191 protein-coding genes and 1 pseudogene (2 of these 192 running past the window's edge) are annotated in these 230686 nt (G+C 45.2%); 120 read left to right on the forward strand and 72 right to left on the reverse strand.

What is annotated here, in order from left to right; translation table 11 throughout:
- From C7475_RS12060 to C7475_RS12070, 3 genes are all read left to right on the forward strand, one after another.
- Window positions 1-537, forward strand: the 3' end of a protein-coding gene (locus C7475_RS12060; protein ID WP_110053595.1) for a gliding motility-associated C-terminal domain-containing protein. Its footprint begins 11724 nt before the window's first position; only the last 537 of its 12261 coding nucleotides appear in the window; its start codon lies beyond the left edge, outside the window; its stop codon occupies window positions 535-537.
- Window positions 538-615: 78 nt separating this feature from the next.
- Entirely contained in the window at window positions 616-1626 is a 1011-nt protein-coding gene (locus tag C7475_RS12065; protein ID WP_110053596.1) for a PorP/SprF family type IX secretion system membrane protein, read from the forward strand.
- 17 nt (window positions 1627-1643) lie between these two features.
- Window positions 1644-3659 (forward strand): OmpA family protein, encoded by a 2016-nt coding sequence (locus C7475_RS12070; protein WP_110053597.1) that lies wholly within the window; start codon window positions 1644-1646, stop codon window positions 3657-3659.
- Window positions 3660-3824: 165 nt separating this feature from the next.
- On the opposite strand, the gene C7475_RS12075 is transcribed toward C7475_RS12070, so the two are convergent.
- Window positions 3825-4325, reverse strand: coding sequence for a hypothetical protein (locus C7475_RS12075; RefSeq protein ID WP_110053598.1), 501 nt, complete (start codon window positions 4323-4325; stop codon window positions 3825-3827).
- 405 nt (window positions 4326-4730) lie between these two features.
- Between C7475_RS12075 and C7475_RS12080 the strand changes: the two genes are divergently transcribed.
- Window positions 4731-6143: an MATE family efflux transporter gene (locus C7475_RS12080; RefSeq protein WP_110053599.1), complete on the forward strand. Its 1413-nt coding sequence runs from the start codon at window positions 4731-4733 to the stop codon at window positions 6141-6143.
- A 54-nt stretch (window positions 6144-6197) separates the two neighbouring features.
- Window positions 6198-7124 carry a PfkB family carbohydrate kinase gene (locus tag C7475_RS12085; protein ID WP_110053600.1) on the forward strand — a complete coding sequence of 309 codons (927 nt, stop codon included), beginning with the start codon at window positions 6198-6200 and terminating at the stop codon, window positions 7122-7124.
- A gap of 76 nt (window positions 7125-7200) precedes the next feature.
- On the opposite strand, the gene C7475_RS12090 is transcribed toward C7475_RS12085, so the two are convergent.
- Window positions 7201-8001, reverse strand: a complete 801-nt coding sequence (locus C7475_RS12090; RefSeq protein ID WP_158286488.1) for a S1/P1 nuclease — start codon at window positions 7999-8001, stop codon at window positions 7201-7203.
- A gap of 110 nt (window positions 8002-8111) precedes the next feature.
- On the opposite strand from C7475_RS12090, the gene uvrB reads away from it, so the two are divergent.
- From uvrB to C7475_RS12110, 4 genes are all read left to right on the forward strand, one after another.
- Window positions 8112-10166 carry an excinuclease ABC subunit UvrB gene (gene uvrB, locus C7475_RS12095; RefSeq protein ID WP_110053602.1) on the forward strand — a complete coding sequence of 685 codons (2055 nt, stop codon included), beginning with the start codon at window positions 8112-8114 and terminating at the stop codon, window positions 10164-10166.
- Between the two features lie 438 nt (window positions 10167-10604).
- Window positions 10605-11993 (forward strand): ammonium transporter, encoded by a 1389-nt coding sequence (locus tag C7475_RS12100; RefSeq protein ID WP_110053603.1) that lies wholly within the window; start codon window positions 10605-10607, stop codon window positions 11991-11993.
- Window positions 11994-12253: 260 nt separating this feature from the next.
- Window positions 12254-13333 (forward strand): porin, encoded by a 1080-nt coding sequence (locus C7475_RS12105; RefSeq protein ID WP_110053604.1) that lies wholly within the window; start codon window positions 12254-12256, stop codon window positions 13331-13333.
- Between the two features lie 123 nt (window positions 13334-13456).
- Window positions 13457-14122 (forward strand): DUF2461 domain-containing protein, encoded by a 666-nt coding sequence (locus tag C7475_RS12110; RefSeq protein ID WP_110053605.1) that lies wholly within the window; start codon window positions 13457-13459, stop codon window positions 14120-14122.
- Between the two features lie 202 nt (window positions 14123-14324).
- On the opposite strand, the gene C7475_RS12115 is transcribed toward C7475_RS12110, so the two are convergent.
- Complete coding sequence (locus tag C7475_RS12115) at window positions 14325-14576, reverse strand: hypothetical protein (RefSeq protein WP_089829114.1); 252 nt, start codon at window positions 14574-14576, stop codon at window positions 14325-14327.
- Between the two features lie 299 nt (window positions 14577-14875).
- Complete coding sequence (locus C7475_RS12120; RefSeq protein WP_110053606.1) at window positions 14876-15865, reverse strand: aspartate-semialdehyde dehydrogenase; 990 nt, start codon at window positions 15863-15865, stop codon at window positions 14876-14878.
- Window positions 15866-15987: 122 nt separating this feature from the next.
- Here C7475_RS12120 and C7475_RS12125 point away from each other — a divergent pair, with 122 nt between their 5' ends.
- The 4 genes from C7475_RS12125 (at window position 15988) to C7475_RS12140 (ending at window position 22163) form a co-directional block, all read left to right on the forward strand.
- Window positions 15988-18582: a lamin tail domain-containing protein gene (locus tag C7475_RS12125; protein WP_110053607.1), complete on the forward strand. Its 2595-nt coding sequence runs from the start codon at window positions 15988-15990 to the stop codon at window positions 18580-18582.
- Window positions 18583-18703: 121 nt separating this feature from the next.
- Window positions 18704-19366 (forward strand): DUF5606 domain-containing protein, encoded by a 663-nt coding sequence (locus C7475_RS12130; protein ID WP_110053608.1) that lies wholly within the window; start codon window positions 18704-18706, stop codon window positions 19364-19366.
- Window positions 19367-19697: 331 nt separating this feature from the next.
- Window positions 19698-20237, forward strand: a complete 540-nt coding sequence (locus tag C7475_RS12135) for a hypothetical protein (RefSeq protein ID WP_110053609.1) — start codon at window positions 19698-19700, stop codon at window positions 20235-20237.
- A 201-nt stretch (window positions 20238-20438) separates the two neighbouring features.
- Entirely contained in the window at window positions 20439-22163 is a 1725-nt protein-coding gene (locus C7475_RS12140) for a M3 family oligoendopeptidase (RefSeq protein ID WP_110053610.1), read from the forward strand.
- Between the two features lie 75 nt (window positions 22164-22238).
- Here the strand turns inward: C7475_RS12140 and C7475_RS12145 are convergent, their stop codons facing one another.
- The 4 genes from C7475_RS12145 to purN form a co-directional block, all read right to left on the reverse strand.
- Entirely contained in the window at window positions 22239-22667 is a 429-nt protein-coding gene (locus C7475_RS12145; RefSeq protein ID WP_110053611.1) for a Fur family transcriptional regulator, read from the reverse strand.
- 16 nt (window positions 22668-22683) lie between these two features.
- Window positions 22684-23316, reverse strand: coding sequence for an SCO family protein (locus C7475_RS12150; protein WP_110053612.1), 633 nt, complete (start codon window positions 23314-23316; stop codon window positions 22684-22686).
- 194 nt (window positions 23317-23510) lie between these two features.
- Entirely contained in the window at window positions 23511-24173 is a 663-nt protein-coding gene (locus C7475_RS12155) for a hypothetical protein (protein WP_110053613.1), read from the reverse strand.
- 84 nt (window positions 24174-24257) lie between these two features.
- Window positions 24258-24824, reverse strand: a complete 567-nt coding sequence (gene purN / locus C7475_RS12160; protein ID WP_110053614.1) for a phosphoribosylglycinamide formyltransferase — start codon at window positions 24822-24824, stop codon at window positions 24258-24260.
- 408 nt (window positions 24825-25232) lie between these two features.
- Here purN and C7475_RS12165 point away from each other — a divergent pair, with 408 nt between their 5' ends.
- The 15 genes from C7475_RS12165 to C7475_RS12235 all read left to right on the forward strand — a co-directional run bounded on the left by C7475_RS12165 (window position 25233) and on the right by C7475_RS12235 (window position 41428).
- Window positions 25233-26498, forward strand: coding sequence for a c-type cytochrome (locus C7475_RS12165; protein ID WP_233259831.1), 1266 nt, complete (start codon window positions 25233-25235; stop codon window positions 26496-26498).
- A 135-nt stretch (window positions 26499-26633) separates the two neighbouring features.
- Window positions 26634-29714, forward strand: a complete 3081-nt coding sequence (locus C7475_RS12170) for a TAT-variant-translocated molybdopterin oxidoreductase (RefSeq protein WP_110053615.1) — start codon at window positions 26634-26636, stop codon at window positions 29712-29714.
- 115 nt (window positions 29715-29829) lie between these two features.
- A complete protein-coding gene (gene nrfD, locus C7475_RS12175) occupies window positions 29830-31311 on the forward strand; it encodes an NrfD/PsrC family molybdoenzyme membrane anchor subunit (RefSeq protein ID WP_110053616.1) in 1482 nt (493 codons plus the stop codon).
- A gap of 73 nt (window positions 31312-31384) precedes the next feature.
- A complete protein-coding gene (locus tag C7475_RS12180) occupies window positions 31385-31981 on the forward strand; it encodes a DUF3341 domain-containing protein (RefSeq protein ID WP_110053617.1) in 597 nt (198 codons plus the stop codon).
- An 81-nt stretch (window positions 31982-32062) separates the two neighbouring features.
- The gene (locus C7475_RS12185) at window positions 32063-32710 is read left to right on the forward strand and encodes a cytochrome c (RefSeq protein WP_110053618.1); all 648 of its coding nucleotides are present in this window, start codon (window positions 32063-32065) and stop codon (window positions 32708-32710) included.
- Between the two features lie 39 nt (window positions 32711-32749).
- Window positions 32750-33958 (forward strand): quinol:cytochrome C oxidoreductase, encoded by a 1209-nt coding sequence (locus C7475_RS12190; RefSeq protein ID WP_110053619.1) that lies wholly within the window; start codon window positions 32750-32752, stop codon window positions 33956-33958.
- A gap of 91 nt (window positions 33959-34049) precedes the next feature.
- Window positions 34050-35117 carry a cytochrome c oxidase subunit II gene (locus C7475_RS12195; RefSeq protein ID WP_110053620.1) on the forward strand — a complete coding sequence of 356 codons (1068 nt, stop codon included), beginning with the start codon at window positions 34050-34052 and terminating at the stop codon, window positions 35115-35117.
- A 109-nt stretch (window positions 35118-35226) separates the two neighbouring features.
- Entirely contained in the window at window positions 35227-37053 is a 1827-nt protein-coding gene (locus tag C7475_RS12200; RefSeq protein WP_110053621.1) for a cbb3-type cytochrome c oxidase subunit I, read from the forward strand.
- Between the two features lie 80 nt (window positions 37054-37133).
- Window positions 37134-38012, forward strand: coding sequence for a heme o synthase (cyoE, locus tag C7475_RS12205; RefSeq protein ID WP_233259832.1), 879 nt, complete (start codon window positions 37134-37136; stop codon window positions 38010-38012).
- 22 nt (window positions 38013-38034) lie between these two features.
- On the forward strand, window positions 38035-38598 hold the full coding sequence (locus C7475_RS12210; protein ID WP_110053623.1) for a heme-copper oxidase subunit III: 564 nt from the start codon (window positions 38035-38037) through the stop codon (window positions 38596-38598).
- A gap of 30 nt (window positions 38599-38628) precedes the next feature.
- Complete coding sequence (locus C7475_RS12215) at window positions 38629-39303, forward strand: cytochrome c oxidase subunit 3 (protein ID WP_110053624.1); 675 nt, start codon at window positions 38629-38631, stop codon at window positions 39301-39303.
- A gap of 51 nt (window positions 39304-39354) precedes the next feature.
- A complete protein-coding gene (locus C7475_RS12220; RefSeq protein ID WP_110053625.1) occupies window positions 39355-39756 on the forward strand; it encodes a cytochrome C oxidase subunit IV family protein in 402 nt (133 codons plus the stop codon).
- A gap of 127 nt (window positions 39757-39883) precedes the next feature.
- The gene (locus tag C7475_RS12225) at window positions 39884-40570 is read left to right on the forward strand and encodes an SCO family protein (protein ID WP_158286489.1); all 687 of its coding nucleotides are present in this window, start codon (window positions 39884-39886) and stop codon (window positions 40568-40570) included.
- 34 nt (window positions 40571-40604) lie between these two features.
- On the forward strand, window positions 40605-41174 hold the full coding sequence (locus tag C7475_RS12230) for a DUF420 domain-containing protein (protein ID WP_110053627.1): 570 nt from the start codon (window positions 40605-40607) through the stop codon (window positions 41172-41174).
- 44 nt (window positions 41175-41218) lie between these two features.
- Window positions 41219-41428 carry a hypothetical protein gene (locus C7475_RS12235; RefSeq protein ID WP_110053628.1) on the forward strand — a complete coding sequence of 70 codons (210 nt, stop codon included), beginning with the start codon at window positions 41219-41221 and terminating at the stop codon, window positions 41426-41428.
- Between the two features lie 100 nt (window positions 41429-41528).
- On the opposite strand, the gene C7475_RS12240 is transcribed toward C7475_RS12235, so the two are convergent.
- Complete coding sequence (locus C7475_RS12240) at window positions 41529-41789, reverse strand: DUF2024 family protein (protein WP_110053629.1); 261 nt, start codon at window positions 41787-41789, stop codon at window positions 41529-41531.
- Between the two features lie 312 nt (window positions 41790-42101).
- Between C7475_RS12240 and C7475_RS12245 the strand changes: the two genes are divergently transcribed.
- On the forward strand, window positions 42102-43376 hold the full coding sequence (locus C7475_RS12245) for a chloride channel protein (RefSeq protein WP_110053630.1): 1275 nt from the start codon (window positions 42102-42104) through the stop codon (window positions 43374-43376).
- Between the two features lie 40 nt (window positions 43377-43416).
- Here C7475_RS12245 and C7475_RS12250 read toward each other — a convergent pair whose 3' ends face one another.
- Both C7475_RS12250 and meaB read right to left on the reverse strand, forming a co-directional pair.
- Window positions 43417-43737 (reverse strand): multidrug efflux SMR transporter, encoded by a 321-nt coding sequence (locus C7475_RS12250; protein WP_110053631.1) that lies wholly within the window; start codon window positions 43735-43737, stop codon window positions 43417-43419.
- A gap of 186 nt (window positions 43738-43923) precedes the next feature.
- The gene (meaB, locus tag C7475_RS12255) at window positions 43924-44823 is read right to left on the reverse strand and encodes a methylmalonyl Co-A mutase-associated GTPase MeaB (RefSeq protein WP_110053632.1); all 900 of its coding nucleotides are present in this window, start codon (window positions 44821-44823) and stop codon (window positions 43924-43926) included.
- Between the two features lie 60 nt (window positions 44824-44883).
- On the opposite strand from meaB, the gene C7475_RS12260 reads away from it, so the two are divergent.
- Window positions 44884-45756, forward strand: coding sequence for a glycosyl transferase (locus C7475_RS12260; RefSeq protein ID WP_110054054.1), 873 nt, complete (start codon window positions 44884-44886; stop codon window positions 45754-45756).
- A 61-nt stretch (window positions 45757-45817) separates the two neighbouring features.
- On the opposite strand, the gene C7475_RS12265 is transcribed toward C7475_RS12260, so the two are convergent.
- Window positions 45818-46861 carry a glycosyltransferase family 1 protein gene (locus C7475_RS12265; protein ID WP_110053633.1) on the reverse strand — a complete coding sequence of 348 codons (1044 nt, stop codon included), beginning with the start codon at window positions 46859-46861 and terminating at the stop codon, window positions 45818-45820.
- A gap of 15 nt (window positions 46862-46876) precedes the next feature.
- Window positions 46877-47929: a glycosyltransferase family 1 protein gene (locus C7475_RS12270; protein WP_158286490.1), complete on the reverse strand. Its 1053-nt coding sequence runs from the start codon at window positions 47927-47929 to the stop codon at window positions 46877-46879.
- Between the two features lie 129 nt (window positions 47930-48058).
- On the opposite strand from C7475_RS12270, the gene C7475_RS12275 reads away from it, so the two are divergent.
- The 3 genes from C7475_RS12275 (at window position 48059) to C7475_RS12285 (ending at window position 50018) form a co-directional block, all read left to right on the forward strand.
- Window positions 48059-48694 carry an LON peptidase substrate-binding domain-containing protein gene (locus C7475_RS12275; protein ID WP_110053635.1) on the forward strand — a complete coding sequence of 212 codons (636 nt, stop codon included), beginning with the start codon at window positions 48059-48061 and terminating at the stop codon, window positions 48692-48694.
- A gap of 91 nt (window positions 48695-48785) precedes the next feature.
- Entirely contained in the window at window positions 48786-49340 is a 555-nt protein-coding gene (gene lptC / locus C7475_RS12280; protein WP_110053636.1) for an LPS export ABC transporter periplasmic protein LptC, read from the forward strand.
- Between the two features lie 339 nt (window positions 49341-49679).
- Window positions 49680-50018: a tRNA-binding protein gene (locus C7475_RS12285; RefSeq protein ID WP_110054055.1), complete on the forward strand. Its 339-nt coding sequence runs from the start codon at window positions 49680-49682 to the stop codon at window positions 50016-50018.
- A 790-nt stretch (window positions 50019-50808) separates the two neighbouring features.
- On the opposite strand, the gene C7475_RS12290 is transcribed toward C7475_RS12285, so the two are convergent.
- The 3 genes from C7475_RS12290 to lysS all read right to left on the reverse strand — a co-directional run bounded on the left by C7475_RS12290 (window position 50809) and on the right by lysS (window position 55075).
- The gene (locus C7475_RS12290; RefSeq protein ID WP_110053637.1) at window positions 50809-52941 is read right to left on the reverse strand and encodes a S9 family peptidase; all 2133 of its coding nucleotides are present in this window, start codon (window positions 52939-52941) and stop codon (window positions 50809-50811) included.
- 98 nt (window positions 52942-53039) lie between these two features.
- Entirely contained in the window at window positions 53040-53390 is a 351-nt protein-coding gene (locus tag C7475_RS12295) for a DoxX family protein (RefSeq protein WP_110053638.1), read from the reverse strand.
- 170 nt (window positions 53391-53560) lie between these two features.
- Window positions 53561-55075: a lysine--tRNA ligase gene (gene lysS, locus C7475_RS12300; protein ID WP_110053639.1), complete on the reverse strand. Its 1515-nt coding sequence runs from the start codon at window positions 55073-55075 to the stop codon at window positions 53561-53563.
- Window positions 55076-55211: 136 nt separating this feature from the next.
- Between lysS and C7475_RS12305 the strand changes: the two genes are divergently transcribed.
- Entirely contained in the window at window positions 55212-56045 is an 834-nt protein-coding gene (locus C7475_RS12305) for a universal stress protein (RefSeq protein ID WP_110053640.1), read from the forward strand.
- A gap of 127 nt (window positions 56046-56172) precedes the next feature.
- The gene (locus C7475_RS12310) at window positions 56173-56904 is read left to right on the forward strand and encodes a DUF4197 domain-containing protein (protein ID WP_110053641.1); all 732 of its coding nucleotides are present in this window, start codon (window positions 56173-56175) and stop codon (window positions 56902-56904) included.
- A 73-nt stretch (window positions 56905-56977) separates the two neighbouring features.
- Here the strand turns inward: C7475_RS12310 and C7475_RS12315 are convergent, their stop codons facing one another.
- Both C7475_RS12315 and C7475_RS12320 read right to left on the reverse strand, forming a co-directional pair.
- Complete coding sequence (locus tag C7475_RS12315; protein WP_110053642.1) at window positions 56978-57862, reverse strand: flavin reductase family protein; 885 nt, start codon at window positions 57860-57862, stop codon at window positions 56978-56980.
- A 9-nt stretch (window positions 57863-57871) separates the two neighbouring features.
- Window positions 57872-58879, reverse strand: coding sequence for a fumarylacetoacetate hydrolase family protein (locus C7475_RS12320; RefSeq protein WP_110053643.1), 1008 nt, complete (start codon window positions 58877-58879; stop codon window positions 57872-57874).
- Window positions 58880-59375: 496 nt separating this feature from the next.
- Between C7475_RS12320 and C7475_RS12325 the strand changes: the two genes are divergently transcribed.
- Window positions 59376-60041 carry a sterol desaturase family protein gene (locus C7475_RS12325; protein ID WP_110053644.1) on the forward strand — a complete coding sequence of 222 codons (666 nt, stop codon included), beginning with the start codon at window positions 59376-59378 and terminating at the stop codon, window positions 60039-60041.
- Between the two features lie 5 nt (window positions 60042-60046).
- On the opposite strand, the gene C7475_RS12330 is transcribed toward C7475_RS12325, so the two are convergent.
- From C7475_RS12330 to C7475_RS12355, 6 genes are all read right to left on the reverse strand, one after another.
- Window positions 60047-60373, reverse strand: coding sequence for a hypothetical protein (locus C7475_RS12330; RefSeq protein WP_110053645.1), 327 nt, complete (start codon window positions 60371-60373; stop codon window positions 60047-60049).
- Between the two features lie 45 nt (window positions 60374-60418).
- Window positions 60419-61381 carry a DUF6263 family protein gene (locus C7475_RS12335; RefSeq protein WP_146217532.1) on the reverse strand — a complete coding sequence of 321 codons (963 nt, stop codon included), beginning with the start codon at window positions 61379-61381 and terminating at the stop codon, window positions 60419-60421.
- A 13-nt stretch (window positions 61382-61394) separates the two neighbouring features.
- Complete coding sequence (locus C7475_RS12340; protein WP_110053647.1) at window positions 61395-62168, reverse strand: TIGR02757 family protein; 774 nt, start codon at window positions 62166-62168, stop codon at window positions 61395-61397.
- 261 nt (window positions 62169-62429) lie between these two features.
- On the reverse strand, window positions 62430-63569 hold the full coding sequence (locus C7475_RS12345) for a cystathionine gamma-synthase (RefSeq protein ID WP_110053648.1): 1140 nt from the start codon (window positions 63567-63569) through the stop codon (window positions 62430-62432).
- Between the two features lie 572 nt (window positions 63570-64141).
- Complete coding sequence (locus tag C7475_RS12350) at window positions 64142-64762, reverse strand: DUF2911 domain-containing protein (protein ID WP_233259833.1); 621 nt, start codon at window positions 64760-64762, stop codon at window positions 64142-64144.
- Between the two features lie 48 nt (window positions 64763-64810).
- Window positions 64811-65392 (reverse strand): ACP phosphodiesterase, encoded by a 582-nt coding sequence (locus tag C7475_RS12355; protein WP_110053650.1) that lies wholly within the window; start codon window positions 65390-65392, stop codon window positions 64811-64813.
- Window positions 65393-65910: 518 nt separating this feature from the next.
- Here C7475_RS12355 and C7475_RS12360 point away from each other — a divergent pair.
- The 3 genes from C7475_RS12360 to C7475_RS12370 all read left to right on the forward strand — a co-directional run bounded on the left by C7475_RS12360 (window position 65911) and on the right by C7475_RS12370 (window position 68860).
- Window positions 65911-66447 (forward strand): hypothetical protein, encoded by a 537-nt coding sequence (locus C7475_RS12360; protein WP_110053651.1) that lies wholly within the window; start codon window positions 65911-65913, stop codon window positions 66445-66447.
- 124 nt (window positions 66448-66571) lie between these two features.
- Window positions 66572-67546: a deoxyhypusine synthase family protein gene (locus C7475_RS12365; protein ID WP_110053652.1), complete on the forward strand. Its 975-nt coding sequence runs from the start codon at window positions 66572-66574 to the stop codon at window positions 67544-67546.
- A 135-nt stretch (window positions 67547-67681) separates the two neighbouring features.
- Window positions 67682-68860: an aldose epimerase family protein gene (locus C7475_RS12370; protein ID WP_110053653.1), complete on the forward strand. Its 1179-nt coding sequence runs from the start codon at window positions 67682-67684 to the stop codon at window positions 68858-68860.
- A gap of 174 nt (window positions 68861-69034) precedes the next feature.
- Here the strand turns inward: C7475_RS12370 and hemW are convergent, their stop codons facing one another.
- Complete coding sequence (hemW, locus tag C7475_RS12375) at window positions 69035-70162, reverse strand: radical SAM family heme chaperone HemW (protein WP_110053654.1); 1128 nt, start codon at window positions 70160-70162, stop codon at window positions 69035-69037.
- Between the two features lie 508 nt (window positions 70163-70670).
- Between hemW and C7475_RS12385 the strand changes: the two genes are divergently transcribed.
- The 8 genes from C7475_RS12385 (at window position 70671) to C7475_RS12425 (ending at window position 80918) form a co-directional block, all read left to right on the forward strand.
- Window positions 70671-71822 carry a DUF4271 domain-containing protein gene (locus tag C7475_RS12385; RefSeq protein ID WP_110053656.1) on the forward strand — a complete coding sequence of 384 codons (1152 nt, stop codon included), beginning with the start codon at window positions 70671-70673 and terminating at the stop codon, window positions 71820-71822.
- Window positions 71823-71988: 166 nt separating this feature from the next.
- Window positions 71989-72654: a uroporphyrinogen-III synthase gene (locus C7475_RS12390; RefSeq protein ID WP_233259834.1), complete on the forward strand. Its 666-nt coding sequence runs from the start codon at window positions 71989-71991 to the stop codon at window positions 72652-72654.
- 132 nt (window positions 72655-72786) lie between these two features.
- Complete coding sequence (locus tag C7475_RS12395; protein ID WP_110053657.1) at window positions 72787-74829, forward strand: thioredoxin domain-containing protein; 2043 nt, start codon at window positions 72787-72789, stop codon at window positions 74827-74829.
- Window positions 74830-75298: 469 nt separating this feature from the next.
- Window positions 75299-76594, forward strand: a complete 1296-nt coding sequence (locus tag C7475_RS12400) for an SUMF1/EgtB/PvdO family nonheme iron enzyme (protein WP_233259835.1) — start codon at window positions 75299-75301, stop codon at window positions 76592-76594.
- A 230-nt stretch (window positions 76595-76824) separates the two neighbouring features.
- On the forward strand, window positions 76825-77574 hold the full coding sequence (gldL, locus tag C7475_RS12410; protein ID WP_110053659.1) for a gliding motility protein GldL: 750 nt from the start codon (window positions 76825-76827) through the stop codon (window positions 77572-77574).
- 60 nt (window positions 77575-77634) lie between these two features.
- Window positions 77635-79173 carry a gliding motility protein GldM gene (gene gldM / locus C7475_RS12415; RefSeq protein WP_110053660.1) on the forward strand — a complete coding sequence of 513 codons (1539 nt, stop codon included), beginning with the start codon at window positions 77635-77637 and terminating at the stop codon, window positions 79171-79173.
- Between the two features lie 11 nt (window positions 79174-79184).
- Window positions 79185-80240: a gliding motility protein GldN gene (gldN, locus tag C7475_RS12420; protein WP_110053661.1), complete on the forward strand. Its 1056-nt coding sequence runs from the start codon at window positions 79185-79187 to the stop codon at window positions 80238-80240.
- Window positions 80241-80342: 102 nt separating this feature from the next.
- Window positions 80343-80918, forward strand: coding sequence for a DinB family protein (locus tag C7475_RS12425; protein WP_110053662.1), 576 nt, complete (start codon window positions 80343-80345; stop codon window positions 80916-80918).
- A 16-nt stretch (window positions 80919-80934) separates the two neighbouring features.
- On the opposite strand, the gene uvrC is transcribed toward C7475_RS12425, so the two are convergent.
- From uvrC to gpmI, 3 genes are all read right to left on the reverse strand, one after another.
- Window positions 80935-82773 carry an excinuclease ABC subunit UvrC gene (uvrC, locus tag C7475_RS12430; RefSeq protein ID WP_110053663.1) on the reverse strand — a complete coding sequence of 613 codons (1839 nt, stop codon included), beginning with the start codon at window positions 82771-82773 and terminating at the stop codon, window positions 80935-80937.
- Between the two features lie 17 nt (window positions 82774-82790).
- Entirely contained in the window at window positions 82791-83363 is a 573-nt protein-coding gene (locus C7475_RS12435) for a hypothetical protein (protein WP_110053664.1), read from the reverse strand.
- Between the two features lie 237 nt (window positions 83364-83600).
- Entirely contained in the window at window positions 83601-85124 is a 1524-nt protein-coding gene (gpmI, locus tag C7475_RS12440) for a 2,3-bisphosphoglycerate-independent phosphoglycerate mutase (protein ID WP_110053665.1), read from the reverse strand.
- Window positions 85125-85408: 284 nt separating this feature from the next.
- Between gpmI and C7475_RS12445 the strand changes: the two genes are divergently transcribed.
- The 4 genes from C7475_RS12445 (at window position 85409) to C7475_RS12460 (ending at window position 88048) form a co-directional block, all read left to right on the forward strand.
- Entirely contained in the window at window positions 85409-85828 is a 420-nt protein-coding gene (locus C7475_RS12445; protein ID WP_158286491.1) for a DUF4783 domain-containing protein, read from the forward strand.
- 123 nt (window positions 85829-85951) lie between these two features.
- Complete coding sequence (nadC, locus tag C7475_RS12450; protein ID WP_110053667.1) at window positions 85952-86797, forward strand: carboxylating nicotinate-nucleotide diphosphorylase; 846 nt, start codon at window positions 85952-85954, stop codon at window positions 86795-86797.
- Between the two features lie 23 nt (window positions 86798-86820).
- The gene (locus C7475_RS12455; RefSeq protein WP_158286492.1) at window positions 86821-87705 is read left to right on the forward strand and encodes a diacylglycerol kinase family protein; all 885 of its coding nucleotides are present in this window, start codon (window positions 86821-86823) and stop codon (window positions 87703-87705) included.
- 10 nt (window positions 87706-87715) lie between these two features.
- Window positions 87716-88048, forward strand: coding sequence for a translation initiation factor (locus tag C7475_RS12460; RefSeq protein WP_110053669.1), 333 nt, complete (start codon window positions 87716-87718; stop codon window positions 88046-88048).
- A gap of 51 nt (window positions 88049-88099) precedes the next feature.
- Here the strand turns inward: C7475_RS12460 and C7475_RS12465 are convergent, their stop codons facing one another.
- Entirely contained in the window at window positions 88100-89044 is a 945-nt protein-coding gene (locus tag C7475_RS12465) for an AraC family transcriptional regulator (protein WP_110053670.1), read from the reverse strand.
- Window positions 89045-89402: 358 nt separating this feature from the next.
- Here C7475_RS12465 and C7475_RS12470 point away from each other — a divergent pair, with 358 nt between their 5' ends.
- The gene (locus C7475_RS12470) at window positions 89403-90950 is read left to right on the forward strand and encodes a glycosyltransferase family 39 protein (RefSeq protein WP_110053671.1); all 1548 of its coding nucleotides are present in this window, start codon (window positions 89403-89405) and stop codon (window positions 90948-90950) included.
- On the opposite strand, the gene C7475_RS12475 is transcribed toward C7475_RS12470, so the two are convergent.
- Window positions 90937-91680 carry a biotin--[acetyl-CoA-carboxylase] ligase gene (locus C7475_RS12475; RefSeq protein ID WP_110053672.1) on the reverse strand — a complete coding sequence of 248 codons (744 nt, stop codon included), beginning with the start codon at window positions 91678-91680 and terminating at the stop codon, window positions 90937-90939. The genes C7475_RS12470 and C7475_RS12475 overlap by 14 nt on opposite strands.
- 289 nt (window positions 91681-91969) lie before the next feature.
- Here C7475_RS12475 and rsfS point away from each other — a divergent pair, with 289 nt between their 5' ends.
- The 5 genes from rsfS to C7475_RS12500 all read left to right on the forward strand — a co-directional run bounded on the left by rsfS (window position 91970) and on the right by C7475_RS12500 (window position 96497).
- On the forward strand, window positions 91970-92329 hold the full coding sequence (rsfS, locus tag C7475_RS12480) for a ribosome silencing factor (RefSeq protein WP_223233159.1): 360 nt from the start codon (window positions 91970-91972) through the stop codon (window positions 92327-92329).
- A 46-nt stretch (window positions 92330-92375) separates the two neighbouring features.
- Window positions 92376-94397 carry an ATP-dependent zinc metalloprotease FtsH gene (ftsH, locus tag C7475_RS12485; protein ID WP_110053674.1) on the forward strand — a complete coding sequence of 674 codons (2022 nt, stop codon included), beginning with the start codon at window positions 92376-92378 and terminating at the stop codon, window positions 94395-94397.
- A gap of 6 nt (window positions 94398-94403) precedes the next feature.
- Complete coding sequence (locus C7475_RS12490) at window positions 94404-95039, forward strand: lactate utilization protein (protein ID WP_110053675.1); 636 nt, start codon at window positions 94404-94406, stop codon at window positions 95037-95039.
- An 83-nt stretch (window positions 95040-95122) separates the two neighbouring features.
- Window positions 95123-95566: a hypothetical protein gene (locus tag C7475_RS12495; RefSeq protein ID WP_110053676.1), complete on the forward strand. Its 444-nt coding sequence runs from the start codon at window positions 95123-95125 to the stop codon at window positions 95564-95566.
- Between the two features lie 142 nt (window positions 95567-95708).
- Window positions 95709-96497, forward strand: a complete 789-nt coding sequence (locus C7475_RS12500; protein ID WP_110053677.1) for a UDP-2,3-diacylglucosamine diphosphatase — start codon at window positions 95709-95711, stop codon at window positions 96495-96497.
- 11 nt (window positions 96498-96508) lie between these two features.
- On the opposite strand, the gene recO is transcribed toward C7475_RS12500, so the two are convergent.
- On the reverse strand, window positions 96509-97240 hold the full coding sequence (recO, locus tag C7475_RS12505) for a DNA repair protein RecO (RefSeq protein WP_110053678.1): 732 nt from the start codon (window positions 97238-97240) through the stop codon (window positions 96509-96511).
- Between the two features lie 43 nt (window positions 97241-97283).
- Window positions 97284-99584: a two-component regulator propeller domain-containing protein gene (locus C7475_RS12510; protein ID WP_110053679.1), complete on the reverse strand. Its 2301-nt coding sequence runs from the start codon at window positions 99582-99584 to the stop codon at window positions 97284-97286.
- A 113-nt stretch (window positions 99585-99697) separates the two neighbouring features.
- Between C7475_RS12510 and C7475_RS12515 the strand changes: the two genes are divergently transcribed.
- The 6 genes from C7475_RS12515 (at window position 99698) to C7475_RS12540 (ending at window position 113011) form a co-directional block, all read left to right on the forward strand.
- The gene (locus tag C7475_RS12515; protein WP_110053680.1) at window positions 99698-102118 is read left to right on the forward strand and encodes an RND family transporter; all 2421 of its coding nucleotides are present in this window, start codon (window positions 99698-99700) and stop codon (window positions 102116-102118) included.
- Between the two features lie 188 nt (window positions 102119-102306).
- Window positions 102307-102999, forward strand: coding sequence for a LuxR C-terminal-related transcriptional regulator (locus C7475_RS12520; protein WP_110053681.1), 693 nt, complete (start codon window positions 102307-102309; stop codon window positions 102997-102999).
- A gap of 577 nt (window positions 103000-103576) precedes the next feature.
- Window positions 103577-106783, forward strand: coding sequence for a SusC/RagA family TonB-linked outer membrane protein (locus C7475_RS12525; RefSeq protein ID WP_110053682.1), 3207 nt, complete (start codon window positions 103577-103579; stop codon window positions 106781-106783).
- A gap of 22 nt (window positions 106784-106805) precedes the next feature.
- Window positions 106806-108254 carry a SusD/RagB family nutrient-binding outer membrane lipoprotein gene (locus C7475_RS12530; RefSeq protein ID WP_110053683.1) on the forward strand — a complete coding sequence of 483 codons (1449 nt, stop codon included), beginning with the start codon at window positions 106806-106808 and terminating at the stop codon, window positions 108252-108254.
- Between the two features lie 335 nt (window positions 108255-108589).
- Window positions 108590-111571 carry a TonB-dependent receptor gene (locus C7475_RS12535; RefSeq protein ID WP_110053684.1) on the forward strand — a complete coding sequence of 994 codons (2982 nt, stop codon included), beginning with the start codon at window positions 108590-108592 and terminating at the stop codon, window positions 111569-111571.
- Window positions 111572-111589: 18 nt separating this feature from the next.
- Window positions 111590-113011, forward strand: coding sequence for a RagB/SusD family nutrient uptake outer membrane protein (locus C7475_RS12540; RefSeq protein WP_110054058.1), 1422 nt, complete (start codon window positions 111590-111592; stop codon window positions 113009-113011).
- Between the two features lie 124 nt (window positions 113012-113135).
- On the opposite strand, the gene C7475_RS12545 is transcribed toward C7475_RS12540, so the two are convergent.
- Together C7475_RS12545 and gatB are read right to left on the reverse strand one after the other, a co-directional pair.
- Window positions 113136-114299, reverse strand: a complete 1164-nt coding sequence (locus tag C7475_RS12545; RefSeq protein ID WP_199236213.1) for a TlpA disulfide reductase family protein — start codon at window positions 114297-114299, stop codon at window positions 113136-113138.
- 15 nt (window positions 114300-114314) lie between these two features.
- Window positions 114315-115769 (reverse strand): Asp-tRNA(Asn)/Glu-tRNA(Gln) amidotransferase subunit GatB, encoded by a 1455-nt coding sequence (gene gatB, locus C7475_RS12550; RefSeq protein WP_110053685.1) that lies wholly within the window; start codon window positions 115767-115769, stop codon window positions 114315-114317.
- A gap of 196 nt (window positions 115770-115965) precedes the next feature.
- Here gatB and C7475_RS12555 point away from each other — a divergent pair, with 196 nt between their 5' ends.
- Window positions 115966-117336 (forward strand): aldehyde dehydrogenase, encoded by a 1371-nt coding sequence (locus C7475_RS12555; protein WP_110053686.1) that lies wholly within the window; start codon window positions 115966-115968, stop codon window positions 117334-117336.
- A gap of 362 nt (window positions 117337-117698) precedes the next feature.
- On the opposite strand, the gene C7475_RS12560 is transcribed toward C7475_RS12555, so the two are convergent.
- Both C7475_RS12560 and alaS read right to left on the reverse strand, forming a co-directional pair.
- Window positions 117699-118727, reverse strand: a complete 1029-nt coding sequence (locus C7475_RS12560; RefSeq protein ID WP_110053687.1) for a PDZ domain-containing protein — start codon at window positions 118725-118727, stop codon at window positions 117699-117701.
- 176 nt (window positions 118728-118903) lie between these two features.
- Window positions 118904-121519 (reverse strand): alanine--tRNA ligase, encoded by a 2616-nt coding sequence (alaS, locus tag C7475_RS12565; protein WP_110053688.1) that lies wholly within the window; start codon window positions 121517-121519, stop codon window positions 118904-118906.
- 281 nt (window positions 121520-121800) lie between these two features.
- Between alaS and C7475_RS12570 the strand changes: the two genes are divergently transcribed.
- Genes C7475_RS12570 through C7475_RS12580 form a run of 3 tightly spaced genes read left to right on the forward strand, consistent with a single transcriptional unit; the run spans window position 121801 to window position 123967 of the window.
- A complete protein-coding gene (locus C7475_RS12570; protein ID WP_110053689.1) occupies window positions 121801-122772 on the forward strand; it encodes a M23 family metallopeptidase in 972 nt (323 codons plus the stop codon).
- A gap of 52 nt (window positions 122773-122824) precedes the next feature.
- Complete coding sequence (locus C7475_RS33280; protein WP_233259836.1) at window positions 122825-123439, forward strand: MerR family transcriptional regulator; 615 nt, start codon at window positions 122825-122827, stop codon at window positions 123437-123439.
- Between the two features lie 9 nt (window positions 123440-123448).
- Window positions 123449-123967, forward strand: coding sequence for a thioredoxin family protein (locus C7475_RS12580; RefSeq protein WP_110053690.1), 519 nt, complete (start codon window positions 123449-123451; stop codon window positions 123965-123967).
- A gap of 53 nt (window positions 123968-124020) precedes the next feature.
- On the opposite strand, the gene C7475_RS12585 is transcribed toward C7475_RS12580, so the two are convergent.
- Both C7475_RS12585 and C7475_RS12590 read right to left on the reverse strand, forming a co-directional pair.
- A complete protein-coding gene (locus C7475_RS12585) occupies window positions 124021-125112 on the reverse strand; it encodes a mechanosensitive ion channel family protein (RefSeq protein WP_158286493.1) in 1092 nt (363 codons plus the stop codon).
- A 31-nt stretch (window positions 125113-125143) separates the two neighbouring features.
- Entirely contained in the window at window positions 125144-126298 is a 1155-nt protein-coding gene (locus C7475_RS12590; RefSeq protein ID WP_110053692.1) for an amidohydrolase family protein, read from the reverse strand.
- A gap of 82 nt (window positions 126299-126380) precedes the next feature.
- Here C7475_RS12590 and prfA point away from each other — a divergent pair, with 82 nt between their 5' ends.
- Together prfA and C7475_RS12600 are read left to right on the forward strand one after the other, a co-directional pair.
- Window positions 126381-127445, forward strand: coding sequence for a peptide chain release factor 1 (gene prfA, locus C7475_RS12595; RefSeq protein ID WP_110053693.1), 1065 nt, complete (start codon window positions 126381-126383; stop codon window positions 127443-127445).
- Between the two features lie 145 nt (window positions 127446-127590).
- A complete protein-coding gene (locus tag C7475_RS12600; RefSeq protein ID WP_110053694.1) occupies window positions 127591-128271 on the forward strand; it encodes an OmpA family protein in 681 nt (226 codons plus the stop codon).
- A 17-nt stretch (window positions 128272-128288) separates the two neighbouring features.
- Here the strand turns inward: C7475_RS12600 and C7475_RS12605 are convergent, their stop codons facing one another.
- The 5 genes from C7475_RS12605 to C7475_RS12625 form a co-directional block, all read right to left on the reverse strand.
- Window positions 128289-128708, reverse strand: coding sequence for a VanZ family protein (locus C7475_RS12605; protein ID WP_110053695.1), 420 nt, complete (start codon window positions 128706-128708; stop codon window positions 128289-128291).
- A gap of 133 nt (window positions 128709-128841) precedes the next feature.
- Window positions 128842-129222: a glycine cleavage system protein GcvH gene (gene gcvH / locus C7475_RS12610; protein ID WP_110053696.1), complete on the reverse strand. Its 381-nt coding sequence runs from the start codon at window positions 129220-129222 to the stop codon at window positions 128842-128844.
- Window positions 129223-129278: 56 nt separating this feature from the next.
- Window positions 129279-129938, reverse strand: coding sequence for a peptidylprolyl isomerase (locus C7475_RS12615; RefSeq protein ID WP_110053697.1), 660 nt, complete (start codon window positions 129936-129938; stop codon window positions 129279-129281).
- Window positions 129939-129947: 9 nt separating this feature from the next.
- Entirely contained in the window at window positions 129948-130475 is a 528-nt protein-coding gene (locus C7475_RS12620) for a GNAT family N-acetyltransferase (protein WP_158286494.1), read from the reverse strand.
- A gap of 28 nt (window positions 130476-130503) precedes the next feature.
- Complete coding sequence (locus tag C7475_RS12625) at window positions 130504-130845, reverse strand: hypothetical protein (protein ID WP_110053699.1); 342 nt, start codon at window positions 130843-130845, stop codon at window positions 130504-130506.
- Between the two features lie 312 nt (window positions 130846-131157).
- Between C7475_RS12625 and C7475_RS12630 the strand changes: the two genes are divergently transcribed.
- The 5 genes from C7475_RS12630 to rsgA all read left to right on the forward strand — a co-directional run bounded on the left by C7475_RS12630 (window position 131158) and on the right by rsgA (window position 136240).
- The gene (locus C7475_RS12630; RefSeq protein WP_110053700.1) at window positions 131158-132156 is read left to right on the forward strand and encodes a MoxR family ATPase; all 999 of its coding nucleotides are present in this window, start codon (window positions 131158-131160) and stop codon (window positions 132154-132156) included.
- Window positions 132157-132206: 50 nt separating this feature from the next.
- Window positions 132207-133070 (forward strand): DUF58 domain-containing protein, encoded by an 864-nt coding sequence (locus C7475_RS12635; protein ID WP_110053701.1) that lies wholly within the window; start codon window positions 132207-132209, stop codon window positions 133068-133070.
- A 24-nt stretch (window positions 133071-133094) separates the two neighbouring features.
- The gene (locus tag C7475_RS12640; RefSeq protein WP_110053702.1) at window positions 133095-134084 is read left to right on the forward strand and encodes a hypothetical protein; all 990 of its coding nucleotides are present in this window, start codon (window positions 133095-133097) and stop codon (window positions 134082-134084) included.
- 36 nt (window positions 134085-134120) lie between these two features.
- A complete protein-coding gene (locus C7475_RS12645; RefSeq protein ID WP_110053703.1) occupies window positions 134121-135131 on the forward strand; it encodes a VWA domain-containing protein in 1011 nt (336 codons plus the stop codon).
- 173 nt (window positions 135132-135304) lie between these two features.
- Window positions 135305-136240: a ribosome small subunit-dependent GTPase A gene (rsgA, locus tag C7475_RS12650; protein ID WP_110053704.1), complete on the forward strand. Its 936-nt coding sequence runs from the start codon at window positions 135305-135307 to the stop codon at window positions 136238-136240.
- 62 nt (window positions 136241-136302) lie between these two features.
- Here rsgA and C7475_RS32970 read toward each other — a convergent pair whose 3' ends face one another.
- Genes C7475_RS32970 through C7475_RS12655 form a run of 3 tightly spaced genes read right to left on the reverse strand, consistent with a single transcriptional unit; the run spans window position 136303 to window position 137204 of the window.
- On the reverse strand, window positions 136303-136461 hold the full coding sequence (locus C7475_RS32970; protein WP_158286495.1) for a hypothetical protein: 159 nt from the start codon (window positions 136459-136461) through the stop codon (window positions 136303-136305).
- Window positions 136462-136476: 15 nt separating this feature from the next.
- Entirely contained in the window at window positions 136477-136632 is a 156-nt protein-coding gene (locus C7475_RS32975) for a hypothetical protein (protein ID WP_158286496.1), read from the reverse strand.
- A gap of 44 nt (window positions 136633-136676) precedes the next feature.
- Complete coding sequence (locus tag C7475_RS12655; RefSeq protein ID WP_110053705.1) at window positions 136677-137204, reverse strand: gamma carbonic anhydrase family protein; 528 nt, start codon at window positions 137202-137204, stop codon at window positions 136677-136679.
- A 123-nt stretch (window positions 137205-137327) separates the two neighbouring features.
- On the opposite strand from C7475_RS12655, the gene C7475_RS12660 reads away from it, so the two are divergent.
- The 5 genes from C7475_RS12660 to C7475_RS12680 all read left to right on the forward strand — a co-directional run bounded on the left by C7475_RS12660 (window position 137328) and on the right by C7475_RS12680 (window position 141376).
- Window positions 137328-138518: an aspartate aminotransferase family protein gene (locus C7475_RS12660; RefSeq protein WP_110053706.1), complete on the forward strand. Its 1191-nt coding sequence runs from the start codon at window positions 137328-137330 to the stop codon at window positions 138516-138518.
- A 74-nt stretch (window positions 138519-138592) separates the two neighbouring features.
- Window positions 138593-139237: a hypothetical protein gene (locus tag C7475_RS12665; RefSeq protein ID WP_110053707.1), complete on the forward strand. Its 645-nt coding sequence runs from the start codon at window positions 138593-138595 to the stop codon at window positions 139235-139237.
- Between the two features lie 46 nt (window positions 139238-139283).
- Window positions 139284-139583, forward strand: coding sequence for a transcriptional regulator (locus tag C7475_RS12670; RefSeq protein ID WP_110053708.1), 300 nt, complete (start codon window positions 139284-139286; stop codon window positions 139581-139583).
- A gap of 52 nt (window positions 139584-139635) precedes the next feature.
- Entirely contained in the window at window positions 139636-140988 is a 1353-nt protein-coding gene (creD, locus tag C7475_RS12675) for a cell envelope integrity protein CreD (RefSeq protein ID WP_110053709.1), read from the forward strand.
- A 22-nt stretch (window positions 140989-141010) separates the two neighbouring features.
- Window positions 141011-141376, forward strand: a complete 366-nt coding sequence (locus C7475_RS12680) for a diacylglycerol kinase family protein (RefSeq protein ID WP_110053710.1) — start codon at window positions 141011-141013, stop codon at window positions 141374-141376.
- Between the two features lie 58 nt (window positions 141377-141434).
- Here the strand turns inward: C7475_RS12680 and C7475_RS12685 are convergent, their stop codons facing one another.
- Window positions 141435-144818: a hypothetical protein gene (locus tag C7475_RS12685; protein WP_110054061.1), complete on the reverse strand. Its 3384-nt coding sequence runs from the start codon at window positions 144816-144818 to the stop codon at window positions 141435-141437.
- Between the two features lie 56 nt (window positions 144819-144874).
- Between C7475_RS12685 and C7475_RS12690 the strand changes: the two genes are divergently transcribed.
- The gene (locus C7475_RS12690) at window positions 144875-145513 is read left to right on the forward strand and encodes an MBL fold metallo-hydrolase (RefSeq protein ID WP_110053711.1); all 639 of its coding nucleotides are present in this window, start codon (window positions 144875-144877) and stop codon (window positions 145511-145513) included.
- Window positions 145514-145543: 30 nt separating this feature from the next.
- On the opposite strand, the gene C7475_RS12695 is transcribed toward C7475_RS12690, so the two are convergent.
- Complete coding sequence (locus C7475_RS12695) at window positions 145544-147079, reverse strand: lipopolysaccharide biosynthesis protein (RefSeq protein WP_110053712.1); 1536 nt, start codon at window positions 147077-147079, stop codon at window positions 145544-145546.
- A 26-nt stretch (window positions 147080-147105) separates the two neighbouring features.
- A pseudogene (arfB, locus tag C7475_RS12700) lies at window positions 147106-147486 on the reverse strand (alternative ribosome rescue aminoacyl-tRNA hydrolase ArfB); the annotation flags it as partial.
- A 107-nt stretch (window positions 147487-147593) separates the two neighbouring features.
- On the opposite strand from arfB, the gene C7475_RS12710 reads away from it, so the two are divergent.
- The 5 genes from C7475_RS12710 to C7475_RS12730 are packed head-to-tail and all read left to right on the forward strand — an operon-like array spanning window position 147594 to window position 152227.
- Window positions 147594-148940 (forward strand): hypothetical protein, encoded by a 1347-nt coding sequence (locus C7475_RS12710; RefSeq protein WP_146217533.1) that lies wholly within the window; start codon window positions 147594-147596, stop codon window positions 148938-148940.
- Window positions 148941-148982: 42 nt separating this feature from the next.
- Window positions 148983-149435 (forward strand): D-aminoacyl-tRNA deacylase, encoded by a 453-nt coding sequence (gene dtd, locus C7475_RS12715; protein WP_110053716.1) that lies wholly within the window; start codon window positions 148983-148985, stop codon window positions 149433-149435.
- A 9-nt stretch (window positions 149436-149444) separates the two neighbouring features.
- Window positions 149445-149771: a nucleotide pyrophosphohydrolase gene (locus tag C7475_RS12720; RefSeq protein ID WP_110053717.1), complete on the forward strand. Its 327-nt coding sequence runs from the start codon at window positions 149445-149447 to the stop codon at window positions 149769-149771.
- A 27-nt stretch (window positions 149772-149798) separates the two neighbouring features.
- Complete coding sequence (locus C7475_RS12725) at window positions 149799-150752, forward strand: YihY/virulence factor BrkB family protein (protein ID WP_110053718.1); 954 nt, start codon at window positions 149799-149801, stop codon at window positions 150750-150752.
- Between the two features lie 44 nt (window positions 150753-150796).
- Window positions 150797-152227, forward strand: coding sequence for a glycine--tRNA ligase (locus C7475_RS12730; RefSeq protein WP_110053719.1), 1431 nt, complete (start codon window positions 150797-150799; stop codon window positions 152225-152227).
- Window positions 152228-152308: 81 nt separating this feature from the next.
- Here the strand turns inward: C7475_RS12730 and C7475_RS12735 are convergent, their stop codons facing one another.
- Window positions 152309-153028: a ferredoxin--NADP reductase gene (locus C7475_RS12735; protein ID WP_110053720.1), complete on the reverse strand. Its 720-nt coding sequence runs from the start codon at window positions 153026-153028 to the stop codon at window positions 152309-152311.
- A gap of 111 nt (window positions 153029-153139) precedes the next feature.
- On the opposite strand from C7475_RS12735, the gene mfd reads away from it, so the two are divergent.
- Window positions 153140-156514 carry a transcription-repair coupling factor gene (mfd, locus tag C7475_RS12740; RefSeq protein ID WP_110053721.1) on the forward strand — a complete coding sequence of 1125 codons (3375 nt, stop codon included), beginning with the start codon at window positions 153140-153142 and terminating at the stop codon, window positions 156512-156514.
- A gap of 154 nt (window positions 156515-156668) precedes the next feature.
- Here mfd and C7475_RS12745 read toward each other — a convergent pair whose 3' ends face one another.
- On the reverse strand, window positions 156669-158618 hold the full coding sequence (locus C7475_RS12745; protein WP_110053722.1) for a PKD domain-containing protein: 1950 nt from the start codon (window positions 158616-158618) through the stop codon (window positions 156669-156671).
- Window positions 158619-158840: 222 nt separating this feature from the next.
- Here C7475_RS12745 and C7475_RS12750 point away from each other — a divergent pair, with 222 nt between their 5' ends.
- A complete protein-coding gene (locus C7475_RS12750) occupies window positions 158841-159545 on the forward strand; it encodes an SIMPL domain-containing protein (protein WP_110053723.1) in 705 nt (234 codons plus the stop codon).
- Between the two features lie 68 nt (window positions 159546-159613).
- Here C7475_RS12750 and C7475_RS12755 read toward each other — a convergent pair whose 3' ends face one another.
- The 5 genes from C7475_RS12755 to C7475_RS12775 all read right to left on the reverse strand — a co-directional run bounded on the left by C7475_RS12755 (window position 159614) and on the right by C7475_RS12775 (window position 168816).
- Window positions 159614-161005, reverse strand: a complete 1392-nt coding sequence (locus C7475_RS12755; RefSeq protein ID WP_110053724.1) for a SusD/RagB family nutrient-binding outer membrane lipoprotein — start codon at window positions 161003-161005, stop codon at window positions 159614-159616.
- A 14-nt stretch (window positions 161006-161019) separates the two neighbouring features.
- On the reverse strand, window positions 161020-164055 hold the full coding sequence (locus tag C7475_RS12760; protein ID WP_110053725.1) for a SusC/RagA family TonB-linked outer membrane protein: 3036 nt from the start codon (window positions 164053-164055) through the stop codon (window positions 161020-161022).
- 218 nt (window positions 164056-164273) lie between these two features.
- Window positions 164274-164726: a hypothetical protein gene (locus C7475_RS12765; protein ID WP_110053726.1), complete on the reverse strand. Its 453-nt coding sequence runs from the start codon at window positions 164724-164726 to the stop codon at window positions 164274-164276.
- Window positions 164727-165040: 314 nt separating this feature from the next.
- Window positions 165041-167020: a DNA topoisomerase (ATP-hydrolyzing) subunit B gene (gene gyrB / locus C7475_RS12770; RefSeq protein WP_110053727.1), complete on the reverse strand. Its 1980-nt coding sequence runs from the start codon at window positions 167018-167020 to the stop codon at window positions 165041-165043.
- A gap of 116 nt (window positions 167021-167136) precedes the next feature.
- Entirely contained in the window at window positions 167137-168816 is a 1680-nt protein-coding gene (locus C7475_RS12775; protein WP_146217534.1) for a hypothetical protein, read from the reverse strand.
- A 251-nt stretch (window positions 168817-169067) separates the two neighbouring features.
- On the opposite strand from C7475_RS12775, the gene C7475_RS12780 reads away from it, so the two are divergent.
- Complete coding sequence (locus C7475_RS12780) at window positions 169068-169991, forward strand: AraC family transcriptional regulator (RefSeq protein ID WP_158286497.1); 924 nt, start codon at window positions 169068-169070, stop codon at window positions 169989-169991.
- Between the two features lie 807 nt (window positions 169992-170798).
- Window positions 170799-171338: a hypothetical protein gene (locus tag C7475_RS12785; RefSeq protein ID WP_110053730.1), complete on the forward strand. Its 540-nt coding sequence runs from the start codon at window positions 170799-170801 to the stop codon at window positions 171336-171338.
- Between the two features lie 763 nt (window positions 171339-172101).
- Here C7475_RS12785 and C7475_RS12790 read toward each other — a convergent pair.
- A complete protein-coding gene (locus C7475_RS12790) occupies window positions 172102-172563 on the reverse strand; it encodes a PepSY-like domain-containing protein (RefSeq protein WP_110053731.1) in 462 nt (153 codons plus the stop codon).
- 250 nt (window positions 172564-172813) lie between these two features.
- On the opposite strand from C7475_RS12790, the gene ileS reads away from it, so the two are divergent.
- Together ileS and C7475_RS33285 are read left to right on the forward strand one after the other, a co-directional pair.
- Window positions 172814-176173 carry an isoleucine--tRNA ligase gene (gene ileS, locus C7475_RS12795; RefSeq protein ID WP_110053732.1) on the forward strand — a complete coding sequence of 1120 codons (3360 nt, stop codon included), beginning with the start codon at window positions 172814-172816 and terminating at the stop codon, window positions 176171-176173.
- A 4-nt stretch (window positions 176174-176177) separates the two neighbouring features.
- A complete protein-coding gene (locus C7475_RS33285) occupies window positions 176178-177224 on the forward strand; it encodes a TraR/DksA C4-type zinc finger protein (protein ID WP_233259838.1) in 1047 nt (348 codons plus the stop codon).
- Window positions 177225-177443: 219 nt separating this feature from the next.
- On the opposite strand, the gene C7475_RS12810 is transcribed toward C7475_RS33285, so the two are convergent.
- Both C7475_RS12810 and C7475_RS12815 read right to left on the reverse strand, forming a co-directional pair.
- Window positions 177444-178976 (reverse strand): glycosyltransferase, encoded by a 1533-nt coding sequence (locus tag C7475_RS12810; RefSeq protein ID WP_110053734.1) that lies wholly within the window; start codon window positions 178974-178976, stop codon window positions 177444-177446.
- 132 nt (window positions 178977-179108) lie between these two features.
- Window positions 179109-180941 (reverse strand): ABC transporter ATP-binding protein, encoded by a 1833-nt coding sequence (locus C7475_RS12815; RefSeq protein WP_110053735.1) that lies wholly within the window; start codon window positions 180939-180941, stop codon window positions 179109-179111.
- A gap of 144 nt (window positions 180942-181085) precedes the next feature.
- Here C7475_RS12815 and rbfA point away from each other — a divergent pair, with 144 nt between their 5' ends.
- A complete protein-coding gene (rbfA, locus tag C7475_RS12820; protein WP_110053736.1) occupies window positions 181086-181460 on the forward strand; it encodes a 30S ribosome-binding factor RbfA in 375 nt (124 codons plus the stop codon).
- 12 nt (window positions 181461-181472) lie between these two features.
- Window positions 181473-182699, forward strand: a complete 1227-nt coding sequence (locus C7475_RS12825; protein WP_110053737.1) for an FtsX-like permease family protein — start codon at window positions 181473-181475, stop codon at window positions 182697-182699.
- An 87-nt stretch (window positions 182700-182786) separates the two neighbouring features.
- Here the strand turns inward: C7475_RS12825 and C7475_RS12830 are convergent, their stop codons facing one another.
- Window positions 182787-183626 (reverse strand): transketolase, encoded by an 840-nt coding sequence (locus tag C7475_RS12830; protein WP_110053738.1) that lies wholly within the window; start codon window positions 183624-183626, stop codon window positions 182787-182789.
- Window positions 183627-183805: 179 nt separating this feature from the next.
- Between C7475_RS12830 and C7475_RS12835 the strand changes: the two genes are divergently transcribed.
- Both C7475_RS12835 and frr read left to right on the forward strand, forming a co-directional pair.
- Window positions 183806-184960 carry a glycosyltransferase family 4 protein gene (locus C7475_RS12835; protein ID WP_110053739.1) on the forward strand — a complete coding sequence of 385 codons (1155 nt, stop codon included), beginning with the start codon at window positions 183806-183808 and terminating at the stop codon, window positions 184958-184960.
- A gap of 101 nt (window positions 184961-185061) precedes the next feature.
- The gene (gene frr, locus C7475_RS12840) at window positions 185062-185625 is read left to right on the forward strand and encodes a ribosome recycling factor (protein ID WP_110053740.1); all 564 of its coding nucleotides are present in this window, start codon (window positions 185062-185064) and stop codon (window positions 185623-185625) included.
- Window positions 185626-185706: 81 nt separating this feature from the next.
- Here the strand turns inward: frr and C7475_RS12845 are convergent, their stop codons facing one another.
- A complete protein-coding gene (locus tag C7475_RS12845) occupies window positions 185707-186576 on the reverse strand; it encodes a DMT family transporter (RefSeq protein ID WP_110053741.1) in 870 nt (289 codons plus the stop codon).
- 123 nt (window positions 186577-186699) lie between these two features.
- On the opposite strand from C7475_RS12845, the gene C7475_RS12850 reads away from it, so the two are divergent.
- The 10 genes from C7475_RS12850 to C7475_RS12895 all read left to right on the forward strand — a co-directional run bounded on the left by C7475_RS12850 (window position 186700) and on the right by C7475_RS12895 (window position 194309).
- On the forward strand, window positions 186700-187446 hold the full coding sequence (locus tag C7475_RS12850; RefSeq protein WP_110053742.1) for a PPK2 family polyphosphate kinase: 747 nt from the start codon (window positions 186700-186702) through the stop codon (window positions 187444-187446).
- Window positions 187447-187523: 77 nt separating this feature from the next.
- Window positions 187524-187958, forward strand: a complete 435-nt coding sequence (gene mscL / locus C7475_RS12855; protein ID WP_110053743.1) for a large conductance mechanosensitive channel protein MscL — start codon at window positions 187524-187526, stop codon at window positions 187956-187958.
- 271 nt (window positions 187959-188229) lie between these two features.
- Entirely contained in the window at window positions 188230-189108 is an 879-nt protein-coding gene (locus C7475_RS12860; RefSeq protein WP_233259839.1) for a DUF3078 domain-containing protein, read from the forward strand.
- A gap of 93 nt (window positions 189109-189201) precedes the next feature.
- Window positions 189202-189984 carry a ScpA family protein gene (locus tag C7475_RS12865; RefSeq protein ID WP_110053744.1) on the forward strand — a complete coding sequence of 261 codons (783 nt, stop codon included), beginning with the start codon at window positions 189202-189204 and terminating at the stop codon, window positions 189982-189984.
- Window positions 189981-190880, forward strand: a complete 900-nt coding sequence (locus C7475_RS12870) for a helix-turn-helix domain-containing protein (RefSeq protein WP_110053745.1) — start codon at window positions 189981-189983, stop codon at window positions 190878-190880. Before C7475_RS12865 ends, C7475_RS12870 begins: the two co-directional genes overlap by 4 nt.
- Window positions 190881-191133: 253 nt before the next feature.
- Window positions 191134-191661 carry a YceI family protein gene (locus C7475_RS12875; RefSeq protein ID WP_110053746.1) on the forward strand — a complete coding sequence of 176 codons (528 nt, stop codon included), beginning with the start codon at window positions 191134-191136 and terminating at the stop codon, window positions 191659-191661.
- 295 nt (window positions 191662-191956) lie between these two features.
- A complete protein-coding gene (locus tag C7475_RS12880) occupies window positions 191957-192367 on the forward strand; it encodes an OsmC family protein (protein ID WP_110053747.1) in 411 nt (136 codons plus the stop codon).
- Between the two features lie 143 nt (window positions 192368-192510).
- Window positions 192511-193221, forward strand: coding sequence for a pirin family protein (locus C7475_RS12885; protein WP_110054064.1), 711 nt, complete (start codon window positions 192511-192513; stop codon window positions 193219-193221).
- A 28-nt stretch (window positions 193222-193249) separates the two neighbouring features.
- Window positions 193250-193726: a Dps family protein gene (locus C7475_RS12890; protein ID WP_110053748.1), complete on the forward strand. Its 477-nt coding sequence runs from the start codon at window positions 193250-193252 to the stop codon at window positions 193724-193726.
- Between the two features lie 208 nt (window positions 193727-193934).
- On the forward strand, window positions 193935-194309 hold the full coding sequence (locus C7475_RS12895; protein WP_110053749.1) for a hypothetical protein: 375 nt from the start codon (window positions 193935-193937) through the stop codon (window positions 194307-194309).
- Window positions 194310-194327: 18 nt separating this feature from the next.
- Here C7475_RS12895 and C7475_RS12900 read toward each other — a convergent pair whose 3' ends face one another.
- Together C7475_RS12900 and dxs are read right to left on the reverse strand one after the other, a co-directional pair.
- Entirely contained in the window at window positions 194328-195419 is a 1092-nt protein-coding gene (locus C7475_RS12900; RefSeq protein ID WP_110053750.1) for a ferredoxin--NADP reductase, read from the reverse strand.
- A gap of 44 nt (window positions 195420-195463) precedes the next feature.
- A complete protein-coding gene (gene dxs, locus C7475_RS12905) occupies window positions 195464-197389 on the reverse strand; it encodes a 1-deoxy-D-xylulose-5-phosphate synthase (protein ID WP_110053751.1) in 1926 nt (641 codons plus the stop codon).
- A gap of 223 nt (window positions 197390-197612) precedes the next feature.
- Between dxs and C7475_RS12910 the strand changes: the two genes are divergently transcribed.
- A complete protein-coding gene (locus C7475_RS12910) occupies window positions 197613-198614 on the forward strand; it encodes a sensor histidine kinase (protein WP_233259840.1) in 1002 nt (333 codons plus the stop codon).
- 37 nt (window positions 198615-198651) lie between these two features.
- Window positions 198652-199380: a LytTR family DNA-binding domain-containing protein gene (locus C7475_RS12915; protein WP_110053753.1), complete on the forward strand. Its 729-nt coding sequence runs from the start codon at window positions 198652-198654 to the stop codon at window positions 199378-199380.
- Window positions 199381-199559: 179 nt separating this feature from the next.
- Here the strand turns inward: C7475_RS12915 and C7475_RS12920 are convergent, their stop codons facing one another.
- Window positions 199560-200318 carry a geranylgeranylglyceryl/heptaprenylglyceryl phosphate synthase gene (locus tag C7475_RS12920; protein WP_110053754.1) on the reverse strand — a complete coding sequence of 253 codons (759 nt, stop codon included), beginning with the start codon at window positions 200316-200318 and terminating at the stop codon, window positions 199560-199562.
- A 1086-nt stretch (window positions 200319-201404) separates the two neighbouring features.
- Between C7475_RS12920 and C7475_RS12925 the strand changes: the two genes are divergently transcribed.
- Window positions 201405-201974: a hypothetical protein gene (locus tag C7475_RS12925; RefSeq protein WP_110053755.1), complete on the forward strand. Its 570-nt coding sequence runs from the start codon at window positions 201405-201407 to the stop codon at window positions 201972-201974.
- 17 nt (window positions 201975-201991) lie between these two features.
- On the forward strand, window positions 201992-202471 hold the full coding sequence (locus C7475_RS12930) for a YcxB family protein (protein ID WP_110053756.1): 480 nt from the start codon (window positions 201992-201994) through the stop codon (window positions 202469-202471).
- Between the two features lie 77 nt (window positions 202472-202548).
- Here the strand turns inward: C7475_RS12930 and C7475_RS12935 are convergent, their stop codons facing one another.
- The 3 genes from C7475_RS12935 to prs form a co-directional block, all read right to left on the reverse strand.
- Complete coding sequence (locus tag C7475_RS12935) at window positions 202549-204009, reverse strand: SusD/RagB family nutrient-binding outer membrane lipoprotein (protein WP_110053757.1); 1461 nt, start codon at window positions 204007-204009, stop codon at window positions 202549-202551.
- Between the two features lie 12 nt (window positions 204010-204021).
- On the reverse strand, window positions 204022-207669 hold the full coding sequence (locus C7475_RS12940; protein WP_110053758.1) for a SusC/RagA family TonB-linked outer membrane protein: 3648 nt from the start codon (window positions 207667-207669) through the stop codon (window positions 204022-204024).
- A gap of 416 nt (window positions 207670-208085) precedes the next feature.
- Window positions 208086-209003, reverse strand: coding sequence for a ribose-phosphate diphosphokinase (prs, locus tag C7475_RS12945; protein ID WP_110053759.1), 918 nt, complete (start codon window positions 209001-209003; stop codon window positions 208086-208088).
- A 221-nt stretch (window positions 209004-209224) separates the two neighbouring features.
- Between prs and C7475_RS12950 the strand changes: the two genes are divergently transcribed.
- Window positions 209225-209983 (forward strand): carboxypeptidase-like regulatory domain-containing protein, encoded by a 759-nt coding sequence (locus C7475_RS12950; protein WP_110053760.1) that lies wholly within the window; start codon window positions 209225-209227, stop codon window positions 209981-209983.
- A 67-nt stretch (window positions 209984-210050) separates the two neighbouring features.
- On the opposite strand, the gene C7475_RS12955 is transcribed toward C7475_RS12950, so the two are convergent.
- From C7475_RS12955 to C7475_RS12965, 3 genes are all read right to left on the reverse strand, one after another.
- Window positions 210051-211367 (reverse strand): TolC family protein, encoded by a 1317-nt coding sequence (locus C7475_RS12955; RefSeq protein WP_110053761.1) that lies wholly within the window; start codon window positions 211365-211367, stop codon window positions 210051-210053.
- 14 nt (window positions 211368-211381) lie between these two features.
- Window positions 211382-214498, reverse strand: coding sequence for an efflux RND transporter permease subunit (locus C7475_RS12960; RefSeq protein ID WP_110053762.1), 3117 nt, complete (start codon window positions 214496-214498; stop codon window positions 211382-211384).
- A 67-nt stretch (window positions 214499-214565) separates the two neighbouring features.
- The gene (locus tag C7475_RS12965) at window positions 214566-215657 is read right to left on the reverse strand and encodes an efflux RND transporter periplasmic adaptor subunit (RefSeq protein ID WP_110053763.1); all 1092 of its coding nucleotides are present in this window, start codon (window positions 215655-215657) and stop codon (window positions 214566-214568) included.
- 379 nt (window positions 215658-216036) lie between these two features.
- On the opposite strand from C7475_RS12965, the gene C7475_RS12970 reads away from it, so the two are divergent.
- From C7475_RS12970 to rnc, 3 genes are read left to right on the forward strand one after another with little or no spacing between them, the layout of a single operon-like run.
- A complete protein-coding gene (locus C7475_RS12970) occupies window positions 216037-216273 on the forward strand; it encodes an acyl carrier protein (protein ID WP_012788038.1) in 237 nt (78 codons plus the stop codon).
- A 24-nt stretch (window positions 216274-216297) separates the two neighbouring features.
- Window positions 216298-217551, forward strand: coding sequence for a beta-ketoacyl-ACP synthase II (fabF, locus tag C7475_RS12975; protein WP_110053764.1), 1254 nt, complete (start codon window positions 216298-216300; stop codon window positions 217549-217551).
- Window positions 217552-217556: 5 nt separating this feature from the next.
- Window positions 217557-218279 (forward strand): ribonuclease III, encoded by a 723-nt coding sequence (gene rnc, locus C7475_RS12980; RefSeq protein ID WP_233259841.1) that lies wholly within the window; start codon window positions 217557-217559, stop codon window positions 218277-218279.
- Window positions 218280-218291: 12 nt separating this feature from the next.
- Here rnc and C7475_RS12985 read toward each other — a convergent pair whose 3' ends face one another.
- A complete protein-coding gene (locus tag C7475_RS12985; RefSeq protein ID WP_233259842.1) occupies window positions 218292-219029 on the reverse strand; it encodes a GyrI-like domain-containing protein in 738 nt (245 codons plus the stop codon).
- Between the two features lie 57 nt (window positions 219030-219086).
- A complete protein-coding gene (locus C7475_RS12990) occupies window positions 219087-220058 on the reverse strand; it encodes a YafY family protein (RefSeq protein WP_110053765.1) in 972 nt (323 codons plus the stop codon).
- Between the two features lie 486 nt (window positions 220059-220544).
- Here C7475_RS12990 and C7475_RS12995 point away from each other — a divergent pair, with 486 nt between their 5' ends.
- The 7 genes from C7475_RS12995 to C7475_RS13025 form a co-directional block, all read left to right on the forward strand.
- On the forward strand, window positions 220545-221093 hold the full coding sequence (locus C7475_RS12995; RefSeq protein WP_110053766.1) for an RNA polymerase sigma factor: 549 nt from the start codon (window positions 220545-220547) through the stop codon (window positions 221091-221093).
- A gap of 123 nt (window positions 221094-221216) precedes the next feature.
- Window positions 221217-222299 (forward strand): FecR family protein, encoded by a 1083-nt coding sequence (locus C7475_RS13000; protein ID WP_158286498.1) that lies wholly within the window; start codon window positions 221217-221219, stop codon window positions 222297-222299.
- A 169-nt stretch (window positions 222300-222468) separates the two neighbouring features.
- Window positions 222469-225897: a TonB-dependent receptor gene (locus C7475_RS13005; protein ID WP_110053768.1), complete on the forward strand. Its 3429-nt coding sequence runs from the start codon at window positions 222469-222471 to the stop codon at window positions 225895-225897.
- 19 nt (window positions 225898-225916) lie between these two features.
- Window positions 225917-227815, forward strand: coding sequence for a RagB/SusD family nutrient uptake outer membrane protein (locus tag C7475_RS13010; protein WP_110053769.1), 1899 nt, complete (start codon window positions 225917-225919; stop codon window positions 227813-227815).
- Between the two features lie 11 nt (window positions 227816-227826).
- On the forward strand, window positions 227827-228543 hold the full coding sequence (locus C7475_RS13015; RefSeq protein WP_110053770.1) for a DUF3823 domain-containing protein: 717 nt from the start codon (window positions 227827-227829) through the stop codon (window positions 228541-228543).
- Between the two features lie 2 nt (window positions 228544-228545).
- Window positions 228546-229568, forward strand: a complete 1023-nt coding sequence (locus C7475_RS13020; RefSeq protein ID WP_110053771.1) for a family 43 glycosylhydrolase — start codon at window positions 228546-228548, stop codon at window positions 229566-229568.
- A gap of 740 nt (window positions 229569-230308) precedes the next feature.
- Window positions 230309-230686, forward strand: the 5' end (the start) of a protein-coding gene (locus C7475_RS13025; RefSeq protein ID WP_110053772.1) for a peroxiredoxin. Its footprint extends 909 nt past the window's final position; the window shows 378 of its 1287 coding nt (coding positions 1-378); it begins with the start codon at window positions 230309-230311; its stop codon lies off the right edge, out of view.

Raw genomic sequence — 230686 nt, forward strand, 5'->3', positions numbered from 1 at the left:
GTTGTAACGGTGACCGAGACTACACCAACCTCCGTGACCTTCGGTTGGACAGCTATTCCGGGAGCAACGGCCTACCAGGTAACACTTGACAATGGCGTTACTTATGTCGTTCCAAGCTCCGGTGCGGAGGGCCTCACACATACAATTGCAGGCCTGTTGCCTGGTCAATCGGTAACTATCCGTGTAAGAGCATTAGGTGGTGCAGATTGTGAAACCAGTGCACTCTCTACAGCCGTAACAGGTACAGCAGAGAATCCGCAGGGCAACAACATCTTCATTCCAAACGTGTTCACACCGAACGGAGATGGATTTAACGACGTACACTTCATATATGGTAACACTATTGCCAGTGTAGTAGTGAGGTACTACAACCAATTTGGTCAGCAGATATTTGAGACCAAAGATCAGCGTACCGGTTGGGATGGTACTATGGGTGGACGTCAGCAGCCTGTGGGTGTATACATATTCGTGCTCCGCGCTACACTTCAGGATGGTACGGTAGTAAACAGAAAAGGCACGGTTACCATTGTTAGATAACTGGGTTAGAAAAAGAATAAACAGTGCCGGGATGACCTCGTCATCCCGGCCATTACAAAAAGTTTAAAATGTCTTCTTATGAAGAATAAAAATGTACTCTTCGTTGTCTGGATAATAACGGCCGCATTGTTGCCAACATGGACGAAAGCACAGGTGGACCCTCATTTCTCCCAGTATTATGCTTACCCTATGTGGCTGAACCCTGCATTGACAGGTATCGTTGATGGCGACTACCGTGTCAGCGCCAATTATCGTAATCAATGGGTGAACATCGGCAAGCCGTTTTCTACCACCGGTGTTTCTTTTGATGCTGCTGCACCTAACAATATGGGCGTCGGAGTGAATGTAACAAATATGTCTGCCGGAGATGCAGGGTATAATTACCTGAACGCAATGGCAAGTTTTTCTTACCGTGGTGTACGTTTTGGAGAGACAGGTACCAGTCAGCTGGTATTCGGTATCCAGGCCGGTATGATCAACCGTAAGATAGACCCTGCCAAATGGCAGCTGGGCAGTCAGTATGATCCTGTAATGGGCTTTGATCCATCGAAACCAAGTGGTGAGACGATCAACAATACATCTTCCAATGCATTTGACGCCGCCGCAGGCGTAATGTTCTTCGACGGCAACCCTAATCATCAGTTCAATCCTTTCGCTGGTTTTTCTGTAGGTCATCTCACGCAACCGGTTGATCCATTTGTATCAGGTGATAACAAACGCCTGCCGGTAAGGTACCTGGTACATGGTGGCACACGTATTAAATTGAATGATATTTTCAGTCTTACACCTCATGGACTGTACATGCGCCAGGGAAATGCGCATGAAACAGTGGTGGGCGTATATGCACAGGCATATCTGAACGAAGAATTTGACTTCCTGCTGGGAGGCAATTACAGGATCAATGATTCCGCCATCCCGTTTGCCGGTTTCCACTTCAAAAGCTTCGTACTGGGGCTTAGCTATGATGTGAATACTTCCAATCTCAGACGATTGGTCAATGGCAGTAACAGCTTTGAACTATCCTTATCCTTCATAAGCCGGAAAAAGAGAGTTTACTCTGAAGAAAACTTCTTTTGCCCGCGCTTGTAAAAACAAAAAATACACGGATGAAACAAAATGTACGCTATTGGCTGGCTATCGCATTATTATGGATTGTTGGCACTTCAAAGGCTCAATATGTATATGACTACAAGCGGACCGGTGATATTTATTTTGAGGCGAAGGATTACTATTCCGCAGCTCAGTATTACAATAAAGCCCTTGGTACTTTTAAGATAAAACCTGAACAGATCCTGCCTTATACAGTTGAATTAAGGGGTAAAGAGTCCGGTAAGCTTAAAGACTATGAAGTGGTGATCTACCGGTTGGCTGAATCTTACAGAAACTATTATGACTTCGGCAATGCCGAAAAATACTACGAACAGGCAGTAGGTTTCAATAACAACGCACTCTTCCCGCTCGCCCGCTTTTGGTATGGTGTAAGCCTTCGTGCAAACGGAAAGTATACTACAGCCCTGGATCAATTCACAAAGTTCAAACAAGAGTATGGCAAAATAGACGAGATCAGCACAAGGACAAACCTGGAGATCGCGTGCTGTGAGTTCGCGATAGCTGAATCAAACCGTCTGCCTGCGTACACAATTAGCAAATTATCAGGAGATATAAATGCCGGAGGTGCAAACTATGCACCAGCTTTGTTAGGGAAAGACCAGTTGTTATATACATCTTCACGTCCTGACAGTGCTGATCTTGAGAAAGAAAAGAAATCTAAGAAGGTAAATCCATATATCAATAACTTGTTTGTTGCGCAGGGGGAAGAAGGAGATTTCCATAATAGTCAGCCTGTGAGTATCCCCGAAGCCAAAGGTATAGATCAGGGAGCGGCCACAGTTAGTGCTGACAGGAATACGATCTATCTGACACGCTGGACAACTAAAAACGGGGTTAAAGCAGCCGCTATCTATGTGAGCAGTAAAAAAGGTAACAGCTGGGAAGAGCCCAGGGCAATGGGGCCAAATGTAAACGTAGAAGGTTTTAGCTCTATGCAGCCGTTCGTAACTGCAGATGGAAAGTACCTGCTTTTTTCTTCCAACAGGCCCGGTGGTATGGGGAAAAATGATTTATGGTATTGCCCGCTTGATAAAGGATCTGCAGGACCTGCGAAGAACATGGGTACCAATATCAATACCCGGGATGAAGAACAGGCTCCTTTCTATGATACTGAAAAAAAGGCCATGATTTTCAGCACTGACGGAAGGGTCGGATTGGGTGGACTTGACTTCTTCGTTATTGACGGAGATTTCAGCAGCTGGGGAACGCCCAAAAACATGGGTATGCCCTTAAACTCTCCTAAAGATGATGTGTACTATACGGCTGTTGACAACGAGCATCCTCTTGCGGCAGGGTATATCAGTTCTGACAGAGAGTCCGTTTGTTGCCTGGAAGTTTTTACAATTAAGAAGATTTCTAAAACTATCAATGGACTGGTGCTGGACTGTGATGGTGATCTGCCGCTTACAGGCGCTAAAGTCACATTACTGGATACTATCCAGCAACGTGTATTGCAGCAAGTTACTTTGGATGAAACCGGGCGTTACCGCTTTGAAGTAGAACCTCTCAAACATTACAAGATCATGGCAGAAAAAGAGAATTATTTCTCTAAAGCTATTTACACAAATACGGATGATCTGACAAAAGTTGATTCCTTAGTAAACCCAACTATATGTCTCAAGCGCTATGAAATAGGAAAGCCTATTATTCTGAAAGATATTTATTATGACTTCGATAAAGCGACCTTGCGTCCGCAGTCACTGGTAGTATTAGATACAGTTGTATCTATCATGCAGGATAACCCGAATATCATCATTGAGATGAGTGCTCATACGGATAGCAAAGGTAAAGATGCATATAATATGAAACTGTCGCAGAAGAGGGCACAATCGTGTGTGGATTACCTCATCAGCAAAGGCATCTCCAGCGATCGTATGATCGCGAAAGGATATGGTGAAACAAGGCCGATAGCACCTAACACAATGTCGGACGGAAAGGATAATCCGGATGGCAGACAGTTGAACAGAAGAACAGAATTTAAAGTATTACGTGTAACCCAGTTGACGGAGTAACACCTACCTTTTTATAAAGTCGGTTTTCTGACCTACGGGTTGGAGCCATATCCTAATGACACGCGAAGACCATCATAATAATGGCCGGAAATTTCCGGCCATTATTAATCTTATTTACCCTGTATTTTCCTAATGTTTTTTACACTAGTTGGTTTCGTTCAGGAGTTACTGAGCGCTGCTCTTCAGGATGTTACCTACAGCGATAACGCTGTCTTTACCAGCTTTGAAGTAAACTTTAGCGAACGCTGACACATTCTTCACCGCGCTATCATAAGTGAACCTACGTTTCTGACCGTTAATAGTAACTGAATCAACTTTGTTCCAGATAACTTTGGTTGCTTCAGCACCATTACCAACGATGCTATCTCTTACCAGAGTGTCGGTAGTTGGAGTTGCAACTGAACCGCCGATCAGGTAGAAAGGATGTTTAGTGTCTTTCGTAGAAGCCTTCAGTGTGATAGACAGGTTTACGCTGCTGTCAGCATTTTCAGTCAGGGTGATAGTACCTGTCTGAGCTGCATCTGTAGCGCTTTTTGCCAGCTTGTATTCTTTAGAACGAGTCTGTGGAACTGTAGGTTCGTCGTCATCGCTGCAAGCTGCAAAAGTAAAACCCATAGCAAGGGCTAATGCTCCCATTTTCAGAGCATGTTTTTTAATCGTAAGCATGGTTTCCGTTTTAAATCAATTTTAAATTATAGAACTAGGTCTCCGTATTTATTATAATAAATGGTTTCTCCGCATTAATGCAACTGTAAAACGGAGGCGTTAAAGAAAAGTTACAGCGGTGCTGAAAAAAATATTTAATGTGTTTTAAGCGTTCGATTAATTGCTTACCAGCGTTGCATTTGAAGCATGAAGAAAAAGTGCCGGAAAGGAATATGTGTTGCCACACTAACTAAAAAAATGGATCGGAATAAAAAAACATTTTACCTTTGTGATCTACAATTGATCGCCATGAAAAAGTAATTTAATATCTGGTACTTCCGGATATGCCCACAGCCCCTTTATTGTTAGCAGGTAATACATCACTACCTGTAAATTCCATTTTTAAATTATTTAATAGTTATTAACATGCGAGATACACAGGCAAGTTCCCGCCTGGGCAAGGTATTCCGATTGTTTGTTACTGCGGTATCAGGCACGGAAAAAGAGTTCACAAGCGGCAATATCAACCGTGCTATTTTTTTATTATCGGTACCCATGATACTGGAAATGGTGATGGAATCACTTTTTGCAGTAGTGGATATATTTTTCGTCAGTAAGCTGGGTAAACATGCTATTACTACTGTTGGATTAACAGAGTCCATGATGACAATAGTATATACTGCGGCATTTGGATTAAGTATGGCGGCTACGGCTGTAGTAGCGCGCCGTACAGGAGAGAAAGACAGTGATGCTGCTGCACATGCTGCTGTTCAGTCACTTTATGTTGCGCTTGTGCTGGCTTTGATCATTGCTGTAACTGGAGTAATATATGCACCAGATCTTTTGACACTGATGGGCGCTTCGCCTGAGGTGGTAGATAACGGTCATATATATACGCGGATAATGTTGGGCAGTAATCTCATCGTCATTCTGCTCTTTCTCATCAACGCAATTTTCCGGGGTGCAGGAGATGCCGCTGTGGCTATGCGTTCTTTATGGATCGCGAATATCCTGAACATTTTATTATGTCCTTTGCTGATAAACGGTTTAGGCCCCATTCCTGCATTGGGATTAAAAGGCGCAGCTTTGGCTACTACAATTGGCCGCGGTATCGGGGTATGCTATCAGCTGTACCATCTTTTTGGAAGAAAAGGTCTGATACGCATTACCAGCCGTCATATCAGTCCTGACGCAGGTGAGATATGGAAGTTACTTAAGATTGCGGCGGGCGGTACAGCGCAACTGCTGATCAATACAACCAGCTGGATCTTCCTGGTACGGTTGATTGCCCGTTTTGGAGAAGATGCGGTAGCCGGCTATACGATTGCGATAAGGATCGTCATTTTCACACTGTTGCCCGCTTTCGGCATGGCAAATGCTGCAGCGGCACTGGTAGGACAAAACCTGGGGGCCGGTCAGCCGGACCGGGCGGAAACCTCAGTGTGGCGTGCCGCCTTTTTTAATATGGTCTTCCTGGGATTGATCTCTATCTTCTTTTTCACAGCGGCAAGGCCGATAGTGATGCTCTTTACCAGCGATGGGGCCATCGTACAGTATGCCGCCCAATGTTTACAACTGGTAAGCGTCGGGTATATCTTCTATGCCTATGGCATGGTGTTGTCCCAGTCGTTTAACGGCGCGGGAGATACGCGTACCCCTACCTATATTAACCTGGTGGGCTTCTGGATGCTGCAGATCCCAATGGCCTGGATACTGGCCGTAAACTACGATATGGGGCCTGCAGGTGTTTTCTGGGCTATTGCTGTTGCAGAATCCTGTATTGCGGTGGCGGCTATTGTTATATTCCGGAAAGGATGGTGGAAGCGGGTAAAAGTTTAGTTACATTTGCGCTGTTTTATTGTAAACTAACTAAACCCAATTAAAAGAATAAGCATGTCGCTAACTGTTGTAGGTTCTATGGCGTTCGATGATATAGAAACGCCCTTTGGTAAATCCGGCCGGATCGTTGGTGGTTCCGCCACATTCATAGCATGGGCCGCTTCTAACTTTGTGAAGCCCATCAATCAGGTGTCTGTTATCGGTGGAGATTTTCCACAGGAAGAACTGGACGCGCTGGGTGCCAAAGGAGTGGCTTTTGATGGTGTACAGGTAAAGAAAGACGAGAAATCTTTCTACTGGGCCGGTAGATATCATATGGACATGAACACTCGTGATACATTGGCTACAGAGCTGAATGTACTGGGTGAATTTCAGCCAGTGATACCTGACAGTTATCAGGGAAGCGAATTCCTGATATTGGGTAACCTGACTCCGCAGGTACAGCTGTCTGTAATAAAACAGATGAAAACAAGGCCGAAACTGATCGTCATGGATACCATGAACTTCTGGATGGAAGTAGCGATGGACGATCTGAAAACGGTACTGAAAGAAGTAGATGTACTGCTGGTGAATGATGGGGAAGCCCGTCAGCTGACCGGGGAATTCTCTCTTGTAAAGGCTGCCCGTACTATTCTGACTACTATGGGACCTAAATACCTGATCATCAAGAAAGGCGAACATGGTGCACTGCTGTTCCATGAAAATCATGTGTTCTTCGCTCCTGCCCTGCCACTGGAAGAGGTATTTGACCCAACCGGCGCTGGCGATACTTTCGCAGGTGGTTTTATAGGTCACCTGGCGAAAACGAAGGATATCTCCTTTGAGAATATGAAAACAGCCATCATCGTAGGTTCTGCTATGGCATCCTTCTGCGTGGAGCGTTTTGGTGTAGGCCGTCTTCGCGAGATCACCGCTGAAGATATCAGCAACCGCCTGGAGCAGTTCGTACAACTGGTGAATTTTGACATAGACCTGATCTAGTCTATACGATCTTTATAAAAAGAAAAAGCATCGCGCTACAGGCGGATGCTTTTTTCTTTTATACTATAACCCATTATTATTTGTAGATCCCATTCAGCAGAGCTGCCAATCTTAATCCTCCCTTCAACAGCTGACTATTCAGATCGCCCGCAAACCAGAAATTATACCGGTAACTGAGCTTATCATTGGCATGTGTGAGTGAATATACTTTGGCAGATAACTGGTTCGACTCGAACATCCAGTCTGCCACACTGCCGCTCTGTAACTTGCGTACTGTCGCAGCAGATGCAGTATCCAGGGCCTGCGTATATTCTGTATAACTCAGCTGCTGGAATTCTATCAGGTGCTCATCCCAAACCCGGTGAAGATTGGTCGGTTTGTCAAACCACATCACCTGGATCTTGTTTCCCCCCTGGTCCTCATCCCTTCCTGTATGCAAGGGCTGGTGCATGTCTCCTATCATATGGATAAGGAACGTGAGCGCAAATACCTTATCTGCTTTGGAAACGGAAGGATCTTTCAGTTTTTTTACCAATGCATTGGTCTGTGCATATAGGTTTTCTCCCGTGGCATGTGCTTTTATTACCTCGTCAAATTGCTGACGGTTACAGTTCGGCGGAAAATCCAGGTAGTGCCAGGGTGAAGTATGATCATATTGATGTGTTGTGTCCGATTTGATAAAATCAGGCCAGTTGGCGACCATCGCCATGCTCTGTGGCCCAAGTAAAGCATATATGGCTTTACGTGCCTGTGGGGTTAAATGACGGCTGGCGATCTCGGCTACTACACGGTGGCCGGTAACGCCCCAGGCAAAGCCTGACATAGGTATCAATGGCAATATGACACCTAATAAAACATGGTACAGTTTTTTAAGCATAGTACATGAGATTGTTAATTCTTCACAAGTGTATAAAGGTGAGCCAGATTTTTCAAATGAAAAAGCACTCTCTATTAATTTGTACATTTGATAACGCTATAATTTAGAATATGCCCTTCAAGATAAATGCACCATATGCCCCCGCAGGCGATCAACCGGAAGCCATTCGCCAGCTTGTAGAAGGAATACAGGATGGAGCGCCAGCCCAAACTTTACTGGGGGTAACGGGTTCCGGAAAAACATTTACCGTTGCCAATGTCATTCAACAGGTGCAGCGCCCTACGCTGGTGCTGACACACAATAAGACGTTGGTGGCACAGCTGTACGGAGAGTTTCGTCAGTTCTTCCCCGATAATGCTGTAGAATACTTTGTCTCTTATTATGATTACTATCAGCCGGAAGCTTATATGCCGGTAAGCGACACCTATATAGAAAAGGACCTGTCCATCAACGAAGAGCTGGATAAGCTGAGACTGAGGGCTACTACCAGCCTTTTGTCAGGACGCAGGGATATCATAGTAGTGGCCAGTGTGTCCTGTATATATGGTATGGGTAACCCTACGGATTATGAAAATGGTATTATCCGTTTGCATAAAGGACAAACCATCGGCCGTAATACAGTACTGCATGGTCTGGTCAACTCCCTGTATACACGTACCACGGGCGATTTCAATAGAGGGAACTTCCGGGTAAAAGGCGATACAGTGGACATTAACCTGCCTTACGTGGATTTTGGTTACCGTATTACTTTCTTCGGTGATGAGATCGAAGAGATAGAAAGCTTTGATGTACAGAACGGTAAACGCATAGGCACGATGGACAATGCGGCCATCTTCCCGGCTAATCTCTATCTGGCGCCTAAAGATATGATGGCGCAGATCACCTTCGAGATCCAGGATGAGTTAATGGCACAGGTGGAATACTTCCGGTCTATCGGGAAACACCTGGAAGCGCAGCGTCTATCTGAACGTGTGAACTATGACCTTGAAATGATCAGGGAGTTGGGCTACTGTAGTGGTATCGAGAACTATTCCCGATTCCTGGACAGGCGTGCCCCTGGTACACGTCCCTTCTGCCTGCTGGATTATTTCCCGAAAGATTTTCTCCTGGTAATAGATGAAAGTCACGTAACCATCCCTCAGATCGGCGGTATGTACGGTGGAGATAGATCACGTAAGCTGACCCTGGTCGATTTCGGTTTCAGGCTGCCTTCTGCAATGGATAACAGGCCGCTGAACTTTTATGAATTCGAGAACCTGGTGAACCAGGCGATCTTTGTCAGTGCTACGCCAGGTGAGTATGAGTTGCGGCAAACGGAAGGTGTGGTAGTAGAACAGGTTGTAAGGCCTACCGGACTGCTGGAACCACCTATAGAAGTAAGGCCAAGCGTAAATCAGGTAGATGACCTGCTGGAGGAAATAGATAAACGCGTATTAAAAGGTGGCCGTGTACTGGTCACAACCCTTACCAAGCGGATGGCGGAGGAGATGGATAAATACCTGCACCGTATTAATATTAAGTCCCGGTACATCCACTCGGAAGTCGATACCCTCGAGAGGATAGAGATATTGAGGGACCTTCGCTTGGGTAATATAAATGTCCTGGTGGGTGTAAACCTGTTGCGTGAGGGACTTGACCTGCCCGAGGTGACGCTGGTGGCCATATTGGACGCCGATAAGGAGGGTTTCCTGAGAGATGAACGTTCCCTGACGCAGACTGCAGGTCGTGCGGCCCGTAATGTGGAAGGATTGGTCATCTTTTATGCCGACAAGATTACAGACAGTATGCAGCGTACTATCGATGAAACAGACCGTCGCCGGGAGAAACAGATCGCCTATAATATTGAAAACAATATTACGCCCAGAACGGTACTGAAAAGCAAGGAGCAGATATTGGGACAGACCGCTGTGTTGGAAATCAAGCAGTTCGACGAAAATTCTCCATATGCAGTACACGATGAGGTAACGCTTGTAGCGGAAGATGCACTGGGGTATGCTAAACAGGAGGCTACTGCTGCCAAGACAATCCCGCAAATGGAGAAAGCAATTGGTAAGGTGAAAAAGGACATGGAGAAGGCGGCAAAAGACCTCGACTTTATGGAAGCAGCCAGATTACGTGATCAAATGTTCGCAATGCAACGCGAATTAGAAAGTATGAAGCAATAACATCGCGGTAAGGTCCATTTTTATGTTCTGGATCATAAAAAATACATTACAATTATTTTAATGTATGAAAATTATTTAACAGCCTTATTTCATGTAACAAAATCAGCTTAATATTTATTAAGCTGATTTTTAGTTTATTATAGTACTAATCGCCTACTTGCAGTAGCAACTGTCTACCCAATGTTAGAAAATTGTTAAACACCTGCTTGCTGTTTTTATAACTAATTGAATATAAGTTAATTGGGAAGAATGACATCCCGTATTTTAGACACTTATTCTCCCGAAAACTAACACTTATATTATAATTAATAATAATGTAGTTAATATTTAGCCCCTGATACCATATTTTTCTTCAATCATTTCTATTTTTTGCCTTTTCTATTTGATGCGGTGAATATCCTTCATACTTTTATTGAAGAAATTTAAAAATGCACAGCTATGAAGAAAACATCCTTTCAAGACTATTTGCCCTTCCTTGTGCTGGCAGTTGTCGCAATAATTGCATTATTTGTTCCGGGAGAGCTTCCTTTTGCTGATCCTAAGGGCCAATACAATTATGGAGATATTGCCTGGATACTGGTGGCGTCCTGCCTCGTATTTCTGATGACGCCCGGACTGTCATTCTTCTATGGTGGTATGGTAAATCGTAAAAACGTGATCTCAACATTGGTACAGAGCTTCATTGCTACCGGTGTAGTAAGCATCATGTGGGTAGCCGTAGGGTTCAGCCTTTCCTTCGGTAAATCGATTAATGGTCTGATCGGTGATCCTTCAACTTTCCTGTTTTTCAGAGGTGTACCTTCCGGAGAGCCCTGGTCTCTCGGTACAACAATTCCTTTGCTGTTATTCGCACTGTTCCAGATGAAATTCGCAGTGATCACTCCTGCACTGGTAGTAGGTGCCGTAGCGGAAAGGATCCGTTTTACATCTTACGTATTATTCATGGTGTTATTCACCCTGCTTGTTTATGCGCCTATCGCACACTGGACCTGGCATCCTGAAGGGATCCTGTTCAAGATGGGAGTGCTTGACTTCGCAGGTGGTACAGTAGTACATATCTCAGCAGGTTGCGCTGCGCTTGCTGGTGTACTGGTACTGAAACGCCGTAAGGACCATATAGAAAAGAAAGAATTGCAACCTGCCAATATTCCTTTCGTACTGTTAGGTACAGGTTTACTGTGGTTCGGATGGTTCGGCTTTAACGCCGGTTCCGCTCTGGGCGCTAACGGACTGGCTGCTTCAGCTTTCGCTACTACCAATACCGCTGCTGCTGCTGCCGGTTTATCCTGGATCTTCTTTGATGTGATCCGTGGCCGTAAACCTTCTGCACTCGGTTTCTGTATCGGCGCTGTAGTTGGTCTGGTCGCCATCACGCCTGCTGCCGGCTTTGTGGGCATCCCGCAGAGTATCATGATCGGCTTCGTTGCTGCTATCGTTTCTAACCTGGTAGCTCACTACAAATCCAAAACTGCTATTGACGATACACTCGATGTATTCCCTTGCCATGGCGTAGGTGGTATGGTAGGTATGCTGCTGACCGGTATATTCGCCAGCAAGAACGTAAATGGCGCTATCAGTGATGGCCTGTTCTACGGAGGTTTTGAGCTCTTCAAAAATCAGGTGCTCGGATTATTGATCGTGGTAGTATACAGTTTTGTAGTTTCCTTAGGTATCTTCAAATTGATTGACCTGATCCATCCGCTGCGTGTAAGTGATGAAGAAGAAGCCCTCGGTCTGGATGCTACTCAGCACAACGAACAATATCATCCGGCTATGATGAGCGTATACGACAACGGTACGCTTAAAGAAGAACAGATGGTGCACTAAGCATAAAAGACATTAACATAGTTTGACATCCCAATGTGAGAATAGCTAATAATCAAACTGGAGATAAATAACGTAGACAGTATTTTATTTTATCAACCAGGATTATTTATCAACCAATTTCTATCGTATTCCATGTAGTATTCCTCCGGTTGGTTATTAGCTATTCTTTTCTCTCACCTGTATTTCCACTATAGAACGGCGAGCAACGAATCAAGAAGAACAACAGACGCACACCATTTTTATCAACCAAATTTCCTTGCATGAAAAAAGTTTTATTGGTAGCATATGCTGCCTGTCAGGCGCTTATTGCCCATTCCCAGACTGCTGCTGATACGACTAAATCTCCACTGGTCAAGCTTTCTGGCTCCGCAGACGTTTATTACAGGTATAATTTTAATGACAATATTGATAATAAAACCAGCTTCACGAACTCTCATAATAGTTTTGAACTGGGCATGATATCCCTTAAAGCCGAACATGAGTTTAAGAAAGGAAGTATAGTGGCGGATGTCGGCTTTGGTAAAAGGGCCGCAGAGTTTTCATACAACGAAACGACCGATAAGGTGAACACCGCAGAGGTAGTCATTAAACAGTTATATGTTGGCTATCAGGTACTGGACAAGTTAAAGGTTAGCATGGGGAGCTTCGGGACCCATGTAGGCTACGAACTGCTGGATGCCTATCTGAACAGGAACTACAGCATGAGTTATATGTTCAGCAACGGTCCTTTCTTCAGTACCGGCGTTAAGGCCGATATCACGATCAGTGCGGCATGGACGGCTATGATCGGTGTCTTTAATCCGACCGATTTCAAATCTGCATCCTGGACAAATAATAAATATGTCGGTGCACAATTGGGATATTCCTCTACCAAAGCGCCCCTTAAATTGTATCTGAATTACCTGGAAGGAAAAGATACTACCGGTATTCAAAACCATCAGATCGACTTCGTTGCAACTTATCAGGTTAATTCCGTATTGGGATTGGGATATAATGGTACTGTCAGCACTTACAATAATACACGTGAGAAAGAACCTGGTGAAACCGCAAAGCAATGGTGGGGATCCGCATTATATGTCAACCTTGATTTCACTGAAAAGCTAGGACTGACGTTGCGCGGCGAATACTTCGATGATCCGGATGCCTTGAAAACATTCAGTGGTACCGACGGCGGTAATGTGCTGGCAGGTACGCTTTCACTAAATTACAAAGTAGGAAACCTTACCATTGTACCGGAATTCAGGGTGGATAAAGCTTCTGTCGATATCTTCAGTAAGAAATCCGGGGCTGCTGTGGGTACTTCACCTAGCCTTTTACTGGCTGCTACATATCATTTCTAAACAGGACTTAGCTCCTGGCTTATGCTCTTCTTTCCTGCCTGCGGGCCGGGAGAGAAGAGCATAAGCCATTCATATTGCCTCTGAAGGAAAATATTTTTTTATTTTGTGAGCAAAACTGATTACATGCTGCAGCCCTCCACGTTGAAGTATTTAAAGTTATTGAGTAAGAATAATAATAAAGTCTGGTTTGATGAACATAAATCGGATTACCAGAAGGCGAAGGCTGACTACGAAAGCGTAGTTCAGCAGATACTGGATGGCTTGTATAAGCAGGATCCTGCTATTGTTGGCTTGGAGGTAAAGGACTGTACCTTCCGTATTTATAAGGATGTTCGCTTTTCAAAAGATAAAACGCCTTATAAGACCAATATGGGAGCGGCTTTTGCTCCGGGCGGGCGTAAAACGCCGCGTCCTGGTTATTACTTCCACCTGGAACCTGGAGGCAGCAGCTTCGCCGGTGGTGGCCTGTGGATGCCGGAAGCAAACGTCCTGAAAAAGGTCAGACAGGAAATAGATTATAACTTTGAGGAATTCCAGCAGATCATCTCCAATAAAGAATTTATCCGCTACTTTGGTAAAATAGAAGGAGAATCCCTTAAGACCGCTCCGCAGGGCTATCAACCAGACAATCCTGCCATCGCATATCTTAAATTAAAAAGCTTCACCGTATGGCATCATATTTCTGATGATGCTGCCACACAGCCTGCACTGGTAAGGGAAATACTGAAAATATTTGCAGTGATGCAGCCCTTTGTTAAGTTCATGGACAGGGCACTCGATACGGAATAGTCAGGGAACGTTTCGGAACGTGAAAATAATATTACAGATCACTGTCTGTCATCACAGATGGGTAAGCCACAATGCACCGTTATTTTTAAAGAGAAAGTTACCTGCTTTTACCTAAGGCCGTATGGACATCTGCCGGATACGTATACGCCGGTACACATATTTATTACCGGCAGATGCTTACAGCACAATAAGTTTTAACGGGTTAGTTTTTGTGGATCAGGAATTCAAAAGGTCTTGCCTTACGGTTCTTTAACAGATTTTCTTTATCTGTCTTAGTGTGCGCAAAACGTTGATTATACACGTTGGCTACCTCAATAATCGGGATAATGCCGTCCAGTGTATCATGTTGATCCACAATGTTCATGATGCGGGACACCTGTGAAGAAAAATTAGAACTCCACTCTTCAGTAAATTTGTGCATCAGTAAAAGCTCGCGATTGGCGTTGGTTTTCATAGGACTTAAGGGTGTTTACGGATTTGTGAATTTTAGTTCTTCGGCACCTTACTTTCTTAAAAAGTGACTTTTTTGGAATAAGTAAGTTGGCATAGGATTATTGATACCAAAATTGGATTTTATCTAGCAGAAAGCAATACTACTTCTGTGTAATTTTTGTCAAAGTGATACTTAATTCTCCTCAAATTGATACTAAAAGAGCAAGTGCCTGGCACTTGCTCTTCGTTATTTTAGAAAAATCGTTTATTCGTTCGCGAAAAATCCAATAAAAGGTCATTCCTTTCGTTAGATGTTGTCACTTAGATCCATTTTTGTGAATGCAGATACTCCGCTATCTGAACAGCATTCGTTGCAGCCCCTTTACGCAGGTTGTCTGCCACGATCCACATATTCAGCGTTTTTTCCTGTGTTTCGTCGCGACGAAGACGGCCTACAAACACTTCATCCTTGTCATGAGCATCTTTCGGCATCGGATACTGCTGTTTAGATGGATCGTCCACTACAATCACACCAGCTGTTTTTTCCAGTACTGAACGCACGTCAGCCAGTTCGAACTCTTTATCAAACGCCACGTTCACAGATTCACTGTGACCGCCTATTACCGGTATACGTACTGTAGTTGCCGTTACACGGATGCTATCATCTCCCATGATCTTGTTGGTTTCTTTCACCATCTTCATCTCTTCCTTCGTATAACCATTCTCCAGGAATACATCGATCTGTGGGATAACGTTCAGGTCTATCTGATGTGCATACGCTTTTTCACCTTCAACACCTTTACGTTCATTCATCAGCTGATCTACCGCTTTCACGCCAGTACCGGTCACTGACTGGTAAGTAGATACTACCACACGTTTGATCTTGTACTTCTCATGTAATGGGTTCAGCACTAACACCATCTGTATAGTTGAGCAGTTTGGATTAGCGATGATCTTATCTTCAGGTGTCAGTGTTTTACCATTCACCTCAGGCACCACCAGTTTCTTGGTAGGGTCCATTCTCCATGCAGAAGAGTTATCGATAACGGTAATACCTGCTGCTGCGAATTTCGGAGCCCACTCCAGTGAAGTGCTTCCGCCTGCAGAGAAAAGTGCTACATCCGGCTTCATGGAAATCGCCGTATCGGCATTCACCACCTTATATGGCTTGCCCTTAAATGTTACTTCCTTACCAACAGACTTCTCAGAAGCCACGGGAATCAGTTCTGTAACCGGAAAATTTCTTTCGGTCAATACTTGTAACATTTTTGAGCCTACCAGCCCGGTAGCTCCTACTACGGCAACTTTCATTGTTTTTACATTTTAAATTTTTGGAAATGCAAATTTAACACAACCTGCGCGGTTTTCAATGTCTGCGCCAGAATCATAGAAATTCACTAAATTTCTGGCTAAACCAACCTACTTTTTTAGACATGCGTATTTCCATTGTTTGTGCATGCCTGCTCCTGCAGGCCTGTCTCTCATTCGCACAAGTGAGCGAACATTTTGATTATCAAAGTATTAATAAGGCGGATTCCTGGAATGGTACTGACACTGCCTGGCAGATACAATCAGGCCGATTGCGGAGCAATCTACAACAGCAAAGCAGCAGTTTCCATATTGCCACGCCTTCTTCCGTCGCTCGTAATGCAATATGGGAATGGTGGCTGCAGCTGGATTTCAACACTTCGTCTCTTAATTATGTAGACGTCTTTCTGACTGCCGATAGCGCAAACCTCCAAGGGATAGGCGTCAGAGGATATTTCGTCCGCATAGGGAATACGAAAGATGAAGTATGCCTGTACCGGAAAGATGGCAATACGCAGCCTGTCATGCTGATAGATGGCCGTGACGAGATCACCAATCATACGTCCACTAAACTGAAGATCAAAGTAACCAGGACAGATAATGACTGGGAACTGTGGACAGACGAACAGGCCACTGGCACAGCCTACGTCCGCGAAGGCACTGCCAATGATCATATGTACAATACTTCGCATTTCATGGGCTTTGTAGTACGCCAGTCAACCGCTTCGTTCTTCAAACGTCACTATTTCGATGATGTATCGGTATCGCCATTAATAAAAGATACGACATCGCCCACATTAGTATCCTGGCAGTTGAATGACAACAGGACACTTACGCTATGTTTCAGTGAACCGCCCGACAGCACTGTACTATCTCACACAGAATATTTCAGCTTGTCTGTTCCTGGTAACACTGCTGATAGCATCTGGCAGGATAATAATTTACCGTCCTGTGTTCATATAAAATTTCCGCAAGCCTTCCCTAACGGTGATAGCTGCGGTTTGTTCATCAGTGGGGTAAAAGATCTTTCCGGGAATGTCATGCAGCCTGTCAATATCTCCTTTCTATATTACAGCAGCAGTGGTTACGATGTATTGATACATGAATTCTTACCACGGGCATTGCCTTCTGCCGGACTATTACCTGCCAGGTTTGTAGAGCTGAAGAACAACAGTCCCTATGCCTTACAGCTGAAAGGCTGGCGGATCGGGAATAGCGGCCGGGAGGTCGTATTGCCCGCTCATCAGCTTGGACCAGGTCAACTGTTGGTGCTTTGTGATAAAGGAAGTACTGACCTGTTCCCCGCCGATATTCCAATATTAGGCATCAGTAGTTTCCCTGCTCCGGGCGATAGTGATATCATTACGCTGCGGAACGACGAAGGGTTGCTTGTACATGCCATAGGATATGATCGTAGCTGGTATGATAACCCTGTAAAGGCAAGAGGAGGCTGGAGCCTTGAGATGACAGACATCAACTGGCCCTGTGCCGGAAGTAGCAACTGGAAGCCATCTGCCGCATCTCAGGGAGGCACTCCCGGTCTGCCGAACAGCACAGCAGGCCCTGGTACAATGCCGCCTCCGATATCGTTGGTGAAGGCTTATCCGATGGATAGTACCACACTTCTGCTCTCGTTCTCAGGAATGATGGATAGTCTTGCTATAATTGAACCAGCACATTTTGATTTTACTCCGCCGTTGCATGTTACCGGTATCACGGCCGATCCCCCGTTATATAATAATATATCTCTTCGTTTAACAACACCACTGTTGCAGGATACGGTTTACACTGTGAGCATATCCGGCATACTGGATTGTACCGGCCAGGAAGTAACTGCCGACGGTGATGTTGCCTTCGCCCGGGTCAATACTGCCGACAGCTTTGACATCGTAATAAATGAAATACTATACGATCCTGCCTCTGGTGTTCCGGAGTTTATTGAGATCTATAACAGGAGCAGGAAGGCCGTTGATTTATCTAGTTTGTATATGGCAAAACGAAAGGAAGACGGGGAGCTTGATGACCTTATTCCGCTCAGTGATCAGCATTTGTTACTGCTTCCGGGAGCTTATGGGGCTTTTACTGCAGATGTTCAGGCCTTGTGCATCTATTACGACTGTCCACAGTCGCGCAACCTATATTGGGCAAACCTGCCGGCGCTCATAAACGGAGAGGGAAAAGTCGTGCTCCTGAACGAAGGCGGCCGGATATTGGATGAACTGCATTATTCCGATGACATGCATGTTGGTACAGCCGGCAATACCCGGGGCGTTTCCCTGGAGCGCCTGCAGGCAGACGGGCGTACTCAGGACAAGTATAATTGGCATTCTGCAGCAACGACTGTGAAATATGCCACTCCGGGGTGCCGCAATTCACAGCAACTACCTGGTATGACACTTCCCGGTAACCTGACGGTGCAGCCCAGTATTTTTTCCCCGGATAATGATGGTCTGGAAGATCTTGCCATTGTCAGATATAATTTTCCGGAGCCGGGTTATATAATAAATGTCACGATTTTTGATGCAGAGGGCAGGCCGGTAAGATACCTGGAAAAGAACACATTACTGCCAGCCTCGGGGTATATGACCTGGGACGGCCGGGGTGAGTTCAACCGCGGGCTGGTAACAGGAATATATATCATCTTTGCGGAGGCTTTTAGTACGGATGGAGCCGTCAGCCATTGGAAATTGCCTATAGTATTGGGAAAAGGTATAAATTAGTTGATTACGTCAAAAAATAAGGTTGATCAGAGCAATTATTAATAATATTAGCTCAACAGCCTTATTCCAATTTGTCGGATAGAAACGATTTTTTATATTTGCGCTTCTTAAAAATTTGAACATGCAGTATAGAGAAATAGTTGCAGTAACCGGTTTGGGTGGTTTGTTTCAATTGATTGCCAGCAAACAGGATGGCGCTATCGTAAGATCTCTGGAAGACAAGAGCACCAAATTTGTAAGCTCCCGTGTCCATAACTTTACTCCACTGGAAAGTATTGAAGTATTTACTACCGGAGATAATGTGAACCTGGCTGAAGTATTTAAGGCCATGCAGGACCAGGAAGCTAAAACAGCCCCCGTTGAGGCAAAGGCTGACAATAATGCTATCAAGTCTTACTTCAAAAGCGTGTTCCCTACTTTCGACGAAGAAAGGGTTTACGTAAGCGATATGAAGAAGATGGTAAAATGGTATGCCATCCTCAAGAACAATGATCTCCTGAGATTCGAGGAACCAGCCGAAGAAGGTCAGGATGGCGCTGCTCTTACCGCTGAAGCAACACCTGCTCCGGAAGCTGAAGTAGCAGAAAAACCAGCTAAAAAAGCTGCGAAACCTAAAAAAGCGGCCGCTAAAGAAGGCGCTGAAGAGGTAGCAACCGAAGAAGCTCCGGCAGAAAAGCCAGCTAAAAAGGCTGCTAAACCCAAAAAAGAAGAAGCACCGGCCGCTGAAGGAGAAGAAGCTCCTAAGAAGAAGGCTGCTCCTAAGAAAAAGAAAGCAGAAGAATAGTCAGTATTCTTAACTTATAATGCCAGACGCTGTGTGTACAGACATACAACGTCTGGCTTTTTTATGCCCATATATCGCTTACCGCTTATCCACTCTTTTTTTACAGACTAAATAAGTAAGATTAACCCTTCTGATAACAGTCAGATAGGCTTTTTGTCGGCTTTGTACATGCTTATTATAAGGGTACCAAAAGGGTATTAAAAGCGCATCTATATATCAAATCGATATTGAAGTGACCTTTTAGTGATCTTTTAGTGACATTTTAGTAAGCTTATACGTACCTTAGAGAAACAAGACAATAGACTTGCTATAACCCTCAAAAAGACCTTTTATGGCCATTGTTAAAGACAATATCCTCATGCAGCTTGTCCGGGGCACCCTCGGCAAGCAAATCACGATCTACGAACGGAATGGGCAGATCATTATGGCGAAGAAACGCGGTCCATCAAAGAAAAAGCCTACGCAGAAGCAGTTGGAAGCCAGGCATAAGATGACCGTCGCTTCGATGCGTGCGCACATAATGCTGGAAGATCCGCAGATAAAAGCTTACTACCAGTCGCTGGCAGGGCCAGGTCAAAATGCCTATAATATGGCGGTGAAGGATGCTTACCGCAGTCCTGAAGTCCAGAATATCAGGTTAGAAGATGAGGAGGTTGTAGTGACTGCCCAAAATGAGTTCCGGGTAGCAGCAGTGGAGGTAAGGGTAATAGACGCTGACGGTGTTATTACTGAGAGTGGGCGTGCAGTTTTAGGCCGGAATGGAGTAGATTGGTATTATAAAGCCACTGCGCTGCCTGCAGGCGGTAAGGTCATTGTGGCAGTGAAAGATCTGCCGGGGAATCCAACGGTGAAGGAATTGCTACTTACATAAAAACCGCTTTCCGGGAAGCTTTGCCTGTATATTCCGGAATATCTTCAATTTGCCAGCCAGTGCCGATTATTTTGATATGTGTTGTTCCCACATTAAAAGTGGCTGGGCGTAGCCTTGACTTATAGTTATTGCCCATTCGTTTTTGGAAGGACCGATCGGGAAGCCTCATGACTTTGGCGCATAATTTCTTATTTTAGTAGAATGAAGACTTTAGACGCAAATATTGAGAAACAGCCACGTAAGCTGTTACCTGAGAACTTCACGGTAACTACGTGGGAGGGTTTGCAGCCGTATTTTGAGGAGCTGCAGCAACGGGCGTTAGACAGTGAGGCGGCCCTGGAACAATGGCTGAAGGATATCAGTGAACTGGAGGCGGTGATTAGTGAAGACGCCTGTTGGCGACAGATACGCATGACCTGCGATACGACGGACAAGTCGCTGGAAGAGGCATTTGCCTACTTCTGCATGGAAATCCAGCCCAAACTGCAGCCCTATGCGGATGCACTGAATAAGAAATTGCTTGCCAGCGAATGGCTGAAAGGCCTGGACCAGGAGTTATATGCTACTTACCTGCGCAATGTGCGGAAACAGGTAAAGCTGTTCCGTGAGGAAAATGTGCCGATACTGGCTGAACTTAGTGTCCAGTCGCAGCAATACGGCACTATCGCCGGTAAAATGACTATTACTGTGAACGGCCAGGAATATACTTTGCAGCAGGCTGCCCGGTTCCTGGAAAACAGCGACCGTGCGTTAAGGGAAGAAGTATTTACCAAAATGGCTAATCGCCGCCTGGAAGATAAGGATGCGTTTGACCAGCTTTATACTACACTGGTACAGAAGAGGGACCAGGTGGCTAAGAATGCCGGGTTTGAAAACTACCGCGACTATAAGTTTGAAGACCTGGGCCGGTTTGACTATACGAAAGAAGACTGTTTCCAGTTCCACACAGCTATAAAAGAGCATATCCTGCCACTGGTAAAGAAGTTACAGGAGAAACAGCGTAAGAAACTGGGGCTGGACGTACTGAAACCCTGGGATACAGAGGCGGAACCGGCAGGCATCAAGCCGCTGGAACCCTTCAAGACAGGTGAGGAACTGGTGAACAAGGCCATCGAGTGCTTTGACGAACTGGGACCATTCTTCGGCAATTGTCTGCGTGTGATGCAGAAAATGGGGCGCCTCGATCTGGACAGTCGTATTGGTAAGGCCCCCGGAGGATATAACTGTCCGCTGGCAGAAACAGGCGTGCCATTCATCTTTATGAATGCAGCCGGTCAGATGAAAGACCTGACCACGATGGTACATGAAGGTGGACATGCGGTCCACTCCTTCCTGAGTCATCACCTTTCTCTCAGTGCCTTTAAGGAGTATCCGATGGAAATAGCGGAAGTGGCCAGTATGAGTATGGAACTGTTCACCATGGATTCCTGGAATATCTTTTTCAGCAATGAGGAGGAACTGCGCAGGGCGAAGCTGCAACAGCTGGAACGTGCTATCATCATCTTCCCATGGATCGCGACGATCGATAAGTTCCAGCATTGGGTATATGAAAACCCACAGCATACTGTGGAAGAACGTACTGCAGCCTGGAACAGGATACAGGACGAGTTCTCTACAGGGGTGGTTGACTGGACCGGTTGGGAATCTTACAGATCTATCGGCTGGCAACGGCAGCTCCACCTGTTCGAAGTACCTTTCTATTACATCGAGTACGGTATTGCACAATTAGGAGCGATCGCGATGTGGAAACAGTATAGGGAGAACAAACAGCAAGCGCTGAACAATTATGTCAATGCGTTAAGTCTGGGAAGTACCCGCACTCTGCCAGAACTGTATAGTACCGCAGGTATCAGGTTCGATTTCTCTCCTGCTTATGTAAAAGAGCTGGCGGAATTCGTACAGCAAGAGATAGATAAGATCAGCTGATCATAAAAAAAGACGAAGGCATTGAGATGCAGTAGAATGATCCGCTGCATTTCAATGCCTTCGCCTTTTTTATAATTATTTACACTGTTTACACACCCCGCTTACCACTACGTCCACATTGTGCATGGCATATCCTTTCGGTAAGTGGATCTCTGGCACGTCAGTGTCTTCCAGGCAGGTAGTGGTACCACATTCTTCACATTTGAAATGAACATGGTGATCGTGATGATCATGTTCCGAGCAATCCGATTTGCACAGTGCATAACGGATGGATGTATCTGTGGTTGGAATGCTGTGAATGATCCCTTTATCGAGAAATGTTTGTAAGGTGCGATACACAGTAACACGGTCAAAGGTCTGACCGGCCAGCTTCTCAAAGCTGCTGTGCTCAAGGGCTCCGTTGCTGTTCATGAACAGCTCCAATATCTTCACACGGGTATCTGTTATGCTGAGCTTACTGGCCCGGAGCAGTTCAGTGATACTTGCTTTGTTCTTGTTGCTCATGATAAAATATACTGCGTTAATTTTCTTCCTTTAACAACCGGGATATGTCTGTAATGAGCTTGTCTACGTCAGGTTTTTTTGTTCCTTCATACAGTCCTCTTATACGTCCTTCACCGTCTACCAGGGCAAACCATTGGGTGTGTACGAAATCTTCGTCGCCGGCATAGGTGCCATCGTCCACCAGGTATCCTGCTCTGGCTAATTTATACAATTCTTTTTTGCTGCCGGTCAGGAACCACCAGTTCCGTGGATCGGCGCCATGCTCTTCGGCATATTGCTTCAGTACCGGGATGCTGTCGGTTTCAGGGTCCACGGTATGTGACAGGATACGGAAACGGGGTTCATCTTTATAAGCAGCATATACTTTGACCATGTTGGCATTCATCTTCGGACAGATGCCTGTACAGGTAGTGAAAAAGTATTCCGCTACATATACTTTCCCTTCAACGTCTTTACTGGTAATGGTTTTTCCTTCCTGGTTAGTGAAGGAGAAGCCGCCAACGATATGACCGTTGGTGCCTAGTACCGGTAATTTCTCTTTTCCGAAGAAGCTTCCTTTCTCTGCTTTGATCACGTAACCGGAGTACCCCAGAAAGGCGATGCTCAGTAATGCGAAGAATATTATATAGAACACATTCTTTTTAGACATAATGCCAATCGTTTTACGCTACAAAGGTAGTACACAATTAGCTAAATATACTTATGCAACTTTGTTGCATAAAAATTGTATCTTTGTTTTGCAGCCGGTCTCTCTATGCCGGCAAACCCATACTGATAAGGTTTTACGCATCATAGATAAGGGTAAACAATGTGCTGTGCCGTCAAGGTGCGGCACTTGTTTTTTTACATTTTAAGTCCGATTTTAATACCGATATGAAGGCTTGGGAACACGCTGATCAGTCTTCCGTCGTTGGAGTCGGCTACTCCATTGTTGTTGCTGAAGTTATTATAGTCATATACTTTCATGCGGACGCCCAGTCCTACGTAAGGGTCCAGGATGAACTTATCCTTCCTGATCTGGCGGCCGAGGAGGAATTGGAGGGCATAAACGTCTTTATCGCCTGTATTCTGGTAGGCGCCGTTATTGATAGTCACCTCATCGTTGGGGTAGAATACCTTCTTATATAATAATACGGGTTGAAAGTAGGTACCCTGGGCGCGGAACATGCCCTCATGTTGGGAAACGAGGTACCAGCGTAAACTGGCGCTGAACCCGAGGCCTCTGCCGTCTACAAACTGTTCGGTACTGATATCGGGCTTTTTTTGACCGATGTCTATTTTCTTTGCCAGGATATAATCGGGATAGTCGGTATAGATGCCACTTATGCCCAGTTCAATGCTTACTTTTTCGGAGAGTTCCTGTTCTATGGTGACTTCCAGTTCATTGATCAGGCGGGCGGGATTTACCTTGATATAGGTAGATCTGCGAAAGGGAGTTTGCTCCTGTGCGAAGACAGTTATTACACTAAAGCACAACAGGCAAATAACAAGCAGTGGTCGTTTCATATAGTTGTCTGCATTTGACGGCAGCAGTCAGCCGGAGGTTGCAGGTTCATAAGGGGAAGCCTACAGCTGAGCTGAAAGCCGTTATTAAGAGGTCAATAATCGTTCCACAATTACCGGATACCACTGATGTTCAAGCAGATGAATTTTAGCTGCGAGCGTCTCGGGCGTATCGTCGGGAGTGATGGTACAACGTTCCTGGAGGATGGTCGCGCCATCGTCATATTTTTCGTTGACGAAGTGGATGGTAATGCCGCTTTCTGTTTCTTTGGCGAGGATCACTGCTTCGTGTACGAAGCTGCCATACATACCTTTGCCGCCATATTTAGGTAACAGGGCAGGATGTATATTAATAATGCGGTCGGGGAATGCCTGTACCAGGTTAGCAGGTACTTTCCAAAGGAAACCGGCAAGAACAATGAGATCTGTCTCTGCCTGTTGTAACACCTTTATATAATGGTCTGTACGGAAGAAGAGTTCTTTTTCTATCAGCACGGAAGGGATGCCTTCTTTTTCGGCTATCTTCAGCACACCGGCTTCCGGTTTATTGCATAGTATCATGGATACCCTGGCAAGGGTGGAGTGGCGGAAGTGATCAATTATTTTTTGTGCGTTACTACCTGCTCCCGAGGCGAAGATGGCTATATTTTTCAAAATAACAGTTTATTAAAGACGGCGCAAAAGTAACTAATTGGTCTTATTTATAAGCGTATTTGAACATTCCAGGCGCCGGGGGGTTATTTATGGAAACCTGTAAGCCAGAGGGGAGTTAAAAAAACAACAGCCGGAACAAAAATAATACCATTCAAAAGAGCACGCTATAATATATACAATCAAATCGTTGAATCCGGAATAAGGTTGTGCTGAAATATGACTTTTATCATGTTTTTTTTCATGCAAAACGCATTGATGATTACCCGCTTTACCGCGTTCTATATAGGGAAAAGGAATTAGTGAAGCAAGTAAGAATTTTTTATAATTGTTGATAAATTGTCAACATTGTGTCTTATTTTTGTGAGCACTTTTAAAGAAACTTAAGGTCAAATCTAAACTAAATAGGCTGTGTATCGTCGTGTTTCCATTCTTATGCGCAAGCATTTTGTGAGTGTTCTTGTCCTATGCGTTGCATTGATCGCGTCCTTATCCGTAAGGGCTGCAGATCCTGCCAAGGGTAAAGCATTGTTTCAGCAGAATTGCGCCAGCTGCCATAATGTTCACAAGAAAGTTACTGGTCCTGCACTGAAGGGTGTCGAGGAACGTTGGTCCGATAAGAAATTATTGCACCAATGGATTCATAATTCCGGCTCCGTAATCGCTGCAGGTGATCCGTATGCTGTTGCCTTGTTCAACGAATATGGCAAGCAGGCTATGCCTGGTTTCCCTTCTTTCTCTGATGCCGATATCGATGATATCCTGGCTTACATTGATGCAGAGAGCAAGGTTGATGTAACTGCTAAGACTGATGGTCCTACTGCCACTAAAGGTGGTGAAGACAGTGGTAACAACAGCCTGCTGTTCGGTATCATTACCCTGATCCTGGCGATCGTTGCGCTGATCCTGATGCAGATCAACAGTAACCTGAACAAACTGGCTGCTGATAAAGATGGCCTGGCGGTTTCTGAGCCTGTTCCTTTCTACAAGAACAAAGCTTACATCGCTCTGACTATCCTGATCCTGTTCGTTGTAGGTGGTTACTTCACCATCAACGGTGCGATAGGCCTGGGCCGTCAGAAAGACTACATGCCTGAACAACCGATCTTCTACTCACATAAAGTACACGCCGGTATCAACCAGATCAGCTGTCTGTATTGCCACGCCGGTGCTGAGAAGAGCAAGCATGCTATGATCCCTTCTGAGAATATCTGTATGAACTGTCACAAGACCATCACTGATTACAATGGTCCTGAACTGTTCACTGCAGAAGGTAAGAAAGTAAATGGCAGCGCTGAGATCCAGAAATTATTTGATGCGGTAGGTTTCGATAAAGAGACCAAGACATATACCAAACCTGGTAAGCCGATCGAGTGGACAAAGATCCACAACCTGCCTGACCACGTTTATTTCAACCACTCTCAACACGTAGTAGCTGGTAAACAACAGTGTCAGACTTGTCACGGTGCAATTACTGAAATGGATGAGGTTCATCAGTTCGCAGAATTGTCAATGGGATGGTGCGTTAACTGTCACCGTACAACCAAAGTGCAGTTCGCAGATAATAAATACTACAGCATTTTTGAACAGTTCCACCAGCAGGTAAAAGAAGGAAAGATAGACAGCGTTACCGTTGAAATGGTAGGTGGTACTGAATGTCAGAAATGTCACTATTAATAACTAGATGAAGCAAATCGGGTGAAGGAAGCTGGGTTGTTAGCGAAGGTCAAATCGTTATGCCGGAATGCCATACTTCAAACGCCAGACTTCATAAGTCTTAAACATAATCCGTAACTCGTTAGTATAAATAACATGGAGCAAAAAAAGTATTGGAAAGGCTTGGAGGAGTTGCACAATACCAAGGAACATCAGGAGATTGTGAATAACGAATTTAGAGAGGATTTGCCTTTTGAGGAGAGTGAAAGCCTGTTGAATGCTACTACCCCGCGCAGGGACTTCCTGAAATACCTGGGTTTCACAACTGCTGCTGCTACGATCGCGGCTAGTTGCGAAACGCCTGTTAAGAAAGCAATACCTTATGTAAATAAGCCGGAAGAGATCACCCCCGGCGTTCCTAACTATTACGCTTCCACTTACGCAGTAGACGGAGAATATCTGCCTGTTGTTGTAAAAACACGTGAAGGCCGTCCTATCAAAATAGATGGTAACGAAATGTCTTCCATCACGGGTAGCGCGTCCACTGCAAGAGTACAAGGTGCTGTATTAGGCCTGTACGATTCAGCACGTCTTCGTTTCCCGACTATCAACGGTGCGGAAACAACCTGGGGAGAACTGGACAAACAGGTAGCAGCCGCTCTGGCTGGCCTGGGCAGAGCTCCTATCGTATTACTGACTTCTTCTATTATCAGCCCCTCTACTAAGAAAGTAATTGCCGGTTTCCAGGCAAAATATCCTGGCTTCCGTCACGTAACATACGACGCAGTATCCTACTCTGGTATGCTGCTCGCTAACGAAGCTTCTTACGGAAAAAGAGCACTGCCTGTTTACCACTTCGAAAATGCAAAGACCATTGTGAGTCTTGGTGCAGATTTCCTGGGTACCTGGCTGAACCCTGTAGAATACTCTAAAGGATATGGTGCTAACCGTAAGATCGATGCTAAGAAGCCGGAAATGAGCAAACATTTCCACTTCGAAAGCATGGTAAGTGTTACCGGTGCTAACGCTGATGAAAGATATACACATAAACCTTCTGAAACCGGTGCAGTAGCACTGGCCCTGCTGAGCGCAGTAGGCGGTGCAGTAAGCAAACCTGCTATCGCTGACAAACGCCTGGCGGAAGGTATCGAGAAAGCTGCGAAAGCGCTGAGAGACAGCCAGGGTAAAGCACTGGTTGTTAGCGGTTCCAATGATGTAAACGTACAGATCATCGTAAATGCCATCAACAGCCAGATCGGCGCGAATGGTACTACTATCGACTGGGCTTCAACTGTAGGTTACCGTCAGGGTATCGACAGCGAAATGGCGCAGCTGGTAACTGACCTGAACGCTGGTAGCATCGGCGGTTTATTCGTATACGGTGTGAACCCTGCTTATGATTATTATGATGCTGCGAAATTCATTTCCGGCGTTAAGCAGGCAAAACTGACCGTTACTTTCAATGATCGTAAAGACGAAACTTCCGAACTGTTCAAATATGCGGCGCCTGCTCATCACTTCCTGGAAAGCTGGGGAGATGCTGAAGGCCGTACCGGATATTTCAGTTTCATACAACCTACCATTGCGCCGCTGTTCAAAACACGTGCGTTTGAATCAACCCTGCTGGCATGGAGCGGAAACGCAACTAGCTGGGAAGATTTCCTGAAGAACGAATGGATCGCGAAACTGGGTAGCCAGGAAGCGTGGGACAAAACGTTACAGGATGGTATTATCGAACCTGCATCCGCTCCTGCTTTAGCTGGTGCTACCTTTGCAGGTGACGTTGCCGGAGCAGCTTCCAAGATCAACAGTGCTAAGAAAGGCGGTAAGCTGGAACTGGTACTGTATGAAAAAGTATCTATCGGTAATGGTAAAGAATCCAACAACCCATGGTTGCAGGAAATGCCGGACCCTATCACCCGTGCTACCTGGGATAACTACGCAGTTATTTCCAACACCCTGGCTAAAACGTTCCACACTGAGCTGGGTGACGATTACGAAATCAATAGCGACAGGACTGTACTGAAGATCAAAGCAAATGGTAAGGAAATATCTCTGCCACTGCTGATCCTGCCTGGTATCCATCCTGAAGTAATTGCGATCGCAGTTGGTTACGGACGTAACAACAACGCCGGTAAAGCTGCTGCAGGTGTAGGTAAGAATGCCTATCCGCTGGTAAGCTATAACGGTCAGACTTTCGATTATTTCTCTTCTGATGCAACTGTAGAAGGTACTTCAGAAAAGGCTCATATAGGTGTTACTCAAACACACAACAGCTACGAAGGCCGTCCTATCATCAAAGAAACAACCCTGGAAGAGTTCATCAAGAATCCTAAAGAGGTGAACGAAGACCGTAAGGAGTTGGAAAAATATGGTGCAGACTTCCGTAAAGATGGTACCCTGTATCCTGATGTACACCAGTACCAGGGTATTAAATGGGGTATGTCTATTGACCTGAACACCTGTTTCGGTTGTGGTGCATGTACTATTGCATGTCAGGCTGAAAACAACGTATCAGTAGTTGGTAAAGAGCAGGTGATCAAGGCGCACGAAATGCACTGGCTGCGTATTGACCGTTACTTCAGCGGTGACGAGAACAATCCGGAAGTAGTGTTCCAGCCTATGCTGTGTCAGCACTGTGATAACGCTCCGTGTGAGAACGTTTGTCCGGTAGCAGCAACCAACCACAGCTCTGAAGGTATCAACCAGATGGCTTATAACCGTTGTATCGGTACCCGTTATTGCGCAAACAACTGTCCATATAAAGTTCGTCGCTTCAACTGGAGAGACTGGAACGGTGCGGATAGCTTCGAAAATAACCTGTATGACGTAGCAGGTATGAACGACAGCCTGACACGTATGGTGCTGAACCCGGATGTAGTGGTTCGTAGCCGTGGTGTAATGGAAAAATGTTCTTTCTGCGTACAGCGTTTACAGGATGCTAAACTGACCGCTAAGAAAGCCGGCCGTCCGATGAAAGATGGTGAAGCTAAGACCGCTTGTCAGGTAGCTTGTGCTGCTGATGCTATCGTATTCGGTAACATCAACGATAAAGAAAGCCGCATTGCAAAACTGCGTAATGAAGAACAAACAGACAGGCTGTACTACGTGCTGGAAGAAACCCACACACTGCCATCTGTGAATTACCTGGCTAAGATCAGAAACAAAGCTGCTGAGCCAAAGGTAAAAGAGCACGAAGAAGCTCATCATGAAGCAGCAGCAAAACACGAAGCGTAAGCAAGGGTTGAGCTGATTAGATTGAAAGATTAACAGGAGATAATTTAAGTTTAGAACAATTAAAGCTCCTTATTCTGCATCCAGGTGCAGGTTAGGGGTAAAAGCTTAAAGAATTATGCATTTAAAGTACGAATCCACACTAAGAGAACCATTAGTTGATGGGGTGAAAGATTACCACCAGGTAACAGAAGATATCATCAGCCCGATTGAAGCCAAGCCTGGTAAATTGTGGTATGTGGGCTTTGCAATATCCTTGGTGTTACTTGCATTCGGTATCTTCTCCGTAACCTGGGAAGTTTATTATGGTACAGGTGTGTGGAACCTGAATAAGACCATCGGTTGGGGTTGGGACATCACTAACTTCGTATGGTGGGTAGGTATCGGTCACGCCGGTACGCTGATCTCCGCCATCCTCATGCTGTTCCGCCAGGGTTGGCGTACAGGTGTGAACCGTGCGGCTGAAGCGATGACCATCTTTGCGGTAATGTGCGCCGGTCAGTTCCCGATCTTCCACATGGGTCGTGTATGGATGGCCTTCTTCGTATTGCCTTATCCTAACACCCGTGGACCACTGTGGGTGAACTTCAACTCTCCGTTGTTATGGGACGTGTTCGCGATCTCTACTTACTTCACAGTATCTCTCCTGTTCTGGTATTCCGGTCTGATCCCTGACTTCGCAACAGTACGTGACAGGGCTAAAACCAAACTGCGTAAGTTATTATATGGTATCGCTTCTTTCGGCTGGACTGGTTCTACCAAACACTGGCAACGTCACGAAGCACTGTCGCTGGTACTGGCAGGTTTATCTACACCACTGGTACTCTCGGTACACACCATCGTATCTTTTGACTTCGCTACCTCTGTAATTCCTGGTTGGCATACTACCATCTTCCCTCCTTACTTCGTGGCGGGTGCGATCTTCTCCGGATTCGCAATGGTACAGACCCTGCTGATCATCGTACGTAAAATATTAAAACTGGAAGAATACATTACCCTGGGCCACATGGAGGCTATGAACAAGGTAATTGTACTGACAGGTTCCGTTGTAGGTTGTGCTTATCTGACTGAGTTGTTCATGGCATGGTATGCAGCAGTTCCTTATGAATTTGCTACATTCTATAAATACCGTGCAGCTGGTCCGCTGGGTTGGTCTTACTGGATCATGATGACCTGTAACGTAATCACTCCACAGGTGTTCTGGTTCAGAAAAATGAGAAGGAACGTAGCCGTAACATTCGTGATGTCTATCATTGTAAACATCGGTATGTGGTTCGAACGTTTCGTGATCATCTGTACTTCCCTGTATCGTGACTATCTCCCATCCAGCTGGGCTTACTATCGTCCATCCTGGCCAGAAGTTGGTTTCTACATGGGTACTTTCGGATTGTTCTTTACCTGTTTCTTCCTGTTCGCTAAATACTTCCCGGTTATCGCGGTAGCGGAAATCAAGGCGGTACTGAAAACTTCCGGCGAAAGCTTCAAGAAGGATATGGAGAAATATGAGCAGCAGCCTGCTGAACAATTTGAAGCAGGTTTACACCACCATGATGATCATCATCATGATGCACACGGTGCTGTAGCGCATGCGCATAACTAATCTTACACCGGGTCACACCGGGCATGTAAAGAGATCTGGATTTTGTTTTTTAGACTAAGAATTTTTTAAACATATGGCGGTTAAAAATTTTGTTGTAGCAAGTTTTAGTGATGAGGCGGTGTTGTTTCCGGCAGTGAAAAAAGTAAGAACTGCAGGTTACAAGATTCACGATGTGTACACTCCTTTTCCGGTGCATGGTCTTGACCACGCATTAGGTCTGCGGGAAACCAGCCTGCATACTGCCGGCTTCATATACGGTATCACCGGTACTACTACGGCATTATCCTGCATGAGCTGGGTATTTAACTCTGACTGGCCAATGAATATAGGTGGTAAGCCACACTTTCCGCTGCCAGCGTTCATTCCTATCACTTTCGAGTTAACGGTATTGTTCTCTGCAGTTGGTATGGTGCTTACATTCTGCTACCTGTGTCAGCTGGCTCCTTTTGTAAAGAAGCATATCTTCCATCCCCGTCAGACAGACGATTTGTTTGTAATGGCGATAGAAGTTACGTCAAAGACCAATACTGAAGAGCTGAAAAGCTTCCTCGCAAGTGTTGGCGGACAGCAGATCAACGAGCAACGTGCTGAAGCAGGTTGGTGGTATGGCAGTTTCGCCAAAGACGACCGCCTGTTTGAGACTAAACGGGTAGAAGCTGTAAACGCATAAACTCAGAATTTAAAACTTTCCGGAGAAGGGACCCTTCCCGGAAGGAGCACACAGAACATAAGCTTGAATTATAATATACAGATGAAAAGGACTTCCAACATATTGATCGCGGCTGCTTTGGTAAGTGGAGCTTTGTTATCGGCATGCGGAAAGAACAACAGGAAACCCGGCTCTCATTACATGCCGGACATGGTTGAATCCCGTGCTTACGAGTTCTATAGTGAGCGTCTTTCTACAATGAAGCCAGTAGAAGGAACCGTTAAAAGAGGAGAGCTGCTGCCTTACCATCTGAAAGCGGCAGATACCGCACTGGCTAATGCAGTAAAAAATCCACTGATTCTCAATAAAGCGGATCTGGAGGAAGGAAAACGTTTATTTAATATTTATTGTGGTATCTGTCATGGTACTAAAGCGGACGGTAACGGCCCTCTGTACAATGACGGTAAAGGACCTTACGTTGCAGCTCCTGCTAACCTGGTGAGCGGTGCGAAGGCCAGCTATACAGAAGGACGTCTGTTCCACGTAATGACCTACGGTTTCAATGCTATGGGTAGTTACGCCAGCCAGCTGGATAGAGAGCAGCGTTGGAAAATAGCTGCGTATGTGCGTAGCATACAGAACGGTGGCGCTAATGCATCCACTGTCCTGGCTAGTGATTCAACCACGGCTGCTTCTGTTGCACCAGCAGCAACAGCGCCAGCGGCACAGGATTCAACAGCGAAACATTAAGATAAACTAGCATTCAATCAAGTATTTTAATATACAGTAATGAAGGACCAATTTGTAGTACCGGCAAGATTAAAAAAGACCAGCTTCGTGTTAATGGGCATTGGCTTGCTGACTTTGTTGATCGGAATTTTTGCATTTCATGGTGAGCATGGCTCCGCACGTCTCTGGGCCGGGCTTCTCCAGAACAGTTCATTCTTTTTACTGATAGCTTTAGCCAGTACCTTCTTTATCGGTGCAACTACCCTGGCGCATGGCGGATGGCAGATCGGTTTCCGTCGTGTACCGGAAGCTATTTCAATGGCAGTGCCTGTATTAGGTGGCATCCTGTTCCTCATACTCATGATCATCGTGTTCGGTGGAAACGATCATATCTACCACTGGTTAAATGCACATCATGTACATGAAGACAAAGTATTAAGCTGGAAATCAGCCTTCTTAAATAAAGGAATGTTCACAGGTTTCACATTGGTAACAATTGGCCTCTGGATATTCTTTACAATAAAACTGCGTAACATGTCCATCGAAGAAGATGGATGGGATCTGAGCGCAGCAACAGGTCGTCGTATCATCTGGAGAAATACAGTATGGTGCGGTGCTTTTATCGTGATCTACACATTGAGCGTTGGTTCTACCACCCCATGGTTGTGGCTGATGAGTATCGATTCTCACTGGTATTCTACCATGTATAGCTGGTATACCTTCGCAAGCACCTGGGTATCTGGTATCTCTCTGATCATTCTGTTCCTGGTTCACCTGAAACGTAATGGTTACCTCCCAATGGTAAATGAAGAGCACCTGCATGACCTGGGTAAATTTGCTTTCGCTTTCAGTATTTTCTGGACATACCTGTGGTTCTCTCAGTATATGCTGATCTGGTATGCTAACATGCCTGAAGAAACAGCTTACTTCCAGCCGCGTGTTTGGGGCGAATGGAGACCGATCTTCTTCCTGAATCTGCTGATCAACTTCATCACTCCTTTACTGTATCTGATGAAACGCGATACCAAACGTAACTACTCTTCCATGGTATTCATCTCTATCCTGATCATCTTTGGTCACTGGCTGGATTTCTGGCAGATGGTAGGTCCTGGTACTTACGGACACCTGGTGTTCCCGTGGTACGAAGCAGGTCTGGGTCTTGGTTTCGTAGGTGTGATCATATTCCTGGTAACCAACAACCTGGCAAAGGCTCCGCTGGTTCCGAAGAATCATCCTTATCTCAAAGAAAGTATTGTACACCATACCTGATCATCGAGCATGTAATGGAGACCCGGTGTAATAACCGGTAGTGATAGGTAATAACGAAAAGCATTAGATAACTTAATTATTTCAAATAGCAATGTCAGGATATTTAGCAGTCTTAGTTGTTGTGCTCATATTCGTAGTCATCTTCCAGATTGCGAAGGCCAGCGAGTATGTGTCCATATTGAAGGGAGAAAAGAAGGCGCGTCAGCAGACTAACCGTGTGAATGGTTTCCTGTTGATCATCTTCCTTATACTGGGCCTGATAGGTGTGTATTACTGTAACGACATCCTGAAGGGTAAGATTGTTATGGAGGCCGCCTCTGTACAGGGTAAAGGGATCGATAGTATGATCATGACTACCCTGATCATTACCGGTATCGTGTTCGTGATCACACAGATCTTACTTTTCTGGTTCGCGTTTAAATATCAGGAGAAAGAAGGACGTCAGGCCTTTTACTTCCCTCATAACAATAAGCTGGAGTTAATATGGACGGTTATTCCGGCCATAGCGCTCACTATCCTGGTGGCCTTCGGTTTAAGACACTGGTTCCGTATCACTTCCGAAGCTCCAAAAGATGCGATGGTTGTTGAGATCACCGGTAAGCAGTTCAACTGGTTGATCCGTTACCCAGGTAAAGATGGTCAGTTGGGCCGTAAGTTCTTTAAAAATATCAACGATGCTAACAATCCTGTAGGTCAGGATTGGGAAGATCAGCTGAACAAGGATGACTACATGGCTACAGAAATGCACCTGGTGGTTAACAAACCTGTAAAACTGATTATCGGCTCCCGCGATGTAATACATGACGTTGGTTTGTCTCACTTCCGTATGAAGATGGATGCTGTTCCAGGTATTCCTACTACACTGTGGTTTACTCCTACCATCACCACTGCGGATATGAAGAAGAAAACAGATAATCCGGATTTCGTTTACGAAATTTCCTGTGATCAGATGTGTGGTTCAGGTCACTACTCCATGAAGGCAAATATTGTGGTAGAGACACAGGCTGAATATGATGCATGGGCAGCTAAACAAGTGGCTCAGTATGCAGTAGCTCACCCTGCTCCGGCAGCAGCACCTGCTACTCCGACAGCAGAAGCTCCGGCGGCAGATACTGCACACCAGGAAAAAGTAGTGGCGGTTAATGACGCTAAACACTAAATTTGTTTAGCAGAAGAGATAATTATTAATAGACGCAGGTATTTTTAAATTATAAGATAAACTGGTAGCGGTACTCCCCGATGACAGTTTTATATAAATAGAACCGATTATGAGTAACGAAGCAACATTGCACAGTCAGGAGGTAATTCATGGCGCACATGCGCACGATCACGATCACGACGGTCATGATCACCATCATGAAGGCAACTTCATTTCGAAGTATGTTTTTAGCCTGGACCATAAAACCATTGCCAAGCAGTTTCTGATTACCGGTATCATCTGGGCTATCATAGGTGCTTTCTTCTCTGTACTGTTCCGTTTGCAACTGGGTTTCCCGGATGCTACTTTCCCATGGCTGGAAAGCATCCTGGGCCATTGGGCTAAAGGTGGACGTATCACTCCTGAGGCCTACTATGCATTGGTAACCATGCATGGTACCATATTGGTATTCTTCGTATTAACAGCCGGTTTGAGCGGTACTTTCTCTAACCTGCTGATCCCTCTGCAGGTAGGTGCACGCGATATGGCTTCTCCTCTTATGAACTGTATGAGCTACTGGGCCTTCTTCCTGGCCAGCGTAGTGATGATGTCTTCCCTGTTCGTACAGACAGGTCCTGCTTCCGGTGGTTGGACGGCTTATCCTCCACTGAGTGCACTGGGAGATGCTTCAATCGGTTCTAAAATAGGTATGGACTTATGGTTGATCAGTATGGCACTGTTCGTTGTTTCGCAGCTGCTGGGTGGTCTGAACTACATTTCCACTATCCTGAATATGCGTACGAAAGGTATGACCATGACGAAGATGCCACTGACTATCTGGAGCTTCTTCTTCACAGCCGTACTGGGTGTACTTTCCTTCCCTGTATTATTATCTGGTTTTATCCTGCTGCTGTTTGATCGTCATGCAGGTACCAGCTTCTACCTGAGCGAACTGTTCGTTGCCGGTAAAGCACTGCCTAATGAAGGTGGTAGCGCTATCCTGTACCAACACTTGTTCTGGTTCCTCGGTCACCCTGAGGTATATATCATTATCCTGCCTGCGATGGGTATGGTATCTGAGATCCTGGCGGTTAACTCCCGCAAACCGATCTTCGGTTACCTCGCGATGGTGGGTTCTATGTTCGCGATCGTTATCCTGGCGTTCCTCGTATGGGCGCACCACATGTTCGTTACAGGTCTGAATCCGTTCCTGGGTGCATTCTTCGTACTGTTAACATTGCTGATCGCGGTACCATCTGCCATCAAGGTGTTCAACTGGCTCACTACTATATGGAAAGGTAACCTGCGCTTTACGCCTGGTATGCTGTTCTCTATCGGTTTCGTGAGCACATTCATCTCTGGTGGTCTGACAGGTATCTGGCTGGGTAACTCCTCTATCGATATTCACCTGCACGATACATACTTCGTAATTGCGCACTTCCACATTGTAATGGGTGTGTCTGCATTCTTCGGTACGTTCGCCGGTGTATACCACTGGTTCCCGAAAATGTTTGGTCGTTATCTGAACAATACCATTGCTTACATTCACTTCTGGATCACGCTGATCGGTGCTTACCTGATCTTCTGGCCAATGCACTATGAAGGTATGGCGGGTATGCCAAGAAGGTACTACGACTACTCCAGCTGGGAGTCTTTCAAACAGTTTACTGAACTGAACCACTTCATCAGCGTAGTAGTGATCTTGGTATTCGCAGCGCAGCTGATGTTCGTGTTCAACTTCTTCTATAGCATCTTCAAGGGTAGAAAAGTAACTACTACTAACCCATGGAGCTCTACTACACTGGAATGGACTACTCCAATCAATCCTGGTCACGGTAACTGGATCGGTGAAATTCCTGAAGTATATCGTTGGCCATATGACTACAGCAAAAACGGTAAGGATTTCATACCGCAGACTGTACCATTGTCACCAGAAGAAGAGAAAGAAGGTCATTAATAAGTTGAATTTTTGGGCAAGCTACAGGCAAATGCCTGTAGACATGGGCTGAAAAAATGATAAGAGAAAACTCGATAAAATTGTCGACATCGTATGCAGTAGCCAGTAAGGTCAGGGATTATTCTCAGTTAATGAAGTTTAATCTCACCATCATGGTTGTGTTTTCAAGTGTAGTGGGATATCTGCTGGTGCCGGGAGTTGGGTTCAATCTCATAAAAGTTCTTACATTATTTGCTGGTGGATTACTGGTGTCTGGCTCGGCCAACACGATTAATCAATTACTGGAAAGAGAAACGGATAAGCTGATGGCGCGTACAGCCGTACGCCCTTTACCTTCCGGCCGGATGTCTGAAACAGAAGCCATTATACTGGCGATTGTAACAGGCGTATCCGGACTGGTGATCCTGGCGCTCGGTTTCAATCTGCTTTGTGCAGGATTGAGCCTGTTATCCCTGGTGTTATACGGTTTCGTATATACACCCTGGAAAAAATGGAACTCACTGGCGGTGCTGGTGGGTGCTGTGCCAGGTGCACTTCCCCTGCTCATCGGATGGGCCGGAGGAGCAGATGCGATAGGTGAAGGCGGATGGGCATTATTTGCTATCCAGTTCCTGTGGCAGTTCCCGCACTTCTGGGCTATCGCCTGGATTGGGCACAAGGACTACGCAAGGGCTGGTTTCAAACTGTTACCCGCCGGAGGAGAACCTAACAAGCTGATCGCGTTACAGGCAGTACTTTACACACTGTTATTGATACCCGCAGGTTTATTACCTTATTACCTGCATATCAGTGGCCCGGTTTCTGCGATCGTAGTGTTGCTGGTAACATTGTTCTTCCTGTACCGTGCTGTAAACCTGTACAGGAAATGTGATGTACCTGCCGCCAGAAAGCTGATGTTTGGTTCATACATTTATCTGATGATCATGCAGTTTGCATTACTGTTCGATAAGATCGGATAATCAATTTTTGAAACAAGGAGTGATGGACGCAATGAGCTTACAACGAAAGAAAATACATCCGCATAAATATTCCCTATGGATTGCTATGGGTAGCATTACCATGATGTTCATCGGGTTTACAAGTGCATATGTAGTAAAGCGTGCGCAGGCAAACTGGTTCACCTTTCAGTTGCCGGTTATCTTCTGGATCTCCACTGCAATCATTCTGACCAGCAGTGCAACCATACAGATGGCGGTAAAGCAGTTCCGTAACAGGAATATGCAGCGGTATAAACAGCTGATCACGCTGACCGCAATTCTGGGAGTGGCTTTTGCAGTGTGTCAGTGGATAGGTTTCAAACAGATGAACGATATGGGGCTTCCGTTAAACGGGCCGGCATCCGTATCTTTCATTTACGTAATAGTGAGCGTACACTTATTGCACGTATTAGGTGGAGTTGTAGCGCTGCTGATCATGTTTGGCAGAGCCTTCCGCACAAGGGTACGTACTTACAGTGCCGTTCCGATAGAAGTGGCCGCCACATATTGGCATTTTGTGGACGCGTTATGGATTTACCTGTTGATATTTCTGAGTATTGCCAGATAAACTTTCTAAAAATTAATTACAAAACAAACAATGGATACAGCAGTTACAGCGAAGAAAAAATGGTGGTCCGGGGGACATTCTCCTTTTAATGTTAGCTACGGAAAGTTGATGATGTGGTACTTCCTGATGTCAGATGCCTTTACTTTTGGAGCATTGCTGATATCATATGGTACGATCCGCTTCATGAGCACTTCCTGGCCTGATCCCAATGAGGTGTTCCATGCATTCCCTGGTATGGGACATGCCGATCTGCCACTGGTATTTGTGAGCTTGATGACCTTCATCCTGATCATGAGTTCCGTGACAATGGTATTGGCTGTACACGCTGGCCACATGAGAGACCGTAAGGCCGTTGCAAAATGGATGGTCTGGACTATCATCGGTGGTATCGCCTTCCTGTCCTGTCAGGCATGGGAATGGACGCACTTGTATCATTCCGGCGCATGGTGGGGACGCAATCCTTTCACGAATGTTGACGGAACTATTGCTTCTACGAACTTTACCAACTTCTTCTTTACTATCACTGGTTTCCACGGTTTACACGTAACTTCCGGTGTTGTGCTGAACATTATCATTCTGGCTAACGTGCTGAAAGGTACCTATGAAGAAAGAGGCCACTATGAAATGGTTGAAAAGGTTGGTTTATACTGGCACTTTGTAGACCTGGTATGGGTATTCGTATTCACTTGTTTCTATCTGCTGTGATCGGAGACTGGTAAGTATTTGTAATCTGGAATTTTAAAAAAGAAAAAACTAATGGAACATACACATACAGGAGCAGCGCACGAAGAGCATGCACACGATTCTTCCACCAAATCCATCTGGAAAACGTTCTGGATATTATTAGCGATCACCGTTTTTGAAGTAGGTCTGGCATTCCTTTACCTGGAATACGACTTTATGGCAAGATGGGCGCTGAACGGTATCTTCGTTACGCTGACAATTGTAAAGGCATTCTTTATCGTTGCTGAATTCATGCACTTACGTCATGAGATCAGAAATCTGATTATGACCATTCTGATGCCTTTGCTGCTGTTCGTATGGTTCATCATTGCCTTCCTGGCAGATGGTGATTCATGGAAGAACATGCGTAAGAACCTGTCTCCAGGTACACCCGCACCGACAGAGCACGCTACTAAGGCGCCGGCACATCACTAAAAATAACCTACATTATATGTTACGCTTTACAGGTGCTGCCCCAACGTTTGGCAGTATTTGTAAAGCGTAATTTTTATCTGACAATTTAAAACTACAGGCCATTACCAGAAGAGGACTCATAGGGATGATGCTGGCAGTATTAGTGCCACTAACGGGTTACCTGATAGTAGATCATTATGGTAGGGATGTTGTACCCATCCCCCGTTATTATATCCCTGAAAAGGTAGATACTATAGATAAGAACGGTACTATCACTTACGATACCACTTTCCATGTGGTCAAAGACTTTGCACTCACCAATCAGATGGGCAAGCAGGTAAGTCTGAAAGATTTACCTAACAAAGTCATACTCGTGAATTTCTTCTTCACCTCCTGCCCCAGCATCTGTCCGAAGATGATGGCTAATCTCGAAAAAGTGCAGCAGGCTTACGTTAAAAACGACACTTTACTACAGCTGGTTTCAATAACAGTAGATCCTGAAAGGGACTCTTCTGAACAGCTGCGAATGTATGGTGTGAAGAAAGGCATCAACCCTGACAACTGGTGGTTGGTTACAGGCGATAAAAAAGAGATCTACGACTGGGCAAGGAACGAGGTGTATGTAAGTGTGACACAGGGAGATGGTGGACCAGATGACTTCATTCATACGGAGAAACTGGTGTTACTGGATAAAGATCATCACATCCGCGGATATTACGATGGCCTGGACTCTAATGCAGTGCGCAGATGTGCAAACGATATTGCAGTACTGCACCTGGAAAAAGACAAGCACAGACCAGGATTATTGAAACGGCTTTTTTCAACAACAGAATAGTTAAACAGGGTACCACAACGCCCTAAATACAGCTATGGATATCAAGAGTAAAAATCTTAACCTTCCTATTGCTATTGTTTCAATAGTGATACCGGTGCTGGTGGCAGTCTTATTTTACCTGCCACGCCCGAACATGCAGGCGGGTTTCAATGTACAGATACTTCCCCTCTTCCACGCGATATTGAATTCAACTACCGCAGTGCTGCTGCTGGCCAGTTTATTCTTTATCCGCAGAGGACATATCAAAGCACATAAAACCACGAACCTGATAGCCGTTGCGTTGTCGGGATTGTTCCTGCTCTCTTATGTGACATATCACTTCTTTACGGAGAGTACAAAGTATGGCGACATTAACCATGATCAGGTTGTAGATGCTGCTGAAAAAGCGATGGTGGGCGGTAGTGCATATATCTACTATTTTATTTTGCTGACACACATCCTGCTGGCAATCATTATAGTGCCTTTAGTGTTGTTTACACTGCTGCGCGGCTTCCAGTCCAATTTCGAAAAGCATAAGAAAATAGCACGTTGGACCTGGCCGATATGGTTCTATGTGGCGGTAACGGGTGTAATTGTGTATGTGATGATATCACCCTTCTATTGATAGTTGGTAACGATAGGAATAAGAGGAATGCTTAAATTTGGTGTATGAAAAAGATAGTTCAGTTATTAGTCATCATATTATGCTTCGGCGTACGGGCAATGGCTCAATGCTCACTCTGTACCAAAACAGCTCAACAGCTGGGAGAAGGTCCTGCCAAGGGACTGAACAATGGTATACTGATGCTGGCAGCTACGCCGCTGGTGATCATTGGTATCATGGTTTTCCGGCATTGGAGAAATAGCCGTGAGGCATAACATATAACTTCTCAGGTAAGATATAATTGATAAGGAGGTCCGGTTTTACGCCAGACCTCCTTTTTTGATCTTACTTGGATACGGTTTAGGAAAATATTTGTTACCTGCAACCTTCCATTTCATAAATGTGGTAGCCTTGTTGCCGGATGTTTTGTTCCCAGGTGGGAATCACTTCCTGCACATGAGCAAACCGGCAGTCCCTGGAAGAAACAGATTGTTTTTCGATAGATTTAGACTTGAGATATGCGTTTCCGAAAGTGAGTACATTCTCATAATTGGTATCGGCAGATACGATAATATCGAAGTGCATATAACCGCCTTCACGACGCTTCACGTAGGTGTCAAAGATAGCAACGTCCATAGTAGTATGTTTCAGTTTAAGGTCATAGAATATAGAATCAAATAATGGATCAGGTAGTTACAAAAGTAGGGACCGGGAAAAACAGCTAAAAATATTTAACATCTTATTGACCAGAGCTAAAACGGATAAGCAAATGCGAAGAGAATAACACTAAACTTTTTTATATCACTAAATAATAAATTAATTGTTTGTTTAAAGTATCATCATAGCAGCGTATTACATTAACTTCCAGTTAACAAAGTTGTACGATAATTATATGGTGTTTATTCCTAGCCCGGAATATGTAAATTGAGCGTTTAAATTGAAGCAGCTATGAAAAGCATTTTCCAGTTATTTATCAGAGGAGGCATTCCGGTATCTACCCCTGTAAATACGGAAAGGTCCCTTCCTGTGAATACTTTAACCGGAAGAACAATTCCCTTTGTGCTCTGCCTGTCTGTAATAGCAGCTGCAGCGACCGCTATGTTGACGGCAGGGCTCATGGCTGTGATGGATGCTCTTAATACCTATAGCGGGTTGCCAGGTATGTCGAAAGACCACGACGAACATGACCTCATGACCCTGTTTATACCCATTATCATCACCCTGATCATTGCTGTTTTCCTGCGTTATAGCAGTGAGAAACTCGCGCTCATACTCAGACCTATCCGTAGTATCGTTTTCATTAACATAGGCATTCCCCTGGGATTTGAAGGTGCTATTGCCGACCTGCCCGCAGTAATCGCTTCCCAATTGAAAAAAGGCGGAGCCAGGGAGAAGCAGATCATTGCTGCAGCTGCCATAGCCGGAGGTATCGCTTTCCTTTTCGGAAGTCCTCTGGCTGCGATAGCCTTGATCATAGAGCTACTATGGATTGAACTGACCTGGATAGGCATAACAGCAGTGATGTTGGGCGGAGGGACCGGGATGCTGTTACATTACTTGTTAAGAGGCAGTGATCCCGTGTTTATGATGCCCGAAGTACCGATGTCCGGAGTACCGGCGTTGCTGGGTTATACCGCCACAGGATCATTAGTAGGATTGGTAGCTATTCTTGCGAAAAGGATAATGACCGGAATGGGCAACCTGTTCAATAAATTTCCATTCGACAAATTGTGGTGGTCTGTTATAGCGGCCATCATTACCGGCATCATAGGATATTTCTCTCCGGAGATTCTGGGAGCAGGTTATGAACATATAGACAGCTTACTGTTAGGACAGGTAACATTGCAATTCCTCGTTGTGATGGCAATGGGGAAATTATTGCTGATGAGTATTGCAGCGGGCAGTGGTATTCCGGGAGGCACTATTGCGCCCTTGCTGGTTTCCGGAGGAGCGCTGGGTTTATTCATTACGTTCCTGCTGCAGTTCATTTTCCCGGCAGTACAATTGAATTACGCTGTAGCAGCACTGGCAGGTATGACAGCTATGTTTGCAGGTGGCAATCGCGTATTGCCTGCAGCTATCTTTTTTGCTGTAGAAACTACGCATGTTACGAATGCATTGTTACCGGTTATCTGTGCCTGTACAGCAGCCTATATAGTAGTTTTCTTACTGGCAAAAAAGAAGGTAGCACAGCCGGCTGTGCTACCTGAAAAGATCTCCTGATCCATTAACTAATAATCCTTGATGAGGGCATTAATTGCGCTTAGTCTGCAACTACCTTCAACCCCACAATAGATGCTATCAGCATAAAAAGGAAAAACAGACGCCAGAAGGCCGTTGGTTCCTTGAATAGCAGCATTCCTGCAATAGCAGTACCCGCCGCGCCAATACCTGTCCATACCGCATAAGAAGTGCCAATAGGAAGTCCGTTGGTAATTGCCTTATTCAGGAATAGAAAACTAAGCGAGATACACGCAAAGAAGCTAATAGAAGGCCATAGCCTTGAGAAGTTCTCAGAATATTTCAATGAAATGGTAAAGCCGATTTCAAATAATCCGCCGATAACCAGGAATAACCAGGCCATGATAAATGAGTTTAATGGAAGTGTATGTTACGTTCGTTATAATAATAGGATCGCCACTGAGCGACATTACTTTGTCAACCAGGATTCATCATTGCCGGAAGCGTAGTGAAATACGGCATATGCGATGGAAATACGGTATGGAGGGTACCTTAACACGAATGCAAAGATACACACAATCTATGGGGGCTAGTAATTATTTACGAACCGGTAGAGGTTAAACCCGGCTGTCGCTATCTCCTGCGATATTTGCTGTTGTAGCGCACGGCGGTTAACATCTTTCATGCGGCGGTGTTGCAATAACTGGTAGGCTTTTTCTGCCAGTAACAATGAATGGTGATGGCTATTACCCTGTACCTGCTGCTGATGACTGGTAATCGCATTCACAAGCGCTGCCAGCCCTTCCTCTCTCGTTGCAATCGTCTTTAACACAGGTATTTCCCAGTTCTCTTTCTGGCGGGTATGTGCAAGCAAACGAAGATTCTTCACAAACTCATCCGCATTTTTCCTGTCTGCTTTATTGACCACAAATACATCAGCAATTTCCATGAGCCCGGCTTTCATGGTCTGTATCTCATCTCCTGCTTCGGGCACTACCACTACTACAGTTGTATCGGCAATACCGGCAATCTCTACTTCACTTTGTCCCACACCGACCGTTTCGATAAAGAGATAATCAAATCCGGCTGCTTTTATCAGGTCACTTACCTCTATGATCTTCGGGCTTAAGCCTCCCAATGCCCCTCTGCTAGCCATTGAACGGATAAATACCTGCTGATTGTCGAAGTGCTGTCCCATGCGGATCCGATCGCCTAACAAGGCGCCATAATTGAATGGCGAAGATGGATCAACTGCAATAATAGCGATCCGTTTGTTGTTGCCCAGGAGGAAAGTAATGAGGGCATTCACAAGCGTGCTTTTCCCGGCTCCCGGAGGACCGGTAATACCTATCACTTTTGTATCGCTACCTGTAGGAAGTGATTCCAGCAACTGTTCGTAGCCGGCAGCTTCATTTTCGACCAATGAAATACACCTTGCAAGGGCCTTTACGTCTTTGTTCAGTAAGGATGCTAAGAGGGGCTGATGCATGCATCTAAATTACGTAATTCATTATTGATTATATATCTTCGCAAACATTATATCTCTTATATGAAGGTATCTGGGTTCACTTTTGTCCGAAATGCAGTAAAGTATGATTATCCGGTAGTTGCAGCGATCAATTCGATCCTGCCACTCTGCGATGAGGTGATTGTCAGTGTAGGTAACAGTGATGACGGTACTCTTGAACTGATCCAGTCCATCGGCTCTCCTAAAATAAAGATCACACATTCTGTCTGGGATGACTCTCTCAAAGAAGGTGGTACTATCCTGGCAGTAGAGACAGATAAAGCTTTTGCGCACGTAAGTCCCGATGCGGATTGGGCTTTCTATATACAGGCGGATGAAGTCGTACATGAGCAGGATTATCCTGCTATTCGTGCAGCTATGCAGGAACACCTGGACGACAAACGAGTGGAAGGATTGTTATTTAGGTACAAACACTTCTTCGGAAGTTATGACTATGTAGGTGATTCACGTACCTGGTATCAGCACGAGATCAGAGTGATCCGTAACGATAAGAGGATCTCTTCTTACCGCGACGCACAGGGATTCAGAAAGGAAGGGCAGAAATTGCATGTGAAGCGTGTAAATGCCAGTATGTATCATTACGGATGGGTAAAAGATCCGGCTACACAGGCAAAAAAACTGAACAATTCTTTTCAGTTATATCACGGTACTAACGAACAACTGGTCAACAATCGCGTACCTATCGCACAATTCGACTATGGTGAAGTAGATTCACTTGCGCCATTCAAAGGTACCCATCCTGCAGTGATGCAAGAACGGATCAATAAGAAGAACTGGCAGTTCAGCCATGATATCAGCCGGAAGAAATTCTCTTTTAAAGATAGTATCCTGTATTGGGTAGAAAAGAGAACAGGAAAACGTTTATTCGATTACAGGAATTACAAGGTTATTTAAATCAGGGACCAGGTAAGGTATAATATCATCATCCAATTAAAGATCCCTGATGAATGTACTGTTAATACAGACTTCTATATAATTTCATATACTCTCTCGCGTTAGTATCCCAGCTGAACTTCTCAGCATGCTGTTTTATCTTGCCCGCAGGATTATTCGCTGCATAGTGTGTCAACCCTTGTTCAAACACCTGCCGCATATGTTCGTTATCAAACTGCTTAAAATAATAAGCTGCATCTCCACCTATTTCCGGCAAGCTGGTTTTGTCCGACAGGAAAACCGGTTTCCCGAAATGCATCGCTTCTACAACGGGCGCTCCGAAACCTTCAGCAACAGAGGGGAACATAAAAGCGCTACAGTTTTTATAGTACCAGTACTTTTCTTCGTCAGTGATACTGCCGAGTAATTTGACACGCGAGCTTACGCCATATTTTGCTGCCTCTTCTTCTATCCTCTTGAAGTAATCGCCTTGTGTTTTTCCGGCAATCAATAATTCATAATCATTGTGCTCCAGCAGTCTCGGTAATACATGAAAGTTCTTCTTCGGCAGGATCATACCGATAGAGAACAGGAATGGTACTGCAGGTCTGTATTGTGGGCCATCAAATCCGGGAAACTCTTTTATTTCAGAGCCCTGGTATATGATACTGCATTTGCTTTTAGGCACCTTGATATATTCCTGTATGGTATTCAGTGTGAATTGGGAGATCGCAACGATATGATCTGTTTCATCTACCTGCTGTTGTATCGTTTCCAGCGACTTGCTTTTCTCACGTTTACCTTTGTTAGGCTCAAAGAGAAAGTTGAGGTCATGAATGGTCACGATAGTCTTCTTTGCCTTCTTACGGGGCCATACGTTGCCTGTCTGATGTACAGAATGCCATACGTCCATTTCCGATGGATTGAAGAAATAACGGTCGTACCATTTGTATGGGATCTTTTTAAAGTCGCCTTTAAAGTTATTAAAGCCGCCGGGCAGATAGTAGCTTAATTGTTCGTCGTCTGCTTTAAATTGCAAGAGGCGTTGGCCCAGCTGTATACAGAAGGTGTACAGACCGTTATGAGGATATTTTAATTTCTCTAAGTCTAAACCGATGCGATGCATAAAAAATGAAATAAGTTAGTATAGACCACGATAGATCTGTAAGTAATTTTTTGCTGTATGATCGATAGTCAGTGAGGCTGCCCGTTCCTTCATTGCAGCTATTGGTTGTGTGTTATTGAAGTGTTGCATACCTTCTTTAAAGACCTGCTGCATATGATCGGCGTTGAAGTCGCGGAAGTAATAACACAACGGCCCGCCAACTTCCGGCAAACTGGTCTTATCGGAAAGAAAGCATGGTTTGCCTTCACTCAGTGCTTCTACTACAGGCAGGCCGAAGCCTTCCGCCAGCGATGGAAATCCAAAAGCTATACAACGGTGATAGTACCAATATCTTTCCTGATTGGAAATGATGCCCAGCACCTTCACACGGTCTGCCACGCCGTACTGCTCGGCAGTGGCCATGATCTTCTCTTTATATGCTTCGTCAAAAACGGGACCGGCAATGATCAGTTCATAGTCGTTATCCTGCAATAACGGCGGTAGCACATGGAAGTTCTTCTTTGTATCTATACTGCCGATAGCAAAAATAAAAGGGCGTTGAGGCCGGTATACCGGACTGTCAAAGTCCGGATAAGTTTCCAGCGTTCCGCCATTATAAATTACGCTGGCAGGTTTGTTGCGAAGATCAAGATGTTGTTTAACATCTTCAAGAACGAACCGGGAAATGCAGACAACATGATCTGCACGGTTGATGTTCCGTTGGATCTTTTTTAAGACGGAATCTCTCTTGGCGGGAGATGTTGATCCCTGGTGAATGACGTTGAGATCGTGTATTGTTAATACGTGCCGGGTATGCTTGTTAGAAGGGCGGAAATGGGAAGACTGAAAAGACGTATGCCATATATCTAACCGGGGGAAAGAAGGCATTAACCAGCGATGCAGTTTTCTATTGATGATATACTGTTCCTGCGGACCAAAAAAGCCTTCATATTTTGCCGGTACATAAAATACCACTTTTTCTTCTTCAGCTTTGTTGCGAAGCAGCGCATTACCGAACTGTTTGCAATACTCAAAAAGGCCGGTATTGGCATATTTCATTTTCTCGCAATCAAACAATATTTGCCGCATGGATATCATTTAGATTTGAAACTGAAGGCACTTTATCGTCCTGTCAGGCTCGTTTCAGTGTATCGGGCAAATATAGAGAACATCCTTATATATTTCATTGGTAACAACTAATTCTATAATTTAGGCTATATGACGAATTTCATTCCAATATTTCCCCTTGGTGTTGTGGTTTACCCGGATGAACAGCTGAATCTGCACATTTTTGAGCCACGGTATAAACAGCTTATCAGAGATTGTATTGCTGAGAATAAACCGTTCGGCATTCCGGCGGTAATAGATAAAAAGATAGTGGAGTACGGTACACTGGTAGAGATCGTAAGAGTGGAAAAAACCTACGACAACGGTGAGATGGATGTAGTGACACGCGGCCTCAAAGTATTCAGGGTACTGGAGGTGATCAGGAGCATTCCCGATAAAATGTTTACCGGGGCTATTGTTTCCTACCCTGAAAATCATTTTAACAGCAATAGCCGCTTGCATACCCAAGTATTACATGCATTGAGGGAGCTGCATCATATTTTACAGGTCAACAAGACCTTTAAAAAGGCTGATGAAGAGCTGTTGGCCTATGATATTGCTCACCATGCCGGTTTATCGCTTCATGAGGAATATGAGGTACTTCACCTGTTCCAGGAATTGCAAAGACTGGAATACCTGAAGCGGCACCTGCTGAAGGTCATCCCTTTAATGGCTGAGATGGAAAGATTAAAGGACAGGGTAAAGCTGAACGGACATTTTAGGAATCTGACTGCCGGTGATATCTAAACCGGGTGTCTGGTTGCCCGGTTCCTCTTTTCCCGGGGATTACCTACATTTGGGGCCGAAAAGCCGGTACCGGCTTCTATCAATCATTAATATGAACAGAATTATAGCGCGGATAGCGTTTGTTTTCTCTCTTCTGGCAATGGTATCCTGTGAAAATGATATCAATGCCGTTATGAACCTCGACAAAAAAACGACGGCTGTCGAAGAGGGAAAAGATATAGAATCTATGTATAGCCAGACGGGACGTGTAAAAGCAAAACTGACGGCGCCAGTGATGCTGCGGCATCTGAAGCCCCCTGTATATGTGGAGTTTAGTAAAGGGCTTAAGGTACTTTTCTACAATGACAGCCTGACCGTGGAAAGTACCCTTACGGCCAGATATGGAAAGTATTTTGAAAATGATGCGACCATCTTCCTGAGAGATCACGTGGTGGTGATCAATAAAAAGGGAGAAAGACTGGACTGTGAGGAACTGAACTGGGACCCTAAACTACAAAAGTTCCTGTCTAACAAGCCGGTGCGTATCAGTACGGCTACTGACACCCTTTTCGGTACCGGACTGGAGTCTAACCAGGACTTTAGTGATTATACGATCCTGCATCCTAGCGGTCCGTTTGTAATTCAGGACAGCTCCATGATGCAATAACAATATTAAGTGGTAATATGGCCACAACGAGAACGGCCCGACATCGCATTTGCAATGTCGGGCCGTTTCGCTTTAACCTATTTTTAACCTAAAATTTTGTCGTTATAAAAACGCAAGAACCATGCCATTCAGTATGTCGAGATAGCAGGTTTTTTCCTGATATAAAGACAAAAAGTTATCTGAAGATAGGGCAGGGTATGCGGATAAATATCCGGTTCAAAAATTTAATCGATCGTTAGGTACTGGTTTAATGATACTTATCAAAAATAAATACATAGTAGAGCTAGGTTTACTTTCCTTTTTTTACTAATTTAAGCGTCACTATTTTAAGTGATGGATATGGAGACGATCAACTGGGCAGATTTTGAGAAGGTAGAGATCCGGGTAGGTACGGTTACTGCGGTTACTGATTTTCCGAAGGCCAAGAATCCGGCTTATCAGCTAACGGTAGACTTTGGACCTGAATTAGGGATTAAACGTTCCTCGGCTCAAATCACAAAGCTGTACGAGCAGGAGGAACTGATCGGTAAACAGGTGGTAGCAGTAGTAAACTTTCCCGTAAAGCAAATCGCAAATTTTTTCTCTGAATGCCTGGTCTTAGGGGCAGTGGGTGCCAATAAGGAGGTTGTTTTGCTCCAGCCGGACAGAACGGTCGCAAATGGCCTCAAAATCGGTTAAAAACCTAACTAGTTGATAGTATATTCGCTATCGAGTAAGTAAATATTACAATTTAAATTTAATATAATATGATATTATTTAGCATATGATTGCTGACCTATCCAAACATACTGTTTTACGAACTATTTTATAACGTTCACGGAAATAGGATGTAAAGACATGGGGGCCTGCTATATCTTTGGTTCAGGTTTTTCATAGGATATGGTTAAAATTATTACAAGGGCGGTATTCTTACCGCCCTTCTATTTTTAGAGCTGGTTTACAGCATTTCTCTCCTATTTATCTCAATTGATTGATCTTCAATTATACTTATCAAGACACTCCCGTAAATTGGGTATTTTTTTCCCTACTTATCCTTATACGTTTACCTTCTTTTTCGATACGTTCCCCAAGTAAAATATAGCATTCACTAGAATGCCCTTTGTACGTATGCAAAATACGCGCACCTTTGGTACAGGTTTTTCAATAAAGATATGGTTAAAATTTTTCGGGGCTGTAGTCTTGCAGCCCCGTTTCTTTTTCCTGAAACTCCCAAATCTTCTCTAACAACCCCGGTTTTCAGCCTTTTACCTTTATCATTAGTATTTATCTGCGAGCTTGGCAATAGCTTATTCGCTTCCCGCGATTAATCCAGAAATTGATACGTTCACTGGAAAGTGCCAGTTGGGTCCATTTACGTTAAACCGGGAAATTCATACGTTCACGGATTTAAGTGGCTTTATCGCTTATCGTACCGATAAAAAAGCCGGTCAGCGTTCGCTGACCGGCCTGAAATATAAAAGAGGCTGTTTTACTGCTCAAATTCCTTCGGAAAAGGACGCTCCAGCAGGTTGGCATAAATGAAACGATACATTTCATTGTCGCTATGCCTGTTCTTAATGCTGGTCCTCCAGCCATGACGCTCGCCAGGATATACCATGAACTCAAAATGTTTACCCAGGTTCTCCAGCTTGTCAACCAGCTGAATGCTGTTCTGCATATGCACGTTGTCATCCATAGTACCATGTACGATCCGGATAAGCCCTTTATAACGGTCGGCATAGGTCAGCGGAGAGGTAATGCGATACCCTTCCGGATTTTCCTGCGGTGTATCCATGTAACGCTCAGTGTAATGACTGTCATACAGGCGCCAGTCTGTTACGGCGAAGTTCGCCATACCATGAGTAAAGACATCAGCGCCATAGGTTAGCGCCATACAGGTCATATAACCGCCGAAACTGCCACCGGTGATACACACCTTGGTGGTATCCGTCCAGGGTTGTGCTCTTAACCATTTAGCGGCATCCATATAGTCTTCTATTTCATATTTACCTGTCTGACGGTGGATGTAGTTCATTCCCATTTTGCCCAGCTGACCGGAGCTACGGTTGTCGATCGCTACCTGAATCACGCCTTGTTCAGCCCACCATTGGGTGCTGAGCGGCATTTTCCAGTTGTCATATACGGTGCCGGCATCAGGGCCTCCATAAATACTAATCAGCACAGGGTACTTTTTGCCAGGTTGCATGTTCAGCGGCATGGTGATCGTCATTGGGAGTTCCAGGCCGTCACGGGTCTTGTAGTATTGCAGTTTGGTGCTGGCCAGATTGTACTGGTTGAATTGACTGCCTTTGGCATCTCCGAGTTCCCTTACTACTTTTCCTTTGTTGTTCAGCAAGGCCATTTTGGGCGGAGTGGACAGGTTGGAATAGGTGGTCACGAAGTAGCTGCCATTAGGGCTGGCATCTACAGCATGGAAATAGTCGCCGAAGGTAAGCCGGGTAATAACACCTGTTTTCATACTTACCTGGTACAGGTCTGTACGGGGAGATGCTTCTTTACGGGCCGTGAAGTAGATGATACCTTGTTTATTATCGATGGCGTCAATGCCTTTTACTGTCCAGTTACCTGACGTCAGCTGTTTGTTCAGTGAACCGTCCATATTATGCCAGTAAAGGTGTGACCAGCCCGTTTTATCGCTTTTCAGGATAAAACCTTTGCCCCCCGCGAGGAAGGGAATATGATCGAACCAATCAACCCAGGTAGCCTGTTTTTCACTGTATATTTCCTTTTTCTGACCGTTTTCAGGATTGATCTCATAGATCTTAAGGTTATCCTGTCCGCGGGGCATCCATTGTACCCAAAGGCGTCCTTCAGGAGTAAAGAAAGGGGCACCGAAGTACTGGTCTTCGTTTTCATTGAAGTCAGCCCATAATGTCCTGCCGCCTGTTACTGGTACGGTACCTATTTTAACGGCAGGATTGGTATCGCCGGCTTTAGGGTAGCGGGTGTTCTCCAGGTAGCCATGCTGTCCCTTTTCACTATAGATAGGGAAGACAGGTACTTTGGAGTCGTCGAAATGCATGTAAGCCAGGTAGCGGCTATCCGGGCTCCACCAGAAAGCGCGGTATTTAGAGGCACGTCCGAGGATCTCTTCATAGTATACCCACGATGCCCAACCGTTGTATACTACGTCAGAACCGTCTGTGGTGTAGCGGATCTCCTTTTTAGTGGCAATCTCAACGCTGTAGAGGTCATTGGCGCGGGTGAAGGCTACATATTTCCCGTCGGGAGAAAGTGTAGGGTTCTTTTCCTGGGTAGTATCACTTGTGAGTTGTGTTTCGGTACCTTCTGCGGAAGTATAGATAATGTCGTTATTACGTACGGCAACGGTAGCGCCTTCGGGAGGCGTTGCATAAGGTTCTGCTTTGCCGGTGGCTGCATCTACCTTCCAGGCCTTTGATGCGCCGCCCGCAGTGCGGTATTCGATGTAATGTGTGTCGTCTGCCCATCCCCGGACAGCTGGTAGTGGTTGATAGAGGCCGGTAGCTTCTCCCTTGAAGATCTGGCGGAAAGACAGGTCTTTTTTGTCCTGTGCCTGCAGACTGATACTGAGAAGGCTCAGTGCTGCATAACAGGCTGCCCTGTAATGTGTTGTATGCATGTGTTTAGCTCTGTTGTAAGATTTTTCCTAAAAAGAGCTAAAGTAATCAAATAAAGAAACGCGCAAACTGAAATTACGGATGAGCGGAGCTACGGACATTATTTCCCGGTATTGGCTATCATAATAGCCCCGGCCATCAGGGCTACGTCTTTCAGTAGCATGGTCAGTGAGGGGAGATCTTCTGTGGCATGCGGAATATGCACTGTCACAATAACGATCAATAGGAAAAGCGCCAGGAGATACCCCGCCAGTTTCACCATCACGTTAATTATAAAGGAGATAGCTGCCAGGATCAATCCCAGGCCGGTAATGTAGATCCAGGTCTTACCGCCGGGAATAGGCACCGCCCCTGCCATAATATTCGCATGTACAAAGTGGATAATGCCGAAGAGCCCCATCACAATGGCGTACAGGATAATAGCGACCCTGGTAGGAATGATTGTTTTCATGAGGTTTTGGTTTTTTAACAAATGTAGGGGGAAATAGTTGGGTATAGGCTGATGGGAATCAGGCGGAGGCCTAATAGAAAACGGGCGTATCTCAATGATACGCCCGTTGCTTAAATATGATAGCGAGCTTGGTAGCCCGGCTCAGATCTTTTCCGAAGGAAAGCTAAATACTACGCCATCTTCTCCGGCTTCATCTGCGGGAAGAACAGCACGTCCTGGATGGAAGGCTGATTGGTCATGATCATCGTCAGGCGGTCAATACCGATACCGATACCGGAGGTAGGCGGCATACCGTATTCCAGGGCACGGAGGAAGTCGTAGTCGATGTACATTGCCTCGTCGTCACCGCGTTCCATAAGCTGTACCTGCTCTTCGAAGCGTGCACGCTGATCGATCGGGTCATTCAGCTCGCTATAGGCGTTGGCCAGTTCCTTACCATTCACCATAAGCTCAAAACGCTCTACCAGTCCTGGTTTGCTACGGTGTTTCTTGGTCAGCGGGCTCATTTCCACCGGATAATCGATGATGAAGGTAGGCTGTACGTAGTGGCCTTCACATTTCTCACCGAAGATCTCGTCTATCAGCTTGCCTTTACCCATGCTAGGTTTAACATGGATGCCCAGCTTACCACAGGTAGCACGAAGCTGCTCTTCATCCATATTGGATACGTCGATGCCGGTGTGCTCAAGGATAGCGTCGTACATGCTGATACGGCGGAAAGGCGCTTTGAAGTTGATAGTTTTCTCTCCTACCTGTACTTCTGTTGTACCGTGAAGGGCTACTGCGATCTTTTCCAACAGGGTCTCTGTGGTGCGCATCATCCATTCATAGTCTTTATATGCAGCGTACATTTCCATTACGGTGAATTCCGGGTTGTGGGTACGGTCCATACCCTCATTACGGAAGTCTTTCGCAAATTCATATACACCTTCAAAACCACCTACGATGAGGCGTTTGAGATACAATTCATTAGCAATACGCAGGTACAGCGGAATGTCCAGCGCATTGTGGTGGGTTGTGAACGGACGGGCCGTTGCTCCACCAGGAATAGGCTGCAGGATAGGCGTTTCCACCTCCAGGTAGCCCAGATCGTTGTAGAAATCGCGGATCGTTTTCATGATCAGGGTGCGTTTGATGAACACATCCTTCACCTGCGGGTTCACGATCAGGTCTACATAACGCTGACGGTATTTGAACTCGGGATCGGTCACGGCGTCGAACACCTCACCTTCCTTTTCACGAACAGCCGGTAATGGACGTAGAGATTTCGCGAGGAAGTCCAGTTTTGTCACATGTATAGATAATTCCCCGGTTTTGGTAATGAAAGCATAACCTTTCACGCCAATAATATCTCCCAGGTCGAGCAGTTTTTTGAAAACGGTATCGAACATGGTCTTGTCCTCGCCGTTGCAGATATCATCGCGACGGATATATAGCTGGATCTGTGTGGTATGGTCCTGGATCGACACAAAAGCCGCCTTTCCCATGTCACGTGACCTCATGATACGGCCAGCCAGGCAAACATCCTGGAACTGGTCTTTGGTCTCTTCCGAATACAGCGCCTTGATATTGGCGGCAGTATTATTAACCGGATATTCTTCCGCCGGATAAGGGTTGATGCCCAGTTTCTCCAGTTCCTGCAGTTTCTCCCTGCGTATGATCTCTTGCTCAGATAATGGTGTCATGTAGTACTGATTACAATAATGGAGTGCAAAAATAGTCGATTTAAGGGGGAAATGAACGAAACGTGGAATTGGCACCAAATTTTCATTACACATAAGCCCCCTACCGGGATTTCATCAACTACTAAAACAACACAGGATGAAAACCATCATCGTACCAACCGATTTTTCCGCCACTGCTTATAATGCAGCCCGTTATGCCCTGGGACTGGCGCATCAGATGGGCACTACCCGGATCGTACTTTTTCATGCATATGAGCTGATAGTACCGATCCCGGATGTTCCGACCTCGCTTCCCATGGTCGATCCCAATGAATTGAAAGAAGCCAGCCTGGAAGGCCTGGAACGGATGAAACAAGACCTCCTGGCCGAATTGCCCGAGGGCGTAACGTTGGACTACCGGGCAGATAATACCCTGCTGGCTGCCCATGCGGATACCCTCAGTAAAGAGGAACATGCAGACCTGATCGTAATGGGGACCACCGGTGGAAATCAGCTGGAAGAGATCCTGATCGGCTCTAATACGATAGATGTGGTGAAACATACGACCTGTCCTGTGCTGATCGTGCCTTCGGGTGCGACGTTTAAGCCTATTAATAAGATCGTGTTTGCCTGCGACTTCAAAAAGGTGGGAACGGGTACGCCAGTTTATCCGCTGAAACGCCTGCTGAACGTTTTCCAGGCTGAATTACATGTGCTGAATATCGATAAGGAAGGTAAAGGACTGAGTGCCGGCACCTCTGAGGCTAGTCTGCTGCTGGATACTTTGCTGGAAGGACATCACCCTAAATATCATTTCGTGGACCATAGCAATGTGGTACAGGGTATTATGGAGTTTGCCGATAAGGAGAACGCAGATATCATTCTGACCATTCCACGGAAACATGGGTTGTTTGAAGGGATCTTTAAACGGAGCCGTACGGCCCAGCTGGCATTCCATACGCATATTCCATTGCTGGCTATACATGAATAGCCGGCAATATTTTCCATCTTACCGCTCGTCCTTCCATTAAACTTCCGGGGTTCTTTTTGTTCTAACTTTATATCAACGGATCTTAAATATTGTTACTATTTTGCATATTAAACCACAACATCAATCTATGTACAAGAAACTGTGTCTATTGTTATTATCCAGTGTAGCCTTCCTGCCGGCATCGCAGGCCCAGTTGCTGAAAAAGCTGGGAGATGCTGCCAATTCTGCCGTATCTAAAACATCCGGTGCTAATATTACCCAGGGTGAAGCAGGTAATGCCATTAAAGAAGCCCTGTCTAAAGGCGTGGCTAACGGTATTGCTTCCCTGAACAAGAAAGATGGCTTTTTCGGAAATGAAATATATAAACTCTTATTACCTCCTGATGCCGTGAAGATCGGTAATACCCTTCGTTCCGTAGGACTGGGCAGCCAGGTGGATAAAGCGATCCTGTCTATTAACCGTGCTGCGGAATCGGCTGTAGGTTCTGCTGCGCCTATCTTCGTAAATGCGATCAAAGAGATGAGCATCCAGGATGCATTGAAACTGGTTTCCGGTGGCAACAATGCAGCTACTGAATATTTTAAAGGTAAAACCACCGACCAGCTGAAAGCTGCTTTTTCTCCTGTGATAAAAAGCAATCTTGACAGCACCAGTGCTACTAAATATTATGGAGATATCGTGACATCGTATAACAAGCTGCCAACTACTTTCAACAAGGTGAATCCTGATCTGCAGGACTATGTAACCGGTATGGCGGTGAATGCGTTGTTTGACCAGATCGCAAAAGAGGAAGCGAACATCCGTGCGAATCCTGGTGCAAGAACTACTGACCTGTTAAAGAAGGTTTTCAGTAAATAATAACTTATTAAGGATAGATAGTAAAAACGCCTCGTGTCTTTCGATACGAGGCGTTTTGTATTTATGTTGATGCTTAGAAACTTCCTGCCAGCAATACCTGCCAGGCATCCTGTACCCGCCCGCTTTCCAGCAGGCGTTGCGCATGACGGTGCAATTCTTTCTCCATTTCGTCGGGCGTAATGCTGTAATACTGGATGATATTTTTCAGATGATCATCTTCAAAAGCAGGATCTACAACAGGTTGCTGTTGTACGTTGGCCAACTGTCCGAGATTGTTGCCTGTAAGGATACAGCTTTGCCTGATGGATGCCGGTAATGCATCTATTCCTATACCCAGTTCAGTTATGGGTTTTGCTACTTCAAATACGGCTGCGCCGGATGCCCTGCAGTAATAATCCCCTCCCATTCTTGCTACGAGGTCTATCTTATGTGGATCGATAGCGCCGTTCTCATTTAAGACAGCATCATTGATGTGGATCAGCACCGGCTCGCAGATGATAAGATTACCGGCGCCCCCTTCCTTTCCCTGTGGCAGCACTTCCCTTACAATACACTCAAACTGTACCGGACTTTCTTTTACACGGAAAGGTTTCACTTTTTCGGAAGCTATTGGTGTAAAACCTGACTTCTCAAATTCGTTGATGCCTTTCGGATATTCACAGCTGGAAAGTGATGTTTGCTGTACCATGGAATAAGTGACAACATTGATCACTACCTCCATTGTTTCCAGTATGTTTTCCAGTGTATGCTTGGTCGTATTGTCACGAACCCTGCGGGAAGGTGAAAATATAAGTGTGGGAGGATTACTGCCGAATAAATTAAAGAAGCTGAAGGGCGACAGGTTCGGGCGTCCGTCCTTGTCGAGCGTACTGGCAAAACAAATAGGTCTGGGCGCAACTGCTCCCTGCAAATAGTTATGCAGTTGAGCTGTTTTCATCTGCCCTGGAATGATCTGCATGTAGTGTTGTTATTTTTTCAGTTTCAGGATGGAGAAGGTAGAATCTTCTTCCACTATGGTGTTTGAAAGTGTGCCTAATCCGTCTATTGTCATTTCCACTTTATCACCTGGTTTTAACCATTGCTCCTGGTAGTTAGGATCATTAAGTTTGCCGGTGCCATTCAGCTCAAGGAAGCAGCCGGTACCAACGGTGCCACTGCCAATAACATCGCCGGGCAGGATGTTCGCGCCATATGCACAACGTTCTATGATCTCTGCAAAGGTCCAGTCCATATCGCCCATGTTGCCTTCACTGACTTGCACACCATTGATGCGGCAGGTCATTTTCAGATTGTAGTTCTTACCTGTGTGTCCCGGTTTGGTAGGAATGATAAGATGTTCCAGTTCATCGGGTGTAACCAGCATAGGGCCGATCACTGTGCTGAAATCCTTTCCTTTGGCGGGACCAAGATTCAGTTTCATTTCTTCCATCTGCAATGTGCGGGCACTCATGTCGTTCATGATCATGAAGCCGGCGATGTAGTTGTCTGCTTCAGCTGCAGGTATGTTCCGGCCTGGCTTACAGATGACAACAGCAGCCTCCAGTTCAAAGTCGAGCTTATCGAAATGGTCAGGCATGCAGTAGATATCGCCAGGACCTTGTATAGCATTGTGATTGGTAAAATAGAAGATCGGATACTGATCAAACTCTGGGATCATATCAATACGCCGGTTACGTCGTGCAGCCGCTACGTGCTGACGGAAAGCATAACCATCACGGCAGGAAGTGGGGAACGGTACCGGGGCAAGAATGTCTACAGACTGGTATGGCACCGGGGCGGCAACACCAACAGGCTTACCTGCCTTTAACTGCGCTTCTGCTGCGCGGGCAATATCTATCACTTCTTCCCACATAAGCAGGAAATGCTGCATGTTGCCGGGTAACTGAGGGTCCAGGTCTTGTGTGTTATACAGTTGATCGCCTATGAGGATGGCCAGCTGGTCAACCTCATCCCGGAGGTAAGTAACAAGTTTCATAATGTAGTTGGTTCTGGTTGTATGATCTGTAAATATAGGAAAATGAAATGGCTGCAAGTAAATGATATAGCCAGATAGGGGTTGCTGTGAAGAATGCCGTCAATATAACAGTGCGTTCAATGATCTATATTCATTCGTTTTTCACTTTAGGAGGGCATGAACATAGATAATTTAATATGGTATGTGTAAAGTGTTTCGTATTGATCTTCTTTATGTTATATGCTATACTATTTTAAGGCGGCTTGCACTGGTACTGTTAATTCAGTAAATAAAGGTATCATTACAACACGAAAGGTTCTGTGGCAAATATGTTATTACTCCAAAGAGATGTGGTTACCCCTGCACCCATGAAATAGCCAAGAAATTTATAACAACATACATCCATGGCTGATAAGATCGGCATAATATTCGCGGATAGCTCTTTCGGCTATAGATTATAGATTAAGAAACAACGTATCATTCGTTTAAGCACTTATTTGTACTAAATAAAGGAGTTATGAAGTTTGATAAGATTAAGAACAAGGGACAGGCACGGTTATTTGAAAGCAGGTATTTAGAGATGCTCACCAAAACACACCCCCTTGTAATCTGGGCAATGTACGTCCCAATCATCGGTTACATGTTATATTACAGCAATACCGTCTTAGGTTTTAGTATTGCACGGGTCATTACAGTCTTCCTGGGTGCCATGTTTTTCTGGACATTCTTTGAATACATCATGCACCGCTATCTGTTCCATTTCAGTAGCGAAAGTCCCAGAGTAAAAAGGATCATTTATGTAATGCATGGCAACCACCATGAGTACCCCCGTGACAAGCAAAGATTATTCATGCCTCCTGTGCCCAGCCTGATCCTGGCTTCTATTATTTTCGGTGCACAGTATTTTTTCCTGAGACAGTATGCTTTTATGTTCTTTCCTGGTTTTATGCTGGGATACCTGATCTATGGAAGCATGCACTATGCGATACATGCGTGGAACCCACCGAATAAATTGCTGAAGCCTGTATGGCGCAATCATCACCTGCATCATTACAAAGGAGATGAAAAGGGATTTGGTGTAAGTACCAGTGTATGGGACCACATCTTCGGAACAAGCTTTGACCTGGAAAAAGAGAAAGAAGATAAGGAGAAAGTGAGGGAATTAATGTTCAATAAACAGTAGCCTGTTCACCATTTTTCTTCACCGTCATCTGGTGGCGGCTGGCTATAAATTTTACGGGAAATGATCTTTTCCTGTTGTCTTTCTATCAGCAATGCGGCGATCTTTTTATACACAGCTGGCGTAAGATCTGATTCCAGTATACGGCGGATCTTAAACTCAGAAACATCCACTTTATAAAGTAGCAGCACGAATTGTTGAAAGTCTGTACTTATCAGGAGCTCTAATTTCTCAGCGAGTAATGATTCCAGTTGATCGTAAGTAATGTCCGGGGCAGTCTGCAGCGCGGCATCTGCTGAAAGTTCGGCAGTAGTTTCCGGAAGTAATTGTATCATACGCAAAAATAAAAAGGTCCTGTCTCAGACAGGACCTTTTCTATGTTATTTCATTTGTTTGATCTTGTAGGAGGCGTTGGTCACTATCTTCACCGGCACCTTGATATCTTTCTTGATCCGTTTCGCCTTATTGGCCTTATAGGTGTAAGTACCGTTCATTTCTGTGTTCTGTGCACAGATGCTGGGTAAGCCGGTATTACGGTCAATCAGGTAGTTGGTCATGATATCTCCGTCTATTTCGGCGGTAGCCTGTATGCCGTCTTCGATGGTAAAGGTTTCCACTTTGTTGGTAGTTACTTTACCGGTGCCATTGATCTTGGCAGTTTGGGCATCCCAGGTCTGCAGATTCCAGTACAGGTCAATATTACCTACCAGACCGGTACGGATGGGCACATTTTCTTCCCAGCGGGTACCTGTTTTGATACTGCGAACGGGATATATTACCAGGAGCTGTTCCAGCCAGGAGCGGAACGCGTTGGTCCCGAACTGGTCTTTCATGAGTTTCTTATAGGCTTCCTGCTCATCGTCCTTCAGGTTCGTGAAGGTAGCAGATGCTTTATCCAGCAGTTCATCCAGCCCGGTGATCTTGTTAATGAAACCGGTAGAGGAAAGATCTACTGTAAAAGGATGTTCGAGTATGCTTTTCAGGGCTGCCTGGAAAGGTTCTTTATCATTCGGTACGGCGGCGTCAACGAGAATGTTCTGGTTACGTGCGTTGAAGTTGAATTTAAGTTCTTTATACTTAAAGATAAGATATGCATGACCAGGGATGACATCGTCCACCTGGATACTGATACTGTTGTTAAAGTCGCGGGTCACGCGCTGCATCACATCATCTACGGTAGTATATGTTTCGCTACGGCTTTCCTGTTTCAGTTCAAACTGCTGTCCTTTCTGAAAATTGTAGGCAAGGTCTACATAGTCTCTTTTTTCATCCTGCAACTGAGCTTTTACCGGCAGGGCCAGTACTGCTCCCATCGCCAATGACACCAAAAATCGCTTCATCATTACGCTTTATTTATTATACATACTTTTCAATTACGCCAAGACCGAAAAGGGCAAAGTCATATTTAGCAGGGTCCAGCGGGTCCAGTTGTCTGAGTTGCTCGGTTAGGGCAAGCGCTGTTTTCCAATCTGACTTTGCGGCAGGGATCAATCCCAGTCTGGTGGCCACTCTACCCACATGTACGTCCATCGGGCAAACCAGCTGAGATGGCTGAATATGCTGCCATAGTCCAAAATCCACGCCATTTTCGTCTTTTCTGACCATCCAGCGAAGGTACATATTCAATCTTTTACATGCTGAATTTCTGGCCGGAGTAGAAATATGCTTCCTCGTGCGTTCCGGGTGTTCCGGGAGAAAGAACATATGATGGAAGCCTCTGAGGGCATTTTCGATCGTTTCGTCTTCGGCAGTGATATGGCCGCTGAAGGCAAATTCGAGGGAGGTGACGTCTGTATAATATCCCTGGAGATATTCTACAAAGTACATCAGGTCTACTCCGTTAAAGGTACGATGGCAGAACTGGAGCAGTTTCATCCGCTCTTTGGGCTTATGGTTCAGGATGAAGTCGTAAGGAGCGTCGTCCATGAGTTTCATCAGTTCCGTACACTTATTAATGATGGTGGTTCGGTTACCCCAGGCAAGAATGGCAGCAAATAAACCGGCAATTTCAATATCCTGAAGTTTTGTAAACCTGTGAGGTATGCATATCGGATCTCCGGGAATGAAATCCGGGGTATTGTAGTATACCGCTTTCGTATCTAAGAAGGCCTTCAGTTGCTCGAATTTCATAATGGTATGCTCGGTTTAGTGCTGATATTCCGGAGTGCGATACGCCGGCAGTCCGAAAAATAAGGAAAGATGTTCATACTATATCAATTTATATAGATAATTGGTTATCTGATATATATTATTGAGAATGAGCATTTGTGAGTATTCCGGAGGAGAATGTGCCGTATTTTCCGGTTGAGGTTGTGTTAGTTTGAGGATGTACGATGAGTACATCCTCAAACCTTCCTGGAAGAATTGCTTCCAGGATCTGATATATGGTTATTATCCGATCGCTTTCTGCAGGTCGGCAATTAAGTCTTCAACATCTTCGATACCAACACTTAAGCGGATGAGGGAATCTACCAGGCCGTTGGCAACGCGGTCTTCTCTGGGAATGGAGGCATGGGTCATACTGGCCGGGTGACCTATCAGCGACTCTACCCCTCCAAGTGATTCCGCAAGAGAGAAGAGATGTGTGCCGCTAAGTACTTTAAAAGCGGCCTCCTGGCTGTCGTCTTTCAGTGTGAAAGAGATCATGCCACCGAAACTTTTCATCTGCTGTTTGGCAATATGGTGGTTAGGATGATCTTCAAAACCGCACCAGTATACTTTATCCACTTTAGGATGCTGGCGGAGGAACTGTGCGACAGCAGCGCCATTCTCACAATGCCGTTGCATACGGACGTGCAGGGTTTTCAGGCCACGTAATACAAGGAAACAATCCTGCGGGCCAGGTACTGCACCGCAGCTGTTCTGTATGAAATAGAGTTGTTGCGCCAGCGCATCGTCTTTTACGATCACAGCTCCGTGTACAACATCGCTATGGCCACCGAGGTATTTGGTAGCGCTGTGTACAACAATATGTGCACCCAGGTCCAATGGATTCTGGAGATAAGGAGAAGCGAAGGTGTTATCAACACAGAGCAGGATATTATGTTCCTGTGCAATTTTTGCGCTGGCGGCAATGTCGATAATGTTCAGCAGTGGATTGGTAGGCGTTTCTATCCAGATCAGCTTGGTTTTGGGCGTAATATAACTGCGGATATTTTCAGCCTCCTGCATACCGATAAACTGGAATTTTATGCCGTACCGTTCAAACACTTTGGTGAAGATGCGGTAGGTACCGCCATAAAGATCGTTAGAGGCGATAACCTCATCGCCGGGGTTGAGCAACTTCATGATCGCATCGGTGGCGGCCAGGCCGCTGCCGAAGGAAATGCCGTATTTACCATTCTCGATGGCAGCCAGGGCCGACTGTAATGCATCGCGGGTTGGGTTCTGTGTGCGGGCGTACTCATAGCCTTTATGCTGGCCTGGAGCGCTCTGGACATAGGTGGAAGTTTGAAAGATCGGGGTCATAATGGCCCCGGTTGACGGATCGGGGCTTACGCCTGCGTGTATGAGTTTAGTTCCCAGCTTCATGCCTGAATATTTTATTATTTAGAAGATCTGTAGTGTGAAAGTTCCAAAGGTACTAATTCCGGCATAACGGCGAATCGGGGCGGTATGGATGCAGGGAGCGGTACGTATAGGTTCACCTGTGAGTTGTATGTCAAAGACATCCAATCAGATAGCTGTTCAGATAATAAAAAAGGCAAATAAGTAATTCTACGCAGCAACAGACTGAGGTATAAATACGCTGTACTGGCGCGGGTTTTGTCCGAAATCGCTCTTGAAAGTTCCTTCACGGATAAAAATGCAACATTCACGAACAAAATTTGTTCACTCAGCCGAAACCGTAGTTTCCGCGCAGTTAATCGCCCTACATTTGTTAAGGTTTTTCATAGGATATGGTTAAAATTCTTAGGCGGTATTCTTACCGCCTTTTTTCTTACTTAATTAAAAAGCGAAAAGGGAATAGCTTGCTATTCCCTTTTCGCTTTTTATCTTTTCTGTTATCTGTTGTTGTGTAAACTATCTTCTTGTTGCAGAGGGGTAGAAATGATCTGCTGTTCACATGTCAATCTTAGTTCGCTGTTAATAGTCAGGATAGCCTATTTTTTCTTTCCTGTCTTTACTCCTGTTGATGGTGCTTTATCAGACCATTTGATAGGGAGACTTACGCTGGTGGTATCCCAGGCAACGACGAGGTTAGCGCCATAATCTGCTTTTTCAAAAACGATGGTAAATGGTTCAACAGGCGAGTTCAGTTTAACAACAGGTACTTCTGTTCTTACTATGTCTTTGCGCTGATCGTATTTGAAGGCGCCCCAGATATCTGTTTCGCGGTTTACGATCATCGTCCATTTCTGTTCAGAAAGCTGTGCGTACAGTGTATAACGGCCCTTTGGAATGTTTTTGCCACCGATTGTTACAGCACGGAAGAACTCAATTTCAGTAGCCTCGTTGGCGCCCAGGCGATAGATCTCCCCGTATGATTCCAGTTCACCGAAGATCTTTCTGCCTTTCTTCTGCGGACGGCTATAAATAACACGTGCAACCAGTGATCCCGGTTCACCTTTTACTTTCACGACATAAGGATACATTACAGGGTAATAGGCCATGTCCATAGGGCTGGAGTCTAACGGGGGCATCTTCTTGTCCTGTGCATAGCTGGAGAGACCGGTGAGGCCCGCTATGACGATAAGCAGCATTACTCGTACTAAATTTTTCATTGTTGGCTATCAATTCAGATGTTAAGAATAATAGTGCAAACGTACGATTTAATGCGGGTAAGTTTTAACGAAGGTTACTAATTCAGGGAAGAAGGAACGGTAATGCGCAGCAAGTGTCTCGTAGTTTTCTTTTAGTACTGTAAACGGAGCATCCGCAGTAACTTCAAGATATTTAGCCCTGTGCACGATACCACCGAAACTCTTAAAAATGCCGTCCATAAACCTGTAGCCATAAAGCCAGTCATGCTGCCGCATGTAGTGAAATACCTGTTGGAATACAGGCGGCAATATTTCATGATGGTTGGCCAGTATTGTATAAACCTGTCTAGAGAAGGAAGTTAAAGAAGTGTCTGTAAAAATGGAATCATCCGTAGCAAGGAAATGATCGTACACGATGTCAATGAATACGGCGCTGTATCTGCCACACGAAGGCTGAAAGTATTCCCTGGCGGCCAATGTAACAGGATGCGTATCTGTGAATGTATCGATAGCTCTATGTAATTGTATACCCTGCTGTATGCCCTGATCATATTCCTGCCATTGTTTGCCTTTTACATAATCAGCGATCATGTTGCCAACTGTAATGGATGGATCAAGGAACGAAAGATATGCGTGGGCCAGGTAGTTCATACACTGAAGATAGAATATCTTTTGCAGCTGCTGTTCTTAACATGCGCATGCACGATATACGGATCCAATGTTAAGCTGGTATTAAGTCTGTTAATCAATTCGTTAAATCACCGGTTTAGGTGAGTTTTTATACCGTTTATGGTGATTGTCAGTGAAGGAAAATGTTTTGACATTTGTGTCGTCATGTTGAAAAAACAACCCGAGTAAAAGCAGTGAACAAAAATCGTTAACCATTGGTAAAGGAACAAAGAGAACTGCGTTAAGTTCCATTCGTCAATGATCCCGGAATTCCGTCCAGTTTAACAAAAGCTTAACGGAGACCCTTGCAACAATCGGGCTTTCAGTGCAACATGTGCATGGCAAAGGAAGTATATGGCAAGCGGAGGTATGTTTATGATGCTGAAGATATAAGTGACTATAGTCAATTAATCTAGCGAATCCACTTATAACAAAGCATTTGACCCCGACCCCTTCTTGCATGTACATTTACATCACAAACAAACAAAAAAGTTTCCGCCATGAAACCTAGCATCAATTCAATTAACCGCACTAATGCATCTGCGGATGCCAACCGGCTGCCAGGCACCCGGTTCAGAAGAATGCTGCTCTTATTTGCTGCAGTACTTTTCTTCTCCACACAATTTGCCTTTGCCACCACAGGAACAGGCACGAAGGAAATGGAAGCCACCAGCAAGCTGAAACAAGCGCTGAGTAAGGAGTTTGCTGACGCTGTAGACGTTAAATGGTACAGCGATGACAACAAGACCTTTATGGCCAAGTTTAACCTTAACACACGCAGTGTGACTGCTTACTTTGACGAAGATGGTACCCTGCTGGCTACCCGTCGTTACATTGACGAGCAGTACCTGCCGCTGGCTGTATCCAACAAGCTGGCAAAACGTTACCCTGATGAAAAAGTTCGTTGGGTAGTGGAATTCGACAGTGAAGGCTCCACTGTTTATTACGTGACACTGGAAGGTGAAAAGACCTGGAAGGTGATCAAGTCAGATGCGAGAGGTGATCTCAGCGTTCATCAGAAGATGAAAAAAGTGTAGACATCAGTTCATCAGTTGAAAGTCCATAGTCAGTATAGTCCATAGTAGCAGCAGCTATTATGGGCTATTTTTTTTAATTCCTTACCTTTGCCGTTCTCTAAAGGAATTAAACTTATAAACGGACATGAATAAAGGGCCTATTTCTCAATTTATCCAGCACCACTACCGCCACTTCAATGCGGCTGCTCTGGTGGATGCTGCCAAGGGATATGAAACACATTTACTGGAAGGCGGTAAAATGCTGGTATCCCTTGCAGGTGCTATGAGTACCGCCGAGTTGGGTATTTCCTTCGCGGAGATGATCCGCCAGGGAAAAGTGGATATCATTTCCTGTACCGGGGCTAACCTGGAGGAAGATATCATGAACCTCGTAGCGCACACACACTACAAAAGGGTGCCTCATTACCGTGACCTGAGCCCACAGGAAGAATGGGACCTGCTGCAGGATGGCTTTAACAGGGTTACTGATACCTGTATCCCGGAAGAAGAAGCTTTCCGTCGTATACAGGAACATATCCATAAGATCTGGAAAGATGCGGATGATAAAGGCGAACGCTACTTCCCGCATGAATATATGTACAAGCTGCTGCTGAGCGGTGTCATGAAAGAGCATTACGAGATCGATCCTAAGAACAGCTGGATGATCGCTGCTGCTGAACGTAATATTCCTATCGTTGTTCCAGGATGGGAAGACAGTACCATGGGTAATATCTTCGCTTCTTACATCATCAAAGGTGAACTGAAGGCTTCTACCATGAAGAGCGGTATCGAGTACATGGTATGGCTGGCTGACTGGTACCGTAACAATTCCGCTGGTAAAGGCGTAGGCTTCTTCCAGATCGGTGGCGGTATCGCGGGCGACTTCCCTATCTGTGTAGTGCCAATGATGTACCAGGACCTTGAATGGCATGATGTTCCTTTCTGGGGATATTTCTGCCAGATCTCTGACTCTACCACTTCTTACGGTTCTTACTCCGGAGCAGTGCCGAACGAGAAGATCACCTGGGGAAAACTGGATATCAATACACCGAAGTTTATCGTAGAATCTGATGCTACCATCGTAGCGCCGCTGATATTTGCTTACCTGCTTGGCTGGTAAGGGCACTCGCCCTAAGGGCGAATGCTGAACGAAACGCTGATCATTGCATTTTGCAGGGTCAGCGTTTTTTGTTGTAGTGTAATGCTTTCATTTTTAAGACAGAAAGCGTATATTGTACCCTTATAACTTCCAAACATGAAAAACATTATTCCACTTCTAACAGTAGCAGCCGCAGTGAGCATCAGTGCCTGCCAGTCTGGTACAAAAACCAATAATAACACGACAGATAGTATGAGTACCTTACAAGACAGTGTTTCCGCAGGACAGATCTCCGATGCTGCGTTTGACAAGACCATTGATGGTAAGCCCGTAAAGCTGTACCACCTGAAAGGAAAAGGGAATATCCAGGTAGCTATTACAAACTATGGCGCCAAGATCGTTAGTCTGCTGGCTCCCGATAAACAGGGTCAACTGGCTGATGTGGAACTGGGCTATGATAACATTGACCAGTATGTGAATACGAAAGAAAGGTATTATGGCGGTATCGTTGGACGTTACGGTAACCGTATTGCCAAAGGCAAATTTAAAGTGGATGGTAAAGAATATACACTGGCTGTGAACAATGGTGTAAACCATCTGCACGGTGGTAAAAAAGGCTTTAATGACGTTGTGTGGGATGCTGAACAGCCAAATGATCATACGTTAAAACTGCACTACCTGTCAAAAGATGGTGAAGAAGGATACCCGGGCAACCTGGACATCACACTGACCTACGAGCTGACTGACAGCAACGAAGTGAAGATCGATTACAGCGCTACTACCGATAAGGCAACCGTTGTAAACCTGACCAATCACTCCTTCTTCAACCTGCATGGCGCCGGTAACGGTGATATAAATGATCACATCATGTACATCAACGCCGACAAGTTTACGCCTGTGGACAGTACGCTGATCCCTAAAGGAAAACTGGAAGCTGTAAAAGGTACACCGATGGACTTTACCACTCCTACCAAAATCGGAGAAAGAGTGGATGCTGATTTCGAACAGCTGAAATTCGGTAAAGGTTACGATCACAACTATGTATTGAACAAAAAAGGCAATGAACTGTCTCTGGCGGCAACTGTAGAAGAGCCTCAGAGCGGCCGTTTCCTGGAAGTCTGGACAACTGAACCTGGTGTTCAGTTCTATGGCGGTAACTTCCTGGATGGTACCGATAAAGGCAAAGAAGGTAAAGCGTACGTTCATCGTGGTGCTTTCTGCCTGGAAACACAACATTTCCCTGATTCTCCGAACCAGCCATCTTTCCCTTCAGTAGTACTGAAGCCAGGTCAGACTTATACCTCTACGTGTGTGTATAAGTTCGGTGTGAAGTAAGAAGGATCTCTGAGATATTAAAGAGCCATAACGCTTTCGGGTGTTATGGCTCTTTTGTTTGATTAAGACAGGACTATACAAGGCTTATACAAGGCTTAACTTACGTTCATCTTACGTTCAAAGACGTAGGATGAACGTAAGTTAAGCCTTGTATAAACCTTGTAAGAACCAAGTTTATTCGAAGAACAGCTCAGAGGCAATACCATCCGCAAAGAGCCTTCCTTCCGGTGTTAATACCAGCGTATCATTTCTGAGGATCATCCAGCCTTTATCCATAAATGGGCGGGATTCTTTTAAAAGGATATCGCGTTTGTCGTTACCGAAGCGCTCTGCCACCACTGGTAGCAGGCAGCCCTGGGAAGTACGGAGGGTGGTCATGATGTATTCATTCAACATCATGGAAGGGGTTAGTTCTTCCAGCTCGAAAGGAACGATACCCTGCTCCAGACTTTTGATATAGAGAGCATTATTGGCGATGTTCCACTGGCGTGAATGACCGTTAAACGAATGGGCAGAAGGGCCTAGTCCCAGATAGGGTTGGGATTGCCAGTAACTGCTGTTATGCCGGGAATGCCATCCCGGGAGGGCAAAGTTAGAGACCTCGTAATGTTCATATCCGGCGTTGGCCGTCCACTGCATGAGTTGTTCGAAGTGACGGGCGGCCTTATCTGTATCTACAGCAGCTACTTTTTTCTTTCGGATAAATTGGTCCAGTGCCGTGCCCGGTTCGACAGTGAGGGCATAACAGGATAAATGCTGTACACCAAGATCGATGGCCTGTTGCACATTGGCGGCCCATCCTTCATCACTGAGCGTCGGACCACCGTAGATCAGGTCTATAGTCAGATTATTGAATCCTGCTGCCTGTGCATCGCGGATACACTGTATTGCCTGCCGGCTATCATGTGCACGGTTCATCCAGCGAAGGTCTTCTTCATAGAAAGACTGTACACCGATACTTAACCGGTTGATTCCAGCGGTATGGAGGTCTTTGAGCTTTTCGGGGGAAAGATCGTCCGGGTTGGCTTCAAGGGTTACCTCGGCTTCAGGGGATATTTCGAAAGTGGTATGGAGTTTATCAAGCAGCTGTTGCAGATCGTTACGGTTGAGGAGACTTGGAGTACCTCCGCCGAAGTAAACGCTGGTAACGGTCTGGCCGGCAAGGTAGTCCTTCTGCAGATCTATTTCGCGCAGCATTTGCTTTACCAGGGCAGGTTGCTGGGAAAGAGACGTAGAGAAATGGAAGTTGCAATAGTAACAAGCCTGTTTGCAAAAAGGAATATGTAGATAGATACCTGCCATGTTTTTATCGTTCGATGAATTGGAAATGGTTCCTGGCAGTCCGGTTCCAGACTCTGGCCTTATTACATATTCCAATGAAAGTAAAGGCAAAGGTACGTCAATCGTGAGGTTTATTCCGACAGTGATGGAACGGCAAGCTGTCGGGCAGGAATGTAAGGGCTGTCAGGCGCCTGAAAGCCTTGAAAATTTACGATGTTATTTTCTCATGACTGGTTTTTTGAAGCGGGTTCAATGGCGTACGCCTGCTGAGAGTCTGTCGTATGGCTGTTGTATGTTAGAAGTATACATGGAGTTAAGGTGGATATGAGGTGGAGTTGAGCTGGACCTGATCGAGTACTGATCGGGAGAAAATAGTATTAAAGAAGATGTTATTTCCAAAAATAAAGATACGAATTATCGCGTTTAAAAGGTGGCTGGCGGCCGGATGCCGGATAGATCTGTCGTTATAGTCCTTATCGGGGTTTCCTTAAATAAGTATATGGTTATTATAGCATACGAATTATAGCGGATGGACAATTTTTATATCTTTGCCGACACATTATCTGCATTAAAAAAATATTTCCTGGTGCGAAGCTGGTTATTGTTCCTGTTCATTATACCCTGTTTACGTTTGGCGGCACAGACGGATAGTTCTGTTCGTAAGGAGCCGGCTGTGCAGGCTGCTCCTGTTCAAGTGCAGCGTGCTCCGGGTGACACGGCTGCAAGGCCAGTGAAAAAGAAAGCACCGGTAGTAAAAAGAGATAGTGCCGGTGTAATTATACCGGCAAGTGCATTGAAGCCTGCTGCTCCGGCAGCGCCTGCTGTAACTCCTTCTACGACCCCGGCAGTTGCAACTGTTCCGGCCAAAGCAGCTGCTTCCACTGACAGCGTACAGCAGCAGGCTGTTGTACCTTTGAAACAGGAAACGGCTTTTGAACTGTTCCTGAAAGAACTGACGGCTAAGAACGTTTTTCTCAAAGCGAACAAACCGTCCAGGCTGGATGTGAACAAGTTGAGGGTATATGAAGATCTGGACTGGCTGGTGTATGTAATGGCAGGCGTGGTGCTGTTGCTGGGAATTATCAGGCTAAGCTATCTGAAATACTTTTCTGACCTGTTCAGGGCATTTCTCAATCCGACGCTAAGCCAGCGCCAGCTGAAAGACCAGTTATCTCAGTCGCCCTTTCCCAATTTCCTGCTGAACAGCTACTTTGTGATCAGCCTGGCGTTGTACCTGTATCTGCTGATGTACCGTCAGCAGTATATAACCAGTAACACTGCCTGGATGGCCATACCTGGTCTGATCGTGCTGGTGGCTATGGTTTATGGAGTGAAATATGTGATGCTGCGTTTCTGCGGCTGGTTATTCGGAAGTGCGGAGCTGGCCGATGCCTATATTTTCATATTGTACCTGATCAATAAGGTTTTAGGTATTCTGTTGGTGCCATTCCTGGTAATACTGGCATTTTGCACGCCGCAATTGGCAAAAGCATTCATGTATATCTCTATATTTTTTATTGTTTTATTGGTGGCATACCGCTATATCAGGTCGTATTCCGTGGTAAAACAATACTTATCTTTCAGCAGATTGCATTTTTTTCTTTACCTTTGCGCATTCGAAGTAGCGCCGGTTTTAATAATAACTAAGGTGTTGCTGGTCGCGTTAACTGGCGGGCTCTGATGAAATGCCGCCTATTGTTAACACAAGAGCAAAAAAACGTATGATTAAAGGCGGGCCAAAAAAAGATTTGCAAGCGAAACACATTCAGTCAATTCTAATTTCCCAACCTAAGCCTGAAACAGAAAAATCACCATACTTTGAACTGGCGAAAAAATTCAATGTAAAATTGGATTTTTATCCGTTTATAAGGGTGGAGGGACTGTCCGCAAAAGACTTCAGGAAACAGAAGATTGACATACAGAATTTTACGGCGGTTATTTTTACCAGCCGGAATGCTGTAGACCATTTTTTCAGGATCTGTGAGGAAATGAAGATCAAGGTGTCTCAGGACTGTAAGTACTTCTGTATCACGGAAGCTATTGCCTTGTATCTTCAGAAATTCATCCTGTACAGGAAACGTAAGGTATTTTACGGCGCTGATGGATCAACCAAAAGCCTTCTGGAAGTGATGAACAAGCATCGTGACAACGAAAAGTTCCTGTTCCCGAGCTCTGATAGTCAGCGTAAAGACGTTGAAGAGTGGTTGAAAGCCAATAAGTGCGAATACGCTATTCCGACGCTGTACAAGACGGTGTCTAATGACGTAAAGGACTTGCTGGCAGACACTGAATATGACATGATCGTTTTCTTCAGTCCGTACGGAGTAAAGTCGCTGTTTGAGAACATACCGAAGTTCGAACAGAATGGTACCCGTATAGGCGCTTTTGGTCCTACTACCTCGGCAGCAGTTGAAGAGGCTGGCCTGAGACTGGACGTTAAAGCCCCTGCACCGCAGGCTCCTTCTATGGTAGCCGCGCTTGAGCAGTACCTGGCTGAGATCAACAAAAAATAACACGAAAATCATAGGAAAATATTTGCCCAAAGGGACAGCAAACGCTGTCCCTTTGTTATATTTGGGGTAATAACGAGGAAAAGAGAATCAGCAAACCAGATACTGTAGAAAAACAACAGAATAACCATAACTGTGAACAGACTAGCGAAAGAAACCAGTCCTTACCTGCTGCAGCATGCACATAATCCGGTAGATTGGTATCCATGGGGAGAAGAAGCACTGCAAAGGGCGAAAGCAGAAGATAAACCTATTTTAGTCAGCATTGGATATGCCGCCTGCCACTGGTGTCATGTTATGGAGCGGGAGAGTTTCGAGGACGAAGCGACGGCCCGCATCATGAACGAACTTTTCATTAACATCAAGATAGACAGGGAAGAACGTCCGGACCTGGACCACATCTATATGGATGCAGTACAGGCGATGACGGGTTCCGGCGGATGGCCGCTGAATGTTTTCCTGACGCCGGATAAACTGCCTTTTTACGGGGGGACCTACTTCCCGCCGGTGAAAGCGTTTAACCGCCCCTCCTGGAAGGAAGTGTTACTGGCTTTGTCCCAGGCTTTTAAAGAGCGCAGGGAAGACCTGGAAACACAGGCGGAGAATATGCGGGAGCACCTGGCCCAGTCTTCACGTTTTGGTGAGAATACGGGCAATCTCCAACTGGTACCGAAAGAGGAGCTGTTTACGAAAGCACAGTGTGATACGATATTCAGTAATGTAATGCAGCAGGGAGACAAGGTATGGGGCGGATTCGGTAATGCACCCAAGTTTCCCGGAACGTTTAACATTCAATACCTGTTAAGGTATCATCATAGTTTCAATGAACCGGCGGCTTTACAGCAGGCGTTATTGTCGCTGGACAAAATGATCCAGGGCGGTATTTATGATCAGTTGGGCGGCGGATTTGCCCGTTACAGTACGGATGCCAAATGGCTGGCGCCCCATTTTGAAAAGATGCTGTATGACAATGCGTTGCTGGTGGATGTGATGAGTGAGGCGTATCAATTGACAGGTAATGAGCTATATGCGAGGACCATTGCGGATACGCTGGGTTTTGTTGAAAGAGAGATGACAGATGCGGGAGGAGGCTTTTATAGTGCGTTAGATGCTGATTCTGAGGGTGTGGAAGGTAAATTTTACACCTGGAGCAGGAAAGAAATAGAAGAGATACTTGGTGCGGATGCCACCTTGTTCTGTGACTTTTACGATGTAACGGAAGAGGGTAACTGGGAGGAAACCAATATTTTATGGATCACTAAGCCTGCGGCGGTTTTCGCGGCAGAGAACGGGATCACGGAAGAGGCGCTGGAAAGGAATCTGGCGATAAGCCGGGAAAAGCTGATGGCGGGGAGGTCGGGAAGGATCCGGCCAGCGTTGGACGATAAGATCATATTGGGGTGGAATGGCCTGATGGTACATGCGTGTTGTAGGGCTTACGCCGCACTTGGGGTGGAGAAGTACAGGGAGATGGGGATCAGTGCTATGAAATTTTGCCTGAATAATCTGCAACAGGTTGATAAACAGTCTTTTTTTCATACATTTAAAGCCGGTGTAGCAAAATATCCGGCATTCCTGGACGATTATGCATGGCTGGTACGTGCTTTGATCGCTTTGCAGGAGGTAACGGGAGACGCTGAGTGGCTGGATAAGGCGAAGGAAGTAACGGAGTATGTCACTACGAATTTTTCAGATGAAGGGGGGATTTATTTCTATTATACGGAAGCCGGTCAAACGGATGTTATCGTACGTAAGAAGGAAGTCTATGATGGTGCAACTCCCAGTGGTAATGCGGTGATGGCGTCGAATCTGATCTATTTATCAATCGTTTATGACAGGAAGGATTGGTCGGAGCGTGGGATTGCCATGCTTGCGGGTCAATCTCAGATGGCGGTAAGGTATTCCACATCGTTTGGCGTATGGGCGGGGCTGTTATTGCAGCTGGTGAACGGAATAAAGGAGATAGCGATAGTGGGGAGTGATTATAAATCCAGGATGCAGGATACTAACAGACATTATATTCCGTTTAAAGTAATGTTAGGAGCTGCAACTGACAAGCTGGGTATTCCGCTGTTAGAGCGGCGGGAGCGGCCAGGGGAAACACTTATATACGTTTGCGAGGATTATCATTGTATTAAGCCAGTTAATTATATAGAGGAAATAACTAATTTAAAATAATATTTATGTATCTTGCATGACCATATCTGTGTAACGTAGCGCACGGAAAAATGATTTTGAGAAGATATAATAAAATGTTAAAAAGCACGTTTAATTTAAACGTCACGCTTCCCTCAGGGGGCATGAAAAAGTTGGATGAAAACTAACTACGGATTAAAATTAATCGTTACATTTGTTATCTTGCTTAAGAGTGGAGAGAGATTGAGCAGAGGGGTAGAGGTGCTGACTTTGAAGAAAAATACCTTCCAAAGGGAATGAATTTAAAAGTGAAACCAACAAGTAGAACAACCGCTAAATTTCTGAAGTTGCCCTTAACAACTTTAGGGTCATCGTGTGTGAATGGCTGGTTGGTTAACGGTCAGACCGGACAGACCGGCAAGACCTTCGGCCATGTTTCAGAACATAGCGACACCCTCAGTAGCATTGTGGCCAATGTACACTGCGTCGCCTACGAAATAAATGATTTTCAATGAAAGCTACCCTTATGAAGCTTAATTTCTCAAGTGGTCTGTTAGCAGTATTGCTGGTTAGCCTGCTCGCCAGCTGCGGTGGTAGTAAAACCCCCAAAAATGCGCAAGGACAGCTGATCGGCGTAAGTCCCAGACCTAAGTATTTCCCGCCAGTGCCCTATGGAATGGTCTATGTACCTTCCGGAACCTTTCACATGGGTCCCAGCGATGAGGATTTGAACTACGCGTACACCGCCCGTAACAAGTCTATTTCCATCTCCGGCTTCTACATGGATGCTACCGAGATCACAAATAACGAGTACAGGCAGTTCGTACAGTGGGTAACAGATTCTATTGCCCACATTATGTTGGGTGATGTAAAGAATGACGGTGGAGAGGATTATATCGATTGGAAGAAGAAGATTAATTATAGGGATAAATCCACCATGGAAAAGCTGGAGGGTATGACCTATCAACCGGAAGACCGTTTGTACGGACGTAAAGAGTTCGACGTACGGAAACTGGTTTATCATGCAGAAACTTTCAACTGGGAACAGGCCAAGCTGCGTGAGAACGCAAATAAGTCCCGTTCTAAGTTCATTGTAAAGAAAGACGTTGCGATCTATCCTGACACATTGTGCTGGATCCGTGACTTCTCTTATGCTTACAATGAGCCAATGACGAGGATGTACTTCTGGCACCCGGCATTTGACAACTATCCGGTAGTTGGGGTGACCTGGCACCAGGCTAACGCTTTCTCTGAATGGCGTAGTAAGTTCTGGGAAGACTACCGTATCTCCAAGAAATTATTCACTGAGGATAAATTCCAACTGCCTTCAGAAGCGCAATGGGAATATGCAGCACGTGGTGGCAGAGAGCAATCTCCTTACCCATGGGGTGGTTATTACATACGCAACAAGAAAGGTTGTTTGCTGGCTAACTTTAAACCTGGTCGCGGTAACTATCCTGAAGACGGTGGTTTCTACACTGTAAGAGCGGACGCTTACTGGCCTAACGACTATGGTTTATACAACATGTCAGGTAACGTTGCAGAGTGGACACAGGACATTTATTATGAGAACGCGTACTCTTTCACATCTGATATGAACCCATACCTGCGTATGGACATTCCAGACAGTGCGGTTCCAAAAATGAAACGTAAAGCTGTAAGAGGTGGTTCCTGGAAAGATATCGGGTATTTCCTCCAGACAGGTACACGTTCTTACGAGTACCAGGACAGTGCTAAATCCTACATTGGTTTCAGATGTACGATCGCCTTCCTGAGCCGTTCTAAAAACGATTTTGGTCACAGGTAACATATAGTAACAGCAATTACGGATAGATGAGCGCGAGAACAGGCATGATCGAAGGGACAGGAAGAAGAATCCTGTATGCCTCGGGGACAGGCATGTGTGAGATAATCAAACTTAAACATTTTGATATGAGAAACCGTATGATGTACATTGGGAAACCGCAAATCATCGTTGAGCAACAACTATTCCATAACAATTTAACCTTTAACACTTTAACCAGTAAATTTTGACCTATGGCTATGAATCCTACTACATCGAAATGGCTTAATTTCTTTGTTTGTGTCGCAGCATCAGTAGTAATTATCGGAGCGCTGTTCAAACTTCAACACTGGCCAGGTGCAGATATCGCCCTGATCGTTGGTTTGAGCACAGAAGCACTCATCTTCTTCGTTTATGCATTCGTACCGGATAGCGGTGGTCACGAAGGCGGTGCACAGGTAGCAGTTGTTGCCGGTGGTAGCCCTGCCCTGGCTGGTCTGGACAAAATGCTCGAAGAAGCTGATATCACTCCGGTTAGCTTACAGCGCCTCAGCGAAAACTTCCAGAAATTAGGTTCCACTGTAGATAAGATGCGGGATATCAGTGATGTAGTTGCCGCTACAGGTGATTACACACAAAAAACAAGAGAAGCTGCCAGCGCAATTGGTAACGTAGCTCACGCTTATACTACTGCTGCTTCAGCTGTATCTTCTTTCAACAGTGCTTCTGAATCAACAAGAAGCTTCCACGAGCAAATGCAGGGTATGACCAAAAACCTGGCTTCCCTGAATGCTATCTACGAACTGGAACTGCAGGACACTAACAATCACCTGAAAGCTATGAACAACTTCTATAGCAATCTGCTGAATGTTTCTCAGGCAATGACCAGCAGCGTAGACGATGCGCGCAAAACACAGGATCAGATCTCTAAACTGGCTCATAACCTGACTAGCCTGAACACCGTTTACGGTAACATGCTCAGCGCTATGCACAGTGCGAGATAAGGTAACGCTTATAGTTTTTTGAATTAACAACAGACAATCATTCAAACCTGAGAACAAACTATGGCACTACCTAAAGATCCCAGGCAAAAGATGATCAATATCATGTACCTGGTCTTGACGGCCATGCTGGCATTGAACGTCTCTGCTGAGATATTGAACGCATTTAATATAGTAAACAATTCAATCAATACTTCGAATAAATCGATCACAGATAAGAACAACGATACTTACCTGGCTTTTGACGCAAAAATGCAAGAAGACGCTGCTAAAACCGGCCCTTTCAAGCAGAAAGCGGAACAAGTAAGATTGGCTTCTGCCGAAATGTACACTTTCCTGGATTCACTGAAAGAAAGGATTGTTAGAGAAAGCGGCGGACGTGATGAATTTGGTGAACTGAAAAGTAAAGATAACCTGGATGCTCCTACCCGTGTGATGGAAAATCAGAAACAAGGTCCTTTACTGGAACAGAAACTGACTGAATTACGTAGCAAACTGTTGACTTACGTTGAGGCAAAAGATAAAGGCAAGTTCGAAAAATCTTTGCCACTGCATATTGAAATTGGTAAATCCGGCGGTCATGGCGGACATGGTCCTGCAAAAGACTGGACTGCTTACCACTTCAACATGGTACCAGCTATCGCAGCAGTAACCATTCTGAGTAAATTCCAGAATGACATCAAGAACTCAGAAGCCCTGATCATTGATGACCTGTATGCGCAGATCGGTAAAAGAGATTTCCACTTTGATAAGATCAAGCCTTTCGTTTCCCTGAACTCAAAGAACCTGATGGAAGGACAAACGTTGACCGCTTCAGTTGCAGTAGGTGCTTACAGCAGCACTGTAAATCCTGAAATCGTGGTTAACGGTTCTACAGTAACTGCGAGTGAAGGTCTGGGTAGCTACTCAATGGTAGTTTCCGGTATCGGCGAAAAAACGATCTCTGGTAATGTTAAAATGACTAACCCAAGTGGTGAAGTTGTTAACATGCCATTCACTGAAACTTATAGTGTAGGTGCTTCAACAACCTCTATCTCTGCTGACAAGATGAACGTACTGTACATCGGTCTGCAGAACCCGATCTCCATCTCCGCTGGTGGTGTTCCTGCTGAAAAAGTATCTGCAGGTATCAACAACGGTAGCATGACCAAGACCGGTGCAGGTAAATACTCTGTAGTGGTTACTAAACCAGGTACCGCAATGATCACTGTAAGTGGCGATATCGACGGTAAAGTAAAAGCACTGGGTAACAAAGAATTCCGTATCAAATATATCCCTGACCCGGTACTGAAAGTGGGCTTGAGCAAAGGTCCTTATATGAAGGCTTCCGAGTTCAAGGTACAGGGCGGTCTGCGTGCTGACCTGGAAGACTTCCTCTTCGAAGGCGTAAGATACGAGGTAGTAAGCTACCGTCTCTATATCGACGCAAGAGGTAAAGATCCTTTCGAAGCTGACGCAAACTCAGCTTACTTCCCAAGCGGCGCTATGCCAATTATCCGTTCCATTAAACCGGGTGATATCGTATACTTCGATAACGTTCGTGTAAAAGGTCCGGATGGAAGGGTTAGAGATATGTCGAACTTCAATCTTAAGATTAACTAATATTATTTTCTATGCGAGCAGTCATCCTTAACAGAATTGGTTGGTGTTCCCTCCTGCTGGTTGTAGTACTGGCTTCAGAGGCTAACGCACAACGCCGTAGGACTGGAGGTACAACACGTCGTACAGAGGCAACACCTGCAGAGGCTACACCTGCAACTCAGGATGCTTCAGTTGTAAACCCAGCTACCGGTAACAGCGTTGCTACACCGCCGCCGCCAGCTCCCACCGCAACAGAAGGTGCTTCCCTTCGTCAGGATGGTGTTGGTATACCAGTAGATACACCACGCAAATCCCTGCGTACGGATGGCATTTCTGAAAAGAACTTCATCAAGGACCGTGTACCTATCCCTTACGATCACATTCGCTCAGACGATGAGTTCTGGGAAAAGAAGATCTGGCAGGTGATAGATACCCGCGAAAAGATGAACCTTCCTTTCCAGTATAATGTTGAGGATGAATCTGGTACCAGCCAGCTGTTCATTAATATCCTGCTTAACGCGATAAAGAACAAGGAAGTTGAGGCGTTCAGCCCTATCGATGACAGGTTCACTACCGTTCTGCCTTACGCCGATGTTCAGACCAAGATCAGCGGTGAAGAAAAAACAGTACGTAGTATTGACCCGATCACCGGTGAAGAGAAAATGGTAACTACCCGTGACGAATTTGACCCTCGTACTATTGTTCAGTATAAGATCAAAGAAATCTGGGTGTTCGATAAAGAAGCATCTGCACTGAAAGTACGTATCCTCGGTATTGCACCAATGGTATCACGTATGAACGAAGATGGTTCCTTCCGTGGCGCTATTCCTCTGTTCTGGGTATATTATCCTGATCTGCGTCCTTTACTGGCTAAATACGATGTATATAACCAGAATAACGATGCGGCGACTATGAGTTGGGAAGACCTTTTCGAAATGCGTTTCTTCTCCAGCTTTATAATCAAGGAAAACAATACTTACAACCGCGAGATCAAGGATTACATTAAAGATGGTACCATGCGCCTCCTGGAAGGTCAGGCGGTTAAGGATAAGATCTTTAATAAAGAACAGGATATGTGGCAGTATTAATCTGCTCGCAGTATAAAGAAACTGAAAGGGAGTCTGTTTAACAGGCTCCCTTTTGTTTTTCCCTTTTCCCCGTTACTTTTGTAAGCAATCAATCAACTGTATATGTCCCGTATATTTGAAACCCCTGCCCTGCTGCAAGCGCTTCGCCTGCAAATAGATGATCTGCTGAAAACTGCCAACGAACAATTTGTAACAGCCCCTGAAGAAGTGTTGCTGCGCCAGCCGGCCCCGGATAAATGGAGCGTTGCACAATGCCTTGATCATCTGAACGCCTATTCCCGCTTTTATGTACCCGTAATGGAACAGGCTATTCAGTCCAGGCTTACGGGCAGCCTGCCCCCGGCGCCTTCAGCTTCTTTTAAAAGCGGCTTGCTTGGAAATTATTTCACTAAAATGATGGAACCTAAACCAGACGGAACGGCGGGAACACGCATGCAGGCGCCTAAAGCCTATCGTCCGCTGTCTGACCTGGATGCAGCGAAAGTGGTAGCAGAGTTCATCGAATGGCAGCAAAGAACAAAGGCTTTGCTTGACCAGGCTAAACATGTCAATCTGCAAAAAATAAAGATCCCGACTACATTGGGGAACTGGTTGAAGTTTTCTCTGGGAGATACATTTCGTTTTGTAATAGCACATGAACGCCGGCATATGGCGCAGGCGTTAAGGGCGAAAGCATAGTTTTCTTTACCGGTATTTACGATTGAGGAGTAACGGTACCTGTTTCGCCGCTGGCTGGATGAAAATGTGCATAGACAAGCCTGGCTTTGGCGGCGCCTATTTCTTTCACCAGATCATCCTCCGAAAGCAATTTTATTTTCGCGACGGAACGGAAGGTTTTAAGGAGCTGTGTGGCAGTATTCTCCCCTATGCCTTTGATGCCTTCCAGTTCGTTCTTAAAAGTGCCTTTACTGCGCTTTTGGCGGTGGAAGGTGATACCGAAACGGTGTACCTCATCACGTACGCGGCGGATCAGTTTAAGGCTCTCACTATCGTAGGGTAACTTGATACTGTCTTTGTCGCCCGGGAAGAAGATCTCTTCTTCGTTTTTCGCCAAACCTACTACCGTCATACTACCTATAAGGTCCAGTTCACGGATACTTTCCATAGCAGACCCCAGCTGGCCTTTACCACCGTCTATAATGACCAGTTGAGGTAATGGTTGCTGTTCTGCCAGTAAACGGCTGTAACGGCGGTATACGACCTCGCGCATGGACGCAAAGTCGTTGATGCCCTGTACCGTCTTAATATTGAAATGACGATAATCTTTCTTTGAAGCTACTCCATCTTTAAACACTACACAGGCAGACACCGGATAGGCGCCCTGGAAGTTGGAGTTATCGAAACACTCAATATGCAAAGGGAGTTCCTGTAATTCCAGATCGGCCTGTAGCTGGTACAACACCTTCTTTCGCTCCATATCACTCTTGCCTTCCAGGTGCAGGATCTTTTTACGGTACAACTCCTCCTTGAAATAGTCTACGTTCTTTTCAGACAGCTCGAGCAGTTTCTTTTTGTCTCCTCCTTTTGGCACAGACACCGTGACATTTTCTTCCGGGTATTCTATTTCTATCGGTACGATAATTTCCCTGGCAAGGCTCTGGAAAGCATCACGGAGGTAGCTGACGGCGTATGTCAGTACTTCTGTATCATCTTCTTCCAGTTTCTTCTCCAGTGTTACCGTTTTAGTATCTGCAATAGTTCCGTTTAATACACGCAGGTAGTTCACATAGGCATAGTTGCCTTCACTGATGATGGAGAATACATCCACGTTGCCAACACGGGTATTGACGATCGTTGACTTGGCCTGATAGGCTTGCAGGCTTTCTATTTTCTTGCGGACGATCTCTGCTTTCTCAAATTCCATGTTCATAGCATGTTCCTGCATCTGTGTACGGAACATTTGCAGCACGGGGCTAAGATTGCCTCTGAGGATGTTCTTTACCTGTTGCAGCCCTTCCCGGTAGTCTTCCTCTGTCTGAAGACCTTCACAGGGACCTTTGCAGTTGCCCAAATGATACTCCAGGCAAACTTTGTATTTCCCTTTATTGATGTTTTGCTGAGAGAGGTTGAGATTACATGTGCGTAAAGGAATGTTATAACGGATCACTTCCAGCAGTTCGCGCACACGGCCTACAGAGGTGAAGGGTCCCAAATATTCCGAACCGTCTTTAACGATATTACGGGTCAGGAACACACGGGGATATGATTCGTGTTTTATGACGATGTAAGGATAAGTTTTATCATCCTTCAGGTTGATATTGAACTTCGGCTGGAACTGTTTGATCAGCGAGTTCTCAAGAAGGAATGCGTCCTGTTCGGAGCCGACGATGGTAAATTCAATATGATGAATTGTTTCTACCAGCCGGCGTGTTTTATAGTTGTCGTGATTCTTTACAAAATATGAGCTAACCCTTTTGCGCAGACTTTTGGCCTTTCCTACGTAAAGTAATTCACCGGCATCACTATAGTACTTATATATGCCAGGCTGAAGGGGTATGGTATGTGATATCTGTTGAAACTCCGCTGCTGTCATGTTCTAAAGAAGATCTGTTAGGGGTGCTTTAGCAGAACTTTCACGTCCAGCTCTCTGGCAGGCAGAAATGCGATCTTCTGCCATGTCACGATGCGGATATGTTTGTTATGCTGGTACACCAGGTTTTGCTGGTATTCGTACACCAGGTTCTCTACATGCTTATTCATCTGCACGTTGGTAATATGCTGCTGGTTGTCAATATCCATGATCACTTCCTGTGGTACAGTGGCGGTATTTCGCGCCTTGTACATGAGGGAACGTTTACCGGTGAACTGATCGGCCAGCAGAATGGTATCATATGCTCCCTGCAGGGAGGGTTTGTTCAGGTCCACTTCCAGGAAGGGCGCCAGCAAGTGTTGTAACTGGGTTGAATCCGGGGTGGTAATGGTCAGACTATCCCGCTGTCCGTTCATGACTATAGTCTTTTCTAAGGCGGGTTTCTGTGTTTCTATATTATTGAGTTCGTCCTGAAAATATCCTTTAAGATCTCTGTACGCGTGTTCTTTACCTTGCCGGGTACTATCGCTGGTACCGCAGGAAACCAATAAAGAAACAACAGCCACCAATGTCCATGAAAAACGATGATCCATCCTGCAAATTTAGGGAAGAACGTTTAAAGCTGCGTTTATATGATGCAGGAAACCAAATACCCTGAAAAAAGTTAATGCGCCGTGAAAACGGCGCATCTGATGCATGAGCAAATCTGTCGAGAGCACTAAAAAACGTAAAACGTATCATCTGCTCCAATAGTTACAGGATAGAAATAATATATAAAAAAAGCTGTCCGCCTTAGGCGGACAGCTTCTAAAAGTGGGTGATGTAAATACTTACACCAGTATGTTGCCGGTCATTTCCTTTGGTATCGGAAGACCCATCAGTGTCAGGATGGTAGGCGCCACGTCTCCCAGTTTACCTGGTTTCAGTGTTCCTTTGAAATCGTTACTGATAACAAAGTAGGGCACCAGGTTGAGTGAGTGTGCTGTATTTGGCGAGCCGTCGTTGTTGATCATGAAATCAGCATTACCGTGGTCAGCCGTCAGGAATACAGTATAGTCATTTGCCAGGGCGGCAGTTACTACCTGATTTACGCAGGCATCTACTGTTTCTACTGCTTTAATAACAGCTTCCCAGATACCGGTATGACCAACCATGTCGGCATTGGCGAAATTGAGACAAACGAAGTCGGCAGATTTGCTTTCTATTTCTGCAACGATGGTGCTTGTTACTTCCAAAGCGCTCATTTCAGGTTGCAGGTCGTAGGTAGCAACTTTCGGAGAAGCTACGATCAGACGGCGTTCACCCTTGAATTCTTTTTCGCGGCCACCGGAGAAGAAGAAAGATACGTGCGGGTATTTCTCTGTTTCTGCAATACGGATCTGGCTGCGGTCGTGTGCTTCCAGTACTTCACCTAATGTATTCTGCAGGTTATCATTTTCGAATATTACATGTACACCTTTATAGGTTTTGTCATATTCGGTCATGGTAGTATAGTGCAGCTGGAGCGGTTCCATACCGAAGTCAGGGAAAGCCTGCTGGGTCAGTACCTGAGTGATCTCGCGGCAACGGTCAGTACGGAAGTTGAAGCAAAGTACAGCATCTCCCGGCTGGATGGTGGTGATCGGTTTCAGTTGCGCATCAGTTACAACTATCGGCTTGATAAATTCATCGGTCACGCCTTCTGCATAAGAAGCTTTAATGGCGTTCACAGGGTCTTGTGTAGGAGTACCTGTACCGTGTACCATTGCATCATAAGCCAGTTTCACACGTTCCCAGCGTTTATCGCGGTCCATTGCGTAATAACGGCCGGTAATGCTGGCGACTTCTCCAGTGGTTTGTTTCAGGTGGGCTACCAGGTCTTCCATGTAAGCCAGGCCACCTTTAGGATCGGTATCGCGACCATCGGTGAAGGCGTGAATGTATACTTTGGTCAGTCCTTTATCTTTAGCGATCTGTGTCAGTGCTTTCAGGTGAGTGATGTGGGAGTGTACGCCACCATCGCTGACAAGACCGATAAGGTGAAGGGCCTTGTCATTGTCTTTAGCATAATTGAAAGTGCTCTGTAATACGCTGTTGCCAGCCAGTTCGCCGGTGCGGATGGCTACATTGATACGTTGCAGTTCCTGGTATACGATACGTCCTGCGCCGAGGTTCAGGTGGCCTACTTCGGAGTTGCCCATCTGGCCTTCCGGCAAACCTACGTCTTCACCACAGGTAACGAGTGTGCTGTGCGGGTATTTTGAATACAGACTGCTTACAAAAGGAGTCTTAGCGTGCGCTATAGCGTCAGCGGCAGGAACCTGTCCTTGCCCCCATCCATCCATGATAACGAGAATGGCTCTTTTCTTTTCCATATTTCCGGTTGTAATTTTCTTGTTGCGTAAAGGAGGCTAAAGTTATGAAGCATCCGTGAATACGGCATCAAACTTATTGAAATGACACCAAAATTCATACAGCAGTGAAAGAACTTTATTACAGTTAGGTTTTATTCTAAAAATATATATTAATATATTCGCATTAATTAATCACTGTACAATACAACGATAATTGTATTTTAAAAGTACTCCTGCAAATTGGCATAGTTTTAGCCCATTTCACTACAATGATGAAAACTTTACTACTTAATAAAATACTGACGATGAAAAAGTTAATGTATGTGCTTGGAGTTGTGTTGTTTGGCGTCATTATCACTGCATTCACACTGTCAGCCGCTACCTTAAAACCTACTGCAGCAGGCCCTTTTGAAGATGTGGTGAGTGCAATTAAACAAGGCGATGCGAGTGCACTATCCCGTTACCTTGATAACACAGTAGAAATCAGCATGGCTGGCAAATCAAACTCTTACAGCAAAGCACAGGCAGAGATCATTCTGAAAGATTTCTTTTCAAAAAATCAGGTAAAATCATTTGAATTGATCCACCAGGTGGAAAGTGCGGGTGGTTCAAGAGTGGGGATCGCAAATGTGGGAACATCAGGCGGAGCATTCCGTACGTCTTTCTTTTTGCAGAAAAAAGGAGGCTCGATGGTGCTGAATGAATTACGCTTCGAAAGTAAATAAATAAAGTATTGTTAAGATTGATAGTGAGAAGTCCGGCCCCGCCCGGACTTTTTTATATTACAGAAAGTCTGTTCCCGTCTGCTTTCTGAAATTCACTTACTTTCGTTCTTTCAAACCGATAGTATGTTACAGGAACCAGCATTTACAGCTCTTATTCGCAGCGCATTGGCCGAAGACATAGGAAATGGCGATCATTCTACTTTAGCCTGCATACCGGCAACGGCAAGAGGTGGCGCCAGATTGAAGATCAAAGAAGATGGAGTACTGGCCGGAATGGAAGTAGCAGCAGCTATTTTCACTATGCTGGATGCATCGTCTGTTTTTAAGCCATTTAAGAAAGACGGAGATAACATGAAGGCCGGAGAAGTGGCATTTGAAGTTGACGCTTCTGTACACACACTGCTGATGGGCGAGCGCCTTGTATTGAACTGTATGCAAAGAATGAGTGGTATAGCTACGCTGACGCGTCAGTATGTGGATATACTGAAAGGATATCATACCCGCCTGCTTGACACCCGTAAAACCACCCCTAACTTTCGCTTGCTGGAAAAAGAAGCGGTACGCATCGGGGGAGGTGTAAATCATCGTATGGGACTCTATGATATGGTGATGCTGAAAGATAACCACATTGATTTTGCCGGCGGTATTACAGCTGCTGTTACCCAAACGGTAGCCTACCTGCAAAACAAAGCACTGCCTTTACAGATAGAAGTGGAAACCCGCAACCTGGAAGATGTGAAAGAGGTGCTGGCAGTAGGACAGGTACACAGGATCATGCTGGACAATTTCTCACCTGCACAAATTAAAGATGCATTGGCATTGATTGACGGCCGGTATGAAACAGAGGCGTCCGGTGGTATCAATCTGAGCACGCTGGAAGAATATGCAAAGACAGGGGTTGATTATGTATCTGTGGGAGCGGTGATACATCATGCTGTAAGTCTTGATCTGAGTTTAAAAGCAATCTAATATCAAATATAATATCCCTAACGTTGAGAAAGATTCTATTCATCATAAATAGGAAGGCGGGCACAGACCGAGAGAAACGCCTGGAGGGTATCATCAGAAGATATTTAACTCCCAAAGCTTTTTCTGTGGAAGTGACGCACCTGGAGTATCTGGGGCATGGCACTGACCTGGCTAAAGCAGCGGTAGCAAACGGAACGGACACTGTAGTAGCGGTAGGTGGAGATGGTTCCATTAACGAAATTGCCCAGGGACTGGTAGGAACCACTACTGCTCTTGCTATTATCCCGTTGGGAAGCGGTAATGGTTTGGCAAGAGCATTGAAGATACCGTTAAAAGTTTCCCGTGCGCTGGAAGTAATTGCAGATGGCCGACGTCAGGCAATAGATGTAGGTTACGCGAATGAATATCTTTTCCTGAGTAATGCAGGCGTGGGTTTTGATGCACTTGTAGCAGACCAGTTCCGTCATAAGACCAAACGTGGCCTGTGGGGATACGCAAAACTGGTGATCAAAAGTTTCAATAGCTATAAAGGACCTTCATATCAAATAAGTGTTGACGGTAAAAACCTGGAAGAGCGTGCTTTTCTGCTAACAGTGGCAAATGGTAACCAGTTTGGTTATGAGTTCAAACTGGCGCCTACAGCCAATGTATTTGACGGTAAGCTGGACCTTTGTGTAGTACCGCCGATCAGGTTCCTCGGATTGATCCCGATCGGACTGTATTCGTTGATGGGTAATATTGATAAGACCCGTTACATGCAACATTATACGGGAGAGACGATCGTTGTAAAAAGTAAAGAACTGGTGCATTTGCAGGTAGACGGAGATGCCGTACCACTGAAGGAAGATGGAAAAGTAGCTTTCCGCATTCATCCTGGCGCGCTGCAGGTAATCGTCAACCGAACTTAAAATTATTGTTATGTCAAAGAAGAGGAATAATGCGGGTGGGATCGTTTATTCCACCGATCCTGGTTTCAGACCGGAGAGTAATGAACCGGAAGAAACGGATACCCTGCCTCCTGCCCAGCAGCAGCTGCGTGTAAAACTGGATACCAAACAACGTGCTGGTAAAGTCGTGACATTGGTAGATGGTTTTATTGGTAAGGCTGAAGACCTGGAAAAATTGGGTAAGGAACTGAAAACGAAGTGCGGCACGGGTGGTAGTGCAAAAGATGGCCAGATCCTGATACAGGGCGACTATAAGGAGAAAGTGGTGAAATGGCTGCAGGACTGGGGTTATAAAGCGAAGTAACAAGATCAGGAATCAGGAATAACATACGAGTATGGATCCCTGATTCCTTTTTTATAACGTTCTGAATGTATGTGGCGTATTGCCGGTCTGGCTTTTAAAGAAGTGCGAAAAGCTGGCCGGTTCCTCAAACCCGAGAGAGTGCGCAACAAGAGCGATAGGCCAATCGGTATGCATAAGCAGCAGTCTTGCTTCCAGCAGGATGCGCTGGCGGATATGCTCGCTGGTCGTGCGGCCGGTAACCCTTTTCACGGTTGCATTCAGGTGATTAGGATGTACGTTCAGCGCCATTGCAAAATCGCCTGCTGTTTTCAACTGCAACTGCTCTTGTTCTGAAGTAATAGGAAATTGTTTTTCCAAAGTATCTGTAAAGCGTTCTGCTAACAATTGTGCTGTAGTAAGCGTACGTTGAGGCACAATTTCACTCACCCCTATTCTTTTCGATTCCAGTAATAATAACTGCAGGTAGATAGTGATCGCGTCCAGACGGTATGCATTACAATCTTTATTCTCTTTAACCAGGCGCTCAAAAATGTCAAGCATGTAGTCGCCCTGCTTTTCACTTAAATTAAGCACGGGGTTAGCACCAGTCTGAAACAGGGGATGATGCAACAGCTCATCGCGATAGCGTCTGTGTGTTTCGAAAAGATTTTCGGTGAACATGCAGTAATAGCCATCCTGCTCTCCTTCCGGCTCCCAGATCTTCGGCTCCAGCGGATTGATGAACATCATTGCGGGCGCTTTGATCACATAGGTACGTTGCCCCAGTGTCAGTGTACCACCACCTTTGGTGATCAGTGAGATCTTGTAATAATCTCTTCTGGTAGCTGAAATATATTCCCGGCAGGGATTGTTGGCACGGGAGTGAATGGAAAAAGTGCTCTTTGCCGGTACCTTTGGCAGGTTCTCCTGGTCTACACTCACTTGTGAAAAGTCATCGCTTAGCGTAAGCTTTTTACGATGAACAGATCTGCTGTTCTTACTGTTTATGGAGGACATGATACAAAGTTACAAAATGCCTGTCTGCTAATGATGTGCTAATGTAACTGTCTGGAGTTGATGGCATGATGTACGGAAATATTGGCTTTTAGGTGGTCTCATCAGTTGTTGAAGGGTATTTCTTGTATCGGTGTTGCATTTTTTGATTTGATAAATTAACAAATATTTCACAACTTGGACTTAACCTTTATCAACCAAAATCTTGTTTTCATCAACTGGTCTTTTTGATGACTGCCTATTTAACCAACTATCTGTTTGCAGTACAAGATTATTATAACGGATTACATGTTATCGGTGCCTTACCTATGAGCTGTAGCAAGGATAACATGTAATCCTTCTTTTTTCTATCAGGATTCAAATGAATAAAACATCCTATTTCTATCTGTTTCTCTTTTTATCGCTTAAGCTGGTAGTTCATTACAATATGATTGGTTCGGGCTACGACCTGCATAGAGATGAGTTCCTGCATCTTGACCAGGCTAATCACCTGGCGGCAGGGTATCTGTCTGTACCTCCTTTCACAGCGTTTCTTTCCCTGCTTATTAAGTGGCTTGGAGGCGGTGTATTCTGGGTGAGATTTTTTCCGGCGTTGTTTGGTGCGCTGACGATGGTGGTCATCTGGAAGCTGATCGAACTTTTGAAGGGAGGTCCATATGCACAGATAATTGCAGCGTTTGTGTTCATCAGTTCTGCTATGTCAAGGCTTAACATGCTATATCAGCCCAATAGCTTTGACGTGCTCTGCTGGACGTTGACTTTTTATTTGTTGATACGCTATGTAATGGAGGAAAAGCCAGGTTTGCTTTTATGGCTTGGGGTTGTGATCGGCATGGGTTTTTTGAATAAGTACAACATACTTTTCCTGGTGATGGCTTTGATACCGGCATTATTGTTCTCCTCTCACCGGAAGATCTTCCTGAATAAATATCTATATGGTGGGGTGCTGATCGCGTTGTTGCTGGCTTTGCCTAATGTCATCTGGCAGTTTAGAAATGGTTTTCCGGTCATCCATCATATGAAGGAGCTTGCAGCTACGCAATTAGTGAATGTAGAGCGTTCGGGCTTTATTAAGGAGCAATTGCTGTTCTTCCTTTTGGGAACAGTCGTCTGGGCGGCAGCTCTCGTGGGATTTATCAGACATCTGCCATTCAAACCTTATCGTTTTGTCGGATTGACTTTTCTGTTCGTAATGGCATTGTTCATCTATATGCAAGCAAAGGCATACTATGCGTTAGGCATTTATCCAGTACTGATTGCTTTTGGAAGCGTTTATTGGGAGCGGGTCCTGGATGGGGAAAGCAAGCGTCTTTACTGGTTCAGACGGGTGGGAACGTGGTTGATCTTTTTGCCTTTTTTTCTGCTGTACGATATCCTGTTTCCAGTCAAGCCAGCGCGAATATGGACACCAGGGCCATTCCCACGGGAGGCATTTGCCAAATGGGAAGATGGGAAAGAGCATTCTCTCCCCCAGGATTTTGCGGATATGCTTGGCTGGCGGGAATTGGCAGGATTAGCAGTGAAGGCTTATGAGCAGGTGCCTGTAGCCGAACGCAGGAATACGCTGATCCTTTGTGACAATTACGGCCAGGCGGGGGCAATTAACTACTATGCCGGTAAGAAAGTCAGCCAGGCTGTCAGTTTCAGTGCCGATTATGTAAACTGGTTCCCAAAAATGGACAGCCTGCATTATCTGATCGTTGTAGGAAAAGAACCAGGCGAATATGTCCGGAAATATGCGTCCGGCTATACTAAAACCGGACAGATCAGCGATACGCTGGCTCGTGAATATGGCGCTGGCGTCTATCTTGTTCAGGGAATTTCTCCTGTTTTTCCAAAGAAATTAAAGCAATGGCAGAAGGAAGAACAGGACTCTTATAAAGCCAGGATATACGCTATTTCACAATAACGAACTCTACCTCGCCAAAGCCTAACTGTAGCACTTCTCCATCTTTTTCAAGGCATAGTTTTCCATCAGGGAGCACATCCCTGATAATTCCTTCGAAATACTCCTCATTGATACGGTAAGTGCCAGCTTGTCCGAAGCGGAAAAGCTTACTTTTATAGGCTTCCAGCAGGGTTTCATAATGGGCAGGATGCAGCAGTTTCAGTCTCTCTTCCAGGCAAGCACAGAGATGCCGGGTAAGTTCGATAGCGTCCCATGTCTTGCCTGTGATCTGTTTCAGGGACACAGGATTAGGCAAATGGGAAGGGAAACTGGTCTGATTGATATTGATGCCCATACCTGTAATGGCATATTGCCATGTATTGCCGCGTAATACATTTTCGATCAGAATGCCGCCTGCCTTTCTGTCACGCCAGTAAATATCATTACTCCACTTGATAGCGGTTTCATCACCGGCATAACTACTGAACCAATCACAGACGCCCAGGGCTACTGCGGCACTGAGCATAAACTGCCTGGAAAGGTGCAGCATGCCGGGTTGCAGGGCTATAGTCAATATTATGTTTTCTCCGGCGGGCGATAACCATTGTTTGCCGCGTTGTCCTTTTCCTGCAGTTTGCTCCATGGCAAACCAGGCTGTACCGGGTGTCACCTGGCCGGTATTTACCTGCTCCATGGCATAGTTATTGGTGCTGTCTACTGTGTCTAAAATGTATAATGGCTGTCCGATCACGGGAAAAATCTTTTGTGATTTAGCTTGAAGAAGCAAAGTAAATCATTTTATCTTTTTCTTAACAATCGGGCGGATGCCGGCAGAAGAGCAGGGTATGAGACAAGTGTATGATTTATAGGCATTAAAGTCCCGTACATCATGAATTATTACGCATTGTAACAATATCATCTTCCGGCGTTTATTTGCTCCTTCTTTAGTAATTTTGACAATTAAAGATTATTTTTAACCAAAAGAGATTTTATTGGCACCCTTAACCGTTCTGAGTACGAGAAAGAAAGCGTTAACGCGCTTGAGTAGAGAAAGCGAGATTTTTTCCACCATCATCAAGGCCATCCAGGAAAAAAAGGGAGAGAACATAGTTTCCCTGGATTTGCGCCAGATTCCTGAAGCTGTGGCTGATTTCTTTGTTATATGTGAGGCTAACTCCAATACACAGGTGAGGGCTATCGCCGACTTCGTGGAAGACCAAGTGTCGCAGCACATCGGCGAACAACCTTACAAACACGAGGGATTTACCGCGCAACAATGGATACTGGTAGATTATGTGAATGTTGTGGTGCATGTATTCCAACCTGAAACCAGGCAGTTCTATAGCCTGGAGGACATGTGGAGTGATGCAGAACGAATGGAGCATAATGATACAAACTAATAACTTTTAACTATTACCGACATCCTTAAAAAAGGATCGTAAGATTATGGAAAGAGGCAACAACTTCAACAAGGGAGACAAATCGCCAAAGAAAGGACCAAAGTTCAATATATACTGGGTTTATGCCTTCATCGGGGTAGCCTTGCTGGCAATGAACTTTTTCCCCATGGGGGGCCAGCCTAAAGAGCTTAGCTTTCAGGAATTCCTGCTGAATTACCTGAAACCGGGTGATGTAGATAAGCTGGTTGTGGTGAATAAAAAATCGGTAGAGGTTTACATTAAGAAGGAAAGACTGAATGAGTCTAAATTCGATAAAGTATCCAAAGGCCGTTTCGGTTCCGTGAATACCGGCCCGCATTTCCGTTTCACTATTGGTAGCGAAGAGAGCTTCAAATCCGATATGGACAAGGCCCAGGCTGGTACTCCGCTGGAAGACCAGGTGAAAGTGACCTACGAGGACAGAACGGGCTGGTTCGAGCCTTTTATCCAATTACTGTTACCGTTAGTGTTACTGATCGGTTTATGGATATTGCTGATGCGTAAAATGGGTGGTCCTGCCGGTGGCAGCGGCGGTCCTGGCGGCATCTTCAATATCGGTAAATCTAAGGCAACCCTTTTCGATAAAGGTACCCGTGTAAATATCACTTTCAGTGATGTTGCCGGTCTGGACGAAGCGAAAGTGGAAGTGATGGAGATCGTGGACTTCCTGAAAAATCCAAAGAAATATACTGCACTGGGTGGTAAGATCCCTAAGGGCGCCTTGCTGGTAGGCCCTCCGGGTACTGGTAAGACCCTGCTGGCGAAAGCAATGGCAGGTGAAGCCCAGGTTCCATTTTTCTCCATGTCCGGTTCTGATTTCGTTGAACTATTCGTGGGTGTGGGTGCAAGCCGTGTTCGTGACCTGTTTAAACAGGCCCGTGAAAAAGCGCCTTGTATCATCTTCATCGACGAAATTGACGCTATTGGCCGTGCAAGGGGTAAGAACGTAATGATGAGCAACGACGAACGTGAGAACACCCTGAACCAGTTACTGGTGGAAATGGATGGTTTCGGTACGGATAGCGGCATCATCATCCTGGCAGCTACAAACCGTCCGGATGTACTGGATACAGCGTTGCTGCGTCCCGGCCGTTTCGACCGTCAGATCTCCATCGATAAACCGGACCTGGTAGGTCGTGAGTCTATCTTTGACGTGCACCTGAAACCGATCAAGACTTCTCCAAACCTGGATATTAAAAAACTGGCTTCTATGACACCTGGTTTTGCCGGTGCCGATATCGCCAACGTATGTAACGAAGCTGCATTGATCGCTGCCCGTAAAGGCAAAACGGAAGTGGAGATGGAAGACTTCAACGACGCGGTTGACAGGGTAATTGGTGGTCTGGAAAAGAAAAACAAAATCATCTCTCCTGAAGAGAAAGAAGTGATTGCTTATCATGAAGCTGGTCACGCGATCTGTGGCTGGTATCTGGAGCATGCTAATCCGCTGGTGAAAGTGACTATCGTTCCCCGTGGTGTGGCTGCATTAGGTTACGCACAATATCTGCCGAAAGAACAATATCTGTATAATACCGAACAGCTGATGGACGATATCTGTATGACCCTTGGAGGCCGTGCAGTGGAAGACATCGTTTTCGGTAAAATATCTACCGGTGCCCAGAATGACCTGCAGGTGATCACCCGTATGGCCTATGCAATGGTAACCGTTTATGGTATGAACGATAAAGTCGGTAACGTGTCTTTCTACGATCCTAACAGTGATCAGGCATTTACTAAACCTTACTCAGAAGAGACAGCTAAAATGATCGACCACGAAGTTCGTTTGTTGATCGAAAAGGCTTACATCCGTACCAAGAACCTGCTGACAGATAAGCTGGACAATGTGAAAGCACTGGCGCAGGAACTGCTGAAAAAAGAAGTATTGTATCAGGCAGACCTGGAAAGGCTGATCGGTAAACGTCCATGGGATGTGCACCGTGAGCATATCGCGAATAAGGAAGGTATGACCACAGATGGCGTACATCCTACCGATATCATCAACCCTTCTCCTACTCCTGTTAATGCGTAAGCTGATATGAAAATATCTCCTGCCAAGGAAAATATTCTCAAGAGAGTAAGAAATGCATTGAGTCAATCGGTGCAGTTGCCCTTCCCGAATTCGGAGGGCAACAGTTCCGTTTTTGTAAAAGAGCATGATGGCCTGGAGATGAAGTTTGCAGAAGAATTTGCCCGTTTACAGGGGAAGTTCATATTCTGCACCAGTAAGAACGAATTACTGGATAATCTGCTGGCGCTAATCGCTTCCCGTGAATGGGAGGATGTACATTGCCAGACGCCTTCGCTGATGAAGACGTTCCAGTTGCATCAGCAGCCTTTTATCAACAAGGGTGATATGCATAGTGCAGCAGCCGCTATTACAGACTGTGAATTGCTGGTAGCACGTACCGGCACCATGGTGCTGAGTGCAGCGCAACCATCCGGCAGGGCATTACCGGTGTATACGCCGGTTCATATTGTGATCGCTTATACGCATCAGCTGGTGTTCGATCTGAAAGATGCAATAGCGCGTCTGAAAGATAAATACCAGGGAGAACTGCCTTCGTCAATACACTTTGCATCAGGTCCCAGTCGTACCGCCGATATTGAAAAAACACTGGTGGTAGGCATACACGGACCCCGCGAGGTATATGTGTTCCTGTTAGACGAATAAATTATTTATTGTTAAACATATTTGAGCAGCGCGTGATCCTAATCATGCGCTGTTCTTTTAAATGATCATGTTATACGGCCGTTATGACCAGGTTATTCCTCTTTATTTTTTCTGCTGTTTTATTTGCTTCCTGTGGGCAGGCATCTGAACAACGTAAGACTGTTGATACCATTAATACACTGATCGTAAAAGAGCCTGCCGCTGTAATTTTCAGACCTGGCGGGGATAAGCTGCGGTCTTTAAAATCAGCTTTCGGCGAAAAGGGCTTTCCTTCCATGCAGACTGCCAATAATGCAACCCTGTCAGAAGACAGCGCATATCTGGCTGGCAAAGGCTTAAAGATCATCAGCACCAGCGCTACACAGCTGCAATTCATAAGACCCAACGGAGAAGTATTATACATCAATCTTAATCATCCCAAATATGCCTGGGAGATCTTTCTGTTCAATGGCTTCAGCGATCCCGTGAAGGCTGACCTAACTGATATAGAGGCAGCTTATCAGGAATCAGGGATAAAGAAACCCTGAATGGCCACCGATCCTTCTGTTTAACAGGCAATTTCATTTTAGTTGTTTTGTTAAATAGTTATTTATTACTTCGCAGTGGCAAAGCTGTTATTCATTCCTGGCTGGAAGTCTATTGACGAAGGCCTGAAAAATATTATCATCTATGGAGAATGGACACTCCGCTGTGGACTATTCCATTCCTCTTCCGGAGGGCAAACGTGTTTATTTCGCATCAGACTTTCATTTAGGGGCACCCAATCCTGCCGCCAGCAGGGAAAGGGAAAAGCACATTGTAAAATGGCTGGATACCGTTTCCCGGGATGCAGCACATATCTTCCTGGTAGGTGATATTTTTGATTTCTGGTTTGAATACAAAGAAGTGATCCCCAAGGGATATACCCGTCTGTTAGGTAAACTGGCAGAATTGCGGGACAAAGGCATCGGTATTTCCGTCTTTATTGGCAATCATGATATGTGGATGGACGGCTACTTTGAAGAGGAGCTGGATATACCTGTGCATTATGAGCCCCAAACGTACAATATAGGCGGCAAACGTTTTTATATCGGCCATGGAGATGGGTTAGGCCCCGGTGATCATGGTTATAAGATGTTGAAGAAAGTATTCCGTAACCCCGTGTGCCGCTGGTTATTCTCACTGATCCATCCTTCCTGGGGCATCGGTCTGGCAAATTATTTCAGCCGTAAAAGCCGTGCAGCTACCGGTGGGGAACTGGAAAAGTTCCTGGGAGAAGAGAATGAATGGCTGGCCATCTACAGTAAGGAAATATTGCAGCAATCCCATTTTGATTACTTCATCTATGGGCATCGTCACCTGCCACTGGATTTACAGGTAGGACCAGACAGTCGCTATATCAATTTGGGCGACTGGTTAAACTACTTCAGTTATGCGGTATTTGACGGTAAAACAACTTCCCTGTTGTATGATAAGTAACCTTCACTGATCTACTCCAGTATTTCATGAAGAATAGGTGGAGAATTCAGTTCCTGGAAGTCAGGTAAATGCAGTTTGAAGAAATTCAGATAGGCATAGAGGAGCTTTCTGCGCTTATCCTTATTCATATTGATCTCTCCGAGGTTTTCCCAATTGGTACATTGAAAAAGGCGGTCCGTAATTTCACTGTTGGCGGCATCCAGGTAGTTGCTATGATGTGGCGGCAGATCGGTAAAAGAGCCTTCCTGCAGATCGAGATAGTGTGCGTATTCTGAATACCGCCCATTCAGACGAAACCCCAGGTGTTCGGCAAGTTTAAGCGTGAAATACAGCGGAACATTGGCCGCTACGGCTAATGGGGCCATATCGAGCGCCTGTAACGCCTGTTCAGAGAAATAATACAGTTCCAGGTGTTGTTCAGGTTCCCGCAAGCTTTTCTGCAGCAGTTCTATCATGTACAGGGCTACTGTATTCTTGACAATATTGAAGTGCAGTGAAGTGTAGATATAACCCAGCTTGAACTCTGAAATGCGCTGGATATTCTTTTGCTCATAATGATAAACGACGAGCTCGAGGATGTTACCCGGCTGAAAAAGGTTTCCTTTCGCCTTTGGTTTGGAAGAACGCACGCCGTTAACCATATAGGATTGTACCCCGAACAGTTCAGTGAATATATTGACGATGGCGCTGGTATCGCCATATTTGACAGTTCTTAATACTATTCCGCGAGTTTTGTGTAACATACCTGACAGCAGCTGCTGGGTCCAAATGTACGATTAGCGGGCGTTAATTGATGAATACAATCTTAGTTACCAGATGCTCCCCTCCTGTTTCACTGGCGGCAAATACCAGGTAAACGCCTGACTGTGGCCGGTGGCCGGTATAGTCCATGCCGTTCCAGATGGCCTGACCGCCGAAAGCCCTGGTCTGGAATACCATTTTTCCACTGATGTCCGTGATCTTCACCCTTGTATTTTGCACTAGTCCCCGGATGGCGATAGTGCCGCTGTAATTATGTGGTACGGGGTTCGGGAACACTAATACAGCGTCCTGCTTCATGCTGGCGGCGGGTTCGGTAGCGGTACCATGCCAGGACATGAGGCCTTTGCCGGTAGCGAAATATATTTCGCCGGTTTGAGGATCTATGGCTATTGTGTAAATGTGATTATCTGGTAGCGGACTGTTGTCTGTATTGAACTGTTGCAGGATCTGTTCTCCATCCTCACTTACCAGCCAGGCTCCGTTGAGGGTCCCTACCCATTTGCGGTTTGCGCCATCTATAGCAATGGAAGTTACCTGCTCGTCCTGGAACAGATAACCGGCAAAATTGTCCTGTTGTATGACCGGAAGGATAGCGTTACAGCCGTCTGCCGCAGCTTGTCCCGGACAGTTGATGATAGCAATGCCCCGGGCAGTACCAACCCATACACTTCCATTTTTGTCTTTTGCCAGGCAGTATACGTCGTTGGATGGCAGATTACCCCGGTCAGTACCCAGGCGGTATTGCCGCCACTGGTCGTCGTTCTTGTTATCAAGGGTATTGTTATGGTTTAGTACGTACAGGCCGTCGCTTTGAGGGGAGATCATGTATACCAGGCCATAGTCGTCTGTCAGCAACTGACTGATAGCATTGCCTGTCATAACATACGGGCAGCGGAAGGACACCCAGGAATTATCCGGCTTTTTCACGAGGAGGTTAGCGGAGGCCCCATAGGCTGCTATCCATAAATTGCCGGCAGCATCAGTAGCAAGACCACCGACGTTATAGGCAGTGGGATTACCAGCTGCAGATGGCAAATAGCCTTGTTTATAGATTGTATAGCTGGCATCGGGATTAACGTGCACCAATCCTCCTCCGAAGGAACCCAGCCACATACCCTGGCCGGCGGGATCGGGAGCGAGTGAGATCAGGTCCCGGGTTGTATCCAGTAAAGGAATCGCATTGTGATCGAACTGTGTCCAGGTGCCCTGCGAAAATGTGTAATAGCCGTTAAGATTGCCAGCAGCTTTCCAGTTGCCGGTAACGCCTCCGGCAGTAGCCCAGAGAGTGTTGTTGGTAAAGAGCATGCTGCCGGTGATAACACTGGCAGGAGCATCCGGATGGACAGCTGCGTAACTATTATCAGCAGTTCTATACCTGATGAGGCCCTGAAGGGAATCAGCTATCCAGGTATCATTGCCGGTGCCGGCAGTTTGTAGAGGTGCGTTTATAAGTTGATGTTGTAATGTTTTTACAGCATTAGCGCCTGCGTCGAGGATGAGGACACGTGCTGCTCCACCGGACCGTTGTTCACTGAGGAAGAGTTGCCCGCTACGCACATCCATATTCTTGATGTCCCAGCCATCTGAATACCAGGAGCCCCAGGTATTGTTAGCATACCGGAATAGCTGGTTACCCTGGCGGCAGAGCAATTGGTTATTGAAAGTGATGATCTCCTCTACAGTATCCTGTTGCAATCCCTGGTTGAGGGAGGACCAGTTCCTGTAATCGGACGGATTGTTGCCGTTAATTACCGCTGTTCTGACCCCTTCCGGAGTGGCTGCATAGAGTGAGCCGTTAAGAGATGCCAGTGAGTAAACCGGCGTATAATCTCCTGTGCTGCCTATTACATAGGTGGCGGCAATTTCCGGAATGCCCGTATTTATGACGACGATGCCGAGGCCCGTGCAGAGGTAAGCGTTATTATTCTGATAAAAAATACGGAAGATGGATTTATCTGCGGCAACCTGTTTGCGCATCAGGTCTGGAATATTGAAGCTGTTGTTACCGCTTAGCAGGTCAATGTTGCTATTGCGGTATGCGATCAGTATTTCGTCATTGTTGGCAGCAATAGTGCTGATCCCAATATCATGAAGGCCGTTTACTTTGCTATACCGGTTGATCTCCTCATCAGCACCGGTAGTAACGGAAAAGAGTCCCTGGGAAGTAGCGCAGTATATTTTATCCGCTTTGACGGTGACAGCAACGGCGGGACGCCAGGGAAGATGTTCGCTCCATTGGCCAACGGGAGTCTGGGCGTCAGCCTGATAAGAGTTCAGGCAGGAAAGGAAAAGAATGGCATAAAGGGATGTCAGAAAACGGTACATGCATCAAAAATAGTTATATGTTGTTACTTTATGACACTTACTGTGCTATATCAGCCTTCCCGTTTAGACAACTTTGATTACCTTTACGCCCTACTAAAATTATAAAGACGCGTATGTGGCAACGCTTAGCAGGATTCGTATTGAAATTCCGGTTACCGCTCCTGGTTTTGTTACTGTTGAGCACTGCAGTGATGACATATTTTGCCAGCAAGGTGGAGCTATCCTATGAGGCTAATAAGTCTATCCCGCTTGATAATCCTAAGTACCAGGAATATCTTCAATTCAAGGGGCTGTTTGGGGAAGATGGTAATATGATGGTGATAGGGGTACAGACAGACAGTTTTTTTCAGAAAGACTTCTTTCATGACTATATAAAGCTGAACGAGGACCTGAAAAAGGTGGAGTTTGTTGAGAATGTACTGAGTGTGCCATTTGTAATCAATCTTGTAAAAAACGACAGTACGCGTAAACTGGCAGCGGAACCACTCTTCCAGGGTGATCTGCAGCAACAGGCGGTATTAGACAGCCTCGCGGGAGCATTGCAAAACCTGCCTTTCTATAAAGGATTACTATACAATCCGGATACCCATGCTTACATGATGATGATCAACATCAATAAAGATGTTATGAAGACGGCCCGCCGCAGTGAGGTTGTAGACAATGTAATGAAGCTGGGTAATGCGTTCGGAGAGAAACATCATACGGAAGTGCGCATGAGCGGGTTGCCGCTGATACGTACTATCATGGCGACGAAAGTAAAAAAGGAACTGGACCTGTTCCTGAAATTATCATTTGTACTGACAGCGCTGATATTGTTGGTGTTTTTCCGGTCATTCGGGGCAGTATTGATGTCGATGATCGTTGTGGCTATCGGCGTGATATGGTCTGTAGGTACGATTGAATTATTTAATTACAAGATCACCTTGCTGACGGGACTGATCCCACCATTGATCGTGGTGATCGGGATTCCTAACTGTGTATACTTCCTGAATAAATATCATACTGAGTATGCCAAGGATGGGAATAAGACCAGGGCGCTGGTGCATATGATACAGCGCATGGGTATTGTGACCCTGTTTACCAATCTGACGGCCGCTATCGGTTTTGGCGTGTTTTGTTTCACAAAGAGCGAGTTGCTGAAGGAGTTCGGTGTAGTGGCAGGGTTGAATATCATGTTGATCTTCCTGATCTCATTTATTTTCCTGCCTTCTGTGTTAAGCTATTTGCCGGCACCTAAGACGAAGCATACCAACTACATGAACAACGGTTTATTCCGTGCGCTCCTGGACGGCCTGACGGCACTGGTATTCAAATATCGTCCGTGGGTTTATGGTATAACAGCGCTGATGGTGGTAGCAGCGGTAACAGGCATGCTGAAACTGCGTTCAGAAGCACATATGCTGGACGACGTACCGAAGAGTGACAGATTGTACACAGACCTGAAGTTTTTCGAGAAGAACTTCAAAGGGGTGATGCCGTTGGAGATAGCGGTGGATACGAAAAAGAAAAATGGTGTAGTTAATCTGCAGACACTTGAAAAGCTGGACCAACTGTCTAAACTGATAGTGGTACAGCCCGACTTTGCCAGACCATTGTCTGTGGCAGAAGGGATCAAGTTCGCGAAACAGGCTTATTATAATGGAGACACTTCCAACTATTCCATACCAAACCAGTTTGATATAGGCTTCCTGGCGCCGTACCTGCGCATGAAGGGAGGCACTAATGCGGCAGGTAATGCTACTGCGTTTACAAAGCTGGTGTCCTCTTTTATGGATAGTACGCGGCAGGTGGCCCGCGTGAGTGTAAATATGGCTGATGTGGGTTCTGCTAAATTGCCGGTATTGCTGGACTCTTTACGCCCGCAGGTAAATCAGATCTTCGACAGCACAAAATATAAAGTAACATACACCGGGACCAGCGTAATCTTCCTGGAAGGCAGTCGTTTCATTATCAATGGTCTGACAGAAAGTATCCTGTTGGCGTTTGTATTGATCATCTTCTGCATGTTATACCTGTTCCGTTCCTGGAGGATGCTGTTGATCTCGCTGATCCCTAATATTATTCCACTGGCAGTAACAGCTGGTGTAATGGGATGGCTTGAAATACCACTAAAACCCTCTACAGTATTGGTGTTCAGTGTGGCATTGGGAATAGCGATCGATGTGACGATCCGTTTCCTGGTGAATTTCAAGCAGGAGTTACCTCATCATAATCTTGACATATCAGCTACGGTGAAGCAAACCATTCACGAGACCGGTTTGAGTATTATCTATACTTCGCTTATCCTCCTGGCTGGTTTTATGATCTTCAGTTTCTCTGAATTTGGAGGTACGAAGGCGCTGGGCTGGCTTACATCTCTGACATTGTTAATGGCGATGATCACCAATCTGACTATTTTGCCGGCGCTCTTGTTATGGATGGAGAAAGCGTTATTGAAAAAGGCACGGAAAAAGCAATTGTGGAATACGCTGGATGAGGAAGGAGATCTTGATATGTCCGAACTTGGGTTGAAAGAAAGGGAAAAGGAAGACTAGACAAGTATACCGTCAACATATAAATAAAACGCTCAATGCATGATTATCAGCATTGAGCGTTTTTTGTTATACCCAAATAATCTAGTGGGCTACATTCATCCCCCCATATTAGCCGTTTGTATAAAAGGGCGTTACATACCCATTAAAAAGTAAGAGGTTTATAATGCCATTCTAACCTCTTTTAGTTCATGAAAAACAAATACTTAAAGGGCGCTCACCTATCTGAGCGTAAATTTAAGGAGATACTACGGCTATTCGCCGAAGATCTTACAGCCACCCAGATTGCCAACATAAGTGGAGTAAGCCGGGTTACCGTAAACAGTTATCTCAAGAAAATTCGCCAACAGATCGCCCGTCATTGTGAGTCCTTATTGCCGGCAGAAAGCCACAGCCGCCCTGCCGCTCCGGTACGTAATGTACATCATGCATCCACTGCAGATGAAGGAGATGTATCCGTCAAAACAGAAGTAGGCCGTAACGTCAAGCCAGTTGTATTCGGGATCTACCGGTGTTCAGACCGGTTGCATACCGAGATATTACCGGATGTAAGCAGGTCTATGATCCATTCTGTTGTGAGGAGCAGCCGTTCTATTCTGGAGATGCAGAGTGCAGCTGAAAAGATCCGCCGTTTCAGTAATGTAGTGGACCTGGGTCAATACCGTTTATACAATCTTGAAAATGAGGGAGCTGTCAGTATTGCAGACGATGTGGATGCATTCTGGGGGCTAACCAAGCACAGGCTTGCGAAGTTCAAGGGATTGAACCGCAGCACGGTGTACCTGCATCTGAAGGAATGTGAGTTCCGGTATAACAACAGGAATGAAGACATTTATGAAACGCTGCTTGAGCTGTTGAAGACACAGCCACTCAGTCTTTCCTGATAACAGGTTATCACTTACGATATTGCTGCATTGATGCAGCGCATATTTATTTAGATCTGGAACTTAAAACCCGGATTTAGATTTTGGTTGATGAGCGCGCAGGTGGTAATCTTACCGCCTGCCTTACTTGCTATTGTATATACTTATTTAAGTAGAAATGTAGAGGTGCCGGAAGGCACTTTTTTGTTGGAATAGATTATACCTATTACAAATAAATCTTTTTCTATTATGTTAAAAAATTGTTAAAGGAATGTTATAACATATAATTTGTTAACCGATTTTCGCTGAAATTATTGTTAATAAACTTATATTTGAACGTTAAAATTAAGTTAAACAACAAAAGGAAGAGGTTTATTGCTTATGAGATATAGCCCATGATGGCTTCTCACCCTCTGTATACTCATTTAAGGAATTAGGACAAGAATTGTTAATTGCGTTTAGGGGAACCAAAATGTATTTTATCAACTAAGTTTTTACAACGTAGGACAAAGCTTTCAGAACCAGTGGTCGGTTTCCTGGAGACTGTAATCTATTTCATTTGAATAATTAAACTAAACAACCAGAAACAACAAAGCTTATGAGGAAAAGTTTATTTTTCCTCCTGTCCACTATATTGGTGGTAGGGCAGGTGGTTGCGCAAAACCGTCCCATTACAGGGAAAGTTACTTCCGCTGATGATGGAAGTCCGGTAATTGGCGCTACAGTCATTGTTAAAGGTACCACAACAGGTACTGTAACCAACGCAAATGGTGAGTACACCCTTCAGGTACCTGAAAGTGCTACATCCCTGGTAGTTAAGTTCGTGGGTTCGAAAGACCAGGAAATTAAACTGGGTACAGGCGCAAAACACAATGTGGTATTATATCCCGATGTTACCAAACTTACTGAGACTGTTGTAACTGCGAACGCTATCCGTCGTGATAAAGCATCTCTAGGTTATGCGGCTCCTACTTTAAAGAATGAGGAACTGACTAAAGGTCAGAGTACCAGCCCATTGAATGCGCTTGCAGGTAAAGTAGCCGGTGTGAACATTTCTACCAGTGCCAATGCTCCGGGAAGTTCTTCCAGGATCGTATTGAGAGGTGGTTCTTCCATCACGGGTAATAACCAGGCGCTGATTGTGGTAGATGGTATTCCTATCGATAACTCTAGCATCAACGGTGGTGATAACAGTTTATCTTCTTCTGACTTTGGTAACCGTGGTAACGACCTGAACCCTGAAGATATCGAGTCTGTAACAGTGCTGAAAGGTCCTGCTGCTGCCGCATTGTATGGTTCACGTGCATCTAATGGTGCGTTGATCATCACAACCAAGAAAGGTAAGAAGAATGGGAATAAGAAGAATGAAGTTACGTTGAGCTCAGCGCTGACTTTCTCTAATATTTTAAAGCTGCCGGATTTCCAGAACGATTTTGGTCAGGGTTATTCTAACGAAGTGAATGATCCTAAGGAAAACTTTAGCTGGGGACCTGCATTTACAGGTGCGGAGCAGGAATGGGGACAGTCTATCAACGGTGTTAGACAGAAAAAAGCTTATTCCGCGCAGAAGGACAACATCAAGAATTTCTTTGAGCTGGCTAAAGCGGTAAACACTAACTTGTCATTGTCAGGTGCAGGTGAAAAAACCACCTACTATTTATCACTGAACAGTCTGAACTCAGACGGTATCATGCCAGGTGACTATGATAAATACAATAAATATGGTGTACGTTTCAATGGCACAGCAGAACTGAGTAACAAGATCTCAACTTCCATCACCTTTAACTATAGTAAGATCAGCAGTCAGGTTGTACAGGGTGGTCAAGGTGGAGGATCTGTATATAATAATCTATTACAGACTCCACGTGATATTCCTATCGACAAAATGGGTGACCTTAGCAATCCTTACAACAGTTTTGGTAACCTGTTGAACGCTAATGGCCAACCTTACTATGGTTACTATGGTGCATATACAAAGAGCCCTTATTTCATTCTGCAGAACTATAAAAACCAGAATGATGTAGATAGGATCACGGGAGCATTTACCCTGGAGTATAAACCACTGGAATGGTTAGATGTATTAGAAAGGGTTGGTGTTGACGTATATTCTGACCGTCGTACATATAAGTCTCCTAAGTACAGCTTCATTCCTGCCGATGATGCTGGTAACTATACTACAAACGATAATACCCTTACTGCTACCGGTTTGTACAGCAAAGACCAGTATGATCTGGCAGAGGTTGTACATGATTTCATGGTAACAGCTAAGAAAGATTTTGGTCCTGATTTCAAAGCGTCTTTGATGGTGGGGAACAACATCCGTCAGCGAAAACTGAACACAACTGAACTGCAGACTAACGCTGCTGGTCTAGTAGTTCCAGGATGGTACAGTTTTGATAACAGTAATGGTCCGATCATCACAAACGATGCGCTGTCAAGACGTCGTCTAATAGGGTTGTACAGCGAGTTAAACCTCTCTTATAAGAACTTTATCTACATTGGCGCTACTGCACGTAATGATTGGTCTTCTACACTGCCAAAAGCAAACAATTCTTTCTTCTATCCTAGCGTGAATGGTTCATTTGTGTTCTCTGAGCTATTTAAGGATAGCGATTTCGGCCGGATACTGAACTATGGTAAATTAAGAGCTAGCTGGGCACAGGTGGGTAACGACGCTGATCCATATCTGCTGCGTACTTACTATGAAAAAACCGCTATCAACAGTGGTTTTGGTAACACTACTTTCCCTTTCAATGGTATCAATGGTTACACGTTATCTAACCAGATCGGTAACTCCAATATTAAACCTGAGATCACAACTGCTGCGGAAATCGGTACTGAACTGAACTTCCTAGATAACAGGATCTCCCTGGACCTGTCTGTGTATAGAAACAGATCCAAAGATCAGATTATTCTGATACCATTACCGCCTAGTACAGGTTCTACACTAAAAACAGTGAATACTGGTCTGATCGAGAACAAAGGTATTGAGATCGGTCTGAGAGGCACGCCTATCCGTACTGCATCTGGTCTGACTGTTGAACTGTTTGGTACCTACACAAGGAACAAGAATACCGTTTTGGACCTTCTGGATGGGAATGTTGAGCAGATCAGTGTGGGTGGTTTCACCGGTATGAGCATTGTTGCTGCTGTAGGCAAGCCATACGGTACTTTCTATGCACAGGATATCCGTACTACTCCGCAAGGTCAGGTAATTGTTGATGCCGATGGTCTTCCTTTGACTACTTCAACTGCGGTTTATCTAGGCTCTTACAATCCTAAATATCAGGCATCATGGGGTGTAAATGCAGGTTACAAAGGCTTTAACTTCAGCATGTTATTTGATACTAAGCAAGGTAACCAATTTTTCTCCCGTACTGCGGATATCACAGACTTCAACGGTACATCTTATCTTTCAGCTGAAAGAGATCGTACTGGTGCTATCTGGCCAAACTCAGTACAGGTTGATCCAGCAGATCCTACCAAGTACATCACAAATACTACCAAGTATCTGCCAGAAAATTATTGGACAAACAAGCCTGATGGTCAGAACATTTTTGATGCATCCTACATCAGATTACGTGAGGCCAGCCTGACCTACCGTATTCCTAGAAATGTATTGAACAGAACTCCATTTGGTGATCTGACAGTAGGTCTGTTTGGCAATAACCTGGCGCTTTGGGCAAAGAACAGATATGCTGATCCTGAAGTAAACTCTGGTGGTGCGGGTAACGAGCAAGGTTTCGATTTTACTGCGCAGCCTTCTCTGAGAAACTTCGGTTTTAATGTAAGAGTAACCTTCTAATCTTTAATTGCAAGCTAATAACATGAAGAACAATATAGTAAAGTCAGCCGTGGGTTTTCTCGCCGTGCTGTCTCTCTCAATAACAGGCTGTAGCAAGTTCCTGGATTATAACGAGAACCCAACCAAAGTAACCGATCTGGATCCGAGTTACCTGTTACCTTCGGCACAGGCAGCAACAGCATCTGTAGTTGGAGCTAACTTCCAGATATATGGTGGTCTCTGGGCACAGTACTGGACACAAAACGTAAACTCCTCTCAGTATAGAACGTTAGAGCAGGTGAGCTTGGATCCTTCCAGCTTTGACAGACCATGGCAGACACTTTACGCAGGGGGGTTACAGGATCTCCAGGTGATCATCGATAATGCTAACAATAAACGTCTGGAACAATATGCGGGTATCTCTGAACTGATGAAAGCATATACTTTCCAAATATTGACTGATGCTTTCGGTGATATTCCGGTAGCTGACGCGATAAAAGGCAACGACAACGTGCTGTTTCCTGAATATCAGTCACAGGAAGTAGTATATGATAGCATCTTCGCTATGATCGACAGAGGCCTGGCTATCATTGATCCATCTTCTACAGCTGGTCCTGGTCAAGATGATCTGGTATTCCAGGGTACACTGGCGAACTGGGAAGCATTCGGTAATACGCTGAAACTGCGTGCTTATCTCCGTCTGTCAGAAATAAGCCCAGATAAAGCTGAAGCAGGTGTTAAAAGTCTGCAGGCGGCTACCTTCCTGACTACCGATGCTCAGATAAAATATGTAACTACAGGTGGTAACCAGAATCCACTGTTCGCTGAAATCCTGGGTCTGGGTAGAACACAGAACCTGGTAGGGAGTAAAACGGCTATTGATGCAATGCAGGCACTGAATGATCCTCGTGTTGCTAAATTCTACAGACCTAATAATGATACTACCGGTATCGTAGGTATCCCTCAGGGGAGCTTCAGGTATTCCTGGAAGTATAAATTCGCTACACCTTCTGTTTTCGTAGCTGGCTATGGTCTCAATGATTCTTCTGCAATGGCTCCGGTAAAACTGATGTCTGCTGCTGAAAGCTATTTCCTGCAATCAGAAGCAATAGCGCGTGGGTGGCTGACCGGTGATGCAAGATCGTTGTATCAGCAAGGTATCACTGCTAGCTTCACTGCTTATGGTGTTGATCCTGGTAGCTATATCACTACTGCTGTTGCAGCTTTCCCAGCTACCGGTGAAGAAGCACAGGTAAAAGCGATCATTACTCAGAAGTACTTCGCAATGAATGGTAACCAATCCTTCGAAGCATGGACAGAATGGCGTCGTACAGGTTATCCTGACTTCTTCGTTCGCTCACTGGCTTCAGTGCTGCCTGCAGGTCAGATGCCCGCACGGTTCCTCTATCCAAACGTAGAGATCACCAGAAACCCAAATTTTCCTGGTGCTAAGCTAGCCTACGAAAAATTATGGTGGGACGCTAAACCATAAGATAACGGATATGTATATATTCAAAAAAGGGTTCGTTTTATAACGAGCCCTTTTTTTATGTTTGATCGGGCAGGCCTTAACAATTTGATCCTTAACACCCCTTTTTTGAGTAACTAGATGTTAACCCACACATCTCTATATCTTTTTAAGAATTTTTATATCTTGTGGTACTTTTGGCCGATTAGCTATATCAAAATCAAAATAATAAAGACACGGGGACAATTGACCACATTTAACCACAGATGTGGTATTTCAAATCTTGGTACTATATAACTAATGCTGCTTCCTGCATTAATTTAAATTCTATTTGATGAAAAAAAGGAGTATTCCTGTATTTGTTTTCATTAGTAGCTGTGCTGCCTGCTTTTGCGCAGATGAGAACACTTACAGGCACCGTTAAAGCTGATAGCAGCGGAATGCCGCTGTCAGGTGTTACTATTCGCATGAAAGGCTCCACTTACCGTGTTGCCACCAATCCTGACGGATCTTTCTCTATGAGCGTAGGCGGAACGCCTGAACTGCAATTTTCTATGGTTGGATATGACTCCCGGCAGGTAAAGGTCGGGGCAGATATCAGCCGGCTCGATATAAAACTGCATGCGGCTTCTTCCAGGCTTTCAGAGGTGGTTGTAGTCGGGTATGGAGAACAATCTCAGAAATATACTACCGAGGCAGTATCGGTAGTGAAAGCGGCCGATATAACCAACGTACCGGCAGTATCCCCACAACAACTCCTTCAGGGACAAGTAGCTGGCGTAAACATGACCAATTCCTCGGGTGTGCTTGGGAATGCCTCCCTCCTCCGGGTGAGGGGAACTGCTTCTATTACTGCCGGTAGCCAGCCAATGTTTGTCGTAGACGGGGTGCCGCTCAATGACGGCACTTACAGTACCTCCTTCGGTGGAGGGGCCGCATTGAATCCTCTCCTGGAGATCAACCCGGAAGACATTGCTTCCATCACGGTACTGAAAGACGCAGCAGCTGCCGCTATTTACGGTTCCAGAGGCTCAAACGGGGTAATACTGATAGCAACAAAAAAAGGTGCGCTTAACCATAAAACACAGCTTAAACTGGATTATTATACCGGTTGGGTAAGTCCTACAAACAAGCTGGATGTTATGAACGGGGAGGAATACCGCACTTTCTATAATGACTACATCACCAAGGTCAAAGGAACTGCGCCGGTCGATTTCCCGGCAAAAAGTACTGACTGGCCGTCGCTGGTTACCAGGACCGGCAGAACCAATAATTATGCAATTTCTGCCAGTGGGGGAAGTGATAAGACCCGCTTTTATGTAGGAGGTAACTACATGGATGATGAAAGCTTTGTGATCGGTAACAACCTGCAAAGATTGTCTGGCCGCGTAAACCTGGAACATACTGCTAGCAGGCATTTGCAGCTGGGAGTAAATTTCAGCACCGCTTACACTGACATGGACCGCATTTACCAGGAGGGTAATGCGCTGACCGCCAGTAACTTCCTGCCGCCATATACAGCGGGATTTTTCAATACACCATTCACTCCTGCTTATACAGACGATGGACAGTTTGCGAATCCGGCTACAAACACGCTCGCTAATATAGCCTTAAGCACGAATAAATATTATACCCGCCGCAATACTGGTAATGCATATGCAAAGCTCAATATCACAGACGATCTCTGGGTCAAAACCGACTGGGGTATAGATCTGCTGGAAACAGAAGAGCGTGTCCGCAGATCTTCCAAACTGGTACCGAATGGTTCGGGAAGTCGCACCATCTGGCAGGATAATAAATGGTTGTCTACCAGCAGTCTTAATTATGATAAGCGCATCGGAGACAAACACCAGGTGACATTATTGGCTGCTTACAGTTATGAGACAGCGAGATATGACGATATTAAAGTTACAGGTACAGGTTATACCAGCGATCAGTTACTGAACGTGGGATCTGCAGCAGTGACCACCGGAACGGCAACAGGTCAGCGCTGGGCACTTGAATCTTATATTTTCCGGGGTAACTACCATTTCCAGGATAAATACCTGTTTGAAGGAACGCTGCGAAGGGACGGTTCTTCCCGTTTCGGTGCAAATAAAAAGTACGGTAACTTTTGGGCGGTATCCGGTGGCTGGGTAATGTCACAGGAACAGTTCCTGAAAGATATAAGTTTTATCGACTACCTGAAACTAAGCGCCAGTTATGGTGTGACAGGTAACGACCGTATTAATTACTACAGTTATCTGGGGCTGTATTCTGCCGGTGTTGATGCCAACTATGCTGGTCAGTCGGGATTAAGGCCTACCCAGATCAAGAACCCAGACCTGGGATGGGAAGAAACTAAACAATTCGACCTCGGTCTTGCAGTGAATGTATTGAACAACAGGTTGCAACTGACAGTTGATTATTACAGCAAATTCTCCCAGGATCTACTGTTAGCTATGGCTGTACCATCTACTACGGGTTTTGGATCGTCTACCAGGAATGCAGGCAAAATGCGTAACAGAGGTGTGGATGTTCAGATAACCGGGATCCCCGTACGTACCAGAAACATAGAATGGACGAGCAGCCTTAACCTCGGTTTTGTGAAGAATAAGGTAATATCGCTTGCTTCCAGCAACAAGGATGAGGAAGGGAGGAACTATATACTTAGCTCATTCGGTGGTCAACGTGTGATAGAAGGATACGAAATGAATTCGTTCTACGTGTACAATTATAAGGGAATCAATCCCGAAACAGGAGATCCTGAATGGTATACCAAAGACGGAAAAGCCACTACTGCTCCAACTGCCAATGATCAGATCATAGCTGGTAACTCTATACCGAAATTGACAGGTGGTTTCAATAATACCGTACGATACAAACAGTTTGATCTCGGAGTTAATTTCTACTTCTCTTATGGTAGTAAAGTTATGTTGAATGAATTCCAGATACTGGATAATGCAACATCGACTACAAACAATCTCAGTAAAGACATGCTGAACTACTGGCAGAAGCCGGGTGACCATGCATTTGCTCCGGCAGCTACCAGTGCCTCCTGGAAAACAAAGCCTTTCAGTCAGTTATCTACCGAACAACTGTTTGACGGTTCTTTCCTGCGCCTGAAAACATTGACACTGGGCTATAATCTGCCGTCCAACCTGTTAAGCAATACACATGTGCTGAGCGGCGCACGCTTATATGTGCTGGGACAGAACCTGTGGACGGTGAAAAATAAAGACTTCCGTGGTGCTGATCCGGAGGTTTCCCTGTATGGCTCAAACGGACAGGTGGCCGGAGAATCTTCTTTCTCCCTGCCTCAACCCAAAACGATCACTGTAGGTGTGAACCTGGTATTTTAAAATATGAAAACAGCCAATATGAACCGGCAAAATAAGATATTGATATGGGTGCTGGCAGGTTTGACCTGTACCAGCCTGTTTTCCTGCAGTAAAGACCTTGACCAGGACCCTGAACAGGCAATTCCTACCGAACAGGTATTTACTTCAGGGCCTACTGCTTTAAGTGCATTATACGGCGTTTATAGCCGTTCCCAACGCCCGGAGGTATTTGGAGGTCAGGCTCAGATCATGGGCGATTTTATGGCCGATAACAGCAATTATGTAGGTAGTACTTTCCAGTTGAGTGAGATCAATAACTTTGTCACTTCTACAACCAACTCCATGTTAAGTGAGATATGGCGTATTCACTATGACGCCATTTTGGGAGCCAATGCAGTGGTGGACAAAGTGCCTGGTATACAGGACCCTTCGTTTACAGCCACTGACCGGAAGATGTATGTGGCAGAAGCAAAGTTCATGAGGGCCATCCTCTACTTCGAAATGTTGAATCTCTTTGCCCAGCCTTATCAGGTAGCACAGGGTGGATCACCAGGTATTCCGTTGGTAATTGCTGCTTTTGATGGTACTATTACCTATCCTGCGAGAAGTACTGTCAACGAAGTACAAGCGCAGATTGAAAAAGATCTGTTGGAGGCATTACCCGATCTGAGTGATACCTTCAGCGATCCGATGCTGGCGAGAGGACGTGCAACAAAAGGTGCAGCAAATGGTCTTTTGTCAAGGCTGTATCTGTACCGTGAACAATGGGATAAAGCGGCACAGTATGCGAAAGCTGTATTAGATGCTCCTTACTATAAGCTGGCCAACGACTATGCATTTTATGATGGTAATACGGCAGAAGATGTCTTTTCCATCCAGAACACTGAGACTGATAATCCTGGAAGTTTGAGTTGGGCAGGCTATTATCGTCCGGCAGGACGTGGTGAATGTCCTTTTTCTCCTGAACTGATACAAGCATTTGCCCAGGAAGCGAATGACAAAAGATTTGCCATGAGCGATGAAGGCAAGGCCGCAAACCAGGAGATCAGAAGGTTTACACTGAAGTTCCCTGATGTATCGCCTGCCAAAGACAACGCGCCAATGATCAGGGTAACTGAAATGTACCTTAACAGGGCGGAAGCGCTGGCTGCTGCCGGTGGTGTGAATCAGGAATCCATCGATCTGATAAATGCTTTGAGAAAGCGTGCAGGACTTGCTGAGTGGGACATCGCAAACTTTGCAACTCCCGATGCACTGATCACTGCCATACTGAACGAAAGACGTAAAGAACTTTGTTTTGAAGGCCACCGCAGAATGGACCTGCTGAGAAGAGGACAATCATTACGTGCGAATGATCCGGATAAAAAAGCTGGTGCAGACAGAGTGATCTTACCAATTCCTCAACGTGAAATAGATCTGAGTCCTGCATTGAAAGGACATCAGAACCCAGGCTACAATTAATTTCAGATCGTATAAAAGAGAGCGGCTGTTCATCGTTTGAACAGCCGCTCTCTTTTTATAGCCGGTCGATAAATAGAAAAAGGTCCGTTTCAGACGGACCCTTTTCTATTATCTGTAGTGATGATCATTTCAATACTTCCTGAAGTTTAGCCTGTAATTCAGGGCCTCTTAATCCGATAGCGATGATCTTTCCCTGCGGATCGAGCAGCATGTTGGACGGGATAGAATTCAGTCCGTACAATGGCACCACTGAAGATTCCCAGAACTTCAGATCACTCACATGGCTCCAGGTAAGGCCATCTGCCGTTATAGCTTTTGCCCATGCTTCTTTTGTTCTGTCGAGAGAAACACCCAGGATAGTAAAGTTCTTATCCTTGTAGGTATTGTAAGCCTGTACCACATTTGGATTTTCCATACGGCATGGTTTGCACCAGCTGGCCCAGAAGTCTACCAGTACATATTTACCCTTAAAGGAGCTAAGACTGGTAGCTTTTCCTGCGAGGTCAGGCAACGTGAAATCAGGTGCTGTCTGGCCGATCTTTACAGCAGTCATATTTGCGTCTTCGGCAGCCATGGCGTCTTCACTTGGAGCTGAGCTCTTTTGTGATATTTCGTTCAGTTTATTCGTGAAGCTGGTGATTAGTGTATTTTCAGGGAAACGGTTCTTTATGTCAGTGATCACTTTCTGATCCTGCAGCAAAGTGGGAGTGCTTACCATGCTAAGCGCGAATGCTGCAACTGCAGGCGACTTTGTATCCGTTGCTGCTTTCATAATGAACTGTTCCAGATCTTTTTGTTTTGCTTCGAAAGCGGCCACCCGTGGTTTCAGGATGGTATCGGGAGTTTTAATCTGGTAAAGGCTATCCAGCGCCTTCATCTCCTGCGTCAGGGCCTGGTTCTTTGTGCTCGCTTCGTTCAGCAGTTGCTGTATTTCCGAAGAGGCTTCAGAATTCTCGATTTTAACCTTTTCCAGGTTATTGTAATCACCTTCGATACTCATAGTACCGGCATCAAGACCGAGCAGGATGAAGCGGTTATTTTCGGCAAAACGGATGCGATAAAGTGCCTGTTCCGGCAGCATACCTTTCAGGGTGAATTTACCGCTGGCGTCTTTTATAACGGCAGTATCCACTACTTTGGCTTCTTCAAGCGTCAGTTCTTCCAGGTATATTTTGCCTAAAGGTGCGTTGTCTATATGTGCATTGATAACAAAATCGCCTTTCTCTGTTTGTTGCGAGCAGCTGGCCAGGAATAATCCGGCTACTGCCCATAAAGCAAATTTCTTCATATTGATCAGTTATAATTATTTCAGTTTTTCTGCAAGCAGCTGGTTCGTCAACTTAGGATCAGCCTTGCCTTTGGATAGTTTCATTACCTCGCCGACAAAGAGTCCCATCAATCCTTTCTTACCACTACGGAACTCGGCTACCTTGTCAGGGTATTTGGCGAGTACTTCATCAATAATCGGTGCAATGTTATTTGCGTTGTTATCCTGAAGCAGGTTAAGGCGGGTTGCAATATCCAGCGGTTGTTCTGTCGGGTGTTGCAACAGTTCCGGGAAGATGCGGGAAGATGCGATGGAGAAGCTGACCTTTCCATCCTCAACAAGTTGTATCAAACTGGCCAGTGCGGCTGGTGCTAACGGGAAAGTGGTCATGGACCCGCCCTGATCATTAAGGGTGGATTTAACCGGACCGAGTAACCAGTTGGCCACTGCTTTATGTGACGGAATGATGGTGGCCACCTGCTCGTAATAGTCAGCCGTTGCTTTATCATCACAGATAACGCGTGCATCATATTCGGGTAGTCCGTACTGGCTTACGTACCGTTGTACCTGTGCTTCCGGCAGTTCGGGAAGGGATTTCAGGATGCTATCCAGGTATTCGTCTGTTACGTTGAACGGCGCCAGATCAGGATCGGGGAAGTAGCGATAGTCGTTCGCCTCTTCTTTGGAACGCAGGGAGAAAGATGTACCGTTGCCGGCATCAAAACTCCGTGTTTCCTGCATGATGGTTTCGCCATTTTCTACAAGGGTGATCTGACGTTTTATTTCTCCTTCCACTGCGCGTTTTACGTTACGGATGGAGTTCAGGTTCTTTACTTCTACTTTGGTACCCAGTTTTGTCTCTCCTTTCAGGCGGATGGAAATATTGGCGTCGCAGCGCATACTTCCTTCTTCCATGTTGCCATCACATACATCCAGCCAGCGTACCAGTCTGCGGAGAGTGGTCAGGAAAGCATATACCTCATCGCTGCTATGAAGGTCGGGCTCTGTTACGATCTCCACAAGCGGAACGCCTGCACGGTTATAATCCACCATGGTGAAGGACGGGTCCTGGTCGTGCATGGATTTTCCGGCATCTTCTTCCAGGTGGATGCGGTTCAGTTTTATCTCCCTTTGTCCGCCGGGAACGGGAATAGCAACCAGCCCGCCATCGCAGATGGGAGCCGTATGCTGTGAGATCTGGTATCCTTTCGGGAGATCCGGGTAGAAATAGTTCTTACGGGCAAAATAGTTCTCCCGCTCAATCCTGCTCTGGCATGCCAGTCCGAGCCTGATGGCAAATTCCACTGCCTGACGGTTCAGTAAGGGCAGAGTGCCCGGATGACCTAGCGTGATAGGACTGATATGTGTATTGGGAGCGCCTCCGAAAGCTGCACTGTCTCCACAAAATAATTTGCTTTCTGTCAGTAACTGGGCGTGTACTTCCAGACCAATTACTACCTCATATTTGTCAAAATCGATGGCTGCGCTCATGATGATCTTCTGCTATTAGCGCAAATATATATAATGAAGGGTAGAAAGGGGAATCCGGAGAATATTATTGGAATTTAACAAAATTTTAGTATTCTTGTGTTGCAGAACCATTCAACCTATATTCTGTTCCTATACCTTCCGCCGGATCAGGCGAATAAACCCACTCTTTTACCATTTTCAGTACCTTCAGGGTAGTATGAATACCCAGGATATCTATAATGTACAGCAGACCTTTTTTGCGTCGGGCAAGACGCTCTCTTATAAATTCCGACGGCTGCAGCTTAAACTGCTTAAAAGTGCCATTAAAAAGCGGGAAAGGGATATTCTGGACGCTTTACATGCCGACCTGCATAAACATCCGGTTGAGGCTTACAGTAGCGAAATAGGGTTTCTTTACGTCGAAATAAAGCACATACTCAACAACCTCAAACGCTGGATGAGACCAGAGGATGTCAGCAGCCCTTTTGTAATGTATCCCAGTAAGAGCAGGGTGCATCGTGTGCCGCTGGGCTTAACACTTATCATAGGACCCTGGAACTACCCTTTTCAACTCATTATGGCTCCGCTGGCCGGGGCAATTGCCGGTGGCAACTGTGCTATTGTAAAACCTTCTGAACTAACGCCTAAAACATCCGCAGTAATAGCTTCCCTGATCCGGGAAACCTTTGACCCCGCTTATATTACTACCCTGGAAGGAGATGGCAGCGCAGTTATCCCGCAAGTAATGCAGCATCGTTTTGATCATGTGTTCTTTACCGGAAGCGCTGCTATAGGCCGGAAAGTCATGGAGCTGGCCACGCCGCAGCTAATGCCGGTTACGCTGGAACTGGGGGGGAAATCGCCCTGTATTGTAGACGATAAAGTGAATATCTCTGTAGCAGCGAAACGTATTGTATGGGGGAAGTTCTGGAATGCCGGGCAAACCTGTATCGCGCCCGATTATGTATTGGTGCATAGCAGTGTGAAAGAGGAACTGGTGGCAGCGATGAAAAAGGCGATCCTTAAGTTTTTCGGAGAGAATCCTGCAGCTAGTCCGGACTATGCCCGAATCATCAATAGAAAGCGATGGGTAACCCTGAATAGCTATTTACAGCAGGGGAAAGTGATACATGGCGGAACCGGTGATGAGGATCAGCTGTTTATGGCGCCTACCCTTTTGGAAAATGTATCCTGGGACAGTCCTGTTATGCAGGAGGAAATATTTGGTCCTATTCTTCCCGTGCTGACTTTTACCACCATAGAGGAAGCCGTGAGGCTGGTCCGGGCGCAACCCAATGCTTTGTCGCTTTATCTTTTTACCAAAAGAGATAGTACAGAAAAGGTATTTACGGAGCAGGTAAGCTTTGGCGGTGGATGTATCAACAATACCCTGGGACACTTTACGAACCCGGAAATGCCTTTTGGTGGTGTCGGGCATAGCGGGATGGGACAATACCATGGTAAATATAGCTTTATGACATTTACGCATGCCAAGAGCATCATGAAAACAGGAACCTGGATAGATGTAGCGATGAAGTACCCGCCGTTCAGGAATAAGCTGAAATGGGTCCGTATGTTAATGAAATAATAGTCTGATACTATTTTAGCATGCTGTTTTGGACATGAAATAGCCGCTTAAGAGCATTAATTGATTGTATATCAATTTGTTGATTGATTTGGTGTCTCTTTTTGGGCGGTAGTCCAAGCATAGAACTAGCAGAGAAGACGCAGAGACCAAGCAGAGACCAAGCAGAGACGGAGCATAGAAGAGGCGATAATATAGTATCAGGATTAGGATATAGTACGCTTTATACATGACGTATACATGCTTCATATACGACGCATCCCCGACGCATCGTCGGACTTGAAATACTTTCGGATCATCTGGATCCATAAAAAAAGGATGCTTCCCGACCGGGAACGCATCCTTTTTATTGAACGGCCAATCTGTTACAGATCGACTTTATGTAGTTTCTTCGGCACCTTGATCTCTAATGTCTTTTCCTGCCCCGCTCTTTTTACCTGGGCAGTGATGCTGCCTTTATCTTTGTTTGCGCGATAGGCATTGGTCACGTCACGGGTAGAATTTACATCGTCGCCCGCTATTTTGGTGATGATATCCTTTTCCTTGAATCCAGCCTTTTCGGCAGCAGAACCTGGAGTTACATCCAATACTACGGCGCCATTGCCATCTTCAGTATCCTGAACGGACAATCCAAGTTTCACGTCATTCTCTTCATTGAAACCGCGGGAGCGATTAGGACCTGGTCCGCGGAAATCATCTCCAAAGTTGAATTCTCCACGGGGAATGCGGCGGAAGCCCTGATTGCCGCCCCGAGGAAAGAGTTCCAGTGTGCCCATATCTTTTCTTTCATCCAGGGTCACAGTAGCTGTGCTCTCTTTCTTATCACGCAGGTACGTGATGGTCACTTTATCGCCTGGATCGTGTTTACCGATCTTTTCAAACAGGTCTTTCGGTTCGTCGATCTTGTCGGCATCCACACGGGTAATAACGTCGCCTACCTTGAGACCGGCTTTTTCGGCAGGAGTACCTTTAGCTACTTCCCGTATGGTAGCGCCTGCAGCTTCTTTCTTTTCTGTAAATACACCCAGAACGGCTTTTCCCGGTTTAATATCCGGCATGGCGCCTGCAGTATCATCACTGTCTTCATCATCATTGAAGAACTGCACACCTCCGCGAGGGGCGAAATTGAAGTTGTTGCCATCTACAGGCCTGATACGGCGTCTGTAAACAGAGATATCGCCGTCTTTATAAGCATCCATTTTTTCCCCGTCTACCAGTACGTTGCCGTCCTTGATCTCGATGGTCACTTTGCCGTCCTTATTGCTGTTTCGTTTGATGACGATCTCATCGTACTCTCCCATTTTATCGCCTTTTTTATCCTGGGCGATAGTGGCAGAGCTGAAAGCAAAGCAGGTAATGCTTGCCAGTGTGAGGGTCTGCAATAGCTTGCTCATAATATCCTCTTTTATAGTAGTGAAATGTAGTTAACAAGGCAAATTTAGGAGCGGTTATAATAAAGGAAAAGTTAAAATAGGCAAAGCCGGGAAGTATTGAGATCAAGCAAACAAAAAAGGGTATCTGTTACGATACCCTCTTTTAAATATATCAGGCACTTGGCCAGGGAAGTTTGTTACAATATCGCCTTCACCTGAGAGATCACCTGGTCCAGCTGACCAGCTTCCTGACCGCCTGCAGTTGCGAATGACTTCTGTCCGCCGCCGCCGCCTTTGATGATCGGAGCGATCTTTTCCTTGATGATCTTCGGAGCTTCCAGGCCTTTCTCTGTTACCAGGTTCTCAGAGATCATGAGGGCCACGTTAGCTTTACCACCAACATTTGCAGCGAAGATGAATACGTGATTTTCTATCTCATTCTTCAGGTTGAAGCACAGTTGTTTCAGGGCATCAGCATTGCCTACCTCCACGATCTTACCGAGGAAATTGATACCGTTGATCTGTTCCACCTGTTTCTGTAATCCGGCAGAGAGCTGGCGTACTTTCTCCTGTTCCAGTACCTCAAGTTGTTTTTCGAGGGATGTTTTATCCTGCAGCAAAGTTTCTACAGCGGTAATTGGATCCTTTGGATTCTTCAAAGCTGTTTTGATCTCTTTCAGCTGGCGCAGTTGTGCATCTACGAAAGCCAATGCATTACCGCCGGTTACTGCTTCAATACGACGTACACCAGCAGCTACGGCACTTTCAGCTGTGAACTTGAAGAGTCCCAGTTCTCCTGTAGCACCGATGTGGGTACCACCGCAAAGCTCTACTGAATAAGCCGGGTCCATGATCACCACACGTACAACATCACCATATTTCTCACCGAAGAGGGCCATTGCTCCAAGTTTCATCGCTTCATCTTTCGGCAGTTCCTTGATCACTACCGGGATGTTGGCGCGGATCTTTTCATTTACTATATTTTCGATCTTTTCCAGTTCTTCGTCAGCTACTTTAGCGAAGTGGGAAAAGTCAAAGCGCAGGTATTCAGGATTCACCAGGGAACCCTTCTGAGCAACGTGCGTACCCAATACCTGACGGAGCGCTGCGTGCAGCAAGTGCGTAGCAGAGTGGTTCTGGGTGGTTTCCAGACGGTTCTGCCTGTTGATCACCGCTTTCGCAGTGGTTGATATATTAGCAGGTAACTTATCTACAAAATGAACGATCAGGTTATTTTCCTTCTTAGTATCTGTTACGTTGATAGATTCACCGTTGAAGGTCAGGGTACCGGTATCTCCTACCTGTCCGCCGCTTTCTGCATAGAATGGGGTCTGTGACAGGACCAGCTGGTACTGCTCTTTCCCTTTTGCCTTGATCTTACGGTATTTGGTAACGGAGGTCTCAGTTTCAGATAACTCATATCCAACGAAAACAGAAACAGGATTTTCGTCCAGCACGGTCCAGTCGCCCATATCCAGTTCGGTAGCAGCACGGGAACGGTCTTTCTGTTCCTTCATGGCTACCTCAAAACCTTTCTCATCCACAGCGAAGCCATTTTCGGACGCTATGAGGCTGGTCAGGTCGTACGGGAAGCCGTAGGTATCATATAATTCAAAGGCGGTCCTGCCATCAACAGCTTTCTGTTTGGCAGCGCCCATAAAATCTTCTATTCTGCGGATACCGCTATCCAGGGTACGGAGGAAGTTGTTTTCTTCTTCGAATACCACTTTGGTGACAAAGTCTACCTGCTGCTGCAGTTCGGGGAACACGTTAGCAAATTGCTGCGCCAGCACAGGTACCAGGTCATGCAACAAAGGTTTCTTTTGATTCAGGAAGGAGAAATAATACCTCACGGCACGACGGAGGATACGACGGATCACGTATCCGGCACCGGTATTGGAAGGCAGCTGACCATCGGCGATAGCGAAACAGATAGCGCGGATGTGGTCAGCGATCACACGGAAGGCCACGTCCTGTTTGCTGTCTGTACGGCCATATTTCAATCCGGTCAGCTTTTCGGTATGTTCGATTGTACCAGAGAATACGTCTGTGTCGTAGTTGGAATTTTTACCCTGCAATACCCTTACGAGGCGCTCGAAGCCCATACCGGTATCCACGTGTTTAGCGGGAAGCGGCTCCAGGGATTTATCTTTCAGGCGGTTGAACTGCATGAATACGTTGTTCCAGATCTCGATCACCTGCGGATCGTCGGCGTTCACGCGGGTCTTACCGTCTACCAGGGCTCTTTCATTGTCCGGGCGGCAGTCCACATGGATCTCTGAGCAGGGGCCGCAAGGACCGGTTTCCCCCATTTCCCAGAAATTATCTTTTTTATTGCCCATCAGGATACGGTCTTCCGGAACGTGTTGTTTCCAGAAGTCATAAGCTTCCTGGTCTTTTTCCAGGTTTTCGCTTGCATCTCCTTCAAAGACAGTTACATAGAGACGGTCTTTAGGGATTTTATAGATTTCTGTAAGCAGTTGCCAGCTCCAGTCGATAGCGTCTTTCTTGAAATAGTCGCCAAAGCTCCAGTTACCGAGCATTTCGAACATGGTATGGTGGTAGGTATCGATGCCCACTTCTTCCAGGTCGTTGTGTTTACCGCTAACACGGAGGCATTTCTGGGTATCCGCCACTCTCTTCCAGGCCGGCGCCCTATTGCCCAGAAAGTAGTCTTTAAACTGGTTCATACCCGCGTTGGTGAACAGCAGGGTAGGGTCGTTCTTTACTACAATAGGAGCAGAAGGCACGATGTGGTGCCCTTTGGACGCAAAAAAGTCCAGGAATTGCTGACGAATCTCAGGAGCGGTCATAAGTCTTTGAAATAATTGGTATGTATTATAATTTTGTGTCACCTAAATGGCTTTAATTTGTATTTTAAGCCAACTAGCGGTATTTAGAAAATTGACACTCAAAAGATTGCCCTTTTACTCTATTTCCCTTAGGTTTGCACACCCTGCCGTATTCGCGGGAGGAGTGCAAAAATATTGAAAAAGTCTATATCCTCTCATCCATATCTGTTATAACCCTATTAAAAGTAACAAAGGACTTCCATCGGGAATGTAGGTTCTGCTTAAATGCTTAAGGCCGGTACATGAAGAAGGTTAAATACTTTTACAATACACAAACACTGAAATATGAAAAGCTCGTAGTATCGCTGCGGGTGAAGCTATTAAGAATATTGGGATTTGTCTCTGCTGCGATCGTAACAGGGTTCATATTCCTGTCGGTATCTTACCGGGTACTGGATTCCCCCAAGGAAAAGAGACTACGCCGGGAGATAGAGGTGATGAATGAGCGGTATGAGGCTATGGAAGACCGTATGAACGAGGTGAGGACCCAGTTGTCTGAACTGGAACACCGTGATAACGAGATCTACCGTGTTATCTTCGAAGCATCTCCTATTCCTGACAGTACCCGCGCGGGAAGCAGAGAGAAAGAAGAAGAACTGAGCCAGCTGCAATCATTCTCCAGCAGCGAGATCATTGCCAGCACTGGCGCTTTGCTGCAGGAACTGCTTCATCGTATATCCATACAAGCAAAATCTTACGAAAAGATAGATGATCTGGTAAAAAATAAACAGAAGATGCTGGCTTCGATCCCCGCCATTCAACCCGTGGCGAACAAGGACCTGAAACGAATAGCCTCCGGCTTTGGTTACCGCATCGATCCCATCTATAAAACTGTAAAATATCACTCCGGGCTGGACTTCGCAGCTCCTTCAGGTACGCCTATTTATGCAACCGGCGACGGTGTTGTTGAAGATGCCAGCGCCAGCGATGTAGGATATGGTAATCACGTACTGGTTAATCACGGCTATGGCTACAAGACACTTTACGGACACATGTTGCGCATGAAGGTAAAATCAGGTATGACCGTAAAACGTGGAGATGTACTTGGCTGGGTAGGTAGTACGGGTAAATCGACAGGCCCTCACTGTCACTATGAAGTAGTGAAAAACGGTGAGAAAGTTGATCCTGTATACTTCTTCTTTAACGACCTCTCTCCGGAAGAGTTTGACCGCATGTTGAAAATTGCCCGCTCCGGTAATCAGTCTTTCGACTAAGTTGTTAAAGCTGAACCTGCAATAACAGTGGAGAATTTTGTAATTTGGTGCCATGATGCAACAACTGGACCTCTTTTCTTCACCGGATCCGAAACCGAAACCACCAGTACCTGAACAGGTACCTGAGCCGGTTACTGTTCAGAAACCGCCACCGCCAAGGCCTTTGCCGGAGGTGGAGATCCCAGTGAAGATACAGGTGCAGATGCCGCCTGATAATCTCCCTCCCATTCCTTTTACAGGCACTGGTACATCTGTTACAGCCACACAGCCGCCACAAAAAAAACGTGGCAGGAAATCATTAAAGGAAGTAGCAGACGATCCGGACCTGATGAAGTCACTGGATGCGATCCCTTTAGATAAGCAATACTACTCTATCAGTGAAGTGGCAACGATGTTCCGCGTAAATACGTCATTGATCCGCTACTGGGAAAATGAGTTTGATATTCTGCAACCTAAAAAGAACCGTAAAGGCGACAGGTTATTCCGCCAGGAGGATATTCAGCATCTGAAACTTATCTATCATTTATTAAGAGAAAGAAAATACACCATTGAAGGCGCGAAGCAGAAATTAAAGGAAGACCGGAAGCTGGCAGCCCGCAGTTTCGAAATGGTACAAGCTTTGCTAAAGGTAAAGGGTTTTCTAACTGAACTGAAGGAACAATTATAAAAATAAATTATGCGATTGAAATCATTACTACTGGTTGGCGGTCTGTTACTGTCAACCCTGACATGGGCACAAACCACAGCAAGCAGAGCTTCCAACGGCAAAAAAGTGCTGAAGGGAAAAATAGAAATGAAGACTTTAATGAATGACAGTGCTTTTGCATGGTTCTATACAGGTGTGAACGGATATCAGCCTAATGACAATATGCAGAATTACATTAAGGATAATCGTGGTAAATTCAATATAGTTGCAGTAGTAGGTACGTGGGAAGACCAGAGCCGCAAGCTGCTGCCTGCATTATACAAGATCATGATCCTGGGTGGAAGCCCTGATGAGCAGGTGCTGACCTATGGTGCTGATGAAAAGCTGAATGCAAATGCTCCGCAGGATTACAAAGTAAAGAAACTGCCTACGTTCATTTTATTCCGTGACGGAAAAGAAATTGGCCGCGTAAGTGGAGATGTAACTGAATCTCTTGAAGGTGATATGGCAAAGATCCTGCTGAAGGCAAATCTGAAAGATAAAGACTGATTATAATTAACTATAAAGAAAAATCCCGGGCAGATCATCTGCCCGGGATTTTTTTATTTCTCGTGTATTTCCACTTTCGTGCTGGATAACTTTGCATCTCTCTTTTCCAGGATGGCTACTACTGCCAGGTTGATCTCGTTACGGAGTGCGTTGTATTGTACGCCTTCAATAACAGGAGTCAGATAAATGATCTGGATAACATAGGTGTCTTTCGTGAATTCATTCAGGTTCACAATAAATCCTTCCTGTATTTTTTCGTGAGTAGTCAGTAATTGTTTGATATCCTGTAATACCTGCATCATATTCTCCGCCGGCGTATCGCCCGCTACTTCCACTTTTAAAGCTACCCGTTGGTGTGTACGCAGTGAAAGGTTATCAAGTACACTGTCCACCATCTTTTTATTAGGAACAGTTACGTATGTTTTCTCCAATGTGCGGATGCGGGTGCTGCGCAGACCTATCTTCTCAACATTGCCCTGAAAGGAATCAACTTTCACTGAATCGCCTACACGGAATGGTTTATCAAAGAAAATGATAAAGGAACAGATCAGGTTCTCTATACTTTCTTTGGCAGCGAGTGCAAGGGCTGCAGCACCGATACCGAGACCCGCTATGATCTTGTTCACCAATACAGCGCCAAAGAGAATGCGAATGAAAGCAATGGCGCCAAAGATGAAGACGATCGCTTTAAAGAAGTCACGGAAGAATACAATAAACTGGTTGTCTGTGATGTCGTGAGACAGGTCTGCACTCTTACTGATCATCAGTGATACGAAATCAATCACGCGCAATACGATCCAGATGATAGAAACTGTAAGGGCCAGCTCCATGATAGTATGGAGCACCGCTTTCAGTGTAAACCCATTGTATACGAGTATGTCCAGTTCCGGAGGAAAGTTCAGGTGATCTACCGTGAGCATGAAGGTGACCAGCAGCAGGAAGTACTCCAGCGGCACCAATAGCAGATGTGAAAACTCATGCTGGTCAATATCAGGCGCCCAGCGCCTTACCTCCTTATATAACTGGGTGGCCAGAAATCTTGAGAGATAGCGTTTGATCATTGATACAAACAGCAATATAATTGCCAGTATAAAATAGTTTTGGATAGGGTTGCCAAGTATAACCTGGTCTAGTAAATTATTCATAGTATACGTTTGCATTCTTCTTGTCGCGAAATTAGAGAATCCTGCGACTATCTTTTTCATCTATTAAAATTACGCCTGGTTGTTTCCCGTTCTCAAAGCTGCCATATCTGCCTTGTATGCCCAGTGCTATAGCACCATTCAGTGTGGCCCATTGCAAAATTTCTTCCAGCGCAATGTTTGAGTAGTACTTACGGATGGTCTGGATTTCCTGCCAGATAGATAGCTGATGATTGGAAGCAAGGCTATCGGTGCCCAGTGTAATAGTACAACCCTGGCTACGAAGCAGGGCGATGTCGGGCAAACGATCTTCTATATATAAGTTAGCCTGCGGACATAGGCACCAGTATGCCTGGGGGGCCTGCTCCTTTGTAAAGGCGATATCTGTTTCGGTAGTATAGGTATTGTGTACCAGTAATACCGGCAGTTGCCTGAACCAGGGTAGCCATGCCGGAAGGCTGTTTGTACCTGTTTCCCTGAAGGCCGTAGCGTCCATATTAAAGTGCCGGTAAAAGTCGAGAAAGGCACCCGTTTTGTCCTGGTACAGATTATTTTCTGCCTCGCATTCCTGGTTATGGATGCTAACGGGGGTATTATCAGGAGTTGCCGACAATAGAGAGAAAAGAGCCTCACTCACGGAATAAGGTGCGTGAGGTACAATGGAACAGGAATGGAGGGGACCATTCAATTCCCTGAACTGTCTGAGCACATCGAGGCTATAATCGTAACGTTGTTGTGCAAAGCCGGGGGCAAAGCCCATACATTCTATAAAAGAATGATAATACAGGGAGGAGTCCTTTTTGAATGCCAGTGAGGCAGTACCGTTGCAGATGTCGCCGACTGCGCTGACACCACTCTCCCACATAGCCGTCGCCGCCTGTTGCATAGCAGTTACCTGGGAAGCAGCATCCTGCTGTGCTCTTTTTTCCATGACGCTGGTCAGGAATGCCGGCAGGCCCGTCTTTTCGGGTACCACCCCTCCCATATGGGACAGTTCCAGGTGGCAATGGGTGTTGACAAAGCCTGGGCTCAGCAGGCCGTTAAATTGTTGAACATCACTGCCAGCTGCGCTTTCATGCACAATGTCCTGCACAATGCCCTTGTCAGACAATATCAATACCATACTGCCGGGTAATAGCTGCCGCCCGTTAAATAATGCCGTTCCCTTAAATTTCAGCTGTTGAGACATGTAGTAATTATATTAATTTTGCGCCCAGTCAGAGGAGGTGGATCGTCATTGACCTATCCATATCCTCCCAACAAAGATAATTATGATAGATAAACTTGATGCGATAAAGGGCCGTTTTGAGCAGGTATCGCTGGCATTAACTAACCCCGAGGTAGTTAGCGACAATAAACAGTTCAGCAAGCTGAGTAAGGAATACCGCCAGCTTGAGAAGATCGTAAAGGCATATGATGCCTATATGAAGCTACTTGACAGCATCGCTTTTAATAAAGAAGTACTGGAAAGTGGTGATGAGGAAATGAGAGACCTGGCCAAAGAGGAAACTGAGTCACTCCAGAACCAGAAGGTAGAACAGGAAGAAGCGATCCGTAACCTGCTGATCCCGAAAGATCCCCAGGATGAAAAGAATGCCATGCTCGAGATCCGCGGTGGTACCGGTGGTGATGAAGCCAGTCTTTTTGCCGGGGACCTGCTGCGTATGTACCTGCGTTACTGCGAGCTGAAAGGCTGGGGCGCCAATGTTATTAGTGAAACTCCCGGTGCGGTGGGTGGTTATAAAGAGGTTGTTGTGGAAGTGACCGGAGATGATGTATATGGCACGCTGAAGTTCGAGTCCGGGGTGCATCGTGTACAACGTGTACCAGCTACTGAAACATCAGGTCGTGTACATACTTCTGCCGCAACGGTGGCAATCCTGCCGGAAGCAGAAGAAGTGGACGTGGATGTAAGGGAAGCGGATATTAAGATGGATACATTCCGTTCATCCGGTGCGGGTGGTCAGCACGTAAACAAAACGGAATCCGCGGTACGTCTTACGCACATCCCTACCGGTGTGGTAGTAGAGTGCCAGGAAGGACGTAGCCAGCACTCCAATAGAGATATTGCCATGAAGATGCTGCGTAGCCGCATTTTTGAAGCGGCGGTACGCAAACATGAAGAGGCAATTGCTTCACAACGTAAGAGCCTTGTTTCCACAGGCGACCGTTCTGCCAAGATCAGAACATATAATTATCCCCAGGGGCGTGTAACCGATCACCGTATCGGTATGACCGTTTACAATCTTGATGCTTTCATGAATGGAGACATTCAGGAAATGGTGCAGGCGCTTCAGTTTGCAGAGAATGCTGAGAAGATGAAGCTGGGAAGTTAGTATTGCAATTATACATTACATTTGCGCGGATAATAATATTTAGTCCGCTGGTATGCTGCCACTTTGAAAATCTGGCAGCATATTTGTCTATAGAATAACGCTTAACAACAATTAGCATATTAAAAGAACGTTTAAACTAATTAAGATGAAAAGAATAAATCCTATTGTAGCTATTGTACTGTCCGCATCGATGTTGTTTGGTTGTAAGACCTGGCAGAGTATGGATAACACCAAGAAAGGTGCTGTAATTGGCGTTGGTGGTGGTGCTGCAACCGGTGCTGTTATCGGTAAAGCAGCAGGTAATACTGCCTTAGGTGCGATCATTGGTGCTGCTGTTGGTGGTGGCGCGGGTGTATTGATCGGTAAAAAGATGGACAAGCAGGCGCAGGAGATCAAGAACCAGGTACCAAATGCAACTGTTGAACGTGTGGGTGAAGGTATCAATGTGACTTTTGCTTCCGGTGTACTGTTCGGCTTCGATAAATCAGACCTGACCGCACAGGCACAGACAAACATTAAAGAGCTGGCAACCATCCTGAATAAATATCCAGACACTTATGTACGTGTAGAAGGTCATACAGATACTACCGGTACTTATGACTATAATATGAAACTTTCTGAAAGACGCGCTGTTGCGGTGGGTAATTTCCTGAAAGCACAGGGTGTTGCTGCAAGCCGTGTACAGAGTTATTGGTACGGCGCCACTCAGCCTGTAGTGCCTAATACTTCAGATGCTAATAAAGCTAAAAACCGTCGTGTGGAATTCTCCATCTTCGCGAATGATAAGATGAAAACTGACGCTAAGAAAGAATCTGGTCAGCAGTAATATTCAGACTGATATCATTATATCGTATTGTGCCTCCGCTCTGCGGGGGCATTTTTTTTATCCAGCCACCATTTTCTGACAAGGTTAAAAGCGAGGATGCCAGCAACAGCGCCGACTGTATCTGCTGCAACGTCACTCATATCAAAGCTGCGGTGAACAGCAATGTACTTCTGGATATATTCAATAGCGAGACCATAAAAAGATGCGGAGATAGCAATGATGGTCAATGTGAATTTAGAGATGATCCTCTTTTGCAGATATACTCCCAGGCAAAGGAAGAATACTGTACCTCCGAATAAGCCGAAGTGTACGATCTTATCAATATGGATCTTTTCGAACAATGGGTTAGATGGGATTTTTTCTCCGGGTATCGTACATACATAAAGTACCAGTAGTATCCAGATTGTGGCTGGCAGGTAGTATTTGATAATTTTCATTGCTGGCACCGTATTAGTTTAGGCCGTAAAGTTATAAGGTTATAAAGTTGTAGCCAACCTTATAACCTTAAACTTTTACAGGGTTATACCCTTTTTAACCTTTTATTATAAATATCGTGGAGAAGTATGCAGATTATTCGCCAACAAGCTTTCCGTAAGCAGCTGCGTCAAGCAAACCTTCTACATCCTTAGGATTCTTAACGGTCATTTTAACCATCCAGCCATCACCATAAGGATCAGTATTCACCAGTTCAGGATCACTCTCCAGTTCCTCATTGAATTCGTTGAGGGTGCCGGCAACAGGCAGGAACAGATCAGATACAGTTTTTACAGCTTCTACGGTGCCGAATACATCTTCAGCCTCCAGTGTTTTACCAATGGTAGGAATGTCTACAAAAACGATGTCCCCTAATTCGCGTTGTGCAAATTCAGTAATACCAATGGTTGCTGTATTACCATCCAGGAGAACCCATTCATGGTCTTTGGTGTAACGCAGATTTGATGGAAAATTCATGGCAAGTTTGATTTTAAGCGGTAAAAGTAATGAAATTCCAAATGAGAATAAAAGTGTTAGAAGAAAAGGAATTTATGTATCAATCTTATTTTCATGGGCACATCTGTTAAGGGACGATCATTCGCATCTGTTTTTTGTGTTGCGATTTTATCAATCACATCAAGACCTTTTATCACTTGTCCGAATATAGTATAGCTCTGATCTAACTGAGGAGTACCGCCATATTTTTTGTAGTATTCTCTCTGATCTACCGGGATCTTACGACCACCTAACCGCGTTTGTTCCAGTTTGTCCAATTGTTCGTCTGTCCACTTTTTTCCTTGTACGATGTAGAACTGACAGCCGGAACTTGCTTTTGCGGGATTATCATCACGTGCCGCAGCCAGTGCTCCTTTCATATGATAAAGGTCCAGCTGGAATTCGGCGGGAATGGTATAATTCACATCTCCATTGCCGAGAGCAGCGCCGGGTAGTGCATGTTTTGAATCGGGATCGCCGCCTTGTATCATGAAGGTATTGATAACACGGTGGAAGAGTGTACTGTCGTAGAAATGGGCTTTCACCAGTTTAATGAAGTTATTTCTGTGTTGCGGTGTCTGATCATACAGTCTGATGATCATGGTGCCATAGGGCGTAATAACTTTTACTTTCCGGTTCTTGGCCATGGTAGTGGCAAATGATGATAATAATAGTAACAGGAGTAGCAGTCTTTTCATGCAGGTGGTTTATGGTAATTGTTTTTTCATGAGCCAGTCGGTATCAGCCTGATTCCCGATCTGGAAAATATGTTCTCCAAACTTTTCGAATCCTTGTTGCTGATAAAAACGGATAGCCTTGTGATTATGTTCCCAAACCCCAAGCCAAATAGTTGTGGCCTTGTTATCTCTGGCAACCTGGAAGCTATGTTCGATAAGCAGTTTGCCCAGGCGCATGCCCTGGAACTGTTGCAGCACATATATTTTCTCTACTTCTACAACAGGCGTCGGCAGCGGGCCGTTATTATCCGGTTGTTTATGCAGGTTCAGTTTAAGGAAGCCGGCAGGTTGCTGCTCGTGCCAGACCATGAAGAAAAGGGCGCCTGGGGCGTTCATTTCAGTGGCAAGGGCTTCTTTGCTTTTCTTATCAAGCAGGAAGGTCGTCAGATCTTCCGGGGTGTAAATACCATCAAAGGTTTCTGTAAAGGTCTGTTGTTCCAGTTGTACCAGAATATCCAGCTGACCGGCCGTTATGGGGGCGATATGGTATGGTTGCATGATCATCCGGGTTAAGTGAGGAGCGCTGTCAGCGCCCCTCAAGATCGTCAAAGTATGCAATAATATGTTCCTGCAGAAATCTTTCCTGTTCGATCATATTCATTTTAGGAACAGCTTGTGCCTCTTTAAAATGAGGCCAGCCATCTTTGTCATACCCTTCCAGTTCAAAGTAGCCACTCTGGCTTAACAGGGTACAGGTGGCCACATGCATGAGGTCCTGTTTCTGTTCTTTGGTAAATTTCTTTTTCATGTGGCCCAGCTCCTGGATACCTATTAAAAAGAGGATCGCCTCCATGTTCGGTTTCTTTCCGAAACGTTCAGTAAGCATATCCTCCACCCTTTTCCATTGCTGCGCGAATTCGTCCTGCATCTTCTAAATATTTAATTATGAGCTCCGTATGGAGAAGTTACGTTTGCAAATGTACGTTATAAAAAAAGATGATATAAATATGGCCAGGCTTTATTAATTTGGACGCATGAGTTATTGAGACTTATGAATGACCATTTTCTGATATAAGGCATACCTGAAAAACCGCAGTTCCCTGATAATCATGAACGTAATTCGTAATTTGTCATTTATAATGTTATTATTAACAGCATTTTAACGGGCAAATCCTGCGCTGGTGGCTAGGTTTTACCCGCGGAATGTTTACTTTAGCAAACTTGTAAATAATATATAAGCATGGAGAATACATCGGATATCCGTCAATTGAACGAAAAGATCCATCAGGCCAGCGCATTTGTGGACCTGTTGAACCTGGAACTGAGTAAGGTGATCGTTGGTCAGCGTTACATGGTAGAGAGGTTGCTTATCGGCCTGCTGGCAGGTGGTCACGTATTGCTGGAGGGTGTACCTGGTCTGGCAAAAACATTGTCCATTAAATCCCTGTCATCTGCAATTAATGCAAAATTCAGCCGTATCCAGTTTACGCCGGACCTTTTGCCGGCCGACGTGGTAGGTACGATGATATACAACCAGCAAAAGAACGAGTTTGTGGTACGCCGTGGTCCTATCTTCGCCAACTTTATCCTGGCAGATGAGATCAACCGTGCCCCCGCAAAGGTGCAGAGTGCGCTGCTGGAAGCAATGCAGGAAAGACAGATCACCATTGGTGATACTACCTTCAAACTGGACGATCCGTTCCTGGTACTGGCTACCCAGAACCCGATTGAGCAGGAAGGTACCTACATGCTGCCGGAAGCACAGGTAGACCGTTTTATGTTGAAAGTAACGATCGGTTATCCAACTAAAGAAGAAGAGCTGCACATCATTCGTCAGAACCTGAACCCTCAGGCTACTGCAACCATCAACCCGGTAGTACAGCCTTCAGATATTATCACAGCGCGTAAGCTGGTACGTGAAGTGTACATGGATGAAAAGATAGAACGCTATATCCTTGATATCGTTTTTGCAACACGTAATCCGGAGGACTACAAACTGCAGAAACTGAAGCCACTGATCTCTTATGGTGGTTCTCCGAGGGCAAGTATCAGTCTTGCATTGGCAGCTAAAGCATATGCATTCACCAAACGCAGAGGTTATGTGATCCCTGAGGATGTGCGCAGCATCTGTTTTGACGTAATGCGTCACCGTGTGGGTCTTACCTATGAGGCAGAAGCTGAAAATGTAACCAGCGAGAACATTCTCAGCGAGATCCTGAATGCAGTTGAAGTGCCATAATAGTGGCTGTATTGAAGAGTGCTAATCATTATTCATTTTAATCATTACCGGTGGATACTGCAGAAATACTAAAAAGGGTAAGGCGGCTGGAAATAAAGACCAGAGGCCTCTCCAATCATATATTCTCAGGGGAGTATCACAGTGCTTTTAAAGGCCGTGGTATGTCTTTCAGTGAAGTAAGGGAATACCAGTTCGGAGATGACATCCGGTCTATTGACTGGAATGTGACAGCGCGTTTCAATCACCCGTTCGTAAAGATCTTCGAAGAGGAACGTGAGCTCACCGTGATGTTGATGGTGGATGTGAGTGAAAGCTCCATCTTTGGTACTTCCAAACAGAACAAACGGAACATGATGACGGAATTATGTGCCGTACTGGCATTTTCCGCTATCAACAACAACGATAAGGTAGGCGTTATCTTCTTCAGTGATGGAGTGGAAAAATATATCCCGCCTAAAAAAGGTAAGTCACATATCCTGTTCATCATTCGTGAGCTGATCTCTTTTGAGCCTAAACGTAAAGGAACCAATATTAAGGAAACACTCCGTTTCTTTAACAACGCCAATAAGAAAAGGAGCATTGTGTTTCTCATGAGCGACTTCCTCACCGGTAGTTACCAGGATGCCCTGAACATTGCATCCAAACGGCATGACATGGTGGGGGTTCATATTTACGATCAGCGCGACAAAGAGCTGCCATCTGTAGGCCTCATCCAGATGAATGACCTGGAAACGGGCGACCGTCAGTGGGTGGATTCTTCTGATAAAAAAGTGCAGCAGTATTATACCCAGCAGTTCCATCAGCATGTGCAATATTGCCGTAACTCTTTTAAGAAAAGTGGGGCGGAGCTTATCAGCATACGTACGGATGAAGATTATGTAAAAGCCTTACAATCCTTTTTCGTAAACAGGTGATAGTTTAAAGCTGAGAGTACTAACATGGTTAAACCGATTATAATTAAACGTCTTATTTTCTTTTTCCTGCTGGGATTTGGCCTGGCGCCTTTTATATCATCTGCACAGCAGGTGGACGTAAATGCGCAGGCTGACACTGACAGGATCCGTCTTGGAGAACAGGTGCGCCTCCGGCTCTCGGCCAGCATGCCTCCGCAGGGCATGAATGTGGTGTTCCCGCAGATCCCTGATTCCTTCGGACATTTTGAGGTTGTACGCCGTTCTCCGCTGGATACCACCGCGCAAGGCAACACGAAGCTGCTGGGACAGACCATCGTACTGACCAGTTTTGACTCCGGCCGCTGGGACATTCCGGCACTGCGTTTTGACCTGGTTAGTGCAGGTAACATTACTGATTCCGCATTTACAGGTCCGCTGAGCATTGATGTGAATACAGTGGATGTAGATACAACAAAAGCCTTCAAACCTATTAAAGCAGTACGCACGGTAGGCTGGAGCTTCTGGGATTACTGGCTGTATTTTGCTATTGGTATTACAGTACTGCTGGTCGCTATCGGGTTGATCGTATACTTCCGTAGCAAACCTAAAAAAGCGGCGCCTGTGCCTGTGGTAGCTGTGGTGCCGCCTTACGAAATAGCGTTGCAGCAATTGCAGCAGCTGAAGTCGGAAAAGGTATGGCAGCAGGGAGATATCAAACAATATTATACCCGGCTTACTGACATCCTTCGTAATTATTTTGAGCAGCAGTTTAACATTCCGGCACTTGAACAGACGTCGGAAGAGTTATTGCAACATATCAAGCCTGTTACCATTCTAAACCAGCAGCGCGATAAATTGCGCAGCTTATTAAGTCTGGCAGATCTGGCGAAGTTTGCGAAAATGACGCCGTCTCCGGAAGAGCATGAAGGCGCCATGCAGCATGCACAGGAAATAGTGGAATGGACCAAGCCTGCGGTAGAAAAAGCTGCAGCAGCTGAAGCCGGGAAAGAAGAAACAAAGCAGCCCGTTAAATAGGCCGCTCTCCTTCAAAAGAGAAATTATTATTAATAAATGGATTTTTCGATCTGGAAAAGTATTGAATTCGCTCACCCTGCCTTCTTTGGGCTGCTGGCGCTGATACCGGTGATGATCTACTGGTATATCGCAAAGCAGCAACGGCGGCAGGTAGCCATGGAAATGTCTTCCCTGCAGGGGTTGAAAGGATTGCCGGTTTCCTGGAAGGTGACAATGCGGCCTGTATTACTCGTACTGCGCCTCCTGGCTTTCACAGCTTTGGTTGTAGCATTGGCCAGGCCGCAAACAAGTAATACTTCCGAAAGCATCGATAGTGAAGGTATCGATATTGTGATGGCGATCGACATTTCGGGTAGTATGCTTGCGCAGGACCTGCAGCCGGACAGGCTGGAAGCCGCCAAGAAAGTGGCCATGAACTTTGTGGACAGCCGTATCAGTGACCGTATCGGTTTAGTGATATTCTCCGGTGAAAGCTTTACACAATGCCCTATCACAACAGACCATGGTGTACTGAAAAATCAGATAGCATTGGTGAAAAGCGGTATGCTGCAGGATGGCACCGCTATCGGTATGGGACTGGCTACTTCCGTAGACCGTTTACGGACCAGTAAGGCTAAAAGTAAAGTGATCATCCTGCTGACCGACGGTGTGAACAACACCGGTCTGATAGATCCGCTCACAGCACTGGAAATCAGTAAGGCATTTAAGATCCGTGTGTATACCATCGGTGTGGGTACTGTCGGAAAAGCGCCTTTCCCGATGACTATGCCTGACGGCTCCATCCAGATGCAGATGCAGGATGTACAGCTGGATGAACCACTGATGAAAAAGATCTCCTCAGAAACAGGCGGTAAATATTTCAGGGCGACCAACAATAAAGAACTTGAGAATATTTACAGTGAGATCGACAAACTGGAGAAAACAAAAGTAGAGATCACTTCCTATAAACGTTTTGCGGAACATTTCTTCCCGCTGGCTATATTGGCACTGGCATGTATCCTGTTGGAGGTGGTGCTCAGATATACTGCTTTCAGAAGTCTGCCATAAAACAATTTAACCAGAGAAAATAAGGACCAGGAATCAAATGCGAATAACAATCGCTGTATTCCCGGTCCTTATTTCTTTTTCCAGAACAGGCTTTCCTTCCATCTTCTGCCGGGGGGCGTAATACCTAAAAGAAAAACCACCTACCTTTACAGCTTAATAACTACGAAGAAAATTTGCAAGCAACCATTTACAAATCCACAGGAAGCTGGTATACAGCGAAAACAGATACGGGAGAAGTATTTCAGGCCCGTATTAAGGGTATAATGAAAATGGATGAGGATATTACCTCTACCAATCCCATTGCTGTGGGCGATGTAGTTGAAATTGTGCGGGAAGACGGAGATGCGAATGCCAATAATGCGATGATCACTGAAATAGTCGACCGCCGGAATTATATAGTACGTAACTCCCCTCACAAGAAGAACCAGCAACATATTGTGGCCGCTAATATGGATCAGGCCATGCTGATCTGTACGGTGAAGGAGCCACGTACTTCTAATGGTTTTATGGACCGATTCCTGGTAACAGCTGCTGCTTATCATATACCAGTGGTGCTGGTGTTCAACAAGAAGGATATTTACAAAGAGAAAGATCTGGACAAGTTTGCCGAGTTACAGGCCTTGTATGAAGATATAGGTTATAAAGTATTGCTCGTTTCTGCTGAAAAGCAGGAAGGGATAGAGATGCTGATCGAAGAAATGAAGGATAAAACCACACTGATGTCAGGACATTCCGGTGTGGGAAAATCTTCCCTGATCAACCGTTTGTTACCGGGGCTTGAGCTGCGAACCAAGTCGGTAAGCGGATGGAGCGGAAAGGGGTTACATACTACTACCTATGCTGAAATGTATGACCTTCCGATGGGAGGTAAACTGATAGATACCCCAGGCGTGCGTGAGTTTGGTGTCGTTAATATATCCAAACAGGAGTTATCGCATTATTTCCTCGAAATGCAACCCTACATTACCCAGTGCCAGTTTAATAACTGCCTGCATATGAACGAGCCCGGATGTGCCGTAAAAGCGGCCGTAGATGCGGGCGATATCGATGTGGACCGGTATGTAAGTTATGCTTCTATCCTGGATTCTATCCAGGAAGAATTGTACTGACCACAGCGTTGGCTACATCCAGCACTTTTCTCCTGCTTCGCGGGTAGGAAACATTTCATGTACTAAAACAACTTCTTTTTCTTCCTGGGACCGCTCATCTCGTCCAGGAGTTTCTCAGCACCCCAGTTCTTACGGGGAGTGGGGCAACCTGTTTTCCTGGTACGGCAGGCAGATAGGCCGGTGAAGGATATCACCAGTACAAAGAGTAAAAGTTTTTTCATAGGGTACCGTATTAATTAAAATACTCTGCCATCCATTTGTCTGGCTGAAGACCTGTTTTGCTTTCCGTTCTTGATAGAATAGTAGTTGTTGCTGGGGCAACCGGTGCGCTCGGTCTTACAGCCGATAGCCATTATACCGCATACCACCATTAGTAGTAATAGTTTTTTCATAGGGCAAGGTGATTATTAGATGCAAGATAATTAAAATATGTCATTTACTTTTCTGAGGGCTCTTTAAACCAGCCGGAGTACATGAGATAGTTGTTGGCAATGCGATCTATTTCGCCACTGATCAGGGATTGGCTGATATCTTTCACCTTTTTGGCGGGCACGCCTGCATAGATGGAACCAGCTTCAACCTGTGTACCTTCCAATACGACAGCGCCTGCGGCGATGATGGTGTTGCTGCCAATGTGTGCATTATCCATCACAATGGCGCCCATGCCTATCAGTACATTATCTTCCACGGTGCAGCCATGTACGATGGCATTATGCCCGATGGAAACATTATTGCCGATAATTGCTTTCGTTTTCTCATAAGTACAATGGATCACGGCGCCATCCTGCACGTTTACCTTGGTACCCATCTTGATACTGTTCACATCTCCCCGGATCACTGCATTGAACCAAACGCTGCACTGGTCTCCCATTACAACATCTCCTACAATCGTTGCATTAGGCGCAATAAAACAGTCGTTCCCTATTGTTGGCAGTATTCCCTTAACCGGTAAGATGACAGGCATATAGTAAGTTTTAACGCAAAAGTAAAGAAATTCGTATAGTCCGCTGTGAACAGAGCGCGGCATTGGTACCTTACTGATGCCGGGTGGCGCCCGACTGATTCTTTAACGTATTTTTGCCGCAGAATGAATAACAGACAACTCTTCTTACGTCATGTGGCGCAGCTGTCAGATGCCCCGCTGGCACTCGAAATAGTAAAGGCATCAGGAATGTATATGTGGGATACCGAAGGCAAAAAGATCATGGACCTTATTGCCGGTATCAGCGTTTGTAATGTAGGGCACTCCCATCCTGCTGTAGTCGCTGCTGTAAAAGAACAAGCGGAGCAATATATGCACCTCCTGGTATATGGAGAACTGATCCAGTCTCCGCAGGTTGGATTTGCCACATTGTTGACACAACATCTGCCGGAATCCCTCAACAGCGTTTATTTTACTAACTCCGGAGCAGAAGCGGTGGAAGGCGCAATGAAGCTGGCCAAACGCTATACCGGGAGGACTGGGATCATCGCTTTTGACAGAAGTTATCACGGCTCTACTCAGGGAGCTATGAGTATTATGGGAGATGAAACCTGGAGAAATGCCTACAGACCATTATTGCCTGACATACAGCATCTTACTTATAACGACCTGGGTGTGATCGATCAGATCACTGAACGTACTGCTTGTATCATACTGGAGCCTGTACAGGCGGAAGCTGGGGTGCGCATTCCGCGAAAGGAATGGCTGCAGGCTATCCGGGAGAAATGTACGGCCACTGGCACATTGATGGTGCTGGATGAAATACAGTGTGGACTGGGAAGGAATGGCACATTATGGGGCTTTGAACAGGCGGGCGTGGTGCCTGATATCCTCCTGCTGGGAAAAGCATTGGGAGGCGGTATGCCGATGGGCGCTTTCATTGCCGACAAAGAGATCATGTGGAGCCTGACCAACAAACCGGTACTTGGGCATATGACGACCTTCGGTGGTCACCCTGTGATATGTGCAGCGGGAATGGCTGGTTTTAAGGCATTGCTGGAAGGAAATCTCATAGATAGTGTCAGTGCTAAAGGACAGTTATTTCATCAGTATTTGCAGCATCCGGCCATTAAAGAAGTACGTTTTCTCGGACTAATGATGGCGGTAGAGTTTGAGAGCTTTGAGATCAATAAAAAGGTAATAGACAAATGTATTGAAAAGGGGCTGCTGACCGACTGGTTCCTTTTTGCTCCTGAATGTCTGCGTATTGCGCCACCATTGATCATTAATGAAGAGGAGATCAGAACGGCCTGTGATATCATTATAAATGTGTTAAACGAAGTAACAGAGGGATAGCGCTGGTATAATGAAAAAATATATTTTGACTTTTCATTGAAATATGTAACTTTGATATACAAAGTACTTTAAGTATGACAGAACAGCAACACCTGGAAGCAATCAGTGATATCAGGCGCATGATGGAACGCAGCAGCCGCTTTATTTCCCTTAGTGGATTAAGTGGTGTCTTTGCAGGCGCTTCTGCTTTGGCAGGTGCTATAACTGCTCATTTCTTATTCCGGTCATATTATGACCGCTGGGAAATAAGAGGTCATTATGAGGATGTTGACTTTTCCACGCTTCGATTGCAACTGGTTATACTGGGCTTTGCAGTAATGGCGCTGGCTTTCTTTGGCGGATTATACTTCACCTGGAGGAGGGCCAGAAGAAATAATCTTCCGGTATGGGACCCTACTTCCCGCAAAGTGCTGATCAACGCCCTGATCCCAATGATGGCCGGCGGTGCATTTATAGCAGGTCTGATATACAACAGAATGGATGTGATGATAGCTCCTTCCTGTCTTATATTTTACGGTATGGCGTTATTGAACGCCAGTAAGTATACAGTCTCTGATATCCGTTACCTGGGTATTGCTGAAATAGGAATCGGTATATTAAATGTTTTCTTTTTGCGCAGAGGGCTTTATTTTTGGGCCATCGGTTTTGGTGTCATGCATATCGTATATGGCATCATGATGTGGTGGAAGTATGAGCGAAGGCAAGCGGCTGCGGAGTAAAACCGTGTAGAGTGAGGATCAAAGTAGAAACAATAAAGACGTACTCGTGAACAATCCCATAGGTAACTTAAATAAGATATTTGACAGTCGCATACGGCTTGGGGTCATGAGTATCCTCATGGTAAATGAAGAAGTAAGCTTTAATGACCTGAAGCAGATGCTGGAACTGACAGATGGTAACCTGGCCTCCCACCTCAGTACATTAGAGGAAAATGGTTATCTGAAAGTGCATAAGGGTTTTATAGGACGTAAAACCAATACCACTTATGCTATTACAAAAGCCGGTGAAAAAGCTTTCAAAGGGCACCTTGCTGCTCTTGAAAATATGATCCGTTCTATGGAGTAATTTTTTTTGCCCTTATACTTTGAAGTTCAAAGTACTTTTAAAACATAAATATATGCAAACATCTAACATCAGTGAATCTCCTTTACCTCCGGAACAACCTTCATCTGCAACAGACAGCGGTAAGCAGAAGGCCTCTTTCTTTGAACGCTACGCCTATGGAATAAAGGCCTTCCTCATCGGCGTACTCGTGTTAGTACTGCTAATTCCTACGGCTATGATCATGGGACTTATCTCTGAAAGGGAACAACGGCAGTTTGAAGCCAAGGGAGAAGTCAGCGGAAAATGGGGGGATGCTCAGACCATTACGGGACCTGTTCTGGTGATACCTTACTACAGCAAACCAGGTGTAACTTCCAACGCTATTTTCCTGCCGGATAAACTGACAGTCAATGGTGAGCTTTTACCCGAAATACGGCGTCGCGGGATCTATGAAGTAGCTGTTTACAGTTCACACTTACAGATTGGAGGAGACTTCTCCCACCTGGACCTTACCAGCTTAAATATCGCTCCGGAATCAGTGATGCTGAAAGATGCGTACCTGGCCCTGGGCGTTAATGATATGCGCGGTATCAGCAACCAGGCAGGCGTGATCTGGAATGGCCAGAATTTCTACTTTAATCCCGGTGTTGCTGCTACTAACCTCTTCACCAATGGCATGCAGGTAAAAGTGCCGCTGACAATGTCCGACTCTGGTATAATAGCAGGTAATTTTTCGGTTAACCTAAACCTGAAAGGTTCTGGCCAGTTGTTCTTCTCTCCTGTGGGTAAGACAACCGCCATCAACCTGAGTTCCAATTGGAAGAACCCCAGCTTTGACGGCGCCTTCCTTCCTAACTCACATAATGTACATGACAAGGGATTCTCTGCTTCCTGGCAGGTATCCAATTTGAACCGCAATTTTCCACAGAGCTGGGTCGGGGCTAATGAGAACCTGCATTCAGCTGATTTTGGCGTGAAGTTATTCCTGCCGGTGGATACCTATCAGCAATCCACCCGTGCCGTCAAATATGCCATCCTCATCATCGGGTTAACATTCCTGGTATTTTATTTTATAGAGCTGTTACAGCGTTACTCCGTTCATCCATTACAATATATACTAATCGGCGTGGCATTATGTGTATTCTACACGCTGCTGATCGCCCTGGCAGAACAACTGAACTTTAGTCTGGCTTACCTGATTGCCGGTGTACTTACGATACTGCTGGTGTCTGTATATACGGCCAGTGTATTACGAAGCGTTCGCATGGCGGCAGGTATTGGCGCTGCACTAAGTTTGCTCTACGGATTCATTTACGTGATCATCCGCTCGGAAGATCAGGCCTTGCTCATGGGAAGTCTTGGACTGTTTATAATACTGGCTATTGTGATGTACTTTAGCCGGAGGATCAAGTGGGGAGAATTATAAAAAATTATAAACAGCTATACTCATGCAAACCGGTCACTACCTCCAGCAACGTTTAAGAAGTTTTAAGTACGCCTTTCAGGGAATCATTGCATTTCTCCGCAGTGAGCCACATGCGCGTATTCATGCGCTGGCGACGGTGATAGTGGTAGCGGCCGGTTTTTATTGCAGGTTGTCAGGTAGTCAGTGGATTGCCATCCTGGTAGTAACGGGAATGGTATGGATCACAGAGATGTTTAATACAGTTGTTGAAAAGATCATGGACCATCTGTCTCCGGAAATTCATCCGAGAGTGAAATGGATCAAAGATGTTGCTGCGGGGGCAGTGCTTATCTCAGCATTGATAGCTGCCATTACAGGTGCTGTCATTTTTATCCCTATCCTTTGCTAAAAGAAAAGGGTCCCGCATACCGCGGGACCCTTCGTTATACATTGAAGATCGTTCTTCTTTAGAAATCAACTCCCATTCCGAAGTACAGGATAGGCTTACCACGGAAGAATGCAATTGCAGGCCAGCCTGCATCTAATCTCAGGAAGTAACCAGCCAGCGTTGTACGGGCGCCGAAACCGTAACCTCCTACAAATGGTCCGAGGAAACCTTCTTTCACTTTCACTGTCACGCCGGTACCATCATCATAATAAGTGTAGTTAGCATCCTTAAAGCTCAGTTTTTCGTTCCATGCTGTACCAATATCGATAAAGCTGGTCACCTGGAAGTTACGAACGATAGCAGAGTTGATCGGCCTGTTCATAAAGGTGGCGAATACCGGTAAGCGTAATTCCGTATTAAATACCATTACATTATTACCGTTACGTGCATTCTGTCTGTAACCGCGTAATGGGTTAGCCAGTGTCTGATATGCATAGTTTGCATTCATATTAACCGGAGTACGGGTATTGATCTTTGGTATCAGCCAGTTGTCAGTACCACCCAGGTAATACAGCAATTTGCGGGTACCCCATGAAAGGTCGGCAGAGAAACGGGTGGCCCATATAAAGTTGCGGAAGATGGATTCATAATGTCTCACATCAACCCCCATGTTATAAGTGAACTTACCTTTTCCGGCTGCTGCTCCCTGATCAAATACGTCGTTCAGGTCACCGTTGATCTGTGCGTTCATGTCGCCATAGATCTTGTAACGTGTACCATGCCAGATGTTGATAGCCGGATTGATCGTGTTATCATACACATATTCCAGGCGTACTAACGCGTAGTTGTCGGCGTAATTCTTCAGCTTCAGTGTCTGTTCGTCAGAAGCTGATATTACGAATCTGTCATTACGGAAACCTACCTGCAAACGGATGCTTCTGGCCTGATCAAACGGATAACGTACATCAAACTGGAAGAGATTGGTCTTCAGTTTAGCCGGGAATTCCAGCGGGTTGCCACTTGTGTCAAAGCCCAGACCACTGTATTTATCTACTCTGCGGTAGTAAGTAAATTTATAATCAAAACGTTTTTTGAGATAAGAAGCCGAAATGAAGTATTCAGTACCATCCAGGCTGGAAGGGAATCTGAAACCACCATTGATCTTAAAGTCTTCCATCAGATCACTAACGCCTATGCGGATCAAACCATTCACAGGATCTGTGAGCCTGATAGGACCAGAAGGAGGACCGGTGAACGGCTGGTATCTGTTGATCAGGATAGAGTTGTCTAACTGGAGGATCAGGTAGTCTGATGAGAACTTCAGTTTATATGGCAACAGTTTGGCCTTCTTCAGCACAGGTTCTATCAGTGGGATCTGTGGTGTCTGGGCTTCTGCTATCACGCTGGAATCAACCGCTTCTTTTCCGAACTCGCTCTGGAAGAAATCATCATGTTTTACGGTATCTGTCTTTGTCTTTTCAAAGTATGTAGGCAGGCCTAAACGGAGGCTGTCTTCATGCATCTGACGGGACCTGAAGGTAGTCGGACGGCTGCTTACATTCCTTTTACGGAGTGTTACAGTATCGATCTTCAGCTTCTGGAGATTCTTAAAGCCATATTGCTGGATCACCTGGGATACTTCACTCTGATCGCCTGCTCCTCTGGATTCTTTGATGCCATAAGAGTAGTTCGACATTGGGAAGGTATACGTAGAATCTTTAGTAAGTGATACTGCCATTACAGAATCCGGTGCGGTCGTGCCATATTCTGCCAGTGCAGAGTCAAGATCTGCTTTTTCAGGGTTATGCAGGATCTCTGATCCGATGAAGAAGAGAGAGTCTACTCCTGTTCTTTCCGTTTTAAAGAAACCGGCATAACGGTTACGGATACCGTTTACATCAGATACAAATGTGAAGTGTGTGTTATTGTATTGAAGTGGTGAACGTGCGTCACCGTATTTCATGTCGGTCAGCTGGGAGATCTGTTTATCAGCGCTCTTGTTCCAGTTGTCGATCAGGAAGACATTGTAATGACCTGCCGGTAATACGGTATCCCCGCTTTTTGCGGTCGGAGACGGCCGGTTAGAGGAGTAGATGATCCCGCTCTTACCAGGGAAGGCTACGAAGGAAGGATCTAGATCGTCGTATACATCGTTGGTGATCTGTTCAGCGGTTGCCTTCGTTATACTGTAAGTGTAGATATCTGTGTGACCATTCTTTACGGCAGAGAGCAACAGGGAGTTATCATATTCGAAGAAGTACTTCATATCTATGATCCTGTCGAAGCGCGGAAGGTCTTGTTTGGTGGTGGTCCTGGTGAGGAGGTCATATACCATGAGCCTGGTCACTCCTTCATGTTCGTAGATGATTGCCAGGCGGTTACCTTTCTGGTTCCATGCCAGCAACGGATAGTTCGGGTCCAGCTGGCTGGCCTGCATTCTCACCCCACTGCGCAGCAGTACTTTAGGCTTCATGTCGGCAAACTGGATCTGTACCTTGTACAATCCTTTAGAGAACTCAACCACTGCATAGTAGTTGCTTTTCGGATTGGCCTGGAAGCGGTAGAAGTTTGATTTTTTCAGTTCCCTTGAAACGATGGTACGAGCACCACGGGTAGACTGCCGGCGGCGACGATTATCGTCCTGGTAACGTTTGGCATTGAATACCATGAAATCTTTCAGGGCATTTTTAGGCTTCTGGCTCAATACCTGCTCAAATCCTTTTTTCAGTCCGCGGTTGATGCGGGAGATATACATCAGGTAGGGAACGGCGTCCTTTCCATATTTACTTTCTACATAATACCAGAACGCATGACCGGCCAATGTGGGTTTTTCGTAGGCCAGCTGGTAGAAGTCCTTATACCTGCCTGACTGGATAGCATCTTTCAGCTCGTCGTCCAGTTGGGTATTCCAGTTTTCAGCTGCATAAGCAACAAATCCATCGGTGAACCATTTAGGGAAGTCGATCAATACCGCATTACCTGCAAACTCGCCAATATCTTCTCCAAACAATAAGTTTTCCAGCATTACACGGGCGATCCCTTCACGGATCTGTTTGTACAAGTGCTGATGATCGCCATCGAAATACACGATCAGTTTATTACCCACCAGCTTGGTGATACCACCGGTATTCTGCCAGTCAACGCCAATGCCTATATTGGATTGCTTCATTTCCCCGAAGCTGTTGTACACGACAATATTCACCCGCTGGCGGAAGGTAAACTCCATAAATTGTTCCAGCTGTGGTAATTCTTTTTCTGCTACCTGCGCAACGTATTTACCCAATTCCAGACCGTTCTGGCTGAAATAAGTATTAAAATGACGGGTTTGATAGTAACGCCATTTAAAATTCTTATGCTGTATGCGGTTCTGTCCAAATTCCACGGTATTGGTCTGTGCCTGGGATAGATACGAGCCAAGTAATAGGGTACCGGTAAGTAATAACCTGGTAGTAAGTCGGTTCATACAGAAAGTATTGATAATATTGCGTTCTGAATTAAAAATAGCAAAAATCGGCAACAATGATGGAAATACAACATTTCACCTTTAATCCGTTTCAGGAAAATACCTATTTACTCATTAACGAAAAAAAGGAATGTATAATTATAGATCCGGGCTGTTATTTTGAAGAAGAAAGGAAACAATTACTGACTTATATCGAAAAAGAGGGTTTGAAAGTTACACGTCTCCTGAACACACATTGCCACATTGACCATATTTTCGGTAACAGGCTGGTTGTGAAGACTTATGGCGTGGGCCTGGAAATACATGCCCAGGACAAAGTTGTGCTGGACCGGTCCCCTGATGTAGGTAAAATGTATAATGTTCCCTTTGAACCTTCTCCCGAACCTGCCAGGTTCCTGGAAGACGGAGAAAAAATCCTCTTTGGCGACGATGAACTGGAAGTGTTATTAGCTCCGGGCCATTCGCCGGGGAGTGTGTGTTTTTATTCCGCCAGCCAGCAATTCCTCATTGGCGGGGATGTGCTGTTTTACCAGAGCATCGGCCGTACCGACCTGCCTGGGGGCAGCCATCAGACTTTAATTAACAGCATACGGCAGAAATTGTTCGTATTGCCTGATGAGGTAAGGGTTTACCCTGGTCACGGACAGTCTACCACCATCGGTTTTGAAAAGCAGAACAACCCTTTCCTTCGGTAAAGTACTCAGACTCTTCTGGTCAGCGGAAGTTTAAATCCTGCTTACAAATTTTCCGATCACGGGAAGCCTGGAAAACTCCTTTTTTTCCATTTTCAAAAGGAACCAGATATAGCCAGAAAAGAAGACAGTGGCTACAAGCAGTGACAATGGCTTCAGGGCGTATATATCCCCGGGAGACAGCAGGGTCCTGTTTAACAGGTCATACAGGTAGAAGGTCGCTACTGCGGTCACCATGTAGGTGAGAATACGCGGAAGGTGATAAGGAACCGGGTAGTACTTCTGCCCCAGTATGTAACAGATGGTCATCTGGATAAAATAGCAGGCCATGGTAGCCAGTGCTGCACCAAAATACCCCATAACAGGGATCCACCACCAGTTCAGTAAAAAGGCCATTACGGCGGTAACGATGGTGATCATAGCCCCTGTTTTGGTCCTGTCGGTCAGCTTGAACCAGATGGTCAGGTTATAGTAAATACCCAGGAACATATTTGCCAGCAGGAGAATGGGTACGATCTTCATGCCATCATAATATTCCGGGCGGCGCAGGAAGGTTTTCCAGACGTTCAGGTACAGGCTTACGAAGAGGAACATCATACACAACAGCACCACGAACAGCTTCATGATACGGGCATACATCTTTTGCGGATCTTTGCCTTCTGCCTGTTTAAAGAAAAATGGTTCGGCGCCTAACTTAAATGCCTGTATGAACATAGTGATAAGGATCGCCAGCTTGTAGTTGGCGGCATAGATCCCGATCAGCTCTTTTTTATCTGTCATGTTATTGCCGGGCAGGAATTGTGGCAGGAACCAGGCCCTGTCAAATGTTTCATTTACCATGCCTGCCATCCCGAAGAATATGAGAGGAACGGCGTAATTCAGCATCTGCTTCCACATGGCGGTGTCAAATTCCCAGCGGATGCGCATGATCTGCGGCAGGAACATTAATAGTGTGATACCGCTACCCAGCATGTTACTGAGATAGATATACCCTAACTGGTTGCCCCCGCTAATATCTGGTAGCCATGTACTGCCTGCTGCATACATTTTAGGGATAACCACCAGGAAAAGTACGTTAAACCCGATCGTGGTCAGGATGCCTGTCAGGCGGATAATAGCATAACGGACCGGCCTGTTTTCCAGGCGCAACTGAGCAAACGGAATGGCCGTCAGGGCGTCGAAGGCCATGATCAGTACCAGGTAGGTAAAGAATCCCGGATGTGCGTTAAGCCCGCCCAGTTCACCAATATATGAATCGATAATAGGCCCGCGGAAAAGCAGGAGTAATATTGTAAAACTGATGGTCGTAAACAGTAGTGAGATGGTAGAAGTGCTCAACACCGTCTGGCTGTTCTCCTTCTTGGCAAACCGGAAGAAGGCCGTTTCCATACCATAGGTCAGGATAATATTCATGAAGGGCACATAAGCATATACTGTAGACATCTCCCCATATGAAGCCTGTGTCATCAGCTCCAGGTAGAGCGGTGTAAGGAAGTAGTTAAGCAGCTTGCTCGCTATGTTACTAAAGCCGTAATAGATCGTTTGTCCTGCCAGTGATTTTATACTCAATGCCCTGAAATTTTGACCAAAATTAATTATTCCAGCCCTTTCCTGCGCTGTTGTTTTTTGTCGGACAGCCGTTTTTTGAGTTCCATCCGTTTTTGTTTCACCGCTTTTGATGGTCTGGTAGGTACTCTTTTCTTGGGTTTGATGAGGGCCTTACTCACCAGTTCGTTCATCTTTTTTATGACCAGCTGTTTGTTACCCAGCTGTGTACGTTCTTCCTGGGAGCGGACCTGTAGCAGCCCTTCTGCATTGATGCGATGCGCCAGCTTTTCCTGTACCAGCGTCTTTTGTTCCTGGGTTAACAAAGATGAAGCGGCGACGTCAAAATAACCTTCCACCATGGTCTCCACCTTATTCACATTTTGTCCGCCACTACCTCCGCTCCTGGCTGTGCGGAAGGTGATTTCGGCGGAAAGATCTAAACTCATTTAATTAACGTTTCTTTATAATTGATTATCGTAATTTAATAAAGGTAAATGATTTTATTTGCCGTCCATCCTTATAAATCCTGTGTGCTATGAATTTCTTTACTCCTGTACAGTTACGCATACTTAAAACCAGCTGGATTCCTGTACTTATAGTCTGCACGATACAAAAGGGCGCCATCATATTCCCATCAATATCATCGCTTAGCCTGGGGACGCAATTTTCACTGTTCTTTACGCTGGCCACAATTGGCATGGTAACATGGGAGGCGATCATTAAAAAAGATCTGAAGCAATTTGGGATATTAACATGCGTCACGCTCCTGACTTTCGGTCTGCAGTTTGTCCTGAATGAGTTTCTGAAAGCCAATAGCAGCCAGCAAAGTACTTCCCTGATCTATTACTTTAATTCATTTGCGGTGTTCCTGGTGGTTATCATCACCCGCTTCTATCTGAATGGAATGAGCGATAAAATAGGCGCAGCTGCACTGGCAGCGGTGATCTATTTTGTGATCCCCAAAACAGGAAGTCCGACCGGCGGTATCCCGGTAGGATGGCTGTATCCGTCCCAGTTCTGGACAGATGTAGTGACGTCTCTCGCGTTCCCACTCATAACATTCGGCACCTTTATTTCTTACTACTCGATCATTTTCCTGACAGAGAACAGTTTCAGGTGGCCGGCGTTCTTTATAAAACTACAGTCCCGTATACAAACGATCAGCAAGTGGGAGTATTTCTTTCTCTTCCTGGCAATATGGTTTGTTTACATGGGTAGTATTGGGGAACTTTCTTATTTAATGGCAAGTTTCTTCGAAGGAACAACGCTGCCTGTGATAGTTACAGCGTTTACTATTTTCAAATTGTTACTGGCTGTTCTGTGCATATATTCTCTTGCCGGATTGTTAAGAAATATCATTACCGGCAGGGTATTGACTACCGGCGAATATAACCCCTGGGTGATCATTATGCATTACATTCCTGTTGTTAATATTGCCGCTGTGCTGAAGCTTATATTTACTGAAGACAAGCCGGCGACCCAGGAAGAGCATGCAGTATTATACCTTGAATCTGACAGGCATGCTGCCCAGCAGGCTATGATCATTTCCGGTATTACAGTAACTGTGTATAACATCTACTACTTGTTGACAGCTCCTACCGGTTTAGCCTTATCCGGAGCGGCATTACTGGGAGCGCTATATCTTCTCAAAATCTTTTGTTACATAAAATTGCGAAGCAGCAAAACCTATTTGCTATTGGTAATAGGATTGAATATCGTAACAATACTTTTCGCCCTGAATGAATACCTGATGTTGTCCCTTGCGTTCCTCTATCTCTACTACTACCTGATGCAGGAATTGTTCTATCCTAAACTGGAAATAGAGGACACTTTGAAAGTCCAGGAACCGGAAGCAGGGGATATATTCACACATACCGCATAATTATTTTAATTTCCCGGCGCAATTAAATAACTCATTACACATATGCGTGCAGTTATACAACGTGCATCAAGGGCATCCGTGACCGTAGACGGCAACGTTACCGGCAGCATTCAAACAGGACTGTTGGTACTGCTGGGTATTGAAGACGCTGATAATATGGAAGATATTACCTGGTTGAGTAATAAGATCGTCAACCTGCGTATTTTTAACGATGAGGAAGGCGTCATGAACCGCTCAGTAAAAGAGGTGAACGGTGATGTGCTATTAGTAAGCCAGTTTACGCTGCATGCGGCTACGAAAAAGGGGAACAGGCCCTCCTATATCAAGGCGAGCAAACCGGATATAGCCATACCTTTATACGAGCAGATGATCAGCCAGTTGACATTTGATATGGGTAAAACCATTGCCACCGGCATTTTCGGCGCTGATATGAAGGTGGACCTGCTGAATGACGGCCCTGTCACTATCATCATAGACACAAAATCAAAAGAATAAATCATCAATATGACCATCCAGGAAGCACAGGAAAAGATAGATGGCTGGATCAGAACTGTTGGTGTGCGCTATTTCAGCGAACTGACCAACATGGCCATCCTGACCGAAGAAGTAGGGGAAGTTGCCCGTATCATGTCCCGCAAGTACGGAGAGCAGTCCTTTAAGGAGTCAGACAAACAGAAAGACCTGGCGGATGAGCTGGCGGATGTAATGTGGGTGCTGCTTTGTATCGCCAACCAGACAGGAGTGGATATGACCGCCGCTCTTGAGAAGAATTTTGAGAAGAAAAACATCCGTGATGCCAACAGGCATAAGGAGAATGAGAAGCTCCAATAAAGGCAGGTTTTTTGTTAAAGCTATAATATGAATATCCCGAAAACGATCAAGACCTACTGGCAGATCCTGAAACAGACTTTTCATGATTTCATGGACGATAAAGTGCTTAAGCTTAGCGCTGCACTGTCCTATTACACTATTTTTTCTATCGCCCCCATGCTGATCGTGATCATCACGCTCTGTGATGTATTCCTGGGGAAGGAAGCTATTGAAGGAAGCATATACGGACAGATCAACGATATGGTTGGCAACGAGGCCGCTCTCCAGATCCAGCAGATGATCAAAAATGCCACCCTCTCCGGAGATGCCAGCTGGGCTACCGTAGTGGGTGTCGTTACCCTGATCATTGGTGCTACCAGTGTATTTGGTGAGATCCAGGATTCTATCAATTTCATCTGGCAGTTAAAGGCCAAACCAAAGAATGGTCTCGTTAAAATGCTGCTGAACCGTCTCCTGTCCTTTTCTATGGTTATCAGCCTGGGATTTATCCTGATGGTGTCCCTGGCATTGAACGGGATCATTTCCCTATTCAGCAACCAGCTTTCGGCGCTGTTTCCACAGGTAACGATGGTACTGGTGTACATTATTAACCTCGCTTTGACCTTTCTGATCATCACAGTGTTATTTGCCATCATTTTCAAGGTCTTGCCCGATGCTAAAGTCCGGTGGAAGCATGTCATTGCAGGGGCAGTAACTACCGCCATCCTGTTTATGATAGGTAAATTCGCCATAGGCCTGTATCTTGGCTCCAGCAAAGTAGGTACAGCCTACGGGGCGGCCGGTTCCATCGTCATCATCCTGCTCTGGGTGTACTATTCGGCCATTATCCTGTACTTTGGGGCTGAATTTACTCAAGTATATGTACAGCATTTCGGAGGCCAGATCAGGCCCAATGAATATGCTGTATATGTCAAGGAAGTGCCCGTGGAGACTGATGAATTGCCGTTAACGGCCCCTGTAGAAACCGAAAAAGGTAGCTAAACGCCATCTTTAATTCCGAAAACCCTTATTATATTTGCGCCATTATGGCTACAGATCAGAACAAATTTCAGGCGATCATCTCGCATTGTAAAGAATATGGCTTCGTGTTCCCGTCCAGTGAAATATACGACGGCTTAAGTGCTGTATATGACTATGGCCAATATGGAGCTCAGCTAAAGAAGAATATCCGCGACTACTGGTGGAAAAGTATGACCCAGATGCACGACAACATCGTGGGGATTGATTCTGCTATCTTCATGCATCCTACTATTTGGAAAGCTTCCGGCCACGTTGATGGCTTCAGCGATCCTATGATCGACAACAAAGACAGTAAAAAGCGTTACCGTGTGGATCACCTGATCGAAGCACACGCTGAAACACTGCCTGAAGGCAATGCTGAAGAGCTGATCAGTAAAATGAACGAGTTGTTGGGAAAGGATGATCTGGCCGGATTAAAAAGCCTTATAGAAACTTATAATATTAAGTGTAGTGTCAGTGGTACTGCTAACTGGACAGACGTACGTCAGTTTAATCTGATGTTCTCTACCCAGTTAGGTAGCGTATCTGAAGAAGCCAATGAAATTTACTTACGTCCGGAAACCGCACAGGGTATCTTTGTGAACTTCCTCAATGTGCAGAAAACCGGCCGTATGAAAATACCTTTTGGTATTGCGCAGATAGGTAAGGCTTTCCGTAATGAGATCGTAGCGCGTCAGTTCATATTCCGTATGCGTGAGTTTGAACAGATGGAAATGCAGTTCTTTGTACGCCCTGGTACTCAGAAAGAGTGGTTCGAATATTGGAAGGAAGAGCGCCTGAAATGGCATCTCAGCCTGGGTATTGATCCTAATAAGTACAGATTCCATGTGCATGATAAGCTGGCTTTCTATGCAGATGCTGCTGAAGATATCGAATTTGAATTCCCAATTGGTTTCAAAGAAGTAGAAGGTATCCACAGCCGTACGGATCATGATCTGGGCAGACATCAGGAGTTCAGCAAAAAGAAACTGCAGTACTTCGATACAGAGATTAATCAGAATTACGTACCATATGTGATAGAGACTTCTATTGGTCTGGACCGTATGTTCCTGCTTACTATCTCGAATGCTTATGAAGAACAGGACCTGACTAAAGACGGCAAAGAAGATAGCCGTGTGGTAATGAAGTTCCCTGCTAAACTAGCTCCGCTTAAACTGGCCATATTCCCATTGACCAAAAAAGATGGATTACCTGAAATAGCTAATGAACTGTTATCCCAGTGCAAGCCTCACTTCCATTGCTATTATGAAGAGAAGGATAGTATCGGTAAACGTTACCGCCGTCAGGATGCCATTGGTACACCGTTCTGTGTAACGATCGATCATCAGACGAAAGAAGATAACACCGTTACCATCCGCTACCGCGACAGTATGGAACAGGAAAGGATCCCGATGGATAAAGTGAAAGAGATCGTACTGAATAAGATCAACGAATAGAAATAAAAGCGAATTATATAAAGGCTGCATCAACCGGTGCGGCCTTTTTTATGCCTATTGTGCTACTTGTTCAAGTAGTGCTTATCCGTACAGCTCCTGGTGGATGTCATGCCTGTCATACCCCATCGCCAGTATGCGATGTTTGGCCTCATCGATCATATTTTTCCAGCCACAAAGAAAGAAATGCGCAGGCTGTTTTTGGGCCAGCTCTTCATAGATCAGGTGTACATACCCTTTACGGCCGGTCCAGCCATTGTCTTCGCGTGACAGGGTAGGCAGATAATGGAAATCTGTCAGATCACGTTCCAGTTGCCGCATTTCTGAAGCATATAGCAGATCACATTGCTGCCGGCAACCATAAATAAGGTGGATCGGCGGATGTGGCAGATCGTGCGCCCTGATATACTGTGCCATTGAGCGGAAAGGTGCAATACCGGTACCGGTACAGATGAAGAACAGGTCTTTGTCCATCTCTGCCGGTAACGTAAAGTGGCCCAGCGGCCCTTTCAGGATCAGCTCACTGCCCTCAGTGATGTGGTTGAACAGGTAAGTGGTCCCAGCGCCACCCTCCAGGAATACGATGACCAGCTCTATGGTGTTTGTACCGTCCGGTGGGGATGCGATGGAATAGCTACGCCAGCGTTTGTTCTTCTGCTCATGTATGGGGAGGTCGAGGGTAACAAACTGACCCGCCTTAAAGTCAAAACATTCCTTTTCCGGAATTTGTATCCAGAACCTGCGCGTATTAGGTGTTTCCTGTACGATACGGGTTACCTGACCCTTATACCATTGGTCCAGCATTGGTGTGGAATTTATATACTAAATATAACCAAAATTGTCCATAGCCCGTTGGCTCTCAGGGGTAATAGCGACGCTTGACTAATGGACTAATTCCGTATCTTTGCAACCCTCATGAATATACAGGCTGTTTTACAACTGTACCAGCGAGATTCCCGCCTGCAACAGCTGGTGAAAGGGATACATTTGTCCGATCCACAGTATTTTCAATTATCAGGACTAACCGGAAGTGCCACCACATTTATAGCGGCGGGAGCGTGGGAGCTGGCCAATTCCGTGAATCATCTCTTCATTCTTAACGACAAGGAAGAGGCTGCCTATTTCCATAATGACCTGGAATCTTTAAGCCAGGCGCTGGATATCTTCTACTTTCCGGACTCCTTCAAGAAGGCCGGCTACTTCAACGAGATCAACAGCAGTCATAGCATGCTGCGTACCGAAGCGCTTATGAAGTTCTCCGGACCGGCAATTCATAAAAAGATCCTGGTTACTTATCCGGAGGCACTCTGGGAAAAGGTGGCTGCATCTGTTGCGTTCAGCAGCAATATGGTCCAGCTGAAGGTCGGAGACGTGCTGAAAGTGGATGAGCTGCTGGAGAAACTGGTCGGCTGGGGCTTTGAGTATACAGACTTTGTGTACGAACCGGGACAATATGCTTTGCGTGGTGGTATCCTCGATATCTATTCCTTTGGGAATGAGAAGCCTTACCGTATTGAACTGTTTGGTGAAGACATCGACTCTATCCGTCTCTTTGATCCGGAAACACAGCTGAGCGAGCGCAAGCTGACACAGGTGACGCTGATCGCCAATATGGATACGCAGGGACTTAACCATCAGAAGACTTCCCTGCTGGAGTTCCTTCCGCAGAATACAGTGGTCTGGATGAAAGATCCCGGTTATGTACAGGATGTCATACTGCAACTGGAAGAAAAGCTGGATGCGTTCCTGCAAACCGGCCAGTCAGTGAAAGTAGGTGAAGATGATACGATGAAGCTGGAGGAAACAGATTTTGTAAAAGCGCACCCGCTGATGCAGGAACTGTTACGCCGGCATTGCATTGTGTTCAGCAACCGCCAGTGGTGGGAAGAGACTAACCGTTCTTTTATACCACTCAACTTTGAAACACAGGAGCAGCCTGTCTTTAACCGGCAGTTTGAAATGCTGATCAAAGACCTTGATGCACACAACAAGAATAAATATACCCTGTTCATCTTCGCAGAAAATGCCCGCCAGCTGGAAAGGCTGCGCAGCATTTTTGAAGATCTGAAAGCGGATTTTACATTCTACCCTATCCCTTCTCCTGTCAGTCATGGTTTCATAGACCATACGCTGAAACTGGTTTGTTATACTGATCACCAGATCTTCCAGCGTTACCATAAGTACAAGGTAAAGCAGGCCTACAACAAGAACAAGGCGATCACCATGAAGACGCTGCGTGAACTGCAGTCGGGCGATTTTGTGACGCACATCGATCATGGTGTCGGTATGTACAGCGGTTTGCAAAAGATCGAGGTAGGTGGAAAGATGCAGGAAGCGATCCGTATTATTTATAAGAACAATGACCTCTTGTATGTAAACATTAACTCCCTGCATAAGATCAGTAAATACTCAGGCAAGGAAGGTGTAGAACCGCGTGTGAACAAGCTGGGTAGCGATGCCTGGGATAAGCTGAAGGAAAAGGCTAAGACCCAGGTAAAAGACATTGCGAAAGATCTCATCAGGCTTTATGCTGCCCGTAAGGCGCAGCAGGGATTTTCACATACGCCCGATACCTATCTGCAAACGGAACTGGAAGCATCCTTCCTGTATGAAGATACCCCAGATCAGAGTAAAGCTACCTCGGATGTGAAACGGGACATGGAATCTAATTCTCCGATGGACCGTCTTGTATGTGGTGATGTGGGCTTTGGTAAAACAGAGATCGCTGTCCGCGCTGCCTTTAAGTCAATTGTAGATGGCAAGCAGGCTGCTGTACTGGTGCCTACTACCATCCTGGCATTCCAGCACTATAAAACCTTTGCAGAGCGTTTGAAAGATTTCCCTTGTACGGTGGATTATCTGAACCGTTTCAAGTCAGCTAAAGAGAAGAAAGAAACCCTTCAGAAACTGGCAGAAGGAAAGATCGATATCATCATTGGTACGCACGCCTTACTGGGTAAAGAAGTGAAGTTTAAAGATCTCGGTGTGCTGGTAGTGGATGAAGAGCAAAAGTTCGGTGTATCTGCGAAGGAAAAGCTGAAACATCTGAAAGTGAACGTCGATACGTTGACACTAACGGCTACACCTATACCGAGAACATTACAGTTCTCATTGATGGGCGCAAGAGACTTGTCCGTCATCAACACTCCGCCGCCTAACAGGCAGCCGATAGAAACGGAAGTGCATGTGTTCGATCATGACCTGATCCGTGATGCGATCTATTATGAAACAGAGCGTGGCGGGCAGGTATACTTTGTATATAACAGGGTGAAAGGTTTAGGTGAAATAAGCAGCCTGATAAAAGGACTTTGTCCTGATCTCTCTATTGCTACCGCACACGGGCAAATGGAAGGACATCAGCTGGAAGAAGTGATCCTCGATTTCATTGACAGAAAGTATGATGTACTCGTATGTACCAACATCGTGGAAAGCGGTGTGGATATCCCGAATGCGAACACGATCATCATCAATAATGCACACCACTTCGGTTTAAGTGACCTGCACCAGTTGCGCGGTCGTGTAGGGCGTAGCAATAAAAAAGCTTTCTGTTATCTGCTGGCGCCCCCTATGAGTACATTGCCTGCCGATAGCCGTAAAAGATTACAGACGCTGGAGCAACACAGTGAATTAGGTAGTGGTTTCCAGATCGCCATGCGCGACCTGGACATCCGTGGCGCAGGTAACCTGCTGGGTGGTGAACAGAGCGGCTTTATTTCAGAGATCGGATTTGATATGTATCAGAAGATCCTGGACGAAGCCATCCGTGAACTGAAACAAAACGAGTTCCGTGATCTCTTCAAGGAACAACTGGAGGAGAAGAAAGACTTTGTAAGCGATTGTACCATCGATACTGACCTCGAAATACTGATCCCGGATAGTTATGTGGAAAGTATACAGGAACGTCTGAGCCTTTACCAGGAGCTGGATAATATCATCCTGGAGAGCAAACTCCAGACTTTCGAAGCAGGACTGATCGACCGCTTTGGTCCGTTACCTGAACCTGTTAAAGATCTGCTCTGTATGATCCGTTGCCGCTGGATGGCGATCAAACTTGGTTTTGAAAAGATGATGCTGAAAGACGAGACGCTGCGTTGTTACTTTATCAACAACCCGGATTCTCCATACTTCGAATCGCCTACATTCAATCATATCCTTACTTATCTGCAAACAAGAGTGAACAATGCGAAGCTGAAGCAGGTAGGAAAGAACTTTATGCTGGTGGCGGATCGTATACGGTCAATGAGTGATCTGTACGATTTCCTGAAGGCGATGGAGGATGCAAGAAGTTGATGTAATATCCGGTGTTGCAACGTTTTGGGATAATGACACGCGGGCGTTGTAATGTTCCGGTGTTACAACGTTCCGGCATAACGAATACCTGGGGTTTGCAACCCCTGGCTACAAACAGGGCACTCCTGACGGAGTGCTACCGGAGCGAAGATTGTCATCTGACTATTGTTACGGTGCCTCTTCTGCTAAAGAGCCTTCCGGTGTAATCTGTTCCCTGGATCATCCATACATAGGTGCCTGCCGGCATAGGCGTGCCTTTAAAAGTACCGTCCCAGGTACCCGAAAGGGATTGCGTTCTGAATACTTCCTGTCCCCACCTGTTCCATACACAGAAAAAATCCAGTTGAGGTACTCCTGGTGAAATAGCCCGGAAAACATCATTACGGCCGTCATTATTGGGAGAAAATGCTGTAGGTACATAGAACTCCGGACCTGCATAAACTTTCACGTAAAGGGTGTCTTTTTCAATACAACCTTCAGAAGATGTTACAGTAAGATAGTAAGCCTGGTCCTGCTGAAGATAAGCAATGGGATCTGCACTGTAGGCGTCTGTCAATCCTGTGGCTGGCGACCATGTAAACTGAAGCCCGTCGCCTGTGGTTTGTGCATTCAGCTGTAAGGGCTGATTACGGGCTATGAGTGTATCATTGCCGGCAAACAGACCGATATCCATAACATTAACGGATACAGGGAATGTATCGGAAAGACAGCCGTCGGTACTCATAACATGTAAACCAGCCTGATAATCGCCGCCTTCCGGATAGATGTAGCTGATATCCTGTCCGGTTTGTTGCTGGCCATTCCCGAGGTCCCAGTACCACTGCGATAGCGGTATGGAAGGCGTTTGATCGGTACCGGTAAAATTGATCGGAAGGCCGATACAGACATTTTCCCCGGTAGCACTGATATAAGGCGTAGGATATATCGGTCCTATCTTTTGGATGGATGCACTACACCCCTGTGCAGACGTTGCCACTAACATGATTGCGTATATCCCGATAGAGTCATATTGTATAGAGGGATGTTCTGCATTGGATGTCCGGCCATCCCCAAAATCCCATTCCCATTTTTGAATGGTACCTACATCAAGCTGTGTTTCATTGGTGAGAGTAAGGGGGCGTCCTGTACATACAGCATCGTAACTGAAGGAAGGTACAGGATAAGAACCGATGATCACATCCTGCTTCATCGTATCTGATATGCAGCCACTGTTATCTTCGATCACAAGACGTACTTCATACTCGCCTGCTTTCGCATACAAATGTGGTGGCGGATCAGGAACAGAAGAACCAGTACCGTCACCAAAATCCCATCGCCAGCGGGTAACTGTACCAAATGATTTGGAATCATCTTCGAATACAATAGCGGAACCATCACAAAAGAGTTGGTTATTATCGAACTGTAACTGTGGCCTGAGAGCTGCACAGAATTGCTGTTTGTTAAAACTTCCGCCGGTGGCGGAGCCGAAACCCCAATATACCATAGGGTCTCCACCAAATATTTCGGCAGTAAGATCTTTTTGAACGGCAACGCGTAATGAATCATCAATACTTACTTCCAGCGTTTTGCTCCCCGCATCCCATTTGATGCGGAAGATATGCCAGTTGCAATCTTCAATGTTTCCGTTCCCGCTTAATGCCGTAACCGGCCCTGCCAGGTTGTTGCTACTGGTATGAGAAATATCTCCGTTTACCTGTATGGATACGTGATCGTAATCAGGATCTCCATCGTCGGCATTCTGCCAGGTGTCTATCAATACACCTACGGAAGGGCTGATATTCTGAAAGCCCATACCCTGACCCGTAGCGCCAAGATTTGTACCCTGTGTTTGCAGGATGAACGCTATACCGTCTGCTCCGGTTTCATCCTTGCAGCCTAAGTTTACGTCAAAGTAGTAGTCAAAGGAGTTGTTAAGGCTGATCTTATTTTTATTCCACACGGTACCGCTCGATTGAGGGACCTCTTCAGTCAGCACATAACAGTTACATGTTCGCTGGGTTGCCGCACCGTTTAGTATATACGGGGTTTGTAACTGAGCATATAATAGTGTACTAGATAATAACAGCCAAAACAATCCTGTCAAAAGCGTCAATGCTCTGGTCATAGGTAAATTGCTGTTAGTAAAATAAAAAAAATAATCTGTGTAACATATAGGGAGATCAAACGTTAGAGGCAAACGGGCTATATATCTTTATTCGTAAAGTATTGTAGGCTGGTACACCGGGAAAATATTTTTGCCCCATTTATGGAATCGGAATATTAAGCAGCATCATATAGCCAAACAACGGAAACTATAATTATTCAATTATCATCAAATCAAAAGAGTATGAAAAAGGTAATGTTTTTACTGGCAGGATTATTCATAGCATCATTAAGTCAGGCTCAGCAAACAGACAATAAACCTCCTGTTAAAAAGATCGAAGTAACAGGCTCCGCAGAAATAGAAATTACACCGGATGAGATCTACCTGGATATTGCACTGCGTGAGTTCAAGAATAAAACTACAAAAGTAGAGATGGCCACACTGGAAAGCCAGTTACAGAAAGCAGTGAAAGAAGCGGGTATTCCTGCTGCAGATCTGACCATTGCCAATGTATTCGGTACTAACTATGACCAATGGTGGGTTAAAAAGAAAAAGGACCCGGATTTCATGGCGCGTAAACAATATCGTCTTAAACTGAGCAACCTCGATAAAGTAAATGACATCCTGGGTGCTGTAGATGCAGAAGGTATCGAAAGTGTGAACATCAGCAGCTATACACACAGCAAAATGGAAGAATACCGTAAACAGGTAAAAACAAAAGCATTGCAGGCTGCTAAAGCAAAGGCTACTTATATGCTGGAAGCTATCGGAAACACTATCGACGGTGTGCTGGAAGTGCAGGAGATCAATACTGATAACTATGCGGACGTAGCGCCTGTTGCATTCAATTCATTTGCACGTGTTGCAGGTGCAGAAGCAGCAGATGCATCATCCTTCAAAAAAATAAAAGTACGTGCTGAAGTAAGAGCAGTATTCTTTATAAAATAATAACCGCTGCATAATAGAAAAGGGAGCCTGCTTAATGCATCGCTCCCTTTCTTTTTTTGATGATGGTATTAATTATCCCACCAAACTTTATCAGTTAGTTTTGCCTTCTGCAGGTCCTGCGGGTTAGCTGTGATCTCATTCAATGGATAAAGGAACCGGCGCGGAAAGCTCGTTACCGTATTATTAGGGATCATCTTTAATACCGGATAGCCGGTACGCCGCCAGTCTGTATAGTTTTCAACAGAAAGGAAATTTGCAGTGCTCTTTTCTTCGATGATCAGTTGCAATGCATTGTTCGCAGTTAGTATGCCACGTTGTGATAAATATGTTTGTGCGGCAGTGCTGTTAGTATCAATCCCCAGCTTTAATAAATTGCCTGCTACGGCCTCACGAAATACAGGCTGTGCCGCTGCATAATCAGCTGTAATGTAAGTAGCTTCTGCTTTCAGGAACAACGCTTCTGCTGCATTAAGTATGTATACTTTGGATGCAATATCACCATAAAAGCTACCAGCCACTGAGAAGTCCTGCAACTTACCCGCTCCTGTACCGATCACGTTACCTGTATATAATCCTGTGTTCTCTGCCTTACTGGCGAGGTATGGCAAACGCGGATCGTTATGTTTTACCAGTGAATCTATATAGTGAGATGATAACACTAAAGTGGATGTATTGTAGAAGTGCAGGTACCATGCGTTGGATGATGTCGAAGTGCCATTGTATGCAAATGCACAATCATCATTGTTACTGCTCATACCATTTGCCAGCGCACTCAATGCAAGATTGGCCTGTGCTGCCGCATCATAGCCAGGTGCTTTGGTAAGATGCATATAGTAACGTGCCTTCAGCGTATAAGCCATTTTAACCCATTTGGACATATCGCCTGCATAGTAGTAATCGTCCGTTCCGGGAGCGTCACCTGTACCTGAATTCAGTTGTGTTATCGCCTCATCCAGCAATGATTGTATGCCCTTGTAAATGTCTTCCTGTTTATCATACGCCGGTGTTGTGTTGCCTGTTCCGGTGAATGCTTCGGAGAACGGTACATCTCCCCACAGATCTGTAGCAGTGCCCAGTGTATAAGCTGTTAGTACTTTTGCGATTCCTGCATACATCATGTTGCCATTTGCGGTAGCCTGTTTGTCAAGTATATTCAGATTATTTAACACCACTACATAATGCGAGTTCCAGTAGTCGTCAAATGTGGAACTTGTTACCATATAGTTGACCGTATTTGGTATTGGCTGATTTGGTACACAGTTCTGCATCCATTGATTGACAAGCGTAGCCGCATTACCTGCTGCAATGTATTGTGAAACACCCGCCTCCAAAGGCGCCAGCAGCAGACTTTCAGAAACGTCAGAAGGTACATTCGGGTTCTGATTGACGTCAAGGTATTTCTTACATCCTGACAGTATAATGGCCGTCAGCATTGATATGATGATGAACGAGTTTTTCATGTTGCAATGATTTACTAGAAGGTGAATTTTAACGTACAGTCAAATGACCGGGCAGTAGGAGCAGAGAATGTATAAACACCTAATCCTGCGTTACCTGCACCCCACGAGTTTACTTCGGGATCGCCGCCTGTGAAGCTGGCATCCTTATGTATCCACAGGTTGCGGCCCGTTAATACAATTGATGCGTCTCTGAACGGTAAGCGGCTTGTTCCTTTTGCAAGTGTATACGAGAGACTTACATTTCGCAACTTGATGTACGATGCGTTTTGTATAAATGCTTCCGTTATACCACTGATCTGCTGAAAGTAACTTTGTCCTGTAACAGATTGTTTGTTGGGCGCACTCGTAGCATCGCTGATACCTGGTACCACTCTGTCCTCCCTTTTTTCAGTCTGCGCGGAAGAGCCGTAGTAAAGGCCATAACCATCATCAGAGTTAAGAATATCTCCACCTTGTTTTGTATCAAAGAAGAAACTTAGTCCAAATTGTTTATAGCGTAGTTGATTGGTAATACCTCCTATCCAGTCGGGCGTGATATTGCCTACCACATCGAAGTCGCCGGACGCATAAGGTAATCCTGCGTCATTGATGCGCAGCTGGCCATCGGCAGTACGTGCGTATTTGGTGCCATAGATAAGTCCCCAGGGTTGTCCTTCTTTTGCATAGATAGTACCGATGCTTGTTTGTGTGAGCCCTCCACCGATATGTTCTACCTTCTGATTAAGTTTTGAATAGTTCACTGTTATATCCCAGGTGAAATCTTTTGTTCTGACAGGCGTCAGCGTAAGTAAAACTTCAATACCCTTTGTTGACATCTTAGCAGAGTTGATAGTCGTACTAGCGTAGCCGGTAGAGTTAGCAAGTGAGATGTTTTCTACTATGCCCTGCGACATACGTCTGTCAAAGTAAGAAGCTTCCAGTCCTATCCTGTTGTTCAGTAATTTCATTTCCAATCCTAGCTCAAATTCTTTCTGCAGCTCATTTTTCAGGTCCGGATTACCCAATGAAGGACTGATCAGGAAACCATTCTGTCCGTTATATGGGAATGTCAGATTACTGCTTACATCACCATAAATGATGGCCTGATTGTAGGGAGTAGTTGTTGCATATGTCTTCACGTTATCATTACCAACTGAGGCGAAGGATGCTCTTATTTTACCGAAAGGGATCACCTCTTTCAGTTTATCATGAAATAGCTCAGAGAAGATGAAACCGCCTGCTATAGAGCCATACGGGTAGTATGTATTTTCGGTGGATAGTACTGAACTGCCATCATACCTTCCTGTGAGTGACAATACCAGCAAACGGTTGTAGTCTACTTCCGCCTGTGCATAAAAACCAACTTTCCTGCGGAGGTATTGCGATTCAGTATAGGTCACTGATGATGCACTCGCCATGTTGTAATAACCTGGTTTCGCAAGACCAAGCCCTAATGCGGTCATGTAGTCGCTGTGCTCAGAATAGACATTGTTTCCCAACAGCAGGCTGGCATTGGTTTTTGCGCCAAACTGTTTTCTCAGTTGTACAATGAAGTCGTGGTTAAATTGCCTGAAGTTCTTGTTATTGCTATAGGTAAGACCGGTACTGTAAGTAATGTCTTTCATGTTGACGTGATAGCTCAGCTGATCAGCATAAATGTCCGCACCTACTCTTTCTGTAATGGATAACCAGTCAACAGGAGCATATACAAAAGTCATTACCGGCAGGAACCTGTTCACGGTAGTTGTGTTCAGAATATTATCCAATACCCAGTACGGATTATTACGGCTATAGCGGTATAAACGCTGCGTGCCATCGGGGTTGAGGTATGGTTTCAGGTCGTAAGATACAGGTGCGGTAAATACCGTCCACAGCGGACTTTCCAGGCCATATCCTTCCGGCATTTTATTGTTCTTTGCAGAACTGTAGGTCAACTGAAAAGTAGCATTAAGTTTGTCCAGGATCTGTGTGCTGTATTTGGCGAATACACTATGACGTGCATAAGATGTTTTAGGTATAGTGCCTTTCTGATCGAAGTAAGAATAAGACATAAAATAATTGGACGCGGTATTGCCACCCGATACACTAACAGTGCTGTTAGATGTAACGCCTGTACGGAAAAATTCTTTCAGCGGATGATGTGCTTTCGCCTTTTGTCCGTTGATGGTTAACGTGTCAATGCGCGGTCCCCAGGAGGTGCTGGTCTTATTAGCTTCACCGTCAAAATAGATGCCTTTATCGCCTTGTGCATAGGTGTATTGCCTGTCAGGAAAAATGGTGTTCTCAAAAGAAAGGCCGGATGATAAAGTCAGTACCGGCTTACGGCTTACAGTTCCTCTTTTGGTCGTGATCAGTACTACGCCACGTGCACCGGCAGAACCATATAGAGCAGTGGCCGCGGCGCCTTTAAGCACGTTAATGTTTTCAATGGTAGCAGGATCTATGTCTGCCAGCCTGTTCGTACCGGAGCCGCCATTGTAGGTGCCGCCGCTTTCGTCATTGTTGATAGGCACGCCATCCATTACTATTAACGCCTGATTTTCGCCCGAGATGGAAGTAATACCGCGTATCACAATACGTGCAGAGCTACCGGGCATACCGGAAGAACTGGTGATCTGCACACCTGCCACTTTACCGGTGAGTGAGTTCAGTACGTTAGGCTCTTTGGCCCGCAGGATCTCATCACTTTTTACTTCCTGTGCACTGAATGTGAGGTTCCTTTTTTCTTTCCTGACGCCTAGTGCCGTTACCACCACTTCATTCAGGTCACTGGCGTTCTCGGACAAGGTGATGGTAAAGTGTTGTTCACTGCCGACGGGAATTTCTTTAAGAGTGTATCCTACGGCGCGGATGATCAATGTAGCACCGGGGGCAGCTTCAAGCTTAAATGATCCGTCCTGCGCAGTTGTCGTCCCTTTTGAAGTGCCTTTGATAATGATGGAGGCAAAGCTGATCGGTTGTTTCTTTTCATCGGTCACTGTTCCGTCTATCCTCTTTGTTTGTGCATTTACAGAGGAATAGAACAGCAGTCCCGCAAGCAATGCCAGCAGGTTAAATACTTTTGTTTTCATACAACGAGATTAGATATTGGTTTTTTGTGAATTCCCCTCTAAATAACTGATCCCGTCATCTGCGCAAATGACTTAAAATGATATGTACCCAAATGTAATAGCTGAAGGGGGCTAACCTTTTTATGATTCTTGACTATCTATAGACGGATATTAACCAAAAAAAAGTCCCGCCTTGAGAGGCGGGACACGATGGAAAAAGATTTCAAAAAAAACGATGATCAATTAATGTTTACTTTAAACTTTCCGTCCGTTAATGGCTTTTCTGTTTCACCATTGTTTAAAATGCCGTTGAATTCTCCTTCGGCATACTTACTATTTATGCTTGTAATCTTTATTGTAGCGCTTGTGCTTTCAAAGCCTCCTTCTGTTGTTGAAAAAAGGATAGTTGCATTTTCTGCAGTAGTATAAGTACCAGTGGCTAAAGAATCCTTGAAAATTACCTGTAGGATTATAAAGTTGTTAAGCGTACTTGTTACGCCTTGTACACGCAGTGCTTTCTTACCTACTACAGTAGTATCAAAAGCTTCGCCATAAGAAGTGTTCGCAGAATAGGATTTACCGTCAAATTTGAATTCGCAGGAACCGGATGCCTTAACCACTTCTTCCTTATCACAAGATGTGAAAGCGACCAGACACAGACACAGGAATCCCAGGAGGGAATTGAGTTTCATAGGATAGGTAATTTCTTCAGGTATAGTGATAAATAGGACTGCAAATTAGTTACTTTCCTACGAATTAAATAAAATATTTATAAGTTTTTTAACAAGTATGAAGCAATAAAAAGAGAAGTGTCTGGAAATGAAATACATAAGGAAAACTAAAATCGACAACAGGATCAAGGATAGTAAGTACTAATGCTCTAAAGCTGTCTTGTTTGAGTTATACAAGCTTAAAATGAAAAAGCTGCGGAGGTGTTTTCCGCAGCTTTAAGCTATTTAAACAGGATGAAGGATCTATGACCTTTCATTCCTTGTTATCGTTGAAATTAGGCGTCTATCTTCGCATATTTTGCGTGAGATTCGATGAACTCCCTTCTTGGTGGAACCTCATCACCCATCAGCATACTGAATACGCGGTCTGCTTCTGCAGCGCTTTCGATGGTTACCTGTTTTAAGGTACGGTTATCAGGGTTCATGGTAGTTTCCCACAGCTGTTCTGCGTTCATCTCACCAAGACCTTTATAACGCTGGATAGTTACGCTGTCTTCTTTACCGTTGGCTATTTTCAGGATAGCTGCTTTACGGTCTTCTTCTGTCCATGCATAGATCTGTTCCTTCGCTTTTTTCACCAGGTACAGCGGCGGCTGTGCAATGTATACATAACCTTGTTCCACCATTGCCTTCATATAACGGAATATAAAGGTCAGGATCAGTGTGGCGATGTGGCTACCGTCCACGTCGGCATCCGTCATGATGATCAGCTTATGATAGCGCAGTTTGGCGAGGTTGAGAGCCTTGTCATCTTCTTCTGTACCGATGGTTACGCCAAGAGCGGTAAAGATGTTCTTGATCTCCTCGTTCTCGTATATCTTATGCTCCATGGCTTTTTCGACGTTGAGGATCTTACCTCTCAGTGGCAGGATAGCCTGGAAGCTACGGTTACGGCCTTGTTTAGCTGTACCACCTGCGGAGTCACCCTCAACCAGGTACAGTTCACATTTTTCAGGATCGTTTTCGGAGCAGTCAGCCAGTTTACCAGGTAAGCCGCTACCACTCAGTACACTTTTACGCTGTACCATCTGGCGTGCCTTACGGGCTGCTTCACGGGCCTGTGCTGCCAGTACCACCTTGTTGATGATGATCTTGGCTTCACGTGGATGCTCTTCCAGGTAAGCATCGAGTACGGCTGCTACGGAGCTGTCCACAACACCCATTACATCGGAGTTACCCAGTTTGGTCTTTGTCTGACCTTCAAACTGTGGTTCAGGTACTTTCACGCTGATGATAGCGCTCAAGCCTTCACGGAAGTCATCGCCGGTCACTTCGATCTTGGTCTTCTCGAACAGTTTGTTCTTATCACCATAGCTTTTGAATACACGGGTGATAGCACGGCGGAAACCTGCTACGTGTGTACCACCTTCAATGGTGTTGATGTTATTTACGTAAGAGAAGATATTTTCACTGAAAGAGTCATTATAGATCACCGCTACTTCCACTGCTACGTTGCTGGATGAATCATGTGCCTCGATAAAGATAGGATCAGGCAGCAGTCCGTTACGACGGCCGCTACGGTCCAGCATCTGTACGAATTCGATGATACCGCCTTCGCTGTAGAAAGTTTCGGAGATGGAGTTACCGGCTTCGTCTTTCTCACGTTCGTCAGTCAGCACTATCTTGATCCTGCGGTTCAGGTAAGCCAGTTCACGCAGACGGCCTGCAAGGATTTCGCGGTTGTAGGTGGTATCTTTAAAGATCTCACCGTCCGGTTTAAAATGAACGGTAGTTCCGGTGTTTTCGGCAGTCCCGATCTCGCGTACGGAGTACTGCGGGATACCACGCTGATATTCCTGCTCGAACAGTTTACCTTCACGGCGTACGGTTACATGTAAGAGGGAGCTGAGTGCGTTTACGCAACTCACACCCACCCCGTGCAAACCACCGGATACCTTATATGTGTTTTTGTCGAATTTACCACCTGCGTGCAGTACGGTCATTACCACCTCCAGGGCGGAGCGGCCTTCTTTGGTGTTCATACCGGTAGGAATACCACGACCATCATCCACAACGCGGATGGAGTTGTCCTCACAGATCGTTACTTCAATATTCTTACAATAACCGGCCAGTGCCTCATCGATCGAGTTATCAACCACTTCATACACCAGATGGTGAAGTCCCTTTATACCAATGTCGCCAATGTACATCGCGGGCCGTTTACGCACCGCTTCGAGTCCCTCAAGTACCTGTATACTGTCCGCGTCATATCCTCCCTGTGCGGGTGTAGTTATTTGCGCTATTTCTTCGCTCATATTTGGGTGTAAAGTGTGTTTAGAATTGGATTCTCGTGAATTGTGCAAAAATACGAAAAATGGGGCTTATTTCCATATTTAAGAGGCACTTTTCGAATCGTTGATATCCACATTCGTCAGATGGGGGAATTTTTACCCAGGGCGGTCTCCTTAATTCCCGTAAATAAGGTCTTCCAGACCAGGTTAAAGAACGACTTTTTAATGTCCCGTTCATAGTGAGGATGCGCCAGCCGGGTTTCTCCACCGGCGGGGTTGCTGTCTTTTATGATCAGGACATTGGCAAAAAAGCTCATCAGTCCTTTCTTTTTAAATTCATGGGACCCTTCCTCCTTTTTTAAAATGTTCACTTTCAGGTTGCTGTAGATGAACTTCACCTGACCGGAGGCTTTGCGTTCATTACCTGTCATGCTAAAAGTAAGGTCCTCGATCTGGCAGGATTTCACTTCCACCATACCCAGTGGCTTTAAGACGGGGTTCAGGTCTTTCCCGTCCATGCCTTTTACCTGGCCCGATACACCAAACCGGCCCAGGGTGTCTTTCATGGAGAAGTCAAAATGTGCCTTCAGTTTCCCGCTGTTCATCAGAATAGCGTTCAGGTCGGCCGTGATATGATTTTTCTTAGCGATCATGCTGTCTATATTGGTCACATTACGGAATACGCCATGGACCTGTTTGATACTGAGTTTACCGGCTTCGTCCGATTTCGGATTGATCTCGGTATATAGAATATCGGTTTTCTTGCCCACCAGGCTATCTATATATATAGGTATCGCTAACTTTTTGAACAATTGATTAGGGTACTGCCCTAATTTGTTACCCGGCGCCTCGGGTAGTTTCCGGTTATGGTAGATATCCAGCGTGCCACTATTGATGGTCAGCTTGTCGGCCCAGATGACCTGGTGTTCCAGCAACATCCGTGGCTGGAGCCGGGACAACTCTATTTTGTTCAGTTTTACGTCAAAACGGTCACGCTGGGTTTTGGAGCGGATGTCAAATTCCGCCCTGGGGTATCTTGGCTCTACAGCAAACTGGCCAATCCGTAGCATTTGTTCCTCGGCACTGTATTGTACATCCTTTACATGCATCCAGTAAAGGCTGTCCGGCGTCCGGTAGCGGTATTCGGTCAGGCCGAATTCATAGTTCCGGGCATACAGGAAACGGGTAGGGTCTTCCAGGGCGACGGAATCTATCAGAAAGTCCTTCACCTGGATGCGGAGGTCCTCCAGGTGGGTCATTACCAGGCTGCTGTCCTGTTTTATAACAGTGTACTTCAGGTTTGTGTTGTTCAACTTGAGGGTACCCAGGTAGAGCGATTTTATTTTAGTGGAAATATTCTGATAGGCATTTTTAGGGGCAGTGGTGTCTTTGTTCCTCATATTCATCTCCAGCATGACGACGGGGTTGCTGAATACCAGGGAGCCGGCACTGAGTTCCTTTTTGAAGAAATAACGCCACACTTTGAAATAGCTGAGAGACACCCTGTCGGCCGTAAAGCTGTAAATTAGTTTTGGGGCTCTCTGCTCGTCCTGAAGACGTTTATAAACATCTGGCTCTCTCACAAGGCTTACTTTTTCCAGGCTAAGACTACCGGTGATGGGGTTCAGGGAAAGATCTGCATAGCGCAGCGTATACAGACTGTCCGACATATCCTGGATATAGGCCTTCAGCTGCCACTGGATCTGTTTGTTCCAGCGCTGTCCGATGTACCATGCTGCACCAAGCACCAACAGTATTAGTATAATTATGGAAAGGAGTACCTTTTTCCAGATCCGTATAAAGAGTGATCTTTTTTGCATCATATACAATTAAACGAAATTCATACCATAGTCCCTATAGAAAATCAGGTGATTTCATAAAGAAGTACCCATTTGTGGCAGTCTAAAAAAATATTGAAGTCTGTCAATGAATGGTAAGTGATTATTTTTCATTATTTTAGATGTAGTTTCTACGCTTTTCAGGCACTATCCTTTTGTAACCTGAATGTCAAAACGTTTCTGAATAAAATTTGAATGACTATTTTTGTCACGGATTTAACAAAATGAATGGCGTGAAAGAGGTACAGGACATATTATCATTGGCCATCCGGCAGCCCGCCATGAGCGATCAGCTCCAATTGGCGGAAGACGACGCTGTTACAGTGCCGGACTGTCTGGACTTTACTTTGCAACGGTTTACGTATGATCGTCCGTTGCCGGTAGAAGACATTGCAATGGTAGTATACCAACCGGCCAAAAGAGGGCAGACTGCTGCCATCGAGTTACGCTATTGTGTGGCCGGCAACAAATATTGCCAGAATCCGGGTTGTACTGACCGTGTATGTGTGGATGGACATAAAGATAACTGCGTGCAGAAATCTCCTTCCATTGACATGATCACTGTCCGTTTTCAACCTTCCTTCATACAATCACTGCAGAAAGGGTCTACCAATTCCACCCTTTTCGACATGCAGTCCCGCAAGCCTTTTGTTAAAACGATCCAGCCCAGCACCAAATCTAAAGAGGTACTGGAGCAAATGGTACATCATAATTATGATGGCGCCCTTAAGAACATCTTCCTTCAGAGCAAGGCTTTAGAACTGCTCCTCTTCAGTTCCGACCAGTTTGTACAGAATGATACTGACGACCGTTATGGCTGTCGTTTCCTGACACAACTGGAAGATCGTGAAAAGATAGAGAAAGCCAGGGATATATTATTAGAACAGCTGGATGCGCCTATCACCATCCGTGACCTGGCACGCCGTATCGCCATGAATGAATGTTACCTGAAGAAGGGCTTCAAGGCGATGTATGGCACTACCATCTATGATTATTTCCAGAAGGAAAGGATGGAAAAGGCGAAGAGCCTGTTGTATGAAAGAGGCATGTCTGTTTCTGAGGTAGCGATCCTGATGGGATATTCCTGTATTTCGCATTTCTCTACCGCCTTTAAGAAACATACGGGCCTGAAGCCATGTGAATTGTTACTGCGATAATTAGGTCATAAGTTATTTATATAGAAGTCCCGCTCTTACTGGAGCGGGACTTTTTTTATGGGGCTACGAACAATACGATTCCTGGGCGGAGTTGATCGTCGTGATTTTCCAATTTTTAGTGAATGACTGAGTCAATTATGTGGTTTACAATTGGTTGTATTTGTTGCTTTATTTGAATGACGTACTTTTCCCGATTTGATCAAATGTTTTCCCGAATACAAAAACACTCCCCCGATAATTGGCGTTTCTTTGTATCACGATCGGCAGATATTTATCCTGATCTTCCTTATAAGCTTCCTTATCAGATTTGACCATGGAGAGAGCTTACTGGGCAAAAATGAGTAAAGCCATAAATTTTTTGCACCTCATCAAACACCAATTTTGACCTTTTGGGAAAGTGCAATTTTTGCCAGGTAAGCTTTCTACCGTAATTACATAAAGCCGTCTCGTCTTAAACGAGACGGTTTGTGTTTTTATAAATGTCTGAAGAGGAATAAATCTAGATCCCTTGCTCCTCTTATTGCACTCCTGGATCCAATGGTTTCGACAATCCGAACTTACCACTTACATCAAAATAAACTACAACATCTATCGCTTATCCTTTCTGCCGCGTACAAATATGGTATCTATCGTATTAATATAAGGCTACTAAAAGGGTATCAAAAGGACATTAAGAGGTCATTTATATATCAAATCGATATTGAAGTGACCTTTAAATGATATTTTAGTGCCAATTCAGTATCCTTATATGTACCTTTGAGAAGCGATATAGCAAACTTGTAGTACTAACCTCAAAACGACCTTTTTATGGCCATTGTTAAAGACAATATCCTCATGCAACTTGTACGGGGTTCTCTCGGCAAGCAAATCACGATCTACGAACGGAATGGGCAGATCATTATGGCGAAGAAACGCGGCCCTTCCCGGAAAAAGCCTACCCAAAAGCAGTTAGAAGCAAGGCATAAGATGACTGTCGCTTCGATGCGTGCGCATATTATGCTGGAAGATCCGCAGATCAAGGCTTACTATGAATCGCTGACCGGGCCGGGCCAAAATGCCTATAATATGGCGGTGAAGGATGCTTACCGAAGTCCCGAAGTACAAAACATCAGGTTAGAAGGCCAGGAGGTTGTGGTGACTGCCAAAGATGAGTTCCGGGTAGCGGAAGTGGAGGTAAAGGTAATAGACGGTGACGGTGTTATTACCGAGCGTGGGCGGGCAGTTTTAGGAAGGAACGGAGTAGATTGGTATTATACGGCCACTGCGCTGCCTGCAGACGGTAAGGTCATTGTAGAAGTAAGAGATTTACCGGGAAACCGAACGGTGAAAGAATTGCTGCTTACATAAAAGACATCTTCACGTTTACGGATGGCTTCTCCCGGTGGGAAAGACCGGCCGCAGCGAGCGGTGCGGGTGGGAGCTACGGGCCTTGGTTATTTGAAGTATGCTTAATACGACCTACCCAGGGGTTAAAAAGCATTACTAACGCCCAACCGCCAAACCATTGCTAAATATTAAGGAACTTCAAAGAGCCACAGCCCGCGGCCCCACCCGCAACCGTGAGCTAGAAGGTCCACGCTCGAATCATAGCCATCCCCTTCCGCGTATTTTAGCTTACCAGCCAACGTGGATGATTTTCCTACGTTAAGAGTGTTGACTTATAGTTGTGCCCGATTCATTCACTGATCATCCCCCAGGTTTTCAACTTGATCCGGTATTAGGGGATGGTATAAGGGCGTGCGAAGCTGGACCTATATAAGGGGCTATTAATTATTGTAAATCAATGCAATGTGATAGGCGGTTAAAAGCCGTGATGGCAATTTAGTAATAATCTTGTCATGTCTGACAGGAAGAACGACAGATAGTCGCATAATGTGACATTATGTGTTTTAGGATGACAACTTGTTAGCTAACAATAAGATAGATGAGCGAAAATACTGAGTAAGGACTACTGGAACGAGGGAATATCTTTATCGGGGTTCGGGCCACTGAACAATCAATTTCAGGGAGACGGGCAGTGTTCGGTTAATACAAAAAGAAAACCCCGCCCAAAAGAGCAGGGTCTGTCCTATTTATCCCTATACCTATGAAATACTAATTAATGTGGTTATTATTCTGTAACGGTTCCGTTGTCATTGATCAACACCACTTTCTCAACACCGTTATCCTGAATATTAACCTTGTAATATGCAGCTACATCTGACCTCTCAATTTTCCAGCCATCTTTTATAGTGGCCGTTGGATATTTCGATCTGAGTGTAGAGGATACAGTTTCTGGTATCCTGTCACCTGCATATGAACTACGGGTTGCTACCCACTTACCTTCTGCGTCATATTCTGCCGTAGTCTTTACATCTTCTTTTGTAAAGTTTGCGACCCAATGTCCGCTAAAGTTCTTAGACCACTTTGCTTCCGAGCCTGAAAAGTTCTGCTGAAAAGCATCCTTTACTGCTACGGGAGCTACAACTTCTTTAGCAACTACCTTCTTTGTTTTTTTTGCTGATTTCTTTTGTGCAAAAGTTGTGCCGGAAGATATGATTGCCACACAAATTATTAATACTAACTTTTTCATAAATAATCAGATATGGTTTTTCAATTGGGTTAAGTTTTTCAACTTATTCTTCCGTCGTAGTTACCAAAACAATGCCAAAAAAGACAAGCAACGAACTAAATGCATGGTAAAACTACAAAAAAAACCACAATTAAAAGCAAAATCTAACTTTTTAATGGCCTGCCCTTTTTCATGGCTGCTCTAAAATCAGTAACTTTGCAGAATTTTAATCAACTTATTTTATTAACGTCAAAGGGCGGAGAATTGTTTTATGGCCAGCAAATATCAGGAATATAACCAGCTGAATTTACCGCAGATAGAAAAGGATATATTGGCGCACTGGGAACAGATCCAGGCGTTTGAAAAAAGCGTGTCCCTACGCGAAGGCGCTACTCCTTTCGTATTTTATGAAGGTCCGCCGAGCGCAAATGGTATGCCTGGTATTCACCACGTTATTTCCCGTACCCTTAAAGATCTGGTATGCCGTTACAAAACGATGAGCGGTTTCCAGGTAAAGCGTAAGGGCGGATGGGACACGCATGGTCTACCTGTGGAATTAGGTGTAGAGAAAACGCTCGGCATTACTAAAGAAGATATTGGTAAAAAGATCTCCATTGAAGAGTATAATAATACTTGCCGTACAGAAGTATTAAAATATAAAGATAAGTGGGATGACCTGACCCGTAAAATGGGTTATTGGGTTGATCTCAAATCTCCATACATCACTTTCGACAATACATATATAGAAAGCCTCTGGTGGTGCCTGCAGGAATTATATAAAAAAGGGCTCTTATATAAAAGCGTAAGTATCCAGCCTTATTCTCCTGCTGCCGGTACGGGACTTAGTTCTCATGAACTGAATCAGCCTGGCTGTTATAAAGATGTAAAGGATACCACTGTGGTGGCAATGTTCAAAGCACTGGAATCAGATAAATCTGCTTTCCTGTTTGAAACTGCCAGAAAAGCGGATCCTGCGGCAGAGGTATTCTTCATGGCATGGACGACCACGCCGTGGACCCTGCCATCTAACCTGGGTCTGACAGTAGGCGCCAATATAGAATATGCACTCATACGTACCTTCAATCCTTACACACATTTACCTGTGTTTGTGGTGATGGCGAAAGACCTGATCGGCAAATATTTTAAGAAGGAAGGTGAAGACGGCGATTTCGCTGCTTATAAACCGGAAGATAAGATCATTCCATGGCAGATCCTTTCTGTTTGCAGAGGTAGCCAGCTGGAAAACATCCGTTACGAACAGTTGCTGCCATATGTACAACCAGAGGAAGGCGATCCATTCCGTGTGCTGTTGGGCGATTTCGTAACTACAGAAGATGGTACGGGTATCGTGCATACGGCGCCTGCATTTGGTGCTGATGACAATCGTGTAGGAAAGAAATATGGCATTGGCATACTGACATTGGTAGATCGTCAGGGTAAATTCCTTGACAGTGTAGGTGAATTTGGCGGCCGTTATGTGAAGGATTACAAGAATGATCCGGATTATAAAGATGTGGATGTGGATATTGCGGTGAAACTGAAGAAGGAAAACCGTGCGTTCCGGGTTGAGAAATATGAACATACGTATCCGCACTGCTGGCGTACAGATAAACCGGTATTATATTATCCGCTTGATGCCTGGTTTATCAAAACGTCTGCGCTCAAGGATAGAATGGTGGAACTGAATAAGACCATCAACTGGAAACCAGCCAGCACAGGTACTGGCCGTTTCGGCAACTGGCTGGAGAATATGGTGGATTGGAATCTCAGCCGTAGCCGTTACTGGGGCACACCGCTGCCGGTATGGCGTACAGAAGATGGATCTGAAGAGATCTGTGTTGGAGGTATGGAGGAACTTCGCAGTGAACTGGCTAAGTCCTTTGAAGCAGGTGTTATGACATATGAAGCAGGTACAGCGGGCACTTCCAATGTCCAGGAGTACATCCAATATCTGACGAAAGACCTACATAAGCCATATGTAGATAATATAGTATTGGTGAGCCCTTCTGGTAAGCCAATGAAACGTGAACCGGATCTGATAGACGTATGGTTTGATAGCGGCGCAATGCCATATGCACAGTGGCATTTCCCATTTGAGAATAAAGAAGAGTTTGCAAAGAGCTTCCCTGCCGATTTCATTGCTGAAGGTGTTGACCAGACACGCGGCTGGTTCTATACCCTGCATGCCCTGGCCGCAATGCTGTTTGACAGTGTAGCTTATAAGACGGTAGTATCGAATGGCCTTGTACTGGATAAGACCGGTAATAAGATGAGTAAGCGACTGGGTAATGTTGTGGATCCGTTCGCTACATTGGAACAATTTGGGGCGGACGCAACACGGTGGTACCTTATTACCAACGCGTCTCCGTGGGATAGCATGAAATTTGATATTGAAGGAATCCGTGAGGTACAACGTAAATTGTTCTCCACCCTGTACAATACGTATAATTTCTTCGCGATGTATGCCAACCTGGATAAGTTCACGTTCAGGGAAGCTTATATACCGCTGAAAGATCGTCCGGAGATAGACCGCTGGATCATTTCCCTGCTGAATACGCTGGTAAAAGACGTAACAGGATATTTTAATGATTATGAGCCTACCCAGGCGGGCAGGGCCGTACAGGCTTTTGTTGACGAGCATCTGAGTAACTGGTATGTGCGTTTATGCCGTCGCCGCTTCTGGAAGGGAGAGTACGCGCATGACAAGATCTCTGCTTATCAGACCTTGTATGAGTGTCTCGAAACACTGGCGGGTTTAATGGCCCCGGTGTCACCGTTCTTTGCAGATTGGTTATTTGGCAACCTGAATAATGTTAGTAAACGTCATGCGGAAGCTTCGGTCCATCACATGGATTTTCCTGCGGTGGTAGCTACAGCGGTAGATACAGACCTCGAAGAAAGGATGCAGTTAGCCCAGGACATATCCTCACTGGTATTGTCTCTCAGGAAGAAGGTGAATATCAAAGTAAGGCAGCCGTTACAAAAGATATTAATACCTGTTCAGAACGCTCACATAAAAGAGCAGATAGAAAAGATAGAAGACCTGATAAAAAGTGAGGTGAATGTGAAAGGTATTGACTATCTTACGGAAACGGAAGGTTTCATCAAGAAAAAGATCAAGCCGAATTACAAGTCCCTGGGTGGAAAAATGGGGGCAAAGATGAAAGCCGTAGCTGCAGCCATCAGTGCATTCTCAGCAGCGGACATTGCATCACTGGAGCGTAATGGAGAATTTATCCTTCAGGTTGAAGATGAACAACTACCTATACAGTTATCTGACGTAGAGATCATCTCAGAAGATATTCCCGGTTGGACAGTAGCGAATAAGGGCGCCCTTACGGTAGCGCTCGATATTACTATTACACCAGAGCTCCTGGACGAGGGTAATGCCCGTGAATTGGTGAACCGTATACAAAAAATCAGAAAGGATAGCGACTTTGAACTGACCGATAGGATACAGGTAAAAGTGGCAGTAATGGATAGCCTGAAATCAGCGATTATTAACTATAATGACTATATTTGCACGGAAATTTTGGCAGATAGTCTGGAGTTAGTGCCGGATTTACAGGAAGGTATTGAAATTGAAGTAAATGATTTGACATTCAACGTATTAGTTAACAAAAAAAGCTAATCCCATGGCAACAAGCAAGAAAGTTGCTAGTAAGAAGACCCAAAAGGCAGCGGCTACACCGGCGAAGAAAGCTCCGGTAAAGCAGGCTACACCGGCGAAGAAAGCTGCAGCAGCCAAGCCTGCCGCAAAGAAGGCAGCGGCTCCGGCCAAACCGGCAGCTAAAACTTCTACGCCTAAAGTTGCTACCAAACAGGTCAAACCAACTACAACTCAAAAAGTTGTTGCCAAAAAATCAGCAGTTTCCCAGACGGCTTCGTCCAGTAAATCTGTAGTAAAGAAAGCACCGATAGCAGCTCCGGCGGTGCCACAATCCGTAAAGAAAGCAGCAGCTTCTGCTAAGCCTGCAGCTTCCGCGAAAGTGCCTGATACAAAGAAAGTGGTGACGCCGAGCGTTACTGCAGATAAAGAAAAACTAATTTCCAAGCCAGAAGAAAAAGTAGTAATAATGCCAGTAAAGAATAATAAAGAAGATAAAGAAAAAGTTGTTGCAAAGGATGCTGTTAAAAAAACAGCAGACAAGGTGCAAAAAACTGAAAAGGCAGCTCCGGCGAAAGCCGAAAAGCCTGCTGAACGTGCTGATAAGACTGAAAAAAAAGGCACCAAAGCAACTACATTGGTTACCTACCAGCCAGAGTTCACTAAATCTGTTCTCGACCAGCCGGAACAACCAGCAGGTCCTGTTTATCGTTACAGTGATGCTGATCTGCAGGAATTTAAAGACCTTATCCTGAAAAAGCTGGAAGCAGCGAAAAAGGAACTGGTTTACCTGCAGGGGCTGATCACCCGTAAAGACGAAGCGGGTACCGATGATACTGAAAACAAATATATGAGCATGGAAGATGGCAGCGGCTCCCAGGAAAGGGAACAGCTGAACCAGATGGCCAGCCGTCAGATCCAGTTCATCGATCACCTGGAGAAAGCCTTAGTGCGTATCGAAAACAAAACATACGGTATCTGCCGTGTTACCGGTAAGCTTATCGATAAAGCCCGTCTGCGTGCAGTACCACACGCTACGTTGAGTATCGAAGCGAAACTGGCGAAAAGCAAGTAAGTATTAAGTAGCCGGCAATCCCGGTTCAATCATATTAAAGATCCTGATCTGAAATCCGTTAAGCACATTCATGGCACTGCCTGTGTTGAAACGGAGAATAGATCAGGATTTTTTTATGATATGTAGGAGACGTGTGGTTATAGGATTATAAAAAAGCGTCCCTCCTGTCAACAGAAGGAACGCCAGTGTAAATAAACAGGGGCTTCAAGGAGACTATCTTTATGAGACCTCTTGTTTTTTGCTTTTTCTGATCTGCCGGGCCGCCAGGTAGATCAACCCTGCGGACGCTAGTCCGATAAGGCTGCCTACACCTATCCGTCTTGCCTGTTTTTTGCTGATCGCCGGTAAGCGGAGCTTAAACTTCTCAGGACTGGCCTGGGCTATCTGCAACAACGGTTCCATCCATGGGCCGGGAATAATTTTATCGGCAACTTTTTCTATGTCGGGGCTGACTGCGTCGAATGCGACGCCTACTCCTGCTTCGTCAAGTAGTTGAATGCCATCAGAACCGCTGCCTACGTAAATAATGTTCTGTGACGTGACGTGGTATTTGTCTGCAATATAAGTCAATATATTGCTCTTACAATAAACTGCCGGCTGTGAAGGTATGTTTTTATCCGGACACAGAAAATATTCAGGGATCGTTACTTCGCCTGTAGCCACACTATTATATAGGTGCAGCTTGTTGGCAAAGGCAAAATCCATCCCCAGCTGATTTTTTATGTGCCGGGCAACAAATTCAAATCCATCCGTAATGATACCGCAGGTGTAACCCCGCTTCTTCAGCTCCCTTACCACACTTTTGATATCAGGCACGAGGGGAATGGCATCGGCTACTTCCAGTAACTCCGCCAGATTCCTGCCCTGGAACAGATTGGCCGTATGTTCCAGTATAGTTGCCGGGTCGGTGAAATGTTCCCTGATCTGTTGCAGGGAATGGCCGAAACCGAATTCTGTAGCGGCCGTCATCAGATAGTCTTCCCGGAAGATAGCCTCATCCAGGTTGAAAATGACCATTTTATGCAGTTTATCAATAGATTCCAGGATGGAATATTCCATCTGTTCCCTGATGATGTTGATCTTGCCTAGTGTTTCAAGATTCTCCTGCGGAATATTCTCCGCTTTCCGTAGAATGGTCCGGGATACTTCCCTTGACATCTTGCTAAGCTGTTCCCAGGTCTGCATGGCGTTTTCCACTCTGCCGATATTGGCTTCGGTGATACGGGCGCCCATCACATGCATGTCTATCAGCAGCCCAATATCCACGCCGTAGTCATTTTCAAAGCGTACCTGCGACAATAGCGTCTTCCTTGCCGCGATCATACCACTGAGCGGTTGATTGAAGCTGGCTAATTCAGGAAAAAGGATACTCAGTAAGGGTTTGGCCACCAGCTGGGTAACCCGGCCTGCCTGGCGTTCGAAATAAGATTTTACAAAGTCTGCTTTTCCTTCTATTATAGGGTCTGTCAATAACTCCACAATATTTTCAGGATAGGTAAGGATGTCGCCATCTACATACATCACAATATCATTTTTCGCAGCCATCATACCTTCCCGCATGGATATGCCTTTGCCTCGCTGGCTACTCGTAATGACCCGCACTTTCTCTTTCAGGGCTTCCTCCACAGAATTATCATTGGAATTATCATCTACTACGATGATCTCTATCTTTCTTGTTGTTTTTTTGATGGTTTTAATCACCTGACGCAATGTAGCCCCCTCGTTCAGAACCGGAATAATAATGGAAATCATAGGCGAACGCTTGTTTTAAGTGAAATAATCAGCCTGCCGTAAAATAAGAACGACCCACAGGCCATATCTGACATAGGGCCTATGGGTCGCAAAAATGGGGCCATAGCAGGGGCTGCTATGTTTATATTAATGCTATTTAAATTCCTGCATCTCTACCAGTTTCCTGTAAATGCCGTCATTAGCGATCAATTCATCGTGTGTACCACGTTCCTTGATCTCGCCTTTATCAAGCACCACGATTTCATCCGCATGCTGGATAGTGGAAAGACGGTGTGCAATTACGACAGTGGTGCGATTTTCCATCAGTTTGTCTAAAGCGTCCTGTACCAGTTTCTCCGATTCAGTGTCCAAAGCGGAAGTCGCTTCGTCGAGTATCAGGATAGGAGGATTTTTGAAGATGGCGCGTGCGATGGTCAGACGCTGGCGCTGACCGCCACTCAGTTTCATACCGCGGTCGCCGATAGATGTCTCATAACCGTTTTCCAGCTGCACAATGAATTCATGTGCATTGGCGATTTTGGCAGCATTGATCACGGCCTCCTTGTCGGGATTCGGATGTCCGAATGCGATGTTGTTCAAAACAGTGTCGTTAAAAAGGATGGCCTCCTGGGACACCATACCTGTCAATGCCCGCAGGTCGTGCATTTTCACATCACGGATGTCCTGGCCGTCAATCCGGATACTTCCGGACGTAACGTCATAGAAACGGGGTATCAGGTCGGCCATAGTGGATTTACCAGCGCCGCTTTTACCTACCAGCGCCACCATGCGGCCTTTTGCTATTTTAAGTTGTACGTTTTTCAGTACCGGGTTTTCATTATAGGCGAAGCTCACATTGTTAAACTCGATGTCATGGTCAAAAGCAGGTAATGATTTGGCATCTGGTTTATCAACGATCGTGTTGGCCTGGTCCATGATACGCAACACTCTTTCTCCGGCAGATATCCCTCTTGGTAAAGCGGTGAATGCAGTACCTATAGACTTGGCAGGGGCCAGGATCTGGAAATAAAAGCCCAGGTATGCAATGAAGGCGCCTCCGGTCAGTGAGCTATCACCTGACAGGATTAGCCGGCCACCGTACAGCATGATGACGATCACCACCAATACGCCTAGTATTTCAGAAACGGGAGAAGCCATTTCACGCTGGTCCTGCATGGCTTTGAAGGTGCTGGCATAACTAAGGTTATCCTGCTGGAATTTATTCTTAACAAACGGTTCAGCATTAAATGCCTTGATGATACGCACACCAGACAAGGTTTCTTCGGTGATATTCAACAGCTTACCTAATAAGGTCTGGCTTGTATTAGACTGTCTTTTCAGCTTTTTAGAAACTGAGCTGAGCACCAATCCGGAGATAGGAAAGAATAATAAGGTGAAAAAGGTCAGTTCTTTTGATAAAGTAAATAGTGCAATGAATGTAGATATGATCACCAGCGGATCACGGAGGATCGTTTGCATGGCAGTGGTCACAGAGTTCTCCACTTCTACCACGTCGCCACTGAGTACCGACAAGAGGTCTCCTTTGCGTTCGTTATGGAAGAATCCCAGGGATTGGGTCGCATACTGGTGGAATACCTTGTCCCTCATCTTGCGCAGCATGTTCACGCGCATACGTGTGAGGACCTTCTGGCTCAGGTAGCCAAAGAGGTTTTTCAGCAGGATACTCACAAAGATGACTACACATATGTAAATAAGTACAGGGAATTTATCACCGTTATATCGCTGGAGAAGCGATGTCAGGTAATAGTTGAAAACATCTTTGAAATACGCTATTGATAATGAAAATGTGGGCAGGTGTGTCACGATTTCCTGTTCACCGGTGCCAAACAGCGCATTCATTAGCGGGATGATCAGTGTAAAGTTCATCAATCCGAAAAGGGTGTAAAGCAACACATACACGACATATTCCGGCACATAGTGGTGATAGGGCTTTGACAAACTCAGCAACCTGAAAAAAGTCTTCATCTTACGATATTTATCTTGTCTGTTTATCCTTTCCGGAAGCAGGGACTGATTTTATATCTGTCAGCACATGCCCGTTTCCTTATCTTTGCCGGAGAAGATTGAATTAAGGGTGCAAGTTAATACAATCTCAAATCTTAAAATATTATGCAGGAAAGCAAAAGACAGAAACAAATAGGGCAGCTGTTACAGAAAGAACTCAGTGAAATTTTTCAGCGTATGGGATTCAACGTGCTGGAAGGGGGAATGATCTCCATTTCTACGGTACGTATGACGCCCGATCTGCTGGAGGCGAGGGTATACCTGAGTATGTTCCAGATTGCCGATAACCACGCTATGGTAAACAGGATCAAGGAAAGAATGGGTGAGATCAAGAAAGAACTGGGTAACCGTGTAGGAAAACAATTACGCCGTGTGCCTGAATTGTCCCTGTTCCTCGACGATACGCTGGATTATGTATTCAAGATGGAAGAGCTGTTCAAGAAGATCAAAGACGACGACGGAGGGAAGGAAAACAATTAAAATCACATCATTTTGATCTGGCAGTTCGCATCCCGTTATTTCCGGGCTAAAAAAAGTACCAATGCCATTAATATTATCGCCTGGGTCAGTGTATCGGCAATTGCAGTAGGTGCAGGTGCGCTGATCGTTATCCTCAGTGTATTTAACGGGTTCGAAGGACTGGTGAAATCCCTGTATTCTACTTTTTATCCATCAGTAAAGATCAGCGCTGTGACTGGTAAGTCTATTACGCTTACAGCGGCTCAACTGAAACAGATCGCTGCTGTAAAAGGTGTAGCCGATATGACGGAAGTTGTGGAAGAGAAAGCTGTTTTACGCTATGGTGAAGGAGATCAGACTATTGCCATCCTGAAGGGAGTGGACAATAATTACAATAAAGTAGCGGCAGTAGATAAGAGCATTGCCCATGGTAAATTTGATACGGGCGACGAAAATGGCTATAAGGCAATATTGGGTGTTGATCTTGAACTGGCGCTAGGAGTGGATTTAGAGCGCGATCTGACACCTGTCAGCGTTTATCTTCCCCGCAGAAATGTGAAAAGTGTTACTACACCTGAAGATGCATTGGGTAGCGGGATATTATATCCGTCAGGATCTTTTGCTATTCAGCAGGAATTCAACAGCAAATATGTGATCACAAATATAGCGTTCATGCGTGGGCTGCTAGGGATGAATAACGACGAGATGTCGGCGCTGGAAGTGAAAGGTGTACCCGGCCTGGACGACATGGTATTGAAGCAGCGCCTGCAGGCAGTAGTAGGCAATGGTTTTACTGTTGAAACCCGCTATGAACAGAACCAGGCATTATATGCAATTATGCAGACCGAGAGATGGGCGGTGTATGTGATCATGACTTTCATTCTGGTGATCGCTGCATTTAATATGATCGGCTCATTGTATATGCTGGTAATGGAAAAGCGAAAGGATATCACCATTTTGAATGCAATGGGGGCCCGTTCACAACTGATCATGCGTATCTTCCTTACTGAAGGACTGATCATTGCAGGAATAGGAACATTGATCGGTTTTGGGATCAGTATCGTGTTTTGCTTATTACAGCAGAAATTCGGATTTATAAAGCTGGAAGAAGATTCTTTCCTGGTGAATGCTTACCCGGTAAGTATGCACATCGGTGATTTTATCCTGGTAAGTGTTACGATCCTGGTGATTGGGGCGGCAGCCAGTTGGTATCCTGCAAAAAGGGCTTCCAGACAGCACATGGAGTTAAAAGCGACCTGATAACAATTACAATTACAACAAGAATAATATTAAATTAAAAAGCATCCGTTTATAAGGCGGATGCTTTTTTTATTAGAAGTATTGTTATTAATAGTCGCCTAATTCCGTTGCTGGTAATTGAGTAAGCGCTTTTGCCAGTTGTTCATCATTCGGAGCAATACCATGCCACTCGTGATGACCTTCCATGAAGTCAACGCCTTTACCCATTACGGTTTTCATCAGGATCACGATAGGCTGTCCCTGTCCGGTTAAGCTAACAGCTTTTTCCAGGGTAGCTACTACTTCGTCCATATTGTTACCGTCCATGTGCAGTACTTTCCATCCGAAAGAAGCAAATTTCGGCTCCAGGTCGCCCAGGCCGGCTACATCTGCCACGGTACCATCGATCTGCTGACCGTTCCAGTCAACTGTTACGATAAGATTATCTACTTTATGGTGGGGAGCAAACATGATCGCTTCCCAGTTCTGACCTTCTTCAAGCTCGCCATCACCATGGAGGGAGAACACCAGACGGTCATCGTTATTTAATTTTTTACTGAGAGCAGCACCGATGGCTACGCTCATACCCTGTCCGAGGGAACCTGAAGCAACCCTGATACCTGGCAGGTGCTCATGAGTGGTCGGGTGACCCTGAAGGCGGGAGTTAAGTTTACGGAAGGTAGCCAGTTCTTCTTTTGGAAAATAGCCTGCGTGGGCTAAAGTGCTGTAGAATACTGGTGAAATGTGCCCGTTTGAAAGGAAGAACAGGTCCTGATCTCCACCATCCATGTCAAAAGGCTGCGGCTTATGCTGCATAATTTTGAAATAAAGGGCGGTAAAGAAATCTGCACATCCTAAAGAACCACCTGGATGGCCGCTTTGGCAGCCATGCACCATACGAACTATGTCCCGTCTTATTTGTGTTGCTATGTCTTTCAACTGAGGCATGATAATTGCAAATTTTGAATTGCTAAATTAATAGAAAAATTAGATAGATACCTGGCATATTTAGTCTCTAAAGCTAATAGTTTTTCGTGATCCAGGCTTCAAATCTATTTAATTTCCTATTTTTTTGATACACATTTGATTGAAATTAATATCTTTGCAGGAATCAAGCCCCTCCCAACATGGAGAATGTTTTAATTGCGACCGTCCTGAGTTTTGTTATAACCTATTTTGCAATCCCTGTTTTAATAAGGGTTGCTGAATTGAAGCATCTTTATGACGAACCGGACGAACGGAAATCTCACAAGGCTCGTATACCAACTTTAGGGGGTATCGGTTTTTTTTCAGGTTTTGTAATGGCATCTGCGGTATGTGTACCTGCGTTTGCTGATTCCCCTTTTCAGTATATGGTGGCGGCATTCATCGTGATCTTTATGGTTGGGATGAAGGATGATATTGTGGGACTTTCTCCGTTGAAAAAACTGATCGGGCAGTTAATGGCTTCTTTCGCCGTAATATATCTGGGCAATTTACAGATCAGCAGCATGTACGGAATAATGGGCATTGATGCTCTTCCTCCACATTTCAGTCTCTTACTTACTTATTTTACTTTCCTGGTTATCATTAACGCCTTCAACCTGATCGATGGAGTGGATGGTTTGGCGGGTAGCATCGGTATGCTGGTATCCGGCGTACTGGGTACTTATTTCCTGTATACCGGCGAATTGCTATATGCTGTAATGGGTTTTGCTATGGCTGGCGGACTGGCGGCTTTTCTTATCTACAACATTTCTCCCGCACGTATATTCATGGGGGACACCGGGTCCCTGATGGTAGGATTGGTAAACGCAATTCTGGCTGTTAAATTTATTGAAGTAGCGGGCAACCCCGCCGGTAAACTGCCGGTAACTTCCGTACCTATTGTGGCAATCGCTATCCTGATCATGCCGTTGTTCGATACATTACGCGTATTTGCCATCCGTATGATGAACGGAAGATCTCCTTTTTCTGCAGACCGTAACCACATTCACCACTATCTGCTGGAACTGGGCCTGAACCATAAACAGACTTCTGTGGTAATGGTAATGATCAACGCAGGTTATATTGCCCTGGCATTTGCCCTGCAGGATATTGGCTCTGCCTACCTGTTAAGTGCGATACTGGGTTCGGCGCTGCTGCTTACCGGAATACTGTATCAGATGAAAAAAAGGAAGGAAGCCATGCTGCGGGCGCTTACAGTTTCAGCTATCAAGGATGCTGCCACTGAGGCACAGGTTACGGCTAATCCCCCTAAGATCCTGCGTGTGAACACAAAAGGTATCCTGCAGGACAAATAATTACAGGCCCGGTCATCCTGTACCGGAGCCCCTCCCTTTGTAACGACTTTCCAAATTCAGATAAATCCTGTAGGTTTGCAGGCACTTAATTATTTTTTGCTATGCAAGATGATCTAACGTTAATTATAGACGATGCCACCGGAACCATGCAAAAGGCCATCGGACACCTGGAAGTAGAACTCACTAAGATCAGGGCCGGTAAAGCTAACCCGCAGATATTGGATGGAATTACGGTAGACTACTATGGTGCGCCTACTCCCCTTGCGCAGGTAGCTAACATCGCAGTGGCTGATGCCCGTACCCTGACCATTCAGCCATGGGAAAGGAATATGCTTCAACCAATAGAAAGGGCGATCATTGCCTCTAATATTGGCATTAATCCGCAGAACGACGGACAGATTATCCGTATGTTCCTGCCTCCACTAACCGAAGAAAGAAGAAAGGAATTTGTAAAACGCGCCCTTAATGAAGGCGAGCAGGCGAAAATAGCTATCAGGAACATCCGCAGGGATGCGATCGAAGCTATAAAGAAATTGCAGAAAGATGGTTTGAGTGAGGATACGGCAAAAGATGCAGAAAGCGACGTTCAGGGCCTGACCAACAAATACATTGACATAGTAGACAAGCATACCGCGCAGAAGGAGAAAGAGATCATGGTGATCTAACCTGCATTGCCGGTAAATACTGCATCACGCAGTAGCTGAACTTACATAAAAGAAATAAAGCAAAACGCTGGTCCGTCGGGATCAGCGTTTTGCTTTATTAACGATATATACACCCGCAAGGATTACCCCAAGACATAATACCTGCATGAACGAGATCCGCTCGCCAGCAAGCAAGCCCCATCCAATAGCAACTACCGGCAAGGCATAAGTGACCATAGAAGCGAATAATGCCCCGGCCTTATTGATCAGAATGTAGAACAGCACGGAAGCGATACCACTACCCAGCACACCCAGTGTAACACTGGCGGCTAATGAACGCCACGGTACTTCAGGGCCGGACAGAATAGGAAAGAAGTCGGTGAAGATGAGCACCGGTAATGCAAAAATGGCGCAGAAGAATAAGGCAATAGAGCCTAGTTGCAAAGAACTGTATCCCTTCAGATGGTGATGTACCAGCGCAATATTGACCCCGTAACAAATGGTGGCCAGTACGATCCACAAACCATAATACCAATAACCGGTATCTACGCCTTTTACCACAAAGAGCAGCACTACACCGAGCAGACCGATAAAAATGCCCCCTAGCTGTTGCCTGACAATAGGCGCCTGAAAGAGGAAGAAGCCTGCCAGTAAAGACATCAGTGGCACCAGACCATTTAATATACCAGCCAACGCACTGTCTATCCGGGTTTCAGCGATACAGAACAGGTAAGCCGGTACGAGATTGCCCAGAATACCAGATAAAATAATGATAGGGATCTTATTCAGTGGCGTCTTACATATGAACTTTATGAAAAATGGCAGTAAGGCGATGCCTGCACTCAGCAGGCGTAAGCTGGCTACCTGGTATGGTGAAAGGGCTTCCAGACCGATTTTCATCAGTATAAAAGAACTACCCCAGGTCAATGATAATAATAGGAAGATGCTCCAGTTGATGGCACGGCTGTTCACGCAAGGTTGTTTTAAGTCAGCAAAGTTCCGTATATTTTATTAATATGAACAGGCAGATTTTACCATGACTTCAACACTTCGGAGTGTATTTTGTTACTGTTACATGAACTTAACCCTCGTATCATGAATAAGATCAATCTCTCAGATATCAGCACGGACGCACCTGAAGGAATGGATAAAAGAGTTATCAAGGCTGTTACAAAAGAAATAGTGGAAGAACTGGATGAGCTGCAAAATCTTTTATATGCATCGCATAACCACTCTATTTTAATAATACTGCAGGGAATGGACGCCAGCGGAAAAGATGGCCTCATCAGAAAAGTGTTGGGTAATATGAACCCGCAGGGAGTAGATGTGCAATCATTTAAAGCACCAACTGAAGAAGAAAAAGACCACGATTTTCTATGGCGTGTACACAGGTTTGCACCTGCAAAAGGAATGATACAAGTGTTTAACCGTTCGCACTATGAAGACATTCTGATACAACGTGTGCATAAATGGATAGACGATAAAACAGCGGAAAAAAGAATGAAGGCCATCAATGATTTTGAACGGCTGCTAAGCGAACATAACAACACAACGATACTGAAATTCTATCTGCATATTTCAGAAGAAGAACAGAAAGTGCGCCTGAAAGAACGATTGGAAGACCCTCGTAAAATGTGGAAGTATAATAAGAACGATTCGGTGGAAGCCAGGTTGTGGAAGGATTACAGGAAAATGTATGAAGAGGCTATTGAGCATTGCAATGAAATCAAATGGATGATAGTCCCTTCAGACAGAAATTGGTATAAAGAATACGTAGTGGCACAAACGTTGAGGGACACACTCCGTTCTTTACACATGGAGTACCCGAAACTGAAGGTATAAAATGGTAACAGGAATATTGTTATAAAGTATAATAATTATCTTTAGCGGAGATTGTCTTCACCCTTAAAAAGTTTATTATGTCGTTCTTCAAAGAGTTTAAAGAGTTTGCAACCAAAGGAAATGTTATTGATCTGGCAGTCGGTGTGATCATCGGTGCTGCTTTCGGAAAAATTGTTTCTTCATTGGTCGATAACATCTTTATGCCCATACTGGGTATTCTTACGGGAAAGGTGGATTTCAAAGAGAAGTTTTTTCAGTTAGATTATAGTAAGGGCACCGCCGAAACCCTTGAAGCGGCAAAGACTGCAGGCATACCAGTGGTATCATATGGTATCTTTATACAGAACTGTATTGATTTTATCATTATGGCGTTTTGTATATTCCTGCTTGTGAAGTTTATTAACCGTCTTACCAGGAAGAAAGAAGAAGCGCCTGCTCCTGCCGCTCCACCAGCGCCAACTACAGAAGAAAAATTATTGATGGAGATCCGTGATGTACTGAAAAGTAAATAATCTCATTATAATGCTGGCCCTGAGTGTTGTAGCGTATTGCGATCGCTGCATGGATATCGCTTTGGGCCAGCTGCCTTTACCCCTCTCTGGGAAAATTCCCCGTTAGTTTTATATTTTTGCGTTCACGTTCCTATGACGTGGCATGTTCGTAACGCCAACACCGGCAATATTTATCCACAGCATTTAAATGTTTACACTGATGAGAAGATCCGTCCTGACTATTATTTGTTTTTTGGTATGTACTTCATTCCTGCACGCACAAAGCGATTGGATGAAAACGTCCAGAGAAGAAGCCAGCGGAAAAATTAAGAAAGATGCCAACGATACTGTTCCCTCCGTATGGAAGAAAGGAGGCATTTTCAACCTGAATATTAACCAGGGAAGCCTGACAAACTGGGCTGCGGGTGGTGATAAGTTCTCTTTCTCTGTAGCGTCTAATCTGAATGCGTATGCATTCTATAAAAAAGGTAAGAACAACTGGGACAACGTGCTGGACCTCGCATATGGTTATGTGAACACGACCAGTCTTGGTGGGCGTAAAAGTGACGACCGTATCGGCATTACTACTAAATACGGTTATGAGATCGGTAAAAATCTCTATCTCAGTGCCCTGTTGGACGTACGTACCCAGTTTACTGATGGTTACTTATATCCGTCCTCTGATACAGCTAAACCAACATTGGTGTCCCGTTTTTTTGCACCGGCATATGTGCTAGTATCACCGGGTCTTGACTATAAACCCAATGACCAGCTTTCTGTGTTCTTTTCTCCGGTCACTGCACGTTATGTTGTTGTGGTAGATGATTACCTGGCATCGCAGGGCGCGTTTGGCGTTGATACCGGGAAACATGTGAAGAATGAGCTGGGTGCGTATCTGACGGTAAACTGGGTAAAGACCCTAGCTAAGAATATTGTGTACAAGACCAGGATGGACCTGTTCTCTGACTATAAACATAACCCGCAGAACATCGATCTGTTTTGGACCAATAGCCTCAACCTGCAGGTAAACAAGTACATTTCTGCCAATGTTTCTGTTGACATGATCTACGATGATGATGTAAAGGTCTTTGCCAATGAAAAAACGGGCGTATTGGGGCCGAGATTACAGGTCAAACAGGTGATCGGGGTCGGTTTTACGGCTAAGTTCTGACGAGCGGGATTTTTCGTTATTTTTGATGGCTTTCACTTTCAATGCAGGAACAGATCAGTTGCTGGCAGATAAGTGAAAGCCATACGTAACATTATGAATGACAACTCTTACAAGATAAAACTGCCTCAGTTCGAGGGGCCATTTGACCTGTTGCTCTTCTTTATTGAGAGGGACGAGCTGGACATTTATAATATTCCTATTACGACCATTACTCAGGATTTCCTGGATTATATACACCACCTGGAGTCGTTGAACATTGAGCTGGCCAGTGAATTTATCCTTTTCGTGTCTACACTGATGCGTATCAAGGCCAAAATGTTGCTGCCCCGCAAGGAGCTGGATGAGCAGGGCCTGGAAATTGACCCCCGCCAGGAATTGATTGATAAGATACTGGAATACAAGCGTTTCAAACAGGCGGCGGCAGAACTGGCAGAGCGGGAAGCTGAACGTATGTTACAGATCAAGCGCGGTAACATCGCCAAAGAATTGGCGGCTATTGGGGAAGCTACCAGTGAGGGGACGGAAGTGCAGACGCTTACCCTCTTTAAACTCACCAAAACCTTTGAGAAGGTAATGCAGCGTGTAAAACAGCGGGAAAACAAGCCGCAGCACGTAGTATATAAATATGAGTATACCATGGAAGGTTCCCGTGAGTACATGATCGACCTTGCTGCCAGGGAAAAGACGATGGCTTTCGAGAAGATCTTCGATCTGTGCCGGGACAGGGTCCATGCCATTTTCCTGTTTCTCGGTATGCTGGAACTGGTGCAGATGAAGTATATGGGCATTATGGTGGGTGAAGGCCGGAATAACTTTATAATTGAGTACATTGAGCCAGAAGACCGGGAAGTAGAAGTAGCCGGTACATTTGAATGAGTGAGAAACGTGGACATATAGAAGTAGTACCCTTACCCAGGTATGCGCAAACAGATCCCAAGTTTGTTGTGTCCAGCCTTTGCGAATTGGGTGATGGCTTCTTCGCCAGTAATGGCGTAGCTCACCGTCATGACTTCTATACCATTTACTGGATCAAAAAGGGGCACCTCATTAATACAATTGACACAGTAACCCATGCCGTGAAGAAAAATACCCTTTTCTTTCTGGCGCCGGGACAGGTGCATAAAATGGAGTTCAGTGAAAAGGTAGAAGGATATATGATCGCCTTTCAGGATGCTTTCATGTGTCTGAAAGACCAGGCAGCTACCCTGATGGGCATTAACTCGTCCCTTTTCTTTAACAATCAGTTCAGCAGTGTTATTACCCTTACCTCAGAACAGGAGAAAGATTTTGAGATGGTATTGCATATGCTGATGAAGGAGGTGAATGAACAGGCTGCAGACTATGAAACGGCGTTTCATGGGTTGTTGCGGTATTTTCTTGTACTGGCCTCCCGTATTAAGGGCAGCAGTATGCTGGCTGCGCCAGAGCAACATGCTACCCACAACAGTTCTTTATTCCTCCAGTTTAAGAACCTGATAGAAGAGAAATACAATACGCTGAAGAATGTGTCGGACTATGCCGGCATACTCCATATAAAGCCGGTTTTGCTGAACGAGATCAGCAAGCAACTGTCCGGAATTACCGCGGGAGAGCATATCCGCAACCGCGTGATCCTGGAAGCGCAGCGTTATCTATATAATACAGACCTCTCCGCGAAAGAAATAGCCTATAAACTGGGATTTGACGATCCCCACTATTTCAGCCGCTTCTTTAAGAAATATACCAATCAGACTCCATCAGAATTTAAGGATGCCTCCCGGGCAAGTGTCTAATAATGTGTAAAAAAGACAGGTTGTAAAAAAAAGTCCACCTATTAAGTCATTCTATCCATTCCGAATATTTGTTGCAACGTGTAATTTTGTATTGTCTTAATGAAACGGATGTGATAGTAGACGAGCGAAGAGAGGAAATAACAGAATGGCACAGTTATAGGGACAGTGATTGGTTTGCTAATCAACCTTTTACAAAGACAAACGAAAACAACACATACTTAAAAAAACACTAAACTTAAAAACACTTAAAGTTATGGCAATCTGGAAAATCGACCCTTTGCACAGTGAAGTAGAATTTAAGATCAGACACCTGATGATCACTAACGTGACCGGGTATTTTGGTAAATATGATGCAACTGTAGAAAGCAGCAGTGATGATTTCACCGATGCAAAGATAAGCTTTGAAGCAGATGTTGACAGTATCTCTACCAAGAACGAACAGCGCGACCAGCACTTAAAAGCTGAAGATTTCTTCCACGCTGCACAGTATCCTAAACTGACTTTTTCTTCTACAGCTGTAAAGAAAGTGAATGATGAAGAATATAAAGTAACCGGTGACCTGACTATACGTGGCGTAAGCAAACCAGTAGAACTGACAGTGGAATTCAGCGGTATTGTGAAAGATCCATATGGCCAGACCAAAGCTGGTTTTGAAATCAAAGGTAAGATCAACAGAAAGGATTACGGACTGACTTATCATGCAGCTACAGAAGCTGGTGGTATAGTTGTGGGTGATGAGGTGAAATTACAGGCTGGCGTACAGCTCGTAAAGCAAGGTTAAGCATAAACAATCAATACTGGCATTCAGTCATTGCAGTAAGTGTCTAATAGCATGGAATAAAGAAGTTCAGACATGGAATAGTGATAGCAATGATGTGAGAAAGATGTTTTTTTGAGGATGATTGCCAGAAATAGTGTAGGCCGGATGATGTATTCATCCGGCCTTTTTTATATGGCATCCATGTAGAGAAAAATCTACGTGTTAATACCTCTGCGTAAGCAAAAAAGAAATAGTAATTTCAGCCCCAATAACCACTTTCAAACACTTATTCATTAAACTATCAAACGCTTTAATCATGAAAAGATCTGCATCCGCCAACTGGAAAGGTACCGGTAAAGATGGAAAAGGTACAGTAAGTTCACAGTCCGGTGTATTGAGCAATACGGCGTATTCTTATAAAAGCCGTTTTGAGGAAGGTACAGGTACTAATCCTGAAGAGCTGATAGCAGCTGCACATTCAGGATGTTTCACTATGAAACTCAGTTTCCTGTTGACTGGTGCTGGTTTCACACCTGAAAATCTCGACACTAAAGCTACTATCACACTGGACAACGGTGCTATTACCAGCAGCCACCTGGAGCTGAAAGCAACCGTTCCTGGTATTGATCAGGCTAAGTTTGCTGAACTGGCGGAAGAAGCTAGAACTAACTGCCCGATCTCTAAATTGTTGAATACAGAGATCACACTGGATGCACAATTGGCGTAAGGAAAGACACTATGAAGGTCCCGTTCTCTGTTATGGAGAACGGGACTTTTTGTTTATATAAATTGTCCACTTTTTTCATCAAGCAATCCATTTATCAGCCAGCATTTAATGAGGATATTTGTACTGTAAAGGAGAAAATATTTATGGAAAAGATCGTTCACAGGGCAGACTCCCGTAGCTTTTCAAATCATGGCTGGTTGCAGAGCTATCATACATTCAGCTTCGCAGGTTATTATAATCCGGAACGTATACATTTTGGTGCATTACGCGTATTAAATGACGATGTGGTAAAAGGAGGAATGGGGTTTGGAACGCATCCTCACGATAATATGGAAATAGTATCCATCCCGCTTAGCGGTGCACTGGAGCATCATGATAACACGGGCCGGCATGAGATCATCCGCAGTAATGAAGTGCAGATCATGAGCGCAGGCAGTGGTATATCACACTCAGAATTCAATGCATCTAAGACAGATCCTGTTAACTTCCTGCAGATATGGGTATTCCCGAAATTGCGTAACATCATGCCACGATATCAGCAAAAGGAATTTGAGCTGGCAGACAGGCAAAATAAACTGCAGGTGGTCGTATCGCCTGAAGCAGACAGTGATGCTTTGCTTATAAACCAGGATGCATGGTTTTCTCTTGGTCATTTTGAGGAGGGGCAGAGTGTGGATATTGCGCCGAAAATGTCACAGCATGGTAGTTACCTTTTTGTAATAGATGGCGAAGTGGAAGTTGCCGGGGAAGTGCTGAAACGTCGTGATGCCATAGGCTTGAGCCAATATGATACTGCTACGGTAAAAGCTCTCAAAGCGGCAAACTTTTTGTTGATTGATGTACCGATGAGTTGATTTAACATTACCCAAAAAATACTTCGCTATGAGTACTGCAACTACGAACATCGGGCTCGAAAAGAAAACATCAAAGGAATTAGCCGGGAAACTGAATACGCTATTGGCTACTTATCAGTTGTTCTATATGAATGTACGTGGATTTCACTGGAACATACGCGGTGACAAGTTCTTCACGCTGCATGCAAAATTTGAGGAGCTGTATACAGATGCATTAACTAAGATAGACGAAATAGCAGAAAGGATATTGACGCTGGGCTTTACTCCGACACATGCATTCTCCGACTATATCGAACAATCTGTTATTACAGAGGTGAAAAATGAGAGTAAGGATATTGTTTGTGTTCAGCATGTACTCTCTGGTTTGCAATCACTGATAGAGCTGGAACGTGAAGTATCTGCACTTAGCGATGAGGATGGTGATGATGGTACAAATGACCTCATTACGACTTACATCAGGGAACAGGAAAAGCTGGTATGGATGTATAATGCATATCTGAAATAGATTAGAAATTAAGCATAGAAAGGTTGTTGTATAAGAAGGCTTTTTTCTTGTTATACAACAGCTTTTTTTTATGCAATTTAATATTAGACGCAGTCTGCAATTCCTAATTCTTAATTCCTAATTCCTAATTGAAAAAAGCTTTGTAACTTAGAAATGTGTAACGGACAATATTGTATTGCTTAATTATTTCACGTTAAAATCAATACACATGGAAGTATCCGCACAAACTTCAGATCTCGAACAGATCAGTAACTGGAAGGACGAAGTGAACAATGCCAGGGAAGTCCTCCAGTCTATGCGCAGCCAATTAGAGCAGTTATCTCTTCGTAAAACCGACGAAGATTCTCTGGCGCAGATAGAGCACTTTCAGAACCAATTCATCTGTCAGTCAGAAAAAGCAGACGAGTTACGGCACGATCTGAAACAATCCGCCAAAAAGATATCGAATAACGGGACACCTCCCATCTTACATGACGATCGTCCTGTGGATGATTTTGACGTCCTGGAGGACCGTATGCATACCTTTAGAAAGCTCTACAGCGAATTAAAGGATGAGTTTAAGGCATTCAGTGCTTTTTCGTAACGCTTGCCAGCATACAACTTATAATTCGATTACGACTTCTGCACTAACTGCATAACCGGTGCAGGTGAGGACGAAGCCCTGCTCAATCTCTTTGTCCGTCAGCACATTATTCAGGGCCATCCACACTTCCCCTTTTGTACAGCGAGCGGTGCAGGAACCGCAAACACCACCTTTGCAGCTATATGGTATGGCGATGCCCTGGGCAAGCGCCTCCCCAAGTATATTGTGATTGCCGGGAATGGAGAGCTTATGTACTCCCCCGCGCAGGTGTAATTCCACATTCTTCATAGAAGTATCTTCCGGCACGCCTATTCTGGCCAGCTGCGGGGCCGTATTTACCACGAAATTCTCTTTATGCAGCTGTTCTTCCGCAAACCCCATAAAAGTGAGCGTAAAAAGGATCATTCGCATGTATTCGGGCGGACCGCACAGGAAGAATTGAGCGTCTTCTTTCCGGTGGCTGAGTTGTTGTTTTACTAATGGTTCCAGCGATAGATTACTAAGGCGGCGAACGATGTGATCGGGATCACCGCTGTACAGGCGTATAATATGTAACTGTTGTGGGAACTTCGCAGCCAGCTCCTGTAACTGCTGGTGGAAAATAGTCCGGTTCTCGGAAGTATTGCTATAGATCAGTTTTACATGGGCCGTAGGCTCATTATGAAGAATATCCTTCAAAAGGGAGAATAGCGGCGTAATACCACTTCCTGCGCCAAACAGGAAGATATCCCGCGGGGTGGTTGCATGGCCCGGAAGTGTAAAGCGACCGGAGGGCAATAGTGCCGTAATCTCATCGCCAGCCTTCCAATGATGCAGTATATGACGGGAAATCTCTCCGTTCTGTTTTTCCCGGATGGTAACGGATGGATAAGGATCTATTCCGGGTGTGGAGCTGAAAGAATAAGACCGCCTGTATTCTGTACCATGCAGGTAGATGAGAAAGGTAATGAATTGTCCTGCCTGATATTCAAGGGGCTGTCCGTCAATTGTTTCCAGTCTGTATGTAAATGCGTCTGCTGTTTCTGCTATAATCTCCCTGATGCGGAGGTGTATATACAATTCATCCATGTCATAAAAATAAGGGAAGCCACCTTTATGAACAACAGTCATAGTTGGTGGCTTCCCGGATTATCTTGTAGTATTTACTGTCTTTATCAGGCAGTTACAGTGATCTTTTCTTTAAGCATGGCACGTGCTGCACTGGCGATGCCAGCAGCATCGTAGCCACATTCGCGGTGGAGGTCATCTGGCTTGCCGTGTTCTACAATGCGGTCTGGGATACCCAGCATACGCACATCAGCTTTATAGCCATGAGCTGCCATGAATTCGAGGATAGCACTACCGAAGCCGCCTGTTATCGCAGCATCTTCTACCGTGATCACCTTGTCAAATTCGCTGAATATTTCATGCAGTAAAGCCTCATCCAGTGGTTTTACGAAACGCATATCATAATGGGCAGGCTGTAAACCATCTGCCAGCAGTTCCTTGCAGGCTTCTGTTACGAAGTTGCCTGGATGGCCCAGGGAGAGGATGGCAATATCCTTACCGCTACGCAGTTTACGGCCGGTACCTATTTTGACCTCTTTAAAAGGCTGCTTCCAGTCAGGCATCACACCTTGTCCTCTTGGATAGCGGATCACAAATGGAGACTGCTGGGTAGGCAGCTGGGAGGTATACATCAGGTTACGTAATTCCTCTTCATTCATCGGTGAACTGATGATGACATTAGGTACGCAACGCATAAAGGCTATATCATACGCGCCGTGGTGTGTCGGGCCGTCTTCACCTACCAGACCGGCACGGTCCAGGCAGAATACGACAGGCAGTTTCTGGATAGCTACGTCATGTAACGCCTGGTCATATGCTCTTTGCATGAAAGAGGAGTAGATGTTACAGAATACGCGCATACCCTGTGTGGCCAGACCGGCGGAAAGGGTTACGGCATGCTGTTCGCAGATGCCCACATCAAAGGCGCGGTCAGGCATTTTCTCCATCATGAACTTTAGGGATGAGCCTGAAGGCATGGCGGGGGTAATACCCATCACGGTCTTGTTCAGTTCAGCCAGTTCAATGATAGTATGGCCAAATACGTCCTGGTATTTTGGAGGTTGTGGTTTATCCGGTTGTTTCTTGAAGATCTCGCCGGTAATTTTATCAAACAGGCCTGGAGCATGCCAGGTAGTCTGGTCTTTCTCCGCCAGTGCGTATCCTTTACCTTTAGTGGTAACAATATGCAGCAGTTTAGGGCCGGGAATGTCTTTCAGGTCCTGGAGGGTATCCACGAGCTTCACGATATTGTGTCCGTCGATAGGACCGAAATAGCGCAGCTTCAGGGATTCGAACAGGTTGCTGGAACTGGATACGACGCCTTTCAGGCCGGCTTCCAGTTTGGATGCCATGTCACGGGTGAAGCGTTTGCCTACTGGCAGTTTGCCGAGCAGGTTCCACACATCGTCACGCAGTTTGTTATAAGTAGGAGAAGTGGTGATGTCTGTGAGGTATTCTTTCAATGCGCCTACATTCGGGTCAATGGACATACAGTTGTCATTGAGAATGATCAGCACATTGGCATTTGCTACACCTGCATGGTTAAGCGCTTCGAATGCCATACCTGCCGTCATGGCTCCATCACCGATTACGGCAATGTGCTGACGGTCTGTTTCGCCCTTATATTTAGAAGCAATGGCCATCCCCAGAGCAGCAGAAATGGAGGTAGAAGAGTGGCCTACTCCGAAGGTATCGTATTCGCTTTCATCTCTTTTAGGGAATCCGCTGATACCATGATATTTACGGTTAGTATGGAAAACGTCTCTACGTCCGGTCAGAATCTTATGGCCATAAGCTTGATGTCCTACGTCCCATACCAGTTGGTCGTAGGGGGTATTAAACACATAATGCAGTGCTACACTCAGTTCTACAACACCCAGGCTGGCAGCAAAATGCCCACCGTGAACGCTGACAACATCAATAATGAACTGGCGGAGTTCTTCACTCACCTCGTGCAGCTGCTCTTTACTGAGATTCCGCAAATCGGCAGGGGTTTCGATCTTGCCCAGCAACGGGCCCGGCGTAATATTCATACTTCTTGATGCAGGATTTAATAAACAAAAGTACAAATTAAAGTGCTAATCTACATTTATTCCACACATCAGCAGATTTGGACTTCTGCAATGCCGAATATCCATTCATAACATTTGGGGTCAGGTCGGGTAAGCACATCGGTATTTTTGAAAATGTAGCAGTAGTTTACTAATTTTCAGATAGATGTTTAAACGAATATCAAGATATTGGTGGTGTCAAATTTTGGGCTGGATAACATACGCAATAGTCAATTTGTTCTTTGCCTATTCATTTGCAGGCTCTTTTGGATCATTCTATCTGGTAAACCTGCTGGTGATCATGTTTTTTGGTATCCTGTCCACGCATTTATTGCGTAGCGTTATCAAGAGATTAAATTGGTTTCAGTATAGTTTCGAGAGCCAGATGCTGCTTTTTTTCGGCCTCACTGTGAGCGCCGGAGTGATTATTTACGTAGGTAATACTATTACAGGAAACCTGTTCAGATACTCATGGCAACAACGTGGATTAACAGATCAGACAACGCTTACGTACCTGCTGCCCATATTTCTTATCACCTCCATCTGGTGGCTGATCTATTTTGTTTGGCACTATATAGAGCGGAGCCGTAATAGCCAGGTGGATAAACTGAAACTGGAAAGTACAGTCAAAGAACTGGAGCTAAAGACGATCAAATCCCAGTTAAATCCTCATTTCATTTTTAATGCCCTGAACAGCATCCGGGCGCTGGTTGACGAGAACCCACAACGGGCCCGGACCGCTATTACAGAGCTTTCTAATATCCTGAGGAGCTCTATGCAGGTGGAAAAAGCAGAAACGGTAAATCTGGAAAATGAGTTGGACATAGTAAAAGATTACCTTGCACTAGAGAATATTAGGTTTGAAGAGCGCCTGAAGGTTCAATATGATATAGACCCGGAAACACTTGAGCTACCTATTCCTCCGATGATGCTGCAAACATTGGTGGAAAATGCCATCAAACATGGTATTTCCCGTACAGTTAGCGGTGGAACGGTAGTGATCGGTTCACATGTTAGGGAAATGCATCACGAGATCACGATAGAAAATACGGGACAGATAGGAGGAGAAGATACTACGGGACATGGTTTCGGTCTGCAAAGTACAAGACAGCGGCTGAGTTTGTTGTATGGGAATAAAGCGTCATTCAATATTTATAATAAAAATGAGGCGACGGTTGAAGCAAAAGTGCTGATGCCGTTGTTTTAAATGTATTATTCGCGCCAAGTTTTAAAAGTAGTTGCTCATGAAAAAAGCTTTGATAATCGATGACGAACGCCTGGCCAGAAGCGAGCTGAAAAAATTACTGGCTGACCACCCTGAAATAGTGGTAGTGGGGGAAGCCGTAAATGCAAAGGACGGACTGGAAAAAATTGAAACACTACATCCTGACCTGCTTTTCCTGGATATACAGATGCCGGATAAAACAGGATTTGATTTGTTGGCAGAATTAGAAAAAGCGCCACAGGTGATCTTCACCACTGCTTACGATGAGCATGCGCTGAAAGCATTTGAATACAATGCGCTGGATTACCTGCTGAAGCCAATAGAGCCTAAACGGCTGGCAGACGCCATCCACAAGCTGCATCAGTTGGAAGAAAAAGAACGCCAGTTAGAGGCCGGTGCTATTCGCACCATCCTGTCAGAAAATGACCAGGTATTTGTAAAGGATGGCGACCGTTGCTGGTTTGTCAAACTGCAGGAGATCCGGCTTTTTGAGAGTGTTGGAAACTATGCCCGGGTATATTTCGAAAGCAATAAGCCATTGATATTAAAATCGTTGAATGCTTTGGAAGAGCGTCTGGATGAGCGGACCTTTTTCAGGGCAAACAGGAAACATATTGTGAATCTCCGAATGATCGAGAAGATTGACACCTATTTCAATGGAGGACTATTGCTGGAAATGCGTGGCGGTGAAAAGATAGAAGTGAGCCGCAGGCAGGCAGTGAAGTTCAAGGAGATGATGAGCCTCTGAAATGTAAAGCCCGTCAGAACCGGGCTGGAAGCCATGAGAGAACGTCTTGCCGGAATAGCTGTTACAGGATTTAAGAGATTGTCCGACAACTACAGAGAGCTGTTAAGAGGATAAGTAAAATTAAAAGGGAAACGCTGATTATCGTATTACGACAATCAGCGTTTCCCTTTTAAGTAAAATTATTTCAATACTGGAGCAGCAGCGTGTACCGCGTCTGCAATTTCCTTGATCAGAGAGGCTTCTTTTTCGATAGCATTACCAACAACGATAATATCAGCGCCGGCTTTGCAATTGATATATGCTTTCTCAGCATCACGGATACCGCCGCCTACAATAATAGGGGCTGATACCTGGCTGGCAACACGGGCAATCATGCTTTCGCTGATAGGTTTACGGGCGCCGCTGCCGGCATCCATGAATACGACCTTCATGCCGAGCATCTCTCCCGCAATAGCGGTACACATGGCAATATCGTCTTTATCAGCCGGGATTGGCGTGGTATTGCTAATATATGAAACTGTAGTAGGAGCACCACCATCAATTAAAACGTAGCCTGTGGAAATAACTTCCAGACCGCTTTTTTTAACAGCAGGTGCAGATAATACATGCTGGCCGATCAGTAACTCAGGGTTACGTCCAGATATCACAGACAAGTAAAGCAATGCATCGGCATAGCGGGAGACCTGTGACGGACTACCGGGAAACAATACAACAGGAATATCACAAAGACTTTTAAACTGTTGTACGCACTCATCAAGGTGATTGGTGATCACAAGACTACCTCCCAAAAAAATGTAATCCACCTTTGCCGCGGTACATTTAGCCGCAAGGTCTGCTATACCAGCAGGAGTTACCTTGTCCGGATCAATCAGAACAGCAAAAGACTTAATCCCCTTCGCTTTCCTATCGATAAAAGAATTGTATATTTTATTGTGCATTAAAATAGCATTGTTCCGGTTGTCGCAAATGTATAAATTTTTCGGTAATAAGTCACATTGTTAGTTAAATATGCATATTATCCATTTTTTATTCGTGAAACTTCCCAACCAGCAAGGGTTCTGCTCGTTTGTCGTACAATCATCAGGCCATTTCTTTTATGTAAACCAATGAAAACCAAAAAGGTTAAAAGAGCGTCATATAAAATAAAAATATACTTTTTTAGCAGGTGTAACAAGTACTTAAATAAGCCGCAAAGTCTCTTTACATAAGGCTACAGCCCGATTTAGCTCATCAATATGCCCTAAACTAACGCTAAAACAACCCCATCAGTAGCCAATTTCAGGCGCTGTTAACGAATTTAGGAAAAAACTTGAATTGGTTTAAAGCCAATACAGTGCTGCGTTTTATCGATTTTGCACTTCCGGCCTTTGTTAATGATTTGTTATTGTGCCCTTAAAATTTCAAAGAAAAATAACATGCCCTTACATTTGTATTCAAATAGGGTTTTCATAGGATAGTAACAAATTGAGGGCGCCTTTCCAGGTGCCCTTACTATTTCTACCCGTTCCGGATGCTCCATTCGATTATGCCAGGATTTTAATTTCTTTTTTCCTTATTGGCTTGTTTCAGCGATCTGTAATTGTTTTTCATTCTCTGTTTACGACTATCAGTTGGTTGGATTATCTGCCTTCCGGACATTGCATTCTGCAAGACAGTTTATTTTTATTTTAATATATCCGTAAAAGATCCGGTTTTGGATTTTTAACAAACCATTATATTTTTTTTCGTGCATTTAAAAAGGAGCATGATAATTTGAAGGATTTCAAATATTTATCGACTCCAGTATGTTGCAATAAATATTTTATATATTTGTTATTGTATTAATTTTATTATGGTTACTGTCCTATGAAAAACCAAATATTTCCTACAGGCGTGAATCATCATGCAATGTAAAATGACTCTCGAAAGCAATGGTTTATCCATTGCTTTTGTTTTTCTGGTCAAGGGTAACCCGGTCAACCCACAATTAGTTTGGGATTTATAATTTTGATTTTGTATTTTTAATCTTACAAATTTTTTACACTATGAAAAAGCTGTTGTTCCTGCTGTTGGTAAGTTTAGCCTCAGCCGCATCAGCAAGCGCAAGTAGCGAAAAATGGAAGGACGAGGACAAAACCAAGGCATCCAAAGAGAAAGAGAAGGAAAAAGATGGTGATAAAACCGGAACAAAGAGTGCTAATTGCGATGATAAGACGGTAACGGCCACAAAAGCAACCACCCGGCCTGGAAGGGTTGAGGAGTACGTATGGATGTTGCCCAAAGATCAGGATGGTGATAAAATGTACGAAGAAGAACTGAAAAAGGGGATAGTAGATCTGTACAAATGGTATCTTCAGAATGAGTCCCGCATTAACAATAATGATATTTTGAAGATGACCGGCAATGAGCTGGCCTTCCCTTTCAAAGTTGATGCAAAGACCCTCCAACAATATTTCCAGTTCGTGAAGAACAATTTTCCTGGCTTAAGTGAGGACGATCTGTCTGACGACGCCTCTACTGTTAAAAAACAACCAGTTGCCAACCGGAAAAAATATGCACCTGTCAGCAGAAGAGACGATATGGAGAGTCAAATGACACTCCCGGTTAATAAATAAAAGTTTGCCTTGCCATAATGCATTTGGAGTTTAGTTACAATAAGGAGGAGGTATTGAATGCATTACGCTATCATTTCATGCAGCGGGGAGAAATAAAAGTTTTCAGGAACACACTCTTCATCCTTCTGGCCTTTACAATGGCCGGATATGCTTTCAAAATAGTCACACTTGGTGCCCTCATTGGTATTGCTACCATGGTGGTACTTATCATTATGGTATTCTGGTTCCTGTTGCCAGTGTCTATTTATAACAAAGCCGCCACCTTCAAAGACGATATTCACCTTAAATACTCAGAAGAGGGAATTACTATCTCCACCCGTAACAGCGAGAACCAACGCCTGCTCTCATGGAGTACTTTCACTAAAGTTGTTGAAGCCAAGAACTTTTTCTTTCTCTACCGCGGTAAAAAGAATTTCTTCCTCGTTCCCACCAGCGCTTTTAAATCAGAAGATGCGCATAAGGAATTCAGTCGCCTGGCAAATAATAACATCAATTAAAAAGCCCCGGCCGGAAGGGCCAGGGCAGTTGCCATCATTTCGGACAGCGGGAATTTATTAAGGATAGTTGTGTTCTTTTATTGTCTGTCCCACCAACTCTTGCTCGCTTTCGTATCTCCTTTGATATCAGTTGCAGCCTTTTCATATGCTGCCGCATTCTGCGTACGTTCTCCCAGCGGATAAGTAAGGCGGGATGGTACAAAAGGCACATTCTGATCTAATGAACCGGAATAAGGTGCTCTGAACAGAGAATCGCCGCTTGGCTTTTTGAAGTCGAGGCGCAGGCGTTCAAACCATGCCTGGAAGCCCTGCGGATATAAAGCCAGCCATTTCTGTGTTCCTATCACATTCTTCCAGTCGCCGGTGGCATATGGTACAGACGCAATATATTCATCTACACCAGTAGTAATGTTCCAATATTCCATGGAAGCCCTGATGCCTGCTTCGTACCAGCTTGCTGCCGGTTGCCCCACAGACCAGTTCCTTGCAGCAGCTTCTGCCAGTATAAAGGCTACTTCCGGATATGTCATCAGAATGCCCGGCATAGTCGAGGAATATATTTTTGTACCAGGATACGAATATTGACGTGGTGGCAGTCTGGTCGAATCATTAGCGCTCCTGCCATATTCCAATCCCTTGATGTCACCTCCATCAAGTGGCGGTCTTGCATAAACAGACAGACGTGGGTCATTAACGCTTTTCATATAATCCACCAACGTTGTGCTCACAAAGAAATCCAGCACTTCCCTTTCAGAATCATTTAGAGGAAACTTGTTAGGCGCAGTTGCCAGATAAGCAAATTGTGCATTATCCGTATTGCTGGTCATGGCAGACTGATAATGGGATTCAATAAGTGATTTTGCTTTTTCCGGTTGTGCATCCGCAATACGGATCGCTAAGCGGAGCAGTAATGAATGCGCCAGTGTTCGCCATTTAGCTACATCGCCATTATAGATCACATCTCCTGATGTAAAGGTTGGCTGAGCAGGATCTAATGCCGCGATCTGCTGTTCCAGGTTACTGATCAGTGACGCATAGATGGAGTCCTGATGATCATATGCAGGTGTGATGTTCTCTCCCTCCTTTAACGCTTGTGAGTATGGAACATTCACATAAGTGTCTGTCAGGATCTGATAGATCCACACCTTCAATATGGAAGCAATAGCGTTTTGATTTTTTGCTGCCGGGTTATCAGTATTGGCGTTGTTCAGGTTGATGATCTTATCCAGGTTGTGCAATGACACATACATGAAGTTCCAGAACGCAGTATTGTTGTTTTCATCAAGAGCATACTGACTGTCTCCTACCCTTGAGTTTCCAGACCAGTATTGTGCATAATGCATACCGATATATCCGTTCTGCAAGGTGCTATATAAATAGTCCATGGCAATTTTCTCAGCTCCTGTCAGCAGGAAAGAAGGTGAGGACTCCGTTGGACGGGTAGGATCGTGATTAATATCATCCAGTTTTCTACACCCTGCCATCATCACAAAGATGAATAATACCGGCCATGCGTATATTAAGAATCTTTTCAGCATTTAATTCAGTTTTTAGAATGAAACATTCAGGTTAACACCATAAGAACGCAATGAAGGCAATGCGCCTCCTTCAATACCCTGTATGTTGGACGCAGAGTTTATGATATTCGAAGGGTCCACATTCGGTGCATTGGATTTCATGAGCCACAGATTCCTTCCATATAAGGAAAGACGGGCGCTCTGCGCATGTACTTTTTTGAACCAGGATTCAGGCAGATTGTAGCCCAGCTTCACCTCGCGCAGGTATATATAACTTGCGTCATACAGGTTAGCTCTGCTCAAATTCCGTCCTTCATTGTTCTGGAAATAAGTAGCAGCATCCAGTACTACTTCATTTGGTTTTCCATCTTCTGTTACACCTTCAGCAATAATTCCTTTTTCTCTTACACCATTTGCAGCAGTAATGTCCAGCAAACCAGAGCCTTTTCCGTACATGTTGGTGTATGAAAAGAATTCACCGCCATGCTGGAAATCAACCAGGGCTGACAGATAGATGCCTTTGTAAGTAAAGGAGTTGGTCACACCACCTACATAATCAGGATAGGCATTACCGATAGGAACAGGATTGTCTGTGATCTTGTACAAACCATCCGCGCCTACTATTTTACGTCCCTGTGCATCGTACACATAATCTGTTCCCAGCAATGTTCCCATTGGTTTGCCCACATATGCAGCAACAGATACTTTCGTTGTTCTGCGGTCTGTACCGATCAGTAATACAGGCAGAGAACTGTTGTATTGCGGAATATCCAGGTTCAGCAGTTTGTTACGGTTACGTGCGATGTTTGCATTTATATCCCAGCGGAAACCGTTTTTCAGGCGGATTGGATTCAGGTTCAGGCCTATTTCAACACCACGGTTCTGTACACTACCACCATTTACAATAGTGCTGGTGAAGCCGGATGCAGAAGAGATAGGTAACGGAATGATCTGGTCTTTTGTGATCCTGTCATAATAGGTCACATCAACTCCGATATGCTCATCCCAGAATTTCAAAGAGATACCTGTTTCATATTCCCTGGTACGTTCTGGTTTCAGTGTCTGATTATATTTTACAGCTGTCAGCTGAGTAGCCGGGAAGCTACCGAACGGAGGCATGAACTGGTAAGTGTCATAGATCTGGTATGGATCTGTATCGCTACCTACCTGTGCTACACTTGCACGCAGTTTACCGAAGCTGAGCCATTTCCAGTCCTTCAACAAGTCTGAGAACACAAATGATCCTGATGCAGATGGATAGAAATAAGGATTGTTTTCACTCAGCAGGGCAGAGCTCCAGTCTGCACGGCCGGTCAGTTCGAGGAACAGGAAATTCTTATAACCTAATGATGCCGTTGCAAAAGCAGAGTTTATCTGTTTTTCATAGAACTCATCAATTGGTATAGCTGTTTGCAGTGAGTTGTTCAGATTATATACACCAGGAATGATCAGACCGCCAACAGTGCTACCACCAGTAGTAGTCCATTTACGATGCATAATATTACCACCCAGCAACGCATTCAATTTAAAGTTTTTACCAAACTCTTTATTAATGTTTGCAGTTACCTGGTAGTTCATTTCCCTTGATGTGCGTACACGTTTGATGTATCCACCTATCAGGTAGTCTTTCGCTGTCCTTTCCTCTTCCAGTGTGTTATAATCATCCATAAACACCCTGCCGCTGATGGTGAGCCATTTACTCAGATCCCAGTCAAGACCGGCATTACCGAATATACGGTTGCGGCTGTCTGTTTCGTAGTCCATATAACGGTTCCAGTATGGTCCATTGCTGGATGCAACAGCAGGATCGTTCCAGGCTTTACGATTCCAGGTGATCTGTGACCCGTCTTCATACTGATAACGTTTTTCCTGCTCAATATCCAGTTGGCGCTGTCCGTACATAGTGAACTGCAGGGTCGGGTTAGGACCAGTAAAGCCTGTACCCGGACGCGCTTTTGCTTTCATTGCAGTATAATTCAGTGATGCTACTGCGCGCAGACCTTTCGTTAATTCATATCCCCCGTTAAAGGAAAGATTATTACGGTTTAAAGACGCGTTTGGCAGAACAAATATCTGATTCATATTGCCATAGGAGAGACGGAAATAGCCTTTTTCGTCAGTACCTGACATGGCTATGTTGTTGGTGAGGGTGTACCCCGTTCTGTAGAAATCCTTCACATTGTTAGGATGTGCTATCCATGGAGCAGTCTGACCAAACAGCGGATTGCCTTTATTCTTGTCCCATGACCAGTAATGACGCACCATTTGTCCTGAAAGTTTAGGCCCCCATGATGCATCATCATAATATCTTGCCATCAGGTCATAACGGCCTTTACCGTCGTTGTTATCGTATGTAGCATGCGCCTCATCAATGAATCCTTCAGGATGCTGATTGTAGTAGAGTGTATCAAATTTTCCTCCAGTACCACCGCCGTACTCATTTTGATATTTAGGTAACACGTATACCTGGTCTACCTGTGCATTGATGCTATAAGTAACACCAATGCCACCAGATACTTCAGGACGTTTCTTGGTAGTGATCAGCATTACGCCACCTGCACCACGACTACCATATAACGCAGTTGCAGCAGCACCTTTCAGTACAGATATGTTGTCGATATCTTCCGGATTGATGTCCTGTAGAGAACTACCGTAATCATAACCGCCGCCGCCATTTAACTGACCACCCTGGTTTGTATTATTGTTGATAAATGGAGTTCCATCCACTACCACAAAGGCGTTGTTGTCGCCAAGAATAGATTTCACACCACGGATAGTGATCTTTGCAGATCCACCCATAGAACCCGTGTTAGAATTGATCTGCAGGCCTGGCACCTTACCTGCCAGTGCGCTGACGAAGTTAACTTCCTTCGCTTCCTGTACAGCACTGCCGTTCACTTCTTCCACAGCATAACCAACAGCACGTGTATTTCTCTGTATACCTAATGCCGTTACTACAACTTCTTTAAGTGCTTTCTGTCCTGACGATGCAGATGTTAACCGTATCGACAATGAGTCTCTGGACTCAAGTGGAATAGACTGTTCGGCGTAACTAACAGAAGATATCTTAATAGTATCCCTTAATGATGCTTTCAGTGTAAAGGCACCATTAGCGTCTGTTGCAACGCCCTGTTTTGTGGAGAGATTGACTACCTGTGCACCTGGAATAGGCGTGCCTCCAGGCTCTCTAACCACACCTCTAAGATTGAACTGTGTTGCGTCCTTTTTCAATGTATTAGAATCGGCCGGCAGGATCAGTGCGGTATCGCTTTTCGGTTTGGTCGTAGTATCAGTAGCTGCTTTGCGGGTAGTATCAGCAGCTGTTTTACGAGTGCTGTCAATACGGCTTGCGGCTGAATCCTTCTTCGGTTTTGATGTATCTGAAGACGGTGTAATAACTACCGGCGATGCCGTAGCAGGTTTACTGGTGTCTTTTACCTGTTTACCGGAAGTGTCCTTTCCGGATGAAGAAGGTGTGATAACTACCGGGCTGGTAGTGGGTTTTACAGTGGTATCTTTCTCTTGAAAGTTAGCATTAACTGTAATGGATGGCTGATATTTGCTTATCTCAGCGCTGGTTCCGATAAAGAAGTGGTTAACGCGTGTGCTTGCTTTTGCGGGTTTTACACTACAGAAAAAGGCAAAGCACAGCCACAACCAGTTGAGTACATGGCTTCTCATCTTATATAGTAAGATTTGGTTACAAATTTTTTTGAAGCAGTCGCTGCTTCTATCTTTTATGTGATAACTTCTCTGCTTATATAATACAATCTAAACGCCCGTTACAATGAGGCCGGAGCTGATATTTATTTCGAATGTGTAACTATGTACTATTCGTGCAGTCATTAGTTGGCAGCCCATACCCTTACTATACTTCAAGTGTATAGACATTCCGGCTTGATTGTACCTGAAATTTTTTTCGTTGAATCTGAAGTGAGGATGTGACAGTTTTAAATCATTGTCTTGTCCCCTTGCGTTTAATGTAATATAACCCTTGCCATGGTTTCCGCTACAACAGCAATCCCTTCTATTGTGCTGTATATCAAACACCTTGCCAATGGCATACTCTATAAAACCGGGGTTAACATTGAGTATTGCTAGTTGAAGTAGTCTGCAATGATCTTATCAACTGATTTGATTGTTAGTAATTCATCATTGATGGTAAGGGAATTTGGGTGAGTATCTGTACAAACAACTTTCTTTATTATCCCGCTCTTTTTAATCTTTTCGAAGCCTTTACCAGCGAAAATACCATGAGTAGTAATGACACCTATCTCACATGCACCTGCCTGCAAATAAGCTTCTGCTGCATGCAACAAAGAGCCTCCGGTGCGGATCATATCATCGTAAATAATAACCAGTTTGTCCTGCACGTCAGCGCTGATGGCAGTGATGTGTGTTTCCTCTCCGGAAATACGTTTTTTGAAAACAAACGCTGCTGATACATGCAGATCATTAGCCAGCGATTCTACCCATTTTGCACGGCCAGCATCTGTACTGGCCAGCACAAACGGCCGTCCGGCTGCGATTTCGAGTGCAGCTTCTTTTACTAATTCTTTGCCATATAGATGTACCGGACGGATGCTACTCTCAAAGTAGTAGGTAATTCCATCCACATGTAGATCTATCATCAGTATTTTATTTCCCGCACTGGTGGGTGGCAAGGTTGAAAATAACAGCGCTCTCGTCTTTGCTTTTACAATTTCTCCTTTTTTCACGGCGCGCTCCATTGTAGAATAACCGAAAAAAGGGATCACAATATTGATAGAACATGCCCCCTCCTGTATACAGCCATGAGCAATATCAAAAAGTTCTAATGTCTCCTTGTCGTCAATAGTCCCTCCCACCAGGATCACCTCCTTATTTGCCACCTTACTTGTTATCCGGTGATAATGCTCGCCATCCGGAAAATCCTGGATATCTAGTTGTCCTTCTTCCCAATCCGGAACGAGTGTTAATAACCTGTCTTTCAGATACTGATAACGTTGCGTTGCAAATAAGATCCTGTGAGGCATACTCTTTGAAATGAGGAATAAAGATAATAATATAGTTTTTATATACAGATCCCAGGGGCATGACAAGGGAAATTTATTTGCCGTTCAGCCTGAACACCTCAGTTATTAGGAATAAAAGTCCTAAGTTTAATGCTTGTTTCCTATAAACTATGGACTGTAGTCTGTCGACGGAGAACTATTTTTTAACTTTTCATTTGCGCTGGGAAAACTAAATTTGAGCGATGCCTAGACGAATCATACAACTTTCCGGTTGCATCGGAGCACTGTTTTTGTACCTGTTATTCTTTCTGCAGCATGCCAGCGCGCAGGTAAGGGTATCTGGTATGGTAGCAGATGCCGACAACAGAAACGGCCTGCCGGGAGTCACTATTATCAATAAAGCTACCCGGAGTGGTACTATCAGTAACGAGAGTGGCCGTTTTGTAATTGATGCAATGCCGGGCGATACACTTGAGTTTTCTATCCTCAGTTATTATAGAAAGAGCCTGCCTGTTCCTACCACCTCCATGTTTATCAATGTTTATCTTACCCGTCAGGTTATCGGTTTAGGCCAGGTAACAGTGGTAGGAAAGGACTATAAAAAGGATTCACTCGCTATCCGCGATGAATATGGCAGATATTTCAACTATCATAAGCCAGGGGCTGTGGATGTGTTAAAAACACTTCCTTCGAACCCTATTACTGCCTTGACTTATCTTGTACCCAGCAAGGCACGTAAGCGGAAGGAGCATTTCAAGGAACAGCTGGTATACTGGGAAAAGGAAAAATTCATCGACAACCGCTATAATCCGGAACTGGTGGAGAGAATGACAAAGCTAAGCGGAGATGAGCTCGATACGTTTATGTTACGTTACAGACCGGGCTATCAATTCCTCCAGGAGGCTACTGATTATGACCTGATGTTATTCATCAAAGAAAACTTCAGGCATTATCAACAGGAGAAGGCCAGTATGCCGGCGAAGAAAGAAGAACAAGAATAAATTACTTAGTGATAAAAAAGAAGGGACCGTTCAAACGGTCCCTTCTTTTTTTATGTCATATTCGCCTTTACTTTACCAGCGATCCATTCAGTCTCAGCAACTGTGTTTCCGCCAGTTTGATATTGTAGCGTGCGTTGATCAACCTGTTATAAGCATCTTCCAGGCTTTGTTGTGCTTCTTTCATTTCTATTACGGTGCTTACCCCCTGTCTGAAACGCTCCATTGCAACCATTACATTCTCTCTCGCCAGCCCCAGGTTTTCATCTTCCAGTGTCACAGCTGTTTTATAATATTCATAATCTTTAAAAGCGGTGGTCAGGGACAGGTCGACGATTGTGCGGGTATTTTCCAGCGCAAGCTGTTGATAACCTACATTCAGCTTAGCTGCATTTACCTGCCTTTTTACATTCAGGCCATTGAAAATAGGAATGGTAGCAGAAAAGCCATAACTAATAACACCATTCTGATTATAAACCGGACTGAAGGAGTTTGTAGCGGCGTTGGAATTGACTCTCGAATAGTTATATGCAGAGTTGAAATTTATCACAGGGAAATAGTCTCCTTTGCTCTCTTTCAACTGTAACTGCGATACTTTAAGATTCTGTTGTGCAACCATCATACCGGTGTTCTTTTGCAGCGCTTCCTGCCTTAATCCACCGTAGGAAAGATCCATATTAAGTGGAATAGTATCCTGAACATCATATTGCGTATTGCCCGCTTCAACGGCCATCAATTGATTTAACGTCGCTTTACTTTGTTCTATCAGTGTTTGCTGACGGAGGTAGGATGCTTTTAACGCATTATAGTCCACCTTCGATTGCAGCCAGTCTGTTTTAGGACCCAGGCCTGTCTGGAATTTAGCATCAGATAGTTTTACTCTTTCTTCTGATATGGACAATTGTTCCGAGAGATTACGCAGTTGTTGTTTTTGTTGCACTACATTGTAGTAACCAGCAATGATGTTGGCGACGGTATTGATCACCTGATCTTTTACCGCCAGCTCTCCGAGGTCACGCAATGATTCCAGTTTTTGCCTGGTAGCAAACATTTTCAAACCATCAAACAATGTCCACGCAAGGCTGACATTGGCGCTTAATGAGCTTTGGCGGATGCCGCTGGTATCACGCTTTGTGCCATTGGCAAATTCCTGTTTGGTTTGTGTGCTGTTCCATACTTTGTTAGCTGTACCATTTACACGCGGTGCAAAGGCCAGGTTAGCGTAGGCATAATCGTTAGCGGTAATGGCCGCATCATTTTTTGCCAGACGGATATCGTAGTTATTCTTTAATGCCAGATCTATTGCCTGTTCAGGCGTGAGCACCTGCTGTGCATGTACAGCGGTGCCCAATAGTAATAAAGAAAAAAATAAAAGTGTACGTTTCATGTAGTTGCTGATGTTTATGCATGCACAGAGGTAGTTTCCTCCTCTTCTTCTTCTTCAATTCTTTCAGATGCGGGTTTTCTCCTGGATAAGAAAGTATACATGGCCGGTATTACAAATAATGTCAGGATCAGTGAGAAGACGATACCTCCCACGATCACAATACCCAAAGGAATACGGCTGGTGGCAGCAGCTCCCAGTGACATTGCAATAGGCAATGCGCCGAGTGCCATGGCAAGACTAGTCATCAGGATCGGGCGCAGACGCATGGTTGAAGCTTCGACAACTGCTTTGGCTTTTGTGAATCCTTCATCACGTTTGTGGTTCGCAAATTCCACGATCAGGATACCATTCTTGGTAACAAGGCCTATCAGCATGATCACACCTATCTGGGAGAATATATTCCATGTCTGACCAAATATCCATAATGAAAGCAATGCACCTGCGAATGCCAGCGGTACTGTCAACATAATGATAAGTGGGTCCACCCAACTTTCAAACTGTGCAGCAAGTACAAGATATATCAGCACCAGTGCCAGGATAAGTGCGAACATGGTATTGGAACCACTTTCTGCATAGTCGCGGGAAGACCCTGCCAATGCTGATACATAGTTATCATTTAATACGCCTTTTTGTTTCAGCTTGTCATAGATACCATACATGGCATTGATACCATCTCCGATGGTTTTACCAGGCGCAAGGCTCGCAGAAATAGTAGCGGATTTATAACGGTTGAAGTGATAAATAATAGGAGGACTCGTTTCTTCCTCTATCGTTACAACGTTATCCAGCTGAATGGCTTCACCACGGCTGTTACGCACATAGATATTCTGCAGGTCAGTTGGTTTATCCCGACTGCCGCGGAATACCTGTCCCATTACCTGGTACTGTTTACCGTTACGTATGAAATATCCATAACGGAGGTTGCTCAACGCAAGCTGCAAGGTTTGTGAAATATCGTCAATAGATACGCCTAGCTCACTCGCTTTAGCACGATTGATCTGAATACGTAACTCTGGTTTATTGAATTTCAGATCGACGTCAACGGCTGCGAAAGTCGGATTGTTTCCGGCTTCTTCCAGGAATTGCGGCAATACTGAAGAAAGGCTGTCAAAGTTAATATGCTGTAATACGAAAGAAACCGGTAAACCACCACGACGTCCTACCTGTATGGTTTGTTGTTCGATGGCAAACACTTTACCTTCAGGGAACCTGAACATGTTCCGGTTCATCATGTTCACGATCTCTTTTTGGGAGCGTTGACGTTCATTAGGTTCTGTGAGCACAACGTTGAAAAAGCCCGAATTTACGGCGCCACCGCCACTAAAACCGGGAGCTGTAACGCTCATAAGGATCTTTTGTTCAGGAATGGAATCGAGCATAAATAGTGCAAGACCATTCATGTAATTTTCCATATAATCAAATGAAGTACCCTCAGGAGCTGATATAGACAGGCGGAATTGGCTGCGGTCTTCTATTGGCGCCAGTTCTGACTGAAGATTTTTAAACACAATGTATATGAGCGCGACGCAACCAAGCACGATCAGCGTTGCGATCCACCGTATGTGCATAAATGCTTCGAGCGCACGCTGATAGCCAGATTCCATGCCTGTAAAGAAAGGCTCTGTTTTTTCGTAGAACCAGGAATGTTTATGTGTTTTACGCCCTAGTTTTACGTTTAGTACCGGAGTAAGCGTTAAAGAAACAAAGGCCGAGATCAATACAGCACCTGCTACTACGATCCCGAATTCCCGGAATAACCGTCCTACGAATCCCTGCAGAAAAACGATAGGAAGAAACACGAAAGCCAACGTAATAGATGTCGCAATAACGGCAAAGAAGATTTCTTCCGACCCTTCTTTTGCTGCTTTCATACGTGGCATTCCGGCTTCTATCTTTTTATAGATGTTCTCCGTGACCACAATACCATCATCTACTACGAGCCCCGTAGCCAATACAATGGCTAACAATGTCAGGATATTGATGGTGAAGCCACAGACGTACATAATGAAAAATGCAGCAATGAGCGACACCGGAATATCGACCAGTGGACGGAAGGCCATCAGCCAGTCACGGAAGAAGAGATATATAATAATAATAACCAGCACTAATGCAACAATTAATGTTTCCTCCACCTCTTCAATAGACTTGCGAATGAACTTAGTATTGTCGATAGCAATATTGGTGATTAAATCGTCAGGAAGGTCCTTTTTTAGCTGTTCATAACGTTTGTAGAACTCATCAGTTATGGCTACATAGTTAGAACCCGGTTGAGGTGTTAAGGCAAGTGCGATCATTGGCACACCAGCCTCTTTAAGAATAGTTTCCTCGTTTTCCGGACCAAGTACCGCCTGTCCCACATCGCGGAAGTGGATTACATTACCATTTTCATTTTTGATGATCAGGTTATTGAAATCTTCTTCGGTATTCAAGCGGCCGAAAGTACGCACTGTCAGCTCTGTAGCATTACCAGCGATCTTTCCCGAGGGAAGTTCTACGTTCTGTTTAGCGAGAGCAGTCTGTACATCTGTAGGTGTGAGACTGTAGGCTGACAGACGGGCCGGGTCCATCCAGAGGCGCATTGCAAACTTCTTCTCTCCCCAGATACGGATTGAGCTGACGCCAGGAATAGTTTGCAGTTTTTCCAGTAATACGTTATTGGCGTATTCGGTGATTTCCAGCTGATTACGGACATTGCTCTGTACTGTCATGGACAATATGGCGTCAGAATTGGCATCCTCTTTTGATACGACGGGTGGCGCATCAATATCAGGCGGTAGATTACGGAGTGCCTGTGAAACTTTGTCGCGTACATCATTGGCAGCGGCTTCAAGGTCTATATTAAGTTCAAACTCAACGGTAATACTACTTGTGCCCTGACTGCTGGAAGAGGAGATATTTTTAATACCTGCAATACCGTTGATGGACTTCTCCAATGGCTCGGTGATCTGCGTTTCAATAATATCTGAATTCGCGCCGGCATAAGAAGTCCGAACGTTCACGATAGGGGGATCAATGGCGGGAAAATCCCTTACCCCCAGGAAGTTAAATCCCACCACGCCGAATATCACGATAATGATATTCATCACGATGGCAAATACGGGACGTTTAAGTGATAGTGAAGGGAGACTCATTGAAGTATATTTAAAGGTCTGCGGATTGTGGCAGGCAGACATTTGTTATTATTAATAGTAGACCTGTCTATTTAATAGCGTTGTACTTAAGGACAACTCCTGGCTTGAGCTGCATGATGCCACTTGTAATAACGGTATCACCGGGCTTGAGTCCGCTGGTGATCTGTACATTGTCCGCATTGCGGATGCCTGTTTCCACTACTACAAATTTCGCTTTTCCACTGTCAGCGATAGCTACTTTTTTATCCCGGGTTCCTGGAATGATAGCCTGTGTAGGTACCATAATTGCGTCCGGCATATTTTTCAATGCTATCTGAACGTTGGCAAATGCGCCAGGAAGTAATTTGCCGGCATTGGGTACGATAGCCCTGATTTTAATAGTACGGGTAGAGAGGTCGATCTTAGGATCAATAGCATAGATACTGCCTTTGTATGTTTGCTGATCGCCAGCCACTTTGAAATCAACCCGGTCTCCCTGTGTGATCGAAGTGCGGTATTTTTCCGGAACGGAGAAGTCTACCTTCAACGGATCCAGCTGTTGTAAGGTGGTAATAATAGTAGTAGGTGTTACAATAGCACCGAGGCTGATATTTCTGAGACCAAGCCTGCCGGAGAATGGCGCCCGCAGTTCTGTTTTCTGCAGCTGAGTGCGTGTATATTCAATATCGGCTCCATAGGCGCTAACCTGGTTACGGGTAACATCTACATCCTGGCGGCTGATACCATTGATCTTTAATAGGTTCTCCTGTCTTTCCAGAGTGGTTTTAGCCAACTGACGTTGTAGTTCCAGTTTCTGTAACTGTGCTTTCAGGTCTTCGTCGTAAATTTTGACCAGCAGGGTTCCTTTGGTCACCTGTGTACCTTCTTTAAAGAACAGACCTGTAACGCGGCCAGTGATCTCTGCCTGTACCTGTACTTCTTCATTACTTTGCAGTGTACCGCTCGCTTCAATGGTTTCATTCAAGGAGCTGGTTTTAGCCACATAGGCGTCCACCAGGAGATTTTTGGCTCCACCGCCTTTACCGCCTGCCGCCGCTTTTTCGGGCGCTTTCTCTGCTTTTTTACCTGGAGTGGTTGCTTTCGTAATAATAAAACCGATAACGACCGCCGCCACTATCAGGAATAAAACCGTCTTCAGGATCTTCTTATTGCCAGCCATGTGCTTGTATTAATTTAATATGGAAGGGATAAATCCGGGCAAATTTAATAAATGGGATTGCTGCTGCGGCGGTTATAGTGTTAATTAAAGTTAATTACGTCGTTCCGGTATATAGGTGGCTGATTAGGCTGTTGAATGGCAACCACCACTTATTGTGACAATAACCGCATATATATGGGGGCTGAAAACCCTTTTAGGAGGCTTTTTGGCGGCAAATATGCATTTGCCGTTATTAATAATAATGTCTGAAACCCTCTATGAGTCATTGTTTTGACGGCATACAACTAAAGTATATGACGTAAAATTTACGTGCGTTCTTGTCAATTCAATAAAAATTATATTTTTGCACTCAAGTTTTAAACCAAAAACACTTAAAATTATGTCAGACATTGCATCAAGAGTTAAAAAGATCATTATTGACAAATTGGGCGTTGACGAAGCTGAGGTAACTCCTGAAGCCAGCTTTACCAACGACCTGGGCGCTGACTCTTTGGATACGGTAGAACTGATCATGGAATTCGAAAAAGAATTCAACATCTCCATTCCTGACGAACAAGCTGAAACTATTACTACTGTTGGCCAGGCAGTTGCCTACCTGGAAGAACATGTAAAATAATCCTACTTAATCAGATTTGTTTTAATGCAACCAAGACGAGTAGTCGTTACAGGTTTAGGCGCACTTACACCGCTCGGCAATTCCGTTTCCGATTTCTGGAAGGGATTGACGGACGGTGTATCCGGTGCCGGCCCTATTACACTTTTTGATGCTGCCAAGTTCAAGACCCGTTTTGCTTGCGAACTGAAGAACTTTGACGCTACCAATTACCTGGACAAAAAGGATGCCCGTAAGATGGACCCTTTTACTCAGACGGCTGTTATTGCCGCTGACCAGGCCGTACAAGATGCCGGGATTGACCGTAACACTGTTAATGTTGACAGGGTTGGGGTGATCTGGGCTTCCGGCATTGGAGGTATGATCAACTTCTGTCAGGAAATGAAAGAATTCGGTCAGGGAGATGGAACTCCCCGTTTCAGTCCTTTCCTGATCCCCCGTTTAATTCTTGACATTGCAGCCGGGCATATTTCTATCCGCCATGGCTTCAGAGGCCCGAACTTCTCAGTGGTCTCTGCCTGCGCTTCCGCAACCAATGCAATTATTGAAGCAATGCTGTACATACAGTACGGCAAAGCAGACGTGATGATCACCGGTGGATCAGAAAATGTCATTAACGAAGCCTGTATAGGTGGATTTAATGCCATGAAAGCCCTTTCCGAAAGAAACGATGACCCGGCAACTGCTTCCCGTCCTTTTGACCTTGACAGAGATGGCTTTGTTATGGGTGAAGGCGCTGGCGGGCTGGTGTTAGAATCCTATGAACATGCGACGGCAAGAGGTGCCAAAATTTACGCTGAATTGGCCGGAGGCGGTGCAACTGCGGACGCCTATCACCTTACAGCACCACATCCGGAAGGATTAGGTGCCATGAACGTAATGCGGTTGGCCTTAGCAGATGCGGGTATGCAACCCCATGATATCGATTATATTAATGTGCACGGAACTTCCACACCTCTTGGTGATATTGCGGAAGTGAAAGCGATACAACAGGTTTTCGGGGAACACGCTTACAATATGAATATCAGTTCCACGAAATCTATGACCGGGCACCTGTTAGGAGCTGCGGGAGCAATCGAATCCATCGCAGCTATTATGTCCGTAATACATGGTATTGTACCTCCCACCATCAATCATTTTACAAAGGATCCTCAACTGGATCCCAAATTAAATTTTACCTTTAACGTCGCACAACGTAGAGAAATCAACGCTGCATTAAGTAACACCTTCGGATTTGGTGGGCATAATGCATCAGTTATTTTCAAAAAATTTGTTGCTTAGATTGTGTGAAATTACTGCCAGGATTTTTATATCGATTCGTTCCGAAAAAGAGGGGCCTTTACAAGGACCTTTATAATTTGCTGGGATTTGCCCCGGGCAACTTTTCATTGTATGAAGTGGCGCTTAGCCACCGATCCAGCAAGGAGAAATTCCTTGAAAGCAATGAGCGCCTGGAATATCTCGGCGATGCAATACTTGGCGCTATCATCGGCGACTACCTCTTTAAAAAGTATCCTTACAAAACAGAAGGTTACCTGACTGAAATGCGGTCTAAGATCGTTAACCGTCAGCAGCTCAATGATATCGCTATCAAAATGGGCCTGCGCAAACTGACTATCTACGACAAATACAACAGCTTTCTGAAAATAAGCCAGATCTTCGGTAATACCCTCGAAGCACTGGTCGGCGCAGTATACCTCGACAAAGGATATAACAGGACCAAACAATTCGTACACCAACGCCTTATCGTTCCTTACATTGACCTCGAGCTCCTGGAAAATGTAGAAATGAACCATAAGAATAAACTGTACGGATGGGCCAATAAACACGGCAAGACCCTCGAGTTCGACCTGCTGGAAGAACAAATGGATAACGGTCGTCGTATCTTCACAGTAGGCGCCGTAGTAGATGGTGAACTGATCTGCAGCGGTAAAGCCTTCAACAAAAAAGACGCCAGCCAGATAGCCGCCCAGCAGGCCATAGAACTGTTAGGGCTAGGTGAAAAATAATCAACTTTTTATTTACTTCACTGGTTGCCGCAGGATCGTTCTCATCCTGTCAGGCGCCGTCTTACGCGGATCTGATAGATAGATCTCATGATGCCTGCCATTCCATGTCAGGCCTTCCTTCCTCATAAAATCTTCCATTAATCGTAACGTTGCCGGCTCTTCGGAATAAGGTCCCGTATGCATTACCTGCACACTCTTACCTTCTGCCAGCGCCGCAAGTGTTACCTGCTGTAACAGTGGTAATTGCTTCTTCAAAAATGCCGCTTTTAACGCTTGTTGCACGACAGCGCTAACTACGTAGTCGGGCATACGTATCAGCAATTGCCAATGCCATTCATCCCTGGGTACTTCCAGCGGATTGCCGGTTACATTGACCCACCAGGTCCCTTCCAGTTTGCTTACAACGAAATCCTGCCCAGATTGTTTGTACACATTCTTAACACTGTAAGCCGCCGTATATAATGCCGACGTGCTTTCGGCAAACAGGTCCCCATTCGGATCGCCTTTGCCGTTAATCGAAAGATAGTGGCCGGCAGGTACGAAGATGAGCTCCGGCGAAGCCTGCGCAGTATACAGCGCTTTGTACATTTTGGTAAGGTCTGTCTTTGACATAAACATTGTTTTAGTATAACATGGGGTAGTATTACGTTTAATCTCATGCGTTATAACGCATGTCTTGTCAGACAGCGTGAACTGGTGCACGCTGCCAATGATCAGCAATAACCAGTGGCACCACAAGTGTAATTTCATCAGTAAGGATTTATCGTTACTGATACAAAGAAAGATAGGGGTGGTGACAGCCTTATGTCAGGAGTGAGTACGGGGTTGTAAATAATGTTCTTTTATTTCCAGGGCAAGTATCTGCATTTTTTCAAACAGTTCTTCAGGGGCTATAATTTCAGGAGCTGACCCCCAGGTTAGCAGCCAGCGACCGAACCACTCCAGGCAAGGCGCCATAAAGGTCATTTCAGTACACGCTCCCACCGTTTGCTCGTCAATCATGCCATAATAAAATTTCATATCTCCAATACGACGGGCCATTGCCGACGGAAAGCGGACCTTTACCTCATATGGCTTGGTTTCATACTCTCCGTACTTGTCGATAAATTCCTTAAGAGTGATGTGTCGGGCCCGGTCATATGTTTCTGCTGAAACCGATACGTTCTTGATACGGTCCATTCTGAAATTACGGTAGTTATGCCGCAAACGGCACCAGGCTATCAGATACCAGTAACCTCTCATATAAATGATACCGATGGGCTCTACTTCCCTTTTTGTAAGGGTCTCGTTATGGAGCGCAAAATAATCCAGCTGCAGGATCAGCTGTTTACCCAGCGAATGTTGAATATCGGAAAGAAAGCGGTTCGGGAATTCATCGCCTACCGGCGGCCTTCGGCTTACCACGGCAATATTGTCTTCCAGTGACTCCAGGAAGTCCTTCTCGCTGCCTCTCAAAACGGCCTTGATCTTCTGCATGGCATTGCTGAACTCTTTCCTGTTGGAATGATCGCTCAGATTAGCCATCAGTTTTTCGCCCGTCAGTAAGGCTGCAGCTTCTTCCCGGCTGAACATAACAGGCGGCAGGTGGTAACCCTCTACAAGGTAATAGCCTGTGCCCGCTTCCGCACCTACAGGAACACCAGCTTCCTGGAGCGCCCTGACGTCCCTGTATACCGTACGAAGGCTAATGTTGAAACGTTCTGCTATTTCAGCAGCACGTACCACTTTTTTGCCCTGAAGCTGGATAAGAATGGCAGAAAGACGGTCAATCCTGTTCATATGACAGCAAGTTAGAATAAAATTGAAAAAAAATCCGGACCCGATTAAACTTCTGTTATAATAGCCAGTCTTAGATACAACAAATATTTGAGGGCGGCTCTTTCGGGAATGATATAAGTGATAACAGATATGAGTAAGATGTTCTCTCCCTGGAAAATATTTAAAGATTTGATGCTACAGTACAGAATATAGGTTAAATGGTAAGCCCCTGCAATTTTTTGCGGGGGCCTGTTTTTTTATCTCCCCCTTCCCATGAGCCATTCTCTTCAGAATTTATTTGAAATCATTAACTTATGGTTAACAGTTGACGGGCGGATTCATCATATTTTTGATACAGCAAAATTCAAATGAGTTTTTTAATGGTTAATTTGGGGAGGGCCTGATTTTTATCAGGCCCCTTTTTATTTTCTATCCCTTATCATTTAATTTTTATAGCTTGTACTTTAGATACAATAGCCTGGACTATTGTACTTTAAACGAGGTAAATTGGCGGGGTCCGAAAATATCAACCAGGCATCCGTAGCTGACCACGAGCTATGGATAGCTTTCAAACAGGGAAATGCAGAGGCGTTCAGTGAAATGTACCAGCGCTATGCCGGTACCCTGTACAACTATGGCTATCACCTGATTCCCGATTCAGCACTGGTACAGGATGCCATGCAAGACCTCTTCGCCGATCTCTGGCGTACACGCCATAATCTTTCCGATACCAGCTCTATTAAATATTATCTTTTCCGTTCCCTGCGCCGTCGTTTGTACAAAATGGCCGACATCAAACCGGTACCAGCCATAACACCCCTGCAAACAGAATCCATAGAAGAACTCAGAATAAAGAAAGAAGAATACCTGCTGCTATTACAACGATTACAGCAATTGATGTCCCGTTTGCCTGAACGGCAGCAGGAAGTGATCCGCCTCCGTTTTTATGATAACTTCAGTTGGGATGAAATTGCCGGTATCCTGCAGATCAATGAACAATCCGTAAGGAACCTCGTGCAGCGTGCCATTATCAAACTCCGTGAAGGCTGGAAGTAAGCTGTCGTACCCCATAAAGTCTCCAAACAAAAACAGGTCTAAAAAAAATTTCCGGAGAAGTGAGTTAAAATGACCACTGCCTCCCTTTATTATTATACTTACTGTCGTAAGGCACTTAATGCTATGGATTATTCAGCATACGATACTGCAGACTTTGTCTGTGATGATTCTTTTGTGGCGTGGGTGAAAGAAGGCCAGGACAGTGCTCACTGGGAACAGGTGATCACACAGCATCCCGGTAAACATGAAGCGATCTTACAGGCCAGGACCATTATCCTGGCAGCAGCACAGTTGCCTGCCTTTCAGCTGAAAGAACAGGACCAGCGGCTGATGTGGAATGAGATCCAGGCCCGGATGGAAACAACCGGGATCGTGCCTGTAACAAAAAGACGTTTTACCTATTGGTATTGGGCCGCAGCTGCAGTATGTATGGTGATAGGTGCGGCACTCTGGTGGATGCGCCCGCAAGAGCGGCCTGCCGTATACACCCGCTTGTTGCAGGAAGCGAAACTGGAAGGCAATAAGCGTGTAGAAGAAGTCAATAAAGGAAAGAATATCAGAACAATCAGACTGCCCGACGGAAGCTCTGTAGTATTGCAGCCTGGCGCCCGAATAAGCTATCCTGTATGTGCAGACAATAGCTGTAAGCGTGAAGTGTATTTGTCTGGTGCAGCGTTTTTCGAAGTGTCACGTAATACAATGCAACCTTTCGTAGTATATGCAAATGAAATGGTGATCAATGTGCTGGGTACCAGTTTTCATGTGAAAGCATATGAGCAGGACAGCCTTGTGGAAGTGAAGGTGAAGACAGGTAAAGTAGCATTGTCAGTACAACCATTGGGAGATAAAGTTATATCTAACGTTTCAGCTAACCAGCAGGCAGTATTGCAGAGAAAGACACTCGCCATGCTGGTACAACTGCCGGAACAACAACTAAAGAAAGCACCGGAAACGCCGGAGGCCATTACTTATTCATTTGATTTTAATGATGCACCGGTAGACAGTGTTATGACCACTATAGAGAACGCCTATGGCGTGCATATCAGCTATGATAAAGCTTTACTGGCTGATTGCAGGTTAACCGCGTCGCTGACAGATGAACCATTATATGAAAAAATACGCCTGATCTGTAAGGCGTTGGAGGCTGGATGTATCATCGAGGGAAATGATATAAAGCTCACCGCAAAAGGATGTCGTCGTTATTGAAAACTAAACCAGGATCTAAAAAAAATGGACACTAGTACTTAATGAAAAATAGCCAGCGGTATGGCCGTACCACTGGCTACAACCAATGTCACGTTGCCTTATGCCCGCTCCACTGGGATAAGACAGCCCTTCTATTTCCCAATATTAACATAGGAACACAATCCAAGTTATGAAAAAAAGATTACGAATCCGTGATTTAATCTTTCACGTTACGCGTACATGTGCCTCTCAGATGCTGGTAGCATTGCTGTTTACCACGCTCACATTTGCCGGAAATGGCAACGCCCAGGAAATACTGCAGCAAAAGATTTCCCTGGAAATGAAACAACAGCCTATTGGCAAAGTCCTGAACCAGATAGAAAAGCTGGTCGATGTTAAATTCCTCTACAGCTCTTCTCTTATCCAGTCAGAACGTAGAGTCGACTTAGTAGTCGCAAATGAAGCTTTAGGCAATATCCTGAACGATTTACTGGCGCCATTGCAACTACAGTATCATGTATCTGGCCGTCAGATTGTGCTAAATCGATTACGCGCTCCTGTTGTAGCTCCAGGACAGCAACCTGTAAGGATCAGCGGCAAAGTGACCGACGATAAAGGACAACCTTTACCAGGCGTTAGCGTAAAACTCAAAGGTACATCTACCGGCGCTACTACAGATGCTTCCGGTGTTTATGCGTTTAACGTTCCCGCTTTAAGCGGTATCCTCATTTTTACTTATGTCGGTTTTGCTACTAAAGAAATAGAGATCAATGGTAGCAACAGCATAAATGCCACGCTGGAAGCCTCTTCCACATCTTTAGGTGATGTGGTGATCGTAGGTTACGGCGCACAGAAAAAAGAATCACTGACCGGCGCCGTTGCCTCTATCACCAGTAAAGACCTGAATGGTATTCACGCAGGATCTACTGTCAGCGCCGGACTGGCCGGTAAAATAGCAGGTGTTTCTTTCCGCTTTTCTGATGGCCGCCCTGGCGCCAGTGCTTCCATACAGATCAGGAACATGGGTAACCCGCTGTATGTTATTGATGGTATTCAGCAGGATGAAGGTCAATTTAATAACATCGCTCCCGCCGATATTGAAAGTATTACTGTACTGAAAGATGCTTCCGCTGCCATCTACGGTTTGCGTGCTGCAAACGGTGTAGTGGTTGTAACTACCAAACGCGGTAAACTGGGCAGCCGCAACACCATAAACGTAAACGTTTACAAGGGTTGGCAGAACTGGACACGCTTTCCTAAAACTACCAACGCCTATCAATGGATGGTCGGTAAAGCAGATGCTGACATGAACCAATACGGTAAGACGACCATTACACAGGATGAACTGGATAAATGGAAACAGGGTACTGAGACCGGTTACAAAAACTTTGACTGGTATAAGTTCATCGTAAAAGGAAACTCTCCGCTTACACAGATGAACCTCAATTTTACCGGTGGTTCTGAAAGGATCAACTACTACGTATCTGCCACGCACCTTAAACAGAACTCTGTACTGGGAAGAGAATTCACCTTCGAACGTACCAATGTTCAAAGCAATATCGAAGCTCGTGTATCCGATCGTTTCAAGATCGGCGCACAGATCAATGGCCGTGTGGAAACACGCGATCAGCCAGGTGTTCCAGGTACTGACGACTATTGGGCCGCTCGTTTTGCGATACTGCGTAACAGACCTACTGAACGCGCTTACGCTAATGATAATCCTGATTATCCAAGCGATATCGGTCATAACACAGAACAGTGGTCCGTACAGAATAAGAAATTGTCAGGCTACTGGCGCAGCGACTGGCGTGTATTGCAATCCAATCTGACTGCAGAGTACCAGTTCCCACTGGAAGGATTGACTGCAAGAGGATTGTTCTCCTATTATTATGCGAATGAAATTATGAACGGACATGAGTATACCTACAAAGTATATACTTATAACCCTGTTGATAGTTCTTACAACGCAACTGGTGGTAGCTCTAACCCTTACAGGGAAAGACGTAACAGGACTATCCTGTCGCCAACTATTCAGGTCCAGCTTAACTATAATAAAGTATTCGGGCAACATACCGTAGGTGCTACATTGGTAGCAGAACGTATCAAAAGAAGGGATCTGCAATCTTATGTACACTCCGTGCCTACTACCAATACGTTGCCGCTGATCTACTTCTCCACCATGGATACCTATAACGATGGTGATGGAACAGAAGCCCGTCTCGGTTATATCGGCCGCGTGAACTATAACTATGCCGGCAAATATTACATTGAAGTGTCTGCACGAAGAGATGCTTCCTGGAAATTTTCACCAGATAAAAGATGGGGTACTTTCCCCGCTATCTCCGGTGGATGGCGCCTGAGCGAAGAGAAATTCTTCAGCTCCGTGAGTAAGAAAGTATTGAGCGAACTGAAACTCCGCGCCTCTTATGGTAAACTGGGAGATGATGATGTAGGCATCGGTCCATACGATTACCTGGCAGGTTACAACTATAATGCCTCCACCGTTATACTGGATGGAAATGCAGTGATCGGCTCCAGCAACAAAGGCGTACCTATCAGAAATATTTCATGGTTTGTAAGCCGGACACTTGACATTGGTCTGGACTATGCTCTCATGGACAGTAAGATCACCGGTGCGATCGATGTATTCAACAGAAGAAGAACAGGACTACTGGGAGCTAAATACGACATCCTGGTACCGAGTGAGCTTGGATATAACCTTCCTTCTGAAAACGTGAACAGTGATCAGGTGGCAGGTATAGAAGGTTCAATTGCCTGGTCTGGAAAGATCAAAAAAGTGAACCTTAACATCGGTGGTAACGTATCCTATGCAAGAGCAAAATCGCTTCATACATACAAACCTGTATTTAACAACTCCTGGGACCACTACCGCAACTCTGCGGAAGAAAGGTTCAGCAATGCCTTCTGGGGATATGAAGTTCAGGGGCAATTCCAGTCGCAGGAAGAGATCAACAAGTATCCTGTGAACATCGATGGTACCGGTAATAAGACATTGCTGCCTGGAGATCTTATCTATAAAGATCTGAATAAAGACGGCCTCATTAACGATATGGATACGCGTCCTATCGGATATGGTACAGGCAGAAATCCTATCATCAATTTCGGTCTGAACTTCGCCGCTGCATGGAATGGCTTTGATGCGCGTATCGATTTCTCCGGAGGTAGCGGTTATTCTTTCAATCGTAACTGGGAGATGCGTAACCCTTACCAGAATGGCGGTAACCTGCTGTTAGACCTGTATGAGGACCGCTGGCACAGAGAAAATCCACTGGACCTGAACAGTCGCTGGATACCTGGTAAATACCCTGCACTTCGCTTCAATAACGGCGATCATAGCAGCTTCGGGAAGAACTCCGATTTCTGGCTTGTGAACGTAAAATACCTGCGTGCCAGAACTGTTGAATTAGGATATACCATCCCTAAAGACCTGCTCGGCCGTATAAAAATAGAGAGAGCCCGCTTCTACGTGAATGCTTACAACCTGTTCTCTATTGATAATATGAAGGGCATAGGCATTGATGCGGAAATAGTAGACGATAACGGTCTCACCTATCCGCAGAGCAAATTTGTGAACATTGGTTTTGAACTTTCTCTCTGATCTCTTAAATGCACATAGCATGAAAAAATATTTGCTGATAATAGCAGCTGCCTTTGTGATGATATCCGGATGTGTGAAGGATGATGAATTTCTCAGTACAGATCCTAAAGACCTGCTTACTGACGATGCTGTATGGAGAAACCCTGACCTTGTACTGTCAGTACTGGCAGACCTGTATAACCGCTATCCTGAACAACAGACCATTACTAACTGGGCTGAGTTTACAAATTTTGATGAGGCTTTCCCCTCCGAATCCGGTCAGTACTGGAGATCGAAACAGGTGGATTATCCTTATGACTGGTGGAACATTTGGGACTACGGATATATCCGCGACCTGAATCTCTTCGTGCAGAAATGCCAGGCGGCCAATGAGCTGGCGGCAGATGTACGTGCGCGTTTTGTAGCAGAAGCACGATTGCTGCGGGCCGCTATTTATTTTGAAGAAGTAAAACGTATGGGCGGTGTGCCGTTGATACGGGAACCGATGGAATATAATTTCAGCGGAGATCCTACTTACCTGCGTCATGCCAGGGCGAAAGAGTCAGACATATATGACTTCGTGATCAGTGAGATGGATACTGTTAAGACAGTGCTGCCGGATGATGCAGGTATCAAATCGCGCGCTACAAAATGGCTGGCGCTGGCTATGCAATCAAGGGCCGCATTATATGCAGCCTCCATTGCAAAGTATGGGGTAAGCACTCCTTCGGTATCCTTACCTGGCGGAGAAGTTGGTATCTCTGCTGATAAAGCGACGGCTTACTATCAGAAATCACTGGCTGCCGCACAGGAAATCATCAGCAGTAATAAATATTCGCTTTATAAAAAGAAAGCAGAAGACCTGGAAGAGAATTTTGCAGCGCTCTTTTATGATAAGGCCAATAACCCGGAAGTGATCTTTGCCCAGGATTTCAAATTGAAATCTGGCAAAACACAGGAATGGACAATTCTTAACCAGCCCTGGTCTTCAGCAGAAGAACAGCAGGGTGGCAGGATGAATCCATCACTTAACCTGGCGCTATTATACGAGAAACTGGATAATACTTACAGTCCGTTTGCTACGAACAATGGCAATGACTACGTGTACTACAATGATCCTAAAGATATCTTCGCCGGCAGGGATGCGCGTCTTGGAGGTACGATCATCCTGCCCGGCACCAAATTTAAAGGAGTGCCATTGGATATATGGGCTGGCGTAATGTATTGGAAAGATGGCAAATACAATACAATTACAGGCGATAACTTCGGAGACCTTGACAGCATTCCCGTTGCCGGTGCTCCAAAGAGCTCGCAAGTTGTAGGTGATGATGGTCCGATAGATGGATTGCAGTTCAGTGCACAAACCGGTTTCTTTGTAAGGAAGTTTATGGACCCTGCGGTAGGATCTGGCCAGATCGGTACGCGCAGTGATGTATGGTGGGTTCGTTATCGCTATGCGGAAGTATTGCTGAATGCCGCCGAAGCTGCTTTTGAGTTAGAACAACCCGGCCTTTCATCCACATATATGAATCAGCTGAGAGAGCGTGCTGGTTTTACAACCCCATTACTGGATGCAGATATCTCGTTCGACAGGATCGTTCATGAAAGACGTGTTGAACTGGCCTTTGAAGGGCATGAACTGTTTGATAACAAACGTTGGAGACTGGCGCATAAAGTATGGAATGGTGAGAATATTTCTGCGGAAGATGTTGTAAGTAACATCGGGAAGGCCAATAAAGTGAACACCATGATCTATGGTTTGTGGGGATATAAAATATTCAATCCGGGAAATCCTAATCACAACAAATGGGTGTACAAAGTAATGAAGCCGTCCAATGTGACAGCTGCACACCGGTTCAACCTGGGGAACTATTATTCCCGTATCGGTTCTGACATTCTCAGTAACAACCCTAAACTGGTAAAGAATCCCAACAACTAAAACAACGACACATGAAAAAGATCTTTGGATATATCGTATTAACATTGGCTGCCTTCTCCTGTAAGAAGGATAACTATGAGGCGCCTTCTTCCACGTTGTCCGGGCGTCTTACTTATCAGGGGGTGCCGGTAAATGTCAGTTCAAAAGACGTATCTTTCGAACTATGGGAGCCCGGTTGGGGTAAGAGTGGTGCTATTACGGTGGCAGTTAATCAGGATGGTTCTTATTCGGCGCTATTGTTCAATGGGAACTATAAACTGATCATTCCTCCCTCTCAGGGACCTTTCAGATCAATAACCGATGCTGAGACAAAGACAGACACGATGCTGCTGACATTGAGCGGTAACAGGGATATGGATATTGAGGTGATGCCCTACTATATGATCAGGGATGCCAAACTGGAACTAAGCGGTACAGCTGCCGTGAACAGCACCTGCCGCCTGGAAAAGATCATCATCGATGTTAATGCAAGAGATGTGGAAACGGTGTTCCTGTATCTGAACCAGACCACTTTTGTGGACGCTACCAATTACATTGCACGTAGTTCCCTGGCAGGAAGTGATATTACAGATCCTGCTAATGTACACCTGAGTGTGAATATCCCGGATGTTATTTCCGGTAACGGCACTACGGGAGATCAGGACTATGTATATGCACGTATTGGCGTGAAGATCAGCGGTGTGGAAGATCTTTTGTTCTCTGAAGTGCAGCAGATTAATATTAAATAGCGATGATAAGAACACTTGTTTACCTGTTACTCCTGGTCGGGACCGCAGTCCATGCACAGGATACCTTCCGTAATCCCCTGCTATCCAAAGGGCCTGATCCCTGGTGCGTTTATAAGGACGGATATTACTATTATATGCATACGATGGGTAACCGCCTGGAGTTATGGAAAACAAAGAACATCGCTTTTCTGAAAGATGCAGAGCATAAAACCATCTGGACGCCACCTAAAGCCGGACCTTTTTCAAGGGATATCTGGGCGCCGGAAATTCATTTCCTGAGAGGCAAGTGGTATGTCTATTTTGCTGCCGATGGCGGTGATAATCAATATCACCGTATGTACGCCCTGGAAAACAGTTCGTCCGATCCGATGAGTGATAACTGGGTCTTCAAAAGCAAAGTAGCCGATAAAGAAGATAAATGGGCCATTGATGGAAGCGTTTTTGAACATCGCGGAAAGTTATATATGATCTGGTCTGGATGGGAAGGCAATAAAAATGGCCGTCAGGATATTTATATCGCTGCCATGAAAGACCCATATACGATCCAGGGCAAAAGGGTCAGGATCTCTAAACCGGAATACGACTGGGAAACCAAAGGAGATCTGGGAGACCCGAACCTGAAACACGTAGATGTTAACGAAGGACCGGAAATGCTGAAACACGGAAAGAAATTGTTTATCGTGTATTCGGGATCAGCGTGCTGGACAGACTATTATGCCCTGGGCATCCTTGCCGCAGATGAAAACAGTAACCTGCTGGACCCTGCATCCTGGAAGAAGAAGCCGGAACCGGTATTCAAACAATCTGTTGAAAATAAAGTATATGCGCCGGGGCATAACTCATTCTTCACCTCTCCGGATGGAAAAGAAGACTGGATCCTTTATCACGCTAACGACCATCCCGGCGATGGCTGTGGCGATAAAAGGAGCCCCCGGATCCAGCGTTTTACATGGAATAAGGAAGGATGGCCCGTCTTTGGCGAGCCTGTCAAAACTGACTCTTTATTAAAAAGTCCCCGCTTATAGCGGGGATTTTTGCTTTTTGACGGTTTTTTTTAATCGTATTAAACGATCGTTGTATTGTTAAATCTGCAAAGGAGTGTTAACTTTTGTTAACGAAATTATAGGTATCTATCCCGACGGGTATACTGCCGCGTAATTTCAACCTGTTTTATGTAGATTTAGAGTAACACGTAACACTAATACTTAGTCAGTTTAATCATCATGCCGTCAATCGTTTTACATTACGTTATCATTGCGTGCATTACAGTTATGTTTATTTTGGTGAATAGATTTTACGGCCATAAGACAAGCATCAACTGGAAGGAGAACAATGAACAGCTTTAAGAGCCACGCATCAGGTAACCCCACGTTATAAGAGTAGCAAGCTTGCTTCTGTACTGAATAACAAACAGTTTGTATTTCTGTGCCCGTATGTGCAGTAGTAGTGCTTCCAGATGCTATGTTCAATTAGTCTACAAAAATAATGGACTATTATTTGGAAAATAAATCTCTCCATTCTATCTTTGTTATCACCACCCTAATTAAGCCACCATTAATTAGTTGATTTATTAAAATTAACTAACACAGTTCATCATGTACAACTTCCTTCGTTCTTCCGGCTGTATGCCCTGTTGTTGTCGCTAATCCTGCCTTTAGCAAGGCGCTTCCATTCCTTTTTTGTCAGATACATCTTACAGCTGACCGCTAAGCGGAAGGAGATCGCCATGCCCTGAACTATCAACCATCAAACCAAATCCACTCTCATGAAAGCAATTACCCGCACTGGAGTAAAAGGCCTGCTGGCCGCTGTACTTTTTAGCAGCAATGTACTGGCTGTTGAGAAAAAGCCCCTGTTTTTAAAAGAAGGCGTGTGGCGTGGTGTTTTCACTGTCAATGAAGCCAACGTTCCTTTCAATTTTGAGCTGAAAGGTAAAGACGCCGGGCATACAGTGTTTACCCTCATTAATGGCGCCCGTCGTGACGAATTTAAAGTGAAACGTATCACTGACGATTCACTCTTCATCAAGATGAATACCTATGATGCCGCGCTGTTTGCAAAGATCGAGTCCGACGGCAGGCTCACTGGTGAATATAGAAGCCTGGTACCTAACTTTCGTGGTAATGCATTGCCCTTTGTAGCA

The sequence above is a fragment of the Chitinophaga sp. S165 genome (assembly GCF_003182155.1).
Lineage (GTDB): Bacteria > Bacteroidota > Bacteroidia > Chitinophagales > Chitinophagaceae > Chitinophaga.

Excerpts from the sequence above, each read along its gene's own strand:
- C7475_RS12065 (WP_110053596.1), top strand. The coding sequence starts at position 616 with ATGAAGAATAAAAATGTACTCTTCGTTGTCTGGATAATAACGGCCGCA.
- C7475_RS12070 (WP_110053597.1), top strand. The coding sequence starts at position 1,644 with ATGAAACAAAATGTACGCTATTGGCTGGCTATCGCATTATTATGGATT.
- C7475_RS12075 (WP_110053598.1), bottom strand. The coding sequence starts at position 4,325 with ATGCTTACGATTAAAAAACATGCTCTGAAAATGGGAGCATTAGCCCTT.
- C7475_RS12080 (WP_110053599.1), top strand. The coding sequence starts at position 4,731 with ATGCGAGATACACAGGCAAGTTCCCGCCTGGGCAAGGTATTCCGATTG.
- C7475_RS12085 (WP_110053600.1), top strand. The coding sequence starts at position 6,198 with ATGTCGCTAACTGTTGTAGGTTCTATGGCGTTCGATGATATAGAAACG.
- C7475_RS12090 (WP_158286488.1), bottom strand. The coding sequence starts at position 8,001 with ATGCTTAAAAAACTGTACCATGTTTTATTAGGTGTCATATTGCCATTG.
- uvrB (WP_110053602.1), top strand. The coding sequence starts at position 8,112 with ATGCCCTTCAAGATAAATGCACCATATGCCCCCGCAGGCGATCAACCG.
- C7475_RS12100 (WP_110053603.1), top strand. The coding sequence starts at position 10,605 with ATGAAGAAAACATCCTTTCAAGACTATTTGCCCTTCCTTGTGCTGGCA.
- C7475_RS12105 (WP_110053604.1), top strand. The coding sequence starts at position 12,254 with ATGAAAAAAGTTTTATTGGTAGCATATGCTGCCTGTCAGGCGCTTATT.
- C7475_RS12110 (WP_110053605.1), top strand. The coding sequence starts at position 13,457 with ATGCTGCAGCCCTCCACGTTGAAGTATTTAAAGTTATTGAGTAAGAAT.
- C7475_RS12115 (WP_089829114.1), bottom strand. The coding sequence starts at position 14,576 with ATGAAAACCAACGCCAATCGCGAGCTTTTACTGATGCACAAATTTACT.
- C7475_RS12120 (WP_110053606.1), bottom strand. The coding sequence starts at position 15,865 with ATGAAAGTTGCCGTAGTAGGAGCTACCGGGCTGGTAGGCTCAAAAATG.
- C7475_RS12125 (WP_110053607.1), top strand. The coding sequence starts at position 15,988 with ATGCGTATTTCCATTGTTTGTGCATGCCTGCTCCTGCAGGCCTGTCTC.
- C7475_RS12130 (WP_110053608.1), top strand. The coding sequence starts at position 18,704 with ATGCAGTATAGAGAAATAGTTGCAGTAACCGGTTTGGGTGGTTTGTTT.
- C7475_RS12135 (WP_110053609.1), top strand. The coding sequence starts at position 19,698 with ATGGCCATTGTTAAAGACAATATCCTCATGCAGCTTGTCCGGGGCACC.
- C7475_RS12140 (WP_110053610.1), top strand. The coding sequence starts at position 20,439 with ATGAAGACTTTAGACGCAAATATTGAGAAACAGCCACGTAAGCTGTTA.
- C7475_RS12145 (WP_110053611.1), bottom strand. The coding sequence starts at position 22,667 with ATGAGCAACAAGAACAAAGCAAGTATCACTGAACTGCTCCGGGCCAGT.
- C7475_RS12150 (WP_110053612.1), bottom strand. The coding sequence starts at position 23,316 with ATGTCTAAAAAGAATGTGTTCTATATAATATTCTTCGCATTACTGAGC.
- C7475_RS12155 (WP_110053613.1), bottom strand. The coding sequence starts at position 24,173 with ATGAAACGACCACTGCTTGTTATTTGCCTGTTGTGCTTTAGTGTAATA.
- C7475_RS12170 (WP_110053615.1), top strand. The coding sequence starts at position 26,634 with ATGGAGCAAAAAAAGTATTGGAAAGGCTTGGAGGAGTTGCACAATACC.
- nrfD (WP_110053616.1), top strand. The coding sequence starts at position 29,830 with ATGCATTTAAAGTACGAATCCACACTAAGAGAACCATTAGTTGATGGG.
- C7475_RS12180 (WP_110053617.1), top strand. The coding sequence starts at position 31,385 with ATGGCGGTTAAAAATTTTGTTGTAGCAAGTTTTAGTGATGAGGCGGTG.
- C7475_RS12185 (WP_110053618.1), top strand. The coding sequence starts at position 32,063 with ATGAAAAGGACTTCCAACATATTGATCGCGGCTGCTTTGGTAAGTGGA.
- C7475_RS12190 (WP_110053619.1), top strand. The coding sequence starts at position 32,750 with ATGAAGGACCAATTTGTAGTACCGGCAAGATTAAAAAAGACCAGCTTC.
- C7475_RS12195 (WP_110053620.1), top strand. The coding sequence starts at position 34,050 with ATGTCAGGATATTTAGCAGTCTTAGTTGTTGTGCTCATATTCGTAGTC.
- C7475_RS12200 (WP_110053621.1), top strand. The coding sequence starts at position 35,227 with ATGAGTAACGAAGCAACATTGCACAGTCAGGAGGTAATTCATGGCGCA.
- C7475_RS12210 (WP_110053623.1), top strand. The coding sequence starts at position 38,035 with ATGGACGCAATGAGCTTACAACGAAAGAAAATACATCCGCATAAATAT.
- C7475_RS12215 (WP_110053624.1), top strand. The coding sequence starts at position 38,629 with ATGGATACAGCAGTTACAGCGAAGAAAAAATGGTGGTCCGGGGGACAT.
- C7475_RS12220 (WP_110053625.1), top strand. The coding sequence starts at position 39,355 with ATGGAACATACACATACAGGAGCAGCGCACGAAGAGCATGCACACGAT.
- C7475_RS12225 (WP_158286489.1), top strand. The coding sequence starts at position 39,884 with ATGCTGGCAGTATTAGTGCCACTAACGGGTTACCTGATAGTAGATCAT.
- C7475_RS12230 (WP_110053627.1), top strand. The coding sequence starts at position 40,605 with ATGGATATCAAGAGTAAAAATCTTAACCTTCCTATTGCTATTGTTTCA.
- C7475_RS12235 (WP_110053628.1), top strand. The coding sequence starts at position 41,219 with ATGAAAAAGATAGTTCAGTTATTAGTCATCATATTATGCTTCGGCGTA.
- C7475_RS12240 (WP_110053629.1), bottom strand. The coding sequence starts at position 41,789 with ATGGACGTTGCTATCTTTGACACCTACGTGAAGCGTCGTGAAGGCGGT.
- C7475_RS12245 (WP_110053630.1), top strand. The coding sequence starts at position 42,102 with ATGAAAAGCATTTTCCAGTTATTTATCAGAGGAGGCATTCCGGTATCT.
- C7475_RS12250 (WP_110053631.1), bottom strand. The coding sequence starts at position 43,737 with ATGGCCTGGTTATTCCTGGTTATCGGCGGATTATTTGAAATCGGCTTT.
- meaB (WP_110053632.1), bottom strand. The coding sequence starts at position 44,823 with ATGCATCAGCCCCTCTTAGCATCCTTACTGAACAAAGACGTAAAGGCC.
- C7475_RS12260 (WP_110054054.1), top strand. The coding sequence starts at position 44,884 with ATGAAGGTATCTGGGTTCACTTTTGTCCGAAATGCAGTAAAGTATGAT.
- C7475_RS12265 (WP_110053633.1), bottom strand. The coding sequence starts at position 46,861 with ATGCATCGCATCGGTTTAGACTTAGAGAAATTAAAATATCCTCATAAC.
- C7475_RS12270 (WP_158286490.1), bottom strand. The coding sequence starts at position 47,929 with ATGCGGCAAATATTGTTTGATTGCGAGAAAATGAAATATGCCAATACC.
- C7475_RS12275 (WP_110053635.1), top strand. The coding sequence starts at position 48,059 with ATGACGAATTTCATTCCAATATTTCCCCTTGGTGTTGTGGTTTACCCG.
- lptC (WP_110053636.1), top strand. The coding sequence starts at position 48,786 with ATGAACAGAATTATAGCGCGGATAGCGTTTGTTTTCTCTCTTCTGGCA.
- C7475_RS12285 (WP_110054055.1), top strand. The coding sequence starts at position 49,680 with ATGGAGACGATCAACTGGGCAGATTTTGAGAAGGTAGAGATCCGGGTA.
- C7475_RS12290 (WP_110053637.1), bottom strand. The coding sequence starts at position 52,941 with ATGCATACAACACATTACAGGGCAGCCTGTTATGCAGCACTGAGCCTT.
- C7475_RS12295 (WP_110053638.1), bottom strand. The coding sequence starts at position 53,390 with ATGAAAACAATCATTCCTACCAGGGTCGCTATTATCCTGTACGCCATT.
- lysS (WP_110053639.1), bottom strand. The coding sequence starts at position 55,075 with ATGACACCATTATCTGAGCAAGAGATCATACGCAGGGAGAAACTGCAG.
- C7475_RS12305 (WP_110053640.1), top strand. The coding sequence starts at position 55,212 with ATGAAAACCATCATCGTACCAACCGATTTTTCCGCCACTGCTTATAAT.
- C7475_RS12310 (WP_110053641.1), top strand. The coding sequence starts at position 56,173 with ATGTACAAGAAACTGTGTCTATTGTTATTATCCAGTGTAGCCTTCCTG.
- C7475_RS12315 (WP_110053642.1), bottom strand. The coding sequence starts at position 57,862 with ATGCAGATCATTCCAGGGCAGATGAAAACAGCTCAACTGCATAACTAT.
- C7475_RS12320 (WP_110053643.1), bottom strand. The coding sequence starts at position 58,879 with ATGAAACTTGTTACTTACCTCCGGGATGAGGTTGACCAGCTGGCCATC.
- C7475_RS12325 (WP_110053644.1), top strand. The coding sequence starts at position 59,376 with ATGAAGTTTGATAAGATTAAGAACAAGGGACAGGCACGGTTATTTGAA.
- C7475_RS12330 (WP_110053645.1), bottom strand. The coding sequence starts at position 60,373 with ATGATACAATTACTTCCGGAAACTACTGCCGAACTTTCAGCAGATGCC.
- C7475_RS12335 (WP_146217532.1), bottom strand. The coding sequence starts at position 61,381 with ATGATGAAGCGATTTTTGGTGTCATTGGCGATGGGAGCAGTACTGGCC.
- C7475_RS12340 (WP_110053647.1), bottom strand. The coding sequence starts at position 62,168 with ATGAAATTCGAGCAACTGAAGGCCTTCTTAGATACGAAAGCGGTATAC.
- C7475_RS12345 (WP_110053648.1), bottom strand. The coding sequence starts at position 63,569 with ATGAAGCTGGGAACTAAACTCATACACGCAGGCGTAAGCCCCGATCCG.
- C7475_RS12350 (WP_233259833.1), bottom strand. The coding sequence starts at position 64,762 with ATGAAAAATTTAGTACGAGTAATGCTGCTTATCGTCATAGCGGGCCTC.
- C7475_RS12355 (WP_110053650.1), bottom strand. The coding sequence starts at position 65,392 with ATGAACTACCTGGCCCACGCATATCTTTCGTTCCTTGATCCATCCATT.
- C7475_RS12360 (WP_110053651.1), top strand. The coding sequence starts at position 65,911 with ATGAAACCTAGCATCAATTCAATTAACCGCACTAATGCATCTGCGGAT.
- C7475_RS12365 (WP_110053652.1), top strand. The coding sequence starts at position 66,572 with ATGAATAAAGGGCCTATTTCTCAATTTATCCAGCACCACTACCGCCAC.
- C7475_RS12370 (WP_110053653.1), top strand. The coding sequence starts at position 67,682 with ATGAAAAACATTATTCCACTTCTAACAGTAGCAGCCGCAGTGAGCATC.
- hemW (WP_110053654.1), bottom strand. The coding sequence starts at position 70,162 with ATGGCAGGTATCTATCTACATATTCCTTTTTGCAAACAGGCTTGTTAC.
- C7475_RS12385 (WP_110053656.1), top strand. The coding sequence starts at position 70,671 with ATGGACAATTTTTATATCTTTGCCGACACATTATCTGCATTAAAAAAA.
- C7475_RS12400 (WP_233259835.1), top strand. The coding sequence starts at position 75,299 with ATGAAAGCTACCCTTATGAAGCTTAATTTCTCAAGTGGTCTGTTAGCA.
- gldL (WP_110053659.1), top strand. The coding sequence starts at position 76,825 with ATGGCTATGAATCCTACTACATCGAAATGGCTTAATTTCTTTGTTTGT.
- gldM (WP_110053660.1), top strand. The coding sequence starts at position 77,635 with ATGGCACTACCTAAAGATCCCAGGCAAAAGATGATCAATATCATGTAC.
- gldN (WP_110053661.1), top strand. The coding sequence starts at position 79,185 with ATGCGAGCAGTCATCCTTAACAGAATTGGTTGGTGTTCCCTCCTGCTG.
- C7475_RS12425 (WP_110053662.1), top strand. The coding sequence starts at position 80,343 with ATGTCCCGTATATTTGAAACCCCTGCCCTGCTGCAAGCGCTTCGCCTG.
- uvrC (WP_110053663.1), bottom strand. The coding sequence starts at position 82,773 with ATGACAGCAGCGGAGTTTCAACAGATATCACATACCATACCCCTTCAG.
- C7475_RS12435 (WP_110053664.1), bottom strand. The coding sequence starts at position 83,363 with ATGGATCATCGTTTTTCATGGACATTGGTGGCTGTTGTTTCTTTATTG.
- gpmI (WP_110053665.1), bottom strand. The coding sequence starts at position 85,124 with ATGGAAAAGAAAAGAGCCATTCTCGTTATCATGGATGGATGGGGGCAA.
- C7475_RS12445 (WP_158286491.1), top strand. The coding sequence starts at position 85,409 with ATGAAAAAGTTAATGTATGTGCTTGGAGTTGTGTTGTTTGGCGTCATT.
- nadC (WP_110053667.1), top strand. The coding sequence starts at position 85,952 with ATGTTACAGGAACCAGCATTTACAGCTCTTATTCGCAGCGCATTGGCC.
- C7475_RS12460 (WP_110053669.1), top strand. The coding sequence starts at position 87,716 with ATGTCAAAGAAGAGGAATAATGCGGGTGGGATCGTTTATTCCACCGAT.
- C7475_RS12465 (WP_110053670.1), bottom strand. The coding sequence starts at position 89,044 with ATGTCCTCCATAAACAGTAAGAACAGCAGATCTGTTCATCGTAAAAAG.
- C7475_RS12470 (WP_110053671.1), top strand. The coding sequence starts at position 89,403 with ATGAATAAAACATCCTATTTCTATCTGTTTCTCTTTTTATCGCTTAAG.
- ftsH (WP_110053674.1), top strand. The coding sequence starts at position 92,376 with ATGGAAAGAGGCAACAACTTCAACAAGGGAGACAAATCGCCAAAGAAA.
- C7475_RS12490 (WP_110053675.1), top strand. The coding sequence starts at position 94,404 with ATGAAAATATCTCCTGCCAAGGAAAATATTCTCAAGAGAGTAAGAAAT.
- C7475_RS12495 (WP_110053676.1), top strand. The coding sequence starts at position 95,123 with ATGACCAGGTTATTCCTCTTTATTTTTTCTGCTGTTTTATTTGCTTCC.
- C7475_RS12500 (WP_110053677.1), top strand. The coding sequence starts at position 95,709 with ATGGAGAATGGACACTCCGCTGTGGACTATTCCATTCCTCTTCCGGAG.
- recO (WP_110053678.1), bottom strand. The coding sequence starts at position 97,240 with ATGTTACACAAAACTCGCGGAATAGTATTAAGAACTGTCAAATATGGC.
- C7475_RS12510 (WP_110053679.1), bottom strand. The coding sequence starts at position 99,584 with ATGTACCGTTTTCTGACATCCCTTTATGCCATTCTTTTCCTTTCCTGC.
- C7475_RS12515 (WP_110053680.1), top strand. The coding sequence starts at position 99,698 with ATGTGGCAACGCTTAGCAGGATTCGTATTGAAATTCCGGTTACCGCTC.
- C7475_RS12520 (WP_110053681.1), top strand. The coding sequence starts at position 102,307 with ATGAAAAACAAATACTTAAAGGGCGCTCACCTATCTGAGCGTAAATTT.
- C7475_RS12525 (WP_110053682.1), top strand. The coding sequence starts at position 103,577 with ATGAGGAAAAGTTTATTTTTCCTCCTGTCCACTATATTGGTGGTAGGG.
- C7475_RS12530 (WP_110053683.1), top strand. The coding sequence starts at position 106,806 with ATGAAGAACAATATAGTAAAGTCAGCCGTGGGTTTTCTCGCCGTGCTG.
- C7475_RS12540 (WP_110054058.1), top strand. The coding sequence starts at position 111,590 with ATGAACCGGCAAAATAAGATATTGATATGGGTGCTGGCAGGTTTGACC.
- C7475_RS12545 (WP_199236213.1), bottom strand. The coding sequence starts at position 114,299 with ATGAAGAAATTTGCTTTATGGGCAGTAGCCGGATTATTCCTGGCCAGC.
- gatB (WP_110053685.1), bottom strand. The coding sequence starts at position 115,769 with ATGAGCGCAGCCATCGATTTTGACAAATATGAGGTAGTAATTGGTCTG.
- C7475_RS12555 (WP_110053686.1), top strand. The coding sequence starts at position 115,966 with ATGAATACCCAGGATATCTATAATGTACAGCAGACCTTTTTTGCGTCG.
- C7475_RS12560 (WP_110053687.1), bottom strand. The coding sequence starts at position 118,727 with ATGAGCAAGCTATTGCAGACCCTCACACTGGCAAGCATTACCTGCTTT.
- alaS (WP_110053688.1), bottom strand. The coding sequence starts at position 121,519 with ATGACCGCTCCTGAGATTCGTCAGCAATTCCTGGACTTTTTTGCGTCC.
- C7475_RS12570 (WP_110053689.1), top strand. The coding sequence starts at position 121,801 with ATGAAGAAGGTTAAATACTTTTACAATACACAAACACTGAAATATGAA.
- C7475_RS33280 (WP_233259836.1), top strand. The coding sequence starts at position 122,825 with ATGATGCAACAACTGGACCTCTTTTCTTCACCGGATCCGAAACCGAAA.
- C7475_RS12580 (WP_110053690.1), top strand. The coding sequence starts at position 123,449 with ATGCGATTGAAATCATTACTACTGGTTGGCGGTCTGTTACTGTCAACC.
- C7475_RS12585 (WP_158286493.1), bottom strand. The coding sequence starts at position 125,112 with ATGAATAATTTACTAGACCAGGTTATACTTGGCAACCCTATCCAAAAC.
- C7475_RS12590 (WP_110053692.1), bottom strand. The coding sequence starts at position 126,298 with ATGTCTCAACAGCTGAAATTTAAGGGAACGGCATTATTTAACGGGCGG.
- prfA (WP_110053693.1), top strand. The coding sequence starts at position 126,381 with ATGATAGATAAACTTGATGCGATAAAGGGCCGTTTTGAGCAGGTATCG.
- C7475_RS12600 (WP_110053694.1), top strand. The coding sequence starts at position 127,591 with ATGAAAAGAATAAATCCTATTGTAGCTATTGTACTGTCCGCATCGATG.
- C7475_RS12605 (WP_110053695.1), bottom strand. The coding sequence starts at position 128,708 with ATGAAAATTATCAAATACTACCTGCCAGCCACAATCTGGATACTACTG.
- gcvH (WP_110053696.1), bottom strand. The coding sequence starts at position 129,222 with ATGAATTTTCCATCAAATCTGCGTTACACCAAAGACCATGAATGGGTT.
- C7475_RS12615 (WP_110053697.1), bottom strand. The coding sequence starts at position 129,938 with ATGAAAAGACTGCTACTCCTGTTACTATTATTATCATCATTTGCCACT.
- C7475_RS12620 (WP_158286494.1), bottom strand. The coding sequence starts at position 130,475 with ATGCAACCATACCATATCGCCCCCATAACGGCCGGTCAGCTGGATATT.
- C7475_RS12625 (WP_110053699.1), bottom strand. The coding sequence starts at position 130,845 with ATGCAGGACGAATTCGCGCAGCAATGGAAAAGGGTGGAGGATATGCTT.
- C7475_RS12630 (WP_110053700.1), top strand. The coding sequence starts at position 131,158 with ATGGAGAATACATCGGATATCCGTCAATTGAACGAAAAGATCCATCAG.
- C7475_RS12640 (WP_110053702.1), top strand. The coding sequence starts at position 133,095 with ATGGTTAAACCGATTATAATTAAACGTCTTATTTTCTTTTTCCTGCTG.
- C7475_RS12645 (WP_110053703.1), top strand. The coding sequence starts at position 134,121 with ATGGATTTTTCGATCTGGAAAAGTATTGAATTCGCTCACCCTGCCTTC.
- C7475_RS32970 (WP_158286495.1), bottom strand. The coding sequence starts at position 136,461 with ATGAAAAAACTTTTACTCTTTGTACTGGTGATATCCTTCACCGGCCTA.
- C7475_RS32975 (WP_158286496.1), bottom strand. The coding sequence starts at position 136,632 with ATGAAAAAACTATTACTACTAATGGTGGTATGCGGTATAATGGCTATC.
- C7475_RS12655 (WP_110053705.1), bottom strand. The coding sequence starts at position 137,204 with ATGCCTGTCATCTTACCGGTTAAGGGAATACTGCCAACAATAGGGAAC.
- C7475_RS12660 (WP_110053706.1), top strand. The coding sequence starts at position 137,328 with ATGAATAACAGACAACTCTTCTTACGTCATGTGGCGCAGCTGTCAGAT.
- C7475_RS12665 (WP_110053707.1), top strand. The coding sequence starts at position 138,593 with ATGACAGAACAGCAACACCTGGAAGCAATCAGTGATATCAGGCGCATG.
- creD (WP_110053709.1), top strand. The coding sequence starts at position 139,636 with ATGCAAACATCTAACATCAGTGAATCTCCTTTACCTCCGGAACAACCT.
- C7475_RS12680 (WP_110053710.1), top strand. The coding sequence starts at position 141,011 with ATGCAAACCGGTCACTACCTCCAGCAACGTTTAAGAAGTTTTAAGTAC.
- C7475_RS12685 (WP_110054061.1), bottom strand. The coding sequence starts at position 144,818 with ATGAACCGACTTACTACCAGGTTATTACTTACCGGTACCCTATTACTT.
- C7475_RS12690 (WP_110053711.1), top strand. The coding sequence starts at position 144,875 with ATGATGGAAATACAACATTTCACCTTTAATCCGTTTCAGGAAAATACC.
- C7475_RS12710 (WP_146217533.1), top strand. The coding sequence starts at position 147,594 with ATGAATTTCTTTACTCCTGTACAGTTACGCATACTTAAAACCAGCTGG.
- dtd (WP_110053716.1), top strand. The coding sequence starts at position 148,983 with ATGCGTGCAGTTATACAACGTGCATCAAGGGCATCCGTGACCGTAGAC.
- C7475_RS12720 (WP_110053717.1), top strand. The coding sequence starts at position 149,445 with ATGACCATCCAGGAAGCACAGGAAAAGATAGATGGCTGGATCAGAACT.
- C7475_RS12725 (WP_110053718.1), top strand. The coding sequence starts at position 149,799 with ATGAATATCCCGAAAACGATCAAGACCTACTGGCAGATCCTGAAACAG.
- C7475_RS12730 (WP_110053719.1), top strand. The coding sequence starts at position 150,797 with ATGGCTACAGATCAGAACAAATTTCAGGCGATCATCTCGCATTGTAAA.
- C7475_RS12735 (WP_110053720.1), bottom strand. The coding sequence starts at position 153,028 with ATGCTGGACCAATGGTATAAGGGTCAGGTAACCCGTATCGTACAGGAA.
- mfd (WP_110053721.1), top strand. The coding sequence starts at position 153,140 with ATGAATATACAGGCTGTTTTACAACTGTACCAGCGAGATTCCCGCCTG.
- C7475_RS12745 (WP_110053722.1), bottom strand. The coding sequence starts at position 158,618 with ATGACCAGAGCATTGACGCTTTTGACAGGATTGTTTTGGCTGTTATTA.
- C7475_RS12750 (WP_110053723.1), top strand. The coding sequence starts at position 158,841 with ATGAAAAAGGTAATGTTTTTACTGGCAGGATTATTCATAGCATCATTA.
- C7475_RS12755 (WP_110053724.1), bottom strand. The coding sequence starts at position 161,005 with ATGAAAAACTCGTTCATCATCATATCAATGCTGACGGCCATTATACTG.
- C7475_RS12760 (WP_110053725.1), bottom strand. The coding sequence starts at position 164,055 with ATGAAAACAAAAGTATTTAACCTGCTGGCATTGCTTGCGGGACTGCTG.
- C7475_RS12765 (WP_110053726.1), bottom strand. The coding sequence starts at position 164,726 with ATGAAACTCAATTCCCTCCTGGGATTCCTGTGTCTGTGTCTGGTCGCT.
- gyrB (WP_110053727.1), bottom strand. The coding sequence starts at position 167,020 with ATGAGCGAAGAAATAGCGCAAATAACTACACCCGCACAGGGAGGATAT.
- C7475_RS12775 (WP_146217534.1), bottom strand. The coding sequence starts at position 168,816 with ATGCAAAAAAGATCACTCTTTATACGGATCTGGAAAAAGGTACTCCTT.
- C7475_RS12785 (WP_110053730.1), top strand. The coding sequence starts at position 170,799 with ATGGCCATTGTTAAAGACAATATCCTCATGCAACTTGTACGGGGTTCT.
- C7475_RS12790 (WP_110053731.1), bottom strand. The coding sequence starts at position 172,563 with ATGAAAAAGTTAGTATTAATAATTTGTGTGGCAATCATATCTTCCGGC.
- ileS (WP_110053732.1), top strand. The coding sequence starts at position 172,814 with ATGGCCAGCAAATATCAGGAATATAACCAGCTGAATTTACCGCAGATA.
- C7475_RS33285 (WP_233259838.1), top strand. The coding sequence starts at position 176,178 with ATGGCAACAAGCAAGAAAGTTGCTAGTAAGAAGACCCAAAAGGCAGCG.
- C7475_RS12810 (WP_110053734.1), bottom strand. The coding sequence starts at position 178,976 with ATGATTTCCATTATTATTCCGGTTCTGAACGAGGGGGCTACATTGCGT.
- C7475_RS12815 (WP_110053735.1), bottom strand. The coding sequence starts at position 180,941 with ATGAAGACTTTTTTCAGGTTGCTGAGTTTGTCAAAGCCCTATCACCAC.
- rbfA (WP_110053736.1), top strand. The coding sequence starts at position 181,086 with ATGCAGGAAAGCAAAAGACAGAAACAAATAGGGCAGCTGTTACAGAAA.
- C7475_RS12830 (WP_110053738.1), bottom strand. The coding sequence starts at position 183,626 with ATGCCTCAGTTGAAAGACATAGCAACACAAATAAGACGGGACATAGTT.
- C7475_RS12835 (WP_110053739.1), top strand. The coding sequence starts at position 183,806 with ATGGAGAATGTTTTAATTGCGACCGTCCTGAGTTTTGTTATAACCTAT.
- frr (WP_110053740.1), top strand. The coding sequence starts at position 185,062 with ATGCAAGATGATCTAACGTTAATTATAGACGATGCCACCGGAACCATG.
- C7475_RS12850 (WP_110053742.1), top strand. The coding sequence starts at position 186,700 with ATGAATAAGATCAATCTCTCAGATATCAGCACGGACGCACCTGAAGGA.
- mscL (WP_110053743.1), top strand. The coding sequence starts at position 187,524 with ATGTCGTTCTTCAAAGAGTTTAAAGAGTTTGCAACCAAAGGAAATGTT.
- C7475_RS12860 (WP_233259839.1), top strand. The coding sequence starts at position 188,230 with ATGAAAACGTCCAGAGAAGAAGCCAGCGGAAAAATTAAGAAAGATGCC.
- C7475_RS12865 (WP_110053744.1), top strand. The coding sequence starts at position 189,202 with ATGAATGACAACTCTTACAAGATAAAACTGCCTCAGTTCGAGGGGCCA.
- C7475_RS12870 (WP_110053745.1), top strand. The coding sequence starts at position 189,981 with ATGAGTGAGAAACGTGGACATATAGAAGTAGTACCCTTACCCAGGTAT.
- C7475_RS12875 (WP_110053746.1), top strand. The coding sequence starts at position 191,134 with ATGGCAATCTGGAAAATCGACCCTTTGCACAGTGAAGTAGAATTTAAG.
- C7475_RS12880 (WP_110053747.1), top strand. The coding sequence starts at position 191,957 with ATGAAAAGATCTGCATCCGCCAACTGGAAAGGTACCGGTAAAGATGGA.
- C7475_RS12885 (WP_110054064.1), top strand. The coding sequence starts at position 192,511 with ATGGAAAAGATCGTTCACAGGGCAGACTCCCGTAGCTTTTCAAATCAT.
- C7475_RS12890 (WP_110053748.1), top strand. The coding sequence starts at position 193,250 with ATGAGTACTGCAACTACGAACATCGGGCTCGAAAAGAAAACATCAAAG.
- C7475_RS12895 (WP_110053749.1), top strand. The coding sequence starts at position 193,935 with ATGGAAGTATCCGCACAAACTTCAGATCTCGAACAGATCAGTAACTGG.
- C7475_RS12900 (WP_110053750.1), bottom strand. The coding sequence starts at position 195,419 with ATGACTGTTGTTCATAAAGGTGGCTTCCCTTATTTTTATGACATGGAT.
- dxs (WP_110053751.1), bottom strand. The coding sequence starts at position 197,389 with ATGAATATTACGCCGGGCCCGTTGCTGGGCAAGATCGAAACCCCTGCC.
- C7475_RS12915 (WP_110053753.1), top strand. The coding sequence starts at position 198,652 with ATGAAAAAAGCTTTGATAATCGATGACGAACGCCTGGCCAGAAGCGAG.
- C7475_RS12920 (WP_110053754.1), bottom strand. The coding sequence starts at position 200,318 with ATGCACAATAAAATATACAATTCTTTTATCGATAGGAAAGCGAAGGGG.
- C7475_RS12925 (WP_110053755.1), top strand. The coding sequence starts at position 201,405 with ATGAAAAAGCTGTTGTTCCTGCTGTTGGTAAGTTTAGCCTCAGCCGCA.
- C7475_RS12930 (WP_110053756.1), top strand. The coding sequence starts at position 201,992 with ATGCATTTGGAGTTTAGTTACAATAAGGAGGAGGTATTGAATGCATTA.
- C7475_RS12935 (WP_110053757.1), bottom strand. The coding sequence starts at position 204,009 with ATGCTGAAAAGATTCTTAATATACGCATGGCCGGTATTATTCATCTTT.
- C7475_RS12940 (WP_110053758.1), bottom strand. The coding sequence starts at position 207,669 with ATGAGAAGCCATGTACTCAACTGGTTGTGGCTGTGCTTTGCCTTTTTC.
- prs (WP_110053759.1), bottom strand. The coding sequence starts at position 209,003 with ATGCCTCACAGGATCTTATTTGCAACGCAACGTTATCAGTATCTGAAA.
- C7475_RS12950 (WP_110053760.1), top strand. The coding sequence starts at position 209,225 with ATGCCTAGACGAATCATACAACTTTCCGGTTGCATCGGAGCACTGTTT.
- C7475_RS12955 (WP_110053761.1), bottom strand. The coding sequence starts at position 211,367 with ATGAAACGTACACTTTTATTTTTTTCTTTATTACTATTGGGCACCGCT.
- C7475_RS12960 (WP_110053762.1), bottom strand. The coding sequence starts at position 214,498 with ATGAGTCTCCCTTCACTATCACTTAAACGTCCCGTATTTGCCATCGTG.
- C7475_RS12965 (WP_110053763.1), bottom strand. The coding sequence starts at position 215,657 with ATGGCTGGCAATAAGAAGATCCTGAAGACGGTTTTATTCCTGATAGTG.
- C7475_RS12970 (WP_012788038.1), top strand. The coding sequence starts at position 216,037 with ATGTCAGACATTGCATCAAGAGTTAAAAAGATCATTATTGACAAATTG.
- fabF (WP_110053764.1), top strand. The coding sequence starts at position 216,298 with ATGCAACCAAGACGAGTAGTCGTTACAGGTTTAGGCGCACTTACACCG.
- C7475_RS12985 (WP_233259842.1), bottom strand. The coding sequence starts at position 219,029 with ATGAAATTACACTTGTGGTGCCACTGGTTATTGCTGATCATTGGCAGC.
- C7475_RS12990 (WP_110053765.1), bottom strand. The coding sequence starts at position 220,058 with ATGAACAGGATTGACCGTCTTTCTGCCATTCTTATCCAGCTTCAGGGC.
- C7475_RS13000 (WP_158286498.1), top strand. The coding sequence starts at position 221,217 with ATGGATTATTCAGCATACGATACTGCAGACTTTGTCTGTGATGATTCT.
- C7475_RS13005 (WP_110053768.1), top strand. The coding sequence starts at position 222,469 with ATGAAAAAAAGATTACGAATCCGTGATTTAATCTTTCACGTTACGCGT.
- C7475_RS13010 (WP_110053769.1), top strand. The coding sequence starts at position 225,917 with ATGAAAAAATATTTGCTGATAATAGCAGCTGCCTTTGTGATGATATCC.
- C7475_RS13015 (WP_110053770.1), top strand. The coding sequence starts at position 227,827 with ATGAAAAAGATCTTTGGATATATCGTATTAACATTGGCTGCCTTCTCC.
- C7475_RS13020 (WP_110053771.1), top strand. The coding sequence starts at position 228,546 with ATGATAAGAACACTTGTTTACCTGTTACTCCTGGTCGGGACCGCAGTC.